205 protein-coding genes, 16 tRNA genes, 2 rRNA genes, 6 pseudogenes, 2 riboswitches and 1 other annotated feature (2 of these 232 cut by a window edge) are annotated in these 230,686 nt (G+C 48.0%); of the genes and pseudogenes, 65 read left to right on the top strand and 164 right to left on the bottom strand.

What is annotated here, in order from left to right:
- The 4 genes from MJB10_RS06245 to MJB10_RS06230 all read left to right on the top strand — a co-directional run.
- Positions 1-1,116, top strand: the 3' portion of a protein-coding gene (locus MJB10_RS06245; RefSeq protein ID WP_314802659.1) for a PAS domain-containing sensor histidine kinase. 564 nt of this gene lie to the left of the window's left edge; the window shows 1,116 of its 1,680 coding nt (coding positions 565-1,680); the start codon falls outside the window, past its left edge; the stop codon is at positions 1,114-1,116.
- Positions 1,113-1,883: a TIGR01457 family HAD-type hydrolase gene (locus MJB10_RS06240; RefSeq protein WP_314802657.1), complete on the top strand. Its 771-nt coding sequence runs from the start codon at positions 1,113-1,115 to the stop codon at positions 1,881-1,883. Before MJB10_RS06245 ends, MJB10_RS06240 begins: the two co-directional genes overlap by 4 nt.
- A 448-nt stretch (positions 1,884-2,331) precedes the next feature.
- Entirely contained in the window at positions 2,332-3,234 is a 903-nt protein-coding gene (locus MJB10_RS06235) for a LysR family transcriptional regulator (RefSeq protein ID WP_314802655.1), read from the top strand.
- Positions 3,235-3,282: 48 nt separating this feature from the next.
- On the top strand, positions 3,283-4,089 hold the full coding sequence (locus tag MJB10_RS06230; RefSeq protein ID WP_314802653.1) for a histidinol-phosphatase: 807 nt from the start codon (positions 3,283-3,285) through the stop codon (positions 4,087-4,089).
- A gap of 53 nt (positions 4,090-4,142) precedes the next feature.
- On the opposite strand, the gene MJB10_RS06225 is transcribed toward MJB10_RS06230, so the two are convergent.
- The gene (locus tag MJB10_RS06225; protein WP_314802652.1) at positions 4,143-6,458 is read right to left on the bottom strand and encodes a bifunctional diguanylate cyclase/phosphodiesterase; all 2,316 of its coding nucleotides are present in this window, start codon (positions 6,456-6,458) and stop codon (positions 4,143-4,145) included.
- Positions 6,459-6,632: 174 nt separating this feature from the next.
- Here MJB10_RS06225 and MJB10_RS06220 point away from each other — a divergent pair, with 174 nt between their 5' ends.
- Positions 6,633-7,742: a ParB/RepB/Spo0J family partition protein gene (locus tag MJB10_RS06220; RefSeq protein ID WP_314802650.1), complete on the top strand. Its 1,110-nt coding sequence runs from the start codon at positions 6,633-6,635 to the stop codon at positions 7,740-7,742.
- Between the two features lie 83 nt (positions 7,743-7,825).
- On the top strand, positions 7,826-7,993 hold the full coding sequence (locus MJB10_RS06215; protein WP_314802648.1) for a hypothetical protein: 168 nt from the start codon (positions 7,826-7,828) through the stop codon (positions 7,991-7,993).
- A gap of 56 nt (positions 7,994-8,049) precedes the next feature.
- On the opposite strand, the gene MJB10_RS06210 is transcribed toward MJB10_RS06215, so the two are convergent.
- The 4 genes from MJB10_RS06210 to MJB10_RS06195 form a co-directional block, all read right to left on the bottom strand.
- Positions 8,050-8,445, bottom strand: a complete 396-nt coding sequence (locus tag MJB10_RS06210) for a hypothetical protein (RefSeq protein WP_314802647.1) — start codon at positions 8,443-8,445, stop codon at positions 8,050-8,052.
- Positions 8,446-8,599: 154 nt separating this feature from the next.
- Positions 8,600-9,091, bottom strand: coding sequence for a CYTH domain-containing protein (locus MJB10_RS06205; protein WP_314802646.1), 492 nt, complete (start codon positions 9,089-9,091; stop codon positions 8,600-8,602).
- Between the two features lie 167 nt (positions 9,092-9,258).
- Positions 9,259-9,624: a group I truncated hemoglobin gene (locus MJB10_RS06200; RefSeq protein WP_314802645.1), complete on the bottom strand. Its 366-nt coding sequence runs from the start codon at positions 9,622-9,624 to the stop codon at positions 9,259-9,261.
- 288 nt (positions 9,625-9,912) lie between these two features.
- Positions 9,913-10,659 carry a hydroxypyruvate isomerase family protein gene (locus MJB10_RS06195; RefSeq protein WP_314802644.1) on the bottom strand — a complete coding sequence of 249 codons (747 nt, stop codon included), beginning with the start codon at positions 10,657-10,659 and terminating at the stop codon, positions 9,913-9,915.
- A 91-nt stretch (positions 10,660-10,750) separates the two neighbouring features.
- Here MJB10_RS06195 and corA point away from each other — a divergent pair, with 91 nt between their 5' ends.
- The 3 genes and pseudogenes from corA to MJB10_RS06180 all read left to right on the top strand — a co-directional run.
- Entirely contained in the window at positions 10,751-11,701 is a 951-nt protein-coding gene (corA, locus tag MJB10_RS06190) for a magnesium/cobalt transporter CorA (protein WP_314802641.1), read from the top strand.
- A 31-nt stretch (positions 11,702-11,732) separates the two neighbouring features.
- On the top strand, positions 11,733-12,656 hold the full coding sequence (locus tag MJB10_RS06185) for a helix-turn-helix transcriptional regulator (RefSeq protein ID WP_314802639.1): 924 nt from the start codon (positions 11,733-11,735) through the stop codon (positions 12,654-12,656).
- Positions 12,657-12,800 (top strand): annotated as a pseudogene (locus MJB10_RS06180) (NAD(P)/FAD-dependent oxidoreductase); the annotation flags it as partial.
- A gap of 162 nt (positions 12,801-12,962) precedes the next feature.
- Here MJB10_RS06180 and MJB10_RS06175 read toward each other — a convergent pair.
- The 16 genes from MJB10_RS06175 to MJB10_RS06100 form a co-directional block, all read right to left on the bottom strand.
- A complete protein-coding gene (locus MJB10_RS06175) occupies positions 12,963-13,097 on the bottom strand; it encodes a hypothetical protein (RefSeq protein WP_314802637.1) in 135 nt (44 codons plus the stop codon).
- Between the two features lie 101 nt (positions 13,098-13,198).
- A complete protein-coding gene (locus tag MJB10_RS06170; RefSeq protein ID WP_314802636.1) occupies positions 13,199-16,033 on the bottom strand; it encodes a polysaccharide lyase family 8 super-sandwich domain-containing protein in 2,835 nt (944 codons plus the stop codon).
- 151 nt (positions 16,034-16,184) lie between these two features.
- Positions 16,185-17,006: a carbohydrate ABC transporter permease gene (locus tag MJB10_RS06165; protein ID WP_314802634.1), complete on the bottom strand. Its 822-nt coding sequence runs from the start codon at positions 17,004-17,006 to the stop codon at positions 16,185-16,187.
- The gene (locus MJB10_RS06160; RefSeq protein WP_314802632.1) at positions 17,003-17,887 is read right to left on the bottom strand and encodes a carbohydrate ABC transporter permease; all 885 of its coding nucleotides are present in this window, start codon (positions 17,885-17,887) and stop codon (positions 17,003-17,005) included. Before MJB10_RS06160 ends, MJB10_RS06165 begins: the two co-directional genes overlap by 4 nt.
- A gap of 94 nt (positions 17,888-17,981) precedes the next feature.
- Positions 17,982-19,298, bottom strand: a complete 1,317-nt coding sequence (locus MJB10_RS06155) for an ABC transporter substrate-binding protein (RefSeq protein ID WP_314802631.1) — start codon at positions 19,296-19,298, stop codon at positions 17,982-17,984.
- A gap of 175 nt (positions 19,299-19,473) precedes the next feature.
- A complete protein-coding gene (locus MJB10_RS06150; RefSeq protein ID WP_314802629.1) occupies positions 19,474-21,255 on the bottom strand; it encodes a sensor histidine kinase in 1,782 nt (593 codons plus the stop codon).
- Positions 21,252-22,274: a response regulator transcription factor gene (locus MJB10_RS06145; protein ID WP_314802627.1), complete on the bottom strand. Its 1,023-nt coding sequence runs from the start codon at positions 22,272-22,274 to the stop codon at positions 21,252-21,254. The genes MJB10_RS06150 and MJB10_RS06145 overlap by 4 nt, the downstream gene beginning before the upstream one ends.
- A gap of 155 nt (positions 22,275-22,429) precedes the next feature.
- Positions 22,430-23,266 carry a carbohydrate ABC transporter permease gene (locus tag MJB10_RS06140; RefSeq protein ID WP_314802625.1) on the bottom strand — a complete coding sequence of 279 codons (837 nt, stop codon included), beginning with the start codon at positions 23,264-23,266 and terminating at the stop codon, positions 22,430-22,432.
- 3 nt (positions 23,267-23,269) lie between these two features.
- A complete protein-coding gene (locus MJB10_RS06135; RefSeq protein ID WP_314802623.1) occupies positions 23,270-24,199 on the bottom strand; it encodes a carbohydrate ABC transporter permease in 930 nt (309 codons plus the stop codon).
- Positions 24,200-24,268: 69 nt separating this feature from the next.
- Positions 24,269-25,666 (bottom strand): ABC transporter substrate-binding protein, encoded by a 1,398-nt coding sequence (locus tag MJB10_RS06130; protein ID WP_314802621.1) that lies wholly within the window; start codon positions 25,664-25,666, stop codon positions 24,269-24,271.
- A gap of 103 nt (positions 25,667-25,769) precedes the next feature.
- The gene (locus MJB10_RS06125) at positions 25,770-28,517 is read right to left on the bottom strand and encodes a sensor histidine kinase (protein ID WP_314802620.1); all 2,748 of its coding nucleotides are present in this window, start codon (positions 28,515-28,517) and stop codon (positions 25,770-25,772) included.
- Complete coding sequence (locus tag MJB10_RS06120) at positions 28,504-29,820, bottom strand: response regulator transcription factor (RefSeq protein WP_314802619.1); 1,317 nt, start codon at positions 29,818-29,820, stop codon at positions 28,504-28,506. The genes MJB10_RS06125 and MJB10_RS06120 overlap by 14 nt, the downstream gene beginning before the upstream one ends.
- A gap of 153 nt (positions 29,821-29,973) precedes the next feature.
- Positions 29,974-32,796 carry a glycosyl hydrolase family 28 protein gene (locus MJB10_RS06115; RefSeq protein ID WP_314802617.1) on the bottom strand — a complete coding sequence of 941 codons (2,823 nt, stop codon included), beginning with the start codon at positions 32,794-32,796 and terminating at the stop codon, positions 29,974-29,976.
- Positions 32,797-33,245: 449 nt separating this feature from the next.
- On the bottom strand, positions 33,246-33,401 hold the full coding sequence (locus tag MJB10_RS06110; RefSeq protein ID WP_314802615.1) for a DUF6431 domain-containing protein: 156 nt from the start codon (positions 33,399-33,401) through the stop codon (positions 33,246-33,248).
- Between the two features lie 159 nt (positions 33,402-33,560).
- The gene (locus MJB10_RS06105) at positions 33,561-35,249 is read right to left on the bottom strand and encodes a hypothetical protein (protein ID WP_314802614.1); all 1,689 of its coding nucleotides are present in this window, start codon (positions 35,247-35,249) and stop codon (positions 33,561-33,563) included.
- Entirely contained in the window at positions 35,242-36,294 is a 1,053-nt protein-coding gene (locus MJB10_RS06100) for a glycoside hydrolase family 88/105 protein (RefSeq protein WP_314802612.1), read from the bottom strand. The genes MJB10_RS06105 and MJB10_RS06100 overlap by 8 nt, the downstream gene beginning before the upstream one ends.
- Positions 36,295-36,573: 279 nt before the next feature.
- On the opposite strand from MJB10_RS06100, the gene MJB10_RS06095 reads away from it, so the two are divergent.
- Complete coding sequence (locus MJB10_RS06095) at positions 36,574-37,839, top strand: erythromycin esterase family protein (RefSeq protein ID WP_449591709.1); 1,266 nt, start codon at positions 36,574-36,576, stop codon at positions 37,837-37,839.
- Positions 37,840-38,010: 171 nt separating this feature from the next.
- Here the strand turns inward: MJB10_RS06095 and MJB10_RS06090 are convergent, their stop codons facing one another.
- Entirely contained in the window at positions 38,011-39,051 is a 1,041-nt protein-coding gene (locus tag MJB10_RS06090; RefSeq protein ID WP_314802609.1) for a hypothetical protein, read from the bottom strand.
- 353 nt (positions 39,052-39,404) lie between these two features.
- Between MJB10_RS06090 and MJB10_RS06085 the strand changes: the two genes are divergently transcribed.
- Complete coding sequence (locus MJB10_RS06085; RefSeq protein WP_314802606.1) at positions 39,405-40,355, top strand: cation diffusion facilitator family transporter; 951 nt, start codon at positions 39,405-39,407, stop codon at positions 40,353-40,355.
- A gap of 50 nt (positions 40,356-40,405) precedes the next feature.
- Here the strand turns inward: MJB10_RS06085 and MJB10_RS06080 are convergent, their stop codons facing one another.
- From MJB10_RS06080 to MJB10_RS06065, 4 genes are all read right to left on the bottom strand, one after another.
- Positions 40,406-41,467, bottom strand: coding sequence for a LacI family DNA-binding transcriptional regulator (locus MJB10_RS06080; protein WP_314802604.1), 1,062 nt, complete (start codon positions 41,465-41,467; stop codon positions 40,406-40,408).
- 141 nt (positions 41,468-41,608) lie between these two features.
- On the bottom strand, positions 41,609-42,427 hold the full coding sequence (locus MJB10_RS06075) for an ABC transporter ATP-binding protein (RefSeq protein ID WP_314802603.1): 819 nt from the start codon (positions 42,425-42,427) through the stop codon (positions 41,609-41,611).
- Positions 42,428-42,430: 3 nt separating this feature from the next.
- A complete protein-coding gene (locus MJB10_RS06070) occupies positions 42,431-43,252 on the bottom strand; it encodes an ABC transporter permease (RefSeq protein ID WP_314802601.1) in 822 nt (273 codons plus the stop codon).
- 21 nt (positions 43,253-43,273) lie between these two features.
- The gene (locus MJB10_RS06065; RefSeq protein WP_314802599.1) at positions 43,274-44,293 is read right to left on the bottom strand and encodes an ABC transporter substrate-binding protein; all 1,020 of its coding nucleotides are present in this window, start codon (positions 44,291-44,293) and stop codon (positions 43,274-43,276) included.
- Between the two features lie 66 nt (positions 44,294-44,359).
- A riboswitch (guanidine-I (ykkC/yxkD leader) is annotated at positions 44,360-44,469 on the bottom strand.
- Positions 44,470-44,626: 157 nt separating this feature from the next.
- On the opposite strand from MJB10_RS06065, the gene MJB10_RS06060 reads away from it, so the two are divergent.
- A complete protein-coding gene (locus MJB10_RS06060) occupies positions 44,627-44,827 on the top strand; it encodes a hypothetical protein (RefSeq protein ID WP_314802597.1) in 201 nt (66 codons plus the stop codon).
- Between the two features lie 179 nt (positions 44,828-45,006).
- On the opposite strand, the gene sdhB is transcribed toward MJB10_RS06060, so the two are convergent.
- From sdhB to MJB10_RS06045, 3 genes are read right to left on the bottom strand one after another with little or no spacing between them, the layout of a single operon-like run.
- Complete coding sequence (sdhB, locus tag MJB10_RS06055; protein WP_314802595.1) at positions 45,007-45,771, bottom strand: succinate dehydrogenase iron-sulfur subunit; 765 nt, start codon at positions 45,769-45,771, stop codon at positions 45,007-45,009.
- Between the two features lie 2 nt (positions 45,772-45,773).
- Positions 45,774-47,537 carry a succinate dehydrogenase flavoprotein subunit gene (gene sdhA, locus MJB10_RS06050; RefSeq protein ID WP_314802594.1) on the bottom strand — a complete coding sequence of 588 codons (1,764 nt, stop codon included), beginning with the start codon at positions 47,535-47,537 and terminating at the stop codon, positions 45,774-45,776.
- Between the two features lie 16 nt (positions 47,538-47,553).
- Complete coding sequence (locus tag MJB10_RS06045; protein ID WP_314805499.1) at positions 47,554-48,210, bottom strand: succinate dehydrogenase cytochrome b558 subunit; 657 nt, start codon at positions 48,208-48,210, stop codon at positions 47,554-47,556.
- Between the two features lie 275 nt (positions 48,211-48,485).
- Here MJB10_RS06045 and MJB10_RS06040 point away from each other — a divergent pair, with 275 nt between their 5' ends.
- Positions 48,486-49,382 (top strand): LysR family transcriptional regulator, encoded by an 897-nt coding sequence (locus MJB10_RS06040; RefSeq protein WP_314802591.1) that lies wholly within the window; start codon positions 48,486-48,488, stop codon positions 49,380-49,382.
- A gap of 23 nt (positions 49,383-49,405) precedes the next feature.
- Here MJB10_RS06040 and MJB10_RS06035 read toward each other — a convergent pair whose 3' ends face one another.
- Genes MJB10_RS06035 through MJB10_RS06025 form a run of 3 tightly spaced genes read right to left on the bottom strand, consistent with a single transcriptional unit; the run spans position 49,406 to position 52,245 of the window.
- Positions 49,406-50,161 (bottom strand): response regulator transcription factor, encoded by a 756-nt coding sequence (locus MJB10_RS06035; protein ID WP_314802589.1) that lies wholly within the window; start codon positions 50,159-50,161, stop codon positions 49,406-49,408.
- A gap of 56 nt (positions 50,162-50,217) precedes the next feature.
- Positions 50,218-50,880, bottom strand: coding sequence for a potassium channel family protein (locus tag MJB10_RS06030; RefSeq protein WP_314802587.1), 663 nt, complete (start codon positions 50,878-50,880; stop codon positions 50,218-50,220).
- A gap of 12 nt (positions 50,881-50,892) precedes the next feature.
- Entirely contained in the window at positions 50,893-52,245 is a 1,353-nt protein-coding gene (locus tag MJB10_RS06025; protein ID WP_314802586.1) for a TrkH family potassium uptake protein, read from the bottom strand.
- A 153-nt stretch (positions 52,246-52,398) separates the two neighbouring features.
- Between MJB10_RS06025 and MJB10_RS06020 the strand changes: the two genes are divergently transcribed.
- Positions 52,399-54,039 (top strand): CPBP family intramembrane glutamic endopeptidase, encoded by a 1,641-nt coding sequence (locus MJB10_RS06020; protein WP_314802584.1) that lies wholly within the window; start codon positions 52,399-52,401, stop codon positions 54,037-54,039.
- Here MJB10_RS06020 and uvrC read toward each other — a convergent pair.
- The 3 genes from uvrC to MJB10_RS06005 form a co-directional block, all read right to left on the bottom strand.
- Positions 53,999-55,897 (bottom strand): excinuclease ABC subunit UvrC, encoded by a 1,899-nt coding sequence (gene uvrC / locus MJB10_RS06015; protein ID WP_314802582.1) that lies wholly within the window; start codon positions 55,895-55,897, stop codon positions 53,999-54,001. The two genes, MJB10_RS06020 and uvrC, sit on opposite strands and share 41 nt — an antisense overlap.
- Before the next feature lie 108 nt (positions 55,898-56,005).
- Positions 56,006-56,320 carry a thioredoxin gene (trxA, locus tag MJB10_RS06010; protein WP_188177210.1) on the bottom strand — a complete coding sequence of 105 codons (315 nt, stop codon included), beginning with the start codon at positions 56,318-56,320 and terminating at the stop codon, positions 56,006-56,008.
- Positions 56,321-56,586: 266 nt separating this feature from the next.
- Entirely contained in the window at positions 56,587-56,970 is a 384-nt protein-coding gene (locus MJB10_RS06005; protein ID WP_314802579.1) for a MerR family transcriptional regulator, read from the bottom strand.
- A 210-nt stretch (positions 56,971-57,180) separates the two neighbouring features.
- Here MJB10_RS06005 and MJB10_RS06000 point away from each other — a divergent pair, with 210 nt between their 5' ends.
- Positions 57,181-57,321, top strand: coding sequence for a YqzM family protein (locus MJB10_RS06000; RefSeq protein WP_314802578.1), 141 nt, complete (start codon positions 57,181-57,183; stop codon positions 57,319-57,321).
- A gap of 60 nt (positions 57,322-57,381) precedes the next feature.
- On the opposite strand, the gene dnaI is transcribed toward MJB10_RS06000, so the two are convergent.
- The 4 genes from dnaI to MJB10_RS05980 all read right to left on the bottom strand — a co-directional run bounded on the left by dnaI (position 57,382) and on the right by MJB10_RS05980 (position 61,257).
- Complete coding sequence (dnaI, locus tag MJB10_RS05995; protein ID WP_314802576.1) at positions 57,382-58,335, bottom strand: primosomal protein DnaI; 954 nt, start codon at positions 58,333-58,335, stop codon at positions 57,382-57,384.
- A 15-nt stretch (positions 58,336-58,350) separates the two neighbouring features.
- On the bottom strand, positions 58,351-59,847 hold the full coding sequence (locus MJB10_RS05990; protein WP_314802574.1) for a replication initiation and membrane attachment family protein: 1,497 nt from the start codon (positions 59,845-59,847) through the stop codon (positions 58,351-58,353).
- Positions 59,848-60,019: 172 nt separating this feature from the next.
- Positions 60,020-60,895, bottom strand: coding sequence for an alpha/beta fold hydrolase (locus tag MJB10_RS05985; RefSeq protein WP_314802572.1), 876 nt, complete (start codon positions 60,893-60,895; stop codon positions 60,020-60,022).
- Positions 60,896-60,972: 77 nt separating this feature from the next.
- Positions 60,973-61,257 (bottom strand): YuiB family protein, encoded by a 285-nt coding sequence (locus MJB10_RS05980; protein WP_314802571.1) that lies wholly within the window; start codon positions 61,255-61,257, stop codon positions 60,973-60,975.
- Between the two features lie 211 nt (positions 61,258-61,468).
- On the opposite strand from MJB10_RS05980, the gene hemQ reads away from it, so the two are divergent.
- A complete protein-coding gene (gene hemQ / locus MJB10_RS05975) occupies positions 61,469-62,215 on the top strand; it encodes a hydrogen peroxide-dependent heme synthase (protein WP_314802569.1) in 747 nt (248 codons plus the stop codon).
- Positions 62,216-62,341: 126 nt separating this feature from the next.
- Here the strand turns inward: hemQ and MJB10_RS05970 are convergent, their stop codons facing one another.
- Positions 62,342-62,620 carry a hypothetical protein gene (locus MJB10_RS05970; RefSeq protein WP_314802568.1) on the bottom strand — a complete coding sequence of 93 codons (279 nt, stop codon included), beginning with the start codon at positions 62,618-62,620 and terminating at the stop codon, positions 62,342-62,344.
- A 27-nt stretch (positions 62,621-62,647) separates the two neighbouring features.
- Positions 62,648-63,838, bottom strand: coding sequence for an NAD(P)/FAD-dependent oxidoreductase (locus tag MJB10_RS05965; protein WP_314802565.1), 1,191 nt, complete (start codon positions 63,836-63,838; stop codon positions 62,648-62,650).
- A gap of 343 nt (positions 63,839-64,181) precedes the next feature.
- On the opposite strand from MJB10_RS05965, the gene MJB10_RS05960 reads away from it, so the two are divergent.
- Together MJB10_RS05960 and MJB10_RS05955 are read left to right on the top strand one after the other, a co-directional pair.
- The gene (locus MJB10_RS05960) at positions 64,182-65,177 is read left to right on the top strand and encodes an NAD(P)/FAD-dependent oxidoreductase (protein WP_314802563.1); all 996 of its coding nucleotides are present in this window, start codon (positions 64,182-64,184) and stop codon (positions 65,175-65,177) included.
- A gap of 59 nt (positions 65,178-65,236) precedes the next feature.
- Complete coding sequence (locus tag MJB10_RS05955; protein ID WP_314802561.1) at positions 65,237-65,488, top strand: hypothetical protein; 252 nt, start codon at positions 65,237-65,239, stop codon at positions 65,486-65,488.
- 2 nt (positions 65,489-65,490) lie between these two features.
- Here the strand turns inward: MJB10_RS05955 and sda are convergent, their stop codons facing one another.
- Positions 65,491-65,676, bottom strand: coding sequence for a sporulation histidine kinase inhibitor Sda (gene sda / locus MJB10_RS05950; RefSeq protein WP_397386577.1), 186 nt, complete (start codon positions 65,674-65,676; stop codon positions 65,491-65,493).
- Positions 65,677-65,988: 312 nt separating this feature from the next.
- Between sda and MJB10_RS05945 the strand changes: the two genes are divergently transcribed.
- Positions 65,989-66,150, top strand: coding sequence for a mechanosensitive ion channel protein MscL (locus MJB10_RS05945; RefSeq protein WP_314802560.1), 162 nt, complete (start codon positions 65,989-65,991; stop codon positions 66,148-66,150).
- Between the two features lie 83 nt (positions 66,151-66,233).
- Here MJB10_RS05945 and MJB10_RS05940 read toward each other — a convergent pair whose 3' ends face one another.
- Both MJB10_RS05940 and MJB10_RS05935 read right to left on the bottom strand, forming a co-directional pair.
- Complete coding sequence (locus tag MJB10_RS05940; RefSeq protein ID WP_314802559.1) at positions 66,234-66,605, bottom strand: HesB/IscA family protein; 372 nt, start codon at positions 66,603-66,605, stop codon at positions 66,234-66,236.
- Positions 66,606-66,715: 110 nt separating this feature from the next.
- A complete protein-coding gene (locus tag MJB10_RS05935) occupies positions 66,716-66,898 on the bottom strand; it encodes an aspartyl-phosphate phosphatase Spo0E family protein (protein WP_314802556.1) in 183 nt (60 codons plus the stop codon).
- Between the two features lie 344 nt (positions 66,899-67,242).
- Here MJB10_RS05935 and mqnE point away from each other — a divergent pair.
- Both mqnE and MJB10_RS05925 read left to right on the top strand, forming a co-directional pair.
- Positions 67,243-68,344 (top strand): annotated as a pseudogene (mqnE, locus tag MJB10_RS05930) (aminofutalosine synthase MqnE).
- 45 nt (positions 68,345-68,389) lie between these two features.
- The gene (locus MJB10_RS05925; protein ID WP_314802554.1) at positions 68,390-69,454 is read left to right on the top strand and encodes an NAD(P)/FAD-dependent oxidoreductase; all 1,065 of its coding nucleotides are present in this window, start codon (positions 68,390-68,392) and stop codon (positions 69,452-69,454) included.
- Positions 69,455-69,473: 19 nt separating this feature from the next.
- On the opposite strand, the gene MJB10_RS05920 is transcribed toward MJB10_RS05925, so the two are convergent.
- Positions 69,474-69,728 (bottom strand): YuzB family protein, encoded by a 255-nt coding sequence (locus MJB10_RS05920; protein WP_314802552.1) that lies wholly within the window; start codon positions 69,726-69,728, stop codon positions 69,474-69,476.
- A 96-nt stretch (positions 69,729-69,824) separates the two neighbouring features.
- On the opposite strand from MJB10_RS05920, the gene MJB10_RS05915 reads away from it, so the two are divergent.
- Positions 69,825-70,070, top strand: a complete 246-nt coding sequence (locus MJB10_RS05915; RefSeq protein WP_028558591.1) for a NifU family protein — start codon at positions 69,825-69,827, stop codon at positions 70,068-70,070.
- Positions 70,071-70,160: 90 nt separating this feature from the next.
- Here MJB10_RS05915 and MJB10_RS05910 read toward each other — a convergent pair whose 3' ends face one another.
- From MJB10_RS05910 to MJB10_RS05880, 7 genes are all read right to left on the bottom strand, one after another.
- Positions 70,161-70,955: an SDR family oxidoreductase gene (locus MJB10_RS05910; RefSeq protein ID WP_314802546.1), complete on the bottom strand. Its 795-nt coding sequence runs from the start codon at positions 70,953-70,955 to the stop codon at positions 70,161-70,163.
- A 5-nt stretch (positions 70,956-70,960) separates the two neighbouring features.
- Positions 70,961-71,671: a Cthe_2314 family HEPN domain-containing protein gene (locus MJB10_RS05905; RefSeq protein WP_314802545.1), complete on the bottom strand. Its 711-nt coding sequence runs from the start codon at positions 71,669-71,671 to the stop codon at positions 70,961-70,963.
- Positions 71,672-71,686: 15 nt separating this feature from the next.
- Positions 71,687-73,453, bottom strand: coding sequence for a UbiD family decarboxylase (locus MJB10_RS05900; protein WP_314805496.1), 1,767 nt, complete (start codon positions 73,451-73,453; stop codon positions 71,687-71,689).
- A gap of 107 nt (positions 73,454-73,560) precedes the next feature.
- Entirely contained in the window at positions 73,561-74,460 is a 900-nt protein-coding gene (locus MJB10_RS05895) for a COX15/CtaA family protein (protein WP_314802543.1), read from the bottom strand.
- Positions 74,461-74,753: 293 nt separating this feature from the next.
- Entirely contained in the window at positions 74,754-75,098 is a 345-nt protein-coding gene (locus MJB10_RS05890; protein ID WP_314802541.1) for a thioredoxin family protein, read from the bottom strand.
- A gap of 80 nt (positions 75,099-75,178) precedes the next feature.
- Entirely contained in the window at positions 75,179-75,880 is a 702-nt protein-coding gene (locus MJB10_RS05885; RefSeq protein ID WP_314802539.1) for a class I SAM-dependent methyltransferase, read from the bottom strand.
- Positions 75,881-77,057: 1,177 nt separating this feature from the next.
- Positions 77,058-79,331: a helix-turn-helix domain-containing protein gene (locus MJB10_RS05880; RefSeq protein WP_314802537.1), complete on the bottom strand. Its 2,274-nt coding sequence runs from the start codon at positions 79,329-79,331 to the stop codon at positions 77,058-77,060.
- Between the two features lie 202 nt (positions 79,332-79,533).
- On the opposite strand from MJB10_RS05880, the gene MJB10_RS05875 reads away from it, so the two are divergent.
- The 5 genes from MJB10_RS05875 (at position 79,534) to MJB10_RS05855 (ending at position 87,528) form a co-directional block, all read left to right on the top strand.
- Complete coding sequence (locus tag MJB10_RS05875) at positions 79,534-80,481, top strand: ABC transporter permease (protein ID WP_397386616.1); 948 nt, start codon at positions 79,534-79,536, stop codon at positions 80,479-80,481.
- Entirely contained in the window at positions 80,475-81,335 is an 861-nt protein-coding gene (locus MJB10_RS05870; protein WP_314802535.1) for a carbohydrate ABC transporter permease, read from the top strand. Before MJB10_RS05875 ends, MJB10_RS05870 begins: the two co-directional genes overlap by 7 nt.
- 37 nt (positions 81,336-81,372) lie before the next feature.
- Entirely contained in the window at positions 81,373-82,923 is a 1,551-nt protein-coding gene (locus MJB10_RS05865; RefSeq protein ID WP_314802533.1) for an extracellular solute-binding protein, read from the top strand.
- An 87-nt stretch (positions 82,924-83,010) separates the two neighbouring features.
- Complete coding sequence (locus tag MJB10_RS05860; RefSeq protein ID WP_314802531.1) at positions 83,011-85,209, top strand: golvesin C-terminal-like domain-containing protein; 2,199 nt, start codon at positions 83,011-83,013, stop codon at positions 85,207-85,209.
- Between the two features lie 42 nt (positions 85,210-85,251).
- On the top strand, positions 85,252-87,528 hold the full coding sequence (locus MJB10_RS05855) for an FAD-dependent oxidoreductase (protein ID WP_314802529.1): 2,277 nt from the start codon (positions 85,252-85,254) through the stop codon (positions 87,526-87,528).
- Positions 87,529-87,759: 231 nt separating this feature from the next.
- On the opposite strand, the gene MJB10_RS05850 is transcribed toward MJB10_RS05855, so the two are convergent.
- Together MJB10_RS05850 and MJB10_RS05845 are read right to left on the bottom strand one after the other, a co-directional pair.
- A complete protein-coding gene (locus MJB10_RS05850) occupies positions 87,760-88,176 on the bottom strand; it encodes a DUF4183 domain-containing protein (protein ID WP_314802527.1) in 417 nt (138 codons plus the stop codon).
- A 5-nt stretch (positions 88,177-88,181) separates the two neighbouring features.
- Positions 88,182-88,559: a DUF4183 domain-containing protein gene (locus MJB10_RS05845; RefSeq protein WP_314802525.1), complete on the bottom strand. Its 378-nt coding sequence runs from the start codon at positions 88,557-88,559 to the stop codon at positions 88,182-88,184.
- A gap of 446 nt (positions 88,560-89,005) precedes the next feature.
- Here MJB10_RS05845 and MJB10_RS05840 point away from each other — a divergent pair, with 446 nt between their 5' ends.
- Positions 89,006-90,310 carry a DUF2515 family protein gene (locus MJB10_RS05840; protein ID WP_314802523.1) on the top strand — a complete coding sequence of 435 codons (1,305 nt, stop codon included), beginning with the start codon at positions 89,006-89,008 and terminating at the stop codon, positions 90,308-90,310.
- Positions 90,311-90,325: 15 nt separating this feature from the next.
- Here MJB10_RS05840 and MJB10_RS05835 read toward each other — a convergent pair whose 3' ends face one another.
- From MJB10_RS05835 to MJB10_RS05795, 9 genes are all read right to left on the bottom strand, one after another.
- Positions 90,326-92,014: a putative polysaccharide biosynthesis protein gene (locus MJB10_RS05835; protein ID WP_314802521.1), complete on the bottom strand. Its 1,689-nt coding sequence runs from the start codon at positions 92,012-92,014 to the stop codon at positions 90,326-90,328.
- Positions 92,015-92,048: 34 nt separating this feature from the next.
- Positions 92,049-92,528, bottom strand: a complete 480-nt coding sequence (locus MJB10_RS05830) for a DUF456 domain-containing protein (protein ID WP_314802518.1) — start codon at positions 92,526-92,528, stop codon at positions 92,049-92,051.
- A 48-nt stretch (positions 92,529-92,576) separates the two neighbouring features.
- A complete protein-coding gene (locus tag MJB10_RS05825) occupies positions 92,577-93,320 on the bottom strand; it encodes a Cof-type HAD-IIB family hydrolase (protein ID WP_314802516.1) in 744 nt (247 codons plus the stop codon).
- A gap of 10 nt (positions 93,321-93,330) precedes the next feature.
- Positions 93,331-95,205 (bottom strand): asparagine synthase (glutamine-hydrolyzing), encoded by a 1,875-nt coding sequence (asnB, locus tag MJB10_RS05820; RefSeq protein WP_314802514.1) that lies wholly within the window; start codon positions 95,203-95,205, stop codon positions 93,331-93,333.
- 325 nt (positions 95,206-95,530) lie between these two features.
- A complete protein-coding gene (locus tag MJB10_RS05815; RefSeq protein ID WP_314802513.1) occupies positions 95,531-97,588 on the bottom strand; it encodes a peptidoglycan D,D-transpeptidase FtsI family protein in 2,058 nt (685 codons plus the stop codon).
- Between the two features lie 21 nt (positions 97,589-97,609).
- On the bottom strand, positions 97,610-98,338 hold the full coding sequence (locus MJB10_RS05810) for an HAD-IA family hydrolase (RefSeq protein ID WP_314802511.1): 729 nt from the start codon (positions 98,336-98,338) through the stop codon (positions 97,610-97,612).
- A 30-nt stretch (positions 98,339-98,368) separates the two neighbouring features.
- Complete coding sequence (locus tag MJB10_RS05805; protein ID WP_314802509.1) at positions 98,369-99,517, bottom strand: transglutaminase domain-containing protein; 1,149 nt, start codon at positions 99,515-99,517, stop codon at positions 98,369-98,371.
- 37 nt (positions 99,518-99,554) lie between these two features.
- Positions 99,555-99,989 (bottom strand): hypothetical protein, encoded by a 435-nt coding sequence (locus MJB10_RS05800; protein WP_314802507.1) that lies wholly within the window; start codon positions 99,987-99,989, stop codon positions 99,555-99,557.
- Positions 99,990-100,043: 54 nt separating this feature from the next.
- On the bottom strand, positions 100,044-100,199 hold the full coding sequence (locus tag MJB10_RS05795) for a hypothetical protein (protein ID WP_314802506.1): 156 nt from the start codon (positions 100,197-100,199) through the stop codon (positions 100,044-100,046).
- Positions 100,200-100,310: 111 nt separating this feature from the next.
- Between MJB10_RS05795 and MJB10_RS05790 the strand changes: the two genes are divergently transcribed.
- Together MJB10_RS05790 and MJB10_RS05785 are read left to right on the top strand one after the other, a co-directional pair.
- Positions 100,311-101,480 (top strand): MFS transporter, encoded by a 1,170-nt coding sequence (locus MJB10_RS05790; protein WP_314802504.1) that lies wholly within the window; start codon positions 100,311-100,313, stop codon positions 101,478-101,480.
- A gap of 138 nt (positions 101,481-101,618) precedes the next feature.
- Positions 101,619-101,972 carry a toprim domain-containing protein gene (locus MJB10_RS05785; protein ID WP_314802502.1) on the top strand — a complete coding sequence of 118 codons (354 nt, stop codon included), beginning with the start codon at positions 101,619-101,621 and terminating at the stop codon, positions 101,970-101,972.
- Between the two features lie 2 nt (positions 101,973-101,974).
- Here MJB10_RS05785 and MJB10_RS05780 read toward each other — a convergent pair whose 3' ends face one another.
- The 8 genes from MJB10_RS05780 to MJB10_RS05745 form a co-directional block, all read right to left on the bottom strand.
- A complete protein-coding gene (locus MJB10_RS05780; protein ID WP_314802500.1) occupies positions 101,975-102,610 on the bottom strand; it encodes an SCO family protein in 636 nt (211 codons plus the stop codon).
- 23 nt (positions 102,611-102,633) lie between these two features.
- On the bottom strand, positions 102,634-103,602 hold the full coding sequence (gene cyoE / locus MJB10_RS05775) for a heme o synthase (RefSeq protein ID WP_314802498.1): 969 nt from the start codon (positions 103,600-103,602) through the stop codon (positions 102,634-102,636).
- A 239-nt stretch (positions 103,603-103,841) separates the two neighbouring features.
- On the bottom strand, positions 103,842-104,702 hold the full coding sequence (locus tag MJB10_RS05770; protein WP_314802496.1) for an urease accessory protein UreD: 861 nt from the start codon (positions 104,700-104,702) through the stop codon (positions 103,842-103,844).
- Positions 104,695-105,357: an urease accessory protein UreG gene (gene ureG, locus MJB10_RS05765; protein WP_314802494.1), complete on the bottom strand. Its 663-nt coding sequence runs from the start codon at positions 105,355-105,357 to the stop codon at positions 104,695-104,697. Before ureG ends, MJB10_RS05770 begins: the two co-directional genes overlap by 8 nt.
- Before the next feature lie 39 nt (positions 105,358-105,396).
- Positions 105,397-106,224 carry an urease accessory protein UreF gene (locus MJB10_RS05760; protein WP_314802492.1) on the bottom strand — a complete coding sequence of 276 codons (828 nt, stop codon included), beginning with the start codon at positions 106,222-106,224 and terminating at the stop codon, positions 105,397-105,399.
- 501 nt (positions 106,225-106,725) lie between these two features.
- Positions 106,726-108,441, bottom strand: coding sequence for an urease subunit alpha (ureC, locus tag MJB10_RS05755; protein WP_314802490.1), 1,716 nt, complete (start codon positions 108,439-108,441; stop codon positions 106,726-106,728).
- Positions 108,428-108,805 carry an urease subunit beta gene (locus MJB10_RS05750; protein ID WP_314802489.1) on the bottom strand — a complete coding sequence of 126 codons (378 nt, stop codon included), beginning with the start codon at positions 108,803-108,805 and terminating at the stop codon, positions 108,428-108,430. The genes ureC and MJB10_RS05750 overlap by 14 nt, the downstream gene beginning before the upstream one ends.
- Before the next feature lie 32 nt (positions 108,806-108,837).
- Complete coding sequence (locus MJB10_RS05745; protein WP_314802487.1) at positions 108,838-109,140, bottom strand: urease subunit gamma; 303 nt, start codon at positions 109,138-109,140, stop codon at positions 108,838-108,840.
- Positions 109,141-109,422: 282 nt separating this feature from the next.
- Between MJB10_RS05745 and urtA the strand changes: the two genes are divergently transcribed.
- The 7 genes from urtA (at position 109,423) to gerQ (ending at position 115,800) form a co-directional block, all read left to right on the top strand.
- Positions 109,423-110,685, top strand: a complete 1,263-nt coding sequence (gene urtA, locus MJB10_RS05740) for an urea ABC transporter substrate-binding protein (protein WP_314802485.1) — start codon at positions 109,423-109,425, stop codon at positions 110,683-110,685.
- Between the two features lie 98 nt (positions 110,686-110,783).
- Positions 110,784-111,689 carry an urea ABC transporter permease subunit UrtB gene (urtB, locus tag MJB10_RS05735; RefSeq protein WP_314802483.1) on the top strand — a complete coding sequence of 302 codons (906 nt, stop codon included), beginning with the start codon at positions 110,784-110,786 and terminating at the stop codon, positions 111,687-111,689.
- A gap of 21 nt (positions 111,690-111,710) precedes the next feature.
- Positions 111,711-112,790 (top strand): urea ABC transporter permease subunit UrtC, encoded by a 1,080-nt coding sequence (gene urtC, locus MJB10_RS05730; protein WP_314802481.1) that lies wholly within the window; start codon positions 111,711-111,713, stop codon positions 112,788-112,790.
- A 38-nt stretch (positions 112,791-112,828) separates the two neighbouring features.
- Complete coding sequence (urtD, locus tag MJB10_RS05725; protein ID WP_314802479.1) at positions 112,829-113,620, top strand: urea ABC transporter ATP-binding protein UrtD; 792 nt, start codon at positions 112,829-112,831, stop codon at positions 113,618-113,620.
- Positions 113,613-114,308 carry an urea ABC transporter ATP-binding subunit UrtE gene (gene urtE, locus MJB10_RS05720; RefSeq protein ID WP_314802478.1) on the top strand — a complete coding sequence of 232 codons (696 nt, stop codon included), beginning with the start codon at positions 113,613-113,615 and terminating at the stop codon, positions 114,306-114,308. Before urtD ends, urtE begins: the two co-directional genes overlap by 8 nt.
- Before the next feature lie 220 nt (positions 114,309-114,528).
- Positions 114,529-115,218, top strand: coding sequence for a response regulator transcription factor (locus MJB10_RS05715; protein ID WP_314802476.1), 690 nt, complete (start codon positions 114,529-114,531; stop codon positions 115,216-115,218).
- 129 nt (positions 115,219-115,347) lie between these two features.
- Positions 115,348-115,800, top strand: a complete 453-nt coding sequence (gene gerQ, locus MJB10_RS05710) for a spore coat protein GerQ (RefSeq protein WP_314802474.1) — start codon at positions 115,348-115,350, stop codon at positions 115,798-115,800.
- Positions 115,801-115,873: 73 nt separating this feature from the next.
- Here gerQ and MJB10_RS05705 read toward each other — a convergent pair whose 3' ends face one another.
- Positions 115,874-116,164, bottom strand: coding sequence for a hypothetical protein (locus tag MJB10_RS05705; RefSeq protein ID WP_314802472.1), 291 nt, complete (start codon positions 116,162-116,164; stop codon positions 115,874-115,876).
- 127 nt (positions 116,165-116,291) lie between these two features.
- Here MJB10_RS05705 and MJB10_RS05700 point away from each other — a divergent pair, with 127 nt between their 5' ends.
- Positions 116,292-117,275 (top strand): metal-dependent hydrolase, encoded by a 984-nt coding sequence (locus MJB10_RS05700; protein WP_314802470.1) that lies wholly within the window; start codon positions 116,292-116,294, stop codon positions 117,273-117,275.
- A 145-nt stretch (positions 117,276-117,420) separates the two neighbouring features.
- On the opposite strand, the gene MJB10_RS05695 is transcribed toward MJB10_RS05700, so the two are convergent.
- The gene (locus MJB10_RS05695; protein ID WP_397386576.1) at positions 117,421-117,648 is read right to left on the bottom strand and encodes a small, acid-soluble spore protein, alpha/beta type; all 228 of its coding nucleotides are present in this window, start codon (positions 117,646-117,648) and stop codon (positions 117,421-117,423) included.
- A 153-nt stretch (positions 117,649-117,801) separates the two neighbouring features.
- Between MJB10_RS05695 and MJB10_RS05690 the strand changes: the two genes are divergently transcribed.
- Complete coding sequence (locus MJB10_RS05690) at positions 117,802-117,987, top strand: DUF5325 family protein (protein WP_314802469.1); 186 nt, start codon at positions 117,802-117,804, stop codon at positions 117,985-117,987.
- A gap of 56 nt (positions 117,988-118,043) precedes the next feature.
- On the opposite strand, the pseudogene trpS reads toward MJB10_RS05690, so the two are convergent.
- A pseudogene (gene trpS / locus MJB10_RS05685) lies at positions 118,044-119,026 on the bottom strand (tryptophan--tRNA ligase).
- Between the two features lie 49 nt (positions 119,027-119,075).
- Positions 119,076-119,355: a binding site (T-box leader), on the bottom strand.
- Positions 119,356-119,473: 118 nt separating this feature from the next.
- Between trpS and MJB10_RS05680 the strand changes: the two are divergent.
- The gene (locus MJB10_RS05680) at positions 119,474-120,595 is read left to right on the top strand and encodes a permease (protein WP_314802467.1); all 1,122 of its coding nucleotides are present in this window, start codon (positions 119,474-119,476) and stop codon (positions 120,593-120,595) included.
- Between the two features lie 217 nt (positions 120,596-120,812).
- On the opposite strand, the gene ilvD is transcribed toward MJB10_RS05680, so the two are convergent.
- The 3 genes and pseudogenes from ilvD to MJB10_RS05665 all read right to left on the bottom strand — a co-directional run bounded on the left by ilvD (position 120,813) and on the right by MJB10_RS05665 (position 123,757).
- Complete coding sequence (gene ilvD, locus MJB10_RS05675; RefSeq protein ID WP_314802465.1) at positions 120,813-122,498, bottom strand: dihydroxy-acid dehydratase; 1,686 nt, start codon at positions 122,496-122,498, stop codon at positions 120,813-120,815.
- Positions 122,499-122,602: 104 nt separating this feature from the next.
- Positions 122,603-123,258 (bottom strand): annotated as a pseudogene (gene rnhA / locus MJB10_RS05670) (ribonuclease H).
- A gap of 1 nt (position 123,259) precedes the next feature.
- Positions 123,260-123,757, bottom strand: a complete 498-nt coding sequence (locus MJB10_RS05665) for a hypothetical protein (protein WP_314802462.1) — start codon at positions 123,755-123,757, stop codon at positions 123,260-123,262.
- Between the two features lie 152 nt (positions 123,758-123,909).
- Here MJB10_RS05665 and MJB10_RS05660 point away from each other — a divergent pair, with 152 nt between their 5' ends.
- Positions 123,910-124,146: an alpha/beta-type small acid-soluble spore protein gene (locus MJB10_RS05660; protein ID WP_056613391.1), complete on the top strand. Its 237-nt coding sequence runs from the start codon at positions 123,910-123,912 to the stop codon at positions 124,144-124,146.
- 73 nt (positions 124,147-124,219) lie between these two features.
- Here MJB10_RS05660 and MJB10_RS05655 read toward each other — a convergent pair whose 3' ends face one another.
- The 3 genes from MJB10_RS05655 to MJB10_RS05645 are packed head-to-tail and all read right to left on the bottom strand — an operon-like array spanning position 124,220 to position 127,089.
- Complete coding sequence (locus tag MJB10_RS05655) at positions 124,220-125,050, bottom strand: ABC transporter ATP-binding protein (protein WP_314802456.1); 831 nt, start codon at positions 125,048-125,050, stop codon at positions 124,220-124,222.
- 33 nt (positions 125,051-125,083) lie between these two features.
- On the bottom strand, positions 125,084-126,139 hold the full coding sequence (locus MJB10_RS05650) for a FecCD family ABC transporter permease (protein ID WP_314802455.1): 1,056 nt from the start codon (positions 126,137-126,139) through the stop codon (positions 125,084-125,086).
- Complete coding sequence (locus tag MJB10_RS05645) at positions 126,136-127,089, bottom strand: FecCD family ABC transporter permease (RefSeq protein ID WP_314802453.1); 954 nt, start codon at positions 127,087-127,089, stop codon at positions 126,136-126,138. The genes MJB10_RS05650 and MJB10_RS05645 overlap by 4 nt, the downstream gene beginning before the upstream one ends.
- A 248-nt stretch (positions 127,090-127,337) precedes the next feature.
- On the opposite strand from MJB10_RS05645, the gene MJB10_RS05640 reads away from it, so the two are divergent.
- Positions 127,338-128,333, top strand: coding sequence for an ABC transporter substrate-binding protein (locus MJB10_RS05640; protein ID WP_314802451.1), 996 nt, complete (start codon positions 127,338-127,340; stop codon positions 128,331-128,333).
- A gap of 54 nt (positions 128,334-128,387) precedes the next feature.
- Here the strand turns inward: MJB10_RS05640 and MJB10_RS05635 are convergent, their stop codons facing one another.
- Together MJB10_RS05635 and MJB10_RS05630 are read right to left on the bottom strand one after the other, a co-directional pair.
- Positions 128,388-128,774 carry an iron chaperone gene (locus MJB10_RS05635; protein ID WP_314802450.1) on the bottom strand — a complete coding sequence of 129 codons (387 nt, stop codon included), beginning with the start codon at positions 128,772-128,774 and terminating at the stop codon, positions 128,388-128,390.
- A gap of 121 nt (positions 128,775-128,895) precedes the next feature.
- Positions 128,896-129,225 carry an O-methyltransferase gene (locus MJB10_RS05630; RefSeq protein WP_314802449.1) on the bottom strand — a complete coding sequence of 110 codons (330 nt, stop codon included), beginning with the start codon at positions 129,223-129,225 and terminating at the stop codon, positions 128,896-128,898.
- A gap of 403 nt (positions 129,226-129,628) precedes the next feature.
- Between MJB10_RS05630 and MJB10_RS05625 the strand changes: the two genes are divergently transcribed.
- Positions 129,629-130,807 (top strand): methyl-accepting chemotaxis protein, encoded by a 1,179-nt coding sequence (locus MJB10_RS05625; RefSeq protein WP_314802448.1) that lies wholly within the window; start codon positions 129,629-129,631, stop codon positions 130,805-130,807.
- A gap of 59 nt (positions 130,808-130,866) precedes the next feature.
- Here MJB10_RS05625 and MJB10_RS05620 read toward each other — a convergent pair whose 3' ends face one another.
- Positions 130,867-132,684, bottom strand: a complete 1,818-nt coding sequence (locus MJB10_RS05620) for a M3 family oligoendopeptidase (protein WP_314802447.1) — start codon at positions 132,682-132,684, stop codon at positions 130,867-130,869.
- Between the two features lie 147 nt (positions 132,685-132,831).
- Here MJB10_RS05620 and MJB10_RS05615 point away from each other — a divergent pair, with 147 nt between their 5' ends.
- From MJB10_RS05615 to MJB10_RS05605, 3 genes are read left to right on the top strand one after another with little or no spacing between them, the layout of a single operon-like run.
- Entirely contained in the window at positions 132,832-132,996 is a 165-nt protein-coding gene (locus MJB10_RS05615; protein ID WP_314802445.1) for a YycC family protein, read from the top strand.
- 3 nt (positions 132,997-132,999) lie between these two features.
- Positions 133,000-133,245, top strand: a complete 246-nt coding sequence (locus MJB10_RS05610) for a hypothetical protein (RefSeq protein WP_314802443.1) — start codon at positions 133,000-133,002, stop codon at positions 133,243-133,245.
- 34 nt (positions 133,246-133,279) lie between these two features.
- On the top strand, positions 133,280-134,383 hold the full coding sequence (locus MJB10_RS05605) for a GGDEF domain-containing protein (RefSeq protein ID WP_314802441.1): 1,104 nt from the start codon (positions 133,280-133,282) through the stop codon (positions 134,381-134,383).
- Between the two features lie 70 nt (positions 134,384-134,453).
- Here the strand turns inward: MJB10_RS05605 and MJB10_RS05600 are convergent, their stop codons facing one another.
- Both MJB10_RS05600 and MJB10_RS05595 read right to left on the bottom strand, forming a co-directional pair.
- On the bottom strand, positions 134,454-135,155 hold the full coding sequence (locus tag MJB10_RS05600; protein WP_314802439.1) for a DUF2225 domain-containing protein: 702 nt from the start codon (positions 135,153-135,155) through the stop codon (positions 134,454-134,456).
- A 37-nt stretch (positions 135,156-135,192) separates the two neighbouring features.
- Positions 135,193-135,585: a globin domain-containing protein gene (locus MJB10_RS05595; RefSeq protein WP_314802437.1), complete on the bottom strand. Its 393-nt coding sequence runs from the start codon at positions 135,583-135,585 to the stop codon at positions 135,193-135,195.
- Between the two features lie 267 nt (positions 135,586-135,852).
- Between MJB10_RS05595 and ylbJ the strand changes: the two genes are divergently transcribed.
- The 4 genes from ylbJ (at position 135,853) to MJB10_RS05575 (ending at position 141,382) form a co-directional block, all read left to right on the top strand.
- Positions 135,853-137,094, top strand: coding sequence for a sporulation integral membrane protein YlbJ (gene ylbJ / locus MJB10_RS05590; protein ID WP_314802435.1), 1,242 nt, complete (start codon positions 135,853-135,855; stop codon positions 137,092-137,094).
- Positions 137,095-137,137: 43 nt separating this feature from the next.
- Positions 137,138-139,687, top strand: coding sequence for an alpha-glucan family phosphorylase (gene glgP / locus MJB10_RS05585; protein WP_314802433.1), 2,550 nt, complete (start codon positions 137,138-137,140; stop codon positions 139,685-139,687).
- 158 nt (positions 139,688-139,845) lie between these two features.
- Positions 139,846-140,517, top strand: a complete 672-nt coding sequence (locus MJB10_RS05580; protein ID WP_314802432.1) for a PilZ domain-containing protein — start codon at positions 139,846-139,848, stop codon at positions 140,515-140,517.
- 52 nt (positions 140,518-140,569) lie between these two features.
- Positions 140,570-141,382 carry an NAD kinase gene (locus MJB10_RS05575; protein WP_314802431.1) on the top strand — a complete coding sequence of 271 codons (813 nt, stop codon included), beginning with the start codon at positions 140,570-140,572 and terminating at the stop codon, positions 141,380-141,382.
- 65 nt (positions 141,383-141,447) lie between these two features.
- Here MJB10_RS05575 and MJB10_RS05570 read toward each other — a convergent pair whose 3' ends face one another.
- Positions 141,448-141,768: a YutD family protein gene (locus MJB10_RS05570; RefSeq protein WP_314802428.1), complete on the bottom strand. Its 321-nt coding sequence runs from the start codon at positions 141,766-141,768 to the stop codon at positions 141,448-141,450.
- 40 nt (positions 141,769-141,808) lie between these two features.
- A complete protein-coding gene (gene lipA / locus MJB10_RS05565) occupies positions 141,809-142,756 on the bottom strand; it encodes a lipoyl synthase (protein WP_314802426.1) in 948 nt (315 codons plus the stop codon).
- An 85-nt stretch (positions 142,757-142,841) separates the two neighbouring features.
- Here lipA and larE point away from each other — a divergent pair, with 85 nt between their 5' ends.
- Genes larE through larC (MJB10_RS05550) form a run of 3 tightly spaced genes read left to right on the top strand, consistent with a single transcriptional unit; the run spans position 142,842 to position 145,392 of the window.
- The gene (larE, locus tag MJB10_RS05560; protein ID WP_314802424.1) at positions 142,842-143,690 is read left to right on the top strand and encodes an ATP-dependent sacrificial sulfur transferase LarE; all 849 of its coding nucleotides are present in this window, start codon (positions 142,842-142,844) and stop codon (positions 143,688-143,690) included.
- Positions 143,687-144,460 (top strand): nickel pincer cofactor biosynthesis protein LarB, encoded by a 774-nt coding sequence (gene larB / locus MJB10_RS05555; RefSeq protein ID WP_314802422.1) that lies wholly within the window; start codon positions 143,687-143,689, stop codon positions 144,458-144,460. Before larE ends, larB begins: the two co-directional genes overlap by 4 nt.
- Positions 144,457-145,392 (top strand): nickel pincer cofactor biosynthesis protein LarC, encoded by a 936-nt coding sequence (larC, locus tag MJB10_RS05550; protein WP_314802420.1) that lies wholly within the window; start codon positions 144,457-144,459, stop codon positions 145,390-145,392. Before larB ends, larC (MJB10_RS05550) begins: the two co-directional genes overlap by 4 nt.
- A 22-nt stretch (positions 145,393-145,414) precedes the next feature.
- Here larC (MJB10_RS05550) and larC (MJB10_RS05545) read toward each other — a convergent pair whose 3' ends face one another.
- Entirely contained in the window at positions 145,415-145,906 is a 492-nt protein-coding gene (gene larC, locus MJB10_RS05545; protein ID WP_314802418.1) for a nickel pincer cofactor biosynthesis protein LarC2, read from the bottom strand.
- Positions 145,907-146,022: 116 nt separating this feature from the next.
- Here larC (MJB10_RS05545) and MJB10_RS05540 point away from each other — a divergent pair, with 116 nt between their 5' ends.
- On the top strand, positions 146,023-147,066 hold the full coding sequence (locus tag MJB10_RS05540; protein WP_314802416.1) for a M23 family metallopeptidase: 1,044 nt from the start codon (positions 146,023-146,025) through the stop codon (positions 147,064-147,066).
- A gap of 20 nt (positions 147,067-147,086) precedes the next feature.
- Here the strand turns inward: MJB10_RS05540 and yunB are convergent, their stop codons facing one another.
- Positions 147,087-147,839, bottom strand: coding sequence for a sporulation protein YunB (gene yunB, locus MJB10_RS05535; RefSeq protein ID WP_314802415.1), 753 nt, complete (start codon positions 147,837-147,839; stop codon positions 147,087-147,089).
- Positions 147,840-148,210: 371 nt separating this feature from the next.
- Between yunB and MJB10_RS05530 the strand changes: the two genes are divergently transcribed.
- Positions 148,211-149,074 carry an IS1595 family transposase gene (locus tag MJB10_RS05530; protein WP_314802412.1) on the top strand — a complete coding sequence of 288 codons (864 nt, stop codon included), beginning with the start codon at positions 148,211-148,213 and terminating at the stop codon, positions 149,072-149,074.
- A gap of 675 nt (positions 149,075-149,749) precedes the next feature.
- On the opposite strand, the gene MJB10_RS05525 is transcribed toward MJB10_RS05530, so the two are convergent.
- The 8 genes and pseudogenes from MJB10_RS05525 to MJB10_RS05490 form a co-directional block, all read right to left on the bottom strand.
- Positions 149,750-150,313 carry a 5' nucleotidase, NT5C type gene (locus tag MJB10_RS05525; protein WP_314802411.1) on the bottom strand — a complete coding sequence of 188 codons (564 nt, stop codon included), beginning with the start codon at positions 150,311-150,313 and terminating at the stop codon, positions 149,750-149,752.
- Positions 150,314-150,339: 26 nt separating this feature from the next.
- The gene (locus MJB10_RS05520) at positions 150,340-150,561 is read right to left on the bottom strand and encodes a pentapeptide repeat-containing protein (protein WP_449591360.1); all 222 of its coding nucleotides are present in this window, start codon (positions 150,559-150,561) and stop codon (positions 150,340-150,342) included.
- Between the two features lie 85 nt (positions 150,562-150,646).
- Positions 150,647-150,985 carry a pentapeptide repeat-containing protein gene (locus tag MJB10_RS05515; protein WP_314802407.1) on the bottom strand — a complete coding sequence of 113 codons (339 nt, stop codon included), beginning with the start codon at positions 150,983-150,985 and terminating at the stop codon, positions 150,647-150,649.
- Between the two features lie 272 nt (positions 150,986-151,257).
- On the bottom strand, positions 151,258-152,004 hold the full coding sequence (locus tag MJB10_RS05510; protein WP_314802405.1) for a TerC family protein: 747 nt from the start codon (positions 152,002-152,004) through the stop codon (positions 151,258-151,260).
- An 87-nt stretch (positions 152,005-152,091) separates the two neighbouring features.
- On the bottom strand, positions 152,092-152,673 hold the full coding sequence (locus tag MJB10_RS05505; RefSeq protein WP_314802403.1) for a TerD family protein: 582 nt from the start codon (positions 152,671-152,673) through the stop codon (positions 152,092-152,094).
- A 27-nt stretch (positions 152,674-152,700) separates the two neighbouring features.
- Positions 152,701-153,300, bottom strand: a complete 600-nt coding sequence (locus MJB10_RS05500; RefSeq protein WP_314802402.1) for a TerD family protein — start codon at positions 153,298-153,300, stop codon at positions 152,701-152,703.
- 165 nt (positions 153,301-153,465) lie between these two features.
- Positions 153,466-154,806 (bottom strand): TrkH family potassium uptake protein, encoded by a 1,341-nt coding sequence (locus MJB10_RS05495; RefSeq protein ID WP_314802401.1) that lies wholly within the window; start codon positions 154,804-154,806, stop codon positions 153,466-153,468.
- Between the two features lie 120 nt (positions 154,807-154,926).
- Positions 154,927-155,401 (bottom strand): annotated as a pseudogene (locus MJB10_RS05490) (alpha-L-arabinofuranosidase C-terminal domain-containing protein); the annotation flags it as partial.
- Positions 155,402-155,404: 3 nt separating this feature from the next.
- On the opposite strand from MJB10_RS05490, the gene MJB10_RS05485 reads away from it, so the two are divergent.
- Positions 155,405-155,767, top strand: coding sequence for a glycoside hydrolase family 88 protein (locus MJB10_RS05485; protein ID WP_314802399.1), 363 nt, complete (start codon positions 155,405-155,407; stop codon positions 155,765-155,767).
- A 19-nt stretch (positions 155,768-155,786) separates the two neighbouring features.
- Here the strand turns inward: MJB10_RS05485 and MJB10_RS05480 are convergent, their stop codons facing one another.
- The gene (locus tag MJB10_RS05480; RefSeq protein ID WP_314802397.1) at positions 155,787-156,101 is read right to left on the bottom strand and encodes a CoA transferase; all 315 of its coding nucleotides are present in this window, start codon (positions 156,099-156,101) and stop codon (positions 155,787-155,789) included.
- A gap of 865 nt (positions 156,102-156,966) precedes the next feature.
- Here MJB10_RS05480 and MJB10_RS05475 point away from each other — a divergent pair.
- Positions 156,967-158,004, top strand: coding sequence for an alpha/beta hydrolase family protein (locus MJB10_RS05475; protein WP_314802396.1), 1,038 nt, complete (start codon positions 156,967-156,969; stop codon positions 158,002-158,004).
- A 133-nt stretch (positions 158,005-158,137) separates the two neighbouring features.
- Here MJB10_RS05475 and MJB10_RS05470 read toward each other — a convergent pair whose 3' ends face one another.
- The 21 genes and pseudogenes from MJB10_RS05470 to MJB10_RS05370 form a co-directional block, all read right to left on the bottom strand.
- A complete protein-coding gene (locus MJB10_RS05470) occupies positions 158,138-158,311 on the bottom strand; it encodes an aspartyl-phosphate phosphatase Spo0E family protein (protein WP_314802394.1) in 174 nt (57 codons plus the stop codon).
- A 114-nt stretch (positions 158,312-158,425) separates the two neighbouring features.
- Positions 158,426-160,747 (bottom strand): helix-turn-helix domain-containing protein, encoded by a 2,322-nt coding sequence (locus MJB10_RS05465; protein ID WP_314802392.1) that lies wholly within the window; start codon positions 160,745-160,747, stop codon positions 158,426-158,428.
- A gap of 173 nt (positions 160,748-160,920) precedes the next feature.
- Positions 160,921-162,540 (bottom strand): type 2 periplasmic-binding domain-containing protein, encoded by a 1,620-nt coding sequence (locus tag MJB10_RS05460; protein WP_314802390.1) that lies wholly within the window; start codon positions 162,538-162,540, stop codon positions 160,921-160,923.
- 33 nt (positions 162,541-162,573) lie between these two features.
- Positions 162,574-163,443 carry a carbohydrate ABC transporter permease gene (locus tag MJB10_RS05455; RefSeq protein ID WP_314802388.1) on the bottom strand — a complete coding sequence of 290 codons (870 nt, stop codon included), beginning with the start codon at positions 163,441-163,443 and terminating at the stop codon, positions 162,574-162,576.
- A 12-nt stretch (positions 163,444-163,455) separates the two neighbouring features.
- Entirely contained in the window at positions 163,456-164,412 is a 957-nt protein-coding gene (locus MJB10_RS05450) for an ABC transporter permease (RefSeq protein ID WP_314802386.1), read from the bottom strand.
- Between the two features lie 155 nt (positions 164,413-164,567).
- A complete protein-coding gene (locus MJB10_RS05445) occupies positions 164,568-166,754 on the bottom strand; it encodes a glycosyl hydrolase family 28-related protein (protein ID WP_314802384.1) in 2,187 nt (728 codons plus the stop codon).
- 188 nt (positions 166,755-166,942) lie between these two features.
- Positions 166,943-169,318, bottom strand: a complete 2,376-nt coding sequence (locus tag MJB10_RS05440; RefSeq protein ID WP_314802382.1) for a glycoside hydrolase family 28 protein — start codon at positions 169,316-169,318, stop codon at positions 166,943-166,945.
- A gap of 179 nt (positions 169,319-169,497) precedes the next feature.
- Positions 169,498-175,017, bottom strand: a complete 5,520-nt coding sequence (locus MJB10_RS05435; protein ID WP_314802380.1) for a galactose-binding domain-containing protein — start codon at positions 175,015-175,017, stop codon at positions 169,498-169,500.
- Between the two features lie 213 nt (positions 175,018-175,230).
- Entirely contained in the window at positions 175,231-176,100 is an 870-nt protein-coding gene (locus tag MJB10_RS05430; protein WP_314802378.1) for a hypothetical protein, read from the bottom strand.
- A 9-nt stretch (positions 176,101-176,109) separates the two neighbouring features.
- Positions 176,110-177,438: an alpha-L-fucosidase gene (locus MJB10_RS05425; RefSeq protein ID WP_314802377.1), complete on the bottom strand. Its 1,329-nt coding sequence runs from the start codon at positions 177,436-177,438 to the stop codon at positions 176,110-176,112.
- Positions 177,439-177,641: 203 nt separating this feature from the next.
- Positions 177,642-178,652 (bottom strand): glycoside hydrolase family 130 protein, encoded by a 1,011-nt coding sequence (locus MJB10_RS05420; protein ID WP_314802375.1) that lies wholly within the window; start codon positions 178,650-178,652, stop codon positions 177,642-177,644.
- 33 nt (positions 178,653-178,685) lie between these two features.
- On the bottom strand, positions 178,686-179,516 hold the full coding sequence (locus MJB10_RS05415) for a carbohydrate ABC transporter permease (protein WP_314802373.1): 831 nt from the start codon (positions 179,514-179,516) through the stop codon (positions 178,686-178,688).
- A gap of 17 nt (positions 179,517-179,533) precedes the next feature.
- Complete coding sequence (locus tag MJB10_RS05410) at positions 179,534-180,433, bottom strand: carbohydrate ABC transporter permease (RefSeq protein WP_314802372.1); 900 nt, start codon at positions 180,431-180,433, stop codon at positions 179,534-179,536.
- 75 nt (positions 180,434-180,508) lie between these two features.
- Positions 180,509-181,888, bottom strand: a complete 1,380-nt coding sequence (locus MJB10_RS05405) for an ABC transporter substrate-binding protein (protein ID WP_314802370.1) — start codon at positions 181,886-181,888, stop codon at positions 180,509-180,511.
- Positions 181,889-182,010: 122 nt separating this feature from the next.
- A complete protein-coding gene (locus tag MJB10_RS05400; RefSeq protein ID WP_314802369.1) occupies positions 182,011-183,624 on the bottom strand; it encodes a response regulator in 1,614 nt (537 codons plus the stop codon).
- On the bottom strand, positions 183,602-185,446 hold the full coding sequence (locus MJB10_RS05395; RefSeq protein ID WP_314802367.1) for a cache domain-containing sensor histidine kinase: 1,845 nt from the start codon (positions 185,444-185,446) through the stop codon (positions 183,602-183,604). The genes MJB10_RS05400 and MJB10_RS05395 overlap by 23 nt, the downstream gene beginning before the upstream one ends.
- Positions 185,447-185,514: 68 nt before the next feature.
- Positions 185,515-185,943 carry a MarR family winged helix-turn-helix transcriptional regulator gene (locus tag MJB10_RS05390; protein ID WP_314802366.1) on the bottom strand — a complete coding sequence of 143 codons (429 nt, stop codon included), beginning with the start codon at positions 185,941-185,943 and terminating at the stop codon, positions 185,515-185,517.
- A gap of 1,132 nt (positions 185,944-187,075) precedes the next feature.
- Positions 187,076-188,280: pseudogene (locus tag MJB10_RS05385) on the bottom strand (IS256 family transposase).
- A gap of 109 nt (positions 188,281-188,389) precedes the next feature.
- The gene (locus MJB10_RS05380) at positions 188,390-188,743 is read right to left on the bottom strand and encodes a helix-turn-helix domain-containing protein (protein WP_314802364.1); all 354 of its coding nucleotides are present in this window, start codon (positions 188,741-188,743) and stop codon (positions 188,390-188,392) included.
- A gap of 268 nt (positions 188,744-189,011) precedes the next feature.
- The gene (locus MJB10_RS05375) at positions 189,012-189,806 is read right to left on the bottom strand and encodes a TrmH family RNA methyltransferase (protein WP_314802362.1); all 795 of its coding nucleotides are present in this window, start codon (positions 189,804-189,806) and stop codon (positions 189,012-189,014) included.
- 8 nt (positions 189,807-189,814) lie between these two features.
- Complete coding sequence (locus MJB10_RS05370; RefSeq protein ID WP_314802360.1) at positions 189,815-190,474, bottom strand: potassium channel family protein; 660 nt, start codon at positions 190,472-190,474, stop codon at positions 189,815-189,817.
- Positions 190,475-190,623: 149 nt separating this feature from the next.
- Between MJB10_RS05370 and sspI the strand changes: the two genes are divergently transcribed.
- Positions 190,624-190,833 carry a small acid-soluble spore protein SspI gene (gene sspI / locus MJB10_RS05365; protein ID WP_314805491.1) on the top strand — a complete coding sequence of 70 codons (210 nt, stop codon included), beginning with the start codon at positions 190,624-190,626 and terminating at the stop codon, positions 190,831-190,833.
- A gap of 116 nt (positions 190,834-190,949) precedes the next feature.
- Here sspI and MJB10_RS05360 read toward each other — a convergent pair whose 3' ends face one another.
- The 4 genes from MJB10_RS05360 to MJB10_RS05345 are packed head-to-tail and all read right to left on the bottom strand — an operon-like array spanning position 190,950 to position 194,940.
- Positions 190,950-192,044 (bottom strand): Gfo/Idh/MocA family protein, encoded by a 1,095-nt coding sequence (locus MJB10_RS05360; RefSeq protein ID WP_314802357.1) that lies wholly within the window; start codon positions 192,042-192,044, stop codon positions 190,950-190,952.
- Between the two features lie 24 nt (positions 192,045-192,068).
- Positions 192,069-192,701 (bottom strand): ThuA domain-containing protein, encoded by a 633-nt coding sequence (locus tag MJB10_RS05355; RefSeq protein WP_314802355.1) that lies wholly within the window; start codon positions 192,699-192,701, stop codon positions 192,069-192,071.
- Positions 192,702-192,731: 30 nt separating this feature from the next.
- Positions 192,732-193,895, bottom strand: a complete 1,164-nt coding sequence (locus MJB10_RS05350) for a Gfo/Idh/MocA family protein (protein ID WP_314802353.1) — start codon at positions 193,893-193,895, stop codon at positions 192,732-192,734.
- A gap of 19 nt (positions 193,896-193,914) precedes the next feature.
- Positions 193,915-194,940: a LacI family DNA-binding transcriptional regulator gene (locus tag MJB10_RS05345; RefSeq protein WP_314802352.1), complete on the bottom strand. Its 1,026-nt coding sequence runs from the start codon at positions 194,938-194,940 to the stop codon at positions 193,915-193,917.
- A 284-nt stretch (positions 194,941-195,224) separates the two neighbouring features.
- On the opposite strand from MJB10_RS05345, the gene MJB10_RS05340 reads away from it, so the two are divergent.
- Entirely contained in the window at positions 195,225-196,583 is a 1,359-nt protein-coding gene (locus tag MJB10_RS05340; RefSeq protein ID WP_314802350.1) for a putative bifunctional diguanylate cyclase/phosphodiesterase, read from the top strand.
- Positions 196,584-196,688: 105 nt separating this feature from the next.
- On the opposite strand, the gene MJB10_RS05335 is transcribed toward MJB10_RS05340, so the two are convergent.
- The 4 genes from MJB10_RS05335 to zwf form a co-directional block, all read right to left on the bottom strand.
- Positions 196,689-197,480: a YheC/YheD family protein gene (locus MJB10_RS05335; RefSeq protein WP_314802348.1), complete on the bottom strand. Its 792-nt coding sequence runs from the start codon at positions 197,478-197,480 to the stop codon at positions 196,689-196,691.
- 125 nt (positions 197,481-197,605) lie between these two features.
- Positions 197,606-199,189: a peptide chain release factor 3 gene (locus MJB10_RS05330; RefSeq protein ID WP_314802346.1), complete on the bottom strand. Its 1,584-nt coding sequence runs from the start codon at positions 199,187-199,189 to the stop codon at positions 197,606-197,608.
- A 158-nt stretch (positions 199,190-199,347) separates the two neighbouring features.
- Positions 199,348-200,424, bottom strand: a complete 1,077-nt coding sequence (locus MJB10_RS05325) for a metallophosphoesterase family protein (RefSeq protein ID WP_314802344.1) — start codon at positions 200,422-200,424, stop codon at positions 199,348-199,350.
- A gap of 146 nt (positions 200,425-200,570) precedes the next feature.
- Entirely contained in the window at positions 200,571-202,106 is a 1,536-nt protein-coding gene (zwf, locus tag MJB10_RS05320; RefSeq protein WP_314802343.1) for a glucose-6-phosphate dehydrogenase, read from the bottom strand.
- A 191-nt stretch (positions 202,107-202,297) separates the two neighbouring features.
- Between zwf and MJB10_RS05315 the strand changes: the two genes are divergently transcribed.
- Positions 202,298-202,690, top strand: coding sequence for a hypothetical protein (locus tag MJB10_RS05315; protein ID WP_314802341.1), 393 nt, complete (start codon positions 202,298-202,300; stop codon positions 202,688-202,690).
- A gap of 57 nt (positions 202,691-202,747) precedes the next feature.
- On the opposite strand, the gene MJB10_RS05310 is transcribed toward MJB10_RS05315, so the two are convergent.
- Complete coding sequence (locus MJB10_RS05310; protein ID WP_314802340.1) at positions 202,748-203,194, bottom strand: GNAT family N-acetyltransferase; 447 nt, start codon at positions 203,192-203,194, stop codon at positions 202,748-202,750.
- Between the two features lie 130 nt (positions 203,195-203,324).
- Between MJB10_RS05310 and MJB10_RS05305 the strand changes: the two genes are divergently transcribed.
- Positions 203,325-204,044, top strand: a complete 720-nt coding sequence (locus MJB10_RS05305; protein ID WP_314802338.1) for a hypothetical protein — start codon at positions 203,325-203,327, stop codon at positions 204,042-204,044.
- Between the two features lie 83 nt (positions 204,045-204,127).
- Here MJB10_RS05305 and lepB read toward each other — a convergent pair whose 3' ends face one another.
- The 5 genes from lepB to MJB10_RS05280 all read right to left on the bottom strand — a co-directional run bounded on the left by lepB (position 204,128) and on the right by MJB10_RS05280 (position 208,026).
- Positions 204,128-204,658, bottom strand: coding sequence for a signal peptidase I (gene lepB, locus MJB10_RS05300; protein ID WP_314805489.1), 531 nt, complete (start codon positions 204,656-204,658; stop codon positions 204,128-204,130).
- Between the two features lie 36 nt (positions 204,659-204,694).
- A complete protein-coding gene (locus MJB10_RS05295) occupies positions 204,695-205,342 on the bottom strand; it encodes a response regulator transcription factor (RefSeq protein ID WP_314802336.1) in 648 nt (215 codons plus the stop codon).
- A 26-nt stretch (positions 205,343-205,368) separates the two neighbouring features.
- Positions 205,369-206,433 carry a sensor histidine kinase gene (locus tag MJB10_RS05290; RefSeq protein ID WP_314802334.1) on the bottom strand — a complete coding sequence of 355 codons (1,065 nt, stop codon included), beginning with the start codon at positions 206,431-206,433 and terminating at the stop codon, positions 205,369-205,371.
- A 109-nt stretch (positions 206,434-206,542) separates the two neighbouring features.
- A complete protein-coding gene (gene liaF / locus MJB10_RS05285) occupies positions 206,543-207,205 on the bottom strand; it encodes a cell wall-active antibiotics response protein LiaF (protein ID WP_314802333.1) in 663 nt (220 codons plus the stop codon).
- Between the two features lie 167 nt (positions 207,206-207,372).
- Positions 207,373-208,026, bottom strand: coding sequence for a PspA/IM30 family protein (locus tag MJB10_RS05280; protein WP_314802332.1), 654 nt, complete (start codon positions 208,024-208,026; stop codon positions 207,373-207,375).
- Between the two features lie 179 nt (positions 208,027-208,205).
- Positions 208,206-208,345: riboswitch (cyclic di-AMP (ydaO/yuaA leader) on the top strand.
- 4 nt (positions 208,346-208,349) lie between these two features.
- Between MJB10_RS05280 and MJB10_RS05275 the strand changes: the two genes are divergently transcribed.
- Both MJB10_RS05275 and MJB10_RS05270 read left to right on the top strand, forming a co-directional pair.
- The gene (locus MJB10_RS05275; protein ID WP_314802331.1) at positions 208,350-209,150 is read left to right on the top strand and encodes a stalk domain-containing protein; all 801 of its coding nucleotides are present in this window, start codon (positions 208,350-208,352) and stop codon (positions 209,148-209,150) included.
- A gap of 187 nt (positions 209,151-209,337) precedes the next feature.
- A complete protein-coding gene (locus MJB10_RS05270; protein ID WP_314802330.1) occupies positions 209,338-209,442 on the top strand; it encodes a YjcZ family sporulation protein in 105 nt (34 codons plus the stop codon).
- A gap of 61 nt (positions 209,443-209,503) precedes the next feature.
- Here the strand turns inward: MJB10_RS05270 and MJB10_RS05265 are convergent, their stop codons facing one another.
- The 6 genes from MJB10_RS05265 to MJB10_RS05240 all read right to left on the bottom strand — a co-directional run bounded on the left by MJB10_RS05265 (position 209,504) and on the right by MJB10_RS05240 (position 214,889).
- Positions 209,504-210,766, bottom strand: coding sequence for a molybdopterin molybdotransferase MoeA (locus MJB10_RS05265; protein ID WP_314802329.1), 1,263 nt, complete (start codon positions 210,764-210,766; stop codon positions 209,504-209,506).
- Positions 210,767-210,788: 22 nt separating this feature from the next.
- Positions 210,789-211,793, bottom strand: a complete 1,005-nt coding sequence (moaA, locus tag MJB10_RS05260; RefSeq protein ID WP_314802327.1) for a GTP 3',8-cyclase MoaA — start codon at positions 211,791-211,793, stop codon at positions 210,789-210,791.
- A gap of 43 nt (positions 211,794-211,836) precedes the next feature.
- Positions 211,837-212,475 (bottom strand): molybdenum cofactor guanylyltransferase, encoded by a 639-nt coding sequence (mobA, locus tag MJB10_RS05255; RefSeq protein ID WP_314802325.1) that lies wholly within the window; start codon positions 212,473-212,475, stop codon positions 211,837-211,839.
- Positions 212,472-213,077 (bottom strand): MOSC domain-containing protein, encoded by a 606-nt coding sequence (locus tag MJB10_RS05250; RefSeq protein WP_314802324.1) that lies wholly within the window; start codon positions 213,075-213,077, stop codon positions 212,472-212,474. The genes mobA and MJB10_RS05250 overlap by 4 nt, the downstream gene beginning before the upstream one ends.
- Positions 213,078-213,210: 133 nt before the next feature.
- The gene (locus MJB10_RS05245; protein ID WP_314802323.1) at positions 213,211-214,536 is read right to left on the bottom strand and encodes a molybdopterin-dependent oxidoreductase; all 1,326 of its coding nucleotides are present in this window, start codon (positions 214,534-214,536) and stop codon (positions 213,211-213,213) included.
- Positions 214,537-214,736: 200 nt separating this feature from the next.
- The gene (locus MJB10_RS05240) at positions 214,737-214,889 is read right to left on the bottom strand and encodes a hypothetical protein (RefSeq protein WP_314802321.1); all 153 of its coding nucleotides are present in this window, start codon (positions 214,887-214,889) and stop codon (positions 214,737-214,739) included.
- 416 nt (positions 214,890-215,305) lie between these two features.
- Here MJB10_RS05240 and MJB10_RS05235 point away from each other — a divergent pair, with 416 nt between their 5' ends.
- Positions 215,306-216,106 carry an alpha/beta fold hydrolase gene (locus MJB10_RS05235; RefSeq protein WP_314802320.1) on the top strand — a complete coding sequence of 267 codons (801 nt, stop codon included), beginning with the start codon at positions 215,306-215,308 and terminating at the stop codon, positions 216,104-216,106.
- Here MJB10_RS05235 and MJB10_RS05230 read toward each other — a convergent pair.
- Entirely contained in the window at positions 216,096-217,310 is a 1,215-nt protein-coding gene (locus tag MJB10_RS05230) for an ROK family protein (RefSeq protein WP_397386572.1), read from the bottom strand. The genes MJB10_RS05235 and MJB10_RS05230 overlap by 11 nt on opposite strands.
- Positions 217,311-217,387: 77 nt before the next feature.
- Complete coding sequence (locus MJB10_RS05225) at positions 217,388-218,239, bottom strand: class I SAM-dependent methyltransferase (protein WP_314802317.1); 852 nt, start codon at positions 218,237-218,239, stop codon at positions 217,388-217,390.
- 105 nt (positions 218,240-218,344) lie between these two features.
- On the opposite strand from MJB10_RS05225, the gene MJB10_RS05220 reads away from it, so the two are divergent.
- On the top strand, positions 218,345-218,452 hold the full coding sequence (locus tag MJB10_RS05220) for a YjcZ family sporulation protein (RefSeq protein ID WP_314802316.1): 108 nt from the start codon (positions 218,345-218,347) through the stop codon (positions 218,450-218,452).
- A 69-nt stretch (positions 218,453-218,521) separates the two neighbouring features.
- Here the strand turns inward: MJB10_RS05220 and MJB10_RS05215 are convergent, their stop codons facing one another.
- The 23 genes from MJB10_RS05215 to MJB10_RS05105 all read right to left on the bottom strand — a co-directional run.
- Positions 218,522-220,072 (bottom strand): ABC transporter substrate-binding protein, encoded by a 1,551-nt coding sequence (locus tag MJB10_RS05215; RefSeq protein ID WP_314802314.1) that lies wholly within the window; start codon positions 220,070-220,072, stop codon positions 218,522-218,524.
- A 74-nt stretch (positions 220,073-220,146) separates the two neighbouring features.
- On the bottom strand, positions 220,147-221,091 hold the full coding sequence (locus tag MJB10_RS05210; protein WP_314802313.1) for a carbohydrate ABC transporter permease: 945 nt from the start codon (positions 221,089-221,091) through the stop codon (positions 220,147-220,149).
- 15 nt (positions 221,092-221,106) lie between these two features.
- Positions 221,107-222,090 carry an ABC transporter permease gene (locus MJB10_RS05205; RefSeq protein ID WP_314802311.1) on the bottom strand — a complete coding sequence of 328 codons (984 nt, stop codon included), beginning with the start codon at positions 222,088-222,090 and terminating at the stop codon, positions 221,107-221,109.
- A 126-nt stretch (positions 222,091-222,216) separates the two neighbouring features.
- Positions 222,217-223,830, bottom strand: coding sequence for a response regulator transcription factor (locus MJB10_RS05200; RefSeq protein ID WP_314802309.1), 1,614 nt, complete (start codon positions 223,828-223,830; stop codon positions 222,217-222,219).
- A complete protein-coding gene (locus MJB10_RS05195; protein WP_314805485.1) occupies positions 223,823-225,586 on the bottom strand; it encodes a sensor histidine kinase in 1,764 nt (587 codons plus the stop codon). Before MJB10_RS05195 ends, MJB10_RS05200 begins: the two co-directional genes overlap by 8 nt.
- 190 nt (positions 225,587-225,776) lie before the next feature.
- Positions 225,777-225,855, bottom strand: a tRNA-Leu gene (locus MJB10_RS05190).
- 20 nt (positions 225,856-225,875) lie between these two features.
- Positions 225,876-225,964: transfer RNA gene (locus MJB10_RS05185), tRNA-Leu, on the bottom strand.
- A gap of 11 nt (positions 225,965-225,975) precedes the next feature.
- A tRNA-Cys gene (locus tag MJB10_RS05180) sits at positions 225,976-226,049 on the bottom strand.
- A gap of 10 nt (positions 226,050-226,059) precedes the next feature.
- Positions 226,060-226,134: transfer RNA gene (locus tag MJB10_RS05175), tRNA-Gly, on the bottom strand.
- Positions 226,135-226,142: 8 nt separating this feature from the next.
- Positions 226,143-226,214 (bottom strand) — tRNA-Gln (locus MJB10_RS05170).
- 22 nt (positions 226,215-226,236) lie between these two features.
- A tRNA-His gene (locus tag MJB10_RS05165) sits at positions 226,237-226,309 on the bottom strand.
- Between the two features lie 24 nt (positions 226,310-226,333).
- Positions 226,334-226,407 (bottom strand) — tRNA-Trp (locus tag MJB10_RS05160).
- A 13-nt stretch (positions 226,408-226,420) separates the two neighbouring features.
- Positions 226,421-226,502: transfer RNA gene (locus MJB10_RS05155), tRNA-Tyr, on the bottom strand.
- A 9-nt stretch (positions 226,503-226,511) separates the two neighbouring features.
- Positions 226,512-226,587, bottom strand: a tRNA-Thr gene (locus MJB10_RS05150).
- A 16-nt stretch (positions 226,588-226,603) separates the two neighbouring features.
- Positions 226,604-226,679: transfer RNA gene (locus tag MJB10_RS05145), tRNA-Phe, on the bottom strand.
- Between the two features lie 23 nt (positions 226,680-226,702).
- A tRNA-Asp gene (locus MJB10_RS05140) sits at positions 226,703-226,779 on the bottom strand.
- 8 nt (positions 226,780-226,787) lie between these two features.
- Positions 226,788-226,864 (bottom strand) — tRNA-Met (locus tag MJB10_RS05135).
- A gap of 55 nt (positions 226,865-226,919) precedes the next feature.
- Positions 226,920-226,992: transfer RNA gene (locus tag MJB10_RS05130), tRNA-Val, on the bottom strand.
- A 16-nt stretch (positions 226,993-227,008) separates the two neighbouring features.
- Positions 227,009-227,083, bottom strand: a tRNA-Glu gene (locus MJB10_RS05125).
- Between the two features lie 15 nt (positions 227,084-227,098).
- Positions 227,099-227,190: transfer RNA gene (locus MJB10_RS05120), tRNA-Ser, on the bottom strand.
- A 3-nt stretch (positions 227,191-227,193) separates the two neighbouring features.
- Positions 227,194-227,269 (bottom strand) — tRNA-Asn (locus MJB10_RS05115).
- A gap of 165 nt (positions 227,270-227,434) precedes the next feature.
- A 23S ribosomal RNA gene (locus MJB10_RS05110) occupies positions 227,435-230,352 on the bottom strand.
- A 262-nt stretch (positions 230,353-230,614) separates the two neighbouring features.
- Positions 230,615-230,686 (bottom strand): 16S ribosomal RNA (locus MJB10_RS05105); it runs 1,470 nt beyond the window's last position.
- Together the 16S and 23S rRNA genes with 16 tRNA genes alongside form the textbook arrangement of a ribosomal RNA operon.

Genomic DNA, 230,686 nt, shown 5'->3' with positions numbered 1-230,686 from the left:
GAGATGAAAGAGCAGAAGAAAGAGATCGATAAGCTTTATAAGCAGAATCAACTCATATTAAATTCTGTGACGGAAGGCATTTATGGCATCGACCGGAATGGCCGTACGATTTTTTGGAACAAAGCAGCGGAAGCTATTACGGGCTGGAAAGTGGATGAAATGCTGGGTCAACGCATATATAACCTCATTCACCCTGTAGCGAGTGATGACACCTTCGCGACAACCGAGGGAAATGCGATCGTCCACACGATGCTGCATCGCGAAGGTTCGATTGTGAATGAAGATATGTTCTGGAAAAAGGATGGCACCCGTTTCCCTGTTGAGTATATGTCCAGCCCGATGTTGGACGGGAACGGCCAACTGCTCGGAACAGTCATCACTTTCAACGATATTACGGAATTAAAGAGAACCCAGGAGCTGCTAATTAAATCCGATAAGCTATCGGCTGTGGGTCAATTGGCAGCAGGGGTTGCCCATGAAATTCGTAATCCGCTTACAGCGTTGAAAGGATTTCTGAAGCTGCTCAAGACCTCTTCCTCCAAAGAGATGTACTACATTGAGATTATGCAAAAAGAACTACAACGGATTGAATTTATCGTCAATGAATTCCTATTCGTCTCCAAACCGCAGGCAACTCATTTCGTGACAGGATCTCTAGAAACGATTGTAATGAGTACCATAGAATTGCTGCAACCGCAAGCCTTGCTTGACAACATTCAGATTGAAGCCCAAATGAGTGCTGATCTTCCCCCTGTTACTTGTGATGAACATCAAATTAAGCAAGTTTTTATTAATATAATGAAAAATGCGCTAGAGTCCATGGCGCATGGCGGAACGCTGCGCATTCAAGTCGAATTAAGCGGACAGGACAGCCACTTAATCGTTCGATTCACCGATCAAGGCTGCGGCATTGCGCCCGAACGTCTTCCCAAACTCGGCGAACCGTTCTATAGTACGAAGGAGAAAGGAACTGGCCTTGGCCTGATGGTTTGCTATCGGATCATTGAGGCTCACGGCGGTTATATGAATATTCAAAGTAAGTTAGATGAAGGAACGATCGTCGAGATTACCCTTCCCACATCGACTTACCAAGTTAAAGGAGTCGCAACAGGATGAACGGATTTCTTATTGATTTAGACGGGACTTTGTATAGAGGGCACGAGCCTATTCCTGGCGCTGCTGAATTTCTTCAGTGGCTCCAGCAGGAGCAGCTGCCCTACTTGCTCGTGACGAACAATTCGTCCCGTACGCCTGAGCAGGTTGCCGAGCATCTGCAAGCGCTCGGCATGGAGGTGCCTGCAGCGGCCGTCTACACGTCTTCGCAAGCGGCCGCCCAGTACTTGACCGAGCAGCGCGCAGGGAAGCGCGTGCACATCATCGGCGAAGCTGGTCTGCGGATCGCGCTGGACGCAGCCGGCTTTGAGGAAGGGACGACGCCGGATTACGTCGTCCAAGGCATTGATCGCAGCTTCTCGTACGAGAAGCTGACGACCGCGGTCCGCCATTTGAGTCATGGCGCGACCTATGTCTTAACCAATCCCGACAGGCTGCTGCCGTCGGATGGCGGGTTGATGCCAGGGGCGGGCACCCTGGCCGCTTCGATCACCGCCGCCTCTGGCGTGGAGCCGGTGGTGATCGGGAAGCCTTCGCCGATCATTATGGCGTACGCCATTGAGCGGCTCGGTCTGCCTGCCGCCGATGTCTGGGTCATCGGCGATAACGTGCACACCGACATCCGCGGAGGCGCGATGGCGGGGTGTCGAACAGCCCTTGTCTTGACGGGCGTAGCCACGCCAGACAATGTGCACGAGCAGTTGGCGTCGGCGGGCTTGACGCCAGACCTGATCTGCAATGATTTGCCGCACTTCATCTCGCTGCTGTGAGCGTCGGCTGGTAAGATAGCTTTAGAGGAAAATCCCCCCCATTCTGCTTCCTAAGTGATGCTTTGATTGCGCCGCAGTCGCTGTGCATGAAACCCTGAAATTCCAAACTGGAGGATTGTCCCCACATTAATGCCCTTCTCGGGCCTTAACGGGGCAGGCGAGCGCTCTGTCGATGAATTAACACGCTAGACCTGGATTAACGCCTTTAGTGGGCGCTAAAATACCCGCCTTCGTTCCGCTCAAGCGGCGGCGCATCAGAAAGAAGGTGTCCCCCAGTCATTTCATGACGATTGTGGGACACCTTCTTTTTTGTCGTCTAACTGACCTCACGATAAGTTGCTTACCAAGCTCTTCCTGTCATATAATAAAGTTACAAAAGCTTTTTATACCCTTTACAATTTCGATAAAATTTATTTGTTTCCACATTCTACAAGGGGGAGGTAATCGTATGAATATGAACCAGTTAGAAACGCTGCTCACGATATCGAAGACGATGAGCTTTCGGAAAGCTGGCGAAATTCTAAACTTAACCCAACCTGCCGTTTCCGCCCAAATCAAAAGTCTCGAAGACGAATTCGGCACGGTTCTCATTGATCGCAATCAGCCAGTGACATTAACGGATAGCGGGAAGCTATTTTTAGAGCATGCCGAGAAAATATTACGGATTACGAATGATCTGAAACAGCGGTTGTCGGACCTTAGTCAAACACCGCAGGGTCATATCCATATCGGAACAACAACCTCGATTGCTATGCAGATTTTGCCCAGAGTGCTCTCCTACTTCCAAGACCAATTCCCGCTGATCAAAACAACGATTCACTCCATGCCATCTTCACAAATCATGACTTCGGTGGAGAGCAGCCAGATTGATATCGGGATTACTTATTTATTCGAGAAAAACCCAGCGTTGGAAACATCGGTCTTGTATTACGATTATTTCGAATTAATCGTCTCTACGCATCATCCGCTGGCCCGCTTTACACATTTATCCATCGAGAAGCTGCGTAACATTCCATTTATCATGCTCTCACCAGAGACCGCGGGACGGCGTTTCGTTGATCAAATTTTTAAAACTTATGATGTCTCCCCCCATATTGTGATGGAGTTGTCCAGCAGTGAGGAAGTCAAGCGGATGGTGGAGCTAAACCTCGGTGTTGCGATTATTTCCAAGCTATCTGTCGCAGATGAAATACGGCACGGCTCATTGAAAATGGTGAAAGTCAACGAATTGGATATTACCCATCCAGTCGGCGTAGTATATAAGTCAGGACGTTACTTAAATAATGCCATGCAGCAGTTTCTACGGGATCTTAAAGGCATGCCGGAAACACAATTTCTCGGTTCAGAATAAGTTAAGCGTTGACCCCCAACTATCACTTACGTTTAGGAGGCTATGCAAATGAAATTCGATTTACATACGCATCATGAACGATGCGGACATGCGCAAGCAACGATACGCGATTATATTGAGGCTGCGATTGCAGGCGGACTGCAAGTCATCGGTATTTCCGATCACTCGCCCTACTTTGGAAGCGCCGAGGATCGCGCGCAACCCGCCATCGCCATGGCGAAAAGTGAGTTTCCACGATACATCGAAGAAGTACTTTCGCTCAAGAAAGAGTACGCTGGCAAAATTAAAGTTTTGCTTGGCGTGGAGTCGGATTACTTCCCTGAGCACGTGGACATTTATCGCCAAGAGTACGCCAAATATCCATTTGACTATATCATCGGATCTGTCCATCTCTCTGGCGGCGTCAGCATCTTCAACCGCAACCGATGGAAGAAATTGAACGAAACGGAAAAGGTTACTCACAAAGAAGAGTACTACCGACTCATTGCTGAATCCGCACGCTCGGGCATGTTCAACATTCTTGGGCACATTGATGCCATGAAGGGCTTCTATCCTGCTTTCTCTGACATTGCCACGTCTAAAGTAGACGAGACCCTGCAAATTATAGGTGAATCAGGCGTTGCCATCGAAATCAATACGTCGGGTAAAACGAAAGATGTCGGCGGCTGGTACCCTTCTCACGAAATTCTTGAGCGGGCGCTGTATCATGGGGTCGAAGTTACCTTCGGTTCCGACGCTCATGTTCCGAGTCGAGTTGCCGACGATTGGGACGAGGTTCGCGCTGCATTGAAGGAAATTGGCTTTAAACACTGGGTCTATTTCGAAAATAAGGAAAAGCAAATCGTCGCGCTTTAATTGAAAAGAGGTGTTCCTATACCGTCATGGTAAGGGAACACCTCTTGTTTTATCTAGATATGACTCATGAAATCGGCTTCCATGAAGGCAAACTTTCGATGCAAATCTTCCTGCAGGGCAGTTTGCAGCTGTTCGGCCCTCATTGGCTTATAGAAATAATAGCCTTGAATCTGATTACAGCCATTGGCTACCAGGAAGCTAGCCTGCTCCTCGGTTTCTACGCCTTCTGCAATCATCTGCAGCTGAAACGCATTTGCAACCGAGATGATCGCCTTGATCATCGCACGATCTTTGCCATCAATTTGTACATCGCGGACGAAGGATTGATCTAGTTTGATTTTGGTTACGGGAAACCTTTTCAAGTAGCTCAAGGAGGAATAGTGCGTACCAAAATCATCCACGGAAATGGCAATGCCTAGTTCTCTCAGTCGATGAAGCACGACGATTTGCTCGTCCTGCATCGCGACGTTCTCTGTAATTTCCATCTCCAAATAGCGTGCTTCCAGCCCTGTTTCCGCCAAAATCGCAATCACCTTGTCCACAAAGCGCTCATCGCTTAACTGTTTGACCGAAATATTAACAGATATGGTCAGCGGCACTTGAGTCAAGTTATGCCACTCCTTCATCTGCCAGCATGCGCCGCGTAATACCCATTCGCCCATAGAAACGATAAGGCCAAGCTCCTCAGACAGTGGAATGAATTCCGAAGGCGATATGTAACCCTTGTTCGTGTGGTTCCAACGCAACAGTGCTTCCACACCAACGATTTTTCCTTGTTCACAGTCGATTTGCGGTTGATACACGATTTCGAGTTCGTTACGCTCTAGGGATTGACGGAGATGATTGCCCATCTCCAGCTTCAGTATGGACTGCTGCGCCATCTTCTGATCGAAGAAGGTGTAGGAGCTTCCGCTCTCTTTCTTCGCCATATACATCGCGATATCCGCATTTTTCAATAACGCATCCCAAGTCGTGCCACCTTTCGGATATTGCACGATGCCGATACTTATGTTGATGAAAAACGATCGCTCCTCCAACACGCATGGCGGCTTCAATACATCGATCAGCCCCTCGCAAAATGCTTCGATCTCCGCCTCATTCGCACAATCCTCCAGCAAGATGGCGAACTCATCTCCACCGAAGCGTGCAAAGGTATGCCACTTCAACTGGGATTGCTGCACACGGTGCACCACTTCTTGCAGCATGCTGTCTCCCGTATGATGGCCGTGTGAATCATTCACCATTTTGAAATTATCTAGATCGAAGAACAAGACGGCTCGTGACTGTGGCGTGTGTTTCGTCACATCTGAGGCAATCTGCTCTTCTAGAATTGTCTGAAAATGCGCCCGATTATGTATGCCTGTCAGTACATCATGGTAGGCCATATAGGATAGGAGTTTTTCTGATTCCTGCATGCGTTTCGTAGACTCCTGCAACTCTTGTTGACCTGCGATCAGCTCTTCGTTTGCTGCGGTTAAGTCATCATTGGCCACTTGCAGTTCTTGTGTGCGTTCGTTCACTTTCTGACTTAACCGGTCACGCTGCCGGAGGATGTATAGAATAAAGATCAATCCTAGGATAAGGATGAACAGAATGGCACATCGAACAACGAGGATTTGCTTGTTGATCACGTTAATCGCAGCGAGGGAAGGCGAAGCTGCGATCTCCCATTTGGTGTCCTGAAGATCGATAACGGCTGTCATCGGCGCCCCTACGAATATCTCATTGTCACCAAAGAAGGCAGGCATGCCTGGGGTTCGTATGGCCAACTGAAGTCCTACGGTTTCATTCCACAAAATACCTGATTCAAGCAACAAGTGGTCTACGTTAATCGCTACGGAAACAAATCCCCAGAACGAGCCATTCTGATAGATGGCTTTACGAGCGACCAGCCCATTGATACCCTGAAGCAGCTTGAATGGTCCATTCGTGGTCATCTTCCGCGTTTCCAGACCGCGTGCTATTTGTTCTTGTACATTTTGACGAGGATCTGTGAGCAGATTCCAGTTGATTATGCTTTCATTCCCCTTTTTAGGGAACACATATTTCATAATGCCTTGCGGTGCAATGATCAGATTAAAAGCAGATGCTTGTGCACCTGTGTACAGCGCCTCCAAGTAAGCATGAACTTGCTGATCGTCTTTATTTCGCCAGTCTTCCGAATTTACATACGCTTCAAGGCTGACCATCAAATTAAAGTTGCGGTTAATCACAGACTGCAGGGCTACCGCTTTGGCTGACAACTGAGCGCTCTCTGTAATTTGGAGTTCTTTGATTAAAGACGTCTTATACGTTTGGAGTACCGATTCGGATGAAGTAAATAAAAGGACAAAGATGAGAGCTAAGATGGCATACTTCATTTTGTTCATACGGTTAGACTCCTATCTAAGGCAGGTAGTAGACATATAATATTTTTCGACATCTTTCCTCTATTATTTCATCTCTCCTCCCTTCCTTGCAATGTTTTTATTATGAACATTCCCACACCTCCAACCTTGATATATAATGAAGCTAGTTTACTCTGAACGAATGGAGAAAAGGACATGGACATTCAACAAATTCCGATGGGTCTTATCGATGAAGATATTGATCAACCGCGTTATCAATTCGATGAAGAAGCACTGCAAGAATTAATGAAAAGTATTAGTGAAATCGGTCTGCTTTCGCCTATTAAGGTACGTACAACCGCGGATCAACGCTACAAAATTATTTATGGCAACCGTCGATATAAAGCCAGCCGCATGCTTGGACTTCCTTCAATGCCCTGCATCGTTTCGAACGTCACAAATGAGATGGAAATCTATCTGGAGCAAATTGCCGAGAATTTGACGCGCGAAGGTTTCTCTCCGATCGAGGAAGGGGAAGCGTTCCATAAACTGCTGCATGATGCCAAGTTTAGTTCATCCGTGAAATACCTTTCGGGCAAGCTTGGCAAGCCTGAAGCCTACATCAAAAATAAATGCGATCTATTGAAATTTGGCAACGCAGTGAAGAAACTAATCGTCAGTGGAACGGAGATCCGTAAAGATAAACTTACAGAAGATCAATTGCTGCCGCTGAAGGATCTGCCGATCGAGCATCGCGACCCGCTTGCGCTCATTATGGCTCGGGATGAGATGCCTGTCAGCGACGTGAAGAAGATCGCGAAGATGTTTAAAGATAAGGACATCTCTGAGACGATTAAAGGCAAGCTGCTCTACAAATCTGGTCCTGAATTAGTGGAGACGTGGTCCACGTTCCAGAACAATCGGGCAGAACGGGCCAAGCCTGCATCGGTCAAAGCACCTGCTAAGGCGGAGAAGGTCAGACAGGCGGCCATGCCCGTCGATGAGGTTGTACAGGCTAACGCAGTGGTGCCTCCTGTTGTTGGTGCAGCTGAGACTGAGACTGCTGCGGTAGTTCACGATACACCCGCCACTCCGCGAACGGAAACTTCTAGCGTCGGTACGAACCATCCTCTGCAAGTTCAACTGCAACAAGTACTCAATGCGATCTCATCTCCTCCATCCAGCAGTGAGCTTCAACTGGCACAAACGGAGTTGAATGAGCATGAGAAGGAAAAGTTCAAGGAAGACGTAACTGCCTTAGTAACACAATTAGAGAAGCAATTAGACGCTTGGAAAAAGGTCCAAGATCTCGTCGTTTCTCGATAACCATACCAGTCAACGATGGATTTATGGCGGATAGCGGCGTTTAGCCTGATCCGCAGCATCATGTTTGAAAAATAGCCGTTCTAATGCATCGCTCCCTACTTGAGCGGATTGCCAAGGAACGGCTATTGCTGTTATTGAACCATTGCAGCTTCATCGCTTTGTCATACAACGCGGTAGCGGACAAGCTGCCTGCTACACCGATGAACGTATGGGCAGCTCGTTTGGCAGCTACCCAATCTGCTTCGCGCTGAAGAACTCGGATCTGATCAGCGAAATCTGTGTAATTTTAGGTCTATACGTTTTCATCTTAAATTTGAATCGCTGAGAACACATGGTCAATCATCTCGGCTCGAGCTTGATTAATGAAACCTAACGAAGTTTGCTTCAAGTCTTCGGTTGAAACTGACGCTGTCACCATGACCTTGTCTGGAAACACGTAACAGGCAAGCTCATAAGCTGACGTTGCTTGTTTAATGACATCGCCGATGCTCGTTTCTTTATAAGAAGCTGACAGCTCTATCGCATAAACCAGATACAGGGGATCCTGACTTGTCTGTGTCAATTGAAATATTTCTTTGTATGCCGCGTTCGCATACGAATACCAGAGGAAACCGATTTTGTAAAATGGCTCCTCTTCCCACGTTTGCTCAAATTGACTTGTTAATTCGAGAAACTGTTGCCGATAGTAGTGGATAAGATTCATGGGAGTCCCTCGCAATTCCAAATATAAGTTTTACCATATCTTCATTTTAGCTATGAAATGTTGGTATACTTCTATTCTTAGTTTTAAGGAACCATTTTTTTTCCTCATACTTCGCTAATGAATCTTCCAATTTGAGGTTTTCTGGCGCTTACATTTAACGTTTCTGCAATTTCACCCACATGGACTTGTTACGGAATTCTTCTTCAGCGCCTAGCTCTCTGCCGAACCAAGATGGTGCAGCAAAACTTTGCGCTTCCTGCACATCGGCAAACTCGACCTCGACAACGGCCAGCTCAATTTGCTTGTACTCGTCGATCTCACATGTAAACCCGCCTGCTTCCAGCGTCGTTCGAATCTTCTCTAACGGAATCAAGCCTGTGCGTTCGAGTAACTGCTCATAAATGCTCGCAGTAATGGCATACTCGACTTCCTCCCGCACCATTCCATGACCGGACTTGAAGGTATGTGTATAGTGCGCTTCCCCTGAGCTGTCTACAAGCTTCCGCACGCGAATTTCCTGATCATCGGAGAAGGCCAGATAGGTTTGATAAATATATTGTTTCGATATGAAAGTGAGCTCCCCCCGCGCTACCTCAGCTTCAGGGAATGCAGGCAATAAATATTTTCTTTCGATTTCGGCACCCATGTAACAGTAGCCCCTCTCTTCGCTCGCCAGCGAGCTGGTCAATTATCGTTCTATACTCGACATATTTTATCAAAATGAAAGCCATCTGCAAATCTGGACGCAAAAAAACTGCCTCTTCGTAGAAAAGTTCACTGGAAGGCAGTCCTTATGGGAAATTGGCACTTTACTTACTTATGCAATACATCGTCCTTCAGCGTCGATACCTTAGCCAGCACCTGATTGATCTCATCAGCACCTACGTTAAAATGTGCCAGAGCATCATGCAGATGCGTCGCGATTGCTTGGAAATGCTCCTCTTGCAAATTCATGCCTGCATGTGCCTTGGACATCGATGCTCCTGTGTACTGATTGGGTCCTCCTAGCGCAAAACTAATAAATTTCGTCTGATGCTTGCGCTGCTTCTCCATATCCGTCTTGGCGAAAAAGTGATTCACCGTCTCATCTGCTAATACCAGCTCATAAAAGTAATTCACTACGGCAGAAATGGCTTCTTCTCCACCGAGCTTCTCGTACAGGGTTGTTGCGTTATCCATGTGCATCCTCCTTCTGTTTCGTCCACCTGGATATATTAACCACAAGCGGCTGAAATTATTTCTATTTGGGCAGTTCGGCACATTGTCAATCACGTGTGCATTCAATACCCTGAAAGTCAGCGGGTCTATGTTGTTGCAGCGTTTTCGTGGGGTTTGTCAAAAAAAATGACCTGACCAACGGGGCCAAGTCCAAAGTTTATATTAAAAAAGGGGGTCTTGTTTATTATAATACCCTGCCTATGTTAGAGGACTGTAACGGGAATGTTCCAGTTGTGTTACAAATATTATTCATTTGATCAGACTTTGCAAGCCAACCTGCGGTTCGGCTCTCGGGAAATATTCGAGTCCCATATAGCCGGTATAACCTGTCTCCCTAATGGCTTGGAAGATCGCCTCATAATTCAGCTCTCCTTCATTCAGTTCGTGCCTGCCTGGGCAGCCTGCCGCATGAAAATGGCCGATCCACTGGATATTATCACGGATGGCGGCAATCAAATTGCCCTCCGTAATTTGTTGATGGTACACATCGTACAGTACTTTCACGTTCGGGCTTGCCACTTCTCTGATGATGCGAAATGCTTCTTCGGAGGAAGCCAAGAAGTACCCGCCATGATCTACATGCGTGTTCAGCGGCTCTATTAACAGCGTAATGCCCTCTTTTTCCAAAAGCGGAACGCATGCTCTCAACCCTTCAATTAAGGATTGGGTCTGCTCTTCTCTAGACACGCCCGCCAGCTCTTGTCCCACTTGTGAAATGAGTTGATGGCAATTTAGCCGCTTAGCAATCATGATCGATTCAGAAAGCCCCTCCATATACGTCGTGCGTTGTTCGGGATCAACCAAGCTTACGAATTTCGTGCAAAATGTTACAACCGTAACTCCTGCTTCCTCCACTGCATCCGCAACGGCATCGATATCCTTATTCCACCAGGACCAGAACTCAATCGCTTGATAGCCGATCGCTCGCAGCTCCTGAACACTTTCCTTGAAATCACGCCTATTGTACACGGCGTCCACACAAACGGAGAGCTTCATTCCCCCACCTCTTCCCTTCTGTTCTTTCCTCATTGTATGGTAAAATGATGCAAATGCCTATATTGAAATTAAAGTACTAGGAGCCATTTCCATGATACGAACGCTTGCTGTCAAGACCGATTACTCGGTCGTTCACGATCTCACGCTTAAAGAACTTCATGATCCATCCGTCCTCTGGTACTGGGTGGATTTCCATAATCCGAATGAGCAGGAAGCCTCGAAGCTGAAGGATCATTTTCATTTTCACCCACTTGCGATCGAAGACTGCTTCTATCTCCTGCAACGGCCCAAAATCGATCATTATGCGGATGTGGATTTTTTCGTTATGCATGCCATTAATTCCAAAACATTAGAGGCAGAAGAAGTCGATATGTTCCTGGGAAAAAACTACATCGTGACTTTCCATTTGCATGAATCACGTGAAATTGAGGATGCCTGGAGCCGAATTACCGCCCATGAAAACAATCGAAACCAAGGCCAAATCTATGCCGTATATCTCGTCCTGGACAACCTCGTCGATCAATACTTCCCAAGTGTCTACCAAATTGAGGATCAGCTCGATGTCATCGAGAACTCGATGAAAGCCGAAGCGATTGAAACGTTGATGAATGAAGTTTTTGAAATTCGTTCCCAACTGCTTCAATTGCGCCGCACCATCGTCCCGATGCGCGATCTTCTGTACCGACTGATCAGTACGGAACGCATCGAACAGATTCGTGAGCACCTTGTCTTCTTCACTGATATTCATGACCATCTGCTCAAGCTTTCTGAGATGCTTGATTCCAATCGGGAGATTACGGCGGATATTCGAGACAGTTATATTTCACTCAACTCGAATCGCATGAACAACATTATGAAAACCTTAACGGTCATTACCACGATTTTTATGCCGTTAACGTTTATTGCAGGGTTGTACGGGATGAATTTCACCTATATGCCTGAGCTGCATTGGCATTGGGGCTATTATACCGTCCTGCTCCTCATGATCGCCATCGGCTTGGGAATGTTTGCATGGTTTCAGAAAAAGGGCTGGTTCAAGTAGGCTGCTGAATATAGGAAGGACGTGAGTATTCGTGCACGAAAACGATTTGAATGTGACGGAGACGTCTGCCAACTTTGCGATCGACGATTATACGAATCATTTTCTGACGGAGTATCCCGTTCATTGTGAATATCGAACTATACCTTTGGAGCAGCCGCTGCTCCATTCCCATAACGGTTATGAAATTTATCTTGTTGTGGGAGGATCTGGCCATTACCTTGTTGGAGATCGACTCTTCCCGCTCCACGCAGGCAGCTTAACGATCATACATCCGAAAGTACTGCATCGTCCTTATCATGGACGGAGTTTAGAATTCCATCGGTACGTCCTCTCGCTCGATGAGTCTTATTTAGAGAGGTTGCATGACATGTTCCATGTATCTGATCTTTCCATTGCTCGTCTGCTTGCCGAGGGGCACGCCGATGCAAGTCATTATTTCCTCACGCCGCAGCAGTTACATGTCATGCAGACAATTCTTGCCGAGCTGACGCAGTATCTTGCTGCGCGAGATTCACTTTATGAGCTGGCCGTGCTGCGAGGAATTAGTGCATTTTTCTTGGAGCTTCTACCTTTGCAAAAGGATGCGGCCTCGCAAGCGATCAAGCGTGATGATCCGCAGCTGATCGGCGATGTGCTCGCCTATTTGATTGGTCATTATCAGGAGAACATTCTGATTGAGGATCTCGTACTGCGCTTCCCAGTGTCTCGTTCGCAGCTGTTTACGTTGTTTAAGGAAACAACTGGCACGACCATCGGCCAGTTTCTGACGGAGTATCGCCTCAATGCGGCGAAACGGCTGCTTATGGAGAGTGACCAGACGGTCACCGACATTGCATCCGCCACGGGCTTTGGCGATATCTCGCATTTCTTTCATGTGTTTAAAAAGGAGACGGGGCTGACCCCGAAGCAGTATCGGGTTGAGGCTTATAAAAGGAAGGGACTGCGCAAGGGGTAGTCCAAGCTTATGAATGGGTTATACTTCTGTGGCGAAGTCCTTGATATTCACGAATATACCGGTGGGTACAACATTACGGCTGCTCTTTCTTCAGGTTATACGGCGGGTACGCATGCAGCGGCAGCGAAGCAGGAAACGTACTAATGATGGCGACCTTTAGTCTGATGGAATTCAGGACAAAGACCACTTTCACTTAAGTAGACACCTCCATAGGCAGACGTTGGTTAGCGGCGTTCCTCCACACCCCCATATAAAAAAAGACGAATGAACACCCCAGGTGTCGCTCGTCTTTTCTATTTCCCCTTATTATGCACTCGCTAATTCTAAGTCATCTTCCTCATCACGATCAAACGCAGCGCGGTCGAATTCGCCTTCGGATTCTGCAAGCAAGGCTGTAACTGTTGTTCCTGTTGCGTTTACAACCTTCCATTTACTCCCCATTAATGTCAAATATCTTGAGAATATGAACAGAAAGCGATTCTGACATAAAGAGAGCTCATAACGGTGCATTGACCGAAATGAGCTGTACAAATACATTGACGTTAATTCACATACTCGAAATAATCAAAACCGAAATAATAAGCGGTTGCGCTACTGTTATGGCTGGCATTCATACTCAGCTCGATCGTATGGGAGCCGCTGGTCAGTCCCGTTAGCTCAAATACCTTGGCCTTGTAAACGTCGGTTGAGCTGTACGTGTCGAACGTTCCTCGCGACACCCCATCTACCTTCACATCGACCATCCCGCCGCCAGCCAGCTTCTTGGCGTAGACGCGGACCGTCGTACCGGTGAACGTATATGTCGCTTTGCCGGTTCCCGCTACTGTCGTTGTGCCCGTTACGGACTTGGTCGCATTATAGAAATTCGCGTCGCTTGTATGGGTCCAAGAGCCGCTGTAGGTGATGGAAGCGTTCGAGTCATCCACAATCGTTGTCGTCGCCGAGGTTCCCTTACTGAATTTCACGGAGAACGATCTGCCTAAACCTCCGCTCACATTGACCGCTAGCTTAATTGTCGGGCTCAGCTGGGTAACTGTGATTCGGGGATCGGCGGTCAGAACTGAAGCGGCAGACTGAGCTAACTCAAGCTGGATGGCGCTTGTGTTGGCATTCGTCGGATCGGAGACGGAAATTTCCAAATCAGACGAGGTTTCTTTCATCATTACGGCAGCCTTCTTATTGCTCGTAATCCCGCCTACGGTCTTGTTGATATCGTTCCAGAATGTAATTCCCGTCAACCCTAGCGCGGTTTCCTTAACCGCAGCAGCATCTGTAGAGTTTTCCAAGATCGTAATCGCAGGATTGTTAGCATAGCTGCTCACCTGGGAACTGGTCATACCAGGCAGCAACACGTAGGAGTAAGAATTCTTGCTTGCCGCATCCACTCCGTGATCCATCCAGAGCGTAAGAAAGTTGTTCGTTCGCGTTCCGCTCGTCTGGAAGGCACTGTTCGTGTTGATGTCGTTCCATAAACCGGATCGTTGTTCGCGAAGTCCATTGAGACTCGTTCCACCTGGGAAATAGTACCCGATGTCGCTGCCGGACACGCTGCCGGCCAGATGCACCCAAGTTACATTGCTCATGGATTCGTTCCATCCGAGCGTCGTCGATTTCGCCGTACCGCCTACGGTAAGGGCGTTATTCCCGCTGCTATTCAGCTTACGGTTCTCCACGATGGTTTCGATCGTTTTCCCATCCGTGCTAGTAATTCCGGATCCGAGGGCAACAATCTCGTCATCGAAAACGAACCAGGACTTGTTGGCGTTTAAGGTTTGACCGGATGGTTTGAGCTGCATGCCCGAAACTCCGTATGTGCCCTGTAAAGATGCTCCGCCTACCCAGCTCTTGGAGCCCTGATTACCGGCAGGCTCCGACGCTTGCTCCACCGTCGTCCCCGGCAAACGATAGGAATCGATAGTCGGCCAGTAATCGCCGCTGAATTGCCCAAGGTCGGCATTATACAAATAGGTCATGCCGTCGGACAGATGCCAGCCCTTTTTATTCTCTCCATTAATCGACTCGAACGGCTTGGTTCGGTTCGAGAACATGCTGATACCGAGTGCAAAATTCGAACGGAATGCTACTGCTTTATCCATGTTAGCGAATTGACTGTAAAATTCCGAAGCAATCAGCGATGCAGCCGAGGATACGATGGATTTCGCATTGGTGATCGTCCAAACCGATGTACCTGCATCTTGATAGAAGCTGCTGTAGGTATCTTGCTGAATCCAATATTTAATTAAGCTTTTAAAATCCGCATTATAAGCAGTAGGAGCCGATTGGACTAACCGCACGACATTGCTGATCACATTATGGCCTCGGTAATGATTATCGTTGGAGTAGCGAGAGATGTCCCGCCCCATCACCATCGGCATCATATCGCCTTTATATATAAATGGCTTGTAACCATTCAAGACCCATTCGAAGACATGAACGTAGTCGGCGTCATAGACGGTGTTAACGGAATTCATCACATCCCAAGCGGTCCCATTAAACAAATAGAACATCGTGGCCGCTGTAGACAGCATCGCATTCCCGTACCCGCCATTGTAAGCAAAATAATGATGCTGAATAAAGGATCCGTCGGTGAAGAAGCCGTCATCCGCGCCAGTTCCGTCAATATAGTCATAAATGCCCGATATCTTCGAAACACCCTCTTGAATGGCTGCCGAATCTTTGGTGATAATCCCTCTCTTCGCCTCTACCTCGCACTTCCAGGCTAGGTTGGCCGCCGTGGAGATATAGCCCCCATTCCCATATTTGCCGGGGTCCGAAACCAAGGTACCTGTCCCGTCGTCATAACTAGCGAAATACTCGAGCGCGGACAAATACTTCGTTAAGCGGTCCGGATAAGCGGTCGCAAGATCTGAATACATCAGAGAAAGCGTATCCAAGAATGGCAGCTGCGCGCCGATCTCGAGATCGTACCAGCCGCTCGCTCCGCTCTTCACGAAAGTCTCGTTATACTTTTGGGTATAAACCGTCTCTAACGCATCCAAAATATCTGTCTTAAGCGAAGCATTTCCATACAAAGAGGACCCCGTAGTGGAATAAGCAAGCGCCATGTCCCGAATGCGCTGGTAATGTTTCGTAATGTTGGCCGTATCGTAACGATAGCCAAGGTCGTTCCAGACCTGATAACGCGTGCTGGTGCGTACGATACTGGATTGCCAGGTAGACGCTTGATTCGTGATGGCGGTAATCTTGGCCGCAATATCGGTGTCCGTTATCGAGATCCCTGTCCCGCCAGTCAGCATGACCTTCCATTTGTCACGGATCGTATCGTATTGGTCGGCGGCCTGCACCGGGGTGATATGAATACCAAGCAGAGAGGTTACAATCATCATGGTGAACATAAGCAACATACCTTTTTTCATTCGAGTAAACATCTGTTCACTACCTTTCTTTTAATTAGAAGCAACTTCTCGATCTTATTTGTAAGCGCATACAAATCTTATCGTTATCCACCACCTTTCATGAATAAAGAGGAAGGCAGGATCGCCACCTTCCCCCTCTGATACTAGAACATCATCCCTTCACCGCACCGCTGCTCAAGCCCGAGATGATAAACCGCTGCATGAAGATATACACTAGGATCAGTGGCAGCGCAACGATGACTATTCCAGCCGCCATGACCGTCCAGTCCGTTGAGAATTCACCAATAAACATATACAAGCCGCTAGTGAGGGGACGCTTATCTTTGTCTGTCAAGTACATATACGGATTGATGAAATCGTTCCAAACCGTAATCATTTTGAGCATGAAAACAGTCGCTAGAGCAGACTTCATCATCGGCATGACAATGGTAAAGACATAGCGGAAATAACCGCATCCATCCATGTTGGCCGCTTCGTCGAGCTCAATCGGGATGCTTCGAATGAAACCGTTCAAGATAAATACGGCTAGGGAGAGACTAAGACCTGTTTCCAGCAAAATGAACCCATACGTCGTATTCATAAATCCAATTTTCTTCATAAGAAACAGGGTCGGCACAATCCCGTCAGGCAAAAATAACGTCAACGCGATCAAGCCTAGAATAAAATTGGCTCCCTGCACATGACGGCGAGCTAGCGGGAACGCAGCAATTGCTGCGATGATGCAGGTGAGTGCAGCGGCTCCGACCGCATAAATAATCGAATTGGTATAATAAGTACTCATATCAGCCTGCTTCCATGCCTTGGAGAAATTGACCCAGTGCACGCTTTCCACGAGTTTTACCGGATACTTCAGAAATTCCTGATTGGACTTCAAACCAATGTTGACAATTATCAAAGTCGGAAGCAAGAATATCAGCGAGGTTACGAATAGAACCAAATTTGCCGCCGAATGGCGGAGGGAAAGTCGCATCATTGCAGCTGCGCCTCCCTTCTTCGCAATATGAACTGCGCAATCGCAGCGAAGAAGAGAATAAACAAGAATTGCAGAATGCTGAGTGCTGATGCAAATCCTTGCGACTCGTTAGCGGAGAAGATGCTCTGGAACGCATACAGACCAATGGTCGTCGTTGCTTGTCCAGGACCTCCGTTCGTCAGAATCATAATAATATCGAACACCTTTAGTGAACCAATTATACTGAGCATCAAGTTGACAGTGATCATCGGCTGCAGCATCGGAAGGGTGACATAGCGGAACTTCTTCCAACCGGTAGCCCCATCGATGGATGCGGACTCATAGAGATGCTCGGGGATGTCCTGCAAACCGGACACGTAAAGGACCATCGCATACCCAACAGAAGCCCATAGCTGAATGAACATCACCAACGGCAAAGCAGCATCCTTACTGCCGAGAAGAGCCGAATTCATATGAAACCACGATAAGAATAACGACACTGGTCCCGAATACGGATCGAAGATCAGCTTCCATAGAAAGCCGATAATGACGACACCCAACACGTTCGGCATGAAGATAACCGCTCGGTAAAAGTTACGCAATCGAAGCTTCATATTGACTAGCACGGCAAGAGCGATCGCGAGCACATTTTGAACAAGTGTAACTCCGAACGAAAACGTAAGCGAAATCCTAATGGAATTCCATAATTCTTTCTTATTCAGCGTAATGACTTTATGATAATTCTCTACGCCCACCCAATGAAAATTGTTGATATTTCCCCTGAAATCCGTAAGCGAGAAAATAAAGGTTCCGACCGCGGGGTAAACCTTGAAGCAGAGGAATAACAGCATAGCAGGAAGGACGGCCAGCCACGCCCACAAGCGTGTTGACGTATGAGTCATCTCTCCCACTCCTTTCCGATTCAGTAGTGTCTGTGTTGGGATTACAAACGGGGACCTGACGACATTTCCTCGACAAGTCCCCGTTCGTTCAAGATTATTTCCAGTTCGGTTTAGTCTCCAACAGAATCTTTTGGAACTCCTTACCTGCATCGGCGGCCTTAAGTTCGCCTATTGACACCTTCGAAAGTACGTTCAGATCATACTTCATCCCGGCAGACACAAGCTCGGTGAAGGAAGATGCACCCTTCAACTTGGCCATCTTGGCCGCGATGTCGCTAGCAGCGGGATCGGATACCTTAATTCCATCTTTGATTGGCAAGAATTTCAAGTCATCGATGTACTTCTGATACACATCGTTTCGTGCGAAGAATTCCAGATATTTTAGTGCAGCTTCCTGATTCGGGGAGTTCTTCGGAATGAAGTACGCTCCTCCTGCTTTCACATACTGTACCTTATTCTGCTCCACATTATCGGTAGCTGGAAGGAAGAACGACCCGATCTCAAGCTGCGGATTTGCCTGCTGCATCTGCTGCAAGCTCCACGTGCCGTCGATGGTCATAGCCGACTTCCCTTGAGCAAACAATGCCGGCGCTTGGCTGTAGGCTTGACCTGCCGAGTTCGGCTGGAAGTTACTCGCCAGATAGCTGAACTTATCAAACACTTCTTGCCATGACGCGTCGCTGAATTTGCTCTTCTCGCTCTTGATGTTTTCGTTGTTCTTGCCGTAGAAGTCCGGATTCGTTCCGCGAACGATCGCCGGCTCTAGTCCATGCACAATCTGCTGGACAGGCCATGCGTCCAAACCACCTTCCATGAACGGAGTGATTTTAGCTCCCTTCAGCTTCTCGATCTCGCCTTTGAATTCCGACCATGTCGTCGGCTCCTTGAGGCCGTTATCCGCGAATATTTTCTTATTATAGAAAACGACTAATCCGGCTGCGTTCCACGGAAGACCCAATACTTTGCCGTCAGCGGAATGGATGTCCAGCATCCCCTTATTGAAGCCCTGCAGGAATTTCTGATTACTGAGATCTACCCATTGGTCTCGGAGCTCAGGCGTAAGCAGCACACGATTGTACAGCTCTGAGACAACGTCTACTTCGCCGACTGCCATCCGGGCTTGACGAAGCTGGATGTAGTCCTTGGATGGGACAGTGTCGTACTTAATCTTGATGTTCGGGTATTCCTTTTCAAACTTGGCATGCATGTCGTCGAAGAACGCCTTGTCCTCTACCCGCCAGTTAATTACGCGAAGCTCTACTTGCTTCTGCGCCGGCTTGGCGCTTTCCTTGGCGTTCGTACTGGGCGAAGCCGTGCTAGTACCTGAGGTGCTGTCTTTACCGCAAGCGGATAGCAGCATGGCGGTGGCGAGCATCAAAGCCGGCATCCCTTTAATCCATTTTTTATTCATGGTGTAACTTCCCCTCTCTTTTGTTCAATCTGTTGACATCTTTACTTTATCTCATGCGATGCAAACTCGGAATCCACGATCCTAGCGAAAAAGGCAGAATCCTATCGAAACACCCGATACTATCTTATAGAAAACAAATACAATCCTGCACGAACGCAGAATTGTATTTGTTTTGTCAGGATGCAGATTTGAACGGCAAGATGACGGTCACGACCGTTCCTCGATTAGGAAAGGATTCTAGGTACACTCCGTTACCCTCACCATATTGGAGAATGAGCCTTGCGTGAACATTCGCAAGTCCGAGTCCTTGTTCGCCGGCATAGCCGGTAGGGTGGTCGGATACCTCTTTCAGCTTCTCTTTTAACCGCTGCAGAACGTCTTGTTCAATCCCTTCTCCACTATTAAAAATTTCGATAATTAGTTTCTGATCCGTGTGATAGGCATTCAACCGAATGGTTCCCTTGCCCCCTTTAGGTTCGATCGCATATTTGACCGCATTCTCCACGAGCGGCTGCAAGGTCAGCTTCACCACCCGGCAGCTCATGTATTTTTCGTTAATAATCATCTCACTGACGAAGTCCTCTTGAAATCGAAAATGAGCGATATCTAGATAATGCTTGAGGTGGTCAAGCTCGTCCCGCAGCGTAACCTCAACATGTTGCATCTTCGCCGTATACCTATAAAATTGAGCAAGTGATTGTGTCATCTGAACGATATTCTCGTTACCTTCCATGAAAGCCATGCTCTTAATGATCCCCAGCGTATTATACAGAAAATGCGGGTTGATCTGGTTCTGAAGCGCCTGTAGGAAGGCTTCCTTCTGCTGCAGCTGGAGCTGCAGCTGTCCTAGTCGCAAGTCCGTGACTGTCTCCATCAGCCGCTTCAGCCGCTTCGTCATCAGATAGAAACGGCGTCTGAGCAGCTGAAACTCATCCTTGCCAGGCACGAACTCAACCTCAATGTCCCAATCCCCGCGCTCCACTCGTTCATGAAGCTGCATCAGTTGACGGATCGGGCGGACGAATCGTGTGGCGACGAACGGAACGATGATCAGAATTACGAAAGAAATCGCAGCAATGACCCCAAGCGTATAATACTTGATCGTTTGTAAACCACTCGCGAAAGAAGAGAATGGAATGACATAGACGATGCTCCAATCCGTTCGACTAACCGGGCTGACTCCGACCAATACCTGTTTCCCGTTCAGCTTCTGAAGACCGAATTGAGGAAAGTTATCCAGCCTCAGGTTCCTCAGCTCCGGAACGGTGTCCATGGTCTGACCAATCATGGAACGATCCTGGTGGAATACCATCTGATTGCTCGTCGTGATGATGTAGAAGTGACCCTTCTGCCCGAGGGGCGCTCGACTGACGATGTCCTCAATCGGATTCATATCGAGATCAAGGATCAGTCGACCAGATAGTCGGCCGTTGGTCAGGTTATAAACGGGGATGGACATGCTGATAGCTGTTTCAGGTTTATTGGTATAGAAATTCTGATACGCGAAAAATTGATAATCCATCTCTCTGAGCTGAAAGCGCTCCCGCAAAAATGAGGACTTGCGAACGCTCAAGTCCTGATCCGCCACCGAAACGAACATTCCATTCTCCTTCAGAATATGGACGCCGCTCACGGATACGGAATTAAAGGCGCGGTAACGCCTCAGCATTTCCTGAACCGTGTTTTTCTCTCCATCGCTTGTACTCTCGTTAACGAGGAATTTCTGCATATCCGCTTCACCAAGCATATTCCAAGTGGACTGCATCGTTTGGCGCAAATAATACTCGAGGTGGAAAGCGATGCGGTCTGTCGCGTCTGATGATGTCAATTGAAAATCGCGGATCGCGGATTGCTTGTAATGGTTGTAGAGAAGCGTACCCGTCAAAGAAACGGAAATGACGCAAATCAGCAGGAAAGCGGCGGCCATCTTGAGGCGAATCGAGTACCGATTCATCATAGACCGTGTAACTTCCTAAACTCATTTGGCGACATGCCTTCCGCCTCTTTGAACATACGGTTAAAGTATGATAGGGTGGTGTATCCCACTAGGTCGGCTACGTCATAAATGCGCAGGTCTGGCATCAGGAGGAGCTCCTTCGCCTTGTCCAGTCGGACACCGTTGACATAGTTAATGAAGGTTTTTCCCGTATATCGCTTGAATTCGCTGCAGAATCGGGATACGCTGCGCTGGGTAAGCTCGGCCATCTCGTCCAAGGTAAAGGTGCGGCGGAATTGCTTGTCAATCAGCTTACATACCGCTTCCATCGGGCTGGGTTGTACTTTGGCGTTTAGACTCACAGCCTTGTCCATATGTGCCTTTACTCGTAAGATGTGCTGCCGGATCTGCGCGTGTAGCTGTTCATCGGTAAACGTCTCGTTAATGGCGAGTGGGGTAGCCAACGCCGACGAATCGACAAGGTTACTTAATTTATCTATCACAATCCGGTAGAGGCCGAGTCGTAATTCTGAGTTGATGTGCTTAATAACATCCAACTCTCTATAAAGCTGACTCAATTTTTCGGTGGAAGTCTCCTCATTCCACAAAGCCAGACCGTCTACATAATCTTCGATCATTCTTACATATTTCTGCCAATCCACTTGTTCTGAGATTTGTACCAATATTCGTTCCAGCGCTTTAAGCAATTCCTCCTGCTGAAGAGGTTTTAGCAAATATTCCTTTACGCCATACCGCATGGCGGTTCGCGCATAATTAAAGTTATCGTAACCGCTCACGATGATGGTTTGAATCGGAAGACGCTGCGTACCGATCTGCGTCACGAGCCAAAGGCCGTCTCTCTTGGGCATCATAATGTCCGTGATCACGATGGCCGGCCAAGTATCCTGAATGATATTCCACGCTTCTTCACCATCTCTTGCTTCAGCAATGACTTTACAGGAGCCGGTCCTCTCGATCATCTCTATCAATTCCTTGCGCAGCCAAGGCTCATCCTCTACAATCAGAACCGAATTCGTCATCTGGAACAATCCCCCTTGTTGGTCTGATGTGGTTATTATAACACGGAACCCAAATAACCAGAGGCACAAACTGATCGCCTCCGGTACATGAAGATCGAGCGGGAGTCTTGGGATACGATTGGAATTTGACTTTAGCGTAGAGCAACTACTTGCTTTTACCCCTTCACTCCCGCTGACACGGTCCCCTCTACCAAGTACCTCTGGCCGAAGAAGAAGACCACGATCACTGGCAGCATGAACAAGAACGACCCGGCTGCCGTCACTTCTTGAACGATAAGCTCCGAATTGCCCTGAACGGTATAACCGATATTGGTAAGAGCCGTCGCCAGCGGGTATTTCGCTTGCTTCAGGAACATGAAGGGAACGATCGCGTCGCCCCATTTTTCCTGAAAATTCATGATGGCCACGGTAACCATAACTGGAATCGAAAGCGGCAGGAAAATGTTCCAGTAGGTTCTGAATATGGAGCATCCGTCCATCCGCGCCGCCTCCTCCAGCTCCTTGGGGATCGTGGAGAAAAATTGACGATATAAAAAAATAAAGAACGGTGTCCCCCCGATACCCCAAATGAGCCAAGGATAGAATGAATTTAGCAATCCGTATTTCTGCAGCAGAATATAGGTCGGTATTTGAATGACAATATTGGGCAGCATCATCGTAGACAGAATGAGCATAAACAACAATTTCCGACCCGGGGCCTGAATTCTCGAGAACGCATAACCCACGAGCCCGCTGCTGAAGGTTGACGTAAACACCGATATCGCGTTGATGACAAAGGAATTACGGAGATACTTCCAGAAATCGATCATGGTGGTTGCATCCACATAATTTTTATAATTGAAGGCTTTCGGCAATAAGCTTGGCATCGAGCCTCGTGGGTTCAATGAGCTCGAGAGCGTGGCGAAGAGCGGGAATAAGAAAGCAAGCGAGCAGATGAGAAGCAGGGCATAGATGAGTGCCCGGCTCCATCTCGAAGTACCGGCTTCCGTCATGGGCTACTCCTCCTGTTCCATTTCGTAGTGGACCCAGTAGCGGCTGCTGCGGAATACAACAAGTGTCATCAGCAAGATGACAGTAAACAGCACCCACAGCAGGGCCATGCCATAGGCGAACCGCTGGAAAGCAAACACTTGCTGAAAGGCGTGAACCACATAGACATAGTTCGGGCGAATCGGTGCCATCAGCAGATCGTTACCGGAGAGCAGAATCGGCAAAATGTAGAGTTGCAGCGTATGAATAATGCCCATTATGACATTGAAAAATAGGATAGGACTCATCATCGGCAGTGTAATGCGGACAAAACGGGACAGCGCCGGCGCACCATCAATGGAAGCCGCCTCATAAAGTTCCTTGGAGATTCCCTTCAGTCCAGCCAAATTGATCAGGATACCGCTGCCGGAAGCCCAGATGAGCGTGATAATCAAGGACATCGTAGCATAATCATAGCTCAACCAGTTGACGGAAGGCATGCCAAGCGGCTTCAACGCAACATTCAAAATTCCGGTTTGATTGGCGTACATCATTTTCCACATAAGCGCTGCGGAAACGAGCGGAACGATAGACGGCAGGTAGAAGATCGTGCGATAGATCCCCACACCGCGTACGTTCTGATTCAGCAGCACGGCGAGCAACAATCCGACTAACGTGCTAATCGGTACATAAACAGCCGTTAACATAACGGTTCGGCCCAGTGCGTATAGCGCATCGCTGTCGGTAAAGACGTTCTTATAATTTTGCAAGCCGACCCATCTAGCCGTTTGCAGATTGAGACCAATATAGTTGGTAAAGCTAAGGTATAGTCCATAGAACAGCGGGTATAAACTAAACAAAACAAATACGACAAACCATGGGGAGATCATCAAATAGAATGCGATCGACCTCCGTGATTTCTCCGTCAGGTTGAGCGCAAGCCCCGATCCTTTCATGCTGTCCTCACTCCCTATCTAGTTAAAAAGGGGGATCCGCTGGTCGAGCAGACGAATCCCCCGCATGACTTATTTTTTAGCAGAGTCTATGGCGCTTTTGCTCTCTTTAATGATATTGTTCGCGTCTTTTGTAATGTTAGCCAGCGACTCGTCAAGCGTTCCCTTGCCGAAATAATAGGGGGCCATGTCCTTGCCGATAATGGAGTCTGCGTTCAACAGATAAGGGTTAATCGACAGGTTCGAGCCTGTGTACTTCAATTGATCCTGCAGTACTTGATACGTTTGTTTGTCAAATGACGTCCCTTGCGGTAACGCAGGCACAAGGTGCTTCAGAGCCGGAACTCCGTAGCCGGACTTCGCGCGCACTTCAGCAGGCTTGCCGCCAAAGAACCACTCGAACACTTTCCACGCTTCGTCCGGATGCTTCGTTTTCTTGTTGATAATGGCACCTGTTGCCGAACCGGTCGGAGAAGCGAACTTGCCATTCTTGGCGATTGGCGGAGGCAGCATGATGAAGTCATCCAGATGAGTCTTGGCTTTCTCGTTGTCACGCATAGCCCCGGAGAACCAATAGCCCTTCAGGGTCATCGCCGCTTTGCCGTTTGTGAAAATATCATTAGGATGAATGCCCTTGTCAAAGTTATTGACAGAGTTCGGGCCTACATTCGCCTGAACGAATTGATTCCAAAGCTCTGCAAACTCCTTCACTTCCGGCTTGGTGAAATCGATGCTACTAAAATCAGCGCTATTCGGGTCGACTCCCTTACTCAGCAAGTAGTGCATGAGCACCGTGAGATCCAGCTCTGTACCACCCGACTTTACAAACCCATATTGGGTGTAGGTATCGCCGTTCTTGATCGTAAGCTTCTTGGACAGATCCAGGATTTCCTCCCAAGTCAGTTGTTTGGCCGGATCAGGCAGCGGAACTTTCGCCGCTTCGAACGCCTTCTTGTTAATCCAGAGCGTAAAGTCCGGCGACCAGTCCTTCGGGAATCCATAGATTGATCCTTTGCCCCGCTCTTTGCCGTCGAACCGATAAACGTCGACCACCGGCAGGAAGTCCGTTTCCTTCAGCAGCGTGCTTGTTTGGAAACGGGACGTGAGGTCCATTGCTACACCGCGAATGACGTAGGAAGGAACCTCCGTCAGACCATTGACCTTAATAATATCCGGAGCTTCATTCGCCGCAAGCTCAGCGGCAAGCTTCGTCGGGGCGATATCCTCGCGCGAGATCTTGATATCGGGATTCGCCTGCTCGAACTCGGCAATCTGATCCTTCGGCATTTCGCCTTCCTGAAAGGTAATCCGGATCGTGACTGGATCCTTCGGCTTGGCCTCGATTGGCTTGGCCGAAGAATCGATTGGCTTGGTATCAGATGTTCCGGCTGCCCCTCCGCCCGTTTTGCTGCAAGCGGCAAGGCTGAGCGCCAAGGTTACGCTGACGATGCTTGAGACCCATTTCTTCATACAGACCCTCCATCTATTCGTTCAAATTAGGGACACTCTTTAATCCCTTGACTGTATTATAGAATCGGTAGGAACTGGCAGCCACGGGACAAATCGCCGATTTCTATGGCAGATTCGGGATAATGAGCGTTACGCGGGTTCCCTTCATAATCCCACTGTCGACTTGAAGCTCCGCATCCCCGCTATAGAATAGGGTTAACCTCAAGTAAACGTTGCGCAGTCCGATCCCTTGCTGCACAGCGGTTGGAACGTCCAGAAGGATTTGGTCCTTGAGCCTCGCTAGCTGTCCGGCTGTCATCCCCATGCCATTGTCCGATACCGCTATCCTGAGCTGGCTGCCTCGAAGTTCGGCCTCCACGCTTACGACGCCTCCGTCCTCATAGCCCTTTAATCCGTGCTTGAGCGCGTTCTCCACCAACGGCTGAAGGATAAAAGGAATGACCCGCTTCTCCTCCAACTCCTGTGGTATATGCCAGATCACCTCGAAGCTATGACCGAGCCGGTGCTGCTGAATCACCATATAATTGCGTACATGGCTCAGCTCCTGACGAAGCGGAACGGTATCGCCCCCCTTATGTACGCTATAGCGAAGTAAATCCGCAAGCGCCGTTACAATTTCGCTGATCTCGGGATTGCCGGTGCGCATTCCCCTCATATTAATCAACTCTAACGTGTTATATAGAAAATGCGGATTGATCTGCGCCTGCAGCATGTCCAGCTCCGCCTTCACCTTAAGCGACATCAGTTCTTTCTCCTGAAGCCGTCTGTCTGCATTCTCCTTTAGCACCTGTATGTTTTCCTTCACAACCCGCTCCAGCCTTTCGACCATCCCGTTATAGCTGCGAATAATGCCTGCGATCTCACTGCTTCCTTGCGAAGCTACTCGGGGGACTGGCGCGTCAAAAGTGGCCGCTCCCATGCTTTCCACCAATATGGCGAGCGGCTTGGTGACCAGGTAGGACAAAACGGCGGAAATCCCGATGGATAACAAGATGACGATGATCACAACCATGTCGTACCTCGCCCCGTAGTCCCGTGCTCTCTGGCGGACAAGTACTTGTGAATACGCGAAGCTCCATGTCCAGTCTCGAGTCTCATCCTTGTGGGTAATGACTTTCATCTCGCCCTTCACCAAGTTTCCGTTGGGAGTCAGGTTCTCCCCCCGTTCATTCATCATCTTAAGAAAGACGTCCGGGGAGCCGATCCCCTCCAGCAGCGTTGATTTGGGGATGACTAGTAAATAATAATCGGCCATGCCCAGCGGTGATCGAATCCCGATTCGCTTGGTGACCGCCAGCGACGGTTGTCGGGTGATGTCCTTGTAAGCGGAGAGCCAAACTGGTCGATTTGTATCCAGAAAGGTACGAGGATCCAGTTGAAACAACTCAGGCTGATCGGGGTAGATGGAGGAATACAAGCTTTGTCCCTGTTCATTGTAGATGATAAAGTACGAGAGCTCTCCCATGCCGGAGCTCATCGGAATTTTCATGCGTGTATCTGCCCTGAATCCATTAAGATCCTGAAAGTTACGCTGCAGAAGAAATTGCCGAATCTGCTCGGAAGCCGCGAGCTGCTCCGTCAGGTGCTCCACCCCCCGAATTCGACTCTGGGCTGTACGAAGCAACACCTTACTCGCTTCGACTTGGATAGCACTGATCTGATCGAGTGTTGTTCGATAAGTGATCTCGTTAAACAAATAACCGATCGCGGCAACGGGAACGATGACAGCGAGAACGAAGATTGCCAGCAGTTTGGTACGCAGACTGAGCCGATTCAACCTTTGCGACGACCAGCCTTCGTCCAGGCGCACGTTCCCCCATTCCACCGATGCTACTTCTCGGTCCAGCCTCTTCGCGATCCTCGTATACGTCTTGAAGATGGCGCTGGAGCACCCATAGCTGACCGATAAGGTGAAGAGCAGTTGGCCGACGTACAGAATAGCCAGAAGGCCGAGTATATTCCCGGGTAGCGGCCAGCCTCCAGCCACCGCATATTCGACGCGCAGCTCGTAAGGATACGGAGCGAGCGGTCGAAGCGACACCTGTCTGGCTTGAATCGGTCTGGTATCGTCCTGCTTCGAGGACCACAGCACCTTTCCTTCCTCTGTTAGCTTTACGAAGGCGGAAGGCACTGCACGAGCTGAAAGCAGCCCCTGCAATCCCTCGGGATCGATGACCATGCAGATGAAGACTCCGTTCTCGTTTCCATTGGTTACATATAAGCCCTTCGATGTTGCTGCAAACAAATCCGCGAGTTCCCTATCTGTGCCTTCCGAAAGCAGATCTGCCCCCAACGAAAGGATCCATTGCTCCAGGGAATCCTTCTCAGGAAGCATGCGGACCCTCCCCAGCGGTTGTAGAAAACGCCCTTCCAGCTTAGCCTCAGCCAGAAGATCATAACGGAGAGCCTGCAGCTCCACGACCTGTCCCGTTTGGACATCGAAGGACATCGCCAATTGATTGCGGTCAGCGCCAAGAAAATAAATTTTTTCCAATCCGTAGGAGTCACCCAGCTCCAGCGACTGAAGCTGCCTGACCGTACGATCCCGAATCGGAGTAATCTCTGCAGGGGCGCGCAGCCCATTCGTATCCAGAAACAAATCACTAATCTCCGGTCGCTGAAGCACGGTAAGCAAGTTATACCAATCGTTAAATTTGGTCAGAACCTGCTCCTGCAGCTGATCCGCCATGGATGCCTGGGCTTCCTGCCTCGCCTGATTCTGAAGAGGAAGATAGAACGAGAAGCCGATATAGAAGAGAATCGCTTGGGCCATCATCGATAGAAGTAAAGAAAGCCCCACAATCCTGGATTGGATCGAGCCTTGCTGCGGCATGAGCTTACGTACGTTCATACCTGTTCCCCCTAAATTCCTGTGGTGTCAAGCCCGTCTGTTTCTTGAACAGCTCTGTGAAATAGGAAGGATCCGAATAACCTACCCGTTCCACAATCTCATATACCTTATAACGCGGGTCCTGCAGAAGCCTCATCGCCTCAATCATTCTTAGCCTAGTCAATACCTGCATGAAGGTTTCACCACTTTGGCGGAACAAGGCGCCCAAGTGCCCGGGCGTAATATACAGCTCACCCGCAACCTCCTTAAGTGTAATGCACCTTCCAAAGTGCTGCTCAATATATTGTTTGGCTTGCTGCAACAGCATATTTTCCCTCTTCCTGCTCAGGTTCCTGTCCCTTGATTCAGACGAAGGAACCAGAGGCGCAGCTGGCAGACAAACCGGTGTGCTGCAAATGGCCATTCGATCCGCTTCTTTCTCATGATGAAGCAGTTCCCAAGCCGATTGAGTAGAGAGATAAAGCTGCTCGATCCGGTCCACCTTGCCACCGATTCCGACCGAAAGTGTCGACTTGAACAGTCCCATGAAGCGGTAGAGCTGTTCCTTGACCGCCTGTGCCAGCTCCGCCGGATTCTCATCGGAAGTCAGCAAATATAGCATGGCCTGACTTCGTCCCACCCAGTGGTAGCCCCTTCCTTCGCCTTCCCAAACGTCGCTTAGGATATTATCGAAGGCGAACATGACGAGCTGGCACTCTTTCTCCTCCATCTTGTTCCCATGCAGAGCCATACGATCGAGCCGAAACAGAATGGTGAAGTAGGGACCCTCACCGATCAACATCTCCCCTTCATTCGAACCGATTTCAATTTCCTCCAAAGACAGAGGCTCCCTAAACAAACGGGCGAGATGCTCTTCCCTCAGCCTGCGGGACAGCGACCGGGCTTTGTGCATTAGCGCTTGCCTGTTCTCCTCGGAGTGCCTTTCTTGATCCAGCGCTTGAACGAGACGGGTAAACGAATTGCGAAGAGCAGGAAACGATGTGGGTTTCAGCACATAATCCGCAGCTCCGAGCTGGAGTGCCCGTTGGGCGTAATCGAATTCGCCGAAGCCGGACAAGAGCACGACTTTAATGTATGGATATTGCCTATGCAGGGTTTCCAATAGCTGTAAGCCATCCATGAACGGCATGCGAATATCCGTCAGAACGACATCCACTTGAGAAGGGGACGATTCTAGAAACTGAAGCGCTTCGAGTCCGTGCGTACATACCCCGCACACCTCGATCAATAGAGGGGCCCATTCGAATGCAGTCAACCCCTCGCGTATTTCCTTCTCATCATCGACAATGAGCATCTGATACATTTTGCTATCTCCCTCCTTCCATTCATCCTCCAGTTTACATGGACAGTTCCTGATGGCACATCCACAATCTTGCAGAAAAACTTGTACTTTTATATAGAAAAGACCACCCCTTCTATGCCTTCATAGAGGGGGTGGTCTTCACGGTCTGCTACACTACGGAACCAGTTGGAAGGAGTCGGTAGCTATGACATACCCCGACGAGCTTGCATTCTTCCCCGTCACAAGGAATCGAACCTTGTGTGTGCCGGCCGTCAGCCATCGTACACCAAGCGTATACTCCTGCCAAGCTGTGGACGGACTGTATAGGTCGATCGTCGTGCCAATCGAAGTTCCGTCCACATAGGGCTGAACGATGGCACGCGAAGGCCACTTATTCATTCTCGATTTGAGCGTATACGCACCCCCTTCTGCTACATAGAACGAGTATTCCACCCATTCGCCGACAGTTGCGGTATTCACCGTGCTAAAGGCTCCTCCGCTCGCGCCGGAATGCGAAACGGTCGATACGGTTCTGCCGGCTGAAGCTGCTGCGGGTAACGTTTCCACCTCCAACAAGGAGGCGGGTAAACCCGGAATATATTCCAGGCTTATGAAGTCCAGCCCTATGCTGTAGCCTGTGGAACTCGGGTTCTTGCCGGTTACGGTAAAACGGAATGTATGGTCGCCAGCGGCGAGTGCGTTATATCCGAGAAAGTACTCCAAGTAAGCGGCCGATGGATTGGCCCCATCGATCTCCAGCCCTTGCTCCGCCCCTCCGTCAATCGACAGGCGATACTTACCGCGCGAGCCATAGTTGTGTACTCTGGCCTTTACCGCATAGGTTCTGCTTTCCGGGACATGAATCGAGTACTCTACATATTGCCCCGCCGCACTTGTATTGACGCTTGTATAGGCATTATTGCTTGCGTTCACATTGCGGCCAATCGTCAGCACTTTGCCGGTTGTTGCGGTATAAGGCTGTTCCTCCGCTTCATACTTCAGCGTCTTCGTTGCTTCCGTAAAGCGCGGAACCAGCTTGATATAGTCGAAGCCGAGCGCATAGTCCGAGCTTCCGCCAAGTTGCCCTACCACAGTGAACCGGAAATTGTTGCGCGACTGGTGAATATAAGCCGTCCCTACCTTAACTTCGCCGACGGTGGAGGAATAATCGGTCGTAACGTCATTTATGCTGAACGGACTACCGACGTTCATCCCATTCATGGTGAATTGGAAGATCCCTCTTGTATCGGACTTATGGGTTCCGAGATACACATCGTACTCTCCAGGGAAGGCGGCTAATGTGAAATAATCGCAGTAATCATTCGCGGCATTAAAGAGAACCTGGCCGTATTTGCCCAGACTTGCGTTCGCGTCGGCTACAGCTGTTTGGGAGTCCCCGGTCGAGCAAACTGGCGCCCGCTTCTCCCCTTCCCAGATCATAGGCATCGGCTTGCCAGGAGGCAGCGTGACGTTAGGCCATGGCGATATCGCGGCCGGACTGGAGCTGAACAGAACATTCGTCACATAGGGCAATAGCGTCAAGGACATTTGGGAAGCGCTCGTGATCGTCGTTCCGCCCATTTTCAAATTATAAAACTTGATGTTGTCAACGTTGTGCGCTGTATCATACCCTTTCATTTGGGATCCCTTTATCGTTGCAGGGATATAATTGATGTTGTTAAACGTAATATTGGATATTTCCCCTCTTTCAAGGTCTGCGCTATAGGTATAGTAGTCGATGGCCATATCGATGAATCGGGACGTCTGCACATCTTCAATTCGGATGTTGTCGTACAAGACATCGTGGATATGGGCGCTGTCCCCATTGTGAATGCTGATGACGGAACCGCTGCGCGTGTGGATAATGTCAATATTCTGGAACGTGATATAGCGAATCTGGTCTGTGGATTCCTCAAAGCCGATCTCCATCGAATTGCCTTGATCTTCATTCCAGAACGTGGAGTTCTTCACCGTGATGTAGGAGGATTCGCCCCTTTGCCCTGCAATCTTATAGCTGCCCTTGATGGCAATAGCGTCGTCCACGGTTCGAATGAAAATGCCGTCGATGGTTACGTATCGCGAATCCACAATATCGTAGCCGTCCTTGTTCGAAATCGTAGCGCCGATCGATTTGATGTTCTTAATATTGACGTACTCCGACTCCACCGGGACCATATGGAAACCGGGACTGCTTCGCAGTATTATTCCCTCGACGTCGATATGATCGGATCTAACAAAGTAGAAGAAGCTGCTGCGGTGGTCGCCCCAATCGTAGACCTGGGGTGCATTCGTTCCATCGATAATGCCTCGACCGAAAATCCTCACATTGCTTGCATCATAGGTAGCCACACGCGTTTGCACCACGGCCCCGCCAGCCAGATAAACATTCTTACCGCTCGGAATAATTAACGTTTCCGTCAATCGATGCACACCGGGCCGAAAATACAAGGTATCCTTCGTGCCCCAGTTAATGTTGCTGGAATGCGTTCCCGGGTCCATGTAGAGGACATTGGACGCCCCGTTATCCTGTGGAGCCGCTGTTTCGATCGGATTGGCGAATAGGGCCAGATTATTATCAATGTCCCCGTTCACCTCAATGGACAGATTGACCGGGTTGCTCACCGAGAAGGTGATCGTACGACCGCTTACTGTCGGCGTGATGCCCGCTGCTAAAGGCCGGATGACCACCCCGGAAGTAATATCAAAATTGGTTGTTACTGTAATCGTAACCGGTCCGCTGGAGAAGTCGAAGGATGCGAAACCCATATGACCGCTAGCGGCAGAGCGCACTTTCGTATCGTAGACGAACAGATTGCTGGTATCGACCTTCACGGCATAATTAGCATTTGCCGTTTCTGTGGAAGGGGCGGGGTATGTCACAATCGTTGCCGCATCCGTGGTCGTTGCAAATAGCGAAAATCCGATTAGCAAGAGTACGAAACAGAAAGCAGGTTTCCACCATCGCCGAAGCCAGGCATCCTCTAGTCGAAACATCATAAAATTGAACTCCTTCCTCTCATCCCAATTTGGATTTTGAGCCCTTTTTTCCTTGCTAGGTATCCCGGTATCCACCTCCGTCAAGCGCTGTAAGCCCTTAAGTTACTCATTATGAGAATACCCCTATAGTATAACTACCACAGGCTTTACCAGTAACTGGACAATACGAAGATTTCTAAGGCAAAAAGAAGGAGATTTCGTGTTTATGAAAATGACCCTGAGCCAGGTAACTGCCCCGCAAGCTCACCTTGTTCTAGCTCTCTCGTGACAGTATGCCAAGCATCGTTTTGATTTTCCTTCGTATATAAAACGCCTCAGACAACGGTCAACAGGATCACCGAAAAAATACTGCTGACAGGATTAAGCGGTGACAATATCTGAACCCGCTGTGCGGCGATTTCTTCCACTTTCTGCCTATCTTTCATTCATGAACATCTCCTTTTGCTAGACTACGAACTGAGTCTAACAATAGCATCCGTGTGTAAACAATGAAGGACGGCATCCTCTGAAACCACGTCCTCTATACAAGTAGATTCGTAGCGCTTGTAAGGAACCAAACATTCTGGCAGTTCATGATGGATCTGACGACAACCGTTGCAGCGCACTCTACGATTATAGAGCCCAATATTTTAACAATATTTCACATCAAAATAAATAATAAGTGACCCGAACATCTTATTGATCGGGTCACTTGAATTGAAGCCGTAAGTTAGTTGTTTTATTAAAACAACAATTTATTGTAATTAGTCAACCCGAACCTGTTACTACTGCACAAGTTGCTTCTGTAAAGCCTGCGGCAGACGAACGTGATTGCCACGGTAGAAGTCGGCTGTGAGCCCAGGTGCAACGGGCACCGTGATGGACATAGCGCCTTCCTCCGTATCGGCTGAGGCTGTCACCGATTCCCCTTGCTGCGACAAATGAACAGTCGGCAACGGAACATCGTTGCCCAAGGAAAAGGCGAAGACCCATACCGCTTGCTGCAGCTTGTGGAAGTCGAACGCTCTCTCTTCGTTTCCCGAAGAGATCACATAGTCCAAGTGGAGCTCTTCCGCCGACCGCTCGATTGCCAGCACCAACGGACCGTAATCGGAGCTGTCGAGCACCGCTTCTACTTGCAGCTGCGTATCGCCAAGCTGCGCTGTGATGCGTCTCCCTTCCTGCTTCGCAGGAAGATCCAGTCCCTCCAGCTCACCGCCAAGCAGCAGGCGAATGCGCAAATCCTTCGCTTGAAACCTGCCATTGATGATGTCCAGATCTTGATGCCACGCGCCATTGTCTGTCGCCAGATTGAAGCTGAACAGCACCTGGTTGCGCGACTGCACACCTGTGAAAATCGCTGAGCAGAAGTCCCTCCCATCCTTCAAGAATTGCAGCTGAATGGAGACCTTCTTCCCGCCAGCGTCCACGAAGCCCAGCAAATTGCGGCGCTGATTCCACATACTTCCGGACGTATAACTGCCAAGAGATAGCTTGTCATTTTGATACGTTGTCGCATAGTTCTGATAACCGGTCTCCGATGCCATCATTGTAGGCTCTGTATAATAACGCTCTTCCTTCGAGCTAAAATAGGAATGATACCGCTCTGCGCATTGAATGCCCCCTGAATCAGGCTTCAAAGCATTTCCCAGGAAATCCTTCTCCCGCTCCGTCATCCTCGTGTGATACGTTCGGCTGTACGGACCGCTCCACTCCCGCGTTGCTGGATGGTAATGCTTCGCAATCATGTGCCATGCGATGTCCAGCAATTGCTCGGCGTCCGCAACGGCCCCAGGCGTCGTCGACTCCTGATATACGCTATCCAGCTCTTCAATAGCAAGCGGGGAATAACAGGGACTGTTATACTCCGTGAATGTGCCGATACCTGTTGTATAATCAAGAAATCGCTTCAATCGCTTCTCTCCGTAGCTGCGAATCTCTTCATCTCCAAGAATTTCTCCGCCTACCAGGGTAACGAAAGCCCCCATAAGCGCAATATTCGTATAATGTGGTCCGACGTTTCTAAGAATGATCGCTTGGCAAGCATGATAAACAGCCTCACGTATGTCCCGAACAAGCGTGTCTGGGAGTTGAGCCGCATACTTTTTTAAAATGAGAACCAGCTTTTTCCCATGAAAATCCGCCATGTTCCAGTCCGGACGATCCATCTCATCCAGTGATTCGTCATAGAAATAAGGCCAAATCCCATACGTAGCCCGCGATGGATCCTGATCTTGATGCGTTACAATAACGCCGAGGATTTCAGCTGCGCGCTGCGCATTGGCGTCACCGCCCAACGTAAGCAAATCATAGGCATAACTCATCGAAGGATACAACGCATAGACGAAAGGATGCGTAGCAGGTTTAAGCGCCGTATGGTACGTTGCCTCAAGCGGAGTTCGAACTAATTTGACTTCATCGTTGTATCGTTGTTCATTAAGTTGTATCGCTTTCAATAGCGCATCACTAGGCATATTCGACTTGCTCCTTCTGTAGAACTTTGGATAACAGCATCAATACCAGACCTTGACCATAGAGCGTGGGATACGTTGGAATATCGTCCTGATAAGCTTGGATCGTAGGCATGACAGGCGTACCGCCAGATACCCCTTCCACAATACCTTCCTCTGTAATATAGGGTAAAATTGCCGTGAATACTAGTTCCGCCGCTGCTGCCGTCTCCTCTTGTCTAGGAATGAGCCCCAGCTCCATTCCTTTCAACAAACCATAAGCAATCCCTGCGCTGCCCGACACTTCCTTGTAAAAATGCGGCTGGTCCATTACCGTGCTCCATAGACCGTCCACCTGTTGATATGCCAGCAATCCGCTCATCAGACGGCCATATCTTTCTTTCAGCTCAGTTGGAATCTCAACGATCGTTGCAATTTCCTGAACGATCATCGGAATTCCCGCCGCAATCCAAGCGTTCGCACGCGTCCAGCGCGCGCTAGACATATGATCGCCAGTTGCACAGTTCCACCCGTGGAACAGCACATTCGTCTGCGGATCCTGCAGTAATCGCAAATGGATCAAGACCTGCTTGAGCGCCTCCTCCGCATACGCCCTGCTGCCAACTAACGAAGCGGTTCGTGCGAGGAACAGCACAGCCATGAAAATCGTATCCGCCCACACTTGCTCGGAAAACTCCACTTTCTCCGTCACCGTGTGCTCGAAAGCGTCCTCCCGCGTGCGCGGTGTATCGTGAATCATCCATTCGGCGATACGAATCGCTTCCTCCTTTAACCAAGCATCCCCTGTAATGCGATACAGAGCTGGGAAAATCGCATACGGTGCGCTTGAGTTAATAACCGTCTTCCCTGCTGCCTTCGCTTTGTTGCGCGCAACCCAATCCTGCAAATAGGCCAGCACCTCAGGTCGACGCGTCGCCTCGTAATATTCCAGCATCGCGATCACACCAACGCCTGGCACCCAATCCCAATGATTGATGTCCATTCCCCACTCGCCTGTATGATCTTTTATCATTTCTTGCCAGACTTTATCCCCATAGTTCAATCCCATTCCTGAACACGACCCTTCTCACTGTTTCCTTTCTATTAAAGGATTACCTTAACAGTAGCATCCCTACCGCTTCGAGGGCTTGGGATTCCGTCTTGAAAACATGGGGAATCGTCCAGCATAATGCGACAGCACAATTAAGCTTTCAAACAGCCCTCATTCAGCTTTCATTAACTTAAAAATGGGATAAAGCCATCTAATGGGATAAGAGTGCTTTTTTCTGCGTTCTTTAGTACATACTACATTTGACAATCTTAGGAAATGGAGTTAATCCCAATGAACATGGACGAACTTATTGTGGAACATATCAAGAAACAGGCCCTGCCTTTGAAAAGTATAGACGATTTGGACGTGTTAATCGAAGCGATTGGCGACAAGAAGTACGTATTACTAGGCGAGGCTTCGCATGGCACTTCCGAATTTTATAAACTGCGCATGGAGCTGAGCCGTAAATTGATTGAAACGAAGGGATTTTCCTTCATTGCGGTGGAGGGTGATTGGCCTGCCTGTTATGAAGTGAATCGCTATGTGAAGCAGTATGCGGATGGGAAGCCGAACGCTCGTAAAGCATTGAACGCATTTGAGCGCTGGCCGTCGTGGATGTGGGCAAATGAAGAGGTATTGGAACTTGTCGATTGGCTGAAAAAGCACAATGAAACGAAGCCGCTCGAGCAGCGCGTTGGCTTTTATGGGTTAGACGTCTATAGTCTATGGGAGTCTTTAGAGGAAATCGAACGGTATTTACAGGAGAATGGCACGCCCGAACAGCTAGCGATAGCTCACAAGGCGTTTGAGTGCTTTGACCGCTTTGAGAAGGAGGGGCAAAATTACGGTGTTTCCGCCGCTTTCTATGGGGAAAGCTGTAAAGACGATGTCGTGAAGCTATTGAAGGCGCTCCACACGAAGCGCGTACGATACGATGAAGACAGCGAAGCCGCACTGAGTGCGGAACTGAATGCACTTGCTGCCGTCAACGCGGAGGATTACTACACCACGATGGTCAGGCACGACGCGGAGTCATGGAACGTGCGCGACCGGCACATGGTCGAGGCGCTGCGCCGCCTCGTGGACTACCACGGCCCAGACGCCAAAGTGATCGTCTGGGAGCACAACACGCACATTGGCGATGCGCGTGCAACAGATATGAAGGCCGACGGCATGGTCAACGTCGGCCAGCTCGTGCGCGAAGCGCACGGCGAAGCCGATGTGTGCGCCATCGGCTTCGGCACTTACCGCGGCACCGTCATTGCCGCGACATCGTGGGGCGCGCCTGTGGCGACGATGCAAGTGCCCCCTGCCCAGCCGGGCAGCTGGGAGGAGCTCATGCATCGCGCAGGCGCGCACGATCAGATCCTCCTGCTGCGCAAGGAGGATCCGGTCTTCGGGCACGAGGTGCTGGGGCACCGTGCCATCGGAGTCGTGTACCGCCCAGCCTACGAGCGAGGGAACTATGTTCCCTCGGTGATGGCGCGGCAGTACGACGCCTTTGTGCATGTGGATGAGAGCCATGCGCTCCATCCGATCAGCCTTGCAGAGAGGGTGTTCTGAAAAGAACACCCCTTCTTTCTTTCGGAGACGGAACGTAGATCCACTATTCCGCCCAGGAGAGCAAAAAATAGATAGCGAACGGAACGTCAGTGCTTTATTTTGCCACTCCCAGGCTAAAAATGACGAAAACGGGTCGAATAGAATACATAGCGCATCGACGTTCCTCTTCAACTATTCACTCTGCCTAACATCATACACCTTCCCCGATGGAACCTTGACTTTCATCCACATCTTTTCTGGCGGATGGTGCTGCCCATCGAGATTTTGATCACTCCCTAATATGACCTCCCAATATCCCTCTCCTCGCACTGGTTCAGTTGCAATCCATTTAAAATGGTTTGTTGTACCCGCATAGTCTAGGGCAATTCTTATTGCTTGTTCTTTGGTTAGAATTGCCCCATTGTTGAAATTCTCTAGAGCGTCAACAGCACTTTGAATCTTCTCTTCAATCCCAGCCATAGGCTTATAACGCATATAAATCATTAACATATTACTTACCCTATAGGACATAGGCATGTGCGCAATATCATACATCGCATTCTGATTGTTAATTTGCTCCAACCCTCTATCAACATCAGTTGCTGAGTCAAAAATATAAACGTAAAGCTGCTCCTTCGCATTTAGGTTGAAACTGAATTCCTTCTTCAAACCTAGTTTGAACCAATCGTAGTAAAAATCCGCTGAATCCAGTACAACACCTTGCTGTTGTAAGGCAGCTTTCACATTTTCAATCGTAAGCACCGCCAGCATGTTGGACCCATTCAGCGAATCCTTTACCTTCTGCATGAACGCTACCCGCTCCACCTGTTTCAACTCAAAAATCAACACATTCCGAATCTCATAGATATGCGAAAGCGCAACCTTGGCGGTCGCTGTCTGCTCATCAAAATCTTCACGCCCCTTGACCCGATCCTCATCCGACATGAACACATAGATCGCAAACCGCCCACCAGCCGATTGATAAAAAGTTGGAGCAATACCATTTAACGTGTAAAAGGTCATCTCATGTGGCCACGCCTCTAGCGGAGAGCCTGCCTGCACAAAAGCGGCCTGTACGTCAGCCATAGTCAACCTTAGGTTGGATGGCACAGGAGTTTGTGCTTGAGTTTGGTCTTGTTCGAATTCATGTTGATGACCTTTTTGCCAATCTTGATTTACCGCTACAGCAAAAATCGCCATAAAAATTAGCAATGCTATGTATTTCTTCTTCATGTTGCCGCCTCCCGCCATTGATATAATCCCTAACGTTGGCGATGGATGGATTGTTGCAGACAAAAAAAAGGAACCCAGCCAACGGGGCTGAGTTCTAAAAGTTTATATTAAAAAGGGGGTCTTGTTTATTATATTACCCGCAATACATTATGGAACCATAACAGGAATATTTCATTTATGTTACAAATTAGAAAGCGCTTTACTTCGCTGAGCGATGCCTTGATCCTGACATTCCCTCATCCTAACTCCAACACCCGCAAATTCCTCCCAAAATCCAGTTGCACCCCACAAGGTATTCGCATATACTATAAATATCTTAATTAGAATTATTATAAATAAGGAGGAGGTGCCTCATGAGCATCGAGTATGACTACCACCATCTCCACCATGCGAAAGAACAAAGCAAATCCAGGAAAACCCTCTGGGTGACCCTTATGTTAACGTTATTTTTTACCCTTGTTGAAATTGTCGGCGGCGTGCTCTCGAATTCCCTGGCCTTGCTATCCGACTCTGCGCATATGATTTCGGATGTGTTCGCGCTCGGCCTTAGCATGATCGCCATCAAACTCGCTACGCGGCCGCCCAACGCCCGCTTCACGTTCGGGTTTCTGCGATTCGAGATTGTCGCCTCGTTCCTAAACGGCCTCGCGCTCTGTATCATCGCACTGGGCATCTTCATCGAAGGCATTCAGCGCATCATTCACCCGCAGCCGATACAGCTTGCATTGATGCTCGGCATTGCCTCGATCGGGTTCATCGTCAACCTCGTGCTCACATTGGTCCTCCATCAGAGCGTCAAAGAGGAAAACAATCTCAATGTGCAGAGCGCGCTCTGGCATTTTTTCGGCGACTTGCTCAGCTCGTTTGGGGTTATCATGTCCTCGATTGTCATTTATTACTCGGGTCTTCTCTGGTTCGATCCGCTTATATCGATGGTGATTGGGGGCATTATTTTTACAGGTGGCAGCAAAATCATTAAAGAATCGTTCCTGATCCTGATGGAATCTGTCCCCGACAAGTACAATCTGGACGAAATCCGCGCCGTCATCGCGAATGTTCAAGGCGTAGAGGATGTGCACGAAATGCACCTCTGGGCGGTGTCGACGGATCATTATTCGCTGACCGCGCACGTGTTCATAAGCCCCAACATCCAACCGTTCTGCGTCATTCTTGCGATTAATGAGACGCTGAAGAGCAAATACGGCATCGAGCATGCCACCATTCAGATTGAGCACGCGGAAATCAATCCGCACGGCGAGTATGGGAAGGATTTTCTCAGGAAACAACAAAGCCGCATAGATTGACTCCCCAACAAAAAACCGTAAATCACTTCATCCGAAGTGACTTACGGTTTTTAGCCATTCTGCGTTGAATTCCGCACGACCATCTCCATGTCAATAAGCAGCTCATGCCCCTGCATCTGATTTAAGTACGAATCAAGCAGTTCCGCACTCATCTCATCCAGCTCCTCACCCATTTGCCGCATCAGAAATCCTGTGACCAAGCTCGCTTGCAGATCAACAGGCATCTCAAAGCTCGTGATAGACGGGTAGCTAGCCTTCGCGAAATGCTCATTATCCATTCCGATCAACTGCACCTCGTCAGGCACGCGAATCCCCCGCTCATGGCATTCCGCGATCAGCTCCAACGCCAGTGAATCATTGAAGGTGTAGATGCCGATTGGGCGAATATCTCCGCTTAAACGTAACGCTTCTTCTAACACCCCTGCAACACCTAGATCTCCAGCGTCCAAAAGCGCATGCACATCCGCCCTCGTCTCGCCATCGAGTCCTGCAAGAAAACCTTCGATCCGCTGATCGTTAGCGCCCATCCCTTTGCGCCGACCCGCATAGAAAACAGCGCGACAGCCGTGCGCCAAGAAATATCGGACCGCTTCGCTTGACGCCTTCGCAAAGTCCAAATTCACTGCCAGCTTCGTAATGTCACTCGGCCAGCCCCAACCGTTAAAAATCACGAGCGGCGTTCCTTCTCCCACCAATTGCTGTGTGGAGTGCATGCTAATCGCCAACCCGTGCGACACCAAACCATCGACACGCCGCTGCAATAAGTGCTCGATGTGCCGCATTTCCACTTCAGGATCCATGTCCGCCGCTGAAAAAACAGATAAATGATAGCCATAACGATGAAATTTTCGTTCCAGCTTCTCAGCAAATCGCCCATAATACCCGCCGAAGTGCGGGAGTACAAGCCCTAATTCGTTCGAGCGCCGCCGACTCAGGTTCGTGGCCATCACATTTCGGCGATATCCTAGCCTGGCAATGGCTTCTTCTACTTTGCGGACGGTCTCCGGTGACATCGGAACCTTTCTGCGGTTAATGACATTCGATACCGTCGCAATCGAAACACCGGCTTCAGATGCCACATCAACGATGGTAGCTTGTTTACTTTTTTTCATCCTATGCCCTCACTCTTAAACGCTTTAATTCATTGTAGCCAGAACACTCTAGCTCGTCAAATGAGTGCCTTTTACTACCCTGTGACAAAAAACAAAAAACCTCCAATACCACGCCACCGTGGTCTTAAAGGTTCTCGCACGTCACTCCTCGTGGTGCCCGATTAACGAAATAATCTGCTTCTTCAGCTTAACGAAAGCTTCCGAATCCTTGGCATCCTCCACATAACGCAAGCCGCGCGGAATGACAATTTCACTGCGAATCGTGCCGGGATGCGCCTGCATGACATACACCCGCTGCGAGAGAAAAATCGCCTCTTCGATATCATGCGTGATGAAGACGACCGTCGTCTTCTCCTTCTCCCAAATGCGGAGCAGCAGCTCCTGCATCGCATTCTTCGTTTGCGGATCGAGCGCACCGAACGGCTCATCCATCAGCAGAACCTCCGGGTTGTTCGCCAGCGCCCTCGCGATGGCAACCCGCTGCTTCATCCCGCCAGACAGCTCCTTTGGGAGCGACTTAGCGAATTTGTGCAGACCGACCAGCTCCATAAAATGATCGGCAATGGCTCTCTTTTCGAACAGTGGAACACCCTTCAGCGTTAGCCCGAACTCGATATTCTCCCTCACCGTCAACCAGGGGAACAACGTATAGCTCTGGAACACCATGCCTCGATCCGCGCCAGGACCATCGATCTCATGCCCCGAAATCGTCAGATCGCCCGATGTCAGCGGTTCTAACCCTGCGACGATGCGCAGCAAGGAAGACTTGCCGCAGCCAGATGGACCCACGAAGCTCACGAATTCATGAGCATTCACGTGAAAGGATACGCGATCCAGCGCGGTGAACTGCGATTTTTTCGTCTGATATACTTTGGAGACTTCGACCGCTTCAATTTTACGAACACCACTCTTTTTCTCAGAAGAAGGTACGTTGTTATCGTCTATTTTCAATGCTTCCATCGCTTAACGTCCTCCTTCCAACCAAGGGAAAAACCGCTTATGACAATACGCAAATGTGCGATCCGTCAGCAGACCGAGCAAACCAATCGCAATGATGCCTACAAAAATCTGATCCGTATTCAGAAACCGCTGCGCCTTCATAATGGAAAAACCAAGTCCGCTGCTTGCAGCAACGAGCTCCGCTACCACAAGATACGTCCACGCCCATCCGATGATGAGGCGCAATGTATTCATTAAGTCAGGCAGCAGCGCGGGAATCAGCACTTTCTCAACGACTTGCCACCTTTTAGCTCCCAGCGTGTAGGAGGTTTGAAGCAAATCGTTGGATACGGCGCGCGTATTATCGGCGACCATCAGCATCAACTGGAAAAAACAACCCAAGAAAATAACCAACACTTTCGCCCACTCGCCAATGCCTGCCCATACCATGATCAGCGGGATGAACGCCGTCGCAGGCATATAGCGAATGAATTCCGTAGGTGGCACCAATATCGCCTCTGCGAAACGGTACGTACCAGCCAAAATCCCCAACGGAATCCCGATTAAACACGCAAGCAAGAAGCCGCCGCCGACTCGGAAAATACTAATCCACACATTGTGCCAGAACACGGGGTTCTGCAATTGAATCCCAAACTGCCGGAGCACCTGATCCGGTGTTGGCAGGAACGTCCGATTAACGAATTCACCGTAACTCATCAGACTCCATCCCAGCAAAATGAAAACAACTACAAGCACGACTCCTGATGTATAGGATTTGCCGCTGATCTCACCCCGAATGGCGAATAGCGTGGATTTGCGTCTTCTTTTAACCACCTGCGTCTCCATGTGCAAGCCCTCCTGATTCGCCTATTTCTTCCGTTCTTTCATGACTTCCTCTACAAAATGGCCATCCAAGAACGTTTCCGCCTTCGGTATCGTCGACAGCATATCTAAGCCTTTTAAGAATTCAGCTGTTTTCTTGGACGTAAACTCGAGGGATTCGTATCCGTCACCTTTTTGAAAAGCTTTGATATTATCTTCGATTTGGAAAATTTTCACGCTATCCACGCCCGCTTTGTACTCGTCGATTGGCGTCTCCGCGGCTTTGGCCATAATTTTCAGAGACTCCTCTGGATTGGCCTTCCAGTAGTCCAAAGCATCAAACCATGCGTTAATGATTTTTTTCACATCATCAGGACGATTCTTCGTAATGTCTTCCTTGAACACGAGAAGATCCGGAATCAAGCCAGGTGTGTCTTTAGAGGAGAAAAGCAGTTTACCTTTGCCCTCTTGAATCGCTTTGCTCAGGAATGGCTCCCATAGCACCGCTGCGTCCAGGTTCCCCGAGATAAAGGCAGGGCCTGCATCATTCACCGTCATGTTCGTATATGAAACATCTTTTTCGGCTAACCCTGCTTTTTCAAGCGCGGTCAGCATGAGCAAATGATCGACTGTGCCAAGCTCTGTCGCCACTTTCTTGCCTTTCAATTCATTCAGGGAGTTAATGCTCGGCTTCACCACAACACCGTCGCCGCCGTTGGAGTTATCGTTCACGAGAACAGCTTTGAGCTTGATTCCTTTACTTGCCGGAGCAAGCGTATCGCTCAATGTTTGGCTGTTAGCATCCACTTTACCTGAGGCAAGTGCCGATAGGGAGTCACTGTAGACCGGGAACCAGACCAGATCGACATTCACCCCATTTTTCTCGAAAAAACCTTTCTCCTTCACCAGATACCAAACGAACCAACCCGGCCATGGACTAAGCGCCAACTTGATCGGCTCATTGCTTCCGCCTGATTTCGTGCTTGCCTCTTTACTCGTGCACCCGCTCACAACCGTAAACATCAATAATAGCGCCAACATCAGAAATATTGTCCTTTGTCTCATTCTCCGAACTCCCTCTCTGTTTAAAATGGAATGAGGAAAAGCCCGGAATGATATCATATCCTGATATCCTCCCGGGCTTTTATCCCTCCGTGTGCACGATGAAGCTCATCGTGTGTCCTCTCTTGGACCAGACCAAGCGCCAATGTGACGATTGCGGAACCCTAGAAAACAAGTTTGCTATGTAATTGCCCAACGCTGTCTTTCATTTGTCTATATCATACCTAGATCGATCATTGGTGTCAATATATATGACATAAATAATTTTATTGTTGTCAAAATCGCCATTTACGTAATATTATATAACATATAAGTAGTCAAAATGGAGGTGCAGCGATGTATTCGATTCATTTCCACATTCGCATGTTAGATAATAAGTCCATGCCATCCACAGTAGCCCCGCTTCCTGCGCCGGTAGATTCCCTGCATTATGCAGCAGCGGCTTCATCGAGCTTTTATACCCAGCACCCTCCACTGATTTCCCCTATAGATCATCATGATGCATCCGCACAAACAGCCATCCCCGCTGCGCATTAACCTCACATGGTGTGAATGAAGACCCGAGTCATGGACTGGGGTCTTTTTGTCGTCCCCCCTAGAGCGATCGCGGCTACTGAATTAATCGATAAAATCGATTAACTCAGGTTCCCTTATCATTCTCAAAAACCACAAAAGCCCGACACCCCCACCAGGGGTATCGGACTTCATAAATTGGCTTACACGCCAAGCCATTTCTTGAACAGGTGCTTCGTCGTATCCGCGTTCATCGCTGCGATCGACGTCGTAAGTGGAATACCTTTCGGACAGGAGCGTACGCAGTTTTGCGAGTTACCGCAACCTTCGATACCGCCATCTGTCATCAGCGTATCCAAACGCTCGTCTTTGTTCATCTCACCTGTTGGGTGAGCGTTGAAGAGACGAACTTGGGAGATCGCAAAAGGTCCAATGAACGAGTTCTTATCGTTCACGTTCGGACAAGCTTCCATACAAACGCCGCATGTCATACATTTGGACAACTCGTATGCCCATTGACGCTTCGACTCCGCCATACGCGGTCCAGGACCAAGATCGTATGTTCCGTCGATTGGAACCCACGCTTTAACCTTTTTCAACGCATTGAACATGCGTCCACGGTCAATAACAAGGTCACGCATAACAGGGAACGTGTTCATTGGCGCCACGCGTACTGGCTGCTCCAGCTTGTCAATCAAGGCTGAACAAGCTTGACGCGGCTTACCGTTGATCACCATCGAGCAGGCGCCGCACACTTCTTCCAGACAGTTGGATTCCCAACAAACTGGCGTCGTTTTGTCGCCTTTGGCGTTTTTCGGATTACGTTGAACTTCCATCAAACCGCTGATCACGTTCATGTTCGGACGGTAAGGAATCTCAAACTCTTCCGTGTACGGTTTGGAATCTGGACTCTCTTGACGAGTCACAATAAACTTCACGGTTTTCTGCGCAGTTTGTGTCTCAGCCATGATTAAGCACCTCCTTTTTTCTTATCCGTGGAGTAGTCGCGTTTACGCGGCTTAATCAACGATACGTCGATGTCCTCGTAGGAAATTTTAGGACCATCCGGCGTCCAGTCAGCGATTGTCGTTTTCATGAAATTATCATCATCACGCTCTGGGAATTCAGGTTTGTAGTGTGCCCCGCGGCTCTCATCACGCATCAAAGCGCCAACCGTCATCGCTTCAGCAAGCTCGAACATATTCCACAGTTGACGAGTGAACGCAACCCCTTGGTTGTTCCAACGCGCCGTATCTGTAATGTTGATGTTGTTGTAACGCTCTTTCAAATCTTTGATCTTGCCAATTGTATCATTCAAACGATCGTTGTAACGAACAACTGTCATGTTCGCATTCATCATATCGCCAAGTTCTTTGTGAAGCACGTATGCATTTTCCGTACCGCTGTTCATTTTGAGCAAGCTCTCATAACGATCCGTATGACGTTTCTTCTCACGGTCGAACACGATGGAGGAAACATCATCCGCATGCTTCTCTAAGCCGCGAATATACTCAACCGCTTTCGGACCAGAAACCATCCCGTCATAAATCGCGGATACAAGGGAGTTCGCGCCCAATCGGTTTGCACCGTGATGTTGATACTCACACTCACCTGCTGCGAACAATCCAGGGATGTTCGTCATCATGTTATAGTCAACCCACATGCCGCCCATGGAATAGTGAACCGCAGGGAAAATCTTCATTGGAATTTTACGGGGATCGTCGCCCATGAATTTCTCGTAAATTTCCATAATACCGCCAAGCTTAATATCAAGCTCTTTCGGGTCTTTATGGGAAAGATCCAAGTAAACCATGTTCTCGCCGTTGATGCCCATCTTCTGATCAATACATACGGAGAAAATCTCACGTGTTGCAATGTCACGAGGAACCAAGTTTCCGTACGCTGGATATTTTTCTTCTAAGAAATACCAAGGCTTACCATCTTTGTACGTCCAGATCCGTCCGCCTTCACCGCGAGCAGATTCGGACATCAAGCGCAGCTTATCGTCACCAGGAATCGCCGTAGGATGAATTTGAATCATCTCGCCGTTCGCATATTTAACACCTTGCTGGTAAACCGCACTTGCAGCAGTACCTGTGTTAATGACCGAGTTCGTTGTTTTGCCGAAAATGATACCAGGACCACCCGTCGCCAAGATGACAGCGTCAGCTGGGAACGTTTGAATTTCCATGCTGCGCAAATCTTGCGCCGCGACACCACGGCAAACACCTTCATCATCAAGAACAGAACCAAGGAATTCCCAATGTTCGAATTTTGTTACGAGACCTGCTGTCTCCCAACGACGAACTTGCTCATCCAATGCGTATAGCAGTTGCTGCCCCGTCGTAGCACCAGCGAATGCTGTACGGTGATACTTCGTACCGCCAAAACGACGGAAATCAAGCAATCCTTCTGGTGTACGGTTGAACATAACGCCCATACGGTCCATCAAGTGAATGATCCCTGGAGCAGCGTCACATAATGCTTTAACTGGCGGTTGATTTGCTAAGAAATCTCCACCATATACCGTATCATCAAAGTGCTCCCATGTGGAGTCACCTTCACCTTTCGTATTCACCGCACCGTTAATGCCGCCTTGCGCACATACGGAGTGGGAACGTTTAACAGGAACCAAGGAGAACAATTGCACATGTACCCCAGCTTCTGCTGCTTTAATTGTCGCCATGAGTCCCGCAAGTCCTCCGCCGACGACGATAATTTTTGAATTAGCCACTTCTGTTCACCCTCCCTTAATGCCCCGTATGCGCTTCTACTGGAACTGAAAATTGTGTATCTGTAAATGCAGTTAATGACATGATAAACATCACCGTCATTAGAACAAACAAGCCTAGTGTAATATAAGTGGAAAAGCGTTGCGACCGCGGTCCAATCGTTATTCCCCAGCTCACGAAGAATGACCACAAACCGTTGCAGAAATGGAACGTCGCTGAAACAATCCCCACGAGATAAACCGTAAACAAGACTGGATTCGTCGTGATATCATGCATCGTATTGCCGAGATTTTCATGCGCCACGTTACCTAAAGCAACTTGAATACGCGTCTCAAATAGATGCCACGCGATGAACAAGAAGGTTAATACCCCTGTCACGCGTTGCAACATAAACATCGTATTGCGGAAGTACCCATAGCTTGAAACATTATTACGTGATTGGTACGCAACATAGAGTCCATAGACGGCATGATAAAGAAGCGGAAGATAGATTCCCACAATTTCCAATATTAATCTTAGTGGTAAATCATTCAACCAATTAATTTGATCCAGAAAAGCCTCAGGCCCTTTCGTTGCTTCATAGTTAGTGAGCAAATGCTCAATAAGGAAGAAGCCCACCGGAATGACACCTAATAGCGAGTGGATCTTTCGAAAGTAATACGAATTACTCATAATGTAACCAATTCCCCCCTCAACAAAATTCAAACCACTACTATCCGACAAGTTTAGACAAAACAAGCCACATACCATTGTACTCTCGCCGCAAACGAGCGTCAACCCATAATCATCCACGCCTATTGTGCCAATTCAGTCAATGATTATACGTGAAAGATCACGAAATATAGATAATTTGTGACATGTACATCGTACCTCTTTCACGCTTATAATGGAAGTGCTGTTTTTTTATATCTACTTATAACTATTTTGCATATGTAGAGGAGGTTTCTAGCATGGAGCTACTTGAAGTATTCGCTGTCGTCGTCGAACAAGTGAGCCTCAATAAGGCATCCCATTTGTTAAACATTTCGCAGCCCGCGCTATCACGTAAAATTATGAAACTGGAAGAGGAATTGGGTGTGGAGCTCTTTTCACGCAAAGGGAAAAGGCTGGAATTAACCAAGGCGGGGCAAATTTGCTACGATCATGCGATTGAGAAGCGCCATCTGGAACGAAAGTTCAAGCAGGCGATCCACATTTATAAAGCGGCTGGTACTCGCTCATCGCTAACCATCGGTGCATCGTTGACTACTTTGCAAGCGACGCTGCCCGATCTCATCACGGATTATCTGCAAGACTACCCGCTGACCGAGATCAAGCTGCTGACTGGCAAAACCCATGAAGTGGTCACCATGGTCAAAGACAACAAAGTGGATATCGGCATTGTAGCCTCTCAAATCACTACAACCAATCTGCATTGTGAACCTTTGTTTGATGATCACCTTTGTCTTGTGCTGCCTTCTGGCCATCCCTATATTGATCGAGCGGCCATCACCATGAAGGATCTGAATGAACTTCCGATGATCCTTTTTTCCAAAGGCACCTGGTACCGCATCTTGATGGATGAGCTATTCCACCGATTCACTATTTTTCCGAATGTCCAAATGGAGATCGATTCCTTCGAGGCCATTATCAGGCTTGTCTCTACATGCAAAACCGCTACATTGTTGCCCAAATCGTACTTACGTGAAGACCTGATCCGGAATAATGAACTCATGCTGCGTGACTTGCATGAATTGGAAGAAACCAAGCGGACAACGTCCATCATCTACGCCGACCACTCCGCCGAAAACGCAGAAACCATGAAATTCGTCACCCAAGCGATCCAATACTTTGCCAAGCACAACTAAACCGCAACGAATTCCATTGTCACCTACATCCGCACAAATTTATACCCGACACCCCATACGGTCCGAATCCACTTCGGCTCTTTGGGGTTGTCTTCTATTTTCTTACGCAAATTCGCAATGTGTACATCAATCGCTCGATCCGTCACGAAGGAATCGAATCCTCGTACCGTTTGGAGCAAATCCTCGCGGCTGTAAACACGCCCAGGGTGGTTAAGAAAGCATTTCATAATTTCAAATTCGGAATAGGTCGTCTCGATCATAACACCATGCACACGCATCGATCTTGTATGCGAATCTAATGTAATTTTCTCTGAGAGATCTCCCCCCTCTTCCAGGACAGCAGTTGAGGACTCCATGCCCATATGGGCGGATCCTGTTCCTGCCTGCAGCTTAGCATCTTGCTTACTCACAACATGCATCTGCGAACGACGAATGAGTGCGTTCGCCCTCGCAATCAGCTCATGCATACTGAAAGGTTTGCATAAGAAGTCATCCGCGCCAGCGCCTAACGCATTGACACGCTCGACGACTTTATTTTTCATAGATATGATCATAATGGGTACGCTTGACGTTTCCCTAACTTGTCGGCAAATGGTGAGCCCATCTAAATCTGGCAACATCCAATCCAGCAAAAGGAGGTCAGGTTGGAAATCAGCAAGTGCGGCAATGCCATCCTTGCCATTCTCCTCTCTAATGACTCGAAAGCCCTCTTCCTTCAAATACATAGAAACCATATCACCGATCAGTGCATCATCTTCGATCATGAGTACCTTGTACATGCAGTGTCCACCTTTGTCTCCAAATTCTAGTTGCAGGACATGTTATTCGCTAGGTATCAGCCGATTACTTCACTTTCAAACTCATCAATCTGGGCATTGGTCCCGATGATAACCATGACATCTTTCTCATTGACCACATCATTCGCGGAAGGTGCGATAATGATACCTGAATCTTTATTAATCGCCACGACACTGCAACCAAACTTTGCCCGCGGATCAAGCTCTTTAATTGTAAAGCCGCATAACCGTTTAGGTACCGATAGTTCGACGATCGTATAATCCTTAGAAATTTCAATATAGTCCAATAAATTCGGCGTTGCCAATTGGTGAGCAACACGGATGCCCATATCACGCTCTGGATAGACGACACGATCTACCCCAAGCTTCGTTAGCACTTTGCCATGTAATTCGGATAACGCTTTGGCAACAACTTGGCCAACTCCCAACTCTTTGAGCACAATCGCTGTTAAAATACTGGATTGAATATCATCACCAATCGCGATAACCGCGCAATCGAAGTTGCGTACGCCTAACGATTTCAACACATCTTCATCCGTTGCATCCGCTACGACCGCATGGGTTAAAAATGCGCTCATGTCATTCACAACTTCCTCATCTAAGTCAATGCCTAACACTTCATGGCCGAGTTTCATCAATTCTTTTGAAATACTGGACCCAAATCGTCCTAAACCAACCACAACATACTGATTCCTCTTCATCTAGCTGAACCCCTATCCAATCGTAATTTTCCCCTCTGGGTATCTAAATAGCTCTTTTTCCTGCTTCGGCTGCAAGGCATAGGCAAGCGTAATTGTTCCTAAACGCCCCGCGAACATCGTTAAACAAATCAGAATTTTCCCAAGCATCGTTAAATCAGGCGTCAGTCCCAACGTTAAGCCTACCGTACCGAAGGCGGAAGTGACTTCAAATAATATTTTGATAAAAGAAGAATCCTCTGTCGTTGATAAAATCATCGTAACTACGATAACTAGGAACAAGGCCATCATTGATAGCGTAATCGCTTTAAGAATTCGGTCCTTCGCGAGACGATAGCGGTAGATAACAATGTCTTCTTTGCCCCGTACCATTGTGACAATCGCACTAATGAGGATGGTAAACGTTGTTGTCTTAATTCCCCCGCCAGTTGATCCAGGCGAAGCGCCGATGAACATGAGAATGATGATGAGAAACTGGGAGGCTTGACGCAACGCGCCGAGATCAACCGTATTTGGACCTGCCGTCCTTGCCGCGGTGGACTGAAAGAAGGATGCTAATAGTTTGGAACCAAAATCTAAGGAGCCTAAGGTTCTGATATTGGTAAATTCGAATATAAAAATACCAAGGGCTCCGACGATTAGCAATAATCCGCTCATGCTAAGGACAACCTTAGAATGGAGGGAAAGCTTCCTCTTTTTATGGAAATCAATGAGATCCGCGATAACGACGAAACCAATCCCGCCAAGGATGATGAGCATCATCGCTACAACATTCACGACAAAGTCGCCTACATACCCAGTAAACGAGACGAAAGGGGCATCGACGGTACCGAATAAATCAAAACCCGCATTATTAAACATGGAGATGGAATGCCATATCCCCAGATAAAGCGCTCTTGGAAAATCGAAATCAAACGAAAAACGAATTGTAAAAATGAGAGCTGCAACAGCTTCAATCGATAAAGAGTAAATAATAACTTTTCGGATCAATCGCACGATACCTTCCATGCTGCCTTGATTGAAGGCCTCTTGCAAAACAAGACGCTCTCTCAAAGTAATCTTCTTACGGAAAACAAACGCAACGAGTGTAGCCATGGTCATAAAACCAAGTCCGCCCACTTGAATTAAGGAAACGATCACAATTTGACCAAATGTCGTAAAAGAACTGCCTGTATCGACCACAACAAGCCCTGTTACACAGGTTGCTGACACAGAAGTGAAAAGTGCATCAATGAAGTGCAGCGACTCACCTGATGCTGATGCGAATGGCAATGTCAGTAGTCCAGCTCCCAGCAAAATAATGAGGGCGAAGCCCAGCACCAAAATTTGAGGTGGCGTAAGCTGCCAAATATTAAGTTTTTTATTCATGAATCCTCCTGAACGCGATAAAATAACCGGATATTCACTTTCTCACCAGGTAGAGTTCCCCTGTCCTCATGTAGAAATTCCGACACACACGCAATTGATAGGTATTATATAATTGTTTCATAATCTTTACCAGTACATGGAGAGGAACACACTATGCAAAAGATAAAGCCTAATCGAATTCTCATTCTCCTTGCACTCATTGGTCTCGCTCTCTATGCAGGAGTCACATTGCTGTATGGACTAAGCAGCAAAGAACCGCCAGCTGCACAAAATCCATTGATCACGAAGAAGCAGGCAGCAGAAAGTGCGGCTAACTTCATACAAAATCGTTACGCGCTCAACACACCGCAAACCTATGTCGTCTATCAGTCGAAGAAAGAACGCAGCGGATATTTGCAAAAAGAACATGTGCTAGAAGCCTATACGAAGCAGTATGGAGAAAAGTTGCCGCTCGATTATTATCAAGTCAGTGTGAAAGACCCACATACAAACAGACAATTTGAAGTGGAAATTAACTATTCGAATGCGAAGATCATAAGCTGGCATGAGAATCGGTCAAATAGGCAACCAGACTCGGCACCCATGCACGAGAATAAGGCCGATACGTTAGCTAAAGCTGAGCTTCGCCAAATGGGCTTTGACCCCGAGGATTTCATCTTCGTTGAAGCTGGTGCAACCGATATGACGTCGGATCAGCCCATGACGCGCCTCTATGAAAAGCAATCGAATCCGATTGGGCAAGCGAAGCTGCAAGTCCAGACGGAATTTGATCAAAACGTACTAACAGGCTTCCATGTCAGCTTCAAACTTCCCGCGTCGCACCTCGCCTGGTTGAAGCAGCAGGATGACTCTGCCTCGCTCATGACATGGATTTCAATGGGCTTCACCGTACTAATGACACTTGCTGCTATCATTTATGCCATTATTCATAGAACCTATATGAGGTTCAGCCGTGGCTTGCTGCTCACCACGATCTTCCTGGTCATCTATATCACGAATAATGTGAATATGTATCCTGCTTTTCGCGCCATGGGCGGTGATGCCAACAGTGATTTCATCACATGGGCCTCTATTATTTTCATGAGCATTGTGACACTTTTGCTTGGCCTATCGCTCTACATTTGCTTAGTTGCTGGGGTTGGCCTCTGGCATACATTGGGGGAACGGAAATGGCCAAGGTGGCATCACGCCTTGTTCGGGCAAGACGTCTATCATGGAATGGGACGGGGATATTTACTGGCATTATTCATTCTGGGGATACAGCAGGTCTTGTTCTATCTGGGTGAAGTGAATTTTGATGTGTGGTCAGTCAATGACCCGACGGATTCTGTACTCAATATGGTAGAACCGCGTCTCTTCCCGCTTATGGCGTGGGTTGCCGCAATCTCCGAAGAAGCGACCTTTCGGTTGTTGGGTATTATTCTGTTTAAAAAGCTGTTCCGCTCCAACTTCATCGCCGTGCTCCTCCCCAGCATCATCTGGGCAGCGAGCCATACACAGTATCCGATTTACCCCGTGTACACGAGGCTCGTTGAGGTCACCGTCATCGGTATTATTTTAGGCTACGTTTTTCTCAAATACGGTTTCATTACCGCCATCTTCGTCCATGCGAGCATGGATAGCATACTGATGGGTCTATCTCTCTTCTCCTTAGGTCATATCAGCGATATCCTCGCTGGTTTGCTCTATATCGCATTGCCAGGTCTCGTCGGCCTAGGACTAGCATGGCTGCATGAAAAAAGGCGAAAGCCCCCTACTCTAGGGGAGCCGCCGCCTCGCCTTGCAGGGCTCTAATGATGTCGCCCGCTAATTTTTCTCCAATACCTAGAGGCTTGAAATCGCTGACTTCGGCCTCTTTGATTTTACGCACAGAGCCGAAATGCTTCAGCAATGCCTTGCGTCGCTTCTCGCCAATACCTGGAATGGCATCCAGCTGTGAAACGACCATCGATTTCGCGCGTGTTTCTCTATGGAACGTAATCGCGAATCGATGCACTTCATCTTGGATCCGTTGAAGCAAATAAAACTCCTGGCTATCCCGCGGCAGCGGAACAATCTCCGCTGGATCGCCAATCATCAGCTGCGCTGTTTTGTGCTTGGCATCCTTCACAAGACCGCAAATCGGAATGTATAGTCCCAGCTCATTCTCAAGCACATCAACAGCCGCCGAGATTTGGCCTTTACCTCCGTCGACTACGATTAGATCTGGCATCGTTAGATTATCCTTCAGCACCCGCTCATAACGACGTCGAATGACTTCTCTCATCGTCTCATAATCATCAGGTCCAACGACCGTCTTCACCTTGTATTTGCGGTATTCCTTCCGGTCCGGCTTACCGTCCACGAACACAACCATCGCCGAAACCGGATTCGTCCCTTGAATGTTCGAGTTATCGAACGCTTCGATGCGGCGAATCGTGCCCAAACCGAGCCATTCTCCGAGATTCTCGACAGCCTTGGTCGTTCTTTTCTCATCCCGTTCGACTAAGCGGAATTTCTCGTCCAGCGCATTGCGCGCATTATCCTTGGCCATATCGACCATCTGCTTCTTCAAGCCGCGCTGCGGCATATGCACTTTCACCTTGAGCCAAGATTCCAGTGCTTCACGAATCTCTTTCTCTTCGCCCTCAGACCGCCTTACGACGTCCTCAGAGCCATCCGCTTGCGCGTCAGGGTCGGGCATCGTCGGCAGGAAAATCTCTTTGGGCAGCGCAGGATTGTCGCTATACACCTGGGTCACATACGTCATGAAGTCATTATATTCATCCCCATAGTAGGGGAATAGCGACACATGACGCTCGATCAACTTGCCTTGACGCATGTATTGGATGTGCACAGCCATCCAGCCCTTGTCAACGGCATAGCCGAAAACATCCCGATCCAGCGCGTCCGCCGTCGTGATCTTTTGCTTCTCCATGAGCGCGTCGATGCTCATGATATGATCGCGCAGCTCCTTCGCGCGCTCGAAGTTCAGTTCCTCTGCTGCAGCCAGCATTTTGGCTGTCAGGTCTTCTTTAATCGCCTCGTGTCCGCCGCTGAGGAAACGGCTAATCTCTTGCACCATCCGCTCGTTCGTCTCGGCGGATACCTCCAACGCGCAAGGCGCTAGACATTGCCCCATATGATAGTATAGGCATACTTTATCAGGCATGGTCTTGCACTTGCGCAGCGGATACAAGCGATCCAGCAGCTTCTTCGTCTGCTGGGCGGCGAAGGCATTCGGATAAGGGCCGAAATACTTCCCCTTATCCTTGTACACACGCCGCGTTACTTCGAGACGCGGCTGCGCTTCATGCGTGATTTTGATATAAGGAAACGTCTTATCATCTTTAAGCAGCACGTTATAACGCGGAAAATGCTGTTTAATCAGATTACACTCGAGAATAAGAGCCTCCATGTTCGAAGAGGTGATGATATATTCAAAGTCGCGAATTTCGCTGACGAGTTTCTGTGTTTTGGCGCTGTGGCTTCCTGTGAAATAGGAACGCACACGATTTTTTAACACTTTAGCCTTACCTACATAAATAATCGTGCCCTGATGGTTCTTCATCAAATAACAGCCTGGCTTATCAGGCAGTAGCGACAGCTTGTGCTTGATTGTTTCCAAGCTTTGTTCGCGAATGGCGGGGTCCTTATATTCAAAGTCCGTCATAACCTAATATCTCCTTTCAGAAAAAATCGTTGCATAAGAAAAAGCTCTTTCTCAGCATAGCAGAAAAAGAGCTTTTTCTCACGAACAATTGTTTCTAATTGTTTAAACTTATTGATGACGGGAAACAACATTTTTTAACGCGTCTTTGGATTGGAAACCAACCACTTTATCAACTGGTTGACCGTCTTTGAAGACGATTAACGTAGGGATACTCATAACGCCGAAACGAGCAGCGGATTCTGGGTTATCATCCACGTTGACTTTCGCAATTTTCAAAGCTTCAACTTCTTTATCCAGCTCTTCCAATACAGGAGCAATCATTTTGCAAGGTCCGCACCAAGGTGCCCAGAAGTCTACAAGTACTGTACCTTCCCCTTCAACTTCTGCTTTGAAACTGTTATCAGAAACATTCACGATTGCCATGATAGTTCCTCCTTCTAAGAATGAATTTAATTTATATGGTGAAAAGTAAGTTGAAGTGTGAACTTAACTTGCTTTGCATCACAATCGTATCGAACAAGTCAACATGCCTAGGATAAACGGCTCCACAGTCCTCATAGGACGAGATGCGTTTACCAAGAAATATTGCCACAAATCGGGTGAAACATGATATATCAATATTTTATAATATACCACACTCAGATGCCTTTTCAACCAATCCATAAGTTAGCAAAGCGGGTATCCCTTACCTATGTTGACGGTAAACCGATAGGCAGTCCTTGGCGTCGCTGCTCCTCAATGAAAGCAATCCGATCCTTCAAATTCGCCTGCAACAACTGAAGCATCGCCATCTGCTTCTCGATTTCTTGCAGCTTCTCAGTGTAGAGCGGAAGCAAATCATCGCATTGCGATTCCTGATTCTTCATCACACAATTCAGGAAGCTTTCAATCTGTTCGGTCGTGAACCCGAGGCTCAGATAAAACTGAATCGTCTTCACACGCTCGACAACCATTTGGTTATACACCCGATAGCCATTCTCTTCACGCTGTGTGGCGATCAATCCTTTAGCCTCATAGTAGCGCAAGGACCGAATACTGGCTCCAGTCAGCTTGGATAGCTCGCTTATCCGCATGGACCTCACTTCTTTCTTTACAGCTTGTTTGGAAGCTGTCTTTATTGTAAACCATAACACTAATGTTAGAGTCAAGCGCTTTTTTGCCCTTTCCGCATACTTTCGAGATTGTTTGCACAATTGTCACTTTTGATTTCCTTTACAACTTTCGACGAAGTTGGGTATACTAGGCTTACAAATACGAAATGTCGGACGTTAGGGGGTCACCACATGAGCAATCAACACCCGGAGCATCACGTATATGAAGAGCCGCGCAATGATTTCATGGATGTAGGCATTGGCTTTGGCGTTTTCTTTGGCGTATTGTTCGTCATTGCTGTTGTCGCAACTGTTATCCAAGTCATGAAATAAGCCAGATACACAAGAAAGCTGTACAGCAAGGTTCAACTGAACCTGACTGTACAGCTTTTTTCATCTTCCTCGTTTGTTCGTTCCTGTCACAACGACAACGTCCACAAAGGGCCGAATGCGATCCATGATACGCTGTCCTTTATACTCCTCGTCCCCGTCCTTGTTCGTAAAGCTGAAGTGCTTCTCCAAGTCCGACAAGGCATAATTCGAGGTGAAGAAGGTTGGCTTCCGATTCATTCGATGGTTCACAATCGCACCGATCACATGATCTCGCAGCCACGGATTCAAATTCTCCGCTCCAATATCATCAAACACAAGGAGATCTGTTTCTTTCAGAAGATCGATGGTTTCCTTCAGCTTATAAGGCTCTTGAAACATGCCCTTCAAATCCTCAGCAAAATCTGGCATATATACGATGGCGCCAGTCATGCCCTCCTTGGCCAGTTGATGCAGCATATAGCCCATCAAGAACGTCTTCCCCGTCCCGAAAGATCCGGATAAATACAAACCTCTTGTCTGTAGCCCTTGCTCAATCGTCAGGTTGACGTAATCATTAATTTGCATCACGGCTTTCGCTCGATCCAGATCGGTCTCCAGAATATCACCGAACGAGAAGCTGCGCGAAATCATCCGCGGATCTACATGGAACGTGCGAATTCGGCTGCTAATCGCATCCTGCTGTCCCTTGGCAATGAATTTCTTACAAGCTACTTTCTCTTCATGGATAAAAGCAGCTTGGCTTTCGACTTGTTCAGCCGAAAGCATCGTATAATGCCCCGTCATATCGTTCGGACAACGGTCGAGGCCTGGACAATTTGAGCAAGTCTTGTACTCTGTAACATGTTGGTACAACTTGTTCATATTGATTTTCACCGCATAGTCATCAACAAACGGATACTTCTGTCGAAACTTATGAATTAAAGGATCCGCGAGAACGCCTTGGATTTTCAATTCCGCGTTGCGTCTCCATTCCGAATCCGGCAAAGATTTAAGTATTTGCGATAAGGATTCCATCCGTTCGCTGCCTCCTTACTCGTTTTTACGATTAAACCGGTCATCCAGCTTCTGCGCCATTCGTCTCGCCGCTTCTAGTTCTTCGGCTGTCAACCTGGTTGACGCCGTCGTTCCCGTATCTGGCAGCACGATCGGAATATGCGGCTTTTGCGTTTTACCCTGTCTGCCGCGTGTTACTGAACCGCCGCCAGCTTTGGCTGCTTCCACCTTCGATGCAGCTTTCTGTTTGTAATTGATTTTCTCACGCACATAATCAACAGCTTGCTCATAGGTGGTAATTTGCTTGCCGAGCATATCCGAAGCGACCGCTTCGATGGAGGATTTGGCCCAGGAACGACGGTCTATGTGTAGGAAGTGAATGAGCACATTAATAACTTCTTCCTTTAATTTGTAATTCAAATCGATTTTCTCAAAGATATTAAGTACACCATCAGGAATCGAGCCCTGTGTAAAAAACATTTTCAGAACAGCCGTATAAGGCTCATTCCGCATGATATAATTATACTGATGGTCTGTGCACTCCCCGCGCAGCTGCTGTGGAACTTCCAAGTAAAACGCCATTTCCACCGATTTTTCCTCATTGCTGTTCGTGTCTTCTTCCATGCGAGAAGTCGTACGTTCCCGCTCTTCATCCCGCTTCTTACTCTGGCGATAGAACAGGTTCGCGTTATACTGCATGATATCCATGACGAGCTCACCTTCTTCGGTGAATACACCGTCCTCATCCAGCAAACGACATGTCTCTTGCAGGGATAGATTGTACTTTTTCGCCACAATATTAATAGCTGCCATACCCTCAGGCTTATGTTTCAGCGCCTCGACGAATACACGATTGCTCGCGCCGCGGGGAAACCTCATAATAATATCGGCGTATTGGAAACCTTTTGTCGTCACATCCAATCGCGCATCTCCCTGCTTGCTAGCAGAAGCCTCATACAGCGCTTGTTCCAACTCGTAATCGACGACCTGCGTGTTCAGACGGAACAATTCATAGAAAGGAACAGAGAGATTCTCCTCCGACGCATCACGGCACTCCTCTGGCTCTGGAGAAAGCAAATCCTCCCGCAGCGACAGCAGCATGAACTTGCCGACCTTATCGCGAAGCAGCAGCGTTAAATGCTGATTGCGGAAAAATTCATTCGGCCCAAGCGGCGCGAAAAGTGTATAAACGAACACATAGTCATCTTCTTCAGGAATAAACTTTCGTGTCGTTTGCAGCAATCCAATCGCTTCCAGCTTCGAAGATTGCTCGATCAAGTACTTCCGTCCTCGCTCGCCCTGCTCAAGATCAAGCAGTAGAAACAGCTTGCGTTGCTGCTCCATCGGGGAGAAGCCAACCTTCTCAGCGCTCATCTGTTGATAGAGTGCTTGATAGAGACTAATCGCCAAACCGCCTATCATCGGTTGATACATCATCGCTAGCATTTTATAATCCAAACTGCTCAAAGAAAACTCACGGTTCACACAAAACCGGTGATTCTCGGTGAAATGCAGCATATTCGTCATTCTCATTCCGTACCAGCACCATCCTGCCTCAGCTCAACTGAGAGGTTTAACCGTTTCTGAAAGGCTAAGTTCTCAGTCACTCTCTATTAGTCTACCACAAAAATCGACAATCTTGGTATCTACAAGAGAAAGATAATTTTACCTTTCGGAACAAGAAAAAGATTCCATCGCGCCTGGTTTAGAGCAATGGAATCTCGGTATTCATAGGACCATATTTCGAAGGATTCAATCTCCGAGCAATCGCCAAATCTAACTTCTCCCTAGCCGCATTCGGTTCGTCTAAGCTGTCCAGCCATAGCTGAATAAGATCATTCATGCGCGGCGCGCTTTTGAAAGGGATTTGGTGTTTGGCGTCCTTAATAAAGTAAAGCGAACTATGCGGTAATTGCGAATGAATTTGCTGGGCATAGGGGTGAAAAGCACGATCCTCCAAACCATAAATCAATAAAACGGGTTGTTGTATGGTTGAAAGTCGATTCGTACATGAATAGTGCATCGATTGTTCAAAGTACGACTTTACATTTTGCTCAGAATCATGTGTTGCACGCTCTTTCAACTTCTGATAGGTTGTCGATTTGTCCGCATTGCCATACGTCAGCGCTTCTATCAAAAGTTTCATAAAACGCGATGGCCTTGCCAAACGAATCGCCAGCCAGACTCGGCTTAGATTGTATAGATCCGTCAATTCCGACATCCCACTTACGATGATGCCTCCGCGAAAGCGAGAAGGAAACCTTATCATCGCTTCTAAGGCGACAGTGCCGCCCGTTGAATATCCACACACATAAGCAGATTCGATGTTTAGATGATCTAAAAGATGCGTAATATCGGCCGCGATCAACGAATACGTCAGCTCTTGATCCGTGCAGGCACTTCCTCCATGTCCTCGAATATCAAAAGTTATCACGCGGAAATACTTACTTAGTTGTTCTTTTTGATATGCAAACGTTTCTAACGTAAGCAACGGCGGATGAATAAAGACGATCGGCTTTCCTGACGCAGGCCCCGTTACTTCATAATGCAGCGTGGTTCCATTCACATTTGCAAAAGGCACAGTCGGTGTCACCTCACTAACTAGGAGATCAGATTAACTCCCTAATAGCGTGACCCGATTGTGCCTCCTTTATCAGTTTAAAACATTTTGAATCCACGAATACGAAGCGCTTTGATAGCAGATCCGCTTAGGATGGCGCCAATTAATCCACCGATAGCTGGAACGACATCGACGATCGTGAAGCTTTCGTCACTAGATAGGAACGACGATGAGCCGGTGTAACCATAGATGACAATCCCGATAACTAAAACGATGAACGCATACAGTGGAAACCATGTCGTCTTCATCAACATATTCAGAATAAAACCAATTCCAAAAAATAACACCATCATCAAGACAGTGGCAATGATCATTTGCAGCACGAGAAATCCTCCTTCAGGTATGTAGAAAGTCTTACATGAATCAGCTTGGTTAACTCTTATATTGTAAACGAGGGGAAGGTACAGGTAAAGTGTACACAAATTGAACAATTTGGCTTGTATCCAATGCTTCACCCCCTCCTTGCATTTGCCCTTTCTCCATGAATTGGATACAATGTAGGGGACTATTAGCCCTTTGAATGGAGGAACAACAATGAGTGAAGCGGTACAAACGCTGGAAGGCTGGTATGCGCTCCATGACTTCCGTCTTATGGATTGGAATGCATGGCATGCAGCAACGCCCCAAGAACGTAAGCATGCAGCTACAGAGCTTAACACGTTCTTGACCCAGTGGCAGCAAGTTGAAAACGATAAGCTCGGCAGCACTGCCGTATATAGCATTGTCGGACAGAAAGCAGATTTCGTATTCATGCACATGCGTGAAACATTAGAAGAACTAAATGAGCTTGAGAATGCTTTTAACAAATCTAGCTTTGCAGCTTTTACTATACCTGTCTACTCCTACGTCTCCATCGTGGAATTGAGCAGTTACCTGGCTAAACCAGGTGTAGATCCTGCCCAAGACCCTGAACTTCAAGCTCGCTTGAAGCCGATTCTTCCAAAATCCAAACATATTTGCTTCTATCCGATGAATAAACGTCGTGAAGGCAATGACAACTGGTACATGCTCCCTGCGGAAGATCGTAAAACAATGATGCGCAGCCACGGCATGATCGGTCGTACTTATGCTGGTAAAGTGAAGCAAATCATTACAGGTTCCGTTGGTTTGGACGACTGGGAATGGGGCGTAACACTATTCTCCGACGATCCTCTTCATTTCAAAAAGCTTGTGTACGAAATGCGCTTTGATGAAGTCAGCGCGCGATTCGGCGAGTTCGGTGACTTCTACGTGGGTAACGTATTGCCGCCAGAGAAATTCGCAGCTTTCATTCAAATATAATTGTTGTCAAAGCAAGGGACAAGCTGTCCCTTGCTTTTTTGATTCTGTTCGGTTTACAACGTGAATATGTTGGTTATATGTAAAAGAAGCACCACCCGCTAGACGGGCAATGCTTCTTAGATTTATTTATTCATCGTCATCATCGTTAAGGGCCGCTTGCAATTCTGCTTCCATCTGCGCCTTACGTGCCAGATATTCTTCGGTATCACGATCACGTTGACGGCTCTTTTCCTTCAAACGCTCAATGGCAGGAAGAATGAGAATATCAATCTCCTTCTGCACGACCGCTACATGATCGTATCGCTTCTCTGTTTCCAAGAAGTGGCCTACTTCAATCAAGCCATTATACCGATCAAGTTCGTCCCGGGTAAGAAGTCCCCTTACTTGGACACTGCAGTGTCGCATGGCAATCCTCCCGTAAACAAGTGTTAACTAGAAACGACCTTTACGAATAACAAGCGGAATTCCACCGATAATGTAGAGGTATCTCATATCAACGACTTTTTTCATCATCGCAGCGACATTCCCTTTCAATTTACGGGAACCAACGATACCAATCGCTTGACCTTTTCCAAGAGAAGCAACTGTACCTTTGTTGGAATATTTGAATGTTTTCATTTGTGAACCACGAATGGAAGCAATCAAGTTATGCGCTACAGCTTCACCTTGCTGCATAGCAATTTGAGCTGTCGGTGGGTATGGACGGCCTTCATCGTTCATGACGATGGAGCAGTCACCGACCACGTAGATGTTGTCAAAGCCAGGCGCATGTAGATGCTCATCAACTTTGATTCTGCCGCGCATCGTTTCGAAGCCAGCTTCATCCAGCATGTGGTTACCGCGGATACCGCCAGTCCAAACAACCGTTGCCGCTTTAATAAACTCGTCACCCGCGATAAGAACACCTTCAGGTGTACACTCTTTAATCGCTGTGCCAATTTTGAACGTAACGCCTTTGTCTGTAAGAACTTTCATCGCATACTCAACGAGCTCAGGATCGAACCCTGGCAGTGCTGTTGGCGCAGCTTCAATATTATAAATCTTCACGAGGGAAGGATCTACGTCGAACTCTTTGCAAAGCAATGGAATACGATCAGCAAGTTCACCAATGAACTCGATTCCTGTGAAACCTGCGCCGCCGATGACGAACGTCAAATAATCCTTGCGATCTGGTTCACGCTTGAACTTCGCGAACTGATACTCGATATGCTCGCGGATGAAGCGCACGCTATTGATCGAACGAATGTTCAACGCATTCTCTTTCAAGCCTGGAATTCCGAACGTTTCAGCTTCGCCACCAAGTCCGATAACCAAGTAGTCATAGGAAAGCGTACCGTCCTCCAAAATAACTTTCTTCTCATGCGGACGAATTTGGGTAACTGTCGATTTCACGAAGTCCACTTTAAATTCATCGATCAATTTCAAGATGTTCACGCGTGCATTTTCAGGGTTATCTGTCCCTGCTGCAGGCATATGCAGGTGTGTCGTGATGTAATGGTAGTCATGCTTGTTGACTAGAGTTACATCAGCTTCATTGTAGTTCAGTTCCTTCTGCAATCGGATTGCAGCCAGGATTCCACCGTAACCGGCACCTAAAATCACGATTCTTGGAATTCTACTCATGTTTCTCTCACTTCCATATCCGTATTTTTTCCTATGGTTTCTCTATCTTGTGAAAAATTACACAAACGGCTTCAAAAGTAGTATACTGCTACTAGTTTGCTCGCTATCGCAGTGAATTATGATGAAACAGGCTGAAATTCGTCACAACATGCAAACCGATTCTCATGATATGATATAATTTTCATAAGTAAATATCAAGTGCTATTTTGCTTGAATATCAGTATTTATCAACGTTTTCAACAATGATTAACCGTGTTTTCAGCCATTCTCGCCCTATCAGCCAATGTAAGCATTTACTTCTCATATCGAACCTATAATTCGGATCGAAATCGGAGGTTATCCTATGATTGAGAGAGAAACGAATTTGGTTGACCTTATTATTATTGGCGGCGGCCCCGCGGGGATGTTCGCGTCCTTCTACGCAGGAATGCGACAGGCTTCTGTGAAGCTCATTGAGAGCATGCCGCAGCTTGGCGGACAATTAACAGCTCTGTATCCAGAGAAATACATTTATGATGTAGCAGGCTTTCCTAAGGTTACGGCCGAACAGCTTGTCAACAATCTTGCCCAGCAAATGAAACACTTCCCTGTCCACATTTGTTTGGAGGAGAAGGTCACGCAAGTTCTCAAAAAAGAAGAGCGTCTCTTTGAAATCACGACAGATAAAGGTGTTCATTATAGCCGCGCTGTTATTCTGACAGGAGGCGTTGGCGCTTTCGAGCCTCGTCGTCTAGAATTACCAGAAGCCCCTCCGTTCGAGAAGAAAAACCTTCACTACTTCGTAAATGACCTTCAAGCTTTCGCTGGACAAAAAGTGTTGATAAGCGGCGGCGGCGACTCAGCCGTGGATTGGGCGCTGATGCTTGCACCTATTGCAGCCAAAGTAACCCTAATCCATCGCCGAGATAAATTTCGTGCGCACGAGCACAGCGTAGACAATTTGCTGAACTCCAACGTCCACATTGTGACACCTACAGAAATCACAAAACTGCACGGTACTGATCGAATTACACAAGTAACCCTTAGACATATACAAACCGGCGAAGAAAATTTGCATGATGTCGATGCCGTCATCGTCAGCTTTGGCTTTATTTCCTCACTTGGTCCGATTGCCGAATGGGGATTAGAGATCCAAAACGGGTCGATCGTGGTCGACTCTCGCATGGAAACGAACATTCCTGGCATTTTCGCTGCCGGCGATATTACGACCTATCCAGGCAAATTGAAACTGATCGCTGTCGGCTTCGGTGAAGCACCAACCGCTATTAATAATGCGAAGGTGTATCTGGACCCTAACGCGAAACTTTCACCTGGACATAGCTCTAACTTGAAATTGTGATGAGTGCAAACGAAATGGGGTATTCTATTCCTAATCTACGGATTAGGAGGAATACCCCTTTGTCATCTATATGTCCAGTTTGTAATGGTTTACAAGAATTGCAAACCAACTGTCCTGTTTGCTCAATTCGCATGAGTGATCTTGGTAAGCTGAGTGACTTGCTTGGTCCTTATTCACCTTATGGGCTGGAAGATGAAGCGACCATAGCCATGTCAGGCGAGCCAGACAACCATCCTGTTCGTCAGTGCCTTCATGTCGTGGATTGCCCCGAATGCCATACCAGCTATACCCTTGTCATTCCTGCCGAATGAGATTAATTAAGTGGTGTTCCGTCCTTCACGAGCACTGTGAGTTTCAACTTTCTGCGCTGTATTTCGGCGAGCAATAGTTCAAGAAAATCGGATTCTAATCTCAAATCTAGTGCTTTGTAATAAGAGTCGATCAACGTCTCATCGCTAATTTGTCTCACTGAAATCACCCATATTCTATAATTTAACATTATAGTATCACGGGGGTTTTCATAGAACAAGCGTTCCGTTATCCACAGAAAGTTGTGCATATCCTGTGGGTAAATTGTTAATATGTACCATGAAGGCAGGTTTCTAGTGGGGGATAATGTGTATAAACTTATACACAAGCTAACAGTCCATCCGAGTGATAAAAAAAATTGATCGGAATTCATATCATTTTTAACCCAGACTTCACATATCGTTAAGATTTTTCACAAAATTGAAAAGAAATTTTAATCATCATTTAATAAATGTCCGCTACAATGAGATCAGTAAGATAAAACCAAAGGAGATGAGTTCAAATGATCGTCTATGATATTGTTTTAAATGGTGAAGTTAAAGAAACTATCAAACCTCGCAAGTACCGCTTAAAAGAAATCTACGCATATATGCAAGAGCAAACGAAGCTGATGAAGGCCAAGTACGGTGAGAACGTTCGAATCACAAGCCGGATGGTGTACTAGCATGCACACTCCTTGTAGACAGAAAAAAACTTCTGAATGAAGTGTTTCATAACACTGCGTTCAGAAGTTTTTATTATGGTTATTTAAGCCTCAACCTTATCATCACAAGGTTCAGGAGTTCCTTCGTAATCCGCTGGCTTGAAAGACGATCCGCATCCACAGGAAGCTACAGCGTTCGGATTGTTAATGGTAAAGCCGCCGCCCATGCCTTTGTCTTCGAAATCGATTTGAACCCCGTACAAGTACTTGGCACTCTCTTCATCCACAACAACTTTCAGTCCATGAATGATAAACTCTTTATCGTCAGCTTTTTGATCATCGTCAAAGCCCATACCATACGAGAAGCCGCTGCATCCGCCAGCTTTGACCCCAAGGCGCAAGAATAACTTTGTTGATTCTTCCGATGCCAATAGCTCTTTAATCTTATCACTTGCTGATTCACTTATGTTAATCATACTGAAATCCCTCCCAGAAGTTCCCCTTTATACAAAGGAAAACGGCATTGGTATACTTCGTGCTTGCTTCAAGTATACTCCTAATCCCTCTTATGCTCAAGGGCAGCTGCTCACGGTTTGGAACTTCCAAGTGCATAATATTGCAATAGAAGCTGATCGAGATCTTGACTACATTTCTGCACATCAGGATGCAAGAAGCCAAACGAGGTTCCTAAGCTAACCATTTCGCCTCGAAGTTGTTCAATTTTCATATGAAGTCGTTCCTGCGGTTCGGTCAAGAATAATGGTAGCACGATTATTATCACCTTTAGCCCTTACGTAATCACATTGAAATAGTATACAGGAATTTCTTAATATTGGGAATAACCATTGGGCAATTTCATAGAAAAATTAACGGCAACCGCGAAAGAGATTGTCAATTTAATTTCAACGTTCGGAGGTTGCCCCTCCTACCTTAGAGGTTTATAATAAGAGGGTTAGAATAGCTTGTATCGTTATCAAACTAGATGTGAACTCGTACACCGAACTGGTTGACAGGTAATCGAGCAACTTACATCCATTAACGCACCTGTTCACCCAGCTGGCTGCGTCGTTTTTGTATGGCTTTTTAAACTATTTTCATAGGAGGTAAGGAAGCATGAGTATAACAATAACAGACCCGATTAAACGGATGGCTGAAATTGCTGACAAAGTTGAGAATGGCGAACGTCTATCTATGGAAGACGGACTGTTCTTATATGAATCAGACGATCTTTTAACCATAGGTCAATTAGCAAATAAAGTAAACACTCGACTGAAACGGGAACAAAGTTTATTTTGTGCAAAATATGAGCCTTTATTTCACGAACGTGTGTGAGGAGCACTGCTCTTTCTGCCACTTCCGCCGTGACGAGGGCCAAGAAGGTGCTTACACACTTACGCCAGATCAAATGCTAGATTATATTGCTGAAAATTTTAACCCTGAAATTCAGGAATTCCACATCAGTCAAGGCCACAATCCTCATTTGCCATTCGAGTATTATGTCGATTGTATTCGCCGACTGAAGCAAGCTTACCCACAAGTGACCATTAAGGCGCATACGGCTGCGGAAATCGAGTTCTTCTCACGCATTAGCGGGCTAAGCTACCGTGATGTACTCAAAACGTTAATGGATGCAGGTCTGTCTACCCTTCCAGGCGGCGGCGCGGAGATTCTCACGGAACGTTACCGTGCCAAAATGAAGGTTGAGAAAGCGTCCTCTGAAGAGTGGCTGGACGTTCATCGTCAAGCGCATTTGCTCGGAATGAAAACACATGCAACAATGCTCTACGGCTCCATCGAAACGAAAGAAGAGCGTATTCGTCATATGATGCTGCTTCGCGAGCTTCAAGATGAAACTGGCGGATTCTTGGTGTTCATCCCGAATTCCGTGCAGCCAGCAAGCAAAAATGCGGGACTTAAACGCCGCGTTCCTGCATGGGACGAGCTCAAAACAATTGCGATCTCCCGTTTGATGTTGGATAACTTCCCACATATCAAAGCTTATTTTATCAACATTGGAACCAAGCTGACGCAACTTTCATTTACATTCGGAGCATCCGATGCGCATGGAACGATTGTGAAAGAGAAAATCTCACACGCCGCTGGCGCACTATCGCCTGAAGGCTTAACACGTGATGAACTCGTATGGCTAATCCAAGGTGCAGGCCGCGTCGCGGTTGAGCGAGACACCTTTTATAATGAAATCAAAGTATATTAGAGATACTAGAGAATAGATCATTGTTCAGAAGGGATTTTGGTTGGTATGAAAAAGTTTGTCATTCTCGGAGGCGGCTATGGCGGTTTGACCATAGCTTTAAATTTGCTCGAAAAGGATTTACCTGCTGATACGGAACTCATCATGATTGATCGCAGTCCGTTTCAAGGCCTCAAAACGGAATATTACGCCCTTGCATCAGGCACGATTGCAGAAACGCACATTCGCGTGGCTTATCCTGACGATTCACGTCTAAAGCTTGTTTACGGTGAAGTGGCAAGTGTGGATCTCGACGCAAAACAAATCCATTTCCATGACAAAGAACCTTTCTCTTATGACTGGTTGGTCATCGGACTTGGTTGTGTGGACAGCTACCATGGCATCCCAGGCGCCAAAGAATATTCGTCCAGCATTCAAACGCTAGCCCAAACCCGTGCAACTTACCAACGCATTAACGATATCGCGCCTTACGGGCAAATTTCGATCATTGGCGGAGGTCTCAGCGGTGTTGAAATGGCCTCAGAGCTTCGAGAAAGCCGCGCCGACTTGAATATCCGCTTAATCGATCGCGGTCCTAGTTTACTGTCTGCTTTTCCAAGCAATCTGCAACAGTATGTACGTGAATGGATGATGGAGCATCATATTGAATTGCGTACACAAGTAACGTTAGTGCGTCTAGACGGCGGCGATTTGTACAACCAAGAAGAAATTATCCGCACTGATGCAACGATTTGGACCGCGGGCATTCAGCCAAATCCGATTGTTGAAGCACTGAACGTACCGAAGGATCGTCAAGGACGTATCCTGCTTAATGACTATCATCAAATTCCGGAATATGAAGATGTGTTCGTCGTTGGGGATTGTGCATCCTTGCCATTCTCACCAAGCGCCCAAGCCGCTCAAGCGCAAGGCAAGCAAATTGCCGAAGCGATTCAAGCGATTTGGAAAGGCGATACACCGCGGCTCGGCGCCATAAAGTTAAGGGGAACGCTAGGTTCACTTGGCAAAAAGGCAGGATTCGGCATCATGGGGAAACGTACGTTAATGACGGGGAAAATTGCTCGCATGCTAAAAAGCGGCGTACTTTGGAAGTCGAAGCGTCATTTCGGTTAAGTCGTCGTTGGCTAAAGCGTTATTCACTTAGCACATCGTACATGGCTTCTATTTCTTTAATTCTCTCTAGAATACGTACTAACAGGCTCTCCGCGCTTTCTGCAGCAATGATTTCTCCGTTGACTAACGCGTAGGGCTCCATATAACATTGCCCGCAATTGCCGAGACAGCCGTATTCCATGACATCGAAATCAGGATTTTGTTCTAGTTCCTTCATGACTTTATCCGTTCCGGTATGCATGTTACTTGCACAAAATTCAATAATTGGTCTCATAATAAATTTCCACCCCAAGCTCATCGTATCAAGTTGAAAACCATTTTCATTTGATGCATATTATATTATAATAGTTCTAGAAAGGAGATGAATCAAATGACAGAAAAAACCAAAGAAGCAATTTATGATGAAGTTCTTGAGGTTTTAGATAAGCTTCGTCCTTTCCTACAACGCGATGGCGGTGACGTCGATCTAGTTGACGTGGAAGACGGTATCGTGAAACTGAAGCTTATGGGTGCATGCGGCAGCTGCCCAAGTTCAACGATTACGTTGAAAGCGGGTATCGAACGCGCATTGGTTGAAGAAGTAGAGGGTATTACAGAAGTCGTACAGGTATTCTAATACGGCATTCTTCCACTTATCATGCACAGCATTGACATGCTGCTATTTTAAGAAGAGCTTACCGCGAGGTAAGCTCTTTTTGTCGTACGATTAAGTAGGCTTTCGTTGCTTAAGAACGGGCAGCGGCTGAATCGGATCCAACGCGCCAGAAATATCCATAATGTTGCCTGTAATAAAATCGGAATCTGGCGAGCAGAGAAAGTCGATCACGCGCGCAACATCCTCCCCTGTGCCTGGCCGGCCGACAGGCGTTTCTCCATCCGCCTCCATGCGGGCATCTTCCATCGTGCGTTCCTTATTTTTCCCGCGAATATCCCCTGGGCAAATCATATTGACGGTAATCCCATGCGCAGCTTCTTCTTCTGCCAAGGTTTTGGTGAACGAAACTAAGCCGACCTTCGCTGCCGCATACGCCGCGCGATGTGTCCATCCTCTCGCCTCCGCCGCCTTGCCGAAGCCGAAATGAATGATACGTCCCCAACGGCGCTCTCGCATCATGGGCAGCACGAGATGATCCAGCTCCATAACACCAAGCAGGTTACCGCGGACCAAATAATCAATCTCATCCATCGAATAGTCAGCAAAGAATCGGCGTTCACGCACGAAAGGTCCCGCATTGTTCACCAAAATATCAATGGGCCCCAACTTGGAAGCGGTAGTTTCAACCATGCGAATGATGTCCTCGCGTTTGGCGACATCCCCTTGAACCGCGATGCTGCGAACACCAAGCTGTTCCAATTGCCCCACAAGTTCAGTAGCTTCCTTTTCACTTGTTACGTAATTCACAGCGACTTGGCAGCCTCTCTGAGCTAGGGTCCGTGCAGTCATTTTGCCTAAACCCTTCGCACTGCCTGTAACAAGAACTGTTCGACCTTGTAATGGCATGGTCCCTACCCCTTTGTCACATATGCCGTAATATAAGTAAATGCTATTGTTAAGGTTCGGCAAACCATATCAAATCCCTGCTGGAGATCCGATAAATTCGATTGCACATTCTCAATATGAATGCGCTCACCGAGCATTGGATCTTTGTGCATGAGATCATCCAACATCTCGGCATTGATATAGTGAATTTCGACATTTCGCAAATTACGAAGGCGTTCCAGCGGCTCTTTGTAGTCCATTTTGAGCGTGTACAGTTGAAGCTCTAACGGCCCATGAATATGATGCTCATGCATATGCCGAAGAACGGTGAAATACGAGAAGCGAGATTTCACGGTCTCGGTCTTCAGACCAAATAAATCATTCATAAATGTGCCTAGCTTATCTAAAATGGAGAACAATCGGATGAACGCATTTTTGTAAAAATAGACGAAGCCTTGGTACACCTCGGTCTCTTCAGGGTTCATCTCTTCCAGGTAGGCTTTGCGAATGCGCTCGCCGTAACGCTCACAGCAAAATTTGCTCTGCTCCAGCTCATCGAGCGCATCAATAAATCCTTTGCTCCAAATCGCTTGCCGATGGAACTTCGTATAGTCAGAAGAAGCGAGGTGAATCCGCTCGGATTCCACGTTTTTCATGTACGTTCTTACAGCGTTCCCAGCTTCGAGCAGCAGCCCGCTATCAATTCGCTTAGGTTCATTAAATAACCCACGCAGCATGACATCACCTCCGCTTTATTTGGCGAAATATTCTTTCCATCTGCGATCAACCTGCTCCACGATATCTTCCCGCGGGAATAGCTCGTCCGGATAACCTGGCTTCATACGCGCATCGATCACGATCGGAACTTCGTAGGCGATATGATGGCGATTCACGCTGGATTGTGCATACATATCGCTAGCAGGATTGAAACGTGTGAACACCGTCCACAAGAATTTCGTTTGATCGTAGGCAATACCGCTGGCATCGTCTACTAAAATGACTAGCGGCCATTGCGTTAAGCGGTGAGCAGCATTCGCAAGCAGGCGCTGCGGCAATTCTGGCTCCAGCTCATAGGATGCGCCAGATACGAGCAGACAGCCGCCGCAATAGACGGCGATATCGGTAATTTCAGGCAGCTCGCCTTCGGTATAGGCTCTAGGCAGCTCGCGGACTGGATCTCCTGTACCAAGCAGTACGGCTTTGGAGCCATGGTTTAATTGGCCACCTGTATAATCTAATGTATCGTGCGAAGTTTTGTTGAAAATGAAGAGATCACGCGCTGGATCGAAACGCTCCAGCACCTTCTCCAGCAACTGCGAGAAGTTCGCTAACGTCGTCGGCTGGTCCGTGACGATCAAGAACTTCGTGAGGGATAGCTGACCCTCACCCAGGATCCGGAAGGCCGTGCCGAGCGCCTCACGGCTGTAGCTTTCGCGGACGACGGCGGCTGCGAGCGGGTGGAAACCGGTCTCGGCATACGTCCACAGGTCTTTGACCCCTGGCATGGCCATTGGGAACGCAGGCTCCAGCAATCTTTGCAAGAACTCGCCAAGGAAGTAGTCCTCTTGGCGCGGTTTGCCGACGATCGTCGCCGGATAGATCGCGTCTTTGCGGTGCCACACATGATTCACGTTGAAAACGGGAAAATCATGGGTGAGCGAGTAATACCCGAAGTGGTCGCCGAACGGCCCTTCGGGGCGTCTCAGATGCGGCGGCACCGAGCCGCATATCGCGAACTCCGCCTCGGCTACGAGGCGGTGCCCCCCATGGGGATTCTCCACCATGGGCAGCTTCTGCCCGAGGATGAGCGAAGCGAGCATCAGCTCGGGCAAGTGCTCTGGCACCGGCGCAATCGCCGAGGCGATGAGCGCAGGAGGGCCGCCCAGAAACACGGTGACGGGCAGCGCCTGGTTGCGCTTCTCGGCTTCATGATAATGGAAGCCGCCGCCTTTGTGGATTTGCCAGTGCATCCCGGTGGTGAAGTCATCATACACTTGCATGCGATACATGCCCAGGTTATGATGACCGCCGTCGGGATGCTCGGTGTACACGAGCGGCAGCGTGACGAACGGGCCGCCGTCTTCTTGCCAGCTCGTCAGGACAGGCAGTCCTGCGAGCGGGTTGTCCTTCTTCAAGCCGCCGAGAATCGGCGCTTGATTCGGTTGAATTTTCTTCGTCCCGACCTTTAGCAGGTCGAATATGAGATCTCTCTCGCCCCATAACGCTTTAGGCGTCGGCGGCATCAACGTGCTGGTTGCGTTGATAACCGCTTTCATGAATTGCTCTGGCTTCGGACCGAACGCCAGATCGACGCGTCTCGTTGTGCCGAACAGGTTCGTCACAACCGGGAAAGCACTTCCTTTTACATTCGTGAACAGTAAAGCAGGCCCTTGCTCGTCGATCACACGACGATGAATTTCGGCAAGCTCCAAGTTCGGATCCACGGGAGCGGATACCTCAATCAATTCATTTTCGCGGCGTAAAATTTCTAGAAATGCTCGTAAATTCGTTGGTACCAACGGGACTTCCACCTTTACCAATAAAATAAATGCCATTCTACTCACTTATGTAAAAGCAAATGGCCTTCTCTCAGAAGGCCCCTGTTGCCTCGCTCCGCGTGGGTATGCTAAGCTCTGCGATCATATAAGGTTAATACACATAAATAACATAGAAATCCAAACATGCAAGCTACAATAATGGCATGAATCATACCCGTAAATAAGTACGCCACTTCGTTCCCCATGGACCAAGTTACAACGGCACCGCTGAGCACTTGCAGAGAAACGAGAATCAGCGCCCATTTGCTCCCAAACCATAGCTTATCCGAGCTCTCATAGTGACGACGTGCTTGGAGATACAGGAATAATATACAAACAAACAAGAGCAAAGCCGCGATACGATGGGTGAAGACAATGCCTGTTGCACCGCTTAATTCAGGAATGACTTCGCCATTGCATAATGGCCAACCCGAGCAACCACCGGAAGAAACGGTATGTCGCACGAATGCGCCTAAGTACACAACCACATAGCTGTAAATGGCGGTGAACCATACAATGATTTTGAAGTTACGGTGAATGGAGGTCGTTCTTGAGAATTGTCCCCAAGGTGTGAACACCAAGGCAAGTAATAAAGAAAAAGCAAACGCGAGTAAGGATAATCCGAAATGAAGTGCCAAAACAAGTGAAGATTGTGGCCAAACGACGGCCAATGCGCCCATAACGGCTTGAATCAGTGTCATCAGCACAGTTGCTGAAATGAAAAATTTCGCATCGCTCCGTTTAACATAACGGAAGACTAATAAAAATGTCGCTACGAGAATCATCGTAACTACGCCTACAACGAGACGATGGCTATACTCGATAAAGGATGAGATGGTGTACGCTGGCACGAATTTGCCGTTACATAACGGCCAATCATCTCCGCATCCGCGCCCTGCATCCGCCTTCGTAACTAAAGCACCCATAGCAAGAATGAGAAACATGCCGATGGCAGACAAATTGGCTAATCGTTGAATCCATTTTTGCACGAGACTGCACCTACTTTTATGTCATATCTTCTGAGAATCCTGTCGAAACCAGTTGTTCCGCTTTCAATTATAGCGGTAATAAGAAGTCATTTCCATTCGCAATTGTTACAAAGCTCCGAATCCGATATGTCATTCCAATGAACATTCGCCGCGTCATCGAAGCTCCGTGGTTCAAACGATTAGAAATAACAGTATAGTGTGTGCAAATCGTGGAAATTTATGCTGTTCTGGATCAACGCAAAAACACCGCCAATGGCCCTTCATGCGGCCTGTGACGGTGCTTGTTTTTTCGGTTATGGTGCTAATGCGTTCGCTACTTCGAGCGCCCGATCTAGGAATTGCTCAATTTCTTCGCGCGTCTTGCGCAGCTTGCTGACGAATCGAACGAGTTCCTGACCGCCACGGAAGGCAATAAAGCTCGGAATCCCCAAGATGTTCAATTGCTCGCACAGATCTGGAAATTCATCGCGATCCAACTCAATGAAGGTCAGTCGACCTTCGTAGGCTTGCTCCACCGCTGGCATGAAGGGATCAATATAATGGCAATCTTTGCACCATGTTGTTTTGAATATGGCAATCGTCACACCAGACTGGGCAATTTGTTCCTGATATTGCTGTTCATTTGAGATTTTACGCATAATGGAATGACACCTCATGACCTAATTGGAATTTACTCTCTTATAGCATGCGTGAAAATGGGTGTCAAGTAAATAACCGTTCAGCTCCGAATGGCTAGCCATCCATCAAACATTAAATCTGCAAAAAAGTGATGCTGGTTAGAGAACCCGGTTAACGTCATTAACTCTTTCATTCGCTCTTTGGTAGAGAAGTGCATCTCATTAAGCGCACCACTCATTATACTTTCTGACTCTTGATTACTCATGGAACTTAAGAGAGTTAGCTTTCTTCTTAATGCTTGAAAATATATTTGAAACTCCTCGCTTTGCGGATCGCCATGAGCCCCTACTAATAGGAGGGGAGCGCCTTGCTTTAAGCGGCTTGCAATGTTAGCCAAAAGTGACTCCTTAGCTCCATCGTCAGGGACAAATGGCATTACAAGAATACAGGTAGCCCCATCGTAAAGATGTGTCTCTTCAAGTTCCTCTAGACCACCAACATACAATGAAGTCCTGTTTTCGATATCAGATCCAGCAATTTTACGTTTAGCATAACGCATCATCTGATCGCTGAGATCAACACCGGTAAAGTTCCATTTCGGGTTACTTCCGCCAAAGGTTAGCAGTTCCTTGCCACCCCCCGCTCCCACAATCAGTACATGAGCTTTTTCATCAAGCAGATTTTGAAGCAATGCGGTCATTGCTACATACAGGTTATCATATGAGGGTAGAATTTTACGGATCGTGACCTCATACCTATTGCCATACTCAGCATCAAAGTCAAAAAAAGAAGCTTTGCTCATTCAAGTAACCTCCAAAACAACGTTTTACTTGTATCCATATGTTAGGATGAGCCCAGGCATTCCAAATGGATATTGAGTGATGTCTGCATCGTTCGCAGCAGTTCCAATCAATTTGTTAACATAACTAACGTTCTGCTTTAAGAACGGAAAGAAAGAGAACGAAAACGAGTTGGCGACGACGAAGGCAGCAGAGATGATTCAGGCAAATAGATTTTGTTAGTGAAATTCCAGTATTACTCGACTTTCAAGAAAGTTATCACATATAATAAGTTATTGTAAGCCAGCTTGGGATGGCTGCCGCGCCAGATATTTTTGAGCAATTCGGGAAACTAAGAGTTAAATTGATTTGTTCCAGTAACTTTTTATACTTTCCACTACACTCGTGGTAATGATAGAGGAGCGTTCTTAATACAGGGTAATCGAGTGATTAATTCGCAGAAACATTTTGCCTATTCGCCCCATCGCCCAGGGCAGCAGCATAAGCGCAAACCCGCTATAAATCAGCTGTTAGCTTCGTCAACAGAGTAGCATTATTCGCTTCTTATGAACATTTTTTCAAGCGGATGGCCCATCTGCTTGTTTACTGTACGTATTTTCCATGCTTGAATAAAAAACAAACGGCATAGGACTTTTTCCCATGCCGTTTGTTTTTTATTCAAGGTCTTGTCTCTTAAGGTATCATAATGACATTGCCATTCGAGGGGGCTTTATTATGCTAACAGAATTACTACCCATTTCCCTAGAAAATAGACACCTGCAATGGCACCTGCGTAAGGAGAATAAATTCCCAGTGATACTTAGGAAATTTATCGCGGATTGATAACCTCAATTCATTTACAATCCATTCAGAAGATCCCTCAGAAAAAAATGCATAATTGTTATGAGATTAATCCCCTTGCCTGACTAGAAGTTGCAACAGACGATGCTTCATTTTCTATCTTGCTTAATCGGCTTACGTTAATGTTTACTTGATCTAGAGTAGGAAGTTCTACTTCTTTGATTTCAAAATACATCGATCGTAGCTCTTTGTATAGCCTTAGCAGTTTTTTTCCCTTAACTCCCATCTTCCACCGATCTTCGCTATGCTTGCTACCATGCTCTGCCTCTCCTCATGGTTTATATTCCTGGAAGAAACGTCTGTTAGACTGTGAGACAAAAGGGAATGGAATGATTATGACTAAGACGTTCCCTCGCGTTCCCGATATTGGGAGGGCGTCAGTCCGGTCGCTTTCTTGAACGCCGTAAAAAAATGACTCTTTGACTGAAAACCCGACTGTGAGCATATCTCTGTAATTGACCAATTGGTCTGAACTAGCAATTCCTTCACCTTATGGATTCTACATTCCAATATATAGTCCGAGATCGATATCAAAAATCGTTCCTTGAATATCAGCCTTAAATGATTAGGCGATAATGAAATGTGCTCCGCTATGTCCTCTACCGTCAACATCGCGTTGTGAAGCTGGTTGCCGATATATTCTAGCACTTCTGCAAATATGTCTTCCTTCTGTTTGCCGCGAGCCTCAGCCTGCTCAATCCCTCCCAGAAGCAATCGCTCTAGCCATTGCTGGAGATCCATCAAGCTGTTGAACTGTTCCAGTTCTCTTTTGATCCCCACCATGCCATCCGACGTAACAATCGGTTTGAATGACTTGCTCAGGGTATAGAGCAATTGAATTAATTGAAGATGGCATTCCTCTACGGGAAGGTTCTGTAGTCTGTTAAACAATTTTTCCAACAAGCGATGAACGGAATCCTTATCTCGCATGCGCAATGCCTGGATTAACTCGAAAGTTTGCTCTGGATCAAGCTCTCCATAGGGATGGGCGCTTAGCTCGCTTTTCAAATCCTCTGTATACACCTGACTGACTCCAGTCAGGAAAGAAAGCTTGGACAGTTCTACAGTCCTCCCATAGGCTTCGTACATATTCTCCAATGGAATTAGGGGACCGCTGAGGCCAATTGACGATTCAAGCCCAATCCAACGGATTGCTTGCTCCCTCGCCTCCTCAAGCACCGCAAAGTAGGCTTCCTGATGATTTTTATCAGGCGATTCCTGGCTTTCACCCAGAATAAGTACAATATGATCGCCGCCCAAGTCCGACACTTCTACTAGAAACCCGGAAGAACTCACGACCTCTTCGACGATGTTGCTAAGGGCAAACTTCATTAACTTACGAGACGAAAAGTCATATTTCTCGCAGAAGGCACTGTAATTCTCGATACGGAGAACGGCAAGCCAAAACGGCTCGTCTAGCATGAGCTTGACGGTTCTGGTAAGGTCGTTCCGCATTGAAGGCCCAATAAAGTCGCTTAACAGCCATTGTCTAAGCAGTGCATCCTTCACGATCGGACTGCTTTCCTTTATGTTGCGTGCTTGCTCTTCCACACGATTCACCAGATGGTCGATACCACTGTGAATCATCATGAAGTCATGCCCGGGAGGTCGCCAACTCGATTTATCTGTATCCTTTGTTAAATTGCCGTTGTAGCGTCCTATCTTCTGCAAGAGCTCAGTAAACGGTTTGAAATTTCGTTTGGAAAGCCAATAGAGAACGACAAGCAACAACAGGACCATAAGGAAGAAATAGGAAAGTACCCGCAAATTAAGTGCAAACAGCTTACTCTTCCATACGCTTTGGGGAGAGAGCAGATATAACTTCCAGCCCTCCATCTCGATTTCCGCCGACTGGATCCCCCACTCCTCTCCGCCCGCCTTCCACTGACCTCGATCAGGGTAGTCGCCACTCAACCACTTACGGAAGTCATCCAGAAAGGATGACGGGTCTCCGCCCAGGAGAATTGACTGATCGCGATCCACGATGAGCAATTTGCTCTCAAATTCGTTATTGCTGAGCAACAGCTCATCAGAGAGTTGCTTGCGATTCAATACAATGAACATTATTCCGTGTGAGGTTTGATTCACGGCGTCGTTCGGCAATGTATATACAAGTTCATCTCGACCGTTCATCCATTGTTTGTTAATGGTAACTGCCACCTTGGATTGCCCCTTCAGTGCCTGCAGAAATTCCTGGTCGGGAAACGTCTCGAACGGAATGCGACCGGAGCGGGCGGATAATACGGATCGCGTCGAAAAGTTGAAGAGATACACATCCTGAACCAGTCGCTCTGTTGCGATATAATCCGTCAATACGCTATCCGCAGCGTGATCCAGATAAGAATCTTGCGAAATCCCATTAAGCCAATAGCCAATGTTCCGCTCCTGATACAGCAGAAGCCCGCTAAGCTTGAGCCGCTGGATCGTCTGCTCCAGATTCGTCTTGAATCGCCCCAGCTTCACAATCGTAACCGCGTCAACTTCCTGAATGGCATAATTTGAAATTTGCTTAGTCAGGAAGGTGGAGTAAGCCCCGGCCAGACCCAAAAAGAGAACCGCCACCAAGAGGAAGATGCGCATGTATAATTCTCTGAGATGTATGAACTTCAGCACGAACGAACCTCTCCTTCAAGATTAATACTCACATTCTCGCAAGATTGGACTGCGATTGCAAGCCAATAATTCGATTTTATTGACCAATTAAACCAAAATGAAAACGAGAACCGCTAGATTCGTTACAATAAGAACCATTCGTAAAGACAAGAACTATGCGAAGAGCGCACTTCTCGGGTATGTTAAAGCCATTCAGCGATGCATGCTCGCTCGTTCAACAGAAAGGAGAGACTTCCTCTTGCAGAAGAAATTACTGGCCGCCTTTTTCCAGCACCGAATTCATTATGCGATGCTGCTACCGGGTATGTTGTATTTTTTGGTCTACAAATACTTGCCCATGTACGGAGCAGTGATCGCTTTCAAAGATTTTAGTATCAATGACGGCATTCTAGGAAGCTCGTGGGCGAATCCATGGTACAAGCACTTTAAGTACTTCTATGATTCGCCTTATTTTGCCCAAGTCATGACGAATACGCTGCTGATTAGCATTTACAAACTGTTCTGGCTCATGCCGACTTCGATCCTTCTTGCCATCTTGCTGTCTGAGATTAGGTGGAAGCCGTTCCGCAATATTGTACAGTCCATCCTGTACATGCCGCACTTTATATCGTGGGTGATCATTCTCGGCATCTCGCTTGCCTTGTTCTCGGAAGCAGACGGACTGATCAATACCATGCTGAAGGATTGGGGCCTCCACTCCTTCCCGTTCCTGACGTCTAACGAGTGGATTCGTTCTCTGCTCGTTGGCTCGGACTTGTGGCAGAACATGGGCTGGGGCGCGATTGTATACCTGGCCGCCATCGCCGGCATCGACCCTACTCTATATGAAGCGGCGCGTGTCGACGGAGCTGGCAGACTCCGCATGATCTGGCATATCACGCTTCCTGGGATTCGCAATGTCATCGTGTTGATGCTCATCCTAAGGATGGGAACCATACTCGATGCCGGATTCGAGCAGATTTACGTGATGTACAACATCCAGGTATATGAGAAAGCCGATATTATCGACACCTGGGTTTTCCGAACAGGCCTTGAACAATTCAACTTCAGTCTTGGCGCGGCCGTCGGTCTGTACAAATCGATCATTGCACTAACCCTCGTGGTCACTGCAAATGCCATAGCTAAGCGGTGGGGGGAAAGTATATGGTAATGAATTCGAAAGAGCGCTGGTACGAAGGTACCGTATATGTTGCCCTGCTTTTGCTCGCTGCTTTGGTCGTGTTCCCGCTACTGTATGTGCTGTCCGTATCGTTAACGCCCTATAGCGAAGTGATGAAAAATGGGGGCTTCCGCATCATCCCGACTCAGATCACCTGGGAAGCCTATGGCATGTTCCTAAAGGATTCAACCATCCCACGTGCATATGGCGTCTCCTTCTTCGTCACGATAATCGGAACACTCCTAAACGTCATTCTAACCGTTCTGATGGCTTATCCGCTAAGCAAAAAGACGTTGCCCGGAAGATCTGCCCTTCTGTTCATCGTGATGTTTACTATGATGTTTAGCGGCGGAATTATCCCTACCTACCTAATCGTTAAGGCCACGGGCTTACTTAATTCCGTGTGGTCGATGATTATCCCGACCGCCGTCGGAACGTTCTCGCTTCTCATTACGAAGACGTTCTTCGAGAACATACCGGAATCGCTCATTGAAGCGGCGCGAATCGACGGGGCATCCGAGAGTCGGGTACTCGTTCGCATTATCCTTCCGATGTCGCTGCCTGTTGTGGCGACGATAGCCACCTTCTATGGCGTGATGCATTGGAACGAATTTTTTAATGCCGTAATGTACATTACGGATACGGACAAGCTTCCACTGCAGGTTGTGTTGCGGGGAATCCTTACGGCCTCGATGTCGTCGGAAATCAACTCGGAGAAAACCGTTCCGACCACTACACTCCAGATGGCTGGTGTTATCTTGTCCGCATTGCCGGTTGTAGCGACTTACCCTTTTATCCAGAAATATTTCACAAAGGGCATGCTGGTGGGTGCGGTGAAAGGGTAGCGTTCCATATATAATAAAACCGAAAGGGAGATGTCCAATGAAACGAAACTGGAAACTATTATCCATCTGTACGACCGCCTGCTTATCTCTTGCGCTTAGCGCATGCGGAGGAAGCAACACCTCGGAGAAGAATGCAGGAGCGGCGAGTCCAAGCGCCACTGCCAAGTCGAGCGAGCCCGTCAAGCTGAGCGTGCTGGTCAGCGGTCCCGGTCTGAGTGAAGTCGATAAGAAGTTGCAAGGGGAGATCGGCAAAAAGCTAGGCATCGATTTCGACTTCAATACAGTTCCTGCCGGCAGCAACAACGACTATGCCAATCAGATCAACATTCGCGTTGCGTCTTCGAGCGCCCCGGACCTATTCACCGTTACGAACGACCAGATGCAACAATTCACCAAGCAAGGCGTTATTCTCGACCTGACCAAGTACCTGGACAAAATGCCAAATTTGAAAAAAGCTTACACGGAAGCGGATCTTGGGAAAGGGAAGGTCGACGGCAAGCTGATGGCTTTACCGAAGCGAGCTTCCGTTCCCTATCGTTCCCTAATGATTCGTCAAGACTGGCTTGATAAATTGGGACTCCCTGTTCCGAAGACGGTTGATGAGCTTGCGACTGTCATTAAAGCGTTCCATGACAAGGACCCGGATGGGAACGGCAAACAAGATACGTATGGTCTAACCGGATACGGACTTGACGCCTTCGCTCCAATCTTCGGCGCATTCGGCACAAGCTACGGCTATTTCAACGCGCCGCTCATTACCGGCAACCTGACCGTTAAGGACAATAAAGCGATCTATACGACAGCACAGCCGGAGACAAAGCAAGCCGTTCAATTCATCGGTCAGCTGTTCACTTCGGGCGCAATCGACCCTGATTTGCTCACGAACAAAGGGACGGCCGCCCCTACGAAAGCTCAGAAGGGGCAAGTCGGCGTTATCTATGCAAACTGGTCCGATATGTTCAAGGATGAGCATATCAAGCTTATTACCGAGACGAACCCGAATGCGAAGTTTGTCAGCATTGATCCTCCGGTTGGACCTGGCGGCAAATTTATGGGCGCGTTCGACGACAGCTCCGCGGATTGGCGCGTCGCACTGCCGAAATCGCTCGAGAAATCGCCGGAGAAGCTGGACAAAGCACTCGCGTACCTCGATTTCATCACTGGAGCAGGCGAAGGACAGAATGTCGTCATGTTTGGCCTGGAGGGGACGCATTATACGAAGGAAGGCTCGACCATCAAGCCACTGCCAGCAATGTCCGAGCTGGGGACAACGTACCAGCTGCAGCTGACGGGCCGTGATGAAATTCCATACCTGTACACCAAGTTCCCGAAGCAGAAGGAATACATCGATTTTGCCGTGAAGCAGCCTTACCTGAAGGTGTACAACAACTTCCCTAAAATTCCGGAGGGCTTGAACAAGTCGGATAAGGATCGCTTCGAGAATGAAGAGATGATCAAATTCTTGTTTGGCAAGCGCCCCCTGGATCAGTACGATGATTTCATCAAGACCTTAAACACCACTTATCAACTTCCGAAGTATCTCGATGAGGCAACCAAATCATTCAAGGAACAAGGCATGATCAAGTAAGATTGGATTGGATCGCTGGGAGGGGGATGAATACAATGCCCCCTCCTCCATTTTATACCATACGGAGGGGTGAGCTTTATGTTTCATGTGGCAAGAAGAATCAGATATCGCTTGGTCATCCTTGCTCTTGGTGTTATGGTAGCGCTTACGGCAATAACGTTTCAACCTCAACCTGCTCAGGCCGGGTTCAGCTCTTTCGTCACCCGCACCGGCAATCAGCTTAAGTTGGACGGCACGACGTACCGTTTCTCAGGGGCTAATCTGTATTGGCTTGGCTTGTACAAGGTGAAAGGTGATACTGCCGCCACCTACCCGACGAAATTCCGAGTGATCGACGCGCTCCAAACTGCCAAGGAAATGGGGGCGAGCGTTGTACGTGCCCACACGCTGGGCGTGTCGGTCGGATGCTCGCTCTGCATTATGCCCTCACTCGGCACCTATAACGAAGAAGCCTTCAAGAAAGTAGACTTCGCCATCAAGGCTGCAGGCGACGCAGGCATTCGCCTGATCATCCCGCTTACGGACAATTACACGTATTATCATGGTGGCAAAAAGACGTTTACCGACTGGCGCGGCAAGGCGGAATCCACCTTCTATACCGACGCGACGGTAATAAACGACTTCAAGGGCTATATCAGCGCTCTTCTGAATCGCGTCAACTCGTACACTGGCGTCGCTTACAAGAACGACCCGACCATTCTCGCGTGGGAGACGGGCAACGAACTCTCCTCCCCGGTCAGCTGGACGCAGACGGTCGCGGACTACATCAAGAGCGTCGACGCCAATCACCTGGTCATGGACGGTCATTACGGTGTCGATACGAATGCCTTATCCTTATCCAGCGTCGACATCTACTCCTCCCACTTCAACGGCACACTGATGATGATGACGGCAAGCGCCATCTCCAGCCAAGCCGCCCTAGCCGTAAGCGGCAATAAAGTGTTCGTCGCAGGGGAGTACGATTGGTCGAATTCCAAGGGGACAGGCGATTTGACAGGCTTTATCTCGCAGATCGAGACCAATACGAATGTCGGAGGCGATATGTATTGGTCGATGTTCGGACATGGCGATCAGTCCGGCTTCCTTAAGAATGACGACGGCTATTCCCTCAACTATCCCGGTGAGACGACAGACCTTCGCACCCGGTCCCAGCAACTGCGGAATCACAGCTACTTCATGAAGGTCGTCTCCACACCCGCGGCAGGCACGACAGGCGCGGCCTTGCTTACTTCAATTACCAAAGATGCAAGCGGCGTTTCACTCCAATGGAGAGGGACAGCCGGAGCGGACAACTATTCAGTTGAGCGGGCGACAGCCGGAGCGACCGGCCCTTGGACGGTCGTCTGCAATCAGTGTGTCACCGATTATAGCGGTTCTTATCTCGATACCAGCTCGACAGGCGCTGTCTGGTATCGGATCCGGTCGTACAACCGCGACGGAGTAGCAGGCGCTTACTCCGAAGTTGCCGCCTTCGACGGCTCGCATGAAGTTCAGGTGGTTGACGAGCAATCCGCCGATACGACAGGCAAATGGCCCATTTCGTCTTATGCGACAGGCGCCTTCCAAGGCCAATATTTGATCGCTTCGACAGGAACGGGCGCCTCAACGGTCAAGTGGAAGGTTGGCGTGAAGCAGCCTGGTAATTACAACGTCTATTACTGGCTGCCCGACGGCTACACAGACCGCGCATCCAACGCATCCTTCAAAATTTACGATACAGCCGGCGTACAGAACGTGACGGTGAATGAGCAATTAACCGGAGGCCAATGGAAATATCTTGGAAAGGGCAACTTTACGACTTCGGCCCCGGGCTATATTGAACTGTCCGACAGCGGGAACAACGCTTATGTGACAGCAGGCGCGATTAAGTTAGTCAATGCCGACACCGCCATCACGTTGGATAATACGAACGCTACCATTACAGGGAGCTGGAGCGCATCAACGAATATGCCAAACTACTACGGCTCGAACTATTTGATCAAGACAGTCGGAACCGGGGCCGCAGCCGTTCGCTGGACACCTACGATTACAGAAGCAGGCACATACCAGATTTACTACTGGCTGCCGGACGGCTATACGGATCGAATCACCAATGCCTCGTATACGGTGTATGACGGCAACAGTGTCAATACAGGCTATACCGTAAATGAACAGAGTGCTGGCGGGTCGTGGATCCTATTAGGGTCGCATCCCTTCAACATCGGAACCTCCGGTTATATCGAGATGAAGGATACCGGCAACAACACGTATGTCGTAGCCGACGCGATTCGATTGGTGAAGCAATAACCTGTCCAGGACAAGTTGGAAGTGTACAACAGGGGGATAGATATGAAGACAATCCATGAAAAATATGACGTGGTCGTTTGCGGAGGAGGCCTCGCCGGCGTATGCGCCGCGGTCGCTTCTGCTCGCAGCGGCGCCGCCACCTGCCTGATTCAGGACCGCCCCGTATTCGGGGGCAACAGCTCCTCTGAGATTCGAGTGCCTCCGCAAGGGGCCGCCAACTTCCATGCTTATGCAAGGGAGACCGGTATCCTCAGCGAGCTGCTACAGGAGGAACGGGCGAAGAATCATGAGAACAATCATGATAACGGTTTGGCCAACTCTATTTGGGATTTGATCCTGTATAACAAGGTCGTGTCGACGGAAGGCCTTACTTTTCATTTAAATACCTCCGTGACAGACGTGGAGGTTCGTGACGGAAACTTGACGGGCATTCGGGCTAGCGTCGCGAACGCCGAGACCGAGCTCAAGATTACGGGCACAGTCTTCATCGACTGCACCGGCGACGGGGTTATCGCGGCCATGGCGGGCTGCAGCTGGCGCATGGGAACCGAAGGTCGCAGCGAATTCGGAGAGGACCACGCTCCCAATGAGCCGAGTACCGATGTCATGGGGAGCTCTATTCATTTTCGAGCCCGTGATATAGGGCGACCGATCCCGTTCCAAGCGCCGGAGTGGGCTTACTCGTACGATGATCCCAGCGTGTTCTATCAGGGGGGGCGAATCCCGAACTCGCCCGAGAACGGCTACTGGTGGATCGAGCTCGGTGTTCCGTGGCATACGATCTATGATAACGAGAAACTACGCCATGAACTAACGCGACACGTCCTCGGCATTTGGGATTATATCAAGAATAAGGATCCTCAATTACAAGCCCAGGCCTCGCACTTTGCAATAGACTGGATCGGGCAAGTACCTGGTAAGCGCGAGAGCCGCCGAATCGAAGGGCTGTATATGATGACGGAGAAAGACACACAAGCCGACGCTTTGTGCGAGGACGAGATTGCATATGGAGGCTGGTTTATTGACCTTCATAGCGCAGGCGGCTTACTTGCCGCGTTCAGCGAATTGGGGGCCAAGGACGGACATGAGTCAGCTTCCATGCACCGAAGCTATGTCGGCCCGTATCGCATACCGCTGCGCAGTCTGGTGGCGCGCGACATCTCTAATCTAATGCTTGCGGGACGCAACATCAGCGTTACGCATGTCGTGCTCGGAAGCTTGCGCGTCCAAGGAACTACCGCGTTGCTTGGACAAGCTGCAGGAACGGCGGCAGCATATTCCGTAACGGCAACGCTAGGGAATATGCATGCGTTCGTCATGAACAAGGAAGCCGTAGCAGCAGTGCAACAGCGATTGCTGCTGGACGACTGCTTTCTTCTAGGTTTGGGGCATACGGACTTGTGTGATCTAGCCAAGGAAGCAACAGTAATAGCAAGCAGTCAGGAGTTCTTCGAAGGAAGCTCGCATGAGCCTCTACCTCAAGAAAGCAATCGGCTTGTCGCCAAGCATGCGCAATGGATAGGAACAGGATCCGGGAGGATTGATACCGTTCGTTGCTTAATCAGCAATCTGTCGGAGCAACCGCAAAAACTGGAAGCAACTCTATGGCAGGTTGACCATATCTGGGATTATAGAGTGGATCCTGGAGCTCAATTGGCCAGCTATTGCACAGTAGTGCCACCAGGACCCTCCCCCCTATGGGTGGATATGCCTATAAGGGGTGAACTGTCGGAGAATTTGCAGAGTCGTTACCTGCGACTTGACTTGGGGGCGAATTCCCAGCTCGCGTGGCACAGTACGAACGAGGTTGCGTACGGAATGCCGGCTGCTTATGACATGGGGAATGGCAGCATGCGCCGTCTAGGTGACGGCAAATCTATGGCCATTATCGTGGACCCAGCGCAGGATTGCTATGCGCCATCCAACGTGTTGTCAGGAACGACAAGGCCATATCGTCATACAAACATCTGGCGCGCCGCATCCGAAGAGCCGCTCCCCGCCTGGCTCGAGCTGGAATGGACGGATCAACGATTGGTGCGAACCATCCAGCTCACCTTCGGTGGTCAATTGCTGCGGGATTACCGATTCGATCCGGCCCTATCCCGCTCTCCCGATTGTCCGAAACGTTATTTAATCAGCATGTGGTCGGATGGTGGATGGCGGGAGCTGGTTACCGTAACCGATAATATTGCTCGGCAGAGGCGACACGTGCTCGACGCATCGGTGTTTATGTCCAAATTGCGGGTTACCTTCCTCGAGATGAACGGAGAAAGTCCCCCATCCCTGTATGAGGTACGTGTATATTGCAAGCCTGTATAACGTTTGAATGAACAGGAGGCCTCCTCCTTCCTTATCGACTTCATGAAGGTGTCGTCAAGGAGGTAGGGCCTCCGTTTGTTTGTTCAATAACTTTACTCCGCGAAGCACTGCTTCGCTCGAGGCGCCTCTCGAAGTTAGGCGCCATTCTGACACCAGAGGATCCGACGGATGAACCTCATCATTAAACAAAAAACATCTTACGGGCATCAGCCTGCAAGATGTTTTTCTTTTTTATACTGTAATCGTAATCGTCGGTGCTGAAATGGTTGGTTCTACGGTAATCGTGGAGCTCGTTGTTGAGAAATCCGCTACTTCCAACACGACTGGCGTGCCAGCGACGGCCAAAGTCGTATCTAACACTAAAGAAGCTGTTGTTAATGTGGAGAGACCTCCTTCTTGCAGGACACCGTTGACATATACATTATAATAACCGCTTGTCGGCGGTGCAGGGAGAGCAACAACCGGGTCTCCGTTATCATCCGAGAAGCTTGCTGCCGGAATGGTCGTATCCGTTGTAATCATACCTCCTGTAAGCACAGCATCGAATCTTGTAACGTTCGGATCAACCGTTGTGGTTACTGTACCTCCTGATGCTGTCGGAGCGGAAGCCGAAGCTGATACATACAATTTAATGAGCGAAGCTGCCATCTAGTTCACCCCCTTCCTAATCGCCGCTTATAAATACGAATGCTTTGTACGATAATGGGGACACCTTTATCTGGAACATCCTTAGAAATGATGATAATTTCTCCCTTGTTTATACGATAAAGCGTACTAGGTTGAAGCACGCCATTAATGAAAACTTGAGTGAACGTAACGGTCTCCGGATCTGGGATCGACTGAACGCCATATCCTTTGGTGCGATCCGCTTCCGTATAGCAACGCTTGTCTCCATCTGAAATGGCGTAAAAGAAACACGTTTTCGATACATATTCCGCCTTCGTAGATTTCCTTTTCTTCTTCTTTTCTGGCTTACAACTTGTCAGGTCAAGAGACGCTCGTGCTCGGATGTGAATCACCCCACCAACCATTCTTTTATTAGAATATGGTATGCACAAGGTATTTCCTTAAATTGGATATTCGTCGCGTGACTTCTCCCCATTTCTACAAGTCAACATACCTGCAGCTAAACTTGCAAATAATAGAAGAGGATGCCTCTAGGTAGAAGTTACCAGCTTGCTGTAATGAGGTTTTTCATCATTTCAGAGGTTCGAAAGCTGAATACGGACTCTGGAGTGATGTTTTACATCACTATGGGTGCAGATTGGCAGCACTTTGGTGGTTTTTACTCGCTGGAAAGTAATTTTTCATCGTTACAGAGATTCTGAGGACGTGTTCGGCTTCTGAGATGATGATTTTCATCACTATAGTAAACAGAAGGCGTATAAAATGTGGGGTTGGAGCTTGGCCGAGGAACATTGAGGCAACAGAAGTTGGGAAATCACTTAAACAGTACATGTCTAGCAAGGAGGTTAGGATGAGCGAGATGCTACCACCGTCGAATGAGCGTGAGAAGGGATTTTATAGCAAAATGAGAGGCATTCCTGGGGCTGTCGTTCAACTCTTTAAACAGCAGGCTGCCAAAATGTTTACCCACGCCTCCGAGCAGGCGTCTGGCCCACCGATGCAAATTGCGATCTCCTCCGTGGCAGCAGCAAGGATAGAGAAAAGCCTCCATCAGCAGTTAGCTCTGCAACACGGAGGCGTGCACCCTCCACTACCTACAGCTGCGGAGCAGCAGCTTCTCCAACGAATTGAAGCGCAGACGCGCTTGCATAATCGCAATAATGTGACGCGAACTCAAGCCTATTGGGCGTGTTATCGCGCTCATCCCGAGCTCCATTGGGCGCTGCTTGCGCATCTCGTATCTCGCAATGGCGGCTGGTGCATGACCGATCTGCGCGGGGAGCTCCTCCCGCACTTGATCAATACCGAGCTGGTCAGCCATGTTTTTGCTTTCCTGGAGCGCGCGAACGCGTTGATTTTCCAGGATGCTTACCCGCAATTACTCTTATATGCCGAAAGCAGGCGGCGGAATCAAAGCTTATTCCATCTCCTCCCGCATTTGCACATTTCTGCTTGGATGGGGCCGATTTGGCAGGATTTCTGGCATTTCCATGACGCGGCGATGCTGACGATCGGACTCATCATCAACGAACAGAATTACATCGAGGATCGCGTTGTCCAGAATCCAACGTATCAACAAAGCGTTCTTGATACACCGCTTTTCAAAACACAAGCTTGGCTGCAGCTTAATCAAGTCGGATTCCCGTGTCGATCCGCAGCCTTCGATGCCCCACCGCCTCAACCTCGCGTCATGGGCCTTATTCTTGAGCGCTTCACGAATTTGTCCGAGCGCATCGCCTTCGGCAAGAGCCTGTATGCGATTCTGTTCGGAGCTCCTGGCGTGCTGCAGGGCGCAGTCGCCTTTGCCTCCACGACTCCGCATACGGGGTCACGCGCTGATTATTGGCCTCATCTGTTCGCGCCAATACGAAAAACCCCTCCTGATCGCAAGTATCAGGAGAGGCTTGATGGTTACAGTCTGAAAGTAGGTGCGACACCGATCTATAGTCCTACGCTGCAAGCGGCTTGGCCTGACAAACCGCTGGACCCGGTAGAACACGGCGAATGGTTCAGCAATACCAAGGAACCGCTAGCGCATTTGCAATCCATTACAGTGCCGCATGAGTACGATTTATCCCAAGATATGTGCCTTGGGCTTAGCAAAATTGAACTTGCTGTCGTTAGCGCACAGGCGATCAAGAAGTTCATTCCTTAGCCAAGTACAACCCCATTAGGACCGTTTCATCAAGCGGCTTGCTTTGCCGATCAGCTTCTGAACCGGTGACGGGAAGCTCGATACATCTTCTTTCGTCACTACACGTGTCAGCATCAGCATGACTGGGTAAAGCGCCGCGGTAAATCCACAAATGAGTACGGCCTGGATTCCTTGATTCAATCGGAACCATGGTGTTGGCAGCACATAGGAATGCGTTAGCCATTCTGCGCCGAAACCAAGAGCCGCAATGACGAGAATCGTCAGGAGCAGCCCGCCCAATCGACGTCCAAGAATCGTAAACGATACTTCCTTGCGAAGTGTTCGAATATTGAGCCATGACATGACGATGAAGCAGAGTCCCGTCGAGACGACAATTCCGTAAATTCCGACCCATTGACCTAGTACGAAGCTGCCGACCAGCTTCACGGCAATCCCAACCGCGACATGGATCATTAACGGCTTCATCCTCCCCATACCCATCAGCACGGCGCCAGACGTCTGCATGATGATCTGGAACATCGCGCCTGCGGTTAGCAAAGAGATGATGGCGGGTCCATGCGCAATGCCATAGGCGGAATCCTCATAACCGAACAGGAACCAATCGAGCGGTCTCGCTGCAATACTAATGACCAATACCGCAGGCAGACCCGACAGGATAGCAAGCTGAAGCACACGTGTCGTCTGCTGCCCCACTTGCTTCAAATCCTTGCGGGAATACGCCGCAGAGATGATCGGTACAACAGACTGGCTGAGTGCTATAGCCAAAATGATTGGAATGCCAGCCAGCGATTGCGCACGTCCACCGAGAATACCGACTAATCGTGACGCTTCGCTTGTACCGACAGCATCTTGAAGCAATGGGATGATCATCGACGTATCGATCAGATACACAAGGGTTACGGTCACGGAGAAGACAACGATGGGAATTGAAAGCTTGAACAAGCTGCGGTAAATATCCCGATAACGCAGGAGTTCCACGGGACCATCTTCCGATCTGGAGGCACTCATTTGCTCAGAAGCCACCTGCGATACGGCAGATTTTAGCAGCTGCGCATCTTGCCTTTTCAGCTTAACCGCATAATACAGCATGACCGCGAGTGCCGCAGCTCCGCCAATGACACCACCGAACGAAGCCCCTGCCACACCCCAGCCTAACGAAATATCAAGTAAGAAAAAGGCCAGCGCAATAGAAGTAATTAATCTGAAAACTTGCTCTACGACTTGCGAAATGCCGTTAGGCATCATATGTTGTCTGCCTTGGAAATACCCCCGCATGATCGCGATCAGCGGGAAAAACAACATCGCTGGGGCAATCGCCCGCGTAGCTAATGTCGCATCGTGCCCCCCTTTGGAAATGCTCTCTGCATAGATAGGAGCGAACACATAGAGCAACACGGTCATCACCGCTCCTGCAATCACAGCGAACAAGATCGCTGCCTTATAGATGCGTTCCGCTTCGTGAGGTCGTCCGATGGCGCGTTTCTCCGCGACCATTTTACTTAGGGCACTAGGAATACCCGCGGTTGCAACAACCAGCAGAATCGAATACAGATTGAAAGCAATGACATAACTCGCCATGCCTTCCTCATGCAGCAAATGAACCAGCGGAATCCGCTGGAAAACGCCGAGAAACCGCGCTACAAGCGCGGCCACGGTGAGAATGAGCGTCCCTTTTACAAGAGAATCTTTGGTTACCTTCGTCAAGTCCGTTCCTTCTCTCTCTTACAATTTTATTACGTTAAAAGACCCAGATGAAGAATACGATAATCATAACAAGTTGCAGGGCTATTTTCACAACGCTGCTCGCAAAAAATCCAAGAACCGAGCCAACGCCTGCGCTTAGCGCTTTTTTCCACGACGTCCCGACGATAATTTCACCAATGACAGCACCGATGAACGGTCCTAGAATGATCCCGAATGCCGGAATCACAAACGGACCGATGATCAGACCAACCGTGCTGCCGATGATCGCCGCTTTTGAGCCTCCGAACTTCTTGACCCCCATTGCGCTTACTGCGTAATCCGCCACCATAATGATGATCACGATGAGGGTTTGGATAAGCCAGAACCAGAAGCCGAACGGCTCCCAACTTATGAGCCAGCCATAGAGGAAGAAAGCGCCGTAAATCGCGAGTACGCCCGGCAATATTGGGTAAACTGCGCCAACCATACCAATAACAAATAAAAGAATAACGACAATCCAACCAAAGGTAATCATAGTCTGTTACTTCCTCCATTCGCGCTTGCGGATGATCTCAAGCCCCGCTTAGTTCAGCATATAAGCTCGGATGATGTGAGCCACCGCATGCTCATTATTCGTGACGGTCGTAAGATCAGCGATTCGTTTCACTTCGTCTTGCGCATTCCCCATCGCGACACCAAGACCTGCTTCGCGAATCATCGCGATGTCATTCTCACTGTCCCCCATCGCAATAACTTCTGACATGGGAATCCCCAACAGCTCGCATACAGCTGTCACACCGCTTGCCTTACTAATGCCGAGCGGGTTCATCTCCAAATTGCAAGGATGTGAGTTGGTGATTTCAAGCGTTCCCCAGCTCGTCACCACCTCACGAATCCGCCCAAGCTTCACCTCATTTTCCGTGTAAAAACCGAACTTCAACCATTCTTCCGCGGCGATATCCAATCCCTCGCTTTCGCGATTGAACACGCCATTGGTCGAGTAGGCCCACCACCAGCAGTCTTGCTCGAGGGCTAACTTGTGCAAGGCAAGGATCGTTTCCGTGGGGACGAGTGTCCTACGCAATAAGACGTCCGGCGAGGACCATACTTCGCTTCCGTTAACCACCACAAGGGGCGTTGTCAGTCCCAACTCGTGGATGTAAGGCATTGCGCTGATCGCTCCGCGCCCGGTCGACATGATCACTATTTTTCCCTGTGCAGAAGCTTCACGTATCGCGGCTTTATTCTCTTCTGAAATTGTCTTATCGTCACTTAACAACGTGCCATCCATATCGAGAGCAATGAGCTTATACTTTTGCAAAATCATCTACTCCCCTTTAGTACGCTGTTAGTACCTTCTTCGGCAATTCTTCCATAAATGTTTTGTGCCAGAGTGCAAAAATATAAAGGGTCCACAATCGTCTTGCATAGTCCCCTTGACCATTCCGATGCTTGTACAGCATCCGTTCCACCACAGGAATATCAATGTAATCTTCGATTCCGCTCGACTTGATTTGCTCCATCACCATGTCCCCCATAGCGCCTTTCATCCAATCGCGCAGCGGCACAGGGAAGCCCAACTTCGGACGGTTTAGGATCGGGTCTGGAATGATGCCTTCCATCGCTTTACGGAAAATATATTTGGTCGTACCGTTCGCGATGCGATACTTCGCTGGAATACGGCGAGCGACTTCGAACAGCTCCTTATCCAAGAAAGGAACACGCAGCTCTAGCGAGTGTGCCATCGTCATTTTGTCTGCCTTCATCAGAATGTCGCCGGGCATCCACAAGTTCATGTCAATATACTGCATCCGGCTGACAGGGTCGAGATGTTTCGTTTTCCCATAGTAATCGCCGGCAATTTGCACGGGATTCTTGTAGTTGCGCAGCATCTCGCTATCGAGGCGAAGCACCTCGGCCTTCATATCCTCGGAGAAGATTTTCGCGTTTCCGAGGAAGCGCTCTTCCAGCGGTGTCGTCCCCCGCAACACATAGTTGCGGCCCTTCACACCGCTCGGCAGTACGCTTGCGAAGCGATGCAGCATGCGCTTCAAGGCTGACGGCAGCTGGTCCAGATGCCGCAAGGAATGCGGCTCGCGGTAGATGCGATAGCCGCCGAACAGCTCGTCCGCGCCTTCGCCGGACAGCACCACTGTCACGTGCTCGCGCGCTAGCTGCGCCACGTGGTAGAGGGCAATGGCCGAAGGATCGGCGACAGGCTCGTCCTGGTGCCAGATCGCCTTCGGCATCGTCGCAAAGAAATCATCCTGCGTGATGATTTTGTCGTAGTGCTGCGTGCCGAGCGCCGCAGCGGTTTGCGCAGCGATCGGCGTCTCGTTGTTGGCGCCCTCGAAGCCAACCGAGAACGTGCGGATCGGTTCGATGTTCCGCATGTGTGTCGCAATTGCGGTCGAGTCGATACCGCTCGACAGGAAGCAGCCCCGGTCCACGTCGCTGACCATGTGCAGCTTGACGGATTCGCTTAATTTTTCACGAATCCCCTCCACATAATAATCGAACGGTTTCTCTTCTGGTTCAAACATGGGGTCCCAATACTTATGTATCTTCATTTCCCCATCAAACGTAATAGTGACCGAATGGGCGGGCGGCAGCTTATGAATGCCGTGGAACATCGTATTCGGCTCTGGCACATACTGAAACGTCAAATAATTCAGCAAGCTGTCCGTGTGGATTAACCGATTCATGCCGTCAGCGGCAAGCAAGCTCTTGATTTCCGAGCCGAACAGGAATTGACGATCATTCACATGATAATAAAACGGTTTAATCCCAAAGTGATCTCTCGCTCCGAACAGCTGCTTCTTCTTCCGATCCCAAATGACGAAACCGAACATCCCGCGCATATGCTTCACACAGTCCTCGCCATACTCTTCATAGAGATGTACGATAACCTCCGTGTCGCTCTGTGTACGGAATACGTGCCCGCGAGCCTGCAGCATCGTGCGCAATTCTTTGTAGTTATAAATTTCACCGTTGAAAATGATCCATACGGTTTCATCTTCATTCGTTAATGGCTGATGGCCCTCTTTAATATCAATAATCGAGAGACGTCTAAATCCCAAACCAATGCGATTTTCTGTCCAGAATCCCACATCATTCGGTCCGCGATGCACAATCACATCTGTCATCTGCTGCAAACTCGCCTCAGTCGGCTCTCTATCTTCAAAATACATAATCCCTGCAATACCACACATGGTGAGACTCACTCCTCCGTACGCTCAACATTCTTTCTCTTCGACAACCGATATATTAGTATACCATAACAGGCCGTCTTTCTGGAAATACAATGAGCCTACGGCGATAATCGCATTTATAGAAAAATAATGGAAATGATGAGTCGCTTTAGTGATGCAGATAACCGGCTTTTTTTCATTTGCTTCGACCACCTTTCCTTCGTGCACAAAAGTTTACCTAGGGCAACTTTTGGCGTAAATGAAAGCTATTGCTTTTGTATAGCTTATGCCTGTCACTCGGCATTGGTGCACGAAAAAAGAGCTTGCCTCAGCAAGCTCCCCTCAATTACCACGGCTTCTTCCCGCCGCCAAGCTTCGTCAGAATCCCATCGTTCGCCGCGTCATATGCCTCGAAGATTTTCGCTGCGATCGGGGAGGCCCCATAACGACCGAAACCACCTTCCGGAACAACGACTGCGACCGCCAGTTTTGGATTTTCTACAGGAGCGAAAGCAATGAGAACGGCATTCTCAACCGATCCGCCTGCCACAGCCTGCGTGGATGTTCCCGTCTTCCGCGCCACATTGAATGGCAATTCTTCAATACCTTGAGCACCACTTTTCATCCCATGGATGATGGTATTCCAATCCGCCTGCGCGAATTCATTCGATACATCGTCCAGCACTTCAGGTTCAATCTTCTTCACTAATTCGCCTTTATAATCCCTAATCTCATCCACGAAGAGCGGTTTCATACGTTTCCCGCGACTAGCAAGCGTTGCGGTATATTGCGCAAGCTGAAGAACAGTCGTTTTCTCATTCTGTCCCCAGGATGCGTAAACCATCGCAGATTGGTAACTGTCTTTCTTCGCATTCGTGATAAAGTCATTGGAACCTGCGTATTCACCAGGCAGTCCGCTTCCCGTCTTCACACCCATCCCAAATTTGGCCAGATACTCGGCCCATTTGGCTGTCACATTCGCGTTCTCTCTTCCATATTTGTTCCAGAATGGGATACCCACCATCGCCGACATATACGTATTCGAGGAATGTTCGATCGCGGTCGAAGCGTATAACGTGCCATATGCCGTTTTATCCGAGTTCGAAATCGCGCTGTTATTATCCTTACCGAAGGTGAATGTGCCTGAATCATAATACGGCGTACTCGCAGTAAAGAGCTTTTCCTTCAATCCTATCAAGACCGATAACGGCTTAATCGTAGATCCCATGAACACAATCGAGGAAGGATGCTTTGCATTCTCTTTCTCATCTGGATATTTTGCTTTCGCCGTCATAATCGTACCGTTCGTGATATAGGTGCCGATCTCCTTATAAATCGATGGAGAAATACCGCCCGTCCAGACGTTCGCATCATAATCTGGGTAATTAGCCATAGTGACGACACGGCCTGTATCTACTTCCATCGCAACCGCGAAGCCAGAGGAAGCCTTCGTTCCCCATTTCAAATATTGATCATTCGCAAAGGCAGGCGTTCGTAGATAGGCAATATGGTCCTGAAGCATTTTCTCCGTCGTCTTCTGAATATCCTTATTGATCGACAGATATAAGTTATTCCCCTTGATCGGCGCTGTCACTTCGGCTCTGCCGATAATTTTCATTGCAGCGTTCACCGGATATATCTTATAGCCATTTTTGCCGCGCAACTCATCTTGATACATGCGTTCTATACCGTCAAAGCCAACATTTTCGTTGCTCAAATATTCTTTGCTCTCGGGATTATCTTCATAAATTTTCTTCGCTGTCTGTGTTGAAAATGCGTTCGTATAACCGATCAATTGCGTGGCAATCGTCGTCTTTTTGTCATCATCCATTTCGTAAGTGCGGATACTTTCTTCTGTTACTTCCAGCCCTTTGAATTCATCTCGGTGCTCAAGCAAATAGGCAATTTCCTCATTAGATAAATCCGCTTTGATACGGCGCGGCACTGAAAAATAGCTCGGTTCTTTGACTGGATTCTTATTGATGTCATAGCCCAAATCCATGGCAAGGACAATCTCCTCCGAGGTAGGGCTGACTGTATTCGGCTTAGCGAATTCCTCGAATACTTTCCTAATTCGTTTAGCCAATGCAATGGTTTCATCCTTATTTTGACCAGGTTCAATACGGAAAAATAATGACTGTACTGGAATCGTGTACGCTAATGGGGACTTCGTGGAATCGTAGATATTGCCGCGAATCGGAGCGATTTTGTTCGTTTGATTCGTGTTCGTGTTCTCTGCCGCTTTCAAATCCTTGGCTTGAACGAATTGAAGAATAGCTAATCGGACGATGAGCACGGAAAACAAAAGAAACGTGATAAAGAAAAATATATTGATCCGAAACGAAAAGTGCCGTTTTTTAGTAATTTCTTTTTTCTTCGGATCATCCATAATGGATGATTTCATGCTTGTTCCCATCCTTTCTAACTAAGGTTGCAAGGCATGGGGCTCTTGAACCAGCTCGAGCAGGGAGCGAATCCCGTCTCCTGTATGATACGGATACCGGATGATGCGAACCGCATCGATTCCTACTTGATTCGGGGACCAAATATCATTCGTCTCATGGTCGCCTACGTACAGCACGTCCTCAGCCTTCAAACCAGCCATCTCCAAAGCCAATTGGAACATAGCAGGATCCGGCTTCTCCAACCCAACTTCGGTGGATACGAGCACAGGGTCAAAATAATGCAAAATCCCTTTATCTGCGAGAATGGCTTTCAAGGTTGGGGCAAAATTACTTATAATGCCAATGCGGAACCCGCGGTTTCGCAGCTCTTCCAAGAACGGTTTGACATCATCGAAAAGATCGTAATATTGCGGTGCCGTAAAAATCTCATAAAGCTCGTGGCAGCATTCGAAAATTTGCTCTTCCGTCCATTCTGCGTACATACCTAGCTTATGCAGAACGTACTGGTATAGATTAACCCAGAAGGCGCGATCTGACTCAGGGCTGCACACGACGAAATCTTCTTTCTTTTCTACATAATAAAATAGACGGAACGCTTCTGTAAAAAGTTCATGAATATGCGCCTCATCGCGATCAATGGCACGCAATTGCAAATACTGCTTCAAAATCGTTTGGGCAGCAGGAATCGTAACTAACGTATCCCCTGCATCCAGATAAATCATTTGATAAGATTGTAACGGTTTGCGCATTTCTTCTCCTTACATGCTTTCATTGTTCTGCTACACATCTCTCACATGCGTTTGGTCAAAATTCGGCGGGTTGAACCAATTCGCACCGCTTGCGACCCACGTGGCATCCAAAGGCACCCATCGATTCGTCTCCTCGAGATACACTTCATTCCATGCATGGGGGCCGTAGCCGCCCTGACCATCGTAGCCTAATCCTGTGACAACCTTCACATCCAGCCCGATCGCTCTAGCCATCTGCGCATATAATCGCGCGTAATCGATGCATACACCTTCTTTAGTATTAAATGTATCTTCCGGCGTCTGTTCTTTCCAAATACGCTGTTCTTCATATAATTTGACTTTATTCCAGTCGTATTTCACTCTTGTGCCTACCCAGGAATACAGCAATTTGGCCTTTTCCTCATCGGTTTTCGCATTCACCGTAATCTCTTTGGCCGCATCCGCAATATTCCCCGGAATCTTGGCATCAAGCACTTCATATTTTCGCTGTAAAATATTCGAGAATTCCTGCTCCACTGCCCGTGTAAAGACTGGCGCTTTCTCTGCAATGAAATCACCCGTGAACGGGGAGATGACTTCTTTGGCCCCTTTTTGATACATCGTGGATGACTCAATATACGGAGTAACCAAGGAATGCGGGAATAACGACACATAAATGAACAACATCGCAATGAGCATCAGCGCTCTGGCAAACCCAGCGAAAGAACCGATTAACCCCCCTGAAACAGAGCTCAGGAACGAGTTCCGCCGCTTCGTCATGGCATACCGCTCTGCTAGCCATCGCCCAAGTAAATAATCAACAACAAGATTCAGTACTTGCTTGATTACGACGTAGCCGATGAGAAAAAGGACCCCGAAACGAAGCAACGGGAAATCACGCAGACTTGTCATGACGGTATAATACATTTGCTTGAGCGCAGAGATCTCGACCGAGGGGACTTGTAAGTCAAGTCCTTTTAACCACGTTTGAATCGCAGGAGAAATCCATCCTACACACTTCCACGCCGCTAACAGGGATAGAAGCGCAATGCCAGCCTCAACCAGCATCGCAACGAAATGCCTTGCAGAACCAGAACCCCCGCGCAGAAAACCTTGCAGCATCGATGCGGCAATGGTAAGCACAATGGCAATGGAGATGAAGTTAATTGAAGAAGGTGAAAACAAAGCTGTATCCGTCATGTGTACTCACCGTCCTTTCCAAGGGGGGCCTGTCTAGTTAAGACTTTGCATTTTTCTTCGCTTGATCGATAAAGGCATTCACAGCGGCATTTGCATTCATTTTGAACGATTTTCCTAGAAATGTGATCTGAACTTCTTCCGAGCCTGTTTTACCCTCAAGTTTCAAACTCTTCGTCGTTACGAGAAAAGAACCATCTGGATTCGCTTTAAATTGCGCTTCTTTGGCCTCAGACGTCAAGGCACTTAACGCTTTATCCTTCACTTCATCGCCCACTTGGGTAGCAACGCTTGCCCCAATATCCTTTATTTTATCCTTATAGTTGGCTCCATAAACGATAAGCGCCCCTACAATGACAAGGACTAACACCCATTTCACGACTGTTTTAACAATACCAATCACAATAAAAAGAACGATAATAGCCCCTACAAGCAAATACCAACGATCCTGTGCAAATGAAATCCACTGATCCATATAAACCCTCCTCTAATTTGCAAAAGTCCCTTCCTATCATACTACAGGGACTCCTTAATCTTCATCTCTTTTTTTCCTCAATTGGGCTAGCTTCTGCTCGAATTCTTGCGTCTTATCGATGGTTTTGCCTCCTCTTCGAAAGGAATTTCTCAAACGAAGCACAAGAAAAACAGCGACAACCGCTAACAAAATTAAAACAAAGGGATCCATAGCTCCTCCTAGCTTGGCAATTGTGTCATTTGTAGGGAAAGGTCATATCCATGGGACGAGCGGCGTACATCTTAAGAAGAGATAAGACTACATTCTCAAGGTGGTGAAGCCATGCGAACAGCCCTATGGTTGTACTTATTTATGTTTGTTGCTTTCTTTGACCTGCACGCGCAATACCCGATTCTATCCCCTTTCGCCCTCTCTTTGGGAGCAGCTCCCTCGTTCATCGGGCTCATTATGGGTGTATATTCCATTACGCATTTACCTGGTAATCTCATGGCCGGTTATGGCGTGGACAAATACGGCAGCAAAATGTTCATCGTCTTTAGCTTGATTGTAGCAGGGATCATCTTACTATTTCAATCAAACGTCAAAGATCCATGGCACCTGCTCTACATCCGATCCATAAGCGGATTCGTGCTAGCTTTCTTGTCGCCCGCTTGTTTAAGCTTGCTTGCACGTATCGCGAAGGATCGCATTCATCAAAGCAAGCTCATGGCAGGTAATGGCCTCGTACACACACTCGCCTCTGTTGTTTCACCTGCGGCTGGCGCCGTTCTGGTCGCAAAAATAGGGTTCACAACCGCCTTCACCGTGCTCGGCTGGGTTCTCATCATCACGGGAGTACTGGCGATCTTCGGTGTCAGGGAGGGGCAATTAGTGGCAGACAAAGGTAAAAAATCCGCTTTTCTGGATCCCCACGGCCATAATCACGCTCAACCGAGTAACGAAATTCCAGAGACCGTCTCCATCCCCTGGCTATTTTTCCTGATTCCCATGGCACTCTCTTGCTCACAAGGGATTCTTTTCTTCGAGCTCCCACTGATGAAATCTGCACGTGAATCGATTCTCACCTCCGGTGTCTTCTTCACGGTAGTTAGTCTCGGGGCACTGCTCAGTATCTCGTTGTGGTTTCTCAATAAAATTTCTCCGTTCCTGCGTACCATCTGCGGAAGTATTGGTTTGGCTGCGATTTTCTTCGGCTTAGCTATTGGGTGGCCGATACCGCTCACTGTGTCTCTGTTCTTAATCGGTATGGCCAAAGGCGTCATCTACCCCGCACTTGCAGCGCTGCTAGCGAGTATCACAAGCAGTTCCCGCTATGGGCGCATGTTTTCATTGCTTTCGATTTCCTACTCGGTCGGCGCCTTCATCGGACCTATGATGGCAGGTCAACTTCGCGATCATATCTCATCCTATTTCATCGCCTTTTTCATTCTAATGCTCGCCCTTTCCTTACTGCCGCTCCGATCGTTCAAATCATCTATTACGACGACTTGAGTTAGAGACAAACGTGTTGTCGAGGAGTGTCACCATCTGGATATCCTTGTCATTTCCCAGGAAATGATGCTAGCGTCTGCCTTGGATCACTGCAAGATTCAGGGTATACTACTAAGAAAAAGGAAATCAGGTGCTGACATGTCCATCGCGATCATTGTGGAAGGTAAGAACGACAAAAGCCGCATCAAACACATCGTTGACGAAACCGTCAGCATTCATTGCACATTCGGTACGCCAAGTTCAACCACATTGGAAGCTTTACGTAAAAAAGTAGGCCGCCTGCCCGTCTATATTTTCACTGATAATGATGCCTCTGGTAAAAAAATACGATCAATGCTCCGCGATTTATTTCCTGACGCTGAGCATATCTACACGCGTAAAGGCTACGCTGGCGTGGAAGGAACACCCGAAGAATATCTCATTCAACAATTAGAAAAAGCAGGGCTGGACGCGTATATTCAATATCCCGCACCCAACCCTGCTTATGAATAATCTTATTTCTCTTTCGAGAGGGTGACTACGTCCTTCACGATATGAGCTGCATCCAATTCTGGTCGGCTAGCATCGTAATAGTTACGGAGTTGCCCTTTTTTATCGACAAGTAGTATCGCATTAGAATGCGAGAAATTGCCATCCTTCTCTTTGATCACCATAATCCCGAAGTCTTCAGCAAGCTTATGGATCTTCGCTTCTTCGCCCCTCAGGAACGTCCATCCTCCCGGAATCGGCTTCGACTCAAAACGATTGCCGAAATCTTTCAGCACTTGGGCCGTATCTCGCACGGGATCAACTGTGATCGAAATAATTTCCGCTTTTGCCCCAAGCAAATCCTTCTTCTTCAATTCATCCTGTACTTGGGAGAGCAAGAAGCTCGTCGGCAAGCAAACATCTGGACAATAGGAATAGAAGAAATACACCAAGCGTACTTTGCCATCCATGCTTTCGGACGTTACCGTTTTGCCATCTAAATCTTGCAATTGAAAAGCGGGCGCCGCCTTCATTGCGGTTAATCGTTCGTCAGAGTTTCCGTTCCCGTTCACCGACAATTTATAAGCAAACGATGCAATCATGGCGATTAATATGACGCCAAGCGCTAATTTAAACCAATTTTTCTCGAAAAACGTGCCCATGCCGCTTTCTCCCCCACAACGAACTAAATTTTCACGGTATCAATGACCATGAGGATCGATAGCAGCGTTAAATATAGGAGAGAGAATAAAAACATGCGCTTCGCCCAAACAATTTCCGCTTCCCCTGTCGCTTTAAAGCCTTTGATACTCATGAACACCCATGTTAATCCTAGAATGGTTGAAACGAATAAGAAAATGTAGCCGACATAACCGTATGCGGATAGCATAACTGTGACTGGAACAAGCAAAACCACATAGCGAACCATGCTGATTTTGGTGACGTAGGATCCTTTTACAACAGGCAATAATGGAAAACCTGCAGCGCGATACTCTTCCATACGGCGAATGCCCAATGCCCAGAAGTGCGGCGGCTGCCATAAGAATAAGAACGCAAAAATCAAAATTGCACCCAAATCTACGGTTCCGCTAACTGCGCAATACCCGATCACTGGCGGCGTTGCCCCTGAGAATGCCCCGACGAAGGTACTCCAGACGGACGTTCTCTTGAACCAAGCGGTATACAGCCAAACGTACAGAAACAATCCCAACAGACCGATTAATGTCGCCAGCGGTGAATGCGCCCCGAAGTAGAGCACACCCAACCCGATTGTCCCTAAAATAATACCGTACCATAGCACGAGATTTGCACTTAGTCGTCCGCTTGGAAGCGCCCGATTCTGCGTACGTTCCATCTTCGCATCCATTTCACGATCCAAGTAGTTGTTCAGCACCGTGCCGCCTGCCATAACAAGTGCAGTACCCAGCATCGTCATGATCAGATGAAGCCAATCTACATCCCAACGCGCTGCAACCCAGTAGCCAGCAAAAGCTGTCATCAGGTTGGAGTAGATAATACCTGGCTTCACTAAGCGATAAAATTCTTTCAAGGTTACAGGCTCTGCCTGACCCTTGGCACCTTCTATGGCATGGGATCCAACGGACTCTTGGGACGAGCCATTTGAAACCGTTTCATATGTGACTCCATTATCCATGCAAATAAACCTCCTCTATGTTGAATTTCCGATTACATGCTTGATGAACAATCCCATCATACCAACCCCTACAACATTTGACAATGAACAGCCTGCAGTTGTCATGATATTGTCGATTCTCCTTCCAGTATGCGTGTAAAATGAACGCACCATTCTGTTCCAGTCTTGGAAGTTGCAAAAAGCCTCCGTACCATATGGAAAGTGGCAACAGAGGCTTGCATAAATTCGTTTGGCGCCACTTACTTATTAATAAGCAGCGGTGTTAACGCTAATAAATGATGGCGGATGCGCTGCCAAGCTTTCGTGATGAGCGCCTGCAGCTCCCAAGCATGCCGACCCATGACGGTAACGACAAGCCCATGCTTATAGGTCAAGCTCGCTCCAACACGGATCGAAGGCGTGATTTCGCCACTTTCCTCCAGGCTCACAAGAAGCGCTTCCAGATGAGTTGACGTGAGGCGATCCGAAAAAATGTACAGATTGCCGAGATGTGTCTCGCTTTCCCAACTTCCAGGAGCTGACAACGTCATTACCGCTGGCTCGATTCGTTGACACTGGTAGAAGATGAGTTCTTCTTCGTACCACACTTTCATGCGGTTCACATAACACTCATACTGAAACAATTCTCCGCGCTGTGTCCGGCCTGGACAGAGAATGTCGGAGAAAAAGAGCGTCGCTCCCTGTGCCAACCTCACCTCCGTCTCGGCTGCCAAATTCGCATCCTTATACAGCATGATCGGCTCTGGCATATATTCCAGCAGTGCGTCTTTCCCCACTTGCAGGTGTTGATGCTGCGTGCCGCCTTCTCGATCTAGAGCGGGATGAACCTTCGTGAACGATTGGTTCGTTAGAAAAACACGTGCGCCCTCTTCAAGGCGCACGTTAATGTCATAGTGATCGCCGGACATGAGTCCAGGCGAGCAATCCATCATATAGACGCCCAATTGCTCTAGGGATTGGGCGCTGTCATTGGACGTTTCGTTGTCGTAACGAAACGTCTTGGCGATTTTGAGTGGGGACGCGTGATACGTGTGAACGAGCTGAGTCAAGCCGCCGCGCACCTCGAATTGCGCGGAAATCTCCCCTGTCAGCCTAGGCATGGCTGAACTCCGTTTCAACCCAGCTGACGATATCGTCCAGCCCGGTGCCGCCCATGAGATTCGAGAAAATGTAAGGGCGATCGCCGCGCATCTTCTTCGTATCCGAATCCATGACTTCCAGGCTAGCGCCTACGAAAGGGGCTAGATCGATTTTGTTAATGATCAGCATGTCGGAGCGCATGATGCCTGGCCCTCCTTTGCGAGGGATCTTCTCCCCTTGCGCCACGTCAATAATATAGATGAAGCGGTCGACAAGCTCAGGGCTGAAAGCCGCAGCCAAATTATCGCCGCCGCTTTCAATGAAAATCATATCGAGGTGCTCGAATCGATTCTCCAGCTCTTCAATCGCTTCGAAATTCATCGAAGCATCCTCCCGAATGGCGGTATGCGGGCAGCCGCCTGTCTCCACGCCAATGATCCGCTCCTCTGGCAGCGCCTCAGAACTAATCAGAATACGCGCATCTTCCTTCGTATAAATATCGTTCGTAATTACCGCGATACTATAGCGGTTATTTAATCGACGTGCTAAGCGCTCAACGAGCGCTGTTTTGCCTGAACCGACAGGACCCCCGATCCCAATCCGCATTGGACGACTGCGATCCCCCGCTGGTTTCTCCCATTGATCGTGATGATGATGACCTTTACCTTGACACATCTTACCATGCCTCCTCGAATATATAGCGTGATTTTCTCGTTAGGACATAAATAATCTTGAATACAATGTTTCGTGCTGCATCATCGCCAAATCTGCCGCTGGTGAATTCGTGTACGCATCCAACGGATCCATCTGCGCGACGCGCTGCCACTCCTGACCGATGACTGGAATCAGCTTCGCAAGTAATGTCTGTCCTTGCGTTTGACCGATGGACATTAACCGCAAAGCACTGTTTATACAGGTCATGACGCATGTATATAAGTAGCCTTCGGCTGCCTGCTCCAGGGAAACTCCAAGATGATAGCTCACCCATCCGTGCACAATCGGATGATTCGCACTGCAGCGACTCGTTCGAATCGCATCCTCAAGAGGCTCCCAATTCAGATCAGGATACATCGCTCGTGCGAGCCCAAGCAGTCTGCGTCCCATTTTCTGAACGCCGCTGCGCGATTCACTTCCTACTCGCTGTACATGAAGCATCTTATTGAGCTCCCATAACCCCGCTAAATTATGGCGTGGAATCAGCGTATACAACGCTTTGATCACCATCACATCCGAGGAAGCCCAGTTGTGTGCAAGCATCCCTCGAATATAAGCTTCCAGCTCCGAAAGAGTTGTTAGTCTCTCTTGTTGAACAAGGGTTTCCAATCCGAAAGAATGGGAGAACCCACCAATGGGGAGAGCCGAATCCAGAAGCTGCTGATAGGCAAGCCAATGGTTGTTTGGCGCCGATAGAGGAGCTTGTCGGATAAGTGCCTCGATGCTCGGTTCAGCTACCTCACGAGCTTTGTTTGACTTTGTAAGACTCATTTTGTTCACCCCAGTCGGGTCTTCAGTGCCAATAGAACGATTGAAATAAACGGTCATGCTTTAATACTTGCACATTCTCTTCCAACTTCAGAAAGTGGGTGCTGTAATGATGATTTTCATCACTTTTGTTGCAGTTAAGCTTTCTCGACACCAATATCACACACTGTAGAGTGATTTTTCATCATTTCAGAGGCTGCTTTACCGAAAATGCTTCTGAAGTGATGTTTTTCATCACTATAGATCCTGAATGGCTGCCCAGTGGCAGTTCACCCCAGTGTGCACACAACCTCGATTCCCCATCCAAACGGAACGACGCTCCGCTATTTAACCAAAATAACAGCAAAATCACCTAGGCGCGGAACGACGTTCCGCTATCCCGCCAAATTCACCTAGGAACCACCGGATACGGCACAGTTAGCGCACCTACGTTCCGTCTACTCGCCAAAACAAACAAATTAGCCAATATAGAGGAACCACGTTCCGTCTAATCTTTCAGGAAGTCCGTAAAGTCGCTATATCGCCCTCCCAAGCCCTACCTAACGACCACGCCTTAATGTCTCAGAACAAGAAATACAATTGCGCCATCGGCAACTCTGATGCTGGCTCACACGTGATTGCCTCCCCGTCCACCTTCACTTCATAGGTTTCAGGATTCACATCAATGGCAGGTGTTTCACTGTTATGAATCATATCCTTCTTCGAGATAGTACGGCAGCCTTTGATCGGCTCCACCCGCTTCTGCAAGCCTAGCCGCGCGGCAATACCTGCCTCGAAAGCCGCTTGCGACACGAAAGTAATCGCGCTACCCGCCGTCGCTTTGCCGAATGCGGCAAACATCGGCCGCCCAAATACAGGTTGCGGCGTTGGAATAGAGGCATTCGGATCGCCCATTTGCGCGTAGGCGATGCTCCCGCCTTTGAGCACAAGATCGGGCTTGACCCCGAAAAACATCGGGCTCCAAACCACCAGATCCGCGAACTTGCCTGGCTCAATCGAGCCAACAAGGTGGGAGATGCCATGCGTAATCGCCGGATTGATCGTATATTTCGCGATGTAGCGCTTAATGCGGAAATTATCATGCTCCGCGGGGTCGGGCGCAAGCGCGCCGCGCTGCTTTTTCATTTTATCCGCCGTTTGCCACGTACGTATGATGACCTCGCCCACTCTCCCCATCGCTTGCGAATCGGAGCTCAGCATACTGAACACGCCTAGATCGTGCAAAATATCCTCAGCCGCAATCGTTTCTGGACGAATCCGGGAATCTGCAAAAGCAACATCCTCTGGAATTTTACTATCCAAATGATGGCAAACCATTAACATATCCAAGTGTTCAGCTATGGTATTAATCGTATAAGGCCGTGTCGGATTCGTCGACGAAGGCAGCACGTTCAGCTCAGCAGATGCGCGAATAATATCAGGTGCATGCCCGCCACCAGCGCCTTCGGTGTGGTAGGTATGTATGGTTCGTCCCTTAATCGCCGCCAGCGTATCCTCAAGAAATCCAGCCTCATTTAAGGTATCCGTGTGAATGGCCACTTGCACATCGTAGCGATCTGCCGCCTCGAGACACATATCGATCGCCGCTGGCGTCGTGCCCCAGTCCTCATGAAGCTTCAGCCCAATGGCCCCCGCTTCAATCTGTTCGACTAACGGCGCCAAGAAGGAGGCGTTCCCTTTGCCTGTAAAGCCTAAGTTCATCGGGAAAGCTTCCGCCGCTTCCAGCATGCGCTGCATATGCCAAGCACCTGGCGTACAGGTTGTCGCATTCGTGCCTGTCGCAGGGCCCGTACCGCCGCCAATCATCGTGGTTACGCCAGAGGAAAGCGCTGTTTCAATTTGCTGTGGACAAATAAAATGAATATGGGCGTCGATGCCGCCAGCTGTGATGATTTTGCCCTCGCCCGCTATGACCTCTGTACTTGCACCAACGATGAGGTTGGGATGAACACCATCCATAATATCGGGATTGCCCGCTTTCCCAATGCCAACAATATGACCGTCGCGGATGCCGATATCGCCTTTCACGATACCCCAATGATCAATGATCACCGCATTCGTAATCAGCGTGTCCAGCACACCATCCGCACGCGTCGCCCCGCTCGACTGTCCCATGCCGTCACGAATCACTTTGCCGCCCCCGAACTTGCATTCATCACCATAAACGGTGTAATCGTGCTCGATTTGGGCCCAAAGCTCCGTATCAGCGAGTCGTATCGCATCTCCTGTTGTCGGACCAAACATCAATGCATAGGTTTTACGATCAATTCGACTCACCGAGTTTCCCCTCCCAGGCTTGCCATCTTTCTTTGACTTCATCTGACATATGATCTTTCACCGCAATTCCTTGGCTCAAATGATTAAGGCCATAGCTCAGCTTCGCACCGCCTAGTTCGACAAGCTGAACTGGCCGTTGTTCACCTGGCTCGAATCGGACAGCCGTTCCTGCTGGAATATCCAGGCGCATTCCGAAAGCCTTTTCTCGATCAAAATCCAACCCGCGGTTCACCTCGAAGAAATGAAAATGCGATCCCACTTGAACAGGTCGGTCCCCTGTATTCGTGACAATCAGTCCAATTGTTTGTCGTCCGACATTTATGTCGAGAAAGCCTTTGGCAGTTCGATACTCTCCTGGAACCATGTGCAAGTCTCCTTCCCTTATTTCGTGTATCGTTACTTAATGGGTTCATGTACGGTAACTAATTTCGTCCCATCCGGAAACGTCGCCTCAACCTGCACTTCATGAATCATAGAAGGAACACCTTGCATGACTTGATCAGCAGTTAAAATAGTTGTTCCAAACGCCATAAGCTCTTCAACGGTCATGCCGTCCCTGGCGCCCTCCATAATCTCAGATGTTAGAAGCGCCATACTCTCTGGATAGTTCAGCTTCAAGCCTCTTGCTAATCTCCGTCTTGCCAAATCGGCAGCTACAGTGATGAGCAGCTTCTCTTTTTCTCTTTCTGTTAAATGCACGTGTCTCACCTCTTCAAAATCCGAATAATGGGAATCCTTAACACTCATTATATTCGTGTATTTCGTGATTGTAAATCTTTAATGTTAGTTATTCTTACATAAAAATGAATATTCCTAAACTTTTTCTTCGGGTATATGTAATTTTCACAATATTCTCATGAGGATTTGTGCATTTCCACTAAATAATATCCAATGTATGTCACTTATATTGACACAATCTTATTTTGGCATTTATCATAGGCGATGTAATCCAAATCTTGTAAGCGAGGGAGTGGGACGTGAATGAGAGAGATAAAAAACAAAGGTAAGCTCACGATTGCACTAGGTATGACGCTAATGATGATCACGGCCGGATGTGCAAAGACAGAAACGACGACATCCACGACTGCACCCGTGACGTCAGCAGCCGCTGATGCCAAAGCAGGAGGGGATACCGTACCCGTAGGGATTCTTCATTCCTTAACAGGTACAATGTCCATTAGTGAAGTGTCGGTTCGTGATGCTGAGTTGATGGCCATCGATGAGATTAATGCAGCTGGGGGACTTCTGGGTAAAAAGATTAAGCCAGTCATTGAAGACGGCGCATCGGATTGGCCTACATTTGCAGAGAAGACTAAGAAGCTCCTGCAAAAAGACAGTGTTGTGACGATATTCGGATGCTGGACATCAGCAAGCCGTAAAGCGGTTCTTCCTGTCGTCGAGCAAAACAAAGGATTACTATGGTACCCCGTTCAGTATGAAGGCGTTGAATCTTCACCGAATATTTTCTACATCGGCGCAACAACCAACCAACAAATCATCCCCGCAGTCACCTGGCTCCTACAAAATAAAGGCAAAAAATTCTTCCTTCTTGGCTCCGACTACGTATTCCCAAAAACAGCTAACAAAATTATTAAAGAGCAATTGAAAGCCGACGGCGGAACTCTTGTAGCCGAAGAGTACACACCGCTTGGACACACAGATTACAACACAATTATTAGTAAAATTAAGAAAGAAAAGCCTGACGTTGTATTCAATACGCTGAACGGAGACAGCAACGTCGCCTTCTTTAAACAGTTGAAAGATGCTGGCATTACCTCCAAAGATCTAACAACGATGTCCGTGAGTATAGCTGAAGAAGAAGTCCGCGGTATTGGCGCTTCCGTTCTGGATGGCCACTACACGGCATGGAACTATTACCAAACGACGGATATACCAGAAAATAAAAAGTTCGTCGAGGCATACAAAGCGAAGTACGGAAAAGATCGTGTAACCGATGATCCAATCGAAGCTGGTTACACTGCTGTCTATCTATGGGCAGAAGCTGTGAAGAAAGCTGGTTCCTTTGACGTAGAGAAGGTAAAAGCCGCCGCCAAGGGGATCGAGTTTAACTCACCAGAAGGTAAAGTTTCGATTGATGGTGACAACCAACATATTTTCAAAACAGCACGTATCGGTCAAATTACCGCTGATGGTCAAATTAAAGAAATTTGGAACTCTGGCAAATCCCTGAAACCGGATCCGTTCCTCAAAACATATCCATGGGGCGTCGAAGTCACGAAGTAAGAGAATGATCGTTATCAAGCGTTCAATGAAGCCAGGATTGCATAACGCAGTCCTGGATTTTCATTATTTGCTTCGGCCTAAGGAGGGTGTGATTCATTATGAGCTTGCTCCTGCTTCAATTGTTTAACGGTTTCAGCTTAAGCTCGATTCTATTATTAATCGCCATCGGTCTTGCGATCACGTTCGGGCTCATGAATGTCATGAATATGGCGCATGGGGAATTCATTATGATCGGTGCCTACATGGCCTATCTCGTTCAACAGCTTTTCCAGAAATATATGCCAGCTTCGGCCTTCGGTTGGTATTTCGTCATTTCACTCGGCGTGGCCTTCGTCATCGCGTTTGCGATCGGTTGGCTGCTCGAGGTGGCGCTCATTCGCTTTCTATATGGCAGACCGTTAGACAGCCTCTTAGCGACGTGGGGCGTCTCGCTTGCCCTGCAACAGGTAGCCCGCTCCATCTTCGGCGCTCCCAATGTGGCCGTCAAAGCTCCGCAATGGCTGGAAGGCGGCTGGCATGTCACGGCAGACCTCATCCTTCCTTATAAGCGGCTCTTTATCATCGGGTTAGTTGCGCTTTGTATCTTCATCATTTACATGTATCTCTATCATTCGGCAGGCGGAAGGCGGATGCGTGCTGTTATGCAAAACCGTCAAATGGCCGCATGTCTAGGCATCTCCACGCGTCGCGTGGATGCGCAATCCTTTGCATTCGGTTCTGCCATGGCTGGGATTGCAGGCTGCGCTCTCTCCTTGCTCGGACCGATCGGCCCTACCATTGGCACTTATTACATCGTGGATGCGTTCATGGTCGTCGTGCTTGGAGGTATTGGCAAATTAATCGGAACAGTCGCAGGCGCGTTAGGCATTGGCGTCTTTAACACGGCTTTGGAATATACCACTAGCGCAACGCTTGGCAAAGTACTCGTGTTCACACTCATCATCGCTTTCTTACAATGGAAGCCTATGGGACTTGTCACGATTCGCTCGAGATCTTTAGATTGAAGAAAGGATGTGACCTCCGTTATGCTCGCTGCCAGACAATCTAAGATCAAGCTAGTGATTTACGGAATAGGCCTAGGGCTTATCGCACTCGCCCCCCTCTTCTTGTCTGACTTTCGTTTATCTTTACTAGGCAAATTCCTAGCTTATGCCATTATCGCCATCGGAATTGATTTAATTTGGGGGTATACGGGCATTTTGAGCCTCGGACACGGTGTCTACTTCGGACTCGGCGCTTATTGTATGGCGATGCATCTGAAGCTGACCTCTACACCGAACCAACTGCCAGACTTTATGTCCTGGAGCGGCGTCTCCAGCTTGCCGTGGTTCTGGGTTCCTTTCCATAGCGCGCTGGCCGCCTTCCTATTAGCGCTGGTTGTTCCCATGGTTGTCGCCTTTATCCTTGGCTATTTCACCTTCCGCAATCGGATTAAAGGTGCTTTCTTCTCCATTTTGTCACAAGCACTGGTCATTATTACTGTGACGCTTTTCGTTGGGCAACAAGGATACACCGGCGGTACCAACGGGCTAACAAATTTCTCCAGCTTCCTAGGACTCAACCTGCAATCTCAATCAACCAAGCTGCTCTTTTTCTATCTCACCTTGGCTGTGGTCACCATTGTCGTTATCTTAAGCTCACTGCTTGTAACCAGCCGACTCGGCAACATCTTAACTGCCATTCGTGATGGGGAAAATCGCGTGCGATTCATCGGCTACAACCCAGTTACGTACAAGGTGTTCATCTACTGTGCCTCCGCGGGATTAGCCGGATTAGCCGGCGTGCTCTTCGTTCTGCAAGAGGGCATTATTTCTCCCGCACAAATGGGGATCGTCCCCTCCATCGAAATGGTGTTATGGGTAGCCATTGGCGGCCGCTCCACGATCGGCGGCGCAGTTCTAGGCGCATTAGTCACGAACGCAGCCAAAACCACATTCAGCGAAGCTTATCCCGCTTGGTGGCCTATCATGCTGGGAGCCATGTTCATTGTTGTCGTTCTATTCCTTCCGAAAGGCATCGTGGGCACACTAAGCCACTACTTCAAAAACTGGAAAAAACCTGATCTCCCTGCGTCGATTCCCACAACGCAAGAAGCTAGATCATGATAGAAATCTGTTTGTGAGCCAGAAAGGGGTACATTTCAATGCTAAGACAATTAGCGTCGCAACAACCGGGCATTGACCAGAAGATCCTGAGTGTCACAGGACTTGAGGTGGACTTCGACGGGTTCAAAGCCCTACGCAATTTAGATTTTTCCTTGCAGTACGGCGAGTTACGATTCCTGATCGGCCCTAACGGCGCGGGTAAGACAACACTGCTGGACGTAATTTGCGGCAAAATAAAGCCATCTCAAGGCAGCGTCTACTTCAAAGACACTATCGATCTGACCAAGCACCAAGAGCACCAAATTGCTGGGCTTGGTATCGGCCGCAAATTCCAAGCGCCATCTGTGTTCTCAACGTTGACGGTTTTCGAAAACCTCGCGCTCTCCATGAAGCAGCAACGTGGACTGCTCAGCGCGCTCTGGGCCAAGACGACAAATGAACAAAGAGAACGACTGCATCTTCGGATGGACATGATTGGCCTGAAAAGCAAGGCGAATGAACGTGCTGGCTCGCTTTCCCACGGAGAGAAGCAGTGGTTAGAAATCGGGATGCTCCTGATGCAGGAGCCAGATCTCTTGCTGCTGGATGAACCTGCCGCGGGCATGACAGATAGCGAAACAGAAAAAACCGGTGAGCTCCTCCACGAAATTGCCGCGAATCAAACGATTATCGTCGTCGAGCATGATATGGCATTCGTCCGCCAGTTCGCCAAGACCGTGACGGTGCTGCATGAAGGAACGGTTTTGGTAGAGGGGAATATGACTGACATTCAAAACGATGAGAAAGTAGCCGAGGTTTATCTTGGAAGGAGAGTGGAACGCGGTGCTTAAACTTCAAGGTATTGAAGCTGGATATGGGGAAAGCATGGTCGTTCGTAACGTCAACCTTGAGGTCCGTGCAGGTCAAATCGTTTGCCTGATGGGCCGCAATGGCGTCGGCAAATCCACACTCATGAAGACGATCATGGGCCTCATTAAGCCTAGATCAGGCTCAATGCATTACAGGGACTCGGACATAACATCCGAATCCCCTTATCTTCGGGCCAAGGCAGGCATCGGCTATGTGCCTCAGGGCCGCGAAATCTTCCCGCAGCTAACCGTAGAAGAAAATCTGCTTCTCGGCCTAGAGGCAGCGCCTGATCGCCGTAAGAAGCTGCCTGAATCCATTTTCGAAACGTTCCCTGTCCTTCATCAGATGCTTCACCGCAAAGGAGGCGACCTCAGCGGCGGTCAGCAGCAGCAATTAGCTATTGCGCGGGCGCTTGCGCCTGGCCCCAAGCTTCTGCTTCTGGATGAGCCGATGGAGGGCATCCAGCCCTCTATCGTGATGGAGATCGAAGCGATCATCGAGTCGATCAAACGCAATCGCGAAATCGCCGTTCTGCTCGTTGAGCAGAGCTTGGAGTTCGCAACGAGTATTGCGGATTACTATTATGTGCTCGACCGCGGCACGATTGCCGCCGAAGGGGATACAGAACAGCTCAGCGAGGAGCTGGTGCGAAAGCATTTGACCGTATGAGTCTATTTCCCAGCGTACAACGACCACCCGAAAGAAGCTGAAAGACTTGGCCTGGCACAAGGCACCGAGTCCGTTTCAGCTTCTTTTTTGCCCAGACTTCAGAAGTAAAACTGGACGTCACAAATTGGATAGGATAACATATCTAATTAGATAGGATCGATTATTGCGCACGGCATATCGAGCACCTAACCTTTTGTATTGGTAAAGGAGGGGAACCTGTATGTCAAAAATACTAATCATCGAGGACGACTTAAGTATAGGTGAAATGATGTCCATTTACCTGTATGAAGATGGCTACGAGGTGAAGCGTGCGGAGAATGGTCGTCGAGGGGTGGCGCTGTTTAGAGATTTTCAGCCCGATGTCATCGTCCTTGATCTCATGCTGCCCGATATGGATGGGATGCAACTGTGCACGACCATACGTCAAACCTCACATATACCAATCTTAATGGTATCAGCTAAGAATGAAGTGTCAGATCGGGTGAAGGGCCTCCAAACGGGTGCTGATGACTACTTATGCAAACCATTCTCGATGAGAGAGCTGTCCGCAAGAATTCAGGCGTTACTGCGACGTTCGAACGCTTTTCCATCTGCCCTCGGACCAACGGATGAGATTAACGCTGGCAACATCACCTTGGATTTAGAGAAGCGCTGCCTGTATGTCGGCGGTAAAAATATAGAAACCACCTTCTCTGAATTTGAAATCATGAAGTTATTTTGGCAAAATCAAGGCCGAGTTTACAACCGTGAGGAGTTGTTAAATCGGGTTCGCGGCTTCGATTCACAAGTGACGGAACGCGCGATTGATGTGCACATTGCCAACCTTCGTAAAAAGATAGAGATTGACCCCAAGGAACCTAGGCACATCAAAACGGTTTGGGGCGTCGGATATAAATTTTTACCTATCTAAAGCTCCCTTTGGGGCTTTTTTTGTTTTGCCAAAATAGCAAGAATCCGTCACCAATTAGGCATTCGCACAATATGATGATTATGGAAAATGAAGCTTTCGCATCGAAAGCCCGAGGAGGAAATGTTCACCATGTTAAATAATCCTTACAAAATTGGAAATCAAGCTATGCAACCGCAATACAACAATCCGTATCCTGCATACCCAGTGCCAACAGCGATAACAAATCAATTCGTCCCGCAAACACCAGCTGGATCCGTACTCACACCACCAGGATCCGGCTTGCAAACAGGCGTTAACACACCTGGACTGCCAGCCATAGAAGAATCTTATATCGAGAATATTCTTCGTTTGAACCTCGGCAAAATGGCAACTCTCTACATGACCTATGAAAACAACAGCCAATGGAACGCCAAAATTTTCAAAGGCAAGTTAGAAGCAGCCGGCCGTGATCATATCATCATTAGTGATCCTGTAACAGGTATGCGTTTCTTATTACTTATGGTGAATTTGGATTACATCACGTTCGATGAAGAATTGAATTACGCTTATCCGTTCAGAGGCGGCGTTAATCAAGTTAGATAATCGCATATCCGCCATATCGGAACCGTTGCTCTCCAAAGAGCAGCGGTTTTTTACTGCGCCTGCGCGGCAGCCTTTACACCTTCACCGATGAGAAATGCCACATGTGGAGCTTGGCCTTTCCACCCTTTACCCATTGCTCCCAGTTGCCTCCGCCGTTATCGGCGTTTTCCTGTAGGCGCTCCTGCTTTATCTTTACATAATCCTCATAAGTTATTTCATGCCAAATTTCTACAAAAAGTCCTTCTTGATCTGTGCCTTCTAACAGCTCCAAACGCCCTTCCCGCTGCAGAAGTTGCTGCATATAGATGAGGAAAGAGTCGCGAAATTCGGGGATTATGGCATACTCCACAAAAACTTTAGACATTTTTAGATCTCCTTCTGATTTATTTTTTACTCTAAAATGGTAAACTAATACTAAGATGTCTCTACACCTGTCAACTCAGAACGAAAGCAACAATGATCCGTATAGAAACACTTAGGAGGAAAAACAGTTGGATACTGGCACTCATCTCGTCATTGGCTTAGGCTTAGCAGGACTATCACAAATCGATCCGAGCATCGCAGGAGATACAGCTGCAACGACAGCTGTCTTTATCGGGACTATTGTCGGCTCTCAAATACCCGATGTTGATGGATTTCTTCGCTTCAAAGGGAACGCGATCTACATTCGCAATCATCGCGGACGCTCGCATTCCTTGCCTGCCCTGCCGTTATGGACCATGCTGATTACTGGTGCACTTGCGCCCTTCTTCCATGGCATCCCGTTCCTTCACCTTGCCATGTGGATCGGCATCGCGGTGTGTGTCCACGTGTTTACCGATTGCTTTAATACGTATGGCACCCAAGCGATTCGACCGTTCTCGGAAAAATGGATCTCCTGGAACATCATTCACATCTTTGATCCTTTTATTTTCACAAGTCATATTGCCGCGCTATTTATGTGGTCCTTCCACTTGGCAAAGCCAGGGCTTATATTCCCTACGCTGTATGGGATTCTTGCGCTTTATTATATATGGCGAACGCTGGACCATGCCATTATCGAAAAAGGGCTGTATCGCAAGGACCCTACGTTCCAACACGGCGATACATATACCCTCATTGTAACATTCAATCTCTACGTCTGGAATGTGGTGAAGAAACGTCCCAGCGGCACCTACCAGCTCGGCGAGCTGAAAAATGGCAAATTGAAGTGGCTGGATACGATCACTTGCACCGAGCATCCCGCCATTGAGGCCTCCAAGCAGCATGAAGACATCCAAGCGCTTCTCTATTTCTCCTCATTTACCTGTGCGGAAGTAAAGGAGCATCGCTGGGGGTACGAAGTCCGATGGGCGGATGTTCGCTACCGACACCGCAAGCAATATCCGTTCGTCGGTGTCATTAAAATGGATCACAATTTCAAGACACTCGATTCCTACGTCGGTTGGGTCAATGATACGAAGCTCGAGAAGAAGATGCGGGTTGATCTCTATTGAAGCTAAAGCGTGTTGCTGATTGCCAGCAATGCGCTTTTTTTGTGTTAAACGTAGTTCACGGCAAACACAAAGAAAAGCCCAGAAGCTATGAAGGCTTCTGGACTTTATTTTACAAAAACGGGTATGCTAGTACGGAGTTAGCTGATTAGCTGCGGAAGCCAGACTGTCCCGCGAGTGATTGCTCAGCAATTTGCACCAACCGGCGAGTAATAGCGCCACCAATGGATCCCGTATCACGTGTTGCCATATTTCCATAATAACCATCTTGAGGGATTTGAATGCCCAATTCTTGAGCTACCTCATATTTCAATTGGTCTAAAGCTTGATTGGCTTGCGGAACTACCAGTGTGTTACTACTACGATTTTGTGCCATCAGGATCGTGCTCCTTTCAGTCAGCTATAATCTGTGATGTATTTGCAAGCTTGCAATGATAGTATGTGAAGGAAATGAATTTATATGCACAGCGCTCAAAAAAGTTTAAAATAAGAAAATACGTCGTAAACTTCTAGAAAGTAGGTTACATCCATGAGTAAACCACTCGCACTCTTATTCGCAATCGTCGGCACTTTGCTGCTCGCTTGCATCTCCTTATTTATTGCCCTAAGACAACCTTGGATGGTGCTCGCTTGCTCCGTTATTTCTCTAGGCGTAATCGGCTACGGCTTTGCGCTCAAAGCCAAAATACGCAGGAAAAATACGCCCTCCGAATGAAAAAAACTCAACGACCCCGCGGAGTCGTTGAGCTTTTTTGCTACGTATGGGTGATATTAGCGTACGATAAAGCCCATCCGTTTTTTCACCTCGAGCAGTGTCGCATTGGCCACTTCGGCCGCTTCGTCTGCGCCTTTTTTCAATATATCAAAAATCTCACCCGAACTGCGAATTTCACGGTACCGTTGTTGGATCGGTTCTAGGACGCTGACGATATGCTCAGCCAGCTCTTTTTGAACGGACCATAACCTAGGCCATCATATTTCGCCTCAATTTCTACCAAACTCATCTCCGCAAAATGGGAGTAAATGGACATCAAATTGCTGACTTCTGGCTTGTTCTGCGGATCGTACTTCACTTCACGACCCGAATCCGTTACAGCTCGGCTGAGCTTCTTGCGGATTACATCAGGTTCATCCAGCATCGCGATGTAGCTGCCTGCATTCGGACTGCTCTTGCTCATTTTCTTAGAAGCATCGTCGAGGGACATAATTCTCGCGCCAACTTCCGGCATGTACGGCTGCGGCATCACGAACATGTCGCCAAAGCGGTTATTGAAGCGGTTCGCCAAGTCGCGCGTCAGCTCCAAATGCTGCTTCTGATCGTCGCCCACGGGAATCAAATCCGCGTTATAGAGCAAAATATCCGCAGCCATCAAGGAAGGATATGCGAATAACCCAGCGCCTACAGACTCTTTACCTTCGGACTTATCTTTAAACTGTGTCATTCGCTCGAGCTCGCCCATGTGAGTGAGCGTCGTCATAATCCAGCCTAGTTCCGCATGCGCATGCACATGGGATTGTAAGAAAACGGATGCCTTATTCGGATCTAGACCCGAGGCGATGTAAAGCGAAGCGATGGACTCCGTTTGTTCTCTCAACGCTACTGGATCCTGCGGCACGGTAATGGCGTGCATATCCACGACCATGAAATAACAGCGATGTAATTCTTGTAGTTTTACAAAGTTGCGCAGCGCGCCAATGTAATTCCCAATGGTCAGCTGGCCGCTGGATTGCATACCCGATAGAACTCTTTTCATACGAAAACCTCCCGAAATTTATCTAAAAACAACAAAAAGGCCTCTCCCCGCAAGGGACGAGAGACCGTGGTACCACCCTAATTTGTTTAGCTGCGCAACCGTCATATGAAGCTGCTTAGTAAACCTTCAGACTCTGATAACGGAGAGCTACCGTTCCGCCTACTTAATTGTGAAATCATCGCCGGCCTAGGTTCCGGTGAATACGTCTTCACAATGTTCAGCTTCAAGCTCAAGGATCCATTCGGTCTGCTTGTTTCACCGGTTCGCACCCACCACCGGCTCTCTGAGAAACAGTCTACAAACGTACTTGTTCCTATCATCGCAATTGATTTCATTTCATTATACACCCTTGTTACATATTGTCAATCGAGGACATTGTCCTAGATAGATCAGCATGTACATAGACTAGGTCATACGATTCTTTTGGCCAAAGGGGTGTCAACCACATTGTCTTCCACTCTTTATCGCTGGAGTCTTCCGATATCCACGTTGATTTGCGCTTTCCTGCTCACACTCATCGTGACAACTAGGCAGCTGCCGCCTTTCAGTATGGTGACGGAATCTGTGCATCAAGTATTTATGTCCTTCATGGACATTTTCCTGGATGCCCTGCCTTTCATGTTTCTAGGTGTCTTACTCTCGACCGTCGTGGAAAATTTCATCCCAGAGGCCGTCATTCAACGCATGACACCTAAGCACCCATTAGGCGGCATTTTATTTGCCTGTGTGCTGGGCATCATGTTTCCGCTCTGTGAATGCGGAATGATCCCCTTCGTTCGCCGCCTTATGCGCAAAGGGATGCCCGTCTATATCGCCGTCATCTTCATCCTCGTCGGCCCCATTCTCAACCCCATCGTCTTCGCCTCCACCTGGATGGCTTTCCGCGGCGACCCTGCTATGGCGTATTCACGCATGGGGCTCACCTTCGGTGTTGCACTCGTGATCGGCTTCCTGCTCACTCGCTTCATGCGCAGTAATCCTTTGCGGCATCCCTTGCAGGATGCCGTGCATGGTGGTGGCCATCACCATGGGCACCATCACGACCATAGTCATGATCACAATCACGATCATGATCATAGCCACGCCGCTCACTCACATCATCATCATGATCATAGCCATGATCACGGGCATGACCACCATGGTCATCATCACGCACACGGCAACAGCCGCATCCTAACCATGGTCAGTCACGGTACATCCGAGTTGTTCGAGATGAGCAAATACCTGATGCTAGGCGCATTGCTAACCGCACTTATTCAGACCTTCGTTGCCCAAGACAGCTTATCTGCAATCGGACAAGGCGCTTTCGTATCGCATGTGTTTATGATGGGTTTTGCCTACCTGCTCTCCCTCTGTTCAACTACCGATGCTTTCGTCGCTGTCTCCTTCGCCAAATCGTTCTCACCTGGCTCCTTACTCGCCTTCCTCGTCTTCGGGCCCATGATCGATGTGAAGAGTACGCTAATGCTGCTCTCCGTATTCAAAGCCCGCTTCGTGCTCCAGTTGTCCATCGCCGTTGCCATCACCGTGCTGGTGGGATCACTTATGATGATGAAGTTCTTTTGGTGAAAGGAACTAACGACACTATCCCCTTCACTCAGATCACCCAGCTTTCTGCAGGGTCTGAGCGAAGGGGATAGTTCACCATGCCAGCTCAAACGCAACATGAGAAAACCTCTATCGAGGCCATTCAAGGATGAGCGACCGCGTTCAGACTATTGTCGTCAAAAAAGCCTTACCCAACAGCAACTTCCGTTGCAGCCAGGTAAGGCTTCTTCTCATGTAATTAGATTTTCAAAATAGCGCCAGCGCTCGCATTCGTTACCATTTTCGTGTAACGCGCTAAGTAACCAGTCGTGATCTTCTGTTGGAATCCAGCCCAAGTCTCACGACGTTTGGCAAACTCTTCATCGCTGATTTGCAGCTCGATTTTGCGTCCATCCATATCAACATCGATGATGTCGCCATCTTGAACGAAAGCAAGCGGTCCACCTTCTGCCGCTTCTGGCGACATGTGACCAATCGAGATTCCGCGGGATGCACCGGAGAAGCGTCCGTCTGTGATCAAAGCCACTTTCGCACCAAGACCCATACCTACGATTTGCGACGTTGGAGCCAACATTTCTGGCATACCAGGTCCGCCCTTCGGTCCTTCATAACGAATGACAACAACGTGTCCTTCTTTTACGTGACCGTTTGCGATACCGTATAGGGCTTCGTCTTGAGAGTTGAAGCAGATCGCTGGCCCAACGTGACGTCCGCCAACGGACTTGTCAACCGCGCCAACTTTAACGATACTGCCTTCAGGCGCCAAGTTACCGAAAAGAACAGCTAGTCCACCGCGCTCGCTGTGCGGGTTCGATAGCGGACGAATAACTTCGTGGTTCTGAATTTCACGGCCAGCCACGTTCTCGCGAAGTGTTTGTGCTGTTACGGATAGGCAATCCCCGTTGAAAGCACCTGGCTTTTTGAGCAACTCATTGATGACAGCACTCACACCGCCTGCCAAATGCACGTCTTCAATGTGCCAATCAGATGCAGGAGCGATTTTCGCAAGATGAGGTACGCGCTCAGCTACTTCGTTAATACGAGCAATCGGATAGTCGACGCCAGCTTCTGCCGCGATAGCCAATGTATGAAGAACCGTGTTCGTGGATCCACCCATCGCCATATCCAAAGCAAATGCGTTATCAATCGCATCAATCGTAACGATATCACGCGGCTTGATGTCTTTCTCGATCAGCACCATCAATTGCTTCGCGCAATCTTTAACGAATTGCTTACGCTCTTCAGCAACAGCAAGAATCGTACCGTTACCTGGCATAGCAAGACCTAGACCTTCAGCTAGACAGTTCATGGAGTTTGCTGTGAACATACCTGAGCAGGATCCGCAAGTCGGACAACCGTATTGCTCAAGTTCTTCAAGACCTGCCTCATCCAATTTACCCGCTTGGAAAGCACCAACGCCTTCAAATACGGAGGATAGGGAGATCGATCTACCGTTTTTATCTTTACCGGCTTTCATCGGTCCACCGCTCACTAACATCGTTGGAATGTTAACGCGAAGGGCACCCATGATCATACCCGGTGTAATTTTGTCACAGTTAGGAATACAAACCATGCCATCAAACCAGTGTGCATTAACAACGGTTTCCAAGGAATCCGCAATAATTTCACGGCTCGGCAAGGAATAGCGCATTCCGATATGGCCCATCGCAATACCATCGTCTACGCCAATTGTGTTGAACTCGAATGGTACGCCGCCAGCTTCGCGAATTGCCTCTTTCACAAGCTTACCAAACTCTTGCAAATGAACATGCCCTGGAATGATGTCTATATAAGAGTTACAAACCGCAATAAACGGCTTGCCGAAATCTTCCTCTTTAACGCCGGCTGCACGCAGTAAGCTGCGGTGCGGAGCGCGGTCAAAGCCTTTTTTGATCATGTCGCTGCGCTGTTTCAACTGTGCCATTCCTAATTCCTCCTAGAATTCTTCTCTGATATCCAAACAATGAAACTATCATATCACATTTCTCGCAAAATTTCTCCCTTTAGTGTGATAACGCGTCAATGTGTTTACTTCCTGCCAAAATCCGCCTTGATCTCGCCCATTTTTTCGTATCCCACTTCACGATTTTATTCGTATACGTATTCGTATGCAGCCATTTCAGCGCGCGATCCACCAAAGTCCAAATCTCTTCCGTCGACGCATCGCGAACTAAATTGGTGGCAACTTCCTTCTTGCGAATCCAGCTCAACGCGGTCACAGAATCCGTATAAATCGTTTGCTTACTACCCTTTTTCTTCAAATAAGCAAGCCCATGCACGATGGCTAGAAACTCTCCTAAATTGTTAGTGCCTTTGGCAATAGGTCCCTGATAGAAAATAATTTCGCCCGTGCGCGTATCCACGCCCTTGTATTCCACGATTCCGGGATTTCCTGAGCAGCCTACATCGACCGAAATACTGTCATAATCGATTTCAGGCGCGGATTCCGGTGTCGCAGACTTTTTGCCTGTCGAGCCAGCGGCCGAACTTCCCGTTCCTTTTCCCGCGAAATTCAGCGACTTTTGCCAACCTTTCTCGAAAGCTAGCCGAGCCTCTTGCTCCGATTCATAGGACTTAAACTTGGCTTGAGGATACCCGTTAGTTTGTGCCTGACATTCTGCCCAGGAGCGGTAAATACCTGGCTTGTGCCCAACCCACACGACATAAAACTTCACAGCAGCCATATCATTCACTCCGTAATTTCAGATGTATTTGTTGGACAAGCGACTCCACAATGGGAACTGTATCCTGAAAATAGGGACGATAATCCAAAGTGGATATGAATTTCAGATAGGTATCACCGATCGCAGCAATTTGTTTACGATACTCTTCACTAGGTATCACGTACGATTCTAATTCGCGGTATGTACCGTTGCTTCGCTCCTCCACATACGTGAGCTGGAGCTGTTCGTCCGAGAGGTGCTCGACTACGAAGGAGAATCCTCGACATTCGGGATCTCCGCAGCCGCATACAAAGAAAGGCATTTGCTCCCACCGATCGGCAGGCGCGAAGCGGTTTGGTGATGTATTCTGCATGGTGCTCGCCAATAAAGCAGGCAAACCTACATCGATGCATAGCGGTTCTTCAACGATTACACTATCGTCCACCGTCATCAACACGTCCGCCTGGATGATCTGCAAATCTTTATCTAGGGACCAACCCTTAATCGCGAGTTCAAACATGATTTCTCCCCCAGCTCCCCTCTCTACATCCTCTCATTATAACAAAATCAGAACTTCCCTGCCCCTTTCAAAAAAAAGGTTGAAATTTCCAATAAAAAAATGAGTAATATTTACAAATCTGTTCATACTACCATTACTGGAGGTGATATCAGATGGCTACAGGACAATCTCGCAGCAGTAACTCCTTAGTAGTTCCTCAAGCTTCATCGGCCCTAGACCAATTGAAGTATGAAGTTGCTCAAGAATTGGGCATCCAAATTCCTCAAGATGGCTACTACGGTTATATGACGTCTTATGACACAGGATCTATCGGAGGCAGCATCACTCGTCGTCTCGTTCAAATTGCTGAGCAACAACTTGCTGGTACAAGCAATAAATTCAGCAGATAATGTGATCCCCCTATACTTAAGCATTAAAAGGGCCTTCAACCGAACACTCGGTGAAAGCCCTTTATTATTTTCATTATCTTTGCGTGATAGGCGCCTTCGTTTGCAAGCGGCGTCCCTTACCGAACGGTATGCACATCGGTGTACCAAAGATGGGATCGCTCGTGACCTGACACTCCATCCCGAACACTTCCCTCAGCAATTGCTCATTCACAATGTCCTCAGGTTGTCCCTCCGCATAGACGGAACCCTGCTTAATTGTAACGATGTGGTGCGCGTAGCGACAAGCGAGATTGATATCGTGCAGAACCATCACAATGGTTCGATGCTCTTTCTCATTTAACTCGAACAACAGATCGAGAACCTCCACTTGATGCGTCAAATCCAAATACGTCGTCGGTTCATCCAGCAGCAAAGTCGGCGTATCTTGGGCCAGTGTCATCGCAATCCAGGCGCGTTGACGTTGTCCGCCAGATAGTGAGTCTACCGTGCGATCGATATACTCCAGCATATTCGTCAGCTCAAGTGCGCGCATCACTTTGTTCTCATCCTCGGCTGACCATTGTTGAAGCCAACTTTGATACGGATAGCGTCCTTGCTTGACCAATTGCCGTACCGTCAAACCTTCAGGCGCCGTAGGTCCTTGGGGCAAAATCGCCATTCGCTTCGCGACCTCTTTGGTCGAGAGCTTCGCGATCTCATGGCTATCCAGCACAATGCTGCCAGACGTTGGCTTCATAAGCCTTGCAAGTGAGCGCAGCAAAGTCGATTTACCGCAGCCATTGCTGCCGATAAATACCGTAATTTTACCTTTGGGAATCTGCAAATGTAAACTTTCAAAAATCGTCGTTTCCCCATATGTCAATTGAAGCGAGCGTGCTTCTAATGCGTAGTCCTTCGTTGTCATGAACTCGTTCTCCTTTATGTAGAGCAGGCAGATTTAGCCGTGATTTCTACTGCGATATAGCACATAAATGAAGATCGGCGCGCCAATGGCTGCAGTGAAAACCCCTGCTGGGATATCCAGCGGCTTGAACAAGAACCGTCCTGCCAGATCCGCAGATAGGAGCAGCAATGCGCCTGTACATGCGGTAACAGGAATTAAGGCACCGAAGCTAGGTCCGACGAGTCGGCGTGAAATGTGCGGCGCCATAAGTCCAATGAAGGAGATCGCACCGCCAAAGGCGACCGCCGCGCCTGATAACGCAACGCTTAGCATAATCAAAAGAAAGCGTTGACGCTGCACGTGACTGCCCACACTCTGTGCAATATCTTCTCCCAAAGACTGGATCGTAATGTGCCGTGCGTAGAAAAAGATAACCGGAATTAACACAAGCACCCAAGGCAAGAGCGGATACACCGCTTTGGTCCAAGAAACACCGTAAATACTTCCCGTCATAAAAGTAAGGGATTGATTTGCAAGCACGATCGGACCTGTTAGCATCATGAGGTACGAAATCGCGCTCATCGCGGCCGTGAGGCCCGTCCCAATCAGGACAAGGCGTAGCGGTGTTATGCCATTTTTCCAAGAAAGCAAATAGACGAGGAAGGTCGCAAGGAACGCGCCCAGAATGGCGGCGACAGGCAGCCAATGAATGCTCAGCTTATCTGAACAGAAGAAGAAAAAGGCTACAGCGCCCAAAGTAGCACCGCCTGTTGTTCCAATCGTGTCAGGCGAAGTGAGTGGATTTCGCACAATCCCTTGCAGAATCGTACCAGCAACCCCTAGGGAAGCTCCGATCAACACAGCTACAATCACACGAGGCAGCCGCAGAGTTCGTACGATCATCGTGCTTGAATCAGACCCGTAGCCGAATACGGCACGTATAACATCAACAGGTTTAATCGTAATACTGCCGACACCAGTACTAATGATCATCATGAGCAGGACAGCGACGAGCAGAAGCAGCATGATCATAATCGCTTTTTTACTGACTAAAAAGGATATGTGTTTATTTCGAATGGTGATATCTCGCCCTCGCTTGGAAGCATTCATTTCAGCAATCCTCCTTTGCGCGCGATGTAAGTAAAGAACGGAACGCCTAGAATAGCCGTCATCACACCAACATGAACTTCCTTCGGCATAATGATGAAACGCGCGCCGATATCTGCGGCAACGAGCAGAATGCCGCCAAGCACCGCACAATAGGGAATCACCCAACGATAATCAATACCGACAAGGAAGCGAACGATATGAGGAATCATTAGACCGATAAACACGATTGGGCCAGCCACAGCTACCGAGCCGCCAGCAAGAATAACGATAATAATTGCAGTTATCAGCTTGATATAGACGGTTTGTTGACCTAATCCTTTCGCAATGTCATCCCCCATCGACAAGACGTTGATATGAGGAGAGAGCAAGATTGCGCCAATCCAAGCTACAAGCATATAAGGGTACACGGATTGCAGCATTGCCATGGTTCGGCCTTCCACGGAGCCAACTAACCAATATAACACCTGCTCGAACGCTTTACCGTTCCCAAGCAGAATCCCTTGCGTCAGCGAAGCGAAAAAGGCGGTCATGGCCGCTCCAGCGAGCGTAATTTTCATTGGTGTTAAACCGTCACGTCCTAAGGAACCAAGTGCATAGACCAGACCCGAGGAGACCGCAGCCCCAAGAAATGCAATCCAGACGAATTGATTGAGACTCGATACATTGAATAGCCCAACAGACACAACAATCGCAAAAGCTGCGCCAGAATTAATGCCAAAAATACTCGGTGAAGCAAGCGGATTTCGCGTCATCGCTTGCATTAACGCACCTGCCACTGCTAGACTCCCGCCGACTAATGCGGCAATAAGAGCGCGGGGTATACGTACTGTTTGAATAATAATCGACTCATTGGTTGGTTGAGATACCGATTGGAACGAGATTCGGATCTGATCCCAAGAATACGCATGCAGACCGAATCGCACACTGCTGAGCATCAATATTAGAAGCATGCAGAACGCTGCTAATAATCCAAAGCTTTTATAATAACCATACAAACGTGCATTTGATGATGAGTTCATGGTGAAGTATCGTTTCCCTTCCTACTTGCTTGCTTCGTATATTTTAAATTCTAGCGAAGTTGAAGTCAACGAATATGAGAATCATTATCAAATGCGTTGACAACGGCACCCGAATTTAGTAACATGACCAATAATGAGAATCGTTATCACAAAAATCAACTTAGGGGGAACTAATCATCATGTTTAGCACTAGCAAACTTACGTTTAGAAAAACGTGGGCTATTCTTGCATGTCTATTTGTCATCAGTTTGCTTGCAACCGCATGCGGTGCAAAATCCGAATCCACATCCACTGCTTCTTCCTCGCCACAAGCAACTGCGAATGCAGAAGCTCCGCGTTCGATTAAACATGCAATGGGCGAATCTGTTGTGCCAGCGAATCCGAAGCGTGTTGTTATTTTGACGAATGAAGGAACCGAAGCCTTGCTCGCACTTGGCATTAAGCCAGTTGGGGCTGTTGAATCGTTTTATGGCAACCCATGGTTCGATCATTTCAAAGCGGATATGCAAGGTGTAACAACCGTTGGCGTCGAGGGACAACCGAACTTAGAAGTCATTGCTTCACTTAAACCAGATTTGATAATCGGGAACAAACTTCGTCAAGAGAAAGTCTATGAGCAATTAAAAGCGATCGCACCGACTGTGTTTTCCGAAACACTGCGCGGTGAATGGAAAAACAACTTCAGCTTGTATGCCAACACCTTGAACAAGAAAGCTGAAGGAGACAAAGTGATTGCAGCCTTCGATAAACGAATCGAAGATTTCAAATCCAAAGCAGGCGATAAACTAAAAGAGAAAATTGCAGTCGTTCGTTTCATGGGCGGCAAATCCAGATACTACTATGGCGATATGTTCTCCGGCGTTATCTTCAAGCAACTTGGTTTCGCTCGTGCTGATGCCAAAAATGATGAGAAATCGTTCGAAGACATTACCAAAGAGCGATTAACTGAATTAGACGCGGCAGATCGCGTATTCTACTTTACTTACGAAATCGGTGACGGCAAAGGGAATAAACAAGAACAAGAATGGATGAATGACCCGCTTTGGAAAAATCTTAAAGTGGTGAAGGACAACAAAGTGCTTAAAGTGAATGATGCAACCTGGAATACAGGCGGCGGCGTTAGATCGGCCAACATCATGTTAGATGACTTGTACAAAATCTATGACATTAAATAAGACCAAAAGGCCTCTTCCAGATTCAACTGGAGGAAGCCTTTTTTCTATACACTGCTACTTTTTCTTCGCTGGCTTGCTGTTAGCCTTCTCCGTATTGTGAGCAACCCGATACTTCACAATTCGACTAATCAAGTCGAACGGTATTGGCTCATTCAATGGGAATTGCAGTGTCCCCTTCGACTTATGATAGGGCGCAACCTCATCTTGAAATGCCTGAATCCCACCAGCTGAGGGGTAAAATCCGATGTGCTTTTTGAAAGCTGCGAAATGCACTAAATTGCCATACAGCTCAAAGGTCGGCATTTGATAACTGATCTTCTCTGTGGCTTCGGGCGCCGCCTCCTTAATGACTTGCCGTAAGGCTTGCAGCTTTTCCTGTACGTCGGCTGGGAATGTAGCGATGTATTCGTCGGTTGTCTGAAATGACACCTTTTCGTTCAATGGAATCTCCCCTTCGAGCCTCGTGTGTTTACATTCAATTATATCAAAAACAACCCCAATCACAATCGTGATCAGAGTTGTCAGAATAAGTAGATTTCATAGATCGAGTAAGGGATAAGTGCTAAATCGTATTGGCGTAAGAAGCCATATTATAATTGCTTTCAAATAATACACTAATTGAAATCATATTTTTCCGAACAGCGAAGTCAAAAAGAATTTCCCCATGCGTCCAGCTCTTCTTACGCTTCAGGGAAGCGAGCGCCATCTGACGAAACGATTGGAACTGTGTTTCTGTTAAACCTAGGATTTCTCCAGCGGTTGGTGCGCTATCAGTGCCTTCAAATGGAAGATGCTTGATCCCGAACTTTCCAATTTCGTTGTTACGAATATGTACAAATACAGTACCAGAATTTACAGACATAAGCTCTTCCTTTAGTTTGCGAAATACCATTTCAACTTGCCTAGATAATGTGATTTGATCCAAAACGAATAAACATCTCCTTTAATTTTTATTTTTTTACTAATTATGGTTAATTCATGACTCTGGACCTATTATACCTACTAGATTTACATAATTCAACAGTTTATTTCCAAAATTTGAATAATTCGCTATTTTCTTTATATTCAATGAATAGGAATCCCAATTTTCTTGTAATTACGGAACGATTACTGTCGAAAAACTGTAGAATGTTTCCATGGTCGGTGATATAATTTTGAAATGAACTACATTTTTTCTCCACAAGTAAACAAATATGGCAGAGGAGTCGATTGGATTGGAACAACTTTCATCCCTATCGTTTAGAAAAAAACTACAGCTTGGTTGTTTTGCACTAATTGGCTTAAACTCAATTTTTATGTTGATTGTAACTTTCGCCTCAGACTGGAACCGCTTACTTGGTATTATTTTCCTACTTATTATTTTAGGTGGCAGTTATCCATTCATCCGTTGGTTTGAAAATCAGCTTACGGAGCCAATCGCTGATATTTCTCGCATTGCCTTGAACATTTCCAAAGGTGACTTCTCTCAAAAGGTTGCGATTACATCTGACGATTCTCTTGGTCAACTGGGCCAATCCTTCAATAAAATGATTGATAAGCTCCGTGATATTTTGCGCGATACGGGGAATATTTCAAAGCAAGTTTTCCAGACAAGCCGTGATATTTATGTGAAAAATGAAAGCTTCCGCAATGTCCTGGAGCAAGTGAGCGTATCCGCTCATGAGCTGGCTGCAGGCGCTGGTCAAATCTCCGAAGAGATCTCTGGCGTTTCGATTACTTCCAAAGATATTGAAGTGAAAATCGTCAATTACGCTAGTTCAGCGAATGAAATGAAGAACCGTTCGGATCAGATGATGAGCCTCGTTGAGAAAGGTCGTACATCCGTTGAGAGCCAAGGCGTTGGGATGAAACGCAACGTAGAAGTAACACGCCAAGTATCCGATACGATTGATATGCTGGCTCGCCAAGCAGCAGGGATTACGAACGTAACGCGCTCCATTTCCGAAATTGCAGAGCAAACGAACTTGCTTTCCCTGAATGCGTCCATCGAAGCAGCAAGAGCTGGTGAGCATGGCCGAGGCTTTGCGGTCGTTGCCCAAGAAGTTCGTAAACTGGCTGAAGAATCCACATCGCTAACTCGTGAAGTATTCGGCTTTGTTAAAAGTATTGAGCAAGGCATTCAAGATGCAATTCGCAGCATCCAAGTCAACGAAGACGTTGTTAAGAAGCAAACGGTCTTGATTGATCAAACCGAAATCGTCTTTGCTGAAATTGTTGGCAGCGTAGGCTTCATCTCCGAAGAAATTACTCGCTTCGCGGAAGAAAGCGAAAGCATGCTGCAAAGCTCTGGTCAAATCGCGGCAGCGATGGAAAACATTTCAGCGATTACCGAAGAATCCGCGGCAGGCACACAAGAAGTATCCGCTTCGATGAATGAGCAAATTGCAACTGTACAAGGTATTGTTAGCCAAGCCGAAGAAATGACACGCGTTGTGACCCAACTGCAGCAAACGATTCAAATCTTCAAACTTTAAACAGCAAACGCCCCTGAGACAATTGGTCTCAGGGGCGTTTTATTAGCTATACTATTGCTTTACGCACGTACTTTCGCTTCCGTGAGCGCCATGAACTGCTCCACGTCCTGCAGCGCCATGTCGACAGCACTTTGCCAGAAGTCTGGCTCAGTGAGATCGACACCGAGATGCTTCTCTGCCAGTTCTTCGACATTCATGCTGCCTGTATCGCGTAGCAACGAAATGTATTTATCTTCGAAGCTCGCGCCTTCTTGCACAGCTCTAGCATAAATGCCTGCGCTGAACATGTAGCCGAAGGTATAAGGGAAATTGTAGAATGGCACATCCGTTGCGTAGAAATGCAGCTTCGCTGCCCAGAAATGCGGATGATAGCTGCTAAGCGCATCCTTGTAGGCTGCCTTCTGAGCATCCACCATAAGCTCATTCAATCGTTCAACGCTGACGAGTCCTTGACTACGCTCCGCATAGAAGTTCGTCTCAAAAATAAATCGCGCATGAATGTTCATGAAGAAAGCGATCGCGCGTTGGATTTTATCCTCCAGCAGCACGATCCGCTCTTCGTCTGTCGATGCGCTCTTCACAACTGCATCAGCGACAATCATTTCAGCGAACGTGGATGCCGTCTCGGCCACATTCATCGCATACTCCTGTGCAAGCGCTGGCATATCTGTCATGACATGCTGGTGATAGCCGTGACCCAGCTCATGAGCAAGCGTAGAAACGTTATTCAACGTGCCGCCATACGTCATGAAGATACGCGTCTCACCCGCGAGCGGAAAGGAGGTACAGAACCCGCCTGGACGCTTCCCAGGGCGATCCTCCGCTTCGATCCAGCGCTTCTCAAACGCCTCTTCCGAGAATGCGGCAAGCTTCGGACTGAAGCGCTTAAATTGATCTACGATTAGCGTAGCGCCTTCGTCGTACGAGATTTTCTTCGAGGAATCGCCAAGCGGTGCATCGACATCCACCCATGCCAGCTTCTCCACGCCAAGCAGCTTCGCTTTGCGGTTAAGATACGCGACGAAAGCATCTTTGTTGCGGTCAATGACGTCCCACATGACCTTCAGCGTTTGCTCTTTCATTCGATTGATAGCGAGTGGTTCCTTATGTATGCTTTTCCAGCCTCTTGCCTTATACACCCCAAGACGGAAGCCAGCCAAATGATTGAGCGCTTCGGCGCAATACTCTTCTTTCTCTGTCCACGCTTGTTCCCACTTCTCGAACAATGCCAAGCGCTCGTCGCGATTCTCCGTATGCAGCTTGTTGAACGCTTGACCTGCGGATAACGAAACAGGCTTACCTTCTACGTCAACTGTCATACTAAATTGACCTACGGTCGAATTATACAAGTCGCTCCACCCATGATAGCCGTCTACAGCTAAATCATTAATTAGCGCTTCTTGCGCTGGTGGTAATTTCTCATTCGCCAGGGTGCGACGTTCATCTAGCGAGAAGGCAATTGCTTGAAAAGGTTCTTGAGCCAGCAGTGATGTCCACACCGCATCAGGGATGCCTGTCAAGATTTGATCAAAATGCGTCAGCGATGATAAATGCTCGGCATACAGGCTTTTGACTTGACCGCTTAGCACAGGCGCCTTCTTATCCTTCTGATTATCCGCTTGCAAGCAGCCAACGAAGGAATCAGCCTCATGAATATGCATCACATTATTTTGGAGCTTTTCGACCAGCTGTGCCAGCGTAGCAGCATCTTCTACACGCTGCGGCGAAGTCGAGCCCCGCACAAGTTCTTGAAAGGAAGCAATCGATTCCTGAAGCTTCTTCAGATGTGCCGCGAATGCAGGGGAATCACTTCCTCCAGGGAAAAATGTTTCAAGGTTCCATGTTTGATTAAGAGGTAATTTTAACAATGCGATCACCTTTCCTTTCCACTTTTAATTAAATCATATCCGCTACTCAATCGCCAACTATCCGCATCTTCCTCATTGCTTCTAGGTAAAAAGTATGATTCAATTATGTATAGTTCCTGCTGACTAAAATGGAACAGGATGGGTGATTACGTTATAATGAAACCGTTACAAATTTCTCCAGAAACAGCCGTTAAATTGGCGGAGCAACTTAAAATTCCTTTGGAGCACCTCATGCATATGCCACAACACATTCTGCTTCAAAAATTAGCCGAACTCGCGAAAAATTCCGCAACGGATACCAGCGAGCCAGAATCGAAGTAGACTTTGATTCCATTTGCTAATACATGGCCTTACGACATCGTAATGAAGGACGTTTATGTGGCCCAATGTCCTTTCTGTCTGAGCCCCAATGTCTTGCTTCCGCTCCGAATTCATGAACTAACCTCCATACACGAAGGCAAAAAGAAATTACTTGTCTTCCCTTGTTGTCACAACAAGTTGACGTTAATTGATACCGACCGCGATTATTTATTAGCGGACACCCCAGTACGGAACAAACACAACTCATAATTCATCGTTCACGGCAAGGAGCAAATAACCCTATATGAATGAGTATCTCATTCCTTTAACGAGTGCGTGTACGTTAGTTACGCTGAATTACTTGGCGATCAAAGTACACAGCAAAATGCTGATCGATTCACACGAACGGCTTCTTGCCCCGCTTCTGACAGGTATCGCCAGCATTATTATGATGCTGGTCCCTTTTCCAGCATCGCTAGGGCTCATTGACCTCCGTTCACTGCCGATCTTCATGGCTGGATTGCGATATGGACTGCCTGTCGCTCTCTTCTCTGCCATTTTGCCTGGGGCTACTGGCCTTATGGCCCAAGAACATCACGCCTGGTTCAACATCGCTCAAGACCTCCTTGCCCCGGCACTTATAAGTTCATACTTCCACAACAAAGAATTCCGCAACAACGTAGATATACCCATACGACTCGCACTCCAGCTCTGTGCATGCGTATTCCTGCTCAGAATGGTGTCCTATGAGCTCGTCACACAGCATTTAACTTGGTCATACACCTTGGATCAACTTTTTATGTTTGCCATTTCCTTCTCTACACTTGTCATGATTATCGTCATGGTGAATGATGAGAACACAAGCTGGCGCCTGCAGCGCAAACTTGAGATGCAAGCCAATCAAGACGGTCTGACCAGGCTTCCAAATTTAAGAAGCTTCCTCCCCATCGCGGATACCATTTTACATAAGCGCAAAGTGTCTATCATGATGATTGATCTCGATAACTTTAAACAATATAACGATCGATACGGTCATCTTGAAGGCGATCAGTTGCTGCAAGAGGTCAGCGCTGTCCTCCGTCAGTTCATTTCTGAAAATGATTATCTCGCTCGCTATGGCGGAGAAGAATTCATACTGCTGAGTACCGAGATTCATCCTGAGCAGGTTCTGAAGTACGGCGAGTACCTATGCGCATCGGTCGCTAGCGTATTTGAACATAAGAAGAGCTTGGATACACTGCCGATTACGGTTTCGATTGGGATCTCCATTGCCGCGTCGATGGGAGCCGATCTCCGATCACTCATTTCAGAAGCAGACTATGCCCTCTATCAATCCAAGCATGGGGGCAAAAACCGCTCAACTCTCTATACGCAGGGCGATATGAACGAACAAAAAATGAACGCTTAACCAGTCGCGCGGCAACTTCCGCACCATGGTTAAACGTTCATTTTTAATTAACCGCCTATAACCTCCACACTTAAGTCGCTTGCTTCATTTCATCCGGCAGTTCTAAACGCATCGCAAGCATATCTTCACGTGTTGTAATCCACTGCTCGCGGCATGCTTTAATCATCCCTGCATCCATAATCTTCCGATCATTGATCACGCGAGAGAACCATTTCACGGCTTCTTGGAATCGTTGCAGCCTCCGGCAAAGCTCCCCCATTAAATACATAAGCCTTGCGTTGTTTAAATCCATTCCCTCGGTTTCGAACACATTCACATACTCATCTAAAGCGAAAGTAAGGAACCTTTTTTCTTGCTCCGTATCTTCCTTGTACCGGTACAGCCAAGCCAGATGATGCAAGAGACCCGCGATAACCCGTGACTTCTCGTCTCGGATTTGAGCACTGAGCAGCGCCAATTTGTAGCTCTGGAGCGCATCTTCCCAGCTTCTCTCCTTGCAGTAATCCCGCATGGTCCAGTTTTTCGCTACTTTCTCATAGAAGATTTCACGCTGCGCCGTCGTCCACTTATCGGTGAAATTCTCCGTATGCGCGTAGCCGCAAAATGGACAAATGCGTACAACATAATAGTCAGGATTAACCTCTTTATAATGCAAGCAGAAATCAGTGTCTGTTTTGCTCGCTTTTTTGAAGCTAGGCCGAACCTTCATCGTCTTATAGTTATTTTCGCAGAAGCTGCAAGTTACGGTTATGTCATATAAAGGTTCGACCACATGAAATCCCGCCTTCTCTAAAATTGGGGAGGAAGAGTTACTCTTCCTCGGTTGTGTTCACGAAATGATACGCTGGTCCTCTTAAACGATCTATCATAAAAGTCTTTAAATCCGCAGGCATTCCCACATCATCCATCGCGTCTTGCATACAACCTAACCACGCATCAGCGCGTTCTTTGGTAACTGGAAAAGGCAAATGCCTCGCTCGCATCATCGGATGCCCATGGCTATCGGAATATAGGGTAGGCCCCCCGAAAAATTGGGTCAAGAACATAATTTGCTTCTCAATAACGGGCGATATATTAGCGGGAAAAAGCGGTGAAAGTAAGGGTTCCTTCTGCACTTTCGAGTAAAAGACTTCTACCAACCGACGAATCGATTCCGCTCCTCCCATCATTTCATATATTGTGCTGTTGTCATTCTGTGACATGCGGTAATCCTCTCAATTCTGAATCAATATAAATCCTCATCCCCTGCGTGCATCAGCGTTTCTCGAATGACAAACACAAACATACAGACTACAATCCCGGCAATGACACCTGTCATTTGAATCACTCCCGATGTATAGGATTCTTCTCACCTAGTTCTATTTTACCATAAAAACAGGGACTTAACAGTACTAAAGACTAAGAAATTCGGGACGGCATGTATGTCCTATTCCTTTCATATAGTTGAGTAAGAGGAGGTTTCATCGCTTATGCCCAAACGTGACTTCACCCCTGCCCTGCTCATCTCATTCGTGATTCTTGCCATCATTGTATGCTTAGTCATGTTTCCGCATGACGGGTTTCAAGCGGCTTTACGCGGTGTTTCTATTTGGTGGGACGTGCTGTTCCCCGCCTTATTTCCCTTCTTCGTTATCTCCGAAATCATGCTTGGCTTCGGCATCGTTCATTTCTTCGGAACGCTGCTTGATCCCATGATGCGGCCTGTCTTTCGGATTCCTGGCATTGGCGGATTCGTCATGGCCATGGGCTTTGCTTCTGGTTATCCCATCGGGGCTAAGCTAACCTCTCAACTATGGGAGCAGAAGCTTGTGAATCGGGAAGAGGGAGAGCGGCTGGTTGCCTTTACGACGAGCTCAGATCCAATCTTCCTCATCGGCGCTGTGTCCATCGGTTTCTTTCACGATGCCTCCTTGGCCATGATTCTAGCTATCGCCCATTATGGCGGCTCGCTGCTTATCGGCTTGCTCATGCGATTTCATGGCAGGAAGAGCATCCCTACACCTGCCCATTCCCAGACCAACCAAGGTTGGATTGGGAAGCGAGCCTTGGAGACTATGCACTCGGCGAGAATCCATGACGGAAGACCTATTGGGATGTTACTGAGCCAATCCATCATCCAGTCACTTCGTTTAATTTTCGTCGTGGGAGGACTTGTCGTCTTCTTCTCTGTCGTTCTAGAAATTCTAACTTCGGCTCAGGTTATGAATGTGTTCTATTTCCTCATTACCTCCTTGTTAACGTTCACAGGACTCCCTCACGAATTAGCACAAGCGGTCATGAATGGCTTATTCGAAGTCACCCTTGGGGCCAAGGCAGCTGGAGGCGCGCCAGCAGAATTAGCCCTCGCAAGCAAAGTAGCCATCGGAGCGTTCATCCTCTCATGGGGCGGGATGTCAGTTCACGCTCAGATTGTCAGTTTGTTAAGCCATACCAATCTGCGCTACTTGCCTTTTTTGTTCGCTCGACTGCTCCATGCGATGCTCTCTGGGGCTATTGTTCTCCTTATATGGGAGCCTATGCAGAAGTTCAGGAGTCCGCAGGCTGTTTTCAAGCCTGTCTACGAAGCTGCCTCCCCCATTACAAGCTATCTAAAACTCATTTTCCCTATAAGTGCGATGGTCTTTGTTGGTTCTTTTGCAGTCATCATGAGTCTCTTCCTTGCATATTCCTTACTTAAACTGGTGTATGAAAAGGTTGGTGGAACAAGATAATATGGGAAACAACGATCAAGCAATTAAAGGGAGAGAATATACAATGATAGCAGCAGCCCCCCATGAGGCTACAATCTTACCCCCATCGATAGCGCGACTTAACGAGCTTGCCTACAATTTGTGGTTCAGCTGGAATTGGGATGCTTTGGGGCTTTTTGAACGTATAGATGTCGAAAAATGGAAACAATCAGGTCATAACCCCGTGCGCCTGCTGCACGCGGTAGACGCTTCCCAACTGGAAGCGCTTAGCCATAATCAAGATTTTCTTGATAGCTACCACCGCGTGATAACAAGATTGGATGCGTATATGAACGACCCAGCGTGGTATCAGAATCATCATACCGATGCAGGTTATGTGCAGATTGCTTATTTCTCCGCTGAATTCGGTTTTCATGAATCGCTGCCGATTTATTCTGGCGGGCTAGGCATCCTTGCTGGCGACCATATCAAATCAGCCAGTGACCTTGGTCTTCCTTTGGCAGGCATCGGCCTCCTCTACAAGAAAGGCTATTTCACGCAAAAGATCGATGCCTCCGGCAATCAACAAACGGAGTTGTTCCCGTATGATTTTCATCAACTTCCCCTCCACCCTGTCCTTCAGGATGATAAACAACTTACCGTTACGGTCGATTTGACAGGCCGTATCATTACACTACTCGTCTGGGCAGTTCGCGTGGGACGCAACCTCGTCTATCTGCTCGACAGCGATCACGACGCGAATAACGAAGGCGATCGCTCGCTGACCGCACAACTGTACGGCGGGAACCAAGAGATGCGCATCGCTCAGGAAATCGTGCTCGGCATCGGCGGAGTCCGTGCGCTGCGAGCGCTGGGGATTTATCCGAATGTGTACCATATCAACGAGGGACATGCGGCCTTCCTTGCTTTGGAGCGGCTAAAAGAGTTGCTGCATCTCGGTCTTCCTTTTCATGTGGCGGTGGAAACCGTCCGTTCTGCAACCGTATTTACGACCCATACACCTGTCCCTGCGGGGCATGATACTTTTTCAATCCATATGATTGAGCATTATCTCAGCTCCTTGTTCCGAGAAATTCCGAAGCATAAGCAAGACATAATTGGGCTCGGACTGGACCATAAATCCCATCAATTCAATATGACCCATCTGGCTATGAATACTTCTGGGCTTCGTAACGGGGTAAGCAAATTGCACGGTCAAGTCTCCCGCGAAATGTTTAAGGAGTTCCATGGCCATGTGGACGCCAGCGAGGTACCCATCGGGTCGATTACGAACGGTGTCCATCTCGACACATGGACAGCACCGCAGTGGAAGGAGCTCTTCGATCGTTTCCTTCCAGGGACTTGGCGAGCGGAACAAGCCAACCCGCATCAATGGGAGCAGATCGACCTCATTCCCGATGAATCAATTTGGAACGTGCATCAGCATCTGAAGGGGGAACTGGTGCGCTACGCACGCAAGAGCCTAATGGAGCAGCGGGCACGTAACGGAGAATCCTCAGAGCGCATTGAGGAGGTTCGTTCTTATTTGAATCCTAAAGCACTAACCATCGGCTTCGCGCGGCGCTTTGCTACCTACAAACGAGCTAACCTCATTTTCAATGACTTGTACCGTTTGAGAAAAATAATTAATGACCCAGATCGGCCGGTTCAGTTTATTTTCGCAGGTAAAGCCCACCCTGCTGATTATCCAGGGCAAGAATTGATAAGAGAAATTTATCGCATATCACAGTTGAAAGAATTTCTCGGCAAAATTGTCATTCTCGAAAATTATGATATCCACATGGCCCGCTATCTCGTGCAAGGGGTCGATGTTTGGTTGAATAATCCCCGCAGGCCTCTCGAGGCAAGCGGCACCAGCGGCCAGAAAGCAGCGATGAACGGCGTGCTTAATTTCAGCGTCCTGGACGGCTGGTGGGAAGAAGGCTACAACGGAACGAACGGTTGGGCCATTGGCTCAACGGGAGCGGCGGATTGGGCCGCGCAGGAGAAGGAGAACACCCGAGCGATCTACCATTTGCTGGAGAATGAGATCATTCCCCTCTACTACAATCAAGGCGAGGTTCCGCATCAATGGATTGGACGGATGAAACGCTCGATTCAATCGCTAAGTCCTGTTTACAACACGCATCGCATGGTGCAGGACTACACAACCCAGACCTACCTCCCTACCGCCAAGCGTGCTCGTCTTTTCGTCGCGAATCAGTATGAAGTGGCTACCAAGGTCGCCGATTATAAGCAATTCATCCGAACGAATTGGCATCAGGTGAAAATTATGGGGATCGATGATCAATCGGATAAAACGACGTCCGAGATCCCATTGGATGAGATCACCCCATCGACGAAGGTAATCACGGCTCACATTCATTTCGGTCCGATTTGGCCGCAGGATACGGCTGTTGAGGTTATTTATTATGAGGAAAATGGCGAACTATGGGAGCAAAAAATGGTGCTAATGTCGCCTATTGGCGAAATCGTCGACCAAGCACAGCGATTCCAAGCGACGATACCCTCGCATCTGATTCATGGTCCGCATTTCTCGATTCGTGTGCGCCCCATCTCTAACAACTTCGCCCACTCTTTTGAGTTGTCGTTAGTTACAAGCACGTTAACTTAAATAAGCAAGACGTTTACGCAATCCGAAACCGTATAAGATTTCCTTTGCTTTAGCCCCATTTGGGGCTTTTCTTATTGTCCTAGATCACTTATGATGAGAAGAGAATTTACTGAATGTATAGGCAGATGTGCATGTAAATCTAACTACTTGGTGATGCTATGGATTGGAATAAGGTACTAGAATTGGCATCGATCTCTCCCAATCAGGAGTGTCATATCATCATTGTTGGCGAGTGCAAAGATGGCCAGCCTTTTTGTTTCGAGGATCATTTCACTATCGACAAAATAAGTGAAAATTCGATAACTGTGTATCAAGAACAGTTAGGTTTATTTCCTTTTGACAAGTTATCTCATGTGTCGTTTATTGAATTTTCTTTTCGTGATGGCCCCGTTTTATATTACGGCTATGTGGATTTGGTACAGCTTGAACTGAAGAAGACGATATGTTATTTGACGCTCTCTCTGCCAGAAGAAACTTTTCTGTATCAGAACCGACGAAATGTACGAGCAAAGCTTGCGCAGCGAACGCCTGTCACGATACGTGTAGCTGGGATCCGAGGGATTTCGGCTCAGAAAAGTGTTGCATTTACTGGACAACTGCTTGATATCAGTGCTGGCGGACTGTCTTTTGTTACAACGAATCGGCTATTTATACCGCTTTTTCTGGAGTTCAGCTTCATCCTTCCTACATTTGATCAACCTGTTACGCTGTTTGGGGAGATCATACGGGTCACGCATTTCAGCAATGATTCCTATCGTATTGCAGTAGAATTCCGACATACCCCTGATGCCATCATGCAAGAAATTGATTCGTACTGCTCCAGCTACTAAAATAGATCATGACGAACAACGAAGTACACGCTTACGTTTAGGAGGAACACGATTGAAATATAACGTCATTGAACGAGGGGATGTCATCTCCAAAGGGCTGACCGAAAGGTTCCACGCTCTCGCCGCTGAGCATGGCATGCCGAGGGATGAAGAGCACCCGGATATCGTCTTGTCGATTGGCGGTGACGGCACGATGCTCCAAGCGTTCCATCAATATGTTGGACAACTCGAGCATATTGCTTTTGTCGGGATTCATACGGGGCACCTTGGCTTTTTTGCCGATTGGAAGCCTGATGAGCTTGATCATCTAGCATCACTGATGTTCAATGTTGCAACGCCAGAGGAACTACAGGTGGTCCGTTACCCTGTCGTTGAGATTGAAATTACAACCGAAAAAGGTGTGGAAACGCACTTAGCGTTAAATGAGTTCACGCTCCGTGGGATTGAAGTTTCACTGGTGGCTAGGTTAGATGTCAACAATGAGATGTTCGAAATGTTCCGTGGGGACGGCATTTGTATTTCCTCACCTGCTGGAAGTACCGCATATAACAAGAGCTTGGGCGGCGCAATGGTACATCCATCGCTGGAAGCTATTCAGATCGCCGAGATCGCGTCAATTAACAATCGCGTATACCGAACACTAGGATCTTCGATGATCCTGCCGAAGCATCATCATTGTGACATTTATCCCAAAGCACAGCAGAACATGTTGTTGTCCCTGGATCATTTATACATGCAGCGAAATGATGTCGTGTCCATCCGCTGCCGCGTAGCGTCCAATGTGAAAGTGAAATTTGCACGTTTTCGGTCCTTCCCGTTTTGGAATCGCGTGCGCGAGGCTTTCGTTGGTCTTGATGTTAAATAAGTCATCATACAAAAACGCCATCTGAACTCTTCATCGAGTCAGATGGCGTTTCTATTAGGCTAGGCTTATACAATTGTTGAACCAATCACTTCAGAAGGTGTTTGATGCTTAGGCGCATTGACCTTCTCGATAATGAAATACGCACAACCAAAGTTGCAATACTCATTCAAATAGTCTTGAAGCGCAGCGATGGAGGACTCTTTGGTCGCCTTCGGGTGAGTTTCTTTGAAAAAGCCTCTCAGACGAAGTTGGCTATACCCCCAGTCGCCAACAATATAATCGTACCGCTCGAGCACTTCGCTAAAGCGTTCTTTGAATACTTCCTGATTCCAACCATTCTTGTGGTCAGTCACGAGCTCGTAGGTTTTGTTAGCGATATGAATCATGATGTGAGGAAGCTCTCCTTTCTATGATCCGCTGATGAGTCTAAACGGTTGCTGCTGCTTTGACCTGCTCATGCGCATGGTAAGAGCTGCGTACTAATGGGCCAGACTCCACGTGTTTGAATCCACGCTTCATCCCTTCTTCCTTTAGGGAAGCAAACTGTTCAGGCGTATAATACTGTGATACGGCCAGATGCGTCGTGGAAGGCTGTAAATATTGACCAATTGTCATGATATCGCAATCCACTTCACGCAGATCTTCCATCGTTTGCAGCAACTCGTCCCACTCCTCCCCTACCCCAATCATGATGCTCGATTTAGTAGGGATGTTAGGGGCAATCTGTTTCGAACGCTGAAGTAATTCAAGGGAACGACGATATTTGGCTTTCGATCGCACACGATCAGACAATCTTTCCACCGTTTCCATATTGTGATTCAAAATATCAGGTTTCGCCTCAAGTACCGTTGCCAGTGACTCCTCACGACCTAAGAAGTCGGGAATGAGCACCTCAACCGAGCACATCGGCAGCTTACGCCGAATCGCTTTGATCGTCTCTGCGAAAATCATGGCGCCGCCATCCGTCAGATCATCTCGCGCTACGGAAGTTACGACGCAGTGGCGCAGCCCCATTTGTAAAGCCGCATCAGCGACACGTTCTGGTTCTTCCAAATCCAGCTCCGTCGGAAGGCCTGTTTTGACCGCACAGAAACGGCAAGCACGCGTACAAATATCACCCAATATCATAAAAGTTGCCGTCCGATTTGCCCAGCACTCATGGATGTTTGGACATTTCGCTTCTTCGCAAACCGTATGCAACGTTTTGGAACGCATCATGGATTTAATTTCTTTAAAATTTTCATCCGTTTTCAGATTGATTTTTAACCAGTCTGGTTTTCTCTCTAAAGGTTTTCTAGGCACTGTAATTCCCGCCTTTTTATTTGGTTTCTCAATGATGTTATTATAACATGAATGACTGACAAAACAATCCACTTTGGGGAGCAGTTGTGATACACTAATCTAGATGTACCAAAACAGCTCAGCTTACGAGATAAAGGCTGTATGGGAGGAAAGAAACATGAGCATACAAGAAGTAACGCGTGAGAAGGATCGTAAACTCGGCGAGATTCTACGAGGAATGGGCCGCGTGATCGTTGCTTTCTCAGGAGGCGTTGACAGCACGTTTGTCCTCAAACGTGCACAGCAAGAGCTGGGTGACCAAGTTCTTGCCGTTACCGCAGCATCGGAAACATTTCCCACGAGGGAATTCGATGCCGCTGCCACATTAGCAGAACAATTTGGTGTCCGCTTGCACAAGACAGAAGTGAAGGAATTGGAGAATGCTAACTTCGTCGCCAATAATCCAGACCGCTGTTACCATTGCAAGACGGGTCTATATTCGCATTTGCAAGACATCGCCAAAGAGCTGGGTTACCCGTATATCCTCGACGGCTCTAATGTTGACGATCTGGGGGACTACCGACCAGGTCTTCAAGCGAAGAATGAGCAAGGCGTTCGCAGTACGTTGCAGGAAGCTGGGTTAACGAAGGACGAGATCCGCGCTCTTTCCAAAGAATTGGGTCTAAGCACTTGGAATAAGCCATCCTTCGCTTGTTTATCATCACGTATTCCATATGGCACACAAATTGAGAAGTGGAAAATCGACCAATTGGATGAAGGAGAATACTTCCTTTCTCAGCTTGGTCTATATCAGGTCCGTGTGCGCCACCATGAGAAAATTGCCCGCATCGAAGTGATGCCGGACGAAATTCACAAAGTGGTCGAGCATCGTGATGCGATCTATGAGAAATTCAGTAAACTTGGCTTTACATATGTAACACTAGACTTACAAGGCTACCGCACGGGCAGTATGAATGAAGTACTATCCCAAGCCACGAAAGATAAGGTGAGAGAAGCTTCCATATGATGGACTTAGAGAAAATCCTAAAGCTTGTCCAGGCGGGCGATCTGGACGTAGAAGAAGCCAAGAAGCAAATCATCAAGGAGGGCGGGTCTGGACCCGCCAACCTTGATCTTGGATTTGCGCAGCTCGACATCGATCGCGAGAAGCGGACAGGCTTCCCCGAGGTCATTTTCGGGGAAGGCAAAACCGCCGAGCAGATCGAGGCGATTTTCCAGCGGCTCACGGAGCACACCGACCGCGTGCTGGCCACACGCGTCGATGCGGCCAAAGCCGCCTATGTTGTAGCTAACGTGGCAGGTGTCACCTACCACGAAACGGCGCGGGCGCTCACTTGGTTCAAGCGCCCGCTGCTCAAGGTCCACGACGGATACATCGCCGTCGTGTGCGCAGGCACCTCCGACCTCCCCGTGGCGGAGGAGGCGGCTCTTACAGCGGAATGCCTGGGCAGCCACGTTGAACGCGTGTTCGACGTGGGCGTAGCTGGCATTCACCGGCTATTCCGCCGGCTTGAGCTTATTCGCGGTGCGAATGCGATCGTCGTCGTTGCCGGCATGGAGGGAGCACTCGCCAGCGTCGTCGGCGGATTAGTGTCCAAACCGATCGTCGCCGTGCCGACGAGTATCGGCTACGGCGCACATCTTGCAGGAGTAGCTCCTTTATTGTCCATGTTAAACAGCTGTTCGCCAGGCATCTCCGTCGTCAATATCGATAATGGATTCGGCGCTGGTTACTATGCAGGTCTCATTAACAAAAATATGTCGAAGCGAGCGTGAACACGATCATGCGCATTTTATACTTAGACTGCTTTTCAGGCATCAGCGGCGATATGACGCTGGGCGCGTTGGTCGATGCGGGAGCAGATCGAGATTACATCGAGGATGAATTATCCAAAATTCAACTTGAGCCCTACACCTTAGAATGGAAACGAGTTATCAAACGTGGTATCTCCGCTCTCAAATTAGATGTTGTACTGGATCCCAAGCATCCGCCTAAGAACCACAGGCATTACTCCGAAATCGTACAAGTGATACAAAAAGCTGGATTTAACGAGCGAGTTACCTCACTTAGTCTCGCTATTTTCGAAAAAATCGCCCTTGCAGAAGCTAAAATTCATGGTACTTCTATTGAAAAGGTACACTTTCATGAAGTCGGTGCCATCGACTCCATCGTCGATATCGTCGGTGTTGCATTAGCCATCGACTCCTTACAAATTGAGCGAATTTTTGCATCACCAGTACCGTTAGGCTCAGGAACGATTCATATCGATCACGGAATTTATCCAGTTCCAGCTCCTGCTACACTCGAGATGATGCGAGGCGTCCCAATCGCGTCAACGCATTACAGTTTGGAGATGACTACGCCGACAGGCGCTGGTATTATCTCTGGTGTTGTAGATGAGTTCTCCAAAAGCTTCCCGCCTATGGTCGTCGACAGTATTGGATATGGAGCAGGAACGAGAGATCTCCCTAAGCAACCTAACGTGCTTCGTGTCGTGATTGGCAAAATCGATCCTTTTATCGGCAAATGGCAAATCAGTCATGAGCATCTGGCTCACGAGCATACGCATGAACATACCCATTCCCATGATGACCACCACCACCATCACCATTCTCACGAAGATCATCACCATAGCCATGAGCATGAGCATCATCACCCGCATAGTCACCCCCATCATCATGTTTCCGCTCCTGCTGCTCCCCAATAAAACAATTAAAAAACGCTCTTCCCTACTCGGGTTGAGCGTTTTTTTGCATCTGCTGATTAAACCTCATTCTAACTTCTTCATACACCATTTTCAAAGGAATGTGATGTGATTTAGCCACTTGTTCACATTCTTTAAATTCCGGAGCAAACTGAACTAATTTTCCATTGTGATAACCGACTTTAACAGTTAGAAGTCCCCAAGGTGTATCCACACGCTCAAACTCTCGCGCTAATCGATGACACGAAGCATGTAAATACCGGATACCTAACGTTGTGGATTCTCTAAAAATAATCTCTTCCACTTGAGCTATAAGTTCCTCATCGATTAGAACATTCAGCATGAGTCCAGGTCGTCCGCGCTTCATAATAATCGGTACAACATAAACATCATTTGCACCAACGTCAAACAGCTGATCCATCAGATAGGACATCCATTCTGGATTCATATCATCCAAATTCGCTTGAACTATTAACATATGATCATCCACATGCTCATCTCTGTGATTAAATGCCACTCTTCCCACCTCTTATTGGCATCATAGCAAAAATCACCTAACAACGAAAGATCGAAGGATAAACAGGCAACGTTCCGTACATCCTAAGAACTAACATTTCAGGAAGGATGATAGAGATGCAACACAAAGCATTGTGGTCAAAAGTTCTACTCCTTAGCCTTCTCCTATCAACGATATCGAGTACCTCGTTCTCACAACTTGCTGATTCTCAAACCATTGTTCCTGACCAACTGGCTCCTTCAAAATCTCCCGAGAGAAAACACACGCAAGCGGAGCGGAAGGAGCTTTTTGAAAAAATAAGCCTGTTATCTGGCATCCCTTGGTCCTATTTAGCCGCCGTAGATCAATATGAAAAAACAATGAACATCGTTAAAAAAAGAAAAGCTCTTACTGAAATGACGAATATCTACTTTACAGAGTCAATTTGGACTGGATTATTGAACCCAAGTCAACAGGATACGAATCCAACAAGTATCTCCTTCTTTCATGGATTAGGCCGGGATGGATCGGGAGATGCGATTGCTGATCCTACCAATGACTTGGACGTCCTTGCCGCGATGGCTGCCATTCTTTCCAAGAACGGAACAAAAGTAGATAATCTTCAAATTAATCTCTGGAATTATTATCAAAATCCACGCAGCGTTGAACGCATCCGTCAATTTGCAGCTATCTATGAGTCATTAGGCACACTTGAAGCAAATGATCATGCCTTTCCACTGCCCATTTCAGCCGATTACTCTTATCGCAGTACGTGGGGTGACAGCCGCGGCTGGGGAGGGCATCGCACTCATGAGGGAACAGATCTATTTGCTAATTATGGTGTACCCGTCAGGAGCACATGCTATGGGATCGTCGAAATAAAAGGATGGAACCCCTATGGAGGCTGGCGAATCGGCATTCGAGATTTAAACAATATTTATCATTATTACGCACACTTGTCAGGCTTCCAAAAAAGCATCAAAATCAATGACATCGTTAAACCTGGTCAAACCCTAGGTTGGGTTGGCAGCTCTGGCTATGGGAAGCCAGGTACATCAGGTAAATTCCCCCCTCATCTGCACTTTGGCCTCTATCGTGATAATGGAAAAAACGAGTGGAGCTACGATCCCTATCCGTCCTTACGGAAGTGGGAGCGTGAAGATCGTAACAAGAAAAAATAAACCTAGCCCAACGGGCAGGTTTATTTTTTTGGAGTGGTATGCGTGGCCCCAGAACTCGGAGTCGTAGGCAACGTAATCGTTGGCGGCGTTGATCCGTTCGTACTTCCCACTGGATTCCCCTTATTATCATAATAATATGTTGGGACATCTCCTACCACAAGCGAGTAAGAAATGGGAATCTCCGTTTCAACAATTTCTGTCTCCGAGTCAAAAGGAATAATAACGGAGACCTCCGCGATAATATGTACATACACTTCGAACATCACCATATTGATCCCCACATTTTGGGAACGTGTATTCAAATCAACCTTCACACTGCCGACTGGCAGCAATTTAATGGGAATATCTGGTCCAAACGATGCCAAAATAGCACTATTTAACGCCTGCCCCACAGGAATATGCTCCGATATACTTTCCAAATTATTCAGCTCACCTTGGACCGTATTAATCGCTTCTGATGTAATTCGCATATGTTCATTGTAATTGATTACAAACCCCGTAATCTTATTGTTGTTATCCATTTTCCAATCCATTAATTGCGCGGCATTCGTTCCCTTCGCGACATGATCCGCAATAGCACTATTAATCGCTTGCGTTGCAATCTGTTTAATCCGAACTTTAGCCAAATTCATTAAGGGAAGCCTTAAATTACGTTCAAAATAAATAAAAAACTGTATACAAAACAGGACAAAGATGAGTAAACCGACCCAAATGGCTTTTTTACGGCTTTTTTTCACAGTTGGTCTGCTTCGCCATCGTCGCCTCTGCAGCATGTAGTCTCCCCCTTATCATTGCCCGCTCATGGTCGAGCCTCCAAATCATTAGTACTACCTTATGCGGACATGATATGAAAAAGACGATACAAAATCTTCAACCTCACTTCCATCTCGTCACAGTCTCGCCGCTCACAATACCCCAAATGAATCTATAACCATTATCCCATAAGCTCAGTTTCGCCTTCCCCCCAGTACATCGAGTGGCATTACCTTCCCAATGAATCTATCTCCATTATCCCGTAAGCTCAGATTTCCGTTTTAAAAATTACTACACATTATTTTACATTTTCTTGCAATAGGATCATATGTTTGGTACAATGAGTTATGAGAACAAGTGTTTTTATTTATTGAAAGTTGGGAGATGCGCCATGGATGTTTCATCCTTATCCTTCGAGCAATTTCAAGAGCATTTCTCTTCAGAGGATGCCTGTATCGACTATGTATTTCAAATTAAATGGCCTAATGGTTTTTGCTGCCCACGCTGTGAGCATCGTCATGCGTATGTAACAACAACTCGTCGTTTGCCTTTATATGAATGCAGCCACTGTCGTTTTCAAGTTTCATTACTCTCAGGGACGATTATGGAAGGATCGCGCACTTTTCTTCATAAATGGATGATTGCTGTTTATCTAATTTCACGTACTAGTTTAGGTACTACTGCAGTTGAACTCTCAAAAATTATCAATGTTACTTATAAAACCGCTTGGTTAATTCTTCATAAAATACGCACTGCTATTCAACTTTCAGACAACCAAAGCCTATTATCTGGTTCTGTACAACTGAACTCTGCGATCTATGGTCGTCCATTCAATCCGTCTGTTCACAAGCACCCACAAGAACATCTTTTATTAGTGGGCTCCTCCGTCGATCATTCTGATGTCTCGACGAATTCTACAATTAAAATAAAGTTAGTTAAGCCCATTAATCCGAAAAACAAACATATCGCAACTTCCGATATTTCTAATTTCAAACAACAATATATCCATCCCTCCGTCAATCAAATCGATACAGTAACTGGATTTTACACACCTAAACGTCATCGCCCTCTCATCCAATTTGCTGCTCAAGCAAGTATGTGGCTTAATACAACCTTTCATGGCATTGGATCGAAGCACCTCCAGCTGTATTTGGATGAGTTTTGCTTCCGTTTAAATCTTATTGAATCCAAGACTCCTATCTTTAATCATTTGTCCAATCTCTGCATAGGAAGTCCCCTACAACTTGCTCAGTAAAATCAACTCCATTCCCTCTCAAATGTGCTTCTTAACTAACCCTATTTCTTCTATTTTTCTATTACTTCTTTATAACGCTAGTCATTATTCCCGTAACTTAGCTCGAGATGTTTCAAAGCGAGCACATAGCCAATTGAGTAATCTCCATTATTTAGCATACTCTTTTATGTGCCCTAATTTTGATTCTTGTTTGGTGTCTTTTCTTTTCAACTCTCATTTCGATGCGCCCCTCCTGAGCATAGGTGATAGTGGTAGCATCTTAAGCATAGTGTGACTGTGATGAACAATAGTGGGCTGGAGTAGTTTGGTGATCTGTGACTTATTTTTTCAGTTCTAGCTTTTGATTTAGCCTTTTCCTGAGCTAACGGGATAGTGGCTATAGGGCTAGATAATGCGTTGTTAGTGTGGGAACTAGGGGATCCACACTGTCTTGGGTTGGGTCGTTTGGCTTGTCGATTTAAATGAAGCTTCTACTATGTATTCAGTCCCTGTGCCTGCAGCGTTAAGAAATGGCCATATTTCGATGACAACTGCATGCCGCTCCATGTTCCGATCGAACGTTTAGCGAGAATTGGACCATAAACCCGTGAAGTCAACCATTGGTATACATATCCTCAGCTTCTGTGTCTAGAAGCCATCTCGAGCTCTTGCGCTCACATCGTGATGTGGCGCTTTTTACCCCTGCATCAGCCGGGGCAGTTCCTCCCACGAAGTGATCCGAGGCAAGGTCAGATGTCGATTGTAGGACCGATCCTTGACACAAATCTGGATCGGCAAGTGAGACAGCGTCGCAAGAACAGTCGGCTTATCATCGAAGTAATAATCGAGCTCGAGCTGCTCAATAATGTGCACCTTTTCGGAATCGCTCATGCCGCAAAAGAAGTGCCCCTCGGCCACAGGGAATCCGTTGTCCAACAGCCATTGTCTTGTGCGATCCGTATGTTCCTTCGCTCTAGCCGTAATATAGTAGACCTCGTGCCCTTTCGCAACTAGTTGATTCAACGCTTCGCGTGCATGCGGGAACGTCGCACAGTCCGAATAATAGATCTCATCGCGGAGGCTGTGCCACAGCTTGCCCCCCTCTTCTTTGGTCAATCCAAACGCGCTATGAATCTCCATGCTCGGCAGGGCGTGAAACACATCTAAACCAACATTCTGCCCTAGCTTCTGATTATAAATATGAAAAGCATGCTCTCTCAGATTAATGAGGGTATCATCGATATCAAATCCCAGCTTCACGGTCTGCCCTCCCTTTCCAAGCCCAATTATTCTTTTAATGTAATCCCAAAAAGACTAACAAACACGGACGCCTGCGCTCTGGAAATGATACATCCGCGCAAATCCTCTATACTAACCCCCAGGCTTGTGAACTCACAGGTACTTAGATCAATGCCTTCGAGCTTGGCTCCTGTAAACTGGGATTGGTCCAGCTGACATTCATCATAATAGACTTTCTGTAAGGTTGCTTCGTAGAAATCCGATTTCACTAAGGAGCAAGAATGGAAAGCAATCTGCTTCAAATTGGCCATCCGGAACGTTGCAAAATCCCCTAAGCAATCGTGAAAGGAGATGTTACGTAACGTGGAACCCGTTAGAATCCATCCCGATAATTTTGCAGTTACGGAACTCAGTACGATGAATGGTGGCCTCCGAGAAATCCACATTGGATAAATCACATCGTTCAAAGATAACATCCGTAAATTCAATTTCTTTCATGGCGATTCGGGTAAAGGTTACATTGCGGAAAATAATTTTATCAAACGCAACTTTATAAGCGGATTGATTATCTATGATGCAGTCGCTAATAATGCCAGTATGAAAGCTGTCCTCGGGCTCGAATTTACTATCCTCCAGGGTAATCTGCGGTAATTCTTTGGGCATTTTGGGTGCATCTAGTTTAGGATGGCTCATTGGAAGCTCCTTTATAAGTAAACTTTACTTCATATTCTATCTAGTTCGCAAAAAAAAGAAACCTTTTCAGGCTTCAACAGTGACTATTTATCGATAAAATTGGACACATATTCTGCTTTCTCTGCACTCGCGATCACAATGAGCGTAATGATAATTCCGCCTAAAATCATGCCGCCTACGATCATACTACGCACCCTCTCTGACGAATTGATACGAAGGATCAACTACTATCAAAGATATGATGAGCGGCACTGATTATTCTCCTATTTCGATTAGGAGCCTTTTACGGATTTGGACTCATCCTTCTTACGAAACATACTCAGAATAATCGTTCCTCCGAACAAAGCAATAATGACGGAGAAGAAGACGACGTGTGAGATATGGAAGCCGAAAGCGCCAGCAATCATTTTCAGACCAATGACAATAATGAGGATAAACGCTGTTTTCTCCAGCTCTGGAATCTTGTCAATGAGCTTCAAAAATACTTGGGCCACGCCTCGCATCATCAGAACGCCAAGAATACCTCCAAGGAATAGTACCCAAACCTTATCACTTACACCGAATGCTGCAAGAACACTATCCACACTGAATGCAATATCCATAATTTCTACAGCTAGTACCGTACGCCAAAAGGATAGACCTTTATTCTTCACTTCGCCGCCTTCATCATCATGTTTCTTCATGAAGAGGTTACTGTAGGCGATCCAGAGTAAATACGCACCGCCAAGCACTTTAATCCATGTAATTTTCACAAGGAACGTACCCACGCCGATTGCTAGGAATCTAAATATGTAAGCACCTAGCAGACCGTAGAACAAAGCTTTCTTCTGTTGTTCCTTCGGCAAATGTTTAACCATGACAGCCAGGACAAGCGCGTTATCTGCTGAAAGCAAGCCTTCAAGCAGCACAAGCGTCCCAATGATTCCCCAGTTTACTGGATCCGTCAATGTGGCTGAGAGCACGTCCCAACTGAAGAAATTAAGGAAATTATCGATAAAACTTTGGAAAAAACCTGACATGCTAATGGACCTCCTGTTTGATTAACTGCTTCTGTTATGAAAGGGAAGGTGGTGCCTAAAAGCACCACCCCCGATAATACATGCAACCTAGGATGTTTGCAAGCCGTAATCGCGTGCCAACCCAGCTAAACCATCTTTATATCCGCTGCCAATTGCGTTGAATTTCCACTCGCCGTTATGACGGTATAGTTCACCAATGACAACGCCTGTCTCGATGGAGAAATCTTCGCCTAGGTCATAACGAATCAGCTCAGCGCCGGAGCCCTCGTTAAGTACACGAACGTACGCGTTGGAAACTTGTCCAAAATTTTGCGATCTCGCTGCCGCATCATGAATCGTGATACAGAACGCAATTTTCTCAGTTTCTGCAGGTATTTTGCTAAGATCGACAGAGATTTGCTCATCATCGCCGTCGCCAGCACCTGTGCGGTTGTCACCGTTATGTACGATGGAACCGTTCGCATTCTGACGATTGTTATAGAAAATAAAGTCGGATTCATTAGAAACTTTGCCCGCTGCATTCGCAGCGAAAATGGACGCATCCAAATCGAAATCTTTGCCGCCATCATATTTGTTTGTATCCCAACCAAGTCCAACGATGACTTTCGTTAAACCTGGGTTTGTTTTTGTTAAATCGACTTTCTGGCCTTTGGATAAGGAAATGGACATGTGAATTACCTCTCTTTATATAGAATTCTATTGATATCGTTTAACCAAAAGTCCGAGGGTTGTATCTGTTGTGCCTTCGCCAATCGCATTGAATTTCCATTCGCCGCTATGACGGTAGATTTCACCTACGATCAAGGATGTTTTACTAGCGTAGTTGTCAGTTAAATTAAACTTCACCAATTCTTGTTGATTGGAACCATTCAACACGCGAATATATGCTGATTGGACCAGCCCGAAATCTTGCTTTCTGTTGACGCAATCATAAATATTAACGACGAACACCATTTTGCTAACGTCCGCAGGGACTTGTCCTAATTGAATCGTAACTTGCTCATCATCCCCGTCGCCATCCCCTGTGCGGTTATCTCCAGAGTGAACCACCGAGCCATCAGGGCTTTGCAAATTGCCAAAGTACACGACATGCTTCTCTTTGGTGATGTGGCCCTTTTCATCCAACAGGATCACGGATGCATCGATATCAATCTCAACCGCTGTTTTTTTTGTGCCGAAGAAACCTTTCTTCTCCACAACAGCAGGATCCCAACCTAACCCAACCACAACTTTAGATAGACCTGCGTTACCTTTTGTTAAATCGATTTTCTGACCTTTGACTAAACTAACTGTCAACGAGGCCACCTCCCTTCACATACCTGTTTTAGTGAACTCCTTTATCTGATACGAATGAAATCTAAACACGTTTCACTTTTCCGGGAAAAATATTCGAACATTCGACTATTATTTCATTTTACAAATCGTCATATGCAAAAAAATCCCAAAAAGATAATGGTGAACCTACCCAATAATAAGCTTCTCCTCAGGATACCGAATCAGCGGTTTCTTCCTTCCATTCGTGAATTGCGTGTAGAAGAGGAATAACCCGATACGACCGATGAACATCAAAAGGATCAGCGCGATCTTACTGACACTGCCGAGATCACCTGTGATTCCCGTGGATAAACCGCATGTTCCGAAAGCAGACGCCACCTCAAACATGATGGCCGATAACCCGTGACGGTGAGACTCGGCCAACAACAGCACAAACATGCCTGCTATCATCAGTCCGACTCCAGTAAGGAAAAAAACGAAGCTCTTGAGCGAATCCTCTTGATTGATCGTTCGGCCGAACACCTTCGGCTCCTTTTCCCCGCGGGCAAAAGAAACTAAAAACAGCACGATGACTGCGACGGTCGTCGTTCGGACCCCCCCGCCCATACTGGATGGGCTTGCACCAATGAACATTAGGATGGAAAGCAGCAGCAAACTCCCCTCTGTTAAAGCCGTGATATCGAGCGTTGTCAGACCTGCACTGCGTGAGGTGACGGAAGTGAATAGTGAGCCAAACAGCTTGCCGTGCCAGCTCATTTCCGCGAGCGCATGCGTTCGCTCGATCAGCCAAATCGCCGCGGCTCCCACAACCAACAACACCCCCGTGGTCACAAGGGTTAACTTCGTAAACAGAGAGAACCGATAGTTGGGATGCTTGCCCCAGAAATACTCCCGCACTTGCGCTAAGACTGGAAAGCCGATTCCGCCTAAAATAATAAGGACCATCGTAAGCGACTGGACGAAATAATCTTCCGAATAGTCCAAGAGCGAATTGCCGAACAGGTCGAAACCCGCATTCGTGAATGAAGAAATGGCGTGGAACATCCCATAACACAAGGCAGTCCATGGCGAATCATAGAAACCTGCCCAATAGAAATACATGCCGAATAGTACGGTGCTAATGGCTTCAATTAGAAGCGTTACGCCAAGCACAAGCTGCATTAATTGCACAAGACCAGACAGATTATTGCGATTCTGGTCAATCATAATAAGCTTCCGTTGCAGCAGGCCAATTTCTTGGCCGAACAGCAGCCAATAAAAGCTGCCAAGCGTCATCACGCCGATCCCGCCGAATTGAAAAGCAACAACCAGTACGCCAACCCCGAAGCCGTTCAGCGTATCTTTAATCGCCACGGTCGTCAACCCCGTCACACTGACGGCACTGACCGACGTAAAAAGGGCATCCACATAAGAAATCGTGGCGCCCGGTTTAAGGCTAATCGGCAATTTGAGAAGCACAGCTGCAAGTAAAATACCGACGGTATATGCAATTACAATGAGCCGTGATGCCGGCATTTTTTTGAACATATCAATTAAAATACGTTTCACTCCACACATCGATTATAACTATTCGCGAGAATTCGTAAGAATAGGTTCCCCGTACTTGCTTTGGCTTATGTACATTTAATGGAAAATATTTTACCTCTGTCATGAGACAACACCTCCACTAGCAGATAGCAAGTACGACAACGGTTTTGCTGGCAGGTTGACGATCAAGCGATCATTTTCCTTACGGAAACTAGTGAAGGCAGCAGGCGCAACAGCTGTTGGATTGTCGAACGTGTTGTGCGCTTGTATCGTGTCTGCCACTAGAATTGTACCCGTTACCTCGCCAGATTGACTTCATCACATATAGGGGACTATCGATCTGCGCAGGCACGTATGTCGCATCTTGATGAACTTTGTACATATGCATGACATGATACGTAGGCGTTAAAATTAGCTGTGCCCCTCGCGTCAAAATGACCGCTTGCAACACATTTATTACCTGGGCAATATTGGCCATGCGGACACGCTCATGATGCTTATGAAAAATATTCAGATTAATACCTGCAACTAGCGCGTCACGCATCGTATTCTGCTGATAGAGGAAGCCACGGTTCGTTCCAGGCTCCACAAAGAATATTTGCCGAATCAAATGTGGCTGGACGGATTGTACATGGCTGGGCCGATTGCTGTCCAATACGGTAAAACCTTCGGGGAACCGGACTATTTCGACATGATGACCTATCAAGCCATCCTTATGGAGAGCCATACCAAAGATCCTATTACAGGCCTGTTCTACCACGGATGGGATGAAACGAAAACGGCGGAGTGGGCTGATCCTGTCACAGGCTTGGCACCGGAGTTCTGGGGGAGAGCCCTCGGCTGGTACCCTGTCGCATTGCTGGCACGGGCATCGGAGACTACGCGCACTATATCGCCCGTCCTACGATCGAGAACGATCTGCACGGCGCAGGCGCGTTTATTCTCATGTGTGTGGAGATGAGCTTGGCGCAGCAAGTAGGTTAGCTAAAAAGCTGAGACTCTGGTTTGAGTTTCAGCTTTTTTATATTTGCAACAGCGCTCCCAATCCAAGCTCGGTTATTGCCCTGCACCAAATGTGCGCCAGCCATCATGTCCGCGATCGCTAATCCGAACGGCACCGGACCTTGATCCGCATCTCCACTTAAGCAGGTAATCCCTGAGAGTGACTGTACCAGCAAGTCTTGACCTGGCTTATCCTTACAAGGCCCTTCTCTGCCGTAACCTGTAATTTCACCATAGACAAGGCGAGGATTCAAAACCTTCACCGTCTCGTAATCGAGCCCAATCTTCGCCACTCACTGGAACTGCTGCTAAACTTGTTCGTTTGAGATCAAGAAAATGACGAGTGCTGTTGGAAAATCTTCCCCAACCAAAACCCTTTTCCTTATGCGTTTTGGGAACATGTGTTATAATTTCTGGGAAAAGTCAAATTTCGATGAACAATGAATTGACTTGAAAAACATTGGTAATTGTTGGCCTGCACGTGCTGAGCTCACCCAACACCCGCGCCGTTTGAAGTAGTAGCACCTTTTTTCCTTAACGGATCCTTCGTAGCAAGAACGGCCACCCCAAGAATGGGACTATGGCCGTTTGTTCGCATTTTCATTGCAGACTTCGGTTTTGCTTTAACGTAGCATACATAGCAGCCTCGGAAAGTCCGCTCTGGTATTGCCGTAACTGTGGATTTTAACTTTATTATTCGTAATCTCTCCCCCATGAATCCGACACTCTTCAACGTTTTGTAGGTTGATAATGAATCCATTCTTCGATTATCATATTATCATACAACGTGTTGTTGGATTAATTTTGACTCTAAATTGCTCTAGCTCAACAAATCAAATAAATGGGTAAAGAAGTTAGAATTACGGGTAGCAGGATGTTCATAGATTTCATTCGCAGTTATGGAATCGATTTCTATCCAATACAAGCTGACTTTGAATCGTGGGCACATCGAGTTCACGATCTAGGTATAGGATCCCGGCCTATTCCCATTAAACAGCTTACTTCTACCCTCCTTGCCGAGGTGATTCGCTAAGCTCAACGGCTTAGCAATCGTTTGTTGAAGTTGAGAAACTGGCAAGGCTGATCCAGTTAGAGCATGGCGCTAGGGAATGCGCCCAAAGTCATTCTTGAATGTCTAGAGAAAACGGAGGGGAAACCGTGAATTTATTTAAAGAAGAAGAAACTGCCGGTAATGCGTACCGACTCCAACAATATCAGGAGCTATTAGACTTCATCGAAAATCAGCGAGCCTTGTCAACGTTACGTCGCGAACAATACTTTCAGCCGGACTGCTCCAGTGAAGCTGCATACGTCCGCAGCAGCACCCCTTACCGGCATCGCCTTAAGGCGATGCTTGGCTGGCCCTTAACTGAACCTCCCCAGCCTCCCGTCACGGATACTGCGAGCTTTGTACAAATAGGCGAAGACGAACTCGGCTCGATCTATCGGGCGAACATTCCGGTGATGGAAGGACTTACGGCCTACGGACTGTATTTCCTTCCTCACGGGGAAGGCCCCTTTCCCTTGGTAGTGTCACAACATGGCGGACAAGGTACCCCCGAACTATGTTCAGGATTTTTCGGGTCGGAGAACTATCATGATATGACGCGGCGCGTACTAAGACGAGGAGCCGCTGTGTTCGCCCCGCAATTGCTCTTGTGGAACGCCGAACGCTTTGGTCCCGAGTTTCAACGGCAGCACTTAGATACTCAATTTAAACAGTTGGGAAGCTCTCTTGCAGCCATCGAACTGTTCAAAATACAAGGTTGCATCAACAAGCTGCTGGAACGGCCTGAGCTTGACACCAATCGAGTAGGTATGATCGGGCTATCCTATGGCGGGTTCTATACGTTGTTCACTGCAGCAATTGATACTCGTATCCAAGTATCGGTTTCATCTTGCTTTGTGAACGACCGGTTCCGCTATGATTGGCCTGATTGGACATGGTTCAATGCGGGCAATATGCTCTTGGATGGTGAAATTTGCGGACTGGTTTGCCCCCGGCCACTTTATCTCGAAGCTGGCGAAGACGACGAACTATTTCATCCTGAGGGCTTCCGTGCAGTCTCGGCACAGGTTATGCGTTACTACGAAGCATTAGGAATAGCGGACAAGTTTTCATCCCAAGTGTTTAAAGGCACGCATGAGTTAAATCCTCAGGAAGACCCTGTCGATTTCCTGTTCAAATGGCTATAGCTGGCTAAACTCGCCGTCATGACACCACGGCATGACGTTTCCAAACCGCCCGCAGTTCCCAGCGCGCGGTGGGGAACTGCATGACGACGCATGCTGCATATTTACGCGCAGCATGCGTTTTTTATCTGGAGCATTAATTCTCCTTGATTTTACATAAACTTCCATAAGCATTTAGCAGGCGGTCAATCTCCCGCGATTTCCGTAGAACTATTTGTGAAGCCATCCCGTACCGATCGCTTAGCGAATGCATCTCTCTCCGCTTACGTTCAATGGCCTTTCTGATATCCACTCCTCTTGTTATTGGCATGACTCCCCCTCCTTCTATCTATGGACGTTCCTCCATATCTGCTCGCCCTGTAAGATGCCGGAAACTAGCGCTCTTGCAGAAGAAAATACAAATATTTGACCCGACCCTAGAGACCTAGTCCTGACCGGAGGAGGATTCGGGATCGGTATCTTCCAGGTCCACGGCGGAGAAGGCGCTCCGATCGGCCCTATTATCCAGCTTGCGATATTCGCCGGGCGACCGCCCCACCAATTTCTTGAAGGCCCGATTGAAGGATATCGTCTGTACATATCCGACGCGCTGGCCTATCGTTTGAATGGTTTCATTCGTTTCCAACAATAGCTCTTTCGCCTTCTGTATGCGAATTTTAATCAGATAATTCACAAAGGTATCCCCGAATTCAGATTTAAACAGCTTGCTTAAATAATTTCCCGTAAGTCCAAATTCATCGCTGAGCGTTGTTAATGAGAAGTCCGGGTCGGAATAATGCCCCTCGATAAATGACTTAACCTTCACGATTAACTTATGATGTTGTTGGTTTACCCGAAGTTCACGAATCCGTTGAAATAGCTCCTGTAAAGGGCTTTTTAGATTTTCTTTAAGCTCTTTCAACGTCTCGATATGATGAATAAGTTCTCTGCTCTTGCTGAGAACCTGCTCGATGATGTCTTCCATCGACTCGTATCCTAATGAGGATAACTCCTTGTCTAAGGCATAAAGCATGTACTGCAATACCCGCAACATGTCGTCACGAGACAATAAAGATTGGCGAGCTTCCTCAAAGATTTGTTCATAGTCCGTTTCCCAACGCTCGTCGCCCAGACGCAATGATTCCGCCATCGTTTGCACGATGACTTGATAATCCAATAGCTCCTTACCGGGTTGGGTCTTCAAGCGTTTTCCCCAAAGCACCTTCTCCTGCTCCAACAGCCACTTGTAACGAAGCACCTCTTCTGCCTGCCCATAAGCCTCTGGGAGCTGCTCCACCTGAAACACTTCATGGCCAATCCCCAACGTCACGGTGAAGGGCAAATGATGGACGACCCAGTCTTGCAAAGCGTTTGCCAACCATTCGATCCTCTCGGACAGCTCCGCCTCGATGCCGGCTGTGTTTTTCCCAAGTAATAATAAGGCTAGGCGGCTGCTCGTCATCCACTCCGTCCAAACTTCCAGTTGGTTGTGCTCTGCAAGCTCCTGGAGTGCCTTAGTCAACACATATTTGAGCAAAAATTGATCCGACGATGTATACGATGCAAGGAATTTGGGATAGTGATCCATTTCCACGATCATAATTACTTTAGCCCCATGCTGTGGCAGTAAGTCGAGCTCTACCCCGTGCTCGCTATTGCCAGACAGACCTCCGAGCAGCATGAGCTGAAGCGTAATTTTTTGTCTGACGATTCGCTCTCGCTCCGACTGCTTCTGAAAGTCGCTCAGTTCGCTCAGCAGCCCTTCAAATGTCGACTCGATCCATTGAAACTCGTCTTTGAGTTGCTCGGGTATTGGCTGACTCTTCTTATGCACATGCAGCCTGATTTGTGTTAACACGGCTTCAATGGGCTTGTAATTTCTCTTTGTAATATAGATGAAGAACACTAGCCCCAGTATGGTAACGATTGTACTGCCAATGACCCAAATGTAGGAAAATACGGATGCGTAAGAAAGCAAATGTGAATGGGGCATCGCGCTCATATAATGCCACCCCGTGTAGCTCGAAACCGCTGCAGATACGGGCATCGGGGTGGAAGCTGACAAACATCCTGCGTCACTTGAAGCATAGAGAAGCGCTCCATCTCTGCCTCGAATGCATAACGTATCGACATTGAGCACATGTTTATCTTTAATGCTGCGCATTAATTCAGATATCCGAACATTCACAACGACGATACCGAGGCCTGAAGTCTGTAACGGAACTTGATGGACTAACGAGACGATATCCCCTCTGGCATCGGATCCGGCCATGGGATCTTTTCGCGCTTCGGACCATCCTTGCGGCAAGGTGTTGGTTTTAAACGACATGACGTAGGCGCGATCGGGAAACCGCTCCAAATGATCACTCCCCGTTTGCATGATAACCAGTCCATCCGACCATCTCACCGCGTAAGCGGAATCCACAAGCGGATAGCCATCGATCCAATCGTTTAATTTGCCGATAACCTGATAATGATTGAAATAGGACTCCTCGAAACGGGCATCTGTAACAAATTGAGCAAGCACCCGATCCGATTGCGAGCTTTGCATGAGCATTGAATCGATGACTTTCAGGGATTGGTCAACCGACTGCATGAATGTTTGGACAGTAACATCATTAGCGCGTTTCGCTTCTTGTTTGGATAGATAGACGATTAACATAAAAAAACCAATGATCAAAAGTGAACTTACAACAAAAAAAACGGGAACATACGAGAGAAGTAGCCGATAAAACCATGTATTTCGCTTATTTACGAACTGCTCCATGTTCACCTGAATCCCCCCGTTTTTCCCTATCTAGCATATCATTATAGGGTAGGGGGATTTGATTTGAAATGGGGGAAATTCCACATGAAGGGCAAGAATCGTAATATAATTGTCACTCACCCAACACAAAAAAACCGGAGGCATCACCTCCGGTCCGTTGTTCCCTTTCTCCACTATTTCAAATAAAGATCCTTAGTCAAGAAGGCCTTGTCTTTATTTTCCCCATACCACTTATCATACCAAGCATCGATATCTTTTCCGCCTGATTTCTCCCAACGTTCCTTCGCATCCTTGATGGCCTGCTCTGTTGAATAGGAAGTGCCGCTGACAATAGCTTTATTCACAATATCCGTAATTTGGCTGCTCACCGTGGAGTTAATCGTTTGAAGATCGCTCGGCATGGATGGCATGAATTCAGCCCAAGTCATCCCAGGCCATGGACGTTCTGGTTTCGTATAATACTCGTCGGCTTTCTGCAAGATCGTAGCCCACATCTTATCCGATGGGTTGGTATCAGGCTTGAGCCCTAGCAGAGGAGAACCGCATTTGGGTTCGAGTGCTTTTAAGGAGTTGAGGATGTTAAACGTATCGGTAAATTTAAACTTAGGATTATCTTTGTCCACTAAGACAGGACAACCGTTATCGAGCTTGTAATCGGTTCCTTCTTCCCCGTACTTCATCATTTTCATGGTCGCAGGTTCAGAGAGAAAATCAATAAACTTCATAACAGCCTTCGGATCTTTCGCCTTGGCATTCACCAACCCGACCACTTGTGCAGACGGATTCAGAGCGCCGCTGAATTGTCCATATGGCCCCTTCGGGTAAGCGATGGCCACAACATCGGCATTCGCATCATTTTTCAGCAAAGCGTCATAGGGATTCCGGTCGACATAATAGCCATAAATACCCAACTTGCCATTCGTGAAAGCCTGTTTAGCCTTGGCCCCATCTTTATCAAGCAGAAATTCTTTATCAACGGCTCCCGCATCGAACAGCTTCTTCTTGAAATCAGTTGCCGCTTGTAAGCGATCCCAAGGATTAATTGCCTTTCCATTCTCGATGATCGGAGGGATATTGCCGAATATTTGATCCACTTCAAGACCGCCAACAAAGCTCAAATTCATCCCGTAAGTGTCGGCTTTTCCATTACCGTCGGGATCCTTCGTAGCGAACGCAACCGCTGTGTTATACAAATCTTCCGTCGTTTGCGGAATCGGCAAATTCAGCTTCTTTAGCCAATCTTGCCGGATAGTTAAAATAAAGTTCGGTGTAACCGTTTCCGCATTGACCTTCCCGATTTGATAAATATGTCCATCCGGGGAAGTGCTTAATTTTTTTAAGCTCGGGAACTGACCTAACAGTTTCTTATAGGTCGTGCTAGACTTGTCGATCAGGTCTTCTAAGGGCATGACTTGTTTTTGGCTGATTAATTGCGCTTTCAACGCAGAATCATAGGACCAGATTAGATCAGGAGCATCCCCAGATGCAAACAACAAGTTATATTTCTCCGTATCCTTCGTTCTTGGAATCGGCACAAACTTGACATCCACAGGCCCATTCTTGTTCAGCCACTCGGTTAACCAGTTTTTCTCCATCGTGCCTTGATCCGCTGGAACTTTCCCATTATCGTAAACGGCCACAGTGATATTGCCGCGCTTCTCAGGTGCAGCGGTACCTGACGCTGCTGGTTTGTTAACAGTCGTTTCCGTTTTCGTTCCGCACCCTGCAGCTAACATACTAAGTAGGACAACGGATGTTCCGGCAATCCATGCCGAACGGTACATCTTTTTCATGAATAATGACCTCCTCTATCTATTTCCCAAGGGTTACCCCTTTAAGGATCCAATCATAACGCCTTTCACAAAATGCTTTTGTAGGAAAGGGTACACGGCTAACATCGGTGCAATCATAATCAGTACCCCTGCTGCTTTAATGCCTTCCGGCGCAATGTCCTGCAGACGTCCTTGCTCCAGGACCAGCTTCGGATCGGCCAGTGAAATGATAAGTTGCTGGATGAGCACGGCCAAATTGTATTTGCCCGTCTCGTTGATGTAGATCAGTACTTGAAAGAAATTGTTCCAGTACCCTACCCCGTAAAATAACGCAATCGAAACCAACATCGGCATGGACATCGGCAAAATAATGCGAGCCAACAGCCGAAGCTCATTACATCCATCTATGCGGGCAGCATCTTCCAGTTCGCGGGGCAGCTCCTGAAAGAATGATTTCATCACCCACATATTGTAAGTGCTGATCATTCCCGGCAACCACAACGCCCAGTACGTATTGATGATGCCAAGCGATTTGACGACAATATACTGCGGTATGAGTCCGCCTCCAAACAGCATCGTAAACACGATGGCTACGGAAAAAAACTTGCGTCCTAAGAAATACGTTTTCGCTAACGGATAGGCAACAAATACGGTGGCAATCATGCTAATTATAACGCCGACAACTGTGATGACAACGCTGTTCAGCATGGCTTTTATCGCATTCGTCCCTATTAACAAAGCTTCAAAGGAGTTCCATGTCGGTTCGATAGGCCATAATGTTACATGACCGCTTGTCACTTCCATTGGATGACTAAACGAGACTGCAGTGATATGTATCAATGGAAGCAGACAGGTTAACGCCGCCAACAGTAAGATGAACTCATTCAACCGATAAAACAGCTTCTCCCAAAGGGAAGCTCTCATGCTCTTCCCCTCCTACCATAATTCTTTGCCGAATCTGCGCGCAACAGCATTACCTGCGGTTATCAATATTAGGGCCACAAGTGACTCGAAAAGTCCCATGGCCGTCGTGATGCCGAACTGACCGCCCTGCAAACCAAATTTATAAATCCAAGTACTGATGACTTCCGATACATCTGCCACGACCGAATTGCCGAGAATGTAAGCCTGATCGAAGGAAACATCCATCACCCCGCCAAGCGATAAAATAAACATCATGGCGATTACCGTGCTAATACCGGGCAATGTAATGTGCCAAATCTGTCTTGCTTTGGAAGCTCCGTCGATTGCGGCGGCTTCGTATAAGCCGGGATCGATAGCAGCGAGCGCTGCCAAATAAATGATCGATGCAAACCCGGCTTCCTTCCATGTCCCTGAACCAATATACACGGCTACCCAGCTAGAAGCCTGATAGAGGAACGGATAGGCTTGACCTGTCCACTGCTTAAGGAGAATGTTCAACGTGCCGCTCTCTTGACCGAATATTGTGAGTACAATACCTCCGACAATGACCCATGAAAAAAAATGCGGGATAAACACCATCGTTTGCACCGTGCGCTTAAACCATGATTTCCTCACTTCGTTCAGCATGATGGCGAGGATAATCGGAAACGGGAATCCAAACACAATTCGGAGAACGCTTAACCATAACGTGTTCACAATGATATGCGAGGATTGCGGGTTACTGAATAAAATACGGAAATGCTTCAACCCAACCCAGGGGCTATTTATGATCCCGTCATTAAAGTTATAGTCCTTAAAGGCGATGACGACGCCGCCAATCGGGATATATTTGAATACAACATAATACAGAACCCCCGGGATAAACATCACCAGCAAAGGAATATTCTGAAGCAGCAGACGGCTTCTTGACGATCTCACTTTCTTGCCCGCTGTTACCGATTGAATCGCCTCCAATCCGGACACTCTCATGTCTCACCTCCTTTCCGGCCGATACCATGGCCCTTGCTGCTAACACCATATCCTGCCATGGAGCCATCTGCCAAGACACATGATATCGAACCAGTTAACCTTTTCTAGAATACGTGTTCCGTAACTATATTCGTGATTAGGACAAGTTGCAGGAATTACGGGGTTTTGATCACCAAATTGCTCGAATTCGATAGATTGAACAAATAGTCATGGGCCTTGACCGTGTAGGTATAAGTCGTTTGTGAATCTAGCCCCGTATCTGTAAATGTTAAGCTTGAAGTATCAGCGACCCGAAGATTTCCTCGGTAAACCATATAACCAGTTACACCCACGTTATCCGACGAGGCCCCCCACGTAAGCGTTGCCGAGGTGCCAGTCTTTGATTGCAGTGTTAGCGTAGGCGTACTTGGCGGACTCGTATCGCCGAACGGGATATCGCCTGAGAGCGGGATCGCAGTATATAGCGAAACCTTTGTACCCGCTGACGTTCGTTTCGGTACGAGCGGATCAGCAAGCAGATCACTGGTGACGCCGCCCCGCGTCTCCCGGAACAAGATGGTATACGACTTGACCGCATCATTGAATATGCCGTATCCGATAGAAGCTTGGGAATCCACGGTTTCAAATGCAGGTGTCGAGACGGGAACGTTACCTTGGGCTGGATACATGAATACACCGAGGAGTTCGCTCTTGCCGCCCACCATCGTCTTGGCGACGGTGTGCATCCATTCCGTCTTCACCCCTAAGGCCCACACGGTGCCCCCATTATTAACAATTTGGGTACTGTTAGGACTTTCTGGGTTGACTTGCCTGAGCCAGGCTTTGTTTCCGTTAAAAGCAAACGTGTACGCATACGTATCTTCCAGATACAGATTGCCGCTTCCCGACGTATTTGCGTAGCTTGCAATCTGGTCGTCCAAGAGTACAAGATCTTTCGTCGATACGTGCGAGAGCTGAATCTGTCCAAACAATCGGTCGATGAACAGCTGTGGGTAGTTGGTGTCGTTAATGACGAACTTTACAGGCGTGCCCCCTGTTGGTTTAATGAACGTGCCAAAACCGGCGATCCGCTTGACGTTGCCTGAAACCGTAATGGGGCTGGAGATGATATACGTGTTCGATGTTTGATTCCGTGGATGAAAATAGATCGTTGATTTCCCTGAATTCATGGCATTTTGAATAGCTGTGGTATCATCAATGGTATCGTTGGGATTGGCGCCGTAATCTTCCACATCGGCCCAATCTGTTGGAGAATCTTCCGGAAGAGCCGGGGTTTCCTGAACCGGCAATTGTAAAGAGGAAATCGTGGATTGGAACAGCCGCTGTACATAATCGGAGTTGAATTCGGTTACTGTCTTTCCTGTGACTACTGTGCCGTAGTTAGTAATAACGCTGGAGTAGGAGCTCTGACTCCCATCTAGCGAGCGGGCGAACAAGGACGCATGATTCACATTTTGGATGGCGCTAATGCCGCTCGCTCCACCTAAGAAGATAGAATCAATAATGGAGAGCATCGTATTATTGTTCGTATTGATAATCGCGGGGACGGTGTTCGTACTCGTCAGTTTGCGGACGGCTAGCACTTGATTTTCATTATAAAGCCCGGTTACCGTTTGATTGGAAAGCGTAATATTTTCGAGCGTCATACTATAGAGCGGCATACCGGTTTTTATGCCGTACTTGAACCCGGACACGCTCACATTTTTGACTAGCGCAGGCCCCGTTTGCCTTGTGATGTCAAGACCGATTTCTCCCTGACCATCCTGAGACACAATGGAGACATTTCGAATACTGCCTTGATTACTGGCAATATAATTGACACCTATCGCTTTGGGATTCAACACCCCCGTATCTACCGTCAAATCAAACAAAAAATTGTTGAACGCTTGATTTTGCGTCCCCTGTTCCCCAGCAAAACGGATGACGGCCTTTGTCGTTGAAGCGGCCGAGTTGTAACCGCTTGCGTTATCCTTCAGCTTAATCTTCGTCGCGTCCTTACTTTCCCCTTGCAGCGTTAAGTGAGCATTGTCCGTACCATCTGGATTGACGGCATTGATGACATCACTAACGAGATAGGTGCCCGCAGGGAAGTACAAGTTCATCGGGTATCCATAAAATCTGATCCGTGATCGAATCGCACTGTTAATCGCCGCCGTATCATCAGTTACACCGTCCCCTTTTGCTCCGAAATCTTTTACGTTAAGATAACCGGCATCATACAAAATGGTCGTGCTCGTTCCTGCGGCTGCTGCGTGGTCGACTGGCCAAATCGAAAGTACACATCGAACAACCAGTACGCAGGCAATGCCGATACGGATAGTTGTGGAGCTGAAAATCCTCATTGCATACACCTCTTTCAACGTATTTTCAAAACGTTATCCTTACCCGGCTTCTCCTCTCTTTCTCCAATTGGAAAGCGTCTTCATTATAAATCTGATTGGATACCGCCACGATATACAATTCAGAAAATGGGGCAGCAAAATCAAGAAAGAGACCCTCACCTGGAAGGCCTCCGTCTTGCTTTTGCCTTTTAATTGGCCGGAATGTATGCCGAATCACTCGTCAACAGCAGTTTATCAATAGGCGTGCCGTCTTCCCGATCTCTTACTCGTATCGTATATGTTCCCGGAGTGAGCGAGAAGCTGTACGGATTCACATTATCCGTCACTTTATTCCAGGTCCAGGAAGTGGACGGGTTCATATGCCATGTTGCTTCCGGATTAGAACCTACTTTGATGAAGAAGGAATTATCTTCTTGCGTTGGAGCTTTCGTTTTTCCCCAGAGATAGTAGGTCCCCGAATGATACACCTGGAAGGTCAGATCGGAGTACGCATTGCCCAGATTGAAGCCACTCGGATTCGGAGTCACAATGTACTTTCCGCCGGACGCAGTACTATCATTCACAACTTGCATTTCACCGTTAATTGAACCGTTCTCCGCTTCATTATAAACGTTGACCTTAGACACATCTTCCATCACGATAGGCTGACGAGCATCTGTACTCGCTGCGCTTATATTGACATTGTCCAGCGTGATTCCATCGACATGCCGCAAATAAAACCCATACGCCGGCAGATTTCCGTATTTGCTCAGCTCCGGATATGTTCCGTCATACTCTGCTGGCGAAGCAGGCACCGTCGAAAGGCCGCCCGGATATTGGATGTCAATATTTTTGAAGCTCAGATTACTCAATCGGAAGTTGATCGTGGACGTTATATTGCCGAGGAAGCCTGAACCAATGGTGGAGGTCAGATTCCTAGCTTTAATATCTTCGAAAGAAATGTTCTTGATATCGCTTGTAATAACAGGCGCGCTGGCCGGCTTTTGTCCACGGTATCCCGCCTGGATGAACAGTGCGCCTTGCACCTTGCTCATGTTAATCCGCCGGAACGTGATGTTATCCGTAACGACGCCATCGACGAGAGCTAACGAAATGCCGCCGATTTGCGCTCTTTTGATATATACATCCTCAAACAAGTAATTCTTGAATTGCCCATAGCTGTTCGTTCCAAGCTTTAAGGCGTTGGCAGCCGTCGAGCCATTGATGAAAATATTGCGTACCGTGACGTTATCGTTAAAACGCGCGCTTCCCGATTTTGGTACGATCGCGTCATCTTCGGTGTAGATTTGCGAGTTCTCGATCAGTACATTCGAGCAGTTGGACGGATCGATCCCATCTTTGTTGCCCGACATGATGGAGTAAATGACAATATCCTTGATCGTAATATTGTTGGATTCCAACGGGAAGAGCAGCCACGCCGGGGCATCTTTCAAGTACAGGTTCTTCACGGAAACCGTATCCGAGTTATAAATTTTAATCAAGTTGGGACGAATCTTAATATCGTACGATGCACCGCTATGCCAGTTGGCGACATTGCCGGCATTGCCGTCGATTGTACCGCCCCCATCTAATCGTACGTTCGTTGCTCCTCCAATATAAATGAAGGCTCGTCTCATCGCGCCGGACAACCAGTTCTCAATCGTCTCGTCGTGGTCGGGGAAAGCGCTCTCGTCCGGTTTTGCAAGAAGCGTTCCCTTCAAATCAACATACAAGGTCATGTTGCTTTTTAAATCCAGGCCGCCGGTTACAAATTTACCAGAGGGTACATACACCGTTCCGCCTGCAGGCACATCAGCAATCGCTTGGCGAATAGCGTACGTATTGTCAGTCACACCGTCGCCAACCGCATTATAAGGCGCGGATGTAATATTAATGATCGTACCTGATGGAGGTGTCACCAGCGATTCATAATCGTAGATGCGCACTTCATCAATGTTCATGACCCCGGTTTGGCCCGAAGGTACACTGAACTTCAGTGAGGCGGCGCTTGTACCTGTCGTGGTCGAGAACGAATAGTCGGTCACACGTTTGATACCGTCTATAAAGAGGTCGTATTTTTTCGTATTGGTATCGAGAACGACCTTGATGATCGTCCACTCATTCAGTGTAATTCCCGACACCGCGTAGTTGGCCGCCCCGTTGTAGGCTCTTACGAAGTCGCTTCTTAATTCAATCTTGACAATGGGATTTCCATTTTCATCGTAAATGTAAGGGGCCATCTTGTTGCCGGCCATATTGTCCGTAACGACAACGCGATATTCAATAATCGCACGGCCGGTAATGGGCGTGAACGTCTTGGTTATCGTAGCGGCATTGGTTGTCGCCGTTTTGGTGATGGCTACGCTTTTATCGGTCGGAAAAGGCACCTCACTGACTTGCACCGTTCCTCCGCTCGTGTCGGTCGTCCATCCGGAAGGGGTCCCCCCGGTTACGTCCGCATTGAATTTGTCATAGATCGTCGTTGCTGCGAAGGCTTTGCCATCTGATAAGAGTATTGTGAGACATAGGAAACCCAAAATAAATGCAAATCCGATAAAGCGCTTTCTAAAAAGAATCTGGTTCATAATTTCCCTCCATATCCGCTTGTAAAAGTTGATCGTACAAGGAAAGTTTACCGCAGTTTGAATCCATACATAATGCGGCAAGTTCAAGATGATGGGCAGAATTTTCGACATCCTTTGTCATCTCGATACAAAAAGAGATAGGGCAGCTTCAGTCTGCCCTATCTCCTTATTCCACACGGCTATTGCAAAGCCATGACTTTCACTTCGGCAATGGCCAGCGGGTTTGTATTCTTAAGTTGTATCCTGATGTAGCGTCCGGTTCGGCCTACCAAAATCTTCGTCGGACTGCCAGCTTGCCCGCTTTGGAAGCTGTTCCAGACATTCGCATTGCTCAGCGTCGCATTCAAGTCTGTGGTGGAGAACGGCGTATCCGAGACAAACACATAGTATTCGCTCAGCCTGGCTCCGCAACAATCCGTTCGATTGAAAACCTGAATGTTATGGATGTCCTGCACGGAACCAAGATCGACTTGCCACCACGCGTTGGCCTCCGTGCTGGTATGGGATACCGATCCTGCATTCCAGTTACCATCGCTGTTGCCATCTACTGCCCTGCTGGCATAAGCGTTGTAAGAGGTGCTGCTCTGTGTAGCTGGTTTATTCAGCGCCACATTGACTTGCTGCAAGGTGCCTAGAACTTTCACCTCCGCCAGACTCAAGGAACTTGACTGGCCTGTCAGCTGAATGCGAACATACCGTCCTGTTCGACCAACCTGCACTTCGGTTGGCAACCCTGCCGCTGCAGACTGAAACTGGCTCCATACGCCTGGTTGGCTCAGCGTATACGTAACGCCTGTAACGGTGAATGGCGTATCGGATACAAACACATAGTACTGGCTAAGATCCGTTGTGCAGCAGTCCGTCCGCCCAAAAATTTGAATGCGGTCAATATTGCGTACAGCTCCCAGATCGACCTGCCACCAAGCTTCTTTCTCGCCAAGCGATTGGCTAACTGAGCCGCTCGCCAGGTTGCCGTCTGTATTACCGTCGACAGCCCGGGAGGCGGACGCACCATTTTGCGTGCTGCTCATCGTAGCGGGTTTGTTCTTCGCCATATTGATCAGCTGCGTGACTTGGAGTGCACTGCTTGCGGCTGACACGTTCAGACTAGCATCCTTCGCTTTCACTGTGTAGCTGTAGCTGTCGCCCGCTGTAAGTCCCGTAGCTGTAAATACATTGACATTCCCCGCAACGGTGCCCAGTAATGTATTATCCCGATAAATATCGTAACCGGTAACACCGCGGTTGTCCGTGGAAGGCGACCAGCTGATCGTGGCGGATGTTTCGGTCTTGCCGACAACGTTCAGTCCGCTCGGAGCCGTAGGCGCTTCCGTGTCCAGGACAATAATGTCATCTAATTTCATAACCTTGACTTCGGCAATGGCAAGCGGGTTTGTTTGATTAAGCTGTATGCGGACGTAACGCCCGGTTCTGCCGACCCTGATTTTCGTTGGGCTTCCCGCCTGCTCGCTTTGGAAACTGTTCCATACGTTAGGATCGGCAAGTGTCGAAGCTACGTTGGTAGATCCGAAAGGAGCATTGGAAACGAACACATAATAGGAGCTTAACCGTGCACCGCAGCAATCCGTTCGATTATAAATTTGAATATCGTGAATGTCTTGCACAGAACCAAGATCGACCTGCCACCACGCATTCGTCTCCGTGCTAGTATGCGATACCGATCCTGCGTTCCAGTTGCCGTCACTGTTGCCGTCTACGGCCTTGCTGGCATAGGCGTTGTAGGAGGTGCTGCTCTGCGTCGCTGCCTTGTTTAATGCAGCGTTGACCAGCGGCAGTTCTCCGATCACCCTGACTTCCGCCAGGCCAAGAGAAGCGGATGAACTGGTCAGCTGAATGCGCACATATCTTCCTGCATGTCCGACCTGGACATCTGCGGGAGATGAGGATAGGGCCCCAACTTGGAGCTTGCTCCACACGTTAGGCTGATTGAGCGTGTAGGTGACGCTGTTCACCGTAAACGGCGTATCGGATACAAACACATAGTAATTACTTAGATCCGTCTGACAACAATCCGTTGGCGCAAACAATTGGATCCGATCAATCTGGCGCACGGCCCCGAGATCTACTTCCCACCATGCCTCATTTTCACTGAGGGTTTGACTGATGGAGCTAGCGCTTTGGCTGCCGTCCGAAATCCCGTCTACGGCCCAAAATGCTTGTCTCCCGCTTTGCGTGCTGCTCATTTTGGCTGTCTTATTTTTAGCGATGTTGACGGGAACGATGACCTTTAACACAGCGCTGGTTGGCGATACATTCTCGTATACATCTTGGGCTATAATGGCGTAATTAACCTCGTCGCCTGGATTTAGTCCTGTATCGGTAAAGCTGTACACGCTGCCGCTGACCGTGCCGACTAATGCTCCGTCTCGATAGATGAGATAGCTTGTCACGCCACGGTTGTCCGTAGCTGGCAACCAGCCAATCGTGGCGGTCGTCTCGCTCTTCGTAACGACAGACAAACCGGACGGCGCTGTCGGTGGTTCAACATCCACGATGATGCTTCCATATCCCATAGCGACGACTTCCGCAAGTGTCAGCTTCCCATCCCCCTGCAGCTGTATGCGCAAATAGCGACCCTGATGGTCTACCTTCAGCGATGTCGGGGAACCCGCCTGAGCGGTCTGCAAGCTTGACCACACTCCTGGCTGGTTGACCAGAACGTTGGGATCTTCCGAAGAGAATGGCGTATCGGATACGAACACGTAGTAATTTTTCAGCACGTCGCTGCCACTATCCGTCCGATTGTAAATATCCACTGATCGAATATAGCCAGTCTCCTGAAAATCAACCTGCCACCATGCCTGATGATCGGCAAGCGTCTGGGTGACAGAGCCGCTCGCAAGCTTCCCGTTCGTATTGCCGTCAACGGCCCGCTTCGCTGCGGCGTCGTTCGACGTACCTGCTTGGGAGGCCGGCTTCTTCAAGGCCAAATTCAGATATTGGCTTGGTGTTTCCACGTTCACGTTTGACACACGTGCCTCTTCCGTAATGCCGTCAAAATCCGAAGCAATGGCCAGGCCTACATACGCACGGAAGTCCAAAGCAAGTGTAAAGGTTTGAATCGGCGCTCCCCAGTGGACGCCATCGGTCGACTTATACACCGTAACTGTATTGCCGCTGCGAGTCAGCTTCATCCAGAACGGAAGCACCTGGCTGCCCGGCAATGACGTCACCGATGCCGTGCCCCCCGTTTCATTGCGGGTAACGGTTTGCATCGGCCCCCACGGTTTGCGGAACAATCCGGCAAACTTCGCATCCGGTGCCAGTGTATCCCGAATCATGATACCTTCCTGGGCCTCCTGACTTGTCTTCGATTGGTTCACCAGCTTAAATACGAGACTTCCATCGCCGTATAGCGGGGTATACGTATAATGAAAGCTATCCGCCGTACCGCCGATGTCGCTGCCGGCACCATAAACATGAAAGCTATTATCCGCATATTCCGTGTAACCCGCCTTCGTAACGGTTCCAATATCCTCGCTGCCCCAGCCAACTTTGTTGGAGATCGCATTGCTGGGCGCCGACAAGTTGAACATATCATCGTAGCCGAAGACGGTATACGTATAGGGCAGCGTCGCGTCCAGATGGGTATCGATGATTTCCCGCTTCTTCGTATCCGCTACCCGGTAGCCATCCCGATAAAGCATGTAGCCGTTGATATGCACGTCATCGGTGGACCCCACCCAGTAAAGATCAGCCGCATTCAGCGAATTCCACTTGAGCGACAGCTTCGGCGTCGACGGAGGCGTCACATCAGCAAGCGGTTCTGGAATGGCCGTATAGAGATTGACCTTCGTGCCCCGGCCTGTTCTCTTTTCCACAAGATCATCGGCCAGCATGTCGCGGGTTTCACCATTCCGGGTTTCTCGGAATAACAATGTCCATTGCTGAACCCAATCATCAAACACACCATATTGATAAGAGGCTTGCGAATCAATCGTTTCAAAGGCCGGCGTGGTTGGCGCCACGTTACCTTGGGCCGGATACATAAAAGCGCCCATAATCTCCGATTTGCCTCCGCCGGTCGTACGCGCGGTCGTATTCATCCACTCCGTCTTGAGACCGAGCACCCATACCGTTCCTCCTTGGTTGACGAGCTGTGTGTTCGTCTTGCTTTCGGAATTGGCTTGGCGCATCCAGGCTTTATTGCCATTAAACACGAAGGATGAGTACGTATCCTCCAAATATAAGTCACCGCTGCCCGGCTCATTGTGATAATCATTCCACTGGTTATCCAGCGATACCACATGGGTCGCCCCCACATGAGTCACCTGAAAGTCGCCAAATAGCCGATCGATAAACACATTGGGATAATTGGTCGTCTCAATGCGAATTTGTGGCAACGAGGTGGCATTCGTCTTCTTGATATAGGTGCCCATTCCCGCGAGCCGCTTCACATTCCCCCTGATGACAAGGGTCCCTTGAATCTGGTAAGTATACGTAGTCGTATGCCGCGGGCGGAAGTAGATTGTCGTCTTGCCCGAATCAATCGCAGCCTGAATAGCGGCGGTATCATCGATATTATCGTCTGGATTCGCACCGTAATCGTCTACGAACGCCCAGTCCGAGAGCGGATCCTGTGGCAATTCCGGGGTCTCCTCAATCGGCAGATTGAGCGTCGTCGACCGTGATTGAAATAAGCGCTGCAAGTAATCGGAGTTGTATTCGGTTACGATCTTTCCGGATACAGCTACGCCTTCATTCGTGATCGCCTGAGAATAATACGACGATTGTGCGTTCAAATTGCGCGCTAGCAAAGAGCCGCCGCTTTCGTTGCGAATCGCACTTTCCCCTTTGATCCCGCCGAAAAATTGGCTATCGATGATCGTCACCATGGCATCATTGTAGCGGTTAATGATGGCCGGCACCTTGTTCGTGCTCGTCAAGTTGCGAATCTCCAACATTTGCCGCTCGTTTAGAATGCCGGCTACCGATTGATTTTTCAGCGTCACCTTCTCCAGCACCATACTGTAGAGGGGCTTGGCTGTTTTGATGCCATACTGAAAACCGGTAATGGAGATATTCTTGACCATGCCCGGTCCGATCTCCCGCGTCATGGCAAGTCCAATGTAGCCTTGCCCATCGCCGGAGACAATATCGACATTTCGCATACTGCCCTGGTTGCTCGTTAAATAATCGACGCCGATTGCCTGAGGGTTCTGCGAGCCGATATCAACGGTCAAATCAAAGAGGAAGTTCATGAAGGCCTGATTCTGAATACCGCTTTCCCCTGCGAAACGGACAACAGGCTTGGCAGTAACAGCCCCTGCATTAAAGCCCGGCGCGTTATTTTTCAGCCTAATTATCGTTTGGCCCTGGCCGGCGCCTTGCAAGGTCAAATGCGCGTTATCCGTACCATCGGGATTAACGCCATTGATCGTGTCGCTGACCAGATAAACGCCTGCGGGGAAATATACATTCATCGGATAACCGTAATACCGATTGCGCGATTTAATCGCGCTCATAATGGCTGCGGTATCATCGGCCACCCCGTCACCCATCGCTCCGAAGTCTTTCACATTCACATATCCCGCATTCGGCGGTATAACCTGGGCGCTGCTTGCAGCTAATGCTGTCGTTCCCGTGCCGGGAATCATCAGTCCTAACACCGTCGTGATCAGTAGGATGCTTCCCAAGACGATCCAGTGCAGCTTGCTTCTCATTGCTTTCCCTTCCATTCAGGACTCTCCTCTCTATTTGGACATTCCGCATTCGTCTTGATGAACTTGCGTCTGAGCCTCCTTTGCCCTGGGATCCAATGCCTCCTCATTCTAGAAGCTGTGAGCGCCAATTATCTATAAACAAAATCGAAAAACGTTTATCCAAATCGGCTTGTTCATGAAAAAAACCAAATCCCAGCATGCAACATCGCATCGGGATTTGGTTTTCTTTCAATAAAAGCTATACACTCTCTGCCAATTCATCACTTGCCCCGGTTCTAGCTGGATCGAGATGAAAAGCTCCGGGCTTATGACATGCGCCTTGCCCCACAGGGCAAAATGAGACACCGCTGCGCCGCTGACCTCCTCCATCAAACCGATTCCCAGCTGGCGCACATGGAGCTCCCATGCAGCCGAGGTTGCCCCCGAAGCTTCGATGGGACGGGAGAGATAACATTCCTCTCCCTCTCGCATCGGCTGACTCCAGTTCAGGGTTCGCCCTGAGCTTACGAAGGGACCTCCAACAGAGCCAGCCCCTACCAGATCAGGGATCACTACCTCATAATCCGGTCCGATCTCTCTCCCTGCCATTCGCAGGAAATTGTGGGCATATTCCTCGGTGATGATCGCCATCGTCCCTGCATTCTGTAGCGTATAGTCAATACAGAGCTGTCTGCCTCTCAGCACGATACGCTTGTGGAGCCGCGCCTCGTACCCTCTGCAAGGGAGAGGCTCCACACTCACCTCGATGCGATCCTCCGATGCATCCCAGCTGATGGGGAAAGGCTGGACGACATAGGGTTCATGGAACATATATTCCCGCTCATGAGCTCTCGTTACTAGTCCAACTCCCAGCTTAGGAAACGGCTGACCGACCTGGGCCGTCTCATACCCGACCGCACGGTGGATGCTGAATTCATTACACAGTCCGACCCCTCCCCTACGTGCGTTACCCTGCCCCTGATGCTCAGCAGAGCAGTAGGTGTGCCCCCTCCTCACATCCGTTACTTGCGTAATGAACCCTGTACGGTCGAATCGCGACGTTAGACATTTGTGGGAGGGGGGCTCATATCTAACCTCTAGCTCCTCGTTTTTTAACAAGATCACCATTTACACCTGCTTGAGCTCCAGCGCGATGACCGTATCTCTCGGGTCGGGGAGCGGATAGGTTTCCTGCGCAGGGTAACCAAAGTTCATAAAGATATCATCTGGCCCATCAAACGAATCTACCGCCACATTCCAGAAAGGAGTGATGACAACCTCCGAGCCGTCCGCAAGTACCCTTGCCTTCTTTATTTTGCCTCTTAAACCCTCGAGACTCACATGGCCTATCACCTGTTCCATCAGGTGGGCATAGAGAATATGTTCACGCTGCGTATACCGTCCCCACTCCGGCTTGGGCTGATCTACCGCCTCTCCGCAGCCATAGATGCTCTCCCCATTCCTCAGGAGCCATTCGCCTACCTCTCTCAGAATGGACTGGGCCTTCTGGGGAATCTCTCCCTTGGCGGTTGGGCTGACGTTCACTAGCAAATTGCCGTTCTTGCTCACACAATTTACTAACGTTCTAATGACATCTTGTGCTGTCTTGTATCTCCAATCCTGTGCGTGATAACCCCAGCTATTATTCAGCGTAATGCAGGACTCCCATGGAAGTCGGCGCGCCAGCTCATCAGTCACAGGATGCCGAGGGACTCCCTGCTCCGGCCCCGCGAAGTCTCCAGCATACGCCACAGGATGCTCTGCATGCATATCTCCACCCAAACGATTATCGATCAGAATATGCGGCTGCAGCGCCCGAACCTTGTTCACGAGCTCCGTTGCGCGCCATGCTTCCCCAGAGAAGCCTGGATAGGAGAAGTCGAACCACATGATATCGATCCTACCGTAGCCCGAGAGCAGCTCCTCGACCTGGGCATGCATATAGTCGACATATCGAGGAAACTCATGCTGTACCTCCCGATAATCAGGATGATCCCTCATCGGGTGCTGCCTGTCTCCATAGGCAGGGTAGTCTGGGTGATGCCAGTCGAGCAGGGAGTAATACAGCCCCACCTTGAGCCCCTCCTCACGGAAGGCTTCGACGAATTCTCTCACCAGATCCCGCTTCGCTGGTGTGTTTGTTGCTTTGTACTCGGTGTACTGGCTGTCAAATAAGCAAAAGCCATCATGGTGCTTGGCCGTTAATACCGCATATTTCATCCCCGCCTCCTTGGCCAGCTGAGCCCATACCCTAGGCTGATATCGGAGTGGATCAAATTCGTCGAAATACGTCTGATAGTCCTCTATGCTCATCCTTTCCATCGAACGGACCCATTCCCCCCTTGCAGGAATAGCGTATAACCCCCAGTGGATAAACATACCGAAGCGAGCATCACGGAACCACTTGATTCTCTCTAGTCTCTGCTCATACACATCATCTGAACGTTGCTTATGCATGATATTTCCCTCCTAGCTCCATCTTTATGATGAACTTGCGTCTAAGCCTCCTTTGCGCTGGGATTCAATGCCTCCTCATTCTAGAAGCTGTGAGCGCCAAATATCTATAAACAAATTCGAAAAACATGTATCCAAATCAGCCTGTCCATAAAAAAACCAAATCCCAGCATGCAACATCGCATCGGGATTTGGTTTCATTCGTTCTAGAGGCTTCCGCCTTCGAGGCACAGCTTCACAAGGTCATCCACATGGGCGGTGGCCAGACACTCTACCGTATCGGCAGCACCGTAATATATTTTGACTTCACCGTTATCTTCAAGGATCATGCCACCTGGGAAAATGACATCGTTGCGGAAGCCTCCGCTTGTTTCATAACTCGCTTCGGGTGCAATCAGAGGCTCACGATACAGACCGACGACCTTTTTGGGATTATCCAGATCCAGCAGCATCAAGCCAGCCGTATATCTTTTGCGCCAGGAATCCTCCCATCCGTTCTTACCGCGGGACGGGTCCAGATCAACGGCATGAATCGTCGTCAACCATCCCTTTTCTGTCTTGATCGGAGGAGCGGCAGGACCGATTTTATCATTCGCGTAGGGAACATGCTCCACACCAAGCACCAGATCGGAATTCCCCCAATACCTCAGATCCGGGGATTCGGATAACCAGATGTCAAAGCGGTCAAGGCCTCCGCGACTATAAACAGGGAACGGACGCTCCAGACGAACATAATGCCCGCCAATTTTTTCAGGAAAGAGTACCATATTCCGATTATCCGGAACGGTTAAATGCAGGACTTCAAAATGTTCGAAATCCTCGGTAACGGCAATGCCTCCGCGAAGTCCGTGACGTGTGTCAACGGCGAAGCACATATAGCAACGGCCATCGATCACCGTCAACCTCGGGTCGTAGGTACGAATAATCTCTTCATCATTGAGACCGAAGCACGGACGGTTCTGAACGTCCCAATGAATACCATCGCTGCTGAACGCGATCCCTAGATTTGTCGTCGAGCTCGGTTCAAGCGTATGCGTAGCGGGATTGCCATAATCGTTGCGGAACACCATGACGTAACGGCCTTGGTATTTGGCCACCCCGGCATTAAATACGAGCGCGGGGGCGTAAGGAACGTCGCTTGCTTGTAACACAGGATTACTCGGGTACCTCTGAATAACGGTACTGGATTGAAGTTTACCAATGAGTGGAGTAGACACGAATAAGCCTCCTAATTAGAAATAAGGATGAAACTAACCTTTCAAGGACCCTGCCGTCATCTGCATGAATGAGCGGTTGGCAAGCACGTATACCAATAGAAGTGGAAGAATCGACAAGCATGCCCCGGCCATAATTAAATTCGTTTGGGCGGCAGCGGTAGCACCATAACGCAGCCCGGCAAGCCCTACCGTTAACGTTTGCAATTTGGGGCTGTTCATCGTAAAGACGAAAGGCAGCAAATATTCATTCCAGGCTGCACGAAAGGTGAATAACGCCCCGACACCAAGCCCGGGACCAAGGAGAGGCAAAATAATTCGCCAAAAAGTTGTAAACGGATTACACCCGTCCATTAGCGCAGCTTGATCCAATTCCTTCGGAATGCCATTCATAAAGCTGAGCAGAATGAAAAAAATCGATGCATGCGCGCTAATCAGGATCAGAATAACGCCCCATAGCGACGTATGCAGATGAAGCTTCACCATCAATTGGAATTGGGGACGGAGTACGACAGCCCCAATGGCAATAAACATGGTTGCAGCCTGCAGCCCAACGTACAGCTTTTTGCCTGCGAATTCAAACCGATCTACGGCGTAGGCTGCTGCTGCTGTCACAATTAAAGTGCCTATGGTTGTGGCGGTGCTGACAAATAAACTGTTCCAGGAAAACGTGGAGAAGTGGGCTTGCTTCCAGGCATCCGCATAGTTGCTTCCAATCCAATGCTGCGGAAGAAGGCTAGCCCCGCCGACAATCTCGGCATTCGTCTTGAACGACCCTAGTAAAGCCATAGCAACCGGAAAGACGGTAACGATCGCGACCACCAGGAGAAATATCCATAATGCAGAACGCTGAATAAATGCGTACATAGCTGCTCCCTCCTCACTCAATACATGCGATTTAATTTTCGGGACATCAGCGTGTACACCAGCGTAACTGCGCCCACAATTAACGCGGTAACGAATCCCACCGCACTGCCGTATCCAAACTGCTGGTCGAGTACAGTTGAAGCCGTTGAAACAGGGAAAAAGAGTTTGTATACATACAAATACATCACCTCGGTCTTCCCGACCGGCCCCCCTTCTGTAAGGACCATAATGCTCTCATAGCCCTTCAGCGAGGTAATAATCGCCAGCATAATGACCATTTGCAGGACGGGTCCCAGCATCGGAAGGGTAATGTACCAGAATTGTTGTCGTTTATTCGCTCCGTCCAAAGAGGAGCTTTCGTACATATCAACAGGAATATTCTGCAAACCTGCAAGAAACAAAAGCATGTAATTGCCGACAGCGCCCCAGGCGGCGACAATAATCGTTGTCAGCATGGCATGATCCGGTCCTAGCCAATCGACCTTTTGCGAGATTACACCATACTTTAAAAGAAATTGATTCAGGATACCATTGTACGAATTGAAGATGGTAAAAAATACGACGGCGATGACCGCCGAACTAATAATGGTCGGCATGAAGAAAATACCCCTGAGCAGTTGCCTTCCCCGCAATTTGGTATTCAGGATGACGGCCAAAATCAACGCCAAGGGAAGCGTAAGAAGCAACTTGCCCCCTGCATAAACAAACGTGTTGAATACTGACTCCCAGAATTGAGAGTCATGAGCTAACTGAGTAAAGTTTTCCAACCCAATAAATCGCTCTTGCCCATAGCCTTTATAGTCGTAAAACATATAGCGAATAGCCCATCCAATTGGATATACGCCGAGCACTAGCGTGAGAATGAGGCTTGGAGCAATGAAGCTGTATGCAAAATGCTTTCTGTACATGGTTCTCATCCCAAGTCCACTCCTCTGTGTGGCAGTACAAAGGGTACGGAGCACACACCTCTCCATACCCTCCTTGTGCCGTTATTATTTCGCAAACGTTCCAGCAAGCTTCGCAGGGTCAAAGTCCGGAATGACCTTTGCCTTCACTTCGCCTGCGGCAACTGCCTTGTCCAGCGCTTCATTATATCGCTTGTTCAGGTCATCTACGACTTTATTGAAGTCGCCGCCTTCGAGCATATACTTCAGGAATGCGTCCTGGTATTTAATCCCTTGCACATTGACAGTCGGCTGAATCGGCCAAACACCGTCATACTTATTTGGCAGGAATCCGTCGATGCCATTAATATCCGGTTTCTTTGCTTTGGCAATGACGGACGGTACCATCGAGATGCCGAAGCCTTTTTCATGGTACGTTTGAAGGACTTCTTCCGTGTACATATATTTCAAGAATTTCCAGGCTTGATCTTTGTTTTTCGTGCTGGAGCTGATCGAGAGCCAAGGGCCCCCCAAGAAGCCGGTTGCACCTTTCACCGTACCGTCTATCGTCGGCACAGGCGCAGCTGCCCACTTGATCTTGGCAGGGAATTGGGTTTTATACACCCCAGGTTCCGAGGAATACGAGATGTACATGCCGATTTTTCCTTCTGCGAACTGGGCGCGTAACGGGTCGATGTCCAAGGATTCCATGCCTGGCAATGTGCTGCCGTCATCCTTCATCTGTTTGAACGCCTGCACAATATCCTTGAAACCGGTAAAATCAAATTTCCCCGTCTTAAAATTGTAGCCGAAGCCTCCAAAGCCGCTGGCCTCCGCAATTACGCGGCCGGAACGATCAAAGGCGCTTCCCGGATTTTTGAAGTTTAGTGCAAAACCATAGGCGCCATCCGCTTTTCCAACTGCCGTAATTTTCTTGGCATCTTCTACAAGCTCTTTCAACGTAGTCGGCGGATTGGTGATTCCCGCTTTCGCGAAGAGGTCTTGATTGTACACTAACCGCATCGTCGAGCCATAATTCGGCAAGCTGTACATCTTACCATCGAAGCGATTAAGGTCTTCCATCGCCGGGAAGCTTTTCTTTAGATCGTCAGTCAGGTAGCTGTCCAGAGGGGCCATATACCCTTTTTTGTAGAAATTTTGCGCCGTATTTTCCTTCGCCCGAAACACATCAGGTGCTTGACCGGAAGCGAAAGCGATGTCGAGGGCCTGGTTGTAGTCGTCACCTTTCACTACATATTCTACGGTAATGCCATCTTTGTTCGTGGAATTATACTTTTCAATGACCGACTTGATATAGTCGCTGTCGTGACGGTCGCCAGTCCAATACACTAACTTCGTTGGAGCTGGTGCCGGTGTACTGCTACTGCTCTCGGATGGCTTTGCTTTATCGCCTGCGTTACTGCCGCATGCCGCTAAACTTAACACCAATGCCATAGAAATGGTTCCAACCGCAATTTTCTTGATCATCTAATCTGCCTCCCTTTGTTAGCAACGCTTTATCTTACAACTTGAGTATAGAACACTATGAGTCGTTACATAATGCGGTAGATTCGACAGCGAGGGCAGATTTCTCGACAACTTGCCCGAACTTACAGGTTAGACGAAGGTTTATATGAATCTTTAAACTCAGAAGGTGTCATTCCTGTATATTTCTTGAATACTTCGCTAAAATACCGCCGATGCTCATAGCCGAGCTCTGCCGCGATCTCTTGAATCTGATAGTTTTCCAGCATCATCACCTTCGCTCTTTCCATTCTTTCGGTCAGTACGAATTGCTGAAACGTTACACCCGCAACCTTCTTGAATAGATTGGAAAAATATCCCCAACTTAGATTAACTTGTTTCGCGCAATGTTCGAGGGACAGCTCTTCGCTTAGATGCTCTTTAATATACAACATCGAACGGTAAATGATTGCCTTGGATTCATCGGTCCGCTCTTCCATAATCATTCTGCATCCTTGTTCAATGATATCCTTCAACAATTGCCTGTACTCGGACAACGAGTTTCTGTCTTCTTTGCTGAGAGCCTTCACTTGGGCATCCAGCCCCCCAATTCGCTCATAATTCAATTTCTCGAGCAGAATACGGATCAGCTTGGAGCATAGCTCCTTGCATACCGAAGCGGCATATTCCGGCTCTGGCAGAGGGTCGTGAGCTAACAACGCCTGCAGCATTTCCTCCAGCAGCTCCAGCGTTTTCTGTTTATTCCCGGACCGGAATGCGAACACAAAGTCCTCATCCTTGCCCGAGGCGTAGCGATTACCGCCTTTGGCGGATTCGGCAAGCGTGCTGTAATGAAAGGCCCCATTACCGCCTGTATAGAAATGGAAGGTCAACGCTCGCATCGCCTGCTGGTACGCTTCAGGAAGATCCATGACACTAGCGGCCGTGCAACTGATGCCCACACTAATCGTAAATCTCGTGTAGGTCTCAATATTCACACAGCAAGCCTCCGCAAGCCCCGTTACGTTAAGTCCCTCTTCATCCTGAAGAATACAGACGAAACGGTTCAATGACTCACGAAAAATGAACCCGCGGGTGTAGAAAAGTATCGTTTCTTCCATAATGTTCTGAAGAGCAAATCGAACAAGCTCAATCTCCTGAGCCGGCATCGCCTGGTATTTATCGACAAAATGATCGATTTCCACGACTAGCACGGTTAAACGCTTCGGTTCAAGGTCAATTTCAAGGAATTTCCAACGCTGCATGGCGTTGCTTTCATCGGTTCGATAATGGATCAGCAGCGCCATATACTCCTGTTGGAGGATCGGCAAGCTTTCTTTGAGCTTAACTTCCATCTCTTTCTGTTGAAGCAACGCTTGATTCTGGTCCAGCCATGCTTGCTTGGCCTTGAGTACACCAGCTAGTACTTCTTCAATCGCAAAGGGTTTCTTTATAAAATCAAACGCACCCAGCCGAATGGCTTGCTGCGCATAAGAAAAATCGGTGTAGGCGCTCATGATAATCACCTTGCTTCCGGGAGAATGCGCAAGGACTTGACGCGTCAGCTCCAAGCCATCTTGCTTCGGCATACGAATATCCGTTAAGACCAGCTCCGGCCGAAAAGCTTCAATCAGTTGTAAGCCTTCTTCTCCGTCCAACGCGGTTCCGACAACCTCAATGCCGTGTGCCCTCCAATCTATTTTTTTGGCTACCACATCCAGAACGCTTCGAATATCGTCAATCACCACTAGTTTCATCATACCGTCCCTCAACCTCCTCACGTATTGGCAAGATCAGCATCACTGTCGTTCCTTCACCAGGTAAGCTGCGTATCTGAAATTCAGCATCCGCCCCGTAACTGATCTGCAGTCTTTTCTTTATATTCGGTAGTGCGAATCCTCCCCGGTTCGCCTTCTTCTCATCCATGGTGATGGGAGAGGGCTGATCTTGAAAGCCACATCCATTATCCGAGATGGTGATCCCAATATGCGCTTGTCCCAACCGCCGGATAGCAATCTGAACATGTCCGCCCGTTGTATAGTTGCGAAATCCATGCAAAATACTGTTCTCCACTAAGGGCTGCAGGAGCACGCGAGGAACCTGAATTTGCAGTAAATCCGGTTCTTCCACTTGGATATCGAACGTAAATTTGCCTTCATAGCATTTTTGCTGAATGTTCATATACTGGGTGACATGGGCTAGTTCGGTATCCAACCCGATCCATTCCTTACCACCGCTTAGTCCAAGTTGAAACATCTCCGACAGAGACAGGATCATCTCGCTAACGTCCCGATTTTCACCCAAGATGCTTTTGCAATGAATGGTATTCAACGTATTGTACAAAAAATGAGGGTCAATCTGGGCGGTCAGCGCCTTCATTTCCGCCTTACGCTTCTCTGATTCCCCCACGGTCACGTCGTGAATCAGCCGATGAATCTCGTCAATCATACGATTAAATCGAAATCCTACCTGAGCAATCTCGTCCTGATAGTCGCTTTGAAAGCGGACCTTCAGATCGTTTTCACCTACCCGCTTCATCAGTGCATGCAGCTGAATCAGTGGTTTAAGCAGGAGTCCTGTAAGCAAATTGGAAAACAGCAGAGACAGGAAAATAAACCCGGCGACAATCAGCAAGGTTGTACGTTGAATCCCGATCATTTGCTCCAGCAAAACAGCTTCCGGTTGCAAACCGTACAGGGTCCATCCTTCCACCGAGGTAAGTTGGTGATAATTAATCAAGTAGTTGTTTTTGTTCAATAAGTAAGAGAACGAACCTTCTGTCCCGTCGCTCCGTTTATCGGCCAACAGCTTCCCCAATCCATCGATGTTAATGTCGTCCGGAACTGCATTATTTACAACGGGTTTTCCTTCATTATCAAAAAGGACATACGTTCTGCCGGATTTCGAATCCGATACATTCAGAAGCCGCAGCAACTCTTTTTCTTTGATATTCACCACGACATAAACGTCGAGCGATTGATTCGGGTAAGATTCCTGAATCCCTTCCACGACAAGGGACAGCACACGCTCGTTTCCCGAAAAAAACGGATCCGGATGAGCCGCCGTCCAGAAGCCACGTTTTTCCTTTTTTATCCGCTCATATAGGTCAGAATTATAAAATGAATACGGTTGCAACCTATAATCGTTAATAGGGTAAATCGTTCCAATGGGGCTTGCAATCAATATATTTTGAATGATCTCGTCATTAAATTTCACTTGGGAAAACACCGGCTGCATCGAAGAAAGATGTTTATAATATCCCGTCGTGTCATGATTTTGGACGTCCGTCATCACATTTTTGAAGGCATCACTGAACATAAGGGACCGGATCGTGATACCGGTGTTTTTCAACTTGTCGTCTATAATTTGCGCAGCCTTATCGACATTGTCTTGACTAGCCGCGAATGCGTTGGATTGAACAACCTTGGCGGCGATGAAATAAGACAAGCTTCCTGTCGATATAATGGCTGTCGTAATCAGAACGACAAAAGAGAACCAGATTCGCTGTTTCAGCGATAGCTTATAAATCAGGGACATCATTCGATTGGAACGTTGGTTGGACCGTTGCTTGGAAACGCTCATTTTTCTCCTCCTGCTGTCAGTCGCTCCGCCAATTAGTTAGTCTAACTTACAATTCTGCAAATGAACGGCTAAACCTGCTTAAATACGTAAACCAACTTATGGAGAATCTCTTCAAATTGCTTCGCTTCCTCTGGCGTTAAGGCTGCGCGAATAAATTCGGCATAGTGAACCAACGCCTGGTGCTTCGTAGAGATCAACTTCTTTGCTTCCTCCGTTAGCTGAATATAATACACCCTTTTGTCTGAAGATGATTGTTGCTTAATTGCGTAACCCAAATTGACAAGCTTATTCATACTTGTTGTGACAGAGGCCTTGGTAATGCCTAATTTCTGAGCAATTTGCGAAATCGTCGGTTCACCTAACTCGTGGATTGCCTCCACATATTGAATCTGATTCACCGTTAATTTAGCCAGGTCGGCACGATGTCCGATCTGCTCCTGGATGTTTCTCATATTCACATGCAGGGTACCTACAAACTCCATTAATATCTTGAGCATTGTTATCCTCCGTCCAGAGCTTGTCTTAAACTCTCATTCAATCATTAGTTTGTCAAACTAATCGTAAGGACTTGGTTTTCTTTTGTCAATGGTTTCACCTGCGTTTATTTAAAATGAAATCTTGTCAAAAATAAGGCCTAAAAATGTCAATACACGAAATGCTGAAGGATCAGGTTGAGAATAATAAACTTCATCAAACGACTTACAACCAAAATTTTGTATATTGACACAACAATATCTACAGCTGCTTTACTTTTTCCTGCTTCTATATCACTTAAGCTTGCTTGAGAAACTCCTATAAGATTTTAAAATTCAACCTCATTTAAGTTATGAATCTTTAAACTCTCTCAATCTATATTCATGAATTTTCCACTCTTATAACACAAAAAAGCCCGATGTTTCAAGGCTTTAAGCCACATCAGGACTAGTCAAAGTTGTGATGTGAGTTGTAATTCACTTTGATTCCAAAAGCATAAAACATAGAAAATACTCTTTATATAAAGAGTATAATATTGGAAAAGTCAAATTTCGATGAACAATGAATTGACTTGAAACAAATACATTGGTAATTGTTTGGCCAGCATGTGCTGAGCTCACCCAACACCCGCGCCATTTGAACCAACAAGGACTATTCTTATTTCTCTAGTATATTCAAAAAGCCGGAAGGTATCTCCCCCCAGCAATTTCGAAATTTTCATATGAATGTTCGTACGGATGGGTTCACTTAAACCTCCGATCAAACTCCAGTCTTTGGTATGTTTATGAACAGTAATTTTAATTCTTGTACACTTATTTAGGTAGGTGTACAGGAATTATTGTTTGTTGAAAATTGAGCAAGTATAAAAATGGCAATACACAATAAATCTTTAATTTAGTGCATATATAGCTGGTTATATTCTTTAAAGAAACAAATAGTCAGGGGTAGCAAGAAGTTACACCTACTGGATTTTACTTAATGCCGTCATCTACACGTAAAGTTTCCGCCAAAATACCATCAACTAAACGTCATAATACGATAATAATGACAATTATCCCCTATCGTTATGTTTGCGAAAAGCACAGACGCTGGGTCTGTCAAATCTTTTGTGTTAACTCGTTTAAAAGAAGACTTCTCCCCGAGGGGAGAAAATTTTCATCGCAGATGCTGGCCGATGCGATCTGGATAAAAAACAGATAGCTGGAGCAGCATTTGTCCCCAGTTTTGGACACGGCCTGTCCATTTGCGGGTAACATCCATCGTGGCCAGATAAAGCATCTTTAAGAGAGCTTCGTCTGGGAAGATGCTCTTTCCTTTTGTCACTTTGCGAAGCTGACGATGGTAGCTTTCAATGATGTTGGTGGTGTAAATAAGCTTGCGGATTTCTGGCGGATACTTAAAAAGGTAGCTAGTTCATCCCAGTTATTCCGCCAAGAGCGAAGCATGAGAGGGTACTTCGTTCCCCAGGCTTCCTCGAATCGGTCCAGCTCGACAAGTGCCATTTCTTCGGATGAGGCTTTGTAAATGGGCTTAAGATCCGCTGTTACCTTCTTTAAATCTTTGTAAGAGACATAGCGGGTAGAGTTGCGTATTTGGTTTTTCTGTCTTTGGATAACACGCCGATATGGCTTGGGTGAAGCCAGTCAAATTGTCAACACACGTGATCAGGATATCTTGTACGGCTCGATTCTTCAGGTCATTTAAGACGCTTAACCAGAACTTTGCAGACTCGTTCTCACCAATCCACATGCCCAATACATCCTTGCTTCCGTCCAGATCAATTCTGATCACCATGTAGGCTGCTTTGTTCACAATAGCCCCGTCCTGCTTGACTTTGAAGTGAATCGCATCTAGAAAAATAAAATAACGGCATAAACGCCTTGCAGAGGGCGGTTCTGCCATTCCTTGATCAGTGGAACAATCTTGTTCGTGACGTTGGAAATGAGGGTCGGTGAAACCTCGATACCGTACATGTTTTCCAGATGATCTTGGATGTCTCGGGTGCTAACTCCCTTGGCGTATAAGGCGATAATTTGATCCTCAATGCCCGTTACATTCGACTGATGCTTCTTGACCACCAAGGGTTCAAATTCACCTTGTCTATCACGGGGAACCATGCTTTCTTGCTCTCCATACTCACTTGTAACACGCTTTTTACTCTTTCCATTGCGGCTGTTCGTTGTTGTTTTATTCTCCACTTCGTGCTTTTGGTAGCCCAGATGTGTATCCAATTCCGCTTCTAGCATTCCCTTAATCGTCTCTGCAAATAGATTCTTCAATGCATTCTGGGCATCTTGAGCCGTTACTAATTTATTCTCCTTAATAAATTCGCGGAGCTGCTGCTTAGTCCATAATCCCATGTGTTCTCCCCAACCTTTCCTATACTTCTATTTTAATAGGTTTAGGAGTTTACACAATCTATTTTACAGACTCCAGACGCTCCTTCAACATCGAACATGAATAATATTATTATTTTCTTAGTTTTAAATTTATAATTTCTAATATTTCCATTTGATTATTTGTATCAAGTATTCTTAAAGCGCTCAATAGTTTATTTTCAAAAGGACTTATTTCTGTATTGTTATGAGCCCTTTCTTTCTCCATATCAACATTCAGTTGATCAGTCTTTCCAGTTAGCAACCACTCTAATGAACATCCAAAATTTGTGTGAAGGGATACAATAGTATCTACAGATGGTTTATTCTTTCCTGACTCAATATCGCTAAGACTACCTTGAGAAACTCCAATCAAACTTGCGAATTCAACCTGATTAAGATTATGTATCTTTCTTATTCGTTTTACGTTTTCCCCTATAATGTTCATGTAATCCTCCTTGGAAGAAAAACGATTTATGACAAGAGCCGTTCCAAAAATTTTTCGAGTGAAATTCACGGACTTTTTTTCGCTCAATACTATTAAAAAGGTTTATTTTGATACAGATCCAATAAGCAAAAATTCCCGATGTATCAAGGCTTTGGGCCACATCGGGACTTAACTAAGTAGTGACAAAATTACGTTCCAAACCTATGACAAACAACGTTCCAAACGGTGACAAAGTGAATTACAACTCACATCAGAACAATATGATACGTTACACCCTCCGCTGCCGAGCCGCCTCAAACAACAAAACTGTCGCCGCCATGGCAACGTTCAGCGATTCCGCCTTGCCCTGCATCGGAATAATGACCTGCACGTCCGACAACGCCGCAACCTCCGCCGACACGCCCTTGGCCTCGTTGCCGAAAATGAGCCACGTCGGCTGCCGCAGATCCGTGTCGTAGCACGAGCCCTGAGCCTGCAGGCTCGTGGTCACAAGCCGCACGCCGCGCTCCCGCGCACGCGGCAATAACTCGACCAGATCCGCCTCCACGATCGGCAGATGATACATCGATCCCATCGTCGATCGGATCGTCTTGGGATTGTACAGGTCGACGGTGCCGCGACCTAACACAACAGCCTTGGCCCCGACGGCATCCGCGCTGCGGATGATCGTGCCGAGGTTGCCTGGGTCCTGAACGCCGTCCAGAACCACGGCAAGATCATACTCGCTCGCCAGCAGCTCGTCCACGCCCAGCTGCGGCCGCGCCACAATCGCGACCACGCCCTGCGGGGTCTGCGCATCCGAGCATTTGGCCAGTACGGCCGCGCTGACGCCGACCCATTCAACCGCTTCCCCAGCGAGGGAAGCGAGCGCGGTTGGGTATCCTTTTTCCAGCAAAAAAAGGATGACCTCCACCCCAGCTCCCGCTTTCAACGCTTCCTCAATCAAGTGATAACCTTCAATGATATACTTGCCTTGCTTCTCTCTGCCTCGACGCTCCAAGAGCTGAGCCCAGTCCTTCACTCTGGCATTTTGCACCGACATAATTTCAATAAAGTTCGTCATGGATGTACCTACTCCGCATAATTGATTTCAAACGTTTGAAGGTTCGAATTTTTACCTACAAGCACCAAAATATCATCCGATGTCAGCGACTCTTCCGCGCTTGGAGGAATAATCATCTGCTCCTTCTGCTTGATCGCAATCACATTACAGCCGTATTTCGCACGGACATCGAGCTGCCGAAGACTTTTGCCAATCATCTGACTGGACGCTCTCATCTCGACGATGCTGTAATCGGGAGATAGCTCTATATAATCGATAATATTTGATGAAATTAAATGATGCGCCACACGCTGTCCCATATCTCGCTCTGGATACACGATTTTGTCGGCGCCAATTTTCTTCAGCACCTTCCCGTGCAGGTCATTGACAGCCTTAACCACAGTCGTTGCAATGCCCAATTCCTTTAATATCAATGTAGTCAAGATACTGGCTTGAATATCTTCCCCGATCGCAACAACCACGACGTCAAAGTTCCGAATACCCAGCGCACGCAACGCTTCCTCGTCAGTCGAGTCAGCTTGAACGGCATGTGTCACATACGCGGAAACTTCTTGTACCGTCTCTTCATTCTGATCAATCGCTAGCACCTCGAACCCTAGTTGTGATAACGTTTTCGCAACGGAAGAACCGAATCGGCCCATCCCAATAATCGCAAATTGTTTTCTCACTGCCGTGTTCCTCCCTAACTCGTATATGCATTCATTATACCATAGTTATGTCCGTATTCTAATTTCGGCGGCAAATGAAGGAGTTCGGATGAAGCGAACTTCATCTGTACATATTAGTAATGATAATGAAATGGAAGCGAGGTCCACGCATGAATATTACCCTTAGGCAGGCCATCCATCAGCGGGTAAACAACAAGTCCAACGAGGAACTGAAGGAGATCATTGAAGACTCCATCGGCGGAGAGGAAAAAGTACTCCCAGGGCTCGGCGTGCTTTTTGAAATGATATGGCAGCACACGGAATCCGCTACACAAGATGAGCTTGTCAGCACATTAAAGGCGCAGCTTGAGAAAAAGTAGCTCTAAAAGCTAGCCAGGGGATGCTCGTGCATGCCTTGGTTAGTTCATTTGTTACATACATTACATCATCTGAACAAAAAAATCCCCCTCGCCATCAAGCGCGAGGGGGATGCGATTTATAGCACCGAATGCGGATTCAACGCCGCTGGCTTCTCACAGCTGCTCTTCATCTCATAGTGCTGCCCGTTATCAGACGCATCATGGAAACCATGCATCGCTTCAAGCACGTGGTACGCCAACTCGCCATTCGCACGATGTGCGGAGCTGTCTCCTGTAAGGAGCGCCTGCGCCATCGCGGCAACACCGAGTCCGCGGTTTTGGTCCGTGTAGCCGTGTGAAAGCGGAATCGGTTCCCAATCCGAACCGCCTCTGCGAATCATCACCTGACCTCCGAACGTATTCGGATCAGGTACGCGCAGGGAACCGTGGCTGCCATAGATTTCGATATTCGGCAATTTCGTGCCGCCCATGATATCAAAGCTCGTGATGATCGTCGCAATAGCCCCGCTATGGAAATCAAGCAAACCTGTCACATGCGTTGGCGTTTCTACTGTGATCTTCTGACCGCGCTTCTTCTCACTGGAAATCGTTCGTTCAGGGAAGGAGACCTCTGTAGAACCAGTCACTCGGCGAATCGGCCCCAAAAGCGCTACCAATGCGGTCAAATAGTAAGGTCCCATATCGAACATTGGACCTCCGCCTTTGGCATAGTAAAACTCAGGATCTGGATGCCAATGCTCATGACCTTTGCTCATCATGAAGGCAGTTGCGGCAATCGGTTTACCGATCCAACCATCCTCAATCAGCTTCAAGCAAGTTTGAATGCCGCCGCCCAGGAACGTATCTGGCGCACTGCCGATCAATAGTCCTTTACGTTTCGCGACTTCCAAAATCTGCTGACCCTCTTCACGAGTAACGGCAAGCGGTTTCTCTACATAAGCGTGTTTGCCCGCTTCCAGAATTTGAATACAGACAGCAGCGTGCGCAGCCGGAATTGTCAAATTAATAACGATATCCACCTGGGGATCACCCAGCAATTGCTCTACTGTGTAAGCATGCGGAATAGCAAATTCCTCCGCGCGCGCTTGCGCGCGACTCACATCGATATCCGCACAGGCGTATAGCTCTAGATGGGCATAACCAGGAATATTTTTCATATACGCCGCACTTATATTACCGCAGCCAATGATGCCAACCTTCATCTTTTTCATCGTTTCAGCTTCCTCCCAATGAGATTATCGTGTAGCCCACAGCAGCCCGCGGCGCATCAATTCTAACGTTTCTGGCATACGTACAATGTTGGCTTGATGACCCAGCGAGTTGTAAAACACTTTGCCCGCTCCGTATGTTTTTGTCCATACGACAGGCATTTCCACATCGCCGAAATCTGTAACCGCATGCACCTGAATCGCAGGATCAACGTGCATATAATATTTTTCCGACACAACAACGAAATCTTCAATACCCGCAGTCAGAGGCTGCTCACTGTCTTTCATTCGAACGGTGTAAGTTACGCCGTCATTCCCTGGATGAGCCACCCATTGACCGCCAACCATGTATTGGTACTCAACCTCGTTACGGAAAGAGTCGGCCATGCCGCCGTGACAGCCTGCAATTCCTGAACCGCCTTCTTTAACCGCATGCAAGAGAGGCGTCAGCTGCTCCTTCTCGATTTTCCCCATCGTCCACACAGGCACAATCAAATCGATACCCGCCAAACGTTCCGCATCTCGAAAACTGTCTAGCGTATCCGAAACTTCAACCCCATAGCCTTCTTCACGCAGCAATCCTGCGAATATCCCCGCAACTTCCTCTGGTTGATGACCGTCCCATCCGCCCCAAACGATCAAAGCCTGTTTCTGACTCATGCTGATTAATCCCCTCTCATGTCAATTCATCTATACTTCGCTAATGCTCACCCAACGCCGCTGCGCAATCGACTGATCCACAGCCTCAAGCACCTCTTGGCACTTCACGCCATCTACGAAATTTGGAACCGGTTGACGATCTTCCGCAAGCGCTGCCATCAATTCAACCACCTCATGAACGAACGTATGCTCATACCCGATCGTGTGTCCTGCTGGCCACCAAGCATCCATATACGCATGTGAAGCATCCGTTGCCAGAACGCGTCTGAAGCCCTGAACATCCTCATCATCACTTGTAAAATACACCTGCAACTCATTCAATCGCTCGAAATCGAATTTCACACTGCCTTTACTGCCGTTAATTTCAAAAGAATTCGTACACCGGTGCCCAGGCGCAAAACGCGTCGCCTCGAAGCTGCCAAGCGCACCATTCGCGAAGCGCGCCATGAACAACGTCGCATCGTCAACCGTTACTGGCCCATGTGGCGCGTCTTTACTGCCTTTGGCGCTGAGTCCGGTCATGGATGACGGCAGCGGACGCTCCTTCACGAACGTTTCGCTCATGCCGATTACTTCTGTCATGTCGCCAACAAGGAAATGCGCAAGATCGATAAGATGCGCCCCCAGATCGCCGTGCGATCCAGAACCAGCGATCTCCTTCTGCAAGCGCCATACCAACGGAAACGTTGGATCGACGATCCAATCCTGCAAGAACCAAGCGCGGAAGTGGTAGATTTGACCGAGACGGCCGCTCTCCACGAGCTTTTTCGCCAGTTGTACCGCTGGGGCAAACCGATAGTTGAAGCCCACCATGTGCTTCACACCAGCCTCTTCAGCCGCCACCAGCATTTCCCTTGCATCGGCAAGGGTTAAGGCAAGCGGCTTCTCGCAGAACAGATGCTTGCCGGCTTTTGCCGCCGCAAGCGCAATTTCTTTGTGCGCATCGCTCGGTGCATTGATATCGACCACGTCGATATCCGGGTTCGTCACCAGCTCGCGCCAATCGGTCACATACCCGTCCCAGCCGAATTGCTCGGCGGCCTGACGAACTCCGCCTTCGTCGCGCCCGCAGATGAGCTTCATCTTCGGCGTCGCTGACTGCGGGAAAAACATAGGTAAATCTTTATACGCATGGCTATGCGCTTTTCCCATAAACTTATAGCCGATCATTCCGATATTAAACGTTTTTTTCATCCCTCATGCCTCCCAAGAATTAGTATTGACGTTTGATCGATGATTGTCTGATTCTTAGCTGTGTTGACAATTGCACTTGCCCTTCCTCGCTAACGCCTTGCCCCACACTAGCTAGCACAAGGCGGGACGCCCCCTTGCCCATCTCGAAAAATGGCACTGCTATCGAGCTCAGCGGTGGGTCACTTAACTTGGCTGCATCCGAATCATCACATCCGATGACAGCAAATTCTCGTCCCGCCATCCAACCACGCTCACGCAATCCCTGCATGACGCCGATCGCCATCCGATCATTAGCGGCGAACACAGCGTCGACCCGTCCACGCATTTCCCACAGCTTAGCTGCAGCTTCATAGCCGCTCTTACGGCTATAATTCCCCTCGAGCAATAGCTCGGAGTTGATGGGAAGCCCCGCTTCAAGCATCGCTCGTTGGTAACCCAGCCAACGATCTCTAGAGTTGGAGTACTGCGGCGAACCATTCAAAAAGGCGATTTGGCGATTGCCCTCATCTATCAAATGGCGCACCGCTTGGTAGCTGCCTTCCACATGATCGGCATCGACCTCTAAGAAGTCCAACCCTTCAAAGCGCTGATTCACCAGACAAAACGGATGCCCGTTCTCCTGCAAGTGCAGCAGCGATTGCCGCTGTGAAGGCGTATCCATAGAGCCAAGAATGATGCAGGCATCCACTTTTTGTGAACGATACAAGCGTCCATAATCCAGTTCATCATCTGGCGTAAGCAGAGATAACAAGAGGTCATAGCCCATTTCCCTGACTTGCTCCCCGATGCCGCTGAGAATTTCTGAGAAGTAATACGTGGAGAATAGATGAACTTTGGGCATATACGGAAGCACGACGCCAAGATTGCCGCTACGTCTGCGTGCAAAGCTCTGTGCGATCGCATTCGGATGATAGCCCAGTGCATTCGCCGCTTCTAGAACACGCTCCTTCGTAGCTGGCTTCATAGGCCCAAGTCCATTAAACACACGAGATACGGTCGCTTCCGACACGTTGGCGAGTTCAGCAACCTCTTTTCTCGTTACCATTAGCTGCTCTCCTCTCCTAGTGGTTGTTCAAAGGTTTCCGACTAAAATGTACACGCGTACATTTTCTCATTCCTCTGTCCCATCTGTCAACACAAATCGCATTTATCTAAAAAAAATGCTTATTCGTCAAATTTCGACATTTTCATAAAATTTTCATTAAATAAACGCGCGAAAAAGCCCAGTTTTTGTCATTTAAGCAAACTGTTATTCTTGTTAAAAACCGCTAATCCCTTTATGATAAAGTAAATTAGGACAACTATGAGATGGGAATGAGTGATAGCACAATGAAAGCAATCTGGCGTCAAATTCGCGTCTCTGCGTCATCAACGATCCAAGCTCTCAAGAGCAGATCACCAATACCTCATCTTCCTTCTCGGGAACAGCTCATTTCTCGATTAACACAAGCTGTTCACCAATTACCAAATTCCACAACCAGCTATGCGATCTTACTGCTGGATTTAGATCGTTTCCGTCAAATTAACTTCTCGCTTGGGTACACTGGCGGCGACTATCTCCTTCAGGAAGTAGGCCGTAGGTTAAAGCAGCTAGATCATCTGGATTACGTTGCTCGCTCAGGCGATGATGAATACACGTTGTTGCTTCGTACGACTACGCAAGATCAATTTCATGCAATCCTTCTAAGCATTCAACACATCTTTGCTGATTCTTTTACATGGCAAGGACAAGATTGCTTCTTATCTGCGAGCTTCGGCTTGAGTGCACCAGCCACGACAACAGGGGCTATGCCAGAAGCATTCTCACAGGCAGAACAAGCACTGCTGCAAGCCAAACAAACGGGTCGCAATAAATTGGTTACATACCAACCGACATCACTAAAACACCGCTTCGCGAACCAAATTCAGATGGAAACGGATCTTCGCAAAGCGATCACCCATAATCAACTGCTGTTGTACTACCAGCCTCGTCTAGAGCTGTCCACCGACCGTATTATTTGTCTGGAAGCACTGGTTCGTTGGAATCACCCACAATTTGGCATGATCCCGCCTACCGACTTTATCTCGCTGGCCGAGGAGTCGGGTCTGATCTTACCGCTAGGTGAATGGGTTCTTCGGGAAGCTTGTCTGCAGAAAGCGCGCTGGCTGGCCGAAGACAAGCTTGACTATCAGATTGCCGTGAATATTTCCCCTTGCCAATTTCAAGATGAAGCCTTTGCAGATAAAGCCATACAAATCATTGAGCAAACAGGCATTAATCCCGCCTATCTCGAATTTGAAATTACTGAAAGCTCAATTATGCAAAATATGGAGAAAACCGTTGCCGTCCTAGAGAAACTTTGTGCCAAGGGCATCTCCATTTCAATAGATGATTTTGGAATCGGTTACTCTTCCCTCAACTATTTGAAAGAATTCCCGATCCATTGTCTCAAGATTGACCGTTCCTTCGTCAAAAACATCCAGAGCAACTCCAACGATTGGGCGATTACGCATGCGATTATTCATCTGGGCCACGCCCTGAATATCCAAGTCGTCGCTGAAGGCGTTGAAGAGATCGGACAGCTTGATATTTTGAAAGAAACGACTTGTACGACGATTCAAGGGTTTCTGCTAAGCCCGCCCATCTCCGCGCAAGAGATCGAACTTACTTTCCATGAGAAAACTTATATCGAAGCCATTCATGGATGAGCGCCCGCGTTTAGAGGTAAGTTTTATCGCCAAATAGAAAGAAACTTTCGGGGACCGAAACCTTCTTTCTATTGTGGAAAGCACGACAACAAGCCGGTTATGAGTTCATAACCGGCCATATGCTTTGGCGTATTTTCTTATTTTGCGGAAGATGCGCTTATCGCTTAATCGCTGAAAAATATAAGGATCAGGACTTGTATTCACCTCTAGAATCCATGGATTTATCTCATGGTCTAAGGCAACATCAATACCGATCTCCTTTACACCTTTATACTTCGCCTCGATCGCTTTTGCCACGAGTACCCCCATCTTCTGCAGCTTCTGAAGGAACTCCTTTTTCTCTGCCTGCGGCAAATACGCTTTTAACAAAGTGTCGAAAGATTTTAATGAACCGCCGTTATGGAAATTCGTAACAATCTTCGCAGGATGCGCTACGCGGCCCATGACGCCTGTTGTTTCCCACTTCCGCTGAGGTGTTTGCTGAACCATCACTCGCAGATCAAAGCGATTCCCCTTATATTTCAACAAATGAATCCCTTTTTGCACAAGGTAAGGCCTTTTTCCAATCATCTTTCGAAGCGAGGCATACATGTCTGTGAATGTTTTGAACCTTCGGAGACGAACACCTTCCTGATACGAATAAGGTCGTTCATTCTTCTCGGCGTCAGCGAGTTCAATCCGAATGACTCCGTTCCCGAACATCCCCACATTCGGCTTCACATACACCATGCGGTGCGTATCCAGCATGGATTTGAGTGTTGCCATTGTCAACCGTTTCGTCGTTGGCACGTATTTATGAAGGGCTTCATTCGCTTCGATCGCCCTGGTTTTTCCTATTTTGCTACTGACATATCTTGGCTTATTTACGTATGGCTTTACCCCTATATTCTTCTTCATACCTTGCCTCCAGCTTCGAATTCACCCCCTCCTAGTGTATGAAGGCAACCGTGCATTGGCGACAGACCTACGAAGAAGAAGCTACCCCCGAATGGAATCAGGGGCAGCCTCTTGGAACGTCTTGCTTATGGAGCACTCGTTAAGAACTGTGCGGTAGGATTTTTCTCAATGGACGAACGAAGCGCATATTCACTCTCGAATAGGCCAACGAAGTTGCCTTTCTTATCTTTCACGAGTTGTGAATTGATGCGGAATTTGGATGGATCGATTTTATCATCGATAATCCAACGAGCGAACTGATAGTTCTGACGCTGCAAAATAATATCAACCCCATATTCCGATCTCATCCGATGCTCCAGTACTTCGAATTGAAGTTGCCCAACAACGCCAAGGATCATGTCCTCGAACCCAATCGTCGTGAACACCTGGATCATCCCTTCCTCGGTCAGTTGGTCGATCCCTTTAAGGAATTGCTTTTGTTTCAGCGCATTTTTGATCGACACCTTGCTGAACAGCTCTGGCGAGAACGTCGGCAGCTCGTCGAACACGACCTCTTCCCCTTCACTCAAGGAATCGCCGATGCGGAAAATCCCTGGATCAAACAAACCGATAATATCGCCTGGGAACGCCTCTTCCACGATATCACGATCCTGTGCTAAGAATTGCTGCGGCTGCGCCAGCTTAATATCTTTGCCTAGTCGAACATGTTTAACAGCCATGCCGCGCTCGAATTTGCCCGAGACGATCCGTAGGAACGCTACACGGTCACGGTGCGCAGGGTTCATATTCGCTTGAATTTTGAACACATAACCTGAGAACTTCTCTCGCGTCGGCTCAATCACACCAGCTGTGCTCGTGCGAGGCTCTGGCGGAGGTGCCAACTGCAGGAAGTTCTCAAGAAACGTCTGCACACCGAAGTTGTTGACCGCACTTCCGAAGAAGACTGGCGTAAGTTCGCCCTTCATCACTTTTTCCATATCAAATGGATCCCCAGCAACATCAAGCAGCTCAATATCGCCGCACAATTGTTTGTGTAGGAATTCGCCAGCGATTTGTTTCACTAATGGATCTTCCACACCATCCACTTTACGAACTTCAATCTCTCGATGGTCATCACCTTGATATAGCTCCAATTGGGACTTTCCGCGATCGTACACCCCGCAGAACTGCTTACCTGACCCAATGGGCCAGTTCATCGGATACGAGCGAATGCCAAGCACTTCTTCAAGCTCTTCTAACAGTTCAAACGGATCACGGCCCTCACGATCCATTTTGTTAATAAACGTGAAGATCGGAATGCCGCGCATCCGGCACACTTGGAACAACTTCTTCGTCTGTGTCTCGACCCCTTTGGCAACGTCGATCAACATGACCGCGCTATCCGCGGCAGTCAGTGTCCGATACGTGTCCTCACTGAAGTCTTGGTGACCAGGGGTATCCAGAATGTTTACGCGGTGCCCTTCATAATCGAACTGCATAACGCTCGATGTAACGGAGATTCCACGCTGCTTCTCAATTTCCATCCAGTCGGATGTTGCGTGCTTGCTTGCTTTACGACCTTTGACCGTCCCTGCTAAGCGGATCGCTCCTCCGAATAGAAGCAGCTTCTCCGTCAGTGTCGTTTTCCCCGCATCGGGGTGGGAAATAATCGCGAACGTCCGTCGTTTAGCGACTTCGGTTTCGAGAATTTTGGTGAGTTGCGTTTTCATGTGTTCGTTAAGTCCCTTCTTCATTTACATAAACTGCATTGAAATTACCACATAAGAAAGTATAAGTTTTCGGCTTCCGAAAACAGCTTTCTTATTGGCGATAAAACCTTCCTCTATACGCGGTCGCTCATCATTGAATGGCCTCGATAGAGGTTTTCTCATACGTGCGCTTTCTCCAGTGGAATCGTCCAATTCGCTTCCTCAATGAAGGTGCGATTACTGAACTCTCTGCCGCGCACAACCACTTTATCCGCGAATACTTGCACATAAATGCCCTGCGCTTTATTCATCGCACTTTGTTGGTACGCTCGATTGAGCGTTCTGCCAACGGAAGCATTATGGAAATAATGGAACGTTTCCTGCACATAGTGCGGAGTACCATTCTGGAAATCTTGATGGCGATGACCGCAGAAGACGAAAACATTTTTGTAAGGCTTGAGCGTTTCACGAAATTGAATCGCGCGAATGAGCTGATGCGTGGCACCGTCCGTACCTATTGGGGGCAACGGCTGATGCGTCATCACAAACAAAGGTCTTCCCGGTTTATATAAATTGCCCATTCTTCCTTTGAACCAAGCTAATTGTTCATCCGAATACCAGGCACCTTCACCCACTTCTGGCTTTTCTTGCACATACGCTTCCTGCGAGAGCAACACAATCGAGTGCCCTTTGGTTGTAAAATCATTATAAATGGAATCATAGCTCATAAATTTCTTGAACGATTCTCGGCTTATCGCATCGCTCTTACCGTTCGGGACAGCATCTTGGTCCCAACTGCCAGCCTTATTAATCCAAATCGTGTAATAATCATGATTCCCCATATTCGCATGAACGGGCGGGAGCTTATAGGCACTCATTATTGTACGCAGTTCCTTATAGTCACGTTCAGACCCAGTGTCCGTTAAATCACCCGTTAACATAATCGCATCAACAGGACCATCGAATTGGGTAACATCGTCAAGCGCTTGCCTTAACTTCTTATTCGGAAGTGCGTCACCTGAAGACACATGGAGATCACTTAGGATAAAAAAGGACATGAGCGGGCCAGAAGGCAGCGGTTCCTCCGAAACAAATGGCGCCTGCGCTTGGGGAGGCTCGGTGGTTGCCGCAGGTGCGACGGCCGGCTGCTCCTCAGCAATGAATCTTTTCTTAACCAACAGACTAAACCAAGCACTTAAACCTACCAAAACAGCCCCGATGGCTAGCAACCATCGCACAAATGCTCTTCGTGACATCGACGCACCCCATGTGTCTATATTAAGGAATAAACTACATCGTATAGTATACCACAAATTGAGGCTGCAACGCTGAATCGAGGAGGACGCTTTGCCCATGAAAAATCCAACAGACATCATCGCCTGTTGGATTAGCTACAACGTATTTAGGCAAGAACGGTTGTTTTCTGAACAGCTTCCCAGTCCACTTCCCCTTCGTTCTGACCATTGATTGGCCACCACTTGAACCCGTCATCGGTGAGCAGCTTCGCTGCTTCTTCAGGGCCCCATGAACCTGCTGGATAATGCTTAAGATCCTCCGTTTGCTCGTTCCATGCAGCCGCAATGCGATCCACATAGGACCATGCCAGCGCAACTTCGTCCCAACGCGTAAAGTAGGTGGAATCTCCGCGTGTTGCATCATAAAGCAAACGCTCGTAAGCTTCCGGCGTGTTAATGCCGATCTGACAGCTTTGGCAGAAGTCCATCGCAACGGGTACGATCACACCCTCAGAGCCAGGCTGCTTCGCGTTCATTTTCAAATAAATACCTTCCATCGGATTCACGCGGAATACCAACAGGTTCGGCTCTAACTCATGCTTCTTCGCCAAGTAAACATTGTTCGGAATGTTCTTGAACTCGACGACGACTTCTGTCGTTTTGACTGGCAGTCGTTTACCTGTACGAATATAGAACGGCACACCCGCCCAGCGGAAATTATCCACGTGAACACGCGCTGCGAAATACGTCTCTGTCGTCGATTGCGGATTCACCGAATCCTCTTCACGGTATGCAGGCAACGCTTTGCCTTTGGCCGTACCGCTCGCATATTGACCGCGAATAACATTCGCACGGACATCATCGCCGTTCTCGAATAGGCGCAGGGAGCGAAGCACCTTCACTTTCTCATCGCGGATATCTTCCGGGTGCAGACGGCTAGGCGGTTCCATTGCCATCATCATCAGCATTTGCAGCATATGATTCTGACCCATATCACGCAATGCGCCAGAGTGATCATAATAGCCGCCACGTTCTTCGACACCTACGGTCTCACTCAACGTGATCTGAATGTTTGCTATGTATTTATTGTTCCAAAGCGGCTCAAAGAAGGCGTTCGCGAAACGAACGAACTCAATATTCTGAACCATCTCTTTCCCAAGGTAATGGTCAATACGGTAAATATCCTTCTCTTCGAACACTTGACGAAGCTGTCCATTTAAGCGTTCTGCCGATGGCAAGTCATAACCGAACGGTTTCTCAATCACAAGACGATGCCAGCCCTGTGTGTTCAGCAAGCCGCCTTCTTTCAAGTTGTAGGACACGTTGCCGAACAATTCAGGTGCTAGAGCCAAGTAGAACAGACGGTTCCCGCCTGTTTGGTACTTCGTGTCCAGCTTAGCTGTCAAAGCATTCAGCTCATGGAAGCCAGCTACATTGTTAATATCGAGCGACATGTATTCAAAATGCTCAGCAAACTTCTCCCATTCTGCCCCATCTTTGTTTTTGTAACGGGCAAAATCCTGGATCGAATTTTTCACATCATCGCGAAATTGCTCATTCGTCCGCGGTCTTCGAGCTAATCCGACAACAGCAAAATCATCGCCTAGCTTGCCTTCCCGGTAAAGGCTATAAAAAGCTGGAAACAGTTTTCTTTTCGCTAAATCTCCCGTTGCACCGAAAATATAAAACACAGCTCCACTCATCTATGCATCATTCTTTCTCTATTAGAATTAGTTAATATGCTTAGCATACCTAAAATTGTCAAGCTATTCAACTTTTCTGAGCACTTTATCTCATAACTTTTTCTTATGAGAAACTAGACATTCGTCTATACCGTTGCCCGCCCAACTACATAGGCTAATGGTATAGACTAACTCGGAGGTGCCTCCTAGCCATGCAATCCATCCACCCGATTGATGTAAACAATTGTCGAAATCTCATTGGAAAGACCGTTCTTCTCTATTTAACGAACGGCCTTGAATTCCATGGAACGCTTAGTCGTGTCGAGAAAAATAAGCTTATCCTGAATGCCAATCAACCTGTAAAACTAAGCTCTGCCACCAAATCTACGAAACCTGTCTCTTCTAAAAAAGGGAAGAAAAAGCCGATCCAACCGAATCCTTCGCTTCAAGTGACACCTGCCCATCAACTTTCATCCTTCGGACTTCCGCTGTTTGGCAGCTGGATATCTGGCCCTGAAGTCGCCCCTGCTGCAGAACCTGTAACTGGGGCACCTGGACCTGTCGACATCCATATGGATCGCATTGCTGCCATGTTCACTGTTTAGTTTACCTGGCACGATAGATGTGCCAAGCATCGCTTCTTCGTTCGCGCAGCTTGGCACTTACCCTCGAATTGCTTTGCTCATTCGATAGCAGCCCAGTTCTGGAATAAAAGCATCGATTTCGTAACCTCTTTTGCCGTAAAAGCGAATCGCTTTCGGATTGCTGTCATCCACGAAAAGTTCGACCGAATGACAGCGTTCTTTCACGCCGTAATCTTCGGCAGATTTCATTAAGGTATGGCCAACGCCTCTCCCTTGCTCACGTGAATCAACCGCCAGCATGTCAACGAATAACACCTTTGACTTCCGCATGATAGAGATGAAGCCGTAAGGACGTTTGTACCCTTTGGCAATGACGAATGTCTTATTCGCATTTAAACGCTTACGTATTTCAGGGAATGTTACTTTATTATTCGCGTTATACATTCTGGAAAATGGAACGAGCTGCTCCACGACTAATCGAAAAATTTCTGCATCATCAATCGTTGCTATGCGCTTGCGTATCATCTTGCACCGCCTCCACAAGAAGCAATAATGCTATCTTATGTCGCAACGTGAGCAAATGACTCCACAAGTACCAATTTACCCCAGTACACGCAAGTGATATACTTAAGATATGTGAAGCGAGGTGATCTTGATGATTAATGCTTACCCATCCGTCATGGCTGTGAACAGGTATCAGACGCACAAAGACTACTACCGTGTGAGTGCGGTCAGCGCTGTTTCTGGGGGAAAATCCAATACGATTCGGCGAATCCTGGATCTGCCTTATGAGGAGTTGGCCTATAAACAATTTGCCCAATCCGCTGCTAAGGATGTTGCAGGTTTTATTTCATCTGCGCAGCTTGTCAAGAACTCGGCACAATCCGTCAACACACGGCTCGCCGCTAGTTCAACAGGGTTTAATCAGTCCCTTGCATCGGAAGATCAATCCCCTCCCATCACCGAAACCATCCAACAATTTGTTGATACATACAATAATTTTCAAGATCAATTAGGCGATGCGCCTGACTATATTTCGCACGGACTTCTCCAAGGACTTGAAGGGGTTGCGAAGCCTTTCTCACTCCAAGCACTCGGGATTACGAAGCAAGAGAATGGGAAACTATCCTTGCAAGCCGATGTGCTCGCAGGGCAGGTAAGTCAGCCCGCAAGCGAAGTAGCAACGAGCTTAAACAACTTAGCCAGCCTAGCAGGCACCATGATGAACACGATTTCACGCTTACAGCAATTACCGTCAGCTTCCCTGTTTCAATTGGCTGAATCTCCTTTGAAACCATACGGTCAATATCGTTCACAGCTTCAAGCCTACTTGCCGATTCCGATGCGGGGACTGCTGCTTGATGCTAAGATGTGAAGAAGCCAAGAGAAAGCTATGACAAAGTAAAAAGGCAGTCTCCCTCGTAGTTGAACCTACAGGTGAGACTGCCTTTAACTGTATTAAAACATCTTTTTCCCTAACACATGATCAATCGGAATGAAACCAATAACACGGCTATCCATGCTGTTATTGCGATTATCTCCCATAACGAAAATATGGTCAGCAGGAACGGTCCACTTCTTGTTTCCGTTCGCTCGCATCTCCTCGTTAATATAAGGCTCGTCTAGCAGCTCACCATTGCGAAACAACTGGTTATCTTTCATTTCAAGCAGATCCCCAGGCTTGCCGATGACGCGTTTGATCCATACATGCTTATCGTCACCGTGAACGAATAAACTTAGTAACGGACTGTCCATCAAATCATTCTTAAAGGTACGCTTTAAATTCACTCTAGAATCTATAATGACGATATCCTCATAATTGGGTTCGTAATGAAACGTATGCGATAGCTTCGATACATACACCCGCTGGCTGTCATGCAGCGTCGGATCCATCGAATGTCCGCTAACCCGCGTCGATTGGAATACGAACACGCCGAGAAATACAACCAGTATAAACGAAATCGCAATCGACCCAAACCAGCTCCACATCTGTTTGACTACACTCAACTTTATCGCTCCCTCGAGTTATTCCGCAAGCCCATGCTTGAAGGCATAAATCGCCGCTTGCGTTCGATCTTCTACGCCCAGCTTAGCGAGTACATTCGTTACGTGAAATTTAACGGTTTTCACACCGATGAATAGTTCATCCGCCAACTCTTGATTGGATTTGCCCTTCGCAATTAATCGGAGAACTTCCATCTCGCGATCTGTTAGCTCTTCATGCGGTTCCGCGGCAGGCTTCGGCGTCCGAAACCGGTTCATAATCTTCGATGCCACTTGCGATTCCAGAATCGACTGCCCTTTGGCTGCCGCTCGGATCGCTTGGGCAATTTCAGATGCACGCGAGGTTTTGAGCAAATAGCTGAAAGCGCCCGCCTCAATCACTGGATACATTTTCTCATCATCCAAGAAGCTCGTCAACACAATCACTTTGCATTCTGGATACAATTGCAGCAATTTCCTCGTCGTTTCAATCCCGTCCATGCCTTCCATGACCAAATCCATTAGCACGACGTCTGGGCGATATTCTTGTGCAAGTCGAATGCCGTCATGACCATTGCTCGCCTCGCCTACAACCTCGATGCCATCTTCGGTTCCAAGTACAGCCGCTAGTCCGATTCTGACCATTTCGTGGTCATCGACAAGAAGTACTTTGATTAAGGTGTCGTCCATTCACTTCTCCCTCTCTATGTACAGTGCTAACTCTCGATAAGTTGAGGATCACCCGCGAGTATCGGCACCCGAATCTCAATGCGTGTACCTCGTTCTGGCGCTGTAATAATATCCACCGATCCGCCAATTTCGTTAACGCGTTCTTTCATGGACACGATTCCATAGGACGTCAGCTTCTTCGCATCCAGTTCAAAGCCGATGCCATCATCGCGGATAACCAAGCGAATGCCGTCCGAGCGGTGCAACAGCTTCACTTCCAGCTTGTTTGCCTTGGAATGACGTAAAGCATTCGACAAGGCTTCTTGCACGATGCGGAATAAATGATCCTCAATCCCTTTATTTAAACGAATTTCATCGTCCATATCCCATGTAATCGCCATCGGCACTTTGGCTGCCAGCTCCTTCAAGAGCTCGACAAGTCCTTCCGACAACCGCTTGCCTTCGAGGTGAATCGGGCGAAGATGCAGCAGAAGCGCCCTCATCTCAGATTGCGCAACTGATGCCATCTCTTCAATAAGATGAATTTGCCGCTTCGCTTTCTCGAAATCCTTGTCCAGCGTCCGTCCGACAGCTGTTGCTGTCATAGAGATAGCGAACAACTGCTGGCTCACCGCGTCATGCAGCTCCCGCGCCAAGCGTTGGCGCTCTTCAATAACCGCAGACAGCTTCGCTTTCTCAGTGAGCTCGACATTGTGGTTAGACAGACGTTGCAGCGAAGTCACCTGCTCCTCCCAACGCTTCATGATGCGGCCTAATTGCTCGCCTAGACGGCCGATCTCATCTTCTCCGTTCACAAAATCGCCTCGTGCGAACGTACCCTTTTCCAATAAAATCATCGTCTCCATCATTGGTTCCAGCCTGCGTGTGATTCTGGAGCTATTCCAATAACCAAAGAAGGCACCAATGACTCCAAGAATCAGGAGTGCCAAGAAAGAGAGCTTGATCCCTTCTTGCCAGGAAGTAAAAGGAACCAGTAAGTCCCTAGATTTCAAAAAATAAAGAATAGCGCCTAGTATCGCGAAGCCAAACAGGATCGACTCGCCCATACTGCGCCATATCATATTCGTTAACCGTCGTTTATAGCCGTCCACCTGGTGAAGAACCCCTTGAAATAAACGGCAAGACTGTCCGTGATATGGCAATTCATCTTTGCGAAGCAAGGAGAATTGTCAAGTGAGGAACGGTCTCGTTTATCCATCGTTACAGAACTTTGACCTTGATATCTCCTACGATAAAGGAGAGCACAAGTTTCACTTTATGGTCACTATGCACATAATTATCTGATTGCCAGACCACTTTATTCATGACACCCGCTTCTCGTTGGTCGGCGATATGAAGCTGTCCGAACATGATGGAAGCTGTAACCGAAACACCGATGTCATCCGGCACCTTGATATCAATATCCCCCACGATACCTTGCAAAATAACGGTCGTTTCCTTTTGCTCCAAGATCGCCAGTGAGAGGTCGATATACGTTTCCCCCACCAAATACCACGTCGATGTGTTTCTCATAATCCAAGGCTCGCGGCCAAGACGCACACTATCTACAAGCTTTTGCTTTTGAATATAGGTGTCATCCTTATGAACCTGCTTGGATCGTATGAAAAACAAACCGAGTGAAATCAACACAACCGCAATGACAATCGTGAGATGATCCCCGAATAAAATGACGGCGCCAATCCCCATCAGCACATATCCTTTGCGCTCCTTGCGTGAACGAACGCGATGAATGCCCAGCAAGATGAGGATAACGGCCAGAATGGGAAAAAAGCCTACAGTTCGATCAAGAAGCAAAAAAACACCGGCGCCGATCAGCACAAGCGCTGTGTTGCGTGCGCGGTTATTCTTCATGTCTTCTCCCATTTGCTGCACCTCCTCTGGCTGCCCATTTCGTTTCTTGCATACGTTTCCTAGCATACCATAAGAATGGACGACCTCCAAGAAGCAAATCCTTATCCGGCAAGGCTTTGGCTTATAAAAAACGACTACACCGTCCTGTTGGACGGTAGTGTTTATCCAAAAATATAAGCTTACTTCTGGCGGCGCGGGTCCCGCTCTTCACGGCTGCGCTGCTCCTGCTGCCACTCGTGCTGCAACTTACTGCGCAGCGCGCGAAACTCATGCTGAAGATTGCCGCTGGCTTCCTTCAGCGTCTCGCGCGACAGGCGGCCCGCTAAGCGAAGCCCCTGGAGCGCCTCCCGGCCGAGCTCGCGGCCGGTCACTTCAAGCTCGCGCCACGTGTCGCGAGCCTCTTTGCCGTGCAGCCCGCCGCGCGGCTGCACCTCTTCGGCTGCGTGCCCCGCACGCAGCCCGCGCAGCTGCTCTGCGAGCGCCAGGCACAGGTCCTGGCTGCTCGCGTACTGCGCGCGGTAGTGCTCGCTCGCGGCTTCCTCGCGAAGCTTCTCTTGCAGCGCGAGCCGCGCCAGGTCTTCTTCGCCGGCGCGCATCGCCAGCTCGGCCTGCTCGCCGCGCAGCTGCGCCATTTCCTCTGCGCGCGCGATGTGGCTGCGTAGCGCGATCGTGGCCTGCAACGCTTCCTCGTAGCGCGCTTCCAGCTCCTCAATTGTGCCGCTGCGCGCGGCACCTGCCTTGCCGATGGTCTCCTGCCAGACCGTCTCCGCCATTTTGCCAATTTGATCACCTATATGTTGCAAATCCCATTCACGGTCCTGATTCTTCGTCATATTCATTCACTCCCTCTACATCGTCTCTCACTCCATCATAGCTATATCGTAACGCACTTACGCCAACGTCAAAACCGACCCCCGACTGTTTTTGAACCTAGACCTAAGTCCAGTATGTCAGGAAGGCCCCAATATTTGGTCATTGTTCCGAGCCGCTCACGATGATACTATATTTGAAGCCGAGTCTGGTGCCCAAATCAAGCACTGGTACGGGGGACGAAATACTTGGGGTGAATATTTGCTTCTAATCAGAGCAGACTAGGGAGAACCTTCTTCCCGAACCCGTCAACTAACCTCGAAGGCTCAAGAAGGAGGATTACCAATTGAATAAACTTACTAAAGGGTTAACAAGCCTTGCTGTTTCCTTAGCAGTATTGGCAGGTGGCTTTCTTTCCCCATTTACAACGCAGGCGCACGCAGCCCAAGCCAAGATGGACGTGAAAGTGCAAGTCAACGATGACCTGATTCATTTCCCGGATGCACAGCCATTTCTGGATGGCAATCATTCCACACAAGTGCCGCTTCGTTTCGTAACCGAGAAATTAGGCTACTCCGTGGATTGGCAAAAAGATGGAACTGAAATCAAAGTCACACTGAGCAACAACCAACATACGATTACACTCGTCTCTGGGCAAAAAGAAGCCAGCATTGATAACTCTACCGTCGTTCTGGACACTGCTTCACAATTCCAGAATGGTCGCGTATACGTCCCGCTTCGCTTTCTTTCCAGTGCCGCAGGTATTCCCGTACATTGGGATGCCAACAGCAATCTAGCTATTCTTAGTAAAGATGGCGCTTATCATGCGCCTGATTATCAAGTATTTGAATCCACAGCTTATTCGGCAGATCCTTCTGAGAATGGTGGTTACGGCGCGCTCGACTATATGGGCAACCCCCTTGCACTCGGTACAGTAGCTGTAGACCCATCCGTTATTCCGCTAGGCTCGAAATTGTATATCGAGGGATATTCGTTTGATGGACTTCCAACAGGCGGTATGTATGTGACTGCGTCTGATACGGGCAGTGCCATTAAAGGAAATCGACTCGATATCTATATTCCTGGTTCGAAACAATCCTTACGCAGCTTCGGCATTCAGAAAATTAAAGTGTACAGAATTTCATAATGAGCTGAAACAGATTCAGCAAACAAAAGTCGCCCACAGGTAGCGTTATCTACGTGATGGGCGGCTTTTGCTTATAAGAACGGCAAAACGCGATCAGCCATCAGGGCATTCGTCCAATCAACTCCTATCCCGTAGACATATGCTGTATAGTGTTTAACCTACATCACTAGAAAGCGGAGGCGATACCATGTCATATGTTGCAGGTTGTGGAACACCTGGTTACGGGAACTCAGTTGGCGTTATTCTAGTTCTTTATGTGTTGCTTGTTATTATTCTTGCTACTTTCTTCTAAGCGAAAGCTAAGAAAACAAGACCCACTCAGTCTGAGTGGGTCTTGTCTTTTTATTTATAATTTATTTCGTTGCCCATACTTGCACACGATCGCCTCGCGCATACCCACTTCCTCCCGCGGGCAGACAAATCAAGCAATCCGCATCCTTAATGGATACCATAATACTCGACTTATCAATCCCCGCTGGGCGAACCCATACGGTTCCTGCCTCCAGGCGCGTAGTTCCGCGAATATACCGCGGGTAAGCCGAAGGCTTATCATAGGGCACATCCAGAAAGGCGGTGTGCGCTTCACCAACGGGCTGCTGACTGCCCATCATAGCTTTCATTAGCGGCTTGGCGAATAACTCAAATCCGACGAAGGATGCCCCAGGATTGCCTGATAGTGCGAGAAGCAGCTTCCCTTTCCATACAGCTGCACTCGTTGGTGTTCCAGGCCGCATGGCAACTTTATTGAACAACAATTTGCCCTCGAAATGGCCGAACAGATCCACCAACACATCATAATCCCCTACCGAAACACCGCCAGACGTAAGAACGAGATCGACATCAGGTAGAATGGCTTCCAAAGCCGCCTGAACGTGGCGCGGATCGTCACTGAGCACAGGCATAATTTGGGCCGAGCCGCCAGCGGCTTCCACTTGTGCCGCTAGCATATAGCTGTTGCTATTGCGGATTTTACCAGGCTGCAAACGCTGCTCAACCTGTAGCAACTCAGATCCCGTTGAAAAAATAGCAACCGTCGGTTTGCAAAATACCGAGACCTCCGAGAAGCCAAATGTCGCCAAAATCGCGATTTCACCTGCACCGATCTGCGACCCTTTGGCTATAAGAGCATCCCCATGCGCAATTTCACCCGCAATCGGTGTGATATTGCTGCCCGCTTGCACATTTTTCTTAATACGTACATGCGCATTCGTTTGCGCTTCATCCTGCAAGGAATCCGTCATCTCCAACATGACGACGGCATCTGCGCCATCTGGTACGGGTGCACCCGTCATAATGCGGGCTGCCATGCCAGCTCCAATCGTTCGTGTTGGAACCGTACCGCTAGGAATCCGTTCAATGACCTGAAGAAGAGCAGGCGTCTCAGGTGAGGCTGTAAGTATATCCTTGGAACGAACCGCATACCCATCTACACCCGAGCGGCGGAAATGCGGCACATTGTGATTCGCGTAAATATCCACCGCCAACGTTCTGCCGATTGAACGCTCCAATGGAACAGCTTCTACCTTCGCTGGTTGGCAGTATTCATAGAGTTTGGCTCGCGCTTCATCAACGGAGATCACTTGACGGCCAAATCTCAGCTTCAGCTCACTATTCACTTGCTTCCTGCCTCCCTAATTCCTAGCCGCCGATTTGTGACATCCTGCGAATGGTTGGTGTATGAGATTGCTCCTCATTCATCAGCGCTTGTGCCATCTCATGATTTTGCGGTTTAATATCCAGCGCACGGAAGAACAAATCTTCCACCGCAGCATCGTCCCCGATATATTTGCGCACATTAAATTCATCCGACCAATACAGGCAAGGCTTGATGTTCCCATCTGCCGTAAGCCGCAGGCGATTACACGTTTCACAGAAATGATCACTGATGGGATGGATCAATCCGAATGAGCCTAATGCGCCGTCAATCCGATAGTTCTGGGCAGGTCCATTACCGTATACCGCATCCGAAGCGGTGGCATTCCAGCCCCTTTCCTTACAACGATCAAGTACAGTCGTAAGCGATAGATAACGGCTTTTCCAATCTTGGTCTTGGTGTCCAATTGGCATATATTCAATGAAACGAACTTGAATCGGGCGATCGATCGTCATTTGCAAAAAGTCAGCAATTTCATCATCATTAATGCCCTTCATTAGAACGACATTCAGCTTAATCGGAGTAATCCCGACCCGATAGGCTTCTTCAATCGAAGCTAGCACACGACGGATATCGCCGCCGCGCGTAATCATTGAGAATCGATCGGCTCGCAAGGAATCCAAACTTATATTTACACGAGTTAACCCTGCAGCACGCAGCTTCTCTGCCCGTGACGCAAAGTAAATCCCGTTCGTTGTCAACGCAATATCTTCAATACCAGGAATCTGTGATAGGGATTGGATGAGGTGTTCCAAATTTTTACGAACTAAGGGCTCTCCCCCAGTTAATCGCAATTTACGAACGCCTAGACCCGCCAAGACACGGACAACCTCTGTAATTTCTTCAAAAGTTAACAGCTTCTCATCGGGTTCAAATTCCATTCCTTCTTCTGGCATGCAATACACACATCGCAAATTACATCGATCTGTCACTGAGATACGCAGGTAATCATGCATGCGCCCAAAGCGGTCAAGCAGCAGTTTTGGCATTGGAGTTCACCTTCTCTCTCCGTTCATTATGGCATATTTTCTATCAAAAATCAGTAAATGATGATAGATTTGTTAACATATCAGCGAAATCCTGGGGTGTATTCACATTCACAACAAAATTTGTACGCAGCTGACGCTGCTTGAAGAAATCATTCCTTACAGGCAGCCAATCCAAATGATCGAGCAGCTTCATCAGCTTGTAGCTTTCTTTTTGCAAATGAAGTTCAGCCTCAGGACCAACCTCTCGTGCATAAATGCCGTGCAGCGGATGGAGGCGTCCATCGATTTCTGGAATAACGGCGTCCACATTTTCGTCGCGGCACAGGGAAACCATCGCTGCTGCAGCTTCGCTTGAAATCAAGGGCATATCGCAGCCGACAATCCACAGATGCGGCATCGTGGCTGCAAGCGCAGCTGCATGAATGCCGCTTAGAGGACCGTTTTGACGATAAACATCCGTCACATAGGTGACATTCATGTCCAAGCTTTGTCCAATCATTGTCTGCAAGGCCTCGGCCTCATTCGTCACCACAATGAGCTGCCCACAAACAGCTGACATCTCCTTCAATTGCCGTACGATTAATGCCTCACCTTGTACAGTCAGGAGCGCCTTGGCTCTTCCTTCCATGCGACGGTTCAATCCCCCAGCAAGGATGACCCCCGTGATCGGCATACGCGTCATACGTTCAACTCCGCTAATCGCTTCTCGAAAGTTTGCCTCCAAGAACCCGACAGCGCCGCTACGGCAAGCAGCCTCTGAATACCTTCTCGATTGAACTTATCTTCATATCTTAACTTGTTCGCGAACGCAACCGTTACCCTGCCCTCGTCGCTTGCGATACGACTGATCTCCGATTCAGGCGCGATATAGCCCTCTTTTAACACGCGAAAATAATATCCTGTTAACCCTGACTCCTGAACCCGCAGCACGGCTTCTGGCCAATCCAGTCGCTTCGCTAGCTTATGACAGGGCTGCCTCGGCTGGGATACTTGAACGATTACCTCGCCAATAGCCAAGATGTCGCCGATGCCAATCTCATGTTCTCTCACACCGCGCAGTGTTAAATTTTCGCCAAAAGTTCCCCGTTCCAACTTCTTTCCCAGAAGCTTCTCCCAAAAGGCGTAGTGTTCTTCTGGATAGACGCAAATCGCTTTATCTGGGCCGCCATGTACGGTTAAATCCGCTTGCCCGTCCCCTTCGATTTGTACCTTGGACACATACAAAGAGGAGCTGACCGGTGTCTTCAAGATCCCTGTGGTCAGCTCTTTTCCTTGGTATATCATCGTTTGGGGTACCCCCACGTTAAGCGAACAAATTTGCATGGCAAATATCCCTCTTTTCCGAACTGGATTCTTTGCCCTTACTATATCAAAAACCCTCTCAAAAGTCAGTGCCAACTTCCGTAATTTCTGCTAATCATGTGTTCGAACTACCCACCCAGGCATCGTTATCATAGCCTCTTACTTCCCAATAGCCCAGATGCTCTTTCTCGATCAGTTCGATGCCCTGCAGCCATTTAACAGACTTATACGCATACATTTGCGGAACGATTAATCGAACAGGGCCGCCTAATTGCTGGGGTATCGGTTTGCCATCCATGAGCACCGCCACCATAATATCGTCGCCCCCCGCCTGCTCCAGCGACAGCGCATCGGTATATACTTTATCGCCCGAGTAAAATTTCACGTACTTCGCTGAGGCTTGCACCCCAGCCGCCTCCAGCATTTGTTTCAGGGGTATGCCTTCCCAGGTACACTTATAGACCGACCAGCCCGTCACACAGTGGAAATCACTCACCTGGACCGTCCGCTTCAGCTTCAAGAACTGCTCCCAATTCCATGCATTGGGACGATCAACTAGACCAGAAATCGCGAATTTCCACGTGTCGGACGAAAAAGAGGGAATTTCCGTCACCGTGTAGATGCGGAAATTGCCTTTCGCCCCTCCGCCTACGACGGCGGCGGAGTCAGGCAGTGGCTCTGGCGCCGGCAGCATGCGGTTGCCGTCGTTCGCCACATACTCGGCGGTCGATGAACCGCCGGTGTCCAAAGCGCCTTTTATCCAGCGATAAAAGGCAGGACCGACCGCGATCACGAGCACCACCCCTGCGACGAGTCGCAGGAAGGAGGCGCGTGTGATCGGCGATGCTTTCAGCGCAGCGATGACCGCCTGCGCTGCGGTGCGCTCCGCGGCGGCGTCATCCGTCGCCGCCGGAACTGGAATCGCCGCCGCTGCTTCACTTGCGGCGGGCGGTCTCACCACAGCGGCAGCTTGCTCGAGCCGCTGCTGGCGCTTCAGCCATCGGCTGCGCGAGATGGCGTGGTACACGGCATACGGCACGCCGACCCAGGTAAGCCCATCATGCACGAACAGTGCCGTGTTGTTTAAAGCTGGTGGCATGTGGCGGAACTGCCACAGAATCACCCCCGATACGGCCCAACCGATCAGCAGGGCCAGCACGAACACCAGATTCGCGCGTTGATTGCGCCGCGTGCGAATCTGGCGCCAATGTTTGCGAATCATTGGCGCGTACAGCATAAGAAGCAGAATCGAAGCGACACCTAGATAAATATGCAGCTGCTTCAGCGTTACTCGCCAACCGCCCAGATCCCCGCGAATGGCGCCAATGCTAAGTACGATGCCCGTAACCGTCAGCAATACCAAAATCCAAGCATTCCAGCTATGAATCGCATTTAACCGCTTTCCAAAAGATTGCTTCAACCAGCCTCTTTTTGATTCCATCGCGCCACATCCCCCCAATAACGTACGTTCAATTCCCGTTTTTTCCCTATCCTACTTATCATAGCGCAACAACCTTAAAAATAGCTTATAATTCCTAAATTTATCACCTTATTCTGATCCATAGGATTCCCTCTACATAAGAAAAAAGGTGAATTCACGCCGAAACGGGATTTCACCTTTAATGGGAGTCATCTATGCAATTAGCCGCCAATACGAATCTTGCGGTATGTATCGATAAACGAGAGAACATCGACACGCTTCCCCCTCTTTTTAGCCACTCTGGCCATTTTCACTAAGGTTGTCCAGAACTCATCCAGAAACGGGGGATTCAAATTCACTTTCATGCGATTCATACGTTAGTTTATGCTTGTTTTTGTAGGAAGTACCTTCATCGGAAATTAGGAATTGAATTTGACTCTTTTTCCACTGCTCTCCGGACACATAGCTAACACCCATTTCACGCATTTTTTTACGGACAGACGTTACAGGACGCGATAATTCTCTGGCAATAACAACTGGCGGGCATTCAGAGGAAAGGCGAATGAGTTTGTCCAGCTCTTGGGTGGACCATGGTTTTTTGGTCATCTCAATAAACCCCATTTCGTGAAAATAAAAGTATCGGTTCCCTGTTCTTGGTGATGCGTGATAGGTATAATCAGAGAATAGCAATGAAATGTTAAGTAAGTATGAGTTAACCATAATGAAAGTATGAAGACATAACTTTTTCGATATTTTTATGCAAATTCGACTTATTGGAGCGTGAAAAAGAATGAAAAAACACGTAAACGGTACTGACATCTTCGTTCAAGATCAAGGACAAGACCTTGGAGCCCCCCTTATTCTGCTTCACGGCTTCCCGCTGGATCATCGGATGTGGCAAGCTCAGGTTGAATCTTTATCGCCTCATTATCGTGTCATTACGCCAGATTTCCGTGGGATGGGGCAATCGGATCTGCCCACGGGGACGATGTCGTTACATGCTTATGCCCAAGACATCCTAGCTCTCATGGATGCGTTAAACATCGAAAAAGCCACCTTAGGAGGCTTCTCCATGGGCGGCTACGTCGCTTTTGCTTTACTTCGTTTGGCACCAGAACGGTTCTCTGCGTTGATTCTGGCAAATACGCGCGCTGAAGGGGATGGACCCGAAGGGCGCAAAAATCGAATGAACATGGCCGCCTCGCTCTATGAGAAAGGTGCCGCGGCAGCCCGGGATGCCATGCTGCCTAAGCTTGTCACGGCTGAAACCGTGAAGGGGCAGCCGCAATTGATCGACAACCTGCGCACCATCATGGACAGCATGCCAGCAGAAGGGCTTGTCCACGCCAGCATTGCGATGGCCTTTCGTGAGGACTCTGTGAAGCTGCTGCCTGCGATCCAAGTACCCACGCTCGTCATTGCAGGTGAACAGGATGCGATAGCACCGCCTGACGTCATGAAGACAATGGCTGATCACATACCTGGCGCGAGCTTCCATGTGATCCCAGGTGCATCGCACCTGACGCCGATGGAGACACCAGCAGCCTTCAACAAACTGCTTCATGCCTTCCTAAAGGAAACTACAGTTTAACGAGCTGATCCATCACCATGACCGCTGCTCCGATGGCAAGGGCTTCATCCCCTAGCTTACCCTTACTAAATACAACTTGGTAGGCAGGGTAATAATACGTTTTACGAATCGCGACCTGTGTCGCTGTTTGAAAAAATAGCTCAGATCCCGTAATTAACGGCCCCCCGATGATTACCTTCTCTGGATGCAGAATATTCAATAAATTGGCAAGTCCGATTCCGAAATAGGTTGCCGCCTCCGTTACGATCTCCACAGCCAGGGGATCATTTTTTTTGAGCGCATCCATGATGTGCGTATACGTGACTTGCTCGGGGTCGTCAATCATATGTAGAAGCGCGCTAGATCTGCCTTGCTTTAAAGCAGATTTCGCTGCTTTTTCGATGGCATACAGGGAGGCATAGGACTCCAACGCACCATAATTGCCAGTCACATTACGATGGGGCACGCCATCGGTTTGAATAATCATTTGACCCACGGAGCCTTCCATATCTACGGCGCCGTAGATCACCTTGCCTTGAGACACCATCGACGAGCGCAAGCCGACGCCCGCGTGAATATAGAGGAGATGCTTGAAGCTGCGTGAACGCTGATGCCAAGATTCGGCCAGAATGGCGGTGTTCGCTCCATTATCGAGCATAGCTGGTATGCCTAACTCGCGGCTTAACAGGCGACAGATATCGACGTTACGCCAACCCTTCGCTTGGAAATAGGACGGGTCGAGAATAAACCCATTGATTCGGTCAACAGGGCCTACGGCACCAATCCCCATCCCCAATACGTCCGAGATCGGAATACCATGCTTCCCTAACATTCGCTGTGCTTCTTGAACGATAAGTGGAACTAACACATCTGGGGACATGACCTCGGTCATGGTCCAGCTGATGCCATCTAGCTTATTCATGCCCAAATCAACAAGCACAAGTTTCGAAAGTGTGCGAGAGATCTCCAAGCCAAAAATATAAGCATAGGCCGGATTCTTCTCATACAGAATTGGCCTACGCCCGCCTGTGGATGCGCCAAAACCAGATTCCAAGATCAGCCCTTGACTCGTTAACTCTTCTAGAAGTCTTGTTAGGGTCGAGACTGTCATGCCGCTCTGGTCTAGTAAGTCTATTTTGGAAACCGTCTTCTGACGTGTAATCAACTCATATACTTCTTTGGCTTTGCGGTTCGAAATTCGTTCAGAAATCTCTTCTACATTCAACAGAAGCAGCCTCCAATGATAATCTTTCTCATATGCTTCGCCATGAAGGAACCATTTTCCTGCTTCTTAGTTTGGCCTTACGCCTTCGAACCTATCATCAATGTGTACCCCATATAGGGATGATATTTGTTTACTAATTCATCATAACGAGCGGTGATTTGCCAGATTCGCGGGTCCATAAACGATTGACGATCAGACAAATGAACAGGATCTGGATGCTGCACCTGATCTTCAAACATCGTAAGTGGGAACGGATGAATACCTGTTGATGTCACATCAACGAAATTATTTGCTTCGAATAACTCCTGCCACTCCTCCAATTTATAAATCCTGCTTACCCCATAGAAGCTGCACAACGCTCTGTGGATGCCAGATGTCATCTCCTTCACCTTGATCACTTCGCGGTCGTAGAGCTTACCTCCAGGCTTTAAGACGCGATAATATTCGCTTACCGCCTTCTGCGCATCCGCGAAGTTCGTCACAGATTCCACCATGACAACATCAAATGTCCCATCTTCAAAAGGCAACTGACATACATCTCCAATGAGGAACTCAACCTGAGCGCCTTGCTTCTCAGCGCGAATTTTCGCTTTGGTGATCATCTCCGGCCGAATATCAACGGCTGTCACTTCGCACCCTTGCTCTGCCAAATAGCAAGCAGTTCTTCCTGTTCCGCAGCCTACCTCCAGCACCTTTTTCCCTGGTTCAATCGGATATACCTTCAATTGTTCAATGGTCTCTCCGAACCCCCCAGGATGCGCGTTACCGATTCCCAGCTTTGCTAACATATCCAAGTACTCGATACCCCTTGCACCTCCACGATGGCATACGTCCTTTTCTACCATATGGAGGGCCCTTGTTACTTGTTCAACTTCCCTCCCGCTTTTGTCAAAAACGGGCTGCTGCCTAAAAGTGCCTCCTCTCTCCACCCATATAGGCTAAACACCCAATCAAATGTTGATTTCCTTCCATAGGATAGTATTGTCTCTCATCCGCCTCTGCGGAAGAGCATTCCTAGATGGGGGGTGACATAAATGGGTGTTGCTGTAGGTACTGGTACAGTTGGACATCATACGTCCGCTGCTGTTGTTCTTGTTCTGTTCGTTTTGCTTGTTATCGTTACAATGACTTTTGTTTGGTAATTCGCCATACATGTCATACAAATAAGGAGCCATGGCTCATTGAGCCTGGCTCCTTATACATAGATCATGTTATTGCTTGGAGGCTGCTAAGAAAGCATCTAATTGTTTTTGTTTCTCTGCGATAATTTTATCAATGCCCGCTGCTTTCATTTTGTCTTGATATTTCGGCAAGGATGCGTCTACATCAACAGAACCCGTATCCATCGCCGCATCGAATTCTTTCCCTACGTTTACGGCTGCAGCCACTTGTGTTTTTACAGGCTCCGAGTCAAATGTAAAACCAAGGCCAGGCGATTTCTTGCCTGTTTTATTGAATTCTTTGAATTTATCCCATTTTTGCGGATCTTCATTGTCATAGAGAAAGTTCAAGAATTGGTTACCGAACTGCCATGCAGCTCCTGGTGCATAATTTTTGCCTGCATCTGTTGCTTTGATGATATTGTCGGACACTTTCGTGTAGTGAACACCTTCGATACCGAAGTTGATCAAGTTGTTCAATTGCTTATCTGTGTGCAACAAATTAATAACCATCATGGCACGAGCTGGGTCTTTGGACGTTACTGAAATCCCAAGCATAGAACCTGCCGTGTCGCCAGTCGAAATCGTACGTGGTGTCAACTCAATTTGAGCCAGCTTCCCAACCAGATTCGCCGCATTTGCAAGCTCGCCGTCTTTACCAGGCTTCAAAGAGGACGTAATCATAAACACATTCCCTGATTTCAAAGCATCTTGACCCGACAATTGCGTCGTAGCCGCATCTTTATTGATGTAGCCTTTTTGCATAAAATCACGTGTTAATTTCAAAATCTCTTTATAACGCGGTTGATCCCACTTTGGAATAACCTTCGTATCTGTACCGTCTTTCATAATAACGCCTGGGATCGTGCTGTCGCCAAGGTAATCATATTGCGCCAAATAATGCGCATTTAAGTTATCACCGTCACGAAGGAAGAACGCCGTCATTTCAGGCTTTTTCTCTTTTACAACTTTCAGTACGTTGCCCAGATCTGCCATTGTTTTGACAGCTGTCATATCAATACCGAGCTCTTTCGCAATATCGGAACGATACACGATACCGCCAGAAGCAGCTAATTCCTTATTTGTAGGCACACCGTAGTTTTTACCGTTGATTTTCGCCCCTTGCAGGAACGCTGGATCCAAGGAATCTGTAATTCCCTTGCCGTATTGGCCAAGCAAGACGTTAAGAGGCATAAGGGCGCCTTTACCTACGTTAACTGCGTGACCATTCCATTGCGCTGTGAAAAGAATATCGAACTCTTCGCGGGATGCGATCATGAGATTCGTTTTGTTATCCCATTGCCCCCAATCGATTGGCATCAATTTGATCGTTGCATTGATTTTTTCTTTCAGTACTTTATTCATAGCTTCTTCTACTTTAGCTTGATCTGGCTGCGGTGTACCAGGGTACACAAGCTTCACTTCATAAGGCTTCAGATCAGAAGTAGCTGCTTTCGTAGCAGCAGGCGCTGTACTTGTTGCTAGTGCTGGTGTTGCGCTTGCTGGAGTTTCTGTCGTGCTTTTTGAGCATCCCGCCAAGGTGAGTGATAACGAAAACGTCAGTGTAAGAAGTGCAAAAGTGCTTCTTTTCAAAGCTTTCATGGATGGACTGCCTCCCTTTTCTTAGTTCTTCCTTCTATGCTAATCCAGCCGAGGCTGGTACAAGCCGTTATAAACTAACCTTTAACTGCTCCTACTGTTAACCCTTTTTTGAAATATTTCTGGAAGAACGGATACGCGAAGACGATAGGTCCAATCCCCAGCACGGCCATAGCCATACGTACCGTTTCCGTTGGAAGCTGGAGGATGCCTCCTGCCTGAGCAAGCCCTTGACTTGCCTGCACATTCGAAGTGAGGAATTGGATATCGAGCATGGTTTTGTACATCATGAACTGCAGATTGATGTTTTTGCTCCCCGAGATAAAGACGAGACTGAGGAACCAATCATTCCAATAATTGAGTACCTGGAACAAACCGACAGAGGCTAGAACAGGCAGGGAAAGCGGTATAATGATTTGACTGAAAATCCGTATCTCGCCAGCCCCGTCAATTTTCGCTGCTTCGATGAGCGGCATTGGGATCGAATTCGCGAAGAACGTCCTAAGCAACAGGACGAAGAAGGCCGATACGAGTAAGGGCAGCATGAGCGCTGCAAGCGTATTTTTCAAATCCAGCATCTGCGTATAAACGAGATACCAAGGAACGAGCCCGCCATTGAACAGCATGGTAAAGAACATGAAGAACGAGAAGAAGCTTTTGTGCGGAAAATCGCTGCGCGAAATGGGATACGCATATAGTGACATCATCACTAGGCTGATGGCTGTTCCCACCGTTGCCAAGAAGACGGAAATCCCAAAGGAACGCAAGATTTGATGCCAATCCTTGAACATGAATTTATAAGCTTCAAGGCTCCAACCCTCAGGGATGAAATTGTAGCCATGAATGAGAACTCCCTTTTCATCGGAGAAAGAGACGATAATAACAAGCACCAGAGGCATGATACAAGCTGCGGTGTAGATCCAGAAGAACACATTGACCAGCAAATTCGCTGTTGGAGATAGATCGTTTGGTCCGTGTTTCTTGGCTATCCGCTGCTTAGGAAGAGATATTGTTTTACTCACGACAGCCACTCCTTCTTAGAATAGTGCATTTTCTTTGCTCACTTTTCTCACAAATAAGTTCGTAACGAGTACAAGCAAGAAGCCAACGACCGCTTGGTACAAGCCTGCTGCTGATGACATTCCGATATCGCCCATCGTCAGGAACGTTTGATACACATACGTATCAATCACTTGAGTTGTCGGGAACAAAGCGCCGGCATTTTTCGTTACTTGGAAGAATAAGCCGAAGTCTGCATAGAAAATTCTACCCACTTGAAGCAATGTCATCGTAATCATAACGGGCATAATCAGAGGAACTGTGATCCGTTTGATTTGCTCCCATTTGCTAGCGCCATCAATTAAAGCTGCCTCATAATACTCATGATCAATGCCGAGGATAGCTGCCATGTATATAACCGTGTAGTAACCAAGATTTTTCCATGTGTTTACAATCGGAAGAATAACTGTCCAGTATTTGGGCTCCGTGTACCAGTCAATCGGCTCAATGCCCAGCTTCGGCAGAATCACCGTGTTAACGAATCCATGCTCTGCACCTAAGAAAGCGTAGACGAGATAAGCGACACAAACCATTGAGAGGAAAAAGGGCAGGAACATCGTACTCTGATGAAATTTCGCTAGAAATTTGCTGCGCATCTCATTAAACATAATCGCCATTGCAACCGCTATCACCAAGTTCAACACGATGAATACCAAGTTATACGAAATCGTATTTCGTGTAATCGCCCAAGCAACATCACTCGAGAACAAAAACTTGAAGTTATCGAATCCCACCCAAGGACTAGCCCAAATCCCTTTCGTGTAATTCACATTTTTAAAAGCAATCAGAACTCCCGCCATCGGGATGTAGTTATTAATGATGAGTAGAATTGCGGCTGGCGCCATCATCACATAGAAGATCCAATACCTGCGAACCGTCCATAGAAAGCCTGTTGTCGCTCTTGCTTTCATCTTTTTCTTCACCGGGTTCACTGCTGCTGCAACATTGGTTGAGTCACTCATGAATGCTCTGTGTTCCCCTTTCCGATTCATTTCAATCTCTTTGATCTATCCTTATTGTAGATTTTCAATGAATTGGCATCTATCCGTAGGGTGACCGTTTGAACACTCTTGTGACATTCTCATGCTTTAGGTATCCATCGTGCCATTGAAGTTTTTACGATACTCTTGCGGGGAAAGACCTGTGTACTTCTTGAACATCTTTGCGAAAAATGAAAAGTGAGAATAGCCCGTTTGCTCCGCCACAAAACTGATCTTATCATTGGTATCGGAAAGCAGCTTCTTCGCCTTTTCCATCCGTACTTTCATGCTGTATTCCGAGATGGAGAGTCCCGTTTCTTTCTTGAATAAACGCGACAAGTAAGCTGGATTCAGGTACACCGAAGCGGCCAGCTCCTCCCTGCTGAGTTCCTCCTGCATATGCTCGTCAATGTATTGGCACACCTTCGCCGTAACGGCTGAGACGCCTTTCAGATGGCTGTTCATGTAGTCACAACTAACTGTTGCAATACGAATCGCCCAGTTTCTTAATTGATTTAAGGATCGTGTCGCACTGCCATAGTCCTGCAGCTCCTGAGGCGGAAGCATATCATGAACAGCTAACCCCTTTTTGTGCAAAACATGATACACCACATGCAACAATCCGTAATAGAACGCTTCAACCGTTTCCGAACCCACTTCATCTTTCTGCAAACGATTAATCGTTTCTTGAATACGGGCCACGAGCTCGCCTTTTTTGCCAGCTTCAAGCAGCACGATCCAATCGGAAAAAGTCGGTGCCTGCGGCCTATGACTTATCCACGATTCCGCATCATTGTCCATGAGAACACAGTTGCTTCGGGTCACATTATTTCGTTCATGATGAAAAAGGTCCGCAACCTTCGATGCCAGCTTAAGCAGCGGTGTCTTCTCACCTAGGTAACAGGACAAGCTGCACTGGAAATAACGATGACATGCGCTAATGTAAGCTTCACATTTTCCTTTAAGCTCCGACTGCGATGGCTCACTGCCCTCAGCAAAATAAAGCAAAACAAGCGTAGACCCATTTTCTTGAATAACGCAGCCTGGCTGATCGACAACAATAATCTCCGTCGCGGCTTTGCGGATCGCATATTCCATGATCTCCTCATCGCGTGCGTTCAGCTCTTCCTTCCACTGCTCGACACTGATCAGAATCGGTAAGACCGTGCTAGACAATTGCAAGGGGATATCGTACATCTGAAAATGACGAGTCAACCGCTCCTCATTCGCGGGGATTTTTCCGTTGAGTAGCTCCTGCCAGAACTTCTCTACTAGAGTCGGCAGCTCATTCACCCAATGACTGTAATACATCTTATATGTCTCATGAAAATCCAACTGCTGCTGATCCTCTTGAATTTTCTCAATCGCCTGCTTAACAATCTCCTGTAAGCGATCATGATCCACAGGCTTTAGTACATAATCAAAGCTTCCAAGCCGAATGGCCTGCTGCGCATACTCAAAGTTGGCATGCCCCGTCAAGAAAATGGTCTCCGTATGCGGAGAGTTTACTCGCACCCATTCTTGCAGCTGCAGCCCATTGGCCCCTGGCATTTCAATATCTGATATCATAATGTCAATGCGATGATCGGTTAGTATTTGCTTGGCTTCCATCACATCCAGCGCTTCAAAAATTTGCCCGATCGATAGAGGCTCCCAATCAATGCCCACTGTAATGCCTTTGACTGCAATTTTCTCGTCATCCACAACTAATAAATTAACCATCCTGATCCGTCCCTTCCGTCATGGGGGTATGAAGCGGCAGCCTGATTTGGACTAACGCCCCTCTTTCCGGTCTATTCGAAAATCTTAGAGCTACCCTGTTTCCATAATTCATATGCAATCGATGCCGAACATTCCAAATCCCGAGATGCTCATCCCCGGATTGCTCTAAATACTGCTCAGAATTCAGTTGCTGCAGCATGTCAGGCGAAAAGCCCTCTCCATTGTCACGAATGGACAGAAGGAAAAATTCCTCTGGTGCTTCGGGGTCCTGATCCGCGCTCACCACAATTTCAAACATCCCATACTGCTTCGTAAATCCATGAATCACCGCATTCTCCACAAAAGGTTGAACAATAAGCGGCGGAATCTCATATTTGCTATATGTATCACCTATGCTAAGATCGAATTTCAAATGATCTGGGTATCGCATCACTTGAATCTCCAAATAATTGCGGATATGCTCAATTTCATCCTTCAACGTCATCGTCGTACGATTCGTGCGCATAATAAATCGGAAATACTCCGCCAAATGCAGAGACATTTTCTGCACCGATTTCGTATCTTTCAGCGCCGCGAGATTGTAAATAATGTTAAGACTATTCATATAAAAATGCGGATTGATTTGCACCTGCAGATGCTTGAATTCCGCTTGCTGAACCCGAAGTTTCTCCTCGTAAACGGATATCTTTAAATTCTCAATCTGATCCACCATGTTGTTAAACGTTGCAATGAGAAACGCAAACTCGGTCGAGCTCCCTTGGTGCAAACGAGTCGACAAATCACCCTGAGCAATCTTTCTCATCCCTCGAATCAATTGCATTAATGGTTTGAACAGAATCCGCTGCACATACAACAGATAGATCCCTAGCACGAAGGCCCCGCCTAGTGGCAGAAAATAAATCAGCATCTGCAAATAAGGCAGATTCTGCAACATGTTTTTCTCCGCGATAATGAGCTCGAAATCCAGTGCTGCGTGAGAGGAAGCCTCTCTCACAATCAAAAACTGCTGATCGATCTCCCTCTCCTTCACAATTTGAAATCCTGATTTTTCGGGTGATATCTGATCACTTATACGGTTATACCGCTGCTCAGGAAAATAAGCAGTCGTCAAAATCTTGCCCTCTGGCGAAACCACGATCGTGCCTCCGCCTTCGCCCGTGTTCCATTTACTCAGCGGTTCCACCAAGGTGCTCATCTTGATCAGGATGCCCCCGCTGAGATCAGCACCCAAATCCTTATTAATTTTCATCAAATAATGGTCACCATTCGCCCCGTTCATAATAAGCCAATTACCATTCGAGCGCTCATTTGGGCGCGACAACGTATTCTGCTCAATGAACTCCTTCACCGTTTGTACGCGGTCATAGTAATAGGTGTTCTCTCGCGTCGATACGAGCAGATCTCCTGTTGAATTCGAGTAAATAAAAAACGTATTTATCATATTGTATATATCCATTTGCCTCGTCAGCTTATTGAATAAACGTTGCTTAGCTAACACATAATCATCTGTTTCCAACGCGTACAGGTTCATATTAATAACATCGGGATCGCTGTAGAGATGAAATAAGTAGTTATCAAACTCCTTAAGAGTATTATCCGTATCCTCCACATATTGATGAAGAAGCTTGCCATAGTTTTGCGAAATTTGATCCCGAACCACATTCATCGAATACACATTATTAAATATAAGAAATAAGACCAAAGGCCCCACAACCAACACGAAACCAATAAAAATTTTAAATCGGACTGAATTCACAATATTCAAAAAGACCCCGCCTCAATTGTCATATTGGGTATGAACTCTCATTGTAAACATCCCCTACATATTTTACTATCTGTTTCCTACATATACATAGCACTTTAGATACTCTTGTTGTGTTTACACGTTAAAGCACAAAAAAGAAGCTCATGAAATCAGATGATTTCATGAGCTTCTTTTTTCGTTATACCGGCAAGAGGACTCGAACCTCCACCCTTTCGGACTCGATTTTGAGTCGAGCGCGTCTGCCATTCCGCCATGCCGGCATATCAAGTTAGTAAAACAATGGTGCCGAAGACCAGACTTGAACTGGTACGGTAGTCACCTACCGCAGGATTTTAAGTCCTGTGCGTCTGCCGATTCCGCCACTCCGGCCAATTCATTTGTGGAGGCGCCACCCAGATTCGAACTGGGGGTAAAGCTTTTGCAGAGCTCTGCCTTACCACTTGGCTATGGCGCCTTAGTAATAATGGAGCGGAAGACGGGGATCGAACCCGCGACCCTCGCCTTGGCAAGGCGATGCTCTACCGCTGAGCCACTTCCGCATATAAAACTGGGGATCAAGGATTTGAACCTTGGCATGACGGAGTCAAAGTCCGTTGCCTTACCGCTTGGCTAATCCCCATTATGTTGCTTTGGTAATAATGGGCGGACGACGGGACTTGAACCCGCGAATGCCGGATCCACAAACCGGTGCGTTAACCCCTTCGCCACGACCGCCACAATATTAAGTTTGTTACAAATTGGCAGGGGCAGCAGGAATTGAACCCACACCAAAGGTTTTGGAGACCTTTGTTCTACCCTTAAACTATGCCCCTAAGGTAAGGAAAATGGAGGCTGATGGATTCGAACCACCGAACTCGAAGAGAGCAGATTTACAGTCTGCCGTGTTTAGCCACTTCACTAAGCCTCCACAAAGCAATGGTGCCGTCGAGAGGACTTGAACCCCCAACCTACTGATTACAAGTCAGTTGCTCTACCAGTTGAGCTACAACGGCTTATTTAGTTTAGAAATGGTGGCTTTGGACGGAATCGAACCGCCGACACGAGGATTTTCAGTCCTCTGCTCTACCGACTGAGCTACAAAGCCTTACTTGATTGATTGAAACATAATGGCGGAGCTGACGGGATTCGAACCCGCGGTCTCCTGCGTGACAGGCAGGCATGTTAGGCCACTACACCACAGCTCCACATTATTTGGTTGCGGGGGCAGGATTTGAACCTGCGGCCTTCGGGTTATGAGCCCGACGAGCTACCGAGCTGCTCCACCCCGCGTCATTAAGTATAAGTCACGTTTCCTTCTAAAGCAAGTCTTACAAAAGAAACATGATGGAGGCTGACGGGATCGAACCGCCGACCCTCTGCTTGTAAGGCAGATGCTCTCCCAGCTGAGCTAAGCCTCCATGTTAAAACTTAAAATGGTGACCCGTAGGGGACTCGAACCCCTGTTACCTCCGTGAAAGGGAGGTGTCTTAACCACTTGACCAACGGGCCTTGAAAGATAAATTATGGCGGAGAGAGAGGGATTCGAACCCTCGAGACGCTTGTGACGCCTACACGATTTCCAATCGTGCTCCTTCGGCCAGCTCGGACACCTCTCCATATGGCTCCCCGAACAGGACTCGAACCTGTGACAACTCGATTAACAGTCGAGTGCTCTACCAACTGAGCTATCAGGGAATAGAAACAACTATAAAGCAATTCAGGTTGACTTGCACCCTGAAAACTAGATACGAAACTTTGTAAAGTAATTACATTAAGGTTTAAAGCTGAGAGACTTTTAGCTCCGCTAAAAGATCCCTATAAAGCTGAGAGACTTTTGACTTCGTCAAAAGATCCCTATATTAGGTTAAGCCCTCGACCGATTAGTATTCGTCAGCTGCATACGTTACCGCACTTCCACCTCGAACCTATCAACCTCGTCGTCTACAAGGGGTCTTACATACTGGGAAATCTCATCTTGAGGGGGGCTTCGCGCTTAGATGCTTTCAGCGCTTATCCCCTCCGTACATAGCTACCCAGCGATGCCTCTGGCGAGACAACTGGTACACCAGCGGTACGTCCATCCCGGTCCTCTCGTACTAAGGACAGCTCCTCTCAAATTTCCTACGCCCGCGACAGATAGGGACCGAACTGTCTCACGACGTTCTGAACCCAGCTCGCGTACCGCTTTAATGGGCGAACAGCCCAACCCTTGGGACCTACTTCAGCCCCAGGATGCGATGAGCCGACATCGAGGTGCCAAACCTCCCCGTCGATGTGGACTCTTGGGGGAGATAAGCCTGTTATCCCCAGGGTAGCTTTTATCCGTTGAGCGATGGCCCTTCCATTCGGTACCACCGGATCACTAAGTCCGACTTTCGTCCCTGCTCGACTTGTAGGTCTCGCAGTCAAGCTCCCTTATGCCTTTGCACTCTGCGAATGATTTCCAACCATTCTGAGGGAACCTTTAAACGCCTCCGTTACATTTTAGGAGGCGACCGCCCCAGTCAAACTGCCCACCTGACACTGTCCCCATACCGGTTCACGGTACCAGGTTAGAACTCCGATACGATCAGGGTGGTATCCCAACGGCGCCTCCACCCAAGCTGGCGCTCAGGCTTCTAAGGCTCCCACCTATCCTGTACAGATCGTACCAAAGTCCAATATCAAGCTGCAGTAAAGCTCCATGGGGTCTTTCCGTCTTGTCGCGGGTAACCTGCATCTTCACAGGTATTAAAATTTCACCGGATCTCTCGTTGAGACAGCGCCCAAGTCGTTACGCCATTCGTGCGGGTCAGAATTTACCTGACAAGGAATTTCGCTACCTTAGGACCGTTATAGTTACGGCCGCCGTTTACTGGGGCTTCAATTCATAGCTTCGGGGTTGCCCCCTAACCACTCCTCTTAACCTTCCAGCACCGGGCAGGCGTCAGCCCGTATACTTCGCCTTGCGGCTTCGCACAGACCTGTGTTTTTGCTAAACAGTCGCTTGGGCCTTTTCACTGCGGCCCCCTCGGGCTATTCACCCTACCGAGGCACCCCTTCTCCCGAAGTTACGGGGTCATTTTGCCGAGTTCCTTAACGAGAGTTCTTCCGCGCGCCTTAGAATTCTCTTCTCACCCACCTGTGTCGGTTTGCGGTACGGGCACCTTCGCCTGGCTAGAAGCTTTTCTTGGCAGTGTGAAATCATGACCTTCGGTACTTAAGTTTCCCTCCCCATCACAGCCCAGCCTTACGGTTAGCGGATTTGCCTACTAACCAGCCTCACTGCTTGGACGAGCATCCATCAGCTCGCGTCACTATCCTTCTGCGTCACTCCATTGCTCATAACGGCTACGGTGGTACAGGAATTTCCACCTGTTGTCCATCGACTACGCCTTTCGGCCTCGCCTTAGGTCCCGACTTACCCTGAGCGGACGAGCCTTCCTCAGGAACCCTTAGGTTTTCGGCGGATCAGATTCTCACTGATCTTTTCGTTACTTATACCGGCATTCTCACTTGTGTACGCTCCACCTGTCCTTACGGTCAGAATTCAATGTATACACAACGCTCCCCTACCCATGCACACAAGTGCAAGCCATAGCTTCGGTGGCGTGTTTAGCCCCGTTACATTTTCGGCGCAGAGTCACTCGACCAGTGAGCTATTACGCACTCTTTCAATGGTGGCTGCTTCTAAGCCAACATCCTGGTTGTCTGTGCAACTCCACATCCTTTCCCACTTAACACACACTTGGGGACCTTAGCTGATGGTCTGGGCTGTTTCCCTTTTGACAATGGATCTTAGCACTCACTGTCTGACTCCCGGACTTAAGTTTGTGGCATTCAGAGTTTGACTGGACTTGGTAACCCTTGGCGGGCCCCGCACCCAATCAGTGCTTTACCTCCACAACTCACAACATCCGAGGCTAGCCCTAAAGCTATTTCGGGGAGAACCAGCTATCTCCGAGTTCGATTGGAATTTCTCCGCTACCCCCACCTCATCCCCGAATTTTTCAACATTCGTGGGTTCGGGCCTCCAGTGAGTGTTACCTCACCTTCACCCTGGACAGGGGTAGATCACACGGTTTCGGGTCTACGTCCACGTACTAAAGCGCCCTATTCAGACTCGCTTTCGCTGCGGCTCCGTCTTTTCAACTTAACCTCGCACGGGAACGTAACTCGCCGGTTCATTCTACAAAAGGCACGCCATCACCCATATAGAGGGCTCTGACTTTTTGTAAGCACACGGTTTCAGGTTCTTTTTCACTCCGCTTCCGCGGTGCTTTTCACCTTTCCCTCACGGTACTGCTTCACTATCGGTCACTAGGGAGTATTTAGCCTTGGCAGATGGTCCTGCCAGATTCCGACGGGGTTTCACGTGACCCGCCGTACTCAGGATACCTCTAGGCATACGTTCGATTTTGGCTACAGGGCTTTTACCTTCTATGCCGGACCTTTCCAGATCACTTCGCCTACCGAACTTTTGCCACAACGAGGTCCTACAACCCCAAGGAGCAAGCTCCTTGGTTTGGGCTATTCCGCTTTCGCTCGCCGCTACTGACGGAATCACTTTTGTTTTCTTTTCCTCCAGGTACTTAGATGTTTCAGTTCCCTGGGTCTGCCTCCAATGTAGCTATGTATTCACTACATGGTAACTGCGCATTACCACAGCTGGGTTCCCCCATTCGGACATCCCCGGATCAAAGCCTGCTTACGGCTCCCCGAGGCATTTCGTCGTTCGCCACGTCCTTCTTCGGCTCCTAGTGCCTAGGCATCCTCCGTGTGCTCTTTCTAGCTTAACCTAGAAAAAACTTTAAAGATTGTGCAAGATCTGAGATCTTACAACCTAAGTTCTTACTTTACATTTCGTTTCGTTATCTAGTTTTCAAGGAACAAGTTGCGAATCGTAGATTCGTCAACAATGTTGCAACCATTACATGCGTAAAGCGATGTCGGTTATCAACGGGTTTGAAGGGTTAATTCATCCTTCAAAACTGAACACGAGTGAGTAAGCTGTGTATCCGAAGATACTTGACTGGATCTATCAGATCCGAGTCTCCATAGAAAGGAGGTGATCCAGCCGCACCTTCCGATACGGCTACCTTGTTACGACTTCACCCCAATCATCTACCCCAC

This window comes from Paenibacillus sp. MBLB1832, from assembly GCF_032271945.1.
Lineage (GTDB): Bacteria > Bacillota > Bacilli > Paenibacillales > NBRC-103111 > Paenibacillus_E > Paenibacillus_E roseopurpureus.
Note: the sequence above shows the minus strand (reverse complement) of the source record. Positions and strands in the feature narration are given on the sequence as shown.

Bases quoted from the DNA above. Each gene is read 5' to 3' on its own strand.
- MJB10_RS05455 (WP_314802388.1), bottom strand. From the start codon at position 163,443: ATGAGAGCTTCCCTTTGGGAGAAGCTGTTTTATCGGTTGAATGAGTTC.
- MJB10_RS05410 (WP_314802372.1), bottom strand. From the start codon at position 180,433: ATGAGAACCATGTACAGAAAGCATTTTGCATACAGCTTCATTGCTCCA.
- MJB10_RS05425 (WP_314802377.1), bottom strand. From the start codon at position 177,438: ATGCATAAGCAACGTTCAGATGATGTGTATGAGCAGAGACTAGAGAGA.
- sdhB (WP_314802595.1), bottom strand. From the start codon at position 45,771: ATGGCTGAGACACAAACTGCGCAGAAAACCGTGAAGTTTATTGTGACT.
- urtA (WP_314802485.1), top strand. From the start codon at position 109,423: ATGAGAGAGATAAAAAACAAAGGTAAGCTCACGATTGCACTAGGTATG.
- MJB10_RS05830 (WP_314802518.1), bottom strand. From the start codon at position 92,528: ATGATTACCTTTGGTTGGATTGTCGTTATTCTTTTATTTGTTATTGGT.
- MJB10_RS06005 (WP_314802579.1), bottom strand. From the start codon at position 56,970: ATGCGGATAAGCGAGCTATCCAAGCTGACTGGAGCCAGTATTCGGTCC.
- zwf (WP_314802343.1), bottom strand. From the start codon at position 202,106: ATGAGTGGAGCTGTGTTTTATATTTTCGGTGCAACGGGAGATTTAGCG.
- MJB10_RS05200 (WP_314802309.1), bottom strand. From the start codon at position 223,830: ATGGTTAATTTATTAGTTGTGGATGACGAGAAAATTGCAGTCAAAGGC.
- MJB10_RS05510 (WP_314802405.1), bottom strand. From the start codon at position 152,004: ATGTCAGGTTTTTTCCAAAGTTTTATCGATAATTTCCTTAATTTCTTC.
- MJB10_RS05855 (WP_314802529.1), top strand. From the start codon at position 85,252: ATGAAGACAATCCATGAAAAATATGACGTGGTCGTTTGCGGAGGAGGC.
- MJB10_RS05990 (WP_314802574.1), bottom strand. From the start codon at position 59,847: ATGAGAATGACGAATATGCTGCATTTCACCGAGAATCACCGGTTTTGT.
- MJB10_RS06000 (WP_314802578.1), top strand. From the start codon at position 57,181: ATGAGCAATCAACACCCGGAGCATCACGTATATGAAGAGCCGCGCAAT.
- MJB10_RS05460 (WP_314802390.1), bottom strand. From the start codon at position 162,540: ATGAAAAAGATGTACCGTTCGGCATGGATTGCCGGAACATCCGTTGTC.
- MJB10_RS06085 (WP_314802606.1), top strand. From the start codon at position 39,405: ATGAGCATCGAGTATGACTACCACCATCTCCACCATGCGAAAGAACAA.
- MJB10_RS05905 (WP_314802545.1), bottom strand. From the start codon at position 71,671: ATGCTGCGTGGGTTATTTAATGAACCTAAGCGAATTGATAGCGGGCTG.
- MJB10_RS05815 (WP_314802513.1), bottom strand. From the start codon at position 97,588: ATGAAATCATCCATTATGGATGATCCGAAGAAAAAAGAAATTACTAAA.
- ylbJ (WP_314802435.1), top strand. From the start codon at position 135,853: ATGCCCAAACGTGACTTCACCCCTGCCCTGCTCATCTCATTCGTGATT.
- MJB10_RS05345 (WP_314802352.1), bottom strand. From the start codon at position 194,940: ATGGTAACGAGAAAAGAGGTTGCTGAACTCGCCAACGTGTCGGAAGCG.
- glgP (WP_314802433.1), top strand. From the start codon at position 137,138: ATGATAGCAGCAGCCCCCCATGAGGCTACAATCTTACCCCCATCGATA.
- MJB10_RS05445 (WP_314802384.1), bottom strand. From the start codon at position 166,754: ATGAGGATTTTCAGCTCCACAACTATCCGTATCGGCATTGCCTGCGTA.
- MJB10_RS05750 (WP_314802489.1), bottom strand. From the start codon at position 108,805: ATGGTTCCAGGAGAGTATCGAACTGCCAAAGGCTTTCTCGACATAAAT.
- MJB10_RS05215 (WP_314802314.1), bottom strand. From the start codon at position 220,072: ATGAAAGCTTTGAAAAGAAGCACTTTTGCACTTCTTACACTGACGTTT.
- MJB10_RS06235 (WP_314802655.1), top strand. From the start codon at position 2,332: ATGAATATGAACCAGTTAGAAACGCTGCTCACGATATCGAAGACGATG.
- MJB10_RS06075 (WP_314802603.1), bottom strand. From the start codon at position 42,427: ATGGAAGCATTGAAAATAGACGATAACAACGTACCTTCTTCTGAGAAA.
- MJB10_RS05780 (WP_314802500.1), bottom strand. From the start codon at position 102,610: ATGGGCACGTTTTTCGAGAAAAATTGGTTTAAATTAGCGCTTGGCGTC.
- MJB10_RS05530 (WP_314802412.1), top strand. From the start codon at position 148,211: ATGGATGTTTCATCCTTATCCTTCGAGCAATTTCAAGAGCATTTCTCT.
- MJB10_RS06020 (WP_314802584.1), top strand. From the start codon at position 52,399: ATGCAAAAGATAAAGCCTAATCGAATTCTCATTCTCCTTGCACTCATT.
- urtB (WP_314802483.1), top strand. From the start codon at position 110,784: ATGAGCTTGCTCCTGCTTCAATTGTTTAACGGTTTCAGCTTAAGCTCG.
- MJB10_RS06140 (WP_314802625.1), bottom strand. From the start codon at position 23,266: ATGACGGAAGCCGGTACTTCGAGATGGAGCCGGGCACTCATCTATGCC.
- MJB10_RS05865 (WP_314802533.1), top strand. From the start codon at position 81,373: ATGAAACGAAACTGGAAACTATTATCCATCTGTACGACCGCCTGCTTA.
- MJB10_RS05415 (WP_314802373.1), bottom strand. From the start codon at position 179,516: ATGTACGCATTTATTCAGCGTTCTGCATTATGGATATTTCTCCTGGTG.
- MJB10_RS05690 (WP_314802469.1), top strand. From the start codon at position 117,802: ATGAGTAAACCACTCGCACTCTTATTCGCAATCGTCGGCACTTTGCTG.
- MJB10_RS05800 (WP_314802507.1), bottom strand. From the start codon at position 99,989: ATGGATCAGTGGATTTCATTTGCACAGGATCGTTGGTATTTGCTTGTA.
- MJB10_RS05850 (WP_314802527.1), bottom strand. From the start codon at position 88,176: ATGGCAGCTTCGCTCATTAAATTGTATGTATCAGCTTCGGCTTCCGCT.
- MJB10_RS06210 (WP_314802647.1), bottom strand. From the start codon at position 8,445: ATGAATCTTATCCACTACTATCGGCAACAGTTTCTCGAATTAACAAGT.
- MJB10_RS05715 (WP_314802476.1), top strand. From the start codon at position 114,529: ATGTCAAAAATACTAATCATCGAGGACGACTTAAGTATAGGTGAAATG.
- MJB10_RS05625 (WP_314802448.1), top strand. From the start codon at position 129,629: ATGTTGATTGTAACTTTCGCCTCAGACTGGAACCGCTTACTTGGTATT.
- MJB10_RS05310 (WP_314802340.1), bottom strand. From the start codon at position 203,194: ATGATACGCAAGCGCATAGCAACGATTGATGATGCAGAAATTTTTCGA.
- MJB10_RS05890 (WP_314802541.1), bottom strand. From the start codon at position 75,098: ATGCGTAAAATCTCAAATGAACAGCAATATCAGGAACAAATTGCCCAG.
- MJB10_RS05540 (WP_314802416.1), top strand. From the start codon at position 146,023: ATGCAACACAAAGCATTGTGGTCAAAAGTTCTACTCCTTAGCCTTCTC.
- MJB10_RS06160 (WP_314802632.1), bottom strand. From the start codon at position 17,887: ATGACTCATACGTCAACACGCTTGTGGGCGTGGCTGGCCGTCCTTCCT.
- MJB10_RS05790 (WP_314802504.1), top strand. From the start codon at position 100,311: ATGCGAACAGCCCTATGGTTGTACTTATTTATGTTTGTTGCTTTCTTT.
- cyoE (WP_314802498.1), bottom strand. From the start codon at position 103,602: ATGGATAATGGAGTCACATATGAAACGGTTTCAAATGGCTCGTCCCAA.
- MJB10_RS06165 (WP_314802634.1), bottom strand. From the start codon at position 17,006: ATGATGCGACTTTCCCTCCGCCATTCGGCGGCAAATTTGGTTCTATTC.
- MJB10_RS06080 (WP_314802604.1), bottom strand. From the start codon at position 41,467: ATGAAAAAAAGTAAACAAGCTACCATCGTTGATGTGGCATCTGAAGCC.
- trxA (WP_188177210.1), bottom strand. From the start codon at position 56,320: ATGGCAATCGTGAATGTTTCTGATAACAGTTTCAAAGCAGAAGTTGAA.
- MJB10_RS05785 (WP_314802502.1), top strand. From the start codon at position 101,619: ATGTCCATCGCGATCATTGTGGAAGGTAAGAACGACAAAAGCCGCATC.
- larE (WP_314802424.1), top strand. From the start codon at position 142,842: ATGAGCATACAAGAAGTAACGCGTGAGAAGGATCGTAAACTCGGCGAG.
- MJB10_RS05970 (WP_314802568.1), bottom strand. From the start codon at position 62,620: ATGCGACACTGCAGTGTCCAAGTAAGGGGACTTCTTACCCGGGACGAA.
- MJB10_RS06170 (WP_314802636.1), bottom strand. From the start codon at position 16,033: ATGAAAAAAGGTATGTTGCTTATGTTCACCATGATGATTGTAACCTCT.
- MJB10_RS06095 (WP_449591709.1), top strand. From the start codon at position 36,574: ATGGACGAACTTATTGTGGAACATATCAAGAAACAGGCCCTGCCTTTG.
- MJB10_RS05650 (WP_314802455.1), bottom strand. From the start codon at position 126,139: ATGAATGCTTCCAAGCGAGGGCGAGATATCACCATTCGAAATAAACAC.
- MJB10_RS05380 (WP_314802364.1), bottom strand. From the start codon at position 188,743: ATGAACATTATAGGGGAAAACGTAAAACGAATAAGAAAGATACATAAT.
- MJB10_RS06230 (WP_314802653.1), top strand. From the start codon at position 3,283: ATGAAATTCGATTTACATACGCATCATGAACGATGCGGACATGCGCAA.
- MJB10_RS05655 (WP_314802456.1), bottom strand. From the start codon at position 125,050: ATGACAACGAAGGACTACGCATTAGAAGCACGCTCGCTTCAATTGACA.
- MJB10_RS06125 (WP_314802620.1), bottom strand. From the start codon at position 28,517: ATGAACGTACGTAAGCTCATGCCGCAGCAAGGCTCGATCCAATCCAGG.
- MJB10_RS06220 (WP_314802650.1), top strand. From the start codon at position 6,633: ATGGACATTCAACAAATTCCGATGGGTCTTATCGATGAAGATATTGAT.
- MJB10_RS05465 (WP_314802392.1), bottom strand. From the start codon at position 160,747: ATGGAGCAGTTCGTAAATAAGCGAAATACATGGTTTTATCGGCTACTT.
- MJB10_RS05665 (WP_314802462.1), bottom strand. From the start codon at position 123,757: ATGTTTGAACTCGCGATTAAGGGTTGGTCCCTAGATAAAGATTTGCAG.
- asnB (WP_314802514.1), bottom strand. From the start codon at position 95,205: ATGTGTGGTATTGCAGGGATTATGTATTTTGAAGATAGAGAGCCGACT.
- ilvD (WP_314802465.1), bottom strand. From the start codon at position 122,498: ATGGCACAGTTGAAACAGCGCAGCGACATGATCAAAAAAGGCTTTGAC.
- MJB10_RS05825 (WP_314802516.1), bottom strand. From the start codon at position 93,320: ATGATTTTGCAAAAGTATAAGCTCATTGCTCTCGATATGGATGGCACG.
- MJB10_RS05330 (WP_314802346.1), bottom strand. From the start codon at position 199,189: ATGAAAACGCAACTCACCAAAATTCTCGAAACCGAAGTCGCTAAACGA.
- MJB10_RS06070 (WP_314802601.1), bottom strand. From the start codon at position 43,252: ATGGAGACGCAGGTGGTTAAAAGAAGACGCAAATCCACGCTATTCGCC.
- MJB10_RS05580 (WP_314802432.1), top strand. From the start codon at position 139,846: ATGGATTGGAATAAGGTACTAGAATTGGCATCGATCTCTCCCAATCAG.
- MJB10_RS06155 (WP_314802631.1), bottom strand. From the start codon at position 19,298: ATGAATAAAAAATGGATTAAAGGGATGCCGGCTTTGATGCTCGCCACC.
- yunB (WP_314802415.1), bottom strand. From the start codon at position 147,839: ATGCTGCAGAGGCGACGATGGCGAAGCAGACCAACTGTGAAAAAAAGC.
- MJB10_RS05940 (WP_314802559.1), bottom strand. From the start codon at position 66,605: ATGATTAACATAAGTGAATCAGCAAGTGATAAGATTAAAGAGCTATTG.
- MJB10_RS05840 (WP_314802523.1), top strand. From the start codon at position 89,006: ATGAGCGAGATGCTACCACCGTCGAATGAGCGTGAGAAGGGATTTTAT.
- sda (WP_397386577.1), bottom strand. From the start codon at position 65,676: ATGTTAAATTATAGAATATGGGTGATTTCAGTGAGACAAATTAGCGAT.
- urtD (WP_314802479.1), top strand. From the start codon at position 112,829: ATGCTAAGACAATTAGCGTCGCAACAACCGGGCATTGACCAGAAGATC.
- lepB (WP_314805489.1), bottom strand. From the start codon at position 204,658: ATGTGGAGCTGGTTTGGGTCGATTGCGATTTCGTTTATACTGGTTGTA.
- MJB10_RS06175 (WP_314802637.1), bottom strand. From the start codon at position 13,097: ATGGGGAGTAAATGGAAGGTTGTAAACGCAACAGGAACAACAGTTACA.
- MJB10_RS06115 (WP_314802617.1), bottom strand. From the start codon at position 32,796: ATGATGTTTCGACTAGAGGATGCCTGGCTTCGGCGATGGTGGAAACCT.
- MJB10_RS05645 (WP_314802453.1), bottom strand. From the start codon at position 127,089: ATGCTTCTAATATTGATGCTCAGCAGTGTGCGATTCGGTCTGCATGCG.
- MJB10_RS06195 (WP_314802644.1), bottom strand. From the start codon at position 10,659: ATGAAGCTCTCCGTTTGTGTGGACGCCGTGTACAATAGGCGTGATTTC.
- MJB10_RS05870 (WP_314802535.1), top strand. From the start codon at position 80,475: ATGGTAATGAATTCGAAAGAGCGCTGGTACGAAGGTACCGTATATGTT.
- MJB10_RS06215 (WP_314802648.1), top strand. From the start codon at position 7,826: ATGCATCGCTCCCTACTTGAGCGGATTGCCAAGGAACGGCTATTGCTG.
- MJB10_RS05375 (WP_314802362.1), bottom strand. From the start codon at position 189,806: ATGACGAACTTTATTGAAATTATGTCGGTGCAAAATGCCAGAGTGAAG.
- MJB10_RS05245 (WP_314802323.1), bottom strand. From the start codon at position 214,536: ATGGAATCAAAAAGAGGCTGGTTGAAGCAATCTTTTGGAAAGCGGTTA.
- MJB10_RS06240 (WP_314802657.1), top strand. From the start codon at position 1,113: ATGAACGGATTTCTTATTGATTTAGACGGGACTTTGTATAGAGGGCAC.
- hemQ (WP_314802569.1), top strand. From the start codon at position 61,469: ATGAGTGAAGCGGTACAAACGCTGGAAGGCTGGTATGCGCTCCATGAC.
- MJB10_RS05920 (WP_314802552.1), bottom strand. From the start codon at position 69,728: ATGAGACCAATTATTGAATTTTGTGCAAGTAACATGCATACCGGAACG.
- MJB10_RS06065 (WP_314802599.1), bottom strand. From the start codon at position 44,293: ATGAGACAAAGGACAATATTTCTGATGTTGGCGCTATTATTGATGTTT.
- MJB10_RS05915 (WP_028558591.1), top strand. From the start codon at position 69,825: ATGACAGAAAAAACCAAAGAAGCAATTTATGATGAAGTTCTTGAGGTT.
- MJB10_RS05885 (WP_314802539.1), bottom strand. From the start codon at position 75,880: ATGAGCAAAGCTTCTTTTTTTGACTTTGATGCTGAGTATGGCAATAGG.
- MJB10_RS05360 (WP_314802357.1), bottom strand. From the start codon at position 192,044: ATGAAAAAGATGAAGGTTGGCATCATTGGCTGCGGTAATATAAGTGCG.
- MJB10_RS05350 (WP_314802353.1), bottom strand. From the start codon at position 193,895: ATGAAAAAAACGTTTAATATCGGAATGATCGGCTATAAGTTTATGGGA.
- MJB10_RS05295 (WP_314802336.1), bottom strand. From the start codon at position 205,342: ATGGACGACACCTTAATCAAAGTACTTCTTGTCGATGACCACGAAATG.
- MJB10_RS06200 (WP_314802645.1), bottom strand. From the start codon at position 9,624: ATGGATAACGCAACAACCCTGTACGAGAAGCTCGGTGGAGAAGAAGCC.
- MJB10_RS06105 (WP_314802614.1), bottom strand. From the start codon at position 35,249: ATGCCTAGTGATGCGCTATTGAAAGCGATACAACTTAATGAACAACGA.
- MJB10_RS05340 (WP_314802350.1), top strand. From the start codon at position 195,225: ATGAAAGCAATCTGGCGTCAAATTCGCGTCTCTGCGTCATCAACGATC.
- MJB10_RS05305 (WP_314802338.1), top strand. From the start codon at position 203,325: ATGATTAATGCTTACCCATCCGTCATGGCTGTGAACAGGTATCAGACG.
- MJB10_RS06090 (WP_314802609.1), bottom strand. From the start codon at position 39,051: ATGAAGAAGAAATACATAGCATTGCTAATTTTTATGGCGATTTTTGCT.
- MJB10_RS05235 (WP_314802320.1), top strand. From the start codon at position 215,306: ATGAAAAAACACGTAAACGGTACTGACATCTTCGTTCAAGATCAAGGA.
- urtC (WP_314802481.1), top strand. From the start codon at position 111,711: ATGCTCGCTGCCAGACAATCTAAGATCAAGCTAGTGATTTACGGAATA.
- MJB10_RS05315 (WP_314802341.1), top strand. From the start codon at position 202,298: ATGCAATCCATCCACCCGATTGATGTAAACAATTGTCGAAATCTCATT.
- MJB10_RS05965 (WP_314802565.1), bottom strand. From the start codon at position 63,838: ATGAGTAGAATTCCAAGAATCGTGATTTTAGGTGCCGGTTACGGTGGA.
- MJB10_RS05705 (WP_314802472.1), bottom strand. From the start codon at position 116,164: ATGTCTAAAGTTTTTGTGGAGTATGCCATAATCCCCGAATTTCGCGAC.
- uvrC (WP_314802582.1), bottom strand. From the start codon at position 55,897: ATGACGGACTTTGAATATAAGGACCCCGCCATTCGCGAACAAAGCTTG.
- MJB10_RS05240 (WP_314802321.1), bottom strand. From the start codon at position 214,889: ATGAATCGCATGAAAGTGAATTTGAATCCCCCGTTTCTGGATGAGTTC.
- liaF (WP_314802333.1), bottom strand. From the start codon at position 207,205: ATGGGAGAAGACATGAAGAATAACCGCGCACGCAACACAGCGCTTGTG.
- sspI (WP_314805491.1), top strand. From the start codon at position 190,624: ATGAATATTACCCTTAGGCAGGCCATCCATCAGCGGGTAAACAACAAG.
- MJB10_RS06035 (WP_314802589.1), bottom strand. From the start codon at position 50,161: ATGTACAAGGTACTCATGATCGAAGATGATGCACTGATCGGTGATATG.
- MJB10_RS05470 (WP_314802394.1), bottom strand. From the start codon at position 158,311: ATGCCAATAACAAGAGGAGTGGATATCAGAAAGGCCATTGAACGTAAG.
- MJB10_RS05440 (WP_314802382.1), bottom strand. From the start codon at position 169,318: ATGAACCAGATTCTTTTTAGAAAGCGCTTTATCGGATTTGCATTTATT.
- MJB10_RS05640 (WP_314802451.1), top strand. From the start codon at position 127,338: ATGTTTAGCACTAGCAAACTTACGTTTAGAAAAACGTGGGCTATTCTT.
- MJB10_RS05945 (WP_314802560.1), top strand. From the start codon at position 65,989: ATGATCGTCTATGATATTGTTTTAAATGGTGAAGTTAAAGAAACTATC.
- MJB10_RS05400 (WP_314802369.1), bottom strand. From the start codon at position 183,624: ATGATGAAACTAGTGGTGATTGACGATATTCGAAGCGTTCTGGATGTG.
- MJB10_RS06205 (WP_314802646.1), bottom strand. From the start codon at position 9,091: ATGGGTGCCGAAATCGAAAGAAAATATTTATTGCCTGCATTCCCTGAA.
- MJB10_RS05325 (WP_314802344.1), bottom strand. From the start codon at position 200,424: ATGTCACGAAGAGCATTTGTGCGATGGTTGCTAGCCATCGGGGCTGTT.
- MJB10_RS05795 (WP_314802506.1), bottom strand. From the start codon at position 100,199: ATGGATCCCTTTGTTTTAATTTTGTTAGCGGTTGTCGCTGTTTTTCTT.
- MJB10_RS05875 (WP_397386616.1), top strand. From the start codon at position 79,534: ATGCTCGCTCGTTCAACAGAAAGGAGAGACTTCCTCTTGCAGAAGAAA.
- gerQ (WP_314802474.1), top strand. From the start codon at position 115,348: ATGTTAAATAATCCTTACAAAATTGGAAATCAAGCTATGCAACCGCAA.
- MJB10_RS05335 (WP_314802348.1), bottom strand. From the start codon at position 197,480: ATGAAGAAGAATATAGGGGTAAAGCCATACGTAAATAAGCCAAGATAT.
- MJB10_RS05770 (WP_314802496.1), bottom strand. From the start codon at position 104,702: ATGCCTAGGCTGACAGGGGAGATTTCCGCGCAATTCGAGGTGCGCGGC.
- MJB10_RS05695 (WP_397386576.1), bottom strand. From the start codon at position 117,648: ATGGCACAAAATCGTAGTAGTAACACACTGGTAGTTCCGCAAGCCAAT.
- MJB10_RS06150 (WP_314802629.1), bottom strand. From the start codon at position 21,255: ATGATGAATCGGTACTCGATTCGCCTCAAGATGGCCGCCGCTTTCCTG.
- larB (WP_314802422.1), top strand. From the start codon at position 143,687: ATGATGGACTTAGAGAAAATCCTAAAGCTTGTCCAGGCGGGCGATCTG.
- MJB10_RS05435 (WP_314802380.1), bottom strand. From the start codon at position 175,017: ATGGAAGGGAAAGCAATGAGAAGCAAGCTGCACTGGATCGTCTTGGGA.
- MJB10_RS05515 (WP_314802407.1), bottom strand. From the start codon at position 150,985: ATGAGCCATCCTAAACTAGATGCACCCAAAATGCCCAAAGAATTACCG.
- MJB10_RS06060 (WP_314802597.1), top strand. From the start codon at position 44,627: ATGTATTCGATTCATTTCCACATTCGCATGTTAGATAATAAGTCCATG.
- corA (WP_314802641.1), top strand. From the start codon at position 10,751: ATGATACGAACGCTTGCTGTCAAGACCGATTACTCGGTCGTTCACGAT.
- MJB10_RS05810 (WP_314802511.1), bottom strand. From the start codon at position 98,338: ATGCGCAAACCGTTACAATCTTATCAAATGATTTATCTGGATGCAGGG.
- moaA (WP_314802327.1), bottom strand. From the start codon at position 211,793: ATGCCAAAACTGCTGCTTGACCGCTTTGGGCGCATGCATGATTACCTG.
- MJB10_RS05845 (WP_314802525.1), bottom strand. From the start codon at position 88,559: ATGGTTGGTGGGGTGATTCACATCCGAGCACGAGCGTCTCTTGACCTG.
- MJB10_RS05595 (WP_314802437.1), bottom strand. From the start codon at position 135,585: ATGTCACAGAATGACAACAGCACAATATATGAAATGATGGGAGGAGCG.
- MJB10_RS05960 (WP_314802563.1), top strand. From the start codon at position 64,182: ATGATTGAGAGAGAAACGAATTTGGTTGACCTTATTATTATTGGCGGC.
- MJB10_RS05495 (WP_314802401.1), bottom strand. From the start codon at position 154,806: ATGTTCAAAAAAATGCCGGCATCACGGCTCATTGTAATTGCATATACC.
- MJB10_RS05280 (WP_314802332.1), bottom strand. From the start codon at position 208,026: ATGACGAAGAATCAGGACCGTGAATGGGATTTGCAACATATAGGTGAT.
- MJB10_RS05250 (WP_314802324.1), bottom strand. From the start codon at position 213,077: ATGATATACCAAGGAAAAGAGCTGACCACAGGGATCTTGAAGACACCG.
- MJB10_RS05505 (WP_314802403.1), bottom strand. From the start codon at position 152,673: ATGTCCATTTCCTTATCCAAAGGCCAGAAAGTCGATTTAACAAAAACA.
- MJB10_RS06030 (WP_314802587.1), bottom strand. From the start codon at position 50,880: ATGAAGAGGAATCAGTATGTTGTGGTTGGTTTAGGACGATTTGGGTCC.
- MJB10_RS05355 (WP_314802355.1), bottom strand. From the start codon at position 192,701: ATGAGTCAGAAACAGGCTTTGATCGTTTGGGGCGGATGGGACGGTCAT.
- mobA (WP_314802325.1), bottom strand. From the start codon at position 212,475: ATGACGCGTATGCCGATCACGGGGGTCATCCTTGCTGGGGGATTGAAC.
- MJB10_RS05605 (WP_314802441.1), top strand. From the start codon at position 133,280: ATGAATGAGTATCTCATTCCTTTAACGAGTGCGTGTACGTTAGTTACG.
- MJB10_RS05805 (WP_314802509.1), bottom strand. From the start codon at position 99,517: ATGACGGATACAGCTTTGTTTTCACCTTCTTCAATTAACTTCATCTCC.
- MJB10_RS05390 (WP_314802366.1), bottom strand. From the start codon at position 185,943: ATGCTCAAGATATTAATGGAGTTTGTAGGTACCCTGCATGTGAATATG.
- MJB10_RS05630 (WP_314802449.1), bottom strand. From the start codon at position 129,225: ATGGTATTTCGCAAACTAAAGGAAGAGCTTATGTCTGTAAATTCTGGT.
- MJB10_RS06120 (WP_314802619.1), bottom strand. From the start codon at position 29,820: ATGTATCAGATGCTCATTGTCGATGATGAGAAGGAAATACGCGAGGGG.
- MJB10_RS05570 (WP_314802428.1), bottom strand. From the start codon at position 141,768: ATGATTCATATCGCTAACAAAACCTACGAGCTCGTGACTGACCACAAG.
- MJB10_RS06025 (WP_314802586.1), bottom strand. From the start codon at position 52,245: ATGAATAAAAAACTTAATATTTGGCAGCTTACGCCACCTCAAATTTTG.
- MJB10_RS06100 (WP_314802612.1), bottom strand. From the start codon at position 36,294: ATGGGATTGAACTATGGGGATAAAGTCTGGCAAGAAATGATAAAAGAT.
- MJB10_RS05270 (WP_314802330.1), top strand. From the start codon at position 209,338: ATGTCATATGTTGCAGGTTGTGGAACACCTGGTTACGGGAACTCAGTT.
- MJB10_RS05220 (WP_314802316.1), top strand. From the start codon at position 218,345: ATGGGTGTTGCTGTAGGTACTGGTACAGTTGGACATCATACGTCCGCT.
- MJB10_RS06135 (WP_314802623.1), bottom strand. From the start codon at position 24,199: ATGAAAGGATCGGGGCTTGCGCTCAACCTGACGGAGAAATCACGGAGG.
- MJB10_RS05395 (WP_314802367.1), bottom strand. From the start codon at position 185,446: ATGAGCGTTTCCAAGCAACGGTCCAACCAACGTTCCAATCGAATGATG.
- MJB10_RS06225 (WP_314802652.1), bottom strand. From the start codon at position 6,458: ATGAACAAAATGAAGTATGCCATCTTAGCTCTCATCTTTGTCCTTTTA.
- dnaI (WP_314802576.1), bottom strand. From the start codon at position 58,335: ATGGAATCCTTATCGCAAATACTTAAATCTTTGCCGGATTCGGAATGG.
- MJB10_RS05660 (WP_056613391.1), top strand. From the start codon at position 123,910: ATGGCTACAGGACAATCTCGCAGCAGTAACTCCTTAGTAGTTCCTCAA.
- MJB10_RS05405 (WP_314802370.1), bottom strand. From the start codon at position 181,888: ATGATCAAGAAAATTGCGGTTGGAACCATTTCTATGGCATTGGTGTTA.
- MJB10_RS06130 (WP_314802621.1), bottom strand. From the start codon at position 25,666: ATGAAGAAATGGGTCTCAAGCATCGTCAGCGTAACCTTGGCGCTCAGC.
- MJB10_RS06040 (WP_314802591.1), top strand. From the start codon at position 48,486: ATGGAGCTACTTGAAGTATTCGCTGTCGTCGTCGAACAAGTGAGCCTC.
- MJB10_RS05205 (WP_314802311.1), bottom strand. From the start codon at position 222,090: ATGAGTGACTCAACCAATGTTGCAGCAGCAGTGAACCCGGTGAAGAAA.
- ureG (WP_314802494.1), bottom strand. From the start codon at position 105,357: ATGTGTCAAGGTAAAGGTCATCATCATCACGATCAATGGGAGAAACCA.
- MJB10_RS05925 (WP_314802554.1), top strand. From the start codon at position 68,390: ATGAAAAAGTTTGTCATTCTCGGAGGCGGCTATGGCGGTTTGACCATA.
- MJB10_RS05615 (WP_314802445.1), top strand. From the start codon at position 132,832: ATGAAACCGTTACAAATTTCTCCAGAAACAGCCGTTAAATTGGCGGAG.
- MJB10_RS05760 (WP_314802492.1), bottom strand. From the start codon at position 106,224: ATGACCGTTTATTTCAATCGTTCTATTGGCACTGAAGACCCGACTGGG.
- MJB10_RS06145 (WP_314802627.1), bottom strand. From the start codon at position 22,274: ATGACGAATTCGGTTCTGATTGTAGAGGATGAGCCTTGGCTGCGCAAG.
- MJB10_RS05910 (WP_314802546.1), bottom strand. From the start codon at position 70,955: ATGCCATTACAAGGTCGAACAGTTCTTGTTACAGGCAGTGCGAAGGGT.
- MJB10_RS05450 (WP_314802386.1), bottom strand. From the start codon at position 164,412: ATGAGAGTGTCCGGATTGGAGGCGATTCAATCGGTAACAGCGGGCAAG.